176 protein-coding genes, 1 tRNA gene and 1 pseudogene (2 of these 178 only partly in view) are annotated in these 230,686 nt (G+C 56.0%); 85 read left to right on the top strand and 93 right to left on the bottom strand.

The features are described 5' to 3' along the window. The 11 genes from O2597_RS01540 to O2597_RS01590 form a co-directional block, all read left to right on the top strand. A protein-coding gene (locus O2597_RS01540) for a sacsin N-terminal ATP-binding-like domain-containing protein (protein WP_269522411.1) crosses the window boundary here: on the top strand, positions 1-1,242 show its 3' end. Its footprint begins 6,048 nt before the window's first position; only the last 1,242 of its 7,290 coding nucleotides appear in the window; its start codon lies beyond the left edge, outside the window; its stop codon occupies positions 1,240-1,242. Between the two features lie 8 nt (positions 1,243-1,250). Next, the gene (locus tag O2597_RS01545; RefSeq protein ID WP_269522412.1) at positions 1,251-3,986 is read left to right on the top strand and encodes a DEAD/DEAH box helicase; all 2,736 of its coding nucleotides are present in this window, start codon (positions 1,251-1,253) and stop codon (positions 3,984-3,986) included. An 11-nt stretch (positions 3,987-3,997) separates the two neighbouring features. Further along, entirely contained in the window at positions 3,998-6,085 is a 2,088-nt protein-coding gene (locus O2597_RS01550; protein ID WP_269522413.1) for a 3'-5' exonuclease, read from the top strand. A 70-nt stretch (positions 6,086-6,155) separates the two neighbouring features. Further along, positions 6,156-7,925 carry a DEAD/DEAH box helicase gene (locus tag O2597_RS01555; protein WP_269522414.1) on the top strand — a complete coding sequence of 590 codons (1,770 nt, stop codon included), beginning with the start codon at positions 6,156-6,158 and terminating at the stop codon, positions 7,923-7,925. Position 7,926: 1 nt separating this feature from the next. After that, on the top strand, positions 7,927-9,978 hold the full coding sequence (locus tag O2597_RS01560; protein WP_269522415.1) for a UvrD-helicase domain-containing protein: 2,052 nt from the start codon (positions 7,927-7,929) through the stop codon (positions 9,976-9,978). After that, the gene (locus O2597_RS01565; protein WP_269522416.1) at positions 9,953-10,840 is read left to right on the top strand and encodes an HNH endonuclease; all 888 of its coding nucleotides are present in this window, start codon (positions 9,953-9,955) and stop codon (positions 10,838-10,840) included. Before O2597_RS01560 ends, O2597_RS01565 begins: the two co-directional genes overlap by 26 nt. Before the next feature lie 51 nt (positions 10,841-10,891). Further along, the gene (locus O2597_RS01570) at positions 10,892-13,864 is read left to right on the top strand and encodes an AAA family ATPase (protein ID WP_269522417.1); all 2,973 of its coding nucleotides are present in this window, start codon (positions 10,892-10,894) and stop codon (positions 13,862-13,864) included. After that, positions 13,854-14,900, top strand: a complete 1,047-nt coding sequence (locus O2597_RS01575) for a 5-methylcytosine restriction system specificity protein McrC (RefSeq protein ID WP_269522418.1) — start codon at positions 13,854-13,856, stop codon at positions 14,898-14,900. Before O2597_RS01570 ends, O2597_RS01575 begins: the two co-directional genes overlap by 11 nt. 85 nt (positions 14,901-14,985) lie before the next feature. Further along, positions 14,986-15,585: a vWA domain-containing protein gene (locus O2597_RS01580; RefSeq protein ID WP_269522419.1), complete on the top strand. Its 600-nt coding sequence runs from the start codon at positions 14,986-14,988 to the stop codon at positions 15,583-15,585. 85 nt (positions 15,586-15,670) lie between these two features. After that, a complete protein-coding gene (locus tag O2597_RS01585) occupies positions 15,671-17,161 on the top strand; it encodes a DUF2779 domain-containing protein (RefSeq protein WP_269522420.1) in 1,491 nt (496 codons plus the stop codon). Between the two features lie 7 nt (positions 17,162-17,168). Next, positions 17,169-17,450, top strand: a complete 282-nt coding sequence (locus O2597_RS01590) for a DUF6361 family protein (protein ID WP_269522421.1) — start codon at positions 17,169-17,171, stop codon at positions 17,448-17,450. A gap of 1,807 nt (positions 17,451-19,257) precedes the next feature. Here O2597_RS01590 and O2597_RS01595 read toward each other — a convergent pair. Together O2597_RS01595 and O2597_RS01600 are read right to left on the bottom strand one after the other, a co-directional pair. Continuing rightward, positions 19,258-19,887, bottom strand: coding sequence for a hypothetical protein (locus O2597_RS01595; protein WP_269522422.1), 630 nt, complete (start codon positions 19,885-19,887; stop codon positions 19,258-19,260). An 82-nt stretch (positions 19,888-19,969) separates the two neighbouring features. Continuing rightward, complete coding sequence (locus tag O2597_RS01600; protein WP_269522423.1) at positions 19,970-20,317, bottom strand: hypothetical protein; 348 nt, start codon at positions 20,315-20,317, stop codon at positions 19,970-19,972. A 67-nt stretch (positions 20,318-20,384) separates the two neighbouring features. On the opposite strand from O2597_RS01600, the gene O2597_RS01605 reads away from it, so the two are divergent. From O2597_RS01605 to O2597_RS01630, 6 genes are all read left to right on the top strand, one after another. Further along, positions 20,385-21,374 carry a helix-turn-helix transcriptional regulator gene (locus O2597_RS01605; protein WP_269522424.1) on the top strand — a complete coding sequence of 330 codons (990 nt, stop codon included), beginning with the start codon at positions 20,385-20,387 and terminating at the stop codon, positions 21,372-21,374. A gap of 5 nt (positions 21,375-21,379) precedes the next feature. After that, positions 21,380-21,661 (top strand): hypothetical protein, encoded by a 282-nt coding sequence (locus O2597_RS01610; RefSeq protein ID WP_269522425.1) that lies wholly within the window; start codon positions 21,380-21,382, stop codon positions 21,659-21,661. 42 nt (positions 21,662-21,703) lie between these two features. Next, positions 21,704-22,060, top strand: coding sequence for a hypothetical protein (locus tag O2597_RS01615; RefSeq protein WP_269522426.1), 357 nt, complete (start codon positions 21,704-21,706; stop codon positions 22,058-22,060). 237 nt (positions 22,061-22,297) lie between these two features. Beyond that, positions 22,298-23,347: a beta/alpha barrel domain-containing protein gene (locus tag O2597_RS01620; protein WP_269522427.1), complete on the top strand. Its 1,050-nt coding sequence runs from the start codon at positions 22,298-22,300 to the stop codon at positions 23,345-23,347. Between the two features lie 111 nt (positions 23,348-23,458). After that, a complete protein-coding gene (locus O2597_RS01625; protein WP_269522428.1) occupies positions 23,459-26,410 on the top strand; it encodes an FAD-binding and (Fe-S)-binding domain-containing protein in 2,952 nt (983 codons plus the stop codon). A gap of 485 nt (positions 26,411-26,895) precedes the next feature. Then, positions 26,896-28,107: a glycoside hydrolase family 130 protein gene (locus O2597_RS01630; RefSeq protein ID WP_269522429.1), complete on the top strand. Its 1,212-nt coding sequence runs from the start codon at positions 26,896-26,898 to the stop codon at positions 28,105-28,107. A 2-nt stretch (positions 28,108-28,109) separates the two neighbouring features. On the opposite strand, the gene O2597_RS01635 is transcribed toward O2597_RS01630, so the two are convergent. The 4 genes from O2597_RS01635 to O2597_RS01650 form a co-directional block, all read right to left on the bottom strand. Next, on the bottom strand, positions 28,110-29,924 hold the full coding sequence (locus tag O2597_RS01635) for a glycoside hydrolase family 2 protein (protein ID WP_269522430.1): 1,815 nt from the start codon (positions 29,922-29,924) through the stop codon (positions 28,110-28,112). A gap of 5 nt (positions 29,925-29,929) precedes the next feature. Then, positions 29,930-30,616: a hypothetical protein gene (locus O2597_RS01640; protein WP_269522431.1), complete on the bottom strand. Its 687-nt coding sequence runs from the start codon at positions 30,614-30,616 to the stop codon at positions 29,930-29,932. Then, positions 30,613-34,224 carry a hypothetical protein gene (locus O2597_RS01645; RefSeq protein ID WP_269522432.1) on the bottom strand — a complete coding sequence of 1,204 codons (3,612 nt, stop codon included), beginning with the start codon at positions 34,222-34,224 and terminating at the stop codon, positions 30,613-30,615. Before O2597_RS01645 ends, O2597_RS01640 begins: the two co-directional genes overlap by 4 nt. Positions 34,225-34,379: 155 nt before the next feature. After that, complete coding sequence (locus O2597_RS01650) at positions 34,380-36,572, bottom strand: right-handed parallel beta-helix repeat-containing protein (protein ID WP_269522433.1); 2,193 nt, start codon at positions 36,570-36,572, stop codon at positions 34,380-34,382. Between the two features lie 240 nt (positions 36,573-36,812). On the opposite strand from O2597_RS01650, the gene O2597_RS01655 reads away from it, so the two are divergent. Beyond that, positions 36,813-37,850 (top strand): LacI family DNA-binding transcriptional regulator, encoded by a 1,038-nt coding sequence (locus tag O2597_RS01655; RefSeq protein WP_269522434.1) that lies wholly within the window; start codon positions 36,813-36,815, stop codon positions 37,848-37,850. A 153-nt stretch (positions 37,851-38,003) separates the two neighbouring features. After that, on the top strand, positions 38,004-39,026 hold the full coding sequence (locus O2597_RS01660; protein WP_269522435.1) for a LacI family DNA-binding transcriptional regulator: 1,023 nt from the start codon (positions 38,004-38,006) through the stop codon (positions 39,024-39,026). Between the two features lie 73 nt (positions 39,027-39,099). Here the strand turns inward: O2597_RS01660 and O2597_RS01665 are convergent, their stop codons facing one another. The 4 genes from O2597_RS01665 to O2597_RS01680 all read right to left on the bottom strand — a co-directional run bounded on the left by O2597_RS01665 (position 39,100) and on the right by O2597_RS01680 (position 44,155). After that, positions 39,100-40,647, bottom strand: a complete 1,548-nt coding sequence (locus tag O2597_RS01665) for a polysaccharide deacetylase family protein (RefSeq protein ID WP_269522436.1) — start codon at positions 40,645-40,647, stop codon at positions 39,100-39,102. Between the two features lie 74 nt (positions 40,648-40,721). After that, complete coding sequence (locus O2597_RS01670; protein WP_269522437.1) at positions 40,722-42,074, bottom strand: sulfatase family protein; 1,353 nt, start codon at positions 42,072-42,074, stop codon at positions 40,722-40,724. Positions 42,075-42,127: 53 nt separating this feature from the next. Then, the gene (locus tag O2597_RS01675; RefSeq protein WP_269522438.1) at positions 42,128-42,253 is read right to left on the bottom strand and encodes a hypothetical protein; all 126 of its coding nucleotides are present in this window, start codon (positions 42,251-42,253) and stop codon (positions 42,128-42,130) included. Positions 42,254-42,301: 48 nt separating this feature from the next. Continuing rightward, a complete protein-coding gene (locus O2597_RS01680; protein ID WP_269522439.1) occupies positions 42,302-44,155 on the bottom strand; it encodes a beta-N-acetylhexosaminidase in 1,854 nt (617 codons plus the stop codon). Positions 44,156-44,358: 203 nt separating this feature from the next. On the opposite strand from O2597_RS01680, the gene O2597_RS01685 reads away from it, so the two are divergent. Beyond that, on the top strand, positions 44,359-47,811 hold the full coding sequence (locus O2597_RS01685) for a PPi-type phosphoenolpyruvate carboxykinase family protein (protein ID WP_269522440.1): 3,453 nt from the start codon (positions 44,359-44,361) through the stop codon (positions 47,809-47,811). A gap of 326 nt (positions 47,812-48,137) precedes the next feature. Here the strand turns inward: O2597_RS01685 and O2597_RS01690 are convergent, their stop codons facing one another. Next, positions 48,138-48,812 (bottom strand): response regulator, encoded by a 675-nt coding sequence (locus tag O2597_RS01690; protein WP_269522441.1) that lies wholly within the window; start codon positions 48,810-48,812, stop codon positions 48,138-48,140. 122 nt (positions 48,813-48,934) lie between these two features. Between O2597_RS01690 and O2597_RS01695 the strand changes: the two genes are divergently transcribed. Further along, positions 48,935-51,697 (top strand): TonB-dependent receptor domain-containing protein, encoded by a 2,763-nt coding sequence (locus O2597_RS01695; RefSeq protein WP_269522442.1) that lies wholly within the window; start codon positions 48,935-48,937, stop codon positions 51,695-51,697. A 44-nt stretch (positions 51,698-51,741) separates the two neighbouring features. On the opposite strand, the gene O2597_RS01700 is transcribed toward O2597_RS01695, so the two are convergent. From O2597_RS01700 to O2597_RS01710, 3 genes are all read right to left on the bottom strand, one after another. Next, a complete protein-coding gene (locus tag O2597_RS01700; RefSeq protein ID WP_269522443.1) occupies positions 51,742-52,110 on the bottom strand; it encodes a hypothetical protein in 369 nt (122 codons plus the stop codon). A gap of 67 nt (positions 52,111-52,177) precedes the next feature. Further along, positions 52,178-53,041, bottom strand: a complete 864-nt coding sequence (locus tag O2597_RS01705) for a hypothetical protein (RefSeq protein WP_269522444.1) — start codon at positions 53,039-53,041, stop codon at positions 52,178-52,180. An 82-nt stretch (positions 53,042-53,123) separates the two neighbouring features. After that, a complete protein-coding gene (locus O2597_RS01710) occupies positions 53,124-53,261 on the bottom strand; it encodes a hypothetical protein (protein WP_269522445.1) in 138 nt (45 codons plus the stop codon). A gap of 122 nt (positions 53,262-53,383) precedes the next feature. Here O2597_RS01710 and O2597_RS01715 point away from each other — a divergent pair, with 122 nt between their 5' ends. Further along, positions 53,384-57,283, top strand: a complete 3,900-nt coding sequence (locus tag O2597_RS01715; RefSeq protein WP_269522446.1) for a hybrid sensor histidine kinase/response regulator — start codon at positions 53,384-53,386, stop codon at positions 57,281-57,283. On the opposite strand, the gene O2597_RS01720 is transcribed toward O2597_RS01715, so the two are convergent. Beyond that, entirely contained in the window at positions 57,280-57,924 is a 645-nt protein-coding gene (locus tag O2597_RS01720; RefSeq protein ID WP_269522447.1) for a phosphoribosylanthranilate isomerase, read from the bottom strand. The genes O2597_RS01715 and O2597_RS01720 overlap by 4 nt on opposite strands. 218 nt (positions 57,925-58,142) lie before the next feature. Here O2597_RS01720 and O2597_RS01725 point away from each other — a divergent pair, with 218 nt between their 5' ends. After that, a complete protein-coding gene (locus tag O2597_RS01725; RefSeq protein WP_269522448.1) occupies positions 58,143-58,631 on the top strand; it encodes an AP2 domain-containing protein in 489 nt (162 codons plus the stop codon). Positions 58,632-58,659: 28 nt separating this feature from the next. Here O2597_RS01725 and O2597_RS01730 read toward each other — a convergent pair whose 3' ends face one another. Then, a complete protein-coding gene (locus tag O2597_RS01730; RefSeq protein ID WP_269522449.1) occupies positions 58,660-61,230 on the bottom strand; it encodes a M16 family metallopeptidase in 2,571 nt (856 codons plus the stop codon). A 187-nt stretch (positions 61,231-61,417) separates the two neighbouring features. Here O2597_RS01730 and O2597_RS01735 point away from each other — a divergent pair, with 187 nt between their 5' ends. Then, positions 61,418-61,996 carry a hypothetical protein gene (locus O2597_RS01735; RefSeq protein ID WP_269522450.1) on the top strand — a complete coding sequence of 193 codons (579 nt, stop codon included), beginning with the start codon at positions 61,418-61,420 and terminating at the stop codon, positions 61,994-61,996. A 4-nt stretch (positions 61,997-62,000) separates the two neighbouring features. Here the strand turns inward: O2597_RS01735 and O2597_RS01740 are convergent, their stop codons facing one another. The 3 genes from O2597_RS01740 to O2597_RS01750 all read right to left on the bottom strand — a co-directional run bounded on the left by O2597_RS01740 (position 62,001) and on the right by O2597_RS01750 (position 65,061). Then, positions 62,001-62,426 (bottom strand): Minf_1886 family protein, encoded by a 426-nt coding sequence (locus O2597_RS01740; protein WP_269522451.1) that lies wholly within the window; start codon positions 62,424-62,426, stop codon positions 62,001-62,003. 84 nt (positions 62,427-62,510) lie between these two features. Beyond that, on the bottom strand, positions 62,511-64,004 hold the full coding sequence (gene glgA, locus O2597_RS01745) for a glycogen synthase GlgA (protein WP_269522452.1): 1,494 nt from the start codon (positions 64,002-64,004) through the stop codon (positions 62,511-62,513). After that, entirely contained in the window at positions 63,994-65,061 is a 1,068-nt protein-coding gene (locus O2597_RS01750) for an exosortase/archaeosortase family protein (RefSeq protein WP_269522453.1), read from the bottom strand. Before O2597_RS01750 ends, glgA begins: the two co-directional genes overlap by 11 nt. Positions 65,062-65,203: 142 nt before the next feature. Between O2597_RS01750 and O2597_RS01755 the strand changes: the two genes are divergently transcribed. Genes O2597_RS01755 through ybeY form a run of 4 tightly spaced genes read left to right on the top strand, consistent with a single transcriptional unit; the run spans position 65,204 to position 69,629 of the window. Continuing rightward, the gene (locus O2597_RS01755) at positions 65,204-65,755 is read left to right on the top strand and encodes an HIT family protein (protein WP_269522454.1); all 552 of its coding nucleotides are present in this window, start codon (positions 65,204-65,206) and stop codon (positions 65,753-65,755) included. Between the two features lie 33 nt (positions 65,756-65,788). Further along, the gene (locus O2597_RS01760) at positions 65,789-66,739 is read left to right on the top strand and encodes a PhoH family protein (protein ID WP_269522455.1); all 951 of its coding nucleotides are present in this window, start codon (positions 65,789-65,791) and stop codon (positions 66,737-66,739) included. A 24-nt stretch (positions 66,740-66,763) separates the two neighbouring features. Continuing rightward, on the top strand, positions 66,764-69,196 hold the full coding sequence (locus O2597_RS01765) for an HD family phosphohydrolase (RefSeq protein ID WP_269522456.1): 2,433 nt from the start codon (positions 66,764-66,766) through the stop codon (positions 69,194-69,196). Further along, entirely contained in the window at positions 69,159-69,629 is a 471-nt protein-coding gene (gene ybeY / locus O2597_RS01770) for an rRNA maturation RNase YbeY (protein ID WP_269522457.1), read from the top strand. Before O2597_RS01765 ends, ybeY begins: the two co-directional genes overlap by 38 nt. Before the next feature lie 50 nt (positions 69,630-69,679). On the opposite strand, the gene clpX is transcribed toward ybeY, so the two are convergent. The 5 genes from clpX to O2597_RS01795 form a co-directional block, all read right to left on the bottom strand. Beyond that, the gene (gene clpX / locus O2597_RS01775; protein ID WP_269522458.1) at positions 69,680-71,056 is read right to left on the bottom strand and encodes an ATP-dependent Clp protease ATP-binding subunit ClpX; all 1,377 of its coding nucleotides are present in this window, start codon (positions 71,054-71,056) and stop codon (positions 69,680-69,682) included. Between the two features lie 52 nt (positions 71,057-71,108). Further along, positions 71,109-71,705, bottom strand: coding sequence for an ATP-dependent Clp protease proteolytic subunit (locus tag O2597_RS01780; protein WP_269522459.1), 597 nt, complete (start codon positions 71,703-71,705; stop codon positions 71,109-71,111). An 83-nt stretch (positions 71,706-71,788) separates the two neighbouring features. Next, positions 71,789-73,135, bottom strand: coding sequence for a trigger factor (gene tig, locus O2597_RS01785; RefSeq protein WP_269522460.1), 1,347 nt, complete (start codon positions 73,133-73,135; stop codon positions 71,789-71,791). 125 nt (positions 73,136-73,260) lie between these two features. Then, the gene (locus O2597_RS01790; RefSeq protein WP_269522461.1) at positions 73,261-73,818 is read right to left on the bottom strand and encodes a hypothetical protein; all 558 of its coding nucleotides are present in this window, start codon (positions 73,816-73,818) and stop codon (positions 73,261-73,263) included. Between the two features lie 3 nt (positions 73,819-73,821). Continuing rightward, positions 73,822-74,109, bottom strand: coding sequence for a hypothetical protein (locus tag O2597_RS01795; RefSeq protein ID WP_269522462.1), 288 nt, complete (start codon positions 74,107-74,109; stop codon positions 73,822-73,824). Between the two features lie 161 nt (positions 74,110-74,270). Between O2597_RS01795 and O2597_RS01800 the strand changes: the two genes are divergently transcribed. Continuing rightward, on the top strand, positions 74,271-74,675 hold the full coding sequence (locus tag O2597_RS01800) for an acyl-CoA thioesterase (RefSeq protein WP_269522463.1): 405 nt from the start codon (positions 74,271-74,273) through the stop codon (positions 74,673-74,675). A gap of 71 nt (positions 74,676-74,746) precedes the next feature. Here O2597_RS01800 and O2597_RS01805 read toward each other — a convergent pair whose 3' ends face one another. After that, complete coding sequence (locus tag O2597_RS01805; RefSeq protein ID WP_269522464.1) at positions 74,747-75,331, bottom strand: shikimate kinase; 585 nt, start codon at positions 75,329-75,331, stop codon at positions 74,747-74,749. 167 nt (positions 75,332-75,498) lie between these two features. On the opposite strand from O2597_RS01805, the gene O2597_RS01810 reads away from it, so the two are divergent. Together O2597_RS01810 and O2597_RS01815 are read left to right on the top strand one after the other, a co-directional pair. Beyond that, positions 75,499-76,464 (top strand): helix-turn-helix transcriptional regulator, encoded by a 966-nt coding sequence (locus O2597_RS01810; RefSeq protein ID WP_269522465.1) that lies wholly within the window; start codon positions 75,499-75,501, stop codon positions 76,462-76,464. Between the two features lie 148 nt (positions 76,465-76,612). Continuing rightward, positions 76,613-77,272 (top strand): TonB family protein, encoded by a 660-nt coding sequence (locus O2597_RS01815; protein WP_269522466.1) that lies wholly within the window; start codon positions 76,613-76,615, stop codon positions 77,270-77,272. Positions 77,273-77,294: 22 nt separating this feature from the next. On the opposite strand, the gene O2597_RS01820 is transcribed toward O2597_RS01815, so the two are convergent. Next, positions 77,295-77,990 carry a YggS family pyridoxal phosphate-dependent enzyme gene (locus O2597_RS01820; protein ID WP_269522467.1) on the bottom strand — a complete coding sequence of 232 codons (696 nt, stop codon included), beginning with the start codon at positions 77,988-77,990 and terminating at the stop codon, positions 77,295-77,297. Between the two features lie 96 nt (positions 77,991-78,086). Between O2597_RS01820 and O2597_RS01825 the strand changes: the two genes are divergently transcribed. The 4 genes from O2597_RS01825 (at position 78,087) to O2597_RS01840 (ending at position 84,200) form a co-directional block, all read left to right on the top strand. Continuing rightward, positions 78,087-78,986 (top strand): LysR family transcriptional regulator, encoded by a 900-nt coding sequence (locus O2597_RS01825; RefSeq protein ID WP_269522468.1) that lies wholly within the window; start codon positions 78,087-78,089, stop codon positions 78,984-78,986. 82 nt (positions 78,987-79,068) lie between these two features. After that, positions 79,069-82,137 carry a M16 family metallopeptidase gene (locus tag O2597_RS01830; protein ID WP_269522469.1) on the top strand — a complete coding sequence of 1,023 codons (3,069 nt, stop codon included), beginning with the start codon at positions 79,069-79,071 and terminating at the stop codon, positions 82,135-82,137. Positions 82,138-82,216: 79 nt separating this feature from the next. Next, positions 82,217-82,666: a hypothetical protein gene (locus O2597_RS01835; RefSeq protein ID WP_269522470.1), complete on the top strand. Its 450-nt coding sequence runs from the start codon at positions 82,217-82,219 to the stop codon at positions 82,664-82,666. Positions 82,667-82,826: 160 nt separating this feature from the next. After that, positions 82,827-84,200, top strand: coding sequence for an MFS transporter (locus O2597_RS01840; protein WP_269522471.1), 1,374 nt, complete (start codon positions 82,827-82,829; stop codon positions 84,198-84,200). Positions 84,201-84,223: 23 nt separating this feature from the next. Here O2597_RS01840 and O2597_RS01845 read toward each other — a convergent pair whose 3' ends face one another. After that, on the bottom strand, positions 84,224-84,892 hold the full coding sequence (locus tag O2597_RS01845; protein ID WP_269522472.1) for a metal-dependent transcriptional regulator: 669 nt from the start codon (positions 84,890-84,892) through the stop codon (positions 84,224-84,226). Between the two features lie 115 nt (positions 84,893-85,007). Here O2597_RS01845 and O2597_RS01850 point away from each other — a divergent pair, with 115 nt between their 5' ends. The 7 genes from O2597_RS01850 to O2597_RS01880 all read left to right on the top strand — a co-directional run bounded on the left by O2597_RS01850 (position 85,008) and on the right by O2597_RS01880 (position 92,743). Further along, entirely contained in the window at positions 85,008-86,273 is a 1,266-nt protein-coding gene (locus O2597_RS01850; protein ID WP_269522473.1) for an SO_0444 family Cu/Zn efflux transporter, read from the top strand. 133 nt (positions 86,274-86,406) lie between these two features. After that, positions 86,407-87,387, top strand: a complete 981-nt coding sequence (locus tag O2597_RS01855; RefSeq protein WP_269522474.1) for a sodium:calcium symporter — start codon at positions 86,407-86,409, stop codon at positions 87,385-87,387. A 209-nt stretch (positions 87,388-87,596) separates the two neighbouring features. After that, entirely contained in the window at positions 87,597-88,421 is an 825-nt protein-coding gene (locus tag O2597_RS01860; RefSeq protein WP_345782993.1) for a hypothetical protein, read from the top strand. Positions 88,422-88,476: 55 nt separating this feature from the next. After that, positions 88,477-88,836 carry a SpoIIAA family protein gene (locus tag O2597_RS01865; protein WP_269522476.1) on the top strand — a complete coding sequence of 120 codons (360 nt, stop codon included), beginning with the start codon at positions 88,477-88,479 and terminating at the stop codon, positions 88,834-88,836. 97 nt (positions 88,837-88,933) lie between these two features. Next, the gene (locus tag O2597_RS01870) at positions 88,934-90,514 is read left to right on the top strand and encodes an arylsulfatase (RefSeq protein WP_269522477.1); all 1,581 of its coding nucleotides are present in this window, start codon (positions 88,934-88,936) and stop codon (positions 90,512-90,514) included. A 1-nt stretch (position 90,515) separates the two neighbouring features. Further along, positions 90,516-90,779, top strand: a complete 264-nt coding sequence (locus O2597_RS01875) for a YgdI/YgdR family lipoprotein (RefSeq protein WP_269522478.1) — start codon at positions 90,516-90,518, stop codon at positions 90,777-90,779. A gap of 410 nt (positions 90,780-91,189) precedes the next feature. After that, positions 91,190-92,743: a phospholipase D-like domain-containing protein gene (locus O2597_RS01880; RefSeq protein ID WP_269522479.1), complete on the top strand. Its 1,554-nt coding sequence runs from the start codon at positions 91,190-91,192 to the stop codon at positions 92,741-92,743. Positions 92,744-92,839: 96 nt separating this feature from the next. On the opposite strand, the gene O2597_RS01885 is transcribed toward O2597_RS01880, so the two are convergent. The 4 genes from O2597_RS01885 to O2597_RS01900 form a co-directional block, all read right to left on the bottom strand. Then, a complete protein-coding gene (locus O2597_RS01885) occupies positions 92,840-93,259 on the bottom strand; it encodes an ACT domain-containing protein (RefSeq protein ID WP_269522480.1) in 420 nt (139 codons plus the stop codon). 101 nt (positions 93,260-93,360) lie between these two features. Continuing rightward, positions 93,361-93,789: a hypothetical protein gene (locus O2597_RS01890; protein WP_269522481.1), complete on the bottom strand. Its 429-nt coding sequence runs from the start codon at positions 93,787-93,789 to the stop codon at positions 93,361-93,363. Positions 93,790-93,821: 32 nt separating this feature from the next. Next, entirely contained in the window at positions 93,822-94,802 is a 981-nt protein-coding gene (locus O2597_RS01895) for a methionyl-tRNA formyltransferase (protein ID WP_269522482.1), read from the bottom strand. A gap of 2 nt (positions 94,803-94,804) precedes the next feature. Continuing rightward, positions 94,805-95,464 (bottom strand): 3'-5' exonuclease, encoded by a 660-nt coding sequence (locus O2597_RS01900; RefSeq protein WP_269522483.1) that lies wholly within the window; start codon positions 95,462-95,464, stop codon positions 94,805-94,807. A 122-nt stretch (positions 95,465-95,586) separates the two neighbouring features. Here O2597_RS01900 and O2597_RS01905 point away from each other — a divergent pair, with 122 nt between their 5' ends. Together O2597_RS01905 and O2597_RS01910 are read left to right on the top strand one after the other, a co-directional pair. Continuing rightward, positions 95,587-96,372: an inositol monophosphatase family protein gene (locus tag O2597_RS01905; RefSeq protein ID WP_269522484.1), complete on the top strand. Its 786-nt coding sequence runs from the start codon at positions 95,587-95,589 to the stop codon at positions 96,370-96,372. A 59-nt stretch (positions 96,373-96,431) separates the two neighbouring features. Further along, on the top strand, positions 96,432-98,243 hold the full coding sequence (locus tag O2597_RS01910; RefSeq protein ID WP_269522485.1) for a SulP family inorganic anion transporter: 1,812 nt from the start codon (positions 96,432-96,434) through the stop codon (positions 98,241-98,243). A gap of 120 nt (positions 98,244-98,363) precedes the next feature. Here the strand turns inward: O2597_RS01910 and O2597_RS01915 are convergent, their stop codons facing one another. Beyond that, on the bottom strand, positions 98,364-99,443 hold the full coding sequence (locus tag O2597_RS01915) for a coiled-coil domain-containing protein (protein ID WP_269522486.1): 1,080 nt from the start codon (positions 99,441-99,443) through the stop codon (positions 98,364-98,366). Between the two features lie 108 nt (positions 99,444-99,551). Then, positions 99,552-100,823, bottom strand: coding sequence for an aminotransferase-like domain-containing protein (locus O2597_RS01920; RefSeq protein WP_269522487.1), 1,272 nt, complete (start codon positions 100,821-100,823; stop codon positions 99,552-99,554). Between the two features lie 86 nt (positions 100,824-100,909). Here O2597_RS01920 and O2597_RS01925 point away from each other — a divergent pair, with 86 nt between their 5' ends. The 6 genes from O2597_RS01925 to O2597_RS01950 are packed head-to-tail and all read left to right on the top strand — an operon-like array spanning position 100,910 to position 106,899. Then, entirely contained in the window at positions 100,910-101,707 is a 798-nt protein-coding gene (locus tag O2597_RS01925; RefSeq protein WP_269522488.1) for an alpha/beta hydrolase, read from the top strand. Then, entirely contained in the window at positions 101,704-102,258 is a 555-nt protein-coding gene (locus O2597_RS01930) for a DJ-1 family glyoxalase III (protein ID WP_269522489.1), read from the top strand. Before O2597_RS01925 ends, O2597_RS01930 begins: the two co-directional genes overlap by 4 nt. 9 nt (positions 102,259-102,267) lie before the next feature. Next, positions 102,268-103,728, top strand: coding sequence for an O-antigen ligase family protein (locus O2597_RS01935; protein ID WP_269522490.1), 1,461 nt, complete (start codon positions 102,268-102,270; stop codon positions 103,726-103,728). Between the two features lie 10 nt (positions 103,729-103,738). Further along, the gene (locus tag O2597_RS01940) at positions 103,739-105,121 is read left to right on the top strand and encodes a dihydrolipoyl dehydrogenase family protein (RefSeq protein WP_269522491.1); all 1,383 of its coding nucleotides are present in this window, start codon (positions 103,739-103,741) and stop codon (positions 105,119-105,121) included. Between the two features lie 10 nt (positions 105,122-105,131). Beyond that, a complete protein-coding gene (locus O2597_RS01945) occupies positions 105,132-105,968 on the top strand; it encodes an MBL fold metallo-hydrolase (protein ID WP_269522492.1) in 837 nt (278 codons plus the stop codon). 13 nt (positions 105,969-105,981) lie between these two features. Further along, positions 105,982-106,899, top strand: coding sequence for an NAD(P)-dependent oxidoreductase (locus tag O2597_RS01950; protein ID WP_269522493.1), 918 nt, complete (start codon positions 105,982-105,984; stop codon positions 106,897-106,899). A gap of 11 nt (positions 106,900-106,910) precedes the next feature. Here O2597_RS01950 and O2597_RS01955 read toward each other — a convergent pair whose 3' ends face one another. The 9 genes from O2597_RS01955 to O2597_RS01995 form a co-directional block, all read right to left on the bottom strand. Beyond that, positions 106,911-107,972 (bottom strand): succinylglutamate desuccinylase/aspartoacylase family protein, encoded by a 1,062-nt coding sequence (locus O2597_RS01955; RefSeq protein WP_269522494.1) that lies wholly within the window; start codon positions 107,970-107,972, stop codon positions 106,911-106,913. A 13-nt stretch (positions 107,973-107,985) separates the two neighbouring features. Then, a complete protein-coding gene (locus O2597_RS01960) occupies positions 107,986-109,092 on the bottom strand; it encodes a M42 family metallopeptidase (protein WP_269522495.1) in 1,107 nt (368 codons plus the stop codon). A 211-nt stretch (positions 109,093-109,303) separates the two neighbouring features. Then, entirely contained in the window at positions 109,304-109,642 is a 339-nt protein-coding gene (locus O2597_RS01965) for a P-II family nitrogen regulator (RefSeq protein ID WP_269522496.1), read from the bottom strand. Positions 109,643-109,889: 247 nt separating this feature from the next. Next, a complete protein-coding gene (locus O2597_RS01970; protein WP_269522497.1) occupies positions 109,890-110,228 on the bottom strand; it encodes a P-II family nitrogen regulator in 339 nt (112 codons plus the stop codon). A 45-nt stretch (positions 110,229-110,273) separates the two neighbouring features. After that, entirely contained in the window at positions 110,274-111,677 is a 1,404-nt protein-coding gene (locus O2597_RS01975; protein WP_269522498.1) for an ammonium transporter, read from the bottom strand. 463 nt (positions 111,678-112,140) lie between these two features. After that, positions 112,141-114,438, bottom strand: coding sequence for a sodium:solute symporter family protein (locus O2597_RS01980; RefSeq protein WP_269522499.1), 2,298 nt, complete (start codon positions 114,436-114,438; stop codon positions 112,141-112,143). Positions 114,439-114,801: 363 nt separating this feature from the next. Continuing rightward, complete coding sequence (locus O2597_RS01985) at positions 114,802-115,539, bottom strand: hypothetical protein (protein WP_269522500.1); 738 nt, start codon at positions 115,537-115,539, stop codon at positions 114,802-114,804. Positions 115,540-115,551: 12 nt separating this feature from the next. Then, entirely contained in the window at positions 115,552-115,929 is a 378-nt protein-coding gene (locus O2597_RS01990) for a hypothetical protein (protein WP_269522501.1), read from the bottom strand. A 275-nt stretch (positions 115,930-116,204) separates the two neighbouring features. Beyond that, positions 116,205-116,278: transfer RNA gene (locus O2597_RS01995), tRNA-Cys, on the bottom strand. A 122-nt stretch (positions 116,279-116,400) separates the two neighbouring features. Between O2597_RS01995 and O2597_RS02000 the strand changes: the two genes are divergently transcribed. Next, positions 116,401-116,682: a hypothetical protein gene (locus tag O2597_RS02000; protein WP_269522502.1), complete on the top strand. Its 282-nt coding sequence runs from the start codon at positions 116,401-116,403 to the stop codon at positions 116,680-116,682. A 97-nt stretch (positions 116,683-116,779) separates the two neighbouring features. On the opposite strand, the gene O2597_RS02005 is transcribed toward O2597_RS02000, so the two are convergent. From O2597_RS02005 to O2597_RS02015, 3 genes are all read right to left on the bottom strand, one after another. Next, entirely contained in the window at positions 116,780-119,317 is a 2,538-nt protein-coding gene (locus tag O2597_RS02005) for a glycogen/starch/alpha-glucan phosphorylase (protein WP_269522503.1), read from the bottom strand. A gap of 278 nt (positions 119,318-119,595) precedes the next feature. Next, positions 119,596-121,026 carry a hypothetical protein gene (locus O2597_RS02010; protein ID WP_269522504.1) on the bottom strand — a complete coding sequence of 477 codons (1,431 nt, stop codon included), beginning with the start codon at positions 121,024-121,026 and terminating at the stop codon, positions 119,596-119,598. A 195-nt stretch (positions 121,027-121,221) separates the two neighbouring features. Continuing rightward, complete coding sequence (locus O2597_RS02015) at positions 121,222-122,877, bottom strand: PEP-CTERM sorting domain-containing protein (protein ID WP_269522505.1); 1,656 nt, start codon at positions 122,875-122,877, stop codon at positions 121,222-121,224. Positions 122,878-123,028: 151 nt separating this feature from the next. Here O2597_RS02015 and O2597_RS02020 point away from each other — a divergent pair, with 151 nt between their 5' ends. Continuing rightward, positions 123,029-124,099: a LacI family DNA-binding transcriptional regulator gene (locus O2597_RS02020; RefSeq protein WP_269522506.1), complete on the top strand. Its 1,071-nt coding sequence runs from the start codon at positions 123,029-123,031 to the stop codon at positions 124,097-124,099. Between the two features lie 2 nt (positions 124,100-124,101). On the opposite strand, the gene prfB is transcribed toward O2597_RS02020, so the two are convergent. Further along, positions 124,102-125,257, bottom strand: a protein-coding gene (prfB, locus tag O2597_RS02025) for a peptide chain release factor 2 (RefSeq protein WP_269522507.1) whose coding sequence is annotated in 2 segments (ribosomal slippage) — positions 124,102-125,178 and positions 125,180-125,257 — 1,155 coding nt in all. Because the reading frame shifts where the segments join, the coding sequence is not laid out codon by codon here. Between the two features lie 79 nt (positions 125,258-125,336). Then, positions 125,337-126,146, bottom strand: a complete 810-nt coding sequence (locus tag O2597_RS02030) for a helix-turn-helix transcriptional regulator (RefSeq protein WP_269522508.1) — start codon at positions 126,144-126,146, stop codon at positions 125,337-125,339. Positions 126,147-126,218: 72 nt separating this feature from the next. Between O2597_RS02030 and O2597_RS02035 the strand changes: the two genes are divergently transcribed. After that, positions 126,219-127,385 carry a glycoside hydrolase family 172 protein gene (locus tag O2597_RS02035; RefSeq protein WP_269522509.1) on the top strand — a complete coding sequence of 389 codons (1,167 nt, stop codon included), beginning with the start codon at positions 126,219-126,221 and terminating at the stop codon, positions 127,383-127,385. A 113-nt stretch (positions 127,386-127,498) separates the two neighbouring features. Beyond that, positions 127,499-128,875, top strand: coding sequence for an alpha-L-fucosidase (locus O2597_RS02040; protein WP_269522510.1), 1,377 nt, complete (start codon positions 127,499-127,501; stop codon positions 128,873-128,875). Here the strand turns inward: O2597_RS02040 and dmeF are convergent, their stop codons facing one another. Continuing rightward, positions 128,876-129,865 carry a CDF family Co(II)/Ni(II) efflux transporter DmeF gene (dmeF, locus tag O2597_RS02045; protein ID WP_269522511.1) on the bottom strand — a complete coding sequence of 330 codons (990 nt, stop codon included), beginning with the start codon at positions 129,863-129,865 and terminating at the stop codon, positions 128,876-128,878. 12 nt (positions 129,866-129,877) lie between these two features. Beyond that, positions 129,878-130,150, bottom strand: coding sequence for a metal/formaldehyde-sensitive transcriptional repressor (locus O2597_RS02050; protein ID WP_269522512.1), 273 nt, complete (start codon positions 130,148-130,150; stop codon positions 129,878-129,880). Between the two features lie 137 nt (positions 130,151-130,287). On the opposite strand from O2597_RS02050, the gene ald reads away from it, so the two are divergent. Together ald and O2597_RS02060 are read left to right on the top strand one after the other, a co-directional pair. Further along, complete coding sequence (ald, locus tag O2597_RS02055; RefSeq protein ID WP_269522513.1) at positions 130,288-131,391, top strand: alanine dehydrogenase; 1,104 nt, start codon at positions 130,288-130,290, stop codon at positions 131,389-131,391. A gap of 36 nt (positions 131,392-131,427) precedes the next feature. Next, positions 131,428-131,640, top strand: coding sequence for a hypothetical protein (locus tag O2597_RS02060; RefSeq protein ID WP_269522514.1), 213 nt, complete (start codon positions 131,428-131,430; stop codon positions 131,638-131,640). A gap of 107 nt (positions 131,641-131,747) precedes the next feature. Here O2597_RS02060 and O2597_RS02065 read toward each other — a convergent pair whose 3' ends face one another. Beyond that, positions 131,748-132,419, bottom strand: a complete 672-nt coding sequence (locus O2597_RS02065; RefSeq protein WP_269522515.1) for a Crp/Fnr family transcriptional regulator — start codon at positions 132,417-132,419, stop codon at positions 131,748-131,750. Between the two features lie 174 nt (positions 132,420-132,593). Here O2597_RS02065 and hcp point away from each other — a divergent pair, with 174 nt between their 5' ends. Then, on the top strand, positions 132,594-134,225 hold the full coding sequence (gene hcp, locus O2597_RS02070; protein WP_269522516.1) for a hydroxylamine reductase: 1,632 nt from the start codon (positions 132,594-132,596) through the stop codon (positions 134,223-134,225). 143 nt (positions 134,226-134,368) lie between these two features. Here hcp and O2597_RS02075 read toward each other — a convergent pair whose 3' ends face one another. Then, complete coding sequence (locus O2597_RS02075; protein WP_269522517.1) at positions 134,369-137,791, bottom strand: DEAD/DEAH box helicase; 3,423 nt, start codon at positions 137,789-137,791, stop codon at positions 134,369-134,371. Positions 137,792-137,962: 171 nt separating this feature from the next. Here O2597_RS02075 and O2597_RS02080 point away from each other — a divergent pair, with 171 nt between their 5' ends. From O2597_RS02080 to O2597_RS02135, 12 genes are all read left to right on the top strand, one after another. Beyond that, positions 137,963-138,298 carry a hypothetical protein gene (locus tag O2597_RS02080; RefSeq protein WP_269522518.1) on the top strand — a complete coding sequence of 112 codons (336 nt, stop codon included), beginning with the start codon at positions 137,963-137,965 and terminating at the stop codon, positions 138,296-138,298. 1 nt (position 138,299) lies between these two features. Then, positions 138,300-138,773, top strand: a complete 474-nt coding sequence (locus tag O2597_RS02085) for a Spy/CpxP family protein refolding chaperone (protein WP_269522519.1) — start codon at positions 138,300-138,302, stop codon at positions 138,771-138,773. A gap of 7 nt (positions 138,774-138,780) precedes the next feature. After that, positions 138,781-139,374, top strand: a complete 594-nt coding sequence (locus O2597_RS02090) for an RNA polymerase sigma factor (RefSeq protein ID WP_269522520.1) — start codon at positions 138,781-138,783, stop codon at positions 139,372-139,374. A gap of 101 nt (positions 139,375-139,475) precedes the next feature. After that, entirely contained in the window at positions 139,476-139,796 is a 321-nt protein-coding gene (locus tag O2597_RS02095; protein WP_269522521.1) for a P-II family nitrogen regulator, read from the top strand. Further along, entirely contained in the window at positions 139,793-142,177 is a 2,385-nt protein-coding gene (locus O2597_RS02100) for a copper-transporting P-type ATPase (RefSeq protein WP_269522522.1), read from the top strand. Before O2597_RS02095 ends, O2597_RS02100 begins: the two co-directional genes overlap by 4 nt. Positions 142,178-142,240: 63 nt before the next feature. Then, entirely contained in the window at positions 142,241-143,578 is a 1,338-nt protein-coding gene (locus O2597_RS02105) for a TolC family protein (protein WP_269522523.1), read from the top strand. Continuing rightward, on the top strand, positions 143,571-145,460 hold the full coding sequence (locus tag O2597_RS02110) for an efflux RND transporter periplasmic adaptor subunit (RefSeq protein ID WP_269522524.1): 1,890 nt from the start codon (positions 143,571-143,573) through the stop codon (positions 145,458-145,460). The genes O2597_RS02105 and O2597_RS02110 overlap by 8 nt, the downstream gene beginning before the upstream one ends. A 28-nt stretch (positions 145,461-145,488) precedes the next feature. After that, positions 145,489-149,241, top strand: a complete 3,753-nt coding sequence (locus O2597_RS02115) for an efflux RND transporter permease subunit (protein WP_269522525.1) — start codon at positions 145,489-145,491, stop codon at positions 149,239-149,241. 4 nt (positions 149,242-149,245) lie between these two features. Beyond that, positions 149,246-149,962, top strand: coding sequence for a DUF3347 domain-containing protein (locus O2597_RS02120; RefSeq protein ID WP_269522526.1), 717 nt, complete (start codon positions 149,246-149,248; stop codon positions 149,960-149,962). Positions 149,963-150,052: 90 nt separating this feature from the next. Beyond that, complete coding sequence (locus tag O2597_RS02125; protein WP_269522527.1) at positions 150,053-150,826, top strand: DUF2231 domain-containing protein; 774 nt, start codon at positions 150,053-150,055, stop codon at positions 150,824-150,826. Between the two features lie 138 nt (positions 150,827-150,964). Beyond that, positions 150,965-152,125 (top strand): hemolysin family protein, encoded by a 1,161-nt coding sequence (locus O2597_RS02130; RefSeq protein ID WP_269522528.1) that lies wholly within the window; start codon positions 150,965-150,967, stop codon positions 152,123-152,125. 195 nt (positions 152,126-152,320) lie between these two features. After that, the gene (locus O2597_RS02135; RefSeq protein WP_269522529.1) at positions 152,321-152,695 is read left to right on the top strand and encodes an endonuclease domain-containing protein; all 375 of its coding nucleotides are present in this window, start codon (positions 152,321-152,323) and stop codon (positions 152,693-152,695) included. 229 nt (positions 152,696-152,924) lie between these two features. Here the strand turns inward: O2597_RS02135 and O2597_RS02140 are convergent, their stop codons facing one another. The 9 genes from O2597_RS02140 to tgt form a co-directional block, all read right to left on the bottom strand. Continuing rightward, positions 152,925-153,611: a YceH family protein gene (locus tag O2597_RS02140; RefSeq protein WP_269522530.1), complete on the bottom strand. Its 687-nt coding sequence runs from the start codon at positions 153,609-153,611 to the stop codon at positions 152,925-152,927. A 239-nt stretch (positions 153,612-153,850) separates the two neighbouring features. Next, positions 153,851-154,906: an NAD(P)-dependent alcohol dehydrogenase gene (locus tag O2597_RS02145; protein ID WP_269522531.1), complete on the bottom strand. Its 1,056-nt coding sequence runs from the start codon at positions 154,904-154,906 to the stop codon at positions 153,851-153,853. Positions 154,907-155,296: 390 nt separating this feature from the next. Beyond that, positions 155,297-156,049, bottom strand: a complete 753-nt coding sequence (locus tag O2597_RS02150; protein WP_269522532.1) for an enoyl-CoA hydratase/isomerase family protein — start codon at positions 156,047-156,049, stop codon at positions 155,297-155,299. A 134-nt stretch (positions 156,050-156,183) separates the two neighbouring features. Then, entirely contained in the window at positions 156,184-157,098 is a 915-nt protein-coding gene (locus tag O2597_RS02155; RefSeq protein WP_269522533.1) for a PEP-CTERM sorting domain-containing protein, read from the bottom strand. A 216-nt stretch (positions 157,099-157,314) separates the two neighbouring features. Then, positions 157,315-159,579 (bottom strand): ferrous iron transport protein B, encoded by a 2,265-nt coding sequence (feoB, locus tag O2597_RS02160; RefSeq protein ID WP_269522534.1) that lies wholly within the window; start codon positions 159,577-159,579, stop codon positions 157,315-157,317. After that, positions 159,579-160,508, bottom strand: a complete 930-nt coding sequence (locus O2597_RS02165) for a metal-dependent transcriptional regulator (RefSeq protein WP_269522535.1) — start codon at positions 160,506-160,508, stop codon at positions 159,579-159,581. The genes feoB and O2597_RS02165 overlap by 1 nt, the downstream gene beginning before the upstream one ends. 108 nt (positions 160,509-160,616) lie before the next feature. Next, positions 160,617-161,852 carry a Na+/H+ antiporter NhaA gene (locus O2597_RS02170; RefSeq protein WP_269522536.1) on the bottom strand — a complete coding sequence of 412 codons (1,236 nt, stop codon included), beginning with the start codon at positions 161,850-161,852 and terminating at the stop codon, positions 160,617-160,619. 150 nt (positions 161,853-162,002) lie between these two features. Then, positions 162,003-163,694 carry an acetolactate synthase large subunit gene (gene ilvB / locus O2597_RS02175; RefSeq protein WP_269522537.1) on the bottom strand — a complete coding sequence of 564 codons (1,692 nt, stop codon included), beginning with the start codon at positions 163,692-163,694 and terminating at the stop codon, positions 162,003-162,005. A 457-nt stretch (positions 163,695-164,151) separates the two neighbouring features. After that, positions 164,152-165,264 (bottom strand): tRNA guanosine(34) transglycosylase Tgt, encoded by a 1,113-nt coding sequence (gene tgt, locus O2597_RS02180; RefSeq protein WP_269522538.1) that lies wholly within the window; start codon positions 165,262-165,264, stop codon positions 164,152-164,154. A gap of 152 nt (positions 165,265-165,416) precedes the next feature. On the opposite strand from tgt, the gene ribH reads away from it, so the two are divergent. The 4 genes from ribH (at position 165,417) to aroB (ending at position 168,441) form a co-directional block, all read left to right on the top strand. Beyond that, complete coding sequence (gene ribH / locus O2597_RS02185) at positions 165,417-165,893, top strand: 6,7-dimethyl-8-ribityllumazine synthase (RefSeq protein ID WP_269522539.1); 477 nt, start codon at positions 165,417-165,419, stop codon at positions 165,891-165,893. Then, entirely contained in the window at positions 165,872-166,330 is a 459-nt protein-coding gene (gene nusB / locus O2597_RS02190; protein WP_269522540.1) for a transcription antitermination factor NusB, read from the top strand. The genes ribH and nusB overlap by 22 nt, the downstream gene beginning before the upstream one ends. A gap of 7 nt (positions 166,331-166,337) precedes the next feature. Next, complete coding sequence (ftsY, locus tag O2597_RS02195; protein ID WP_269522541.1) at positions 166,338-167,264, top strand: signal recognition particle-docking protein FtsY; 927 nt, start codon at positions 166,338-166,340, stop codon at positions 167,262-167,264. Positions 167,265-167,349: 85 nt separating this feature from the next. Then, complete coding sequence (gene aroB, locus O2597_RS02200) at positions 167,350-168,441, top strand: 3-dehydroquinate synthase (RefSeq protein ID WP_269522542.1); 1,092 nt, start codon at positions 167,350-167,352, stop codon at positions 168,439-168,441. Positions 168,442-168,469: 28 nt separating this feature from the next. Here aroB and O2597_RS02205 read toward each other — a convergent pair whose 3' ends face one another. The 11 genes from O2597_RS02205 to O2597_RS02255 all read right to left on the bottom strand — a co-directional run bounded on the left by O2597_RS02205 (position 168,470) and on the right by O2597_RS02255 (position 179,182). Then, a complete protein-coding gene (locus O2597_RS02205) occupies positions 168,470-169,948 on the bottom strand; it encodes a Do family serine endopeptidase (protein WP_269522543.1) in 1,479 nt (492 codons plus the stop codon). A gap of 61 nt (positions 169,949-170,009) precedes the next feature. Beyond that, complete coding sequence (locus O2597_RS02210; protein WP_425603704.1) at positions 170,010-170,960, bottom strand: ribose-phosphate diphosphokinase; 951 nt, start codon at positions 170,958-170,960, stop codon at positions 170,010-170,012. After that, on the bottom strand, positions 170,957-172,021 hold the full coding sequence (gene lpxD / locus O2597_RS02215; RefSeq protein ID WP_269522545.1) for a UDP-3-O-(3-hydroxymyristoyl)glucosamine N-acyltransferase: 1,065 nt from the start codon (positions 172,019-172,021) through the stop codon (positions 170,957-170,959). Before lpxD ends, O2597_RS02210 begins: the two co-directional genes overlap by 4 nt. A 70-nt stretch (positions 172,022-172,091) precedes the next feature. After that, a complete protein-coding gene (locus O2597_RS02220; protein ID WP_269522546.1) occupies positions 172,092-172,631 on the bottom strand; it encodes an OmpH/Skp family outer membrane protein in 540 nt (179 codons plus the stop codon). Between the two features lie 55 nt (positions 172,632-172,686). Continuing rightward, the gene (gene bamA / locus O2597_RS02225; RefSeq protein WP_269522547.1) at positions 172,687-175,047 is read right to left on the bottom strand and encodes an outer membrane protein assembly factor BamA; all 2,361 of its coding nucleotides are present in this window, start codon (positions 175,045-175,047) and stop codon (positions 172,687-172,689) included. A 23-nt stretch (positions 175,048-175,070) separates the two neighbouring features. Then, positions 175,071-176,513, bottom strand: a complete 1,443-nt coding sequence (gene dnaB, locus O2597_RS02230) for a replicative DNA helicase (protein ID WP_269522548.1) — start codon at positions 176,511-176,513, stop codon at positions 175,071-175,073. Between the two features lie 37 nt (positions 176,514-176,550). Continuing rightward, complete coding sequence (rplI, locus tag O2597_RS02235) at positions 176,551-177,048, bottom strand: 50S ribosomal protein L9 (RefSeq protein ID WP_269522549.1); 498 nt, start codon at positions 177,046-177,048, stop codon at positions 176,551-176,553. A gap of 54 nt (positions 177,049-177,102) precedes the next feature. Next, the gene (locus tag O2597_RS02240; RefSeq protein WP_269522550.1) at positions 177,103-177,555 is read right to left on the bottom strand and encodes a single-stranded DNA-binding protein; all 453 of its coding nucleotides are present in this window, start codon (positions 177,553-177,555) and stop codon (positions 177,103-177,105) included. 36 nt (positions 177,556-177,591) lie between these two features. Continuing rightward, on the bottom strand, positions 177,592-177,891 hold the full coding sequence (locus O2597_RS02245; protein ID WP_269522551.1) for a 30S ribosomal protein S6: 300 nt from the start codon (positions 177,889-177,891) through the stop codon (positions 177,592-177,594). Continuing rightward, the gene (gene pth / locus O2597_RS02250) at positions 177,869-178,477 is read right to left on the bottom strand and encodes an aminoacyl-tRNA hydrolase (protein WP_269522552.1); all 609 of its coding nucleotides are present in this window, start codon (positions 178,475-178,477) and stop codon (positions 177,869-177,871) included. Before pth ends, O2597_RS02245 begins: the two co-directional genes overlap by 23 nt. 51 nt (positions 178,478-178,528) lie before the next feature. Further along, on the bottom strand, positions 178,529-179,182 hold the full coding sequence (locus O2597_RS02255; RefSeq protein ID WP_269522553.1) for a 50S ribosomal protein L25: 654 nt from the start codon (positions 179,180-179,182) through the stop codon (positions 178,529-178,531). A gap of 200 nt (positions 179,183-179,382) precedes the next feature. On the opposite strand from O2597_RS02255, the gene nspC reads away from it, so the two are divergent. Then, on the top strand, positions 179,383-180,591 hold the full coding sequence (gene nspC / locus O2597_RS02260) for a carboxynorspermidine decarboxylase (RefSeq protein WP_269522554.1): 1,209 nt from the start codon (positions 179,383-179,385) through the stop codon (positions 180,589-180,591). Positions 180,592-180,798: 207 nt separating this feature from the next. Further along, on the top strand, positions 180,799-181,890 hold the full coding sequence (locus tag O2597_RS02265; RefSeq protein ID WP_269522555.1) for a sensor histidine kinase: 1,092 nt from the start codon (positions 180,799-180,801) through the stop codon (positions 181,888-181,890). Between the two features lie 62 nt (positions 181,891-181,952). Here O2597_RS02265 and O2597_RS02270 read toward each other — a convergent pair whose 3' ends face one another. Next, the gene (locus O2597_RS02270; RefSeq protein ID WP_269522556.1) at positions 181,953-182,966 is read right to left on the bottom strand and encodes a LacI family DNA-binding transcriptional regulator; all 1,014 of its coding nucleotides are present in this window, start codon (positions 182,964-182,966) and stop codon (positions 181,953-181,955) included. Between the two features lie 247 nt (positions 182,967-183,213). Between O2597_RS02270 and O2597_RS02275 the strand changes: the two genes are divergently transcribed. Beyond that, positions 183,214-183,375 carry a hypothetical protein gene (locus O2597_RS02275; RefSeq protein ID WP_269522557.1) on the top strand — a complete coding sequence of 54 codons (162 nt, stop codon included), beginning with the start codon at positions 183,214-183,216 and terminating at the stop codon, positions 183,373-183,375. Between the two features lie 39 nt (positions 183,376-183,414). On the opposite strand, the gene O2597_RS02280 is transcribed toward O2597_RS02275, so the two are convergent. Further along, positions 183,415-185,712: an SLC5/6 family protein gene (locus O2597_RS02280; protein WP_269522558.1), complete on the bottom strand. Its 2,298-nt coding sequence runs from the start codon at positions 185,710-185,712 to the stop codon at positions 183,415-183,417. Between the two features lie 216 nt (positions 185,713-185,928). Between O2597_RS02280 and O2597_RS02285 the strand changes: the two genes are divergently transcribed. Both O2597_RS02285 and pgmB read left to right on the top strand, forming a co-directional pair. Beyond that, on the top strand, positions 185,929-188,220 hold the full coding sequence (locus O2597_RS02285; protein WP_269522559.1) for a glycoside hydrolase family 65 protein: 2,292 nt from the start codon (positions 185,929-185,931) through the stop codon (positions 188,218-188,220). Between the two features lie 12 nt (positions 188,221-188,232). Continuing rightward, positions 188,233-188,901 carry a beta-phosphoglucomutase gene (gene pgmB / locus O2597_RS02290; protein ID WP_269522560.1) on the top strand — a complete coding sequence of 223 codons (669 nt, stop codon included), beginning with the start codon at positions 188,233-188,235 and terminating at the stop codon, positions 188,899-188,901. 217 nt (positions 188,902-189,118) lie between these two features. Here the strand turns inward: pgmB and O2597_RS02295 are convergent, their stop codons facing one another. The 7 genes from O2597_RS02295 to O2597_RS02325 all read right to left on the bottom strand — a co-directional run bounded on the left by O2597_RS02295 (position 189,119) and on the right by O2597_RS02325 (position 199,899). After that, positions 189,119-189,919: a ThuA domain-containing protein gene (locus O2597_RS02295; protein ID WP_269522561.1), complete on the bottom strand. Its 801-nt coding sequence runs from the start codon at positions 189,917-189,919 to the stop codon at positions 189,119-189,121. A gap of 12 nt (positions 189,920-189,931) precedes the next feature. Then, positions 189,932-190,978, bottom strand: a complete 1,047-nt coding sequence (locus O2597_RS02300; RefSeq protein WP_269522562.1) for a Gfo/Idh/MocA family protein — start codon at positions 190,976-190,978, stop codon at positions 189,932-189,934. Between the two features lie 20 nt (positions 190,979-190,998). Next, on the bottom strand, positions 190,999-192,510 hold the full coding sequence (locus tag O2597_RS02305; protein ID WP_269522564.1) for a sulfatase family protein: 1,512 nt from the start codon (positions 192,508-192,510) through the stop codon (positions 190,999-191,001). A gap of 221 nt (positions 192,511-192,731) precedes the next feature. Then, on the bottom strand, positions 192,732-194,240 hold the full coding sequence (locus O2597_RS02310) for a sialate O-acetylesterase (protein WP_269522565.1): 1,509 nt from the start codon (positions 194,238-194,240) through the stop codon (positions 192,732-192,734). A 219-nt stretch (positions 194,241-194,459) separates the two neighbouring features. Continuing rightward, on the bottom strand, positions 194,460-195,917 hold the full coding sequence (locus tag O2597_RS02315) for a PEP-CTERM sorting domain-containing protein (RefSeq protein WP_269522566.1): 1,458 nt from the start codon (positions 195,915-195,917) through the stop codon (positions 194,460-194,462). A 192-nt stretch (positions 195,918-196,109) separates the two neighbouring features. Further along, entirely contained in the window at positions 196,110-197,522 is a 1,413-nt protein-coding gene (locus O2597_RS02320; RefSeq protein ID WP_269522567.1) for a sulfatase family protein, read from the bottom strand. A gap of 433 nt (positions 197,523-197,955) precedes the next feature. After that, complete coding sequence (locus O2597_RS02325) at positions 197,956-199,899, bottom strand: glycosyl hydrolase family 28-related protein (RefSeq protein ID WP_269522568.1); 1,944 nt, start codon at positions 199,897-199,899, stop codon at positions 197,956-197,958. 384 nt (positions 199,900-200,283) lie between these two features. On the opposite strand from O2597_RS02325, the gene O2597_RS02330 reads away from it, so the two are divergent. Then, complete coding sequence (locus tag O2597_RS02330; protein ID WP_269522569.1) at positions 200,284-200,964, top strand: type II secretion system protein; 681 nt, start codon at positions 200,284-200,286, stop codon at positions 200,962-200,964. On the opposite strand, the gene O2597_RS02335 is transcribed toward O2597_RS02330, so the two are convergent. From O2597_RS02335 to O2597_RS02360, 6 genes are all read right to left on the bottom strand, one after another. Continuing rightward, positions 200,950-201,075 (bottom strand): hypothetical protein, encoded by a 126-nt coding sequence (locus tag O2597_RS02335; RefSeq protein ID WP_269522570.1) that lies wholly within the window; start codon positions 201,073-201,075, stop codon positions 200,950-200,952. The genes O2597_RS02330 and O2597_RS02335 overlap by 15 nt on opposite strands. A 3-nt stretch (positions 201,076-201,078) precedes the next feature. Next, entirely contained in the window at positions 201,079-202,524 is a 1,446-nt protein-coding gene (locus O2597_RS02340) for a sulfatase (RefSeq protein WP_269522571.1), read from the bottom strand. Positions 202,525-202,545: 21 nt separating this feature from the next. Continuing rightward, a complete protein-coding gene (locus tag O2597_RS02345) occupies positions 202,546-204,036 on the bottom strand; it encodes a sulfatase family protein (RefSeq protein ID WP_269522572.1) in 1,491 nt (496 codons plus the stop codon). Positions 204,037-204,060: 24 nt separating this feature from the next. Continuing rightward, positions 204,061-205,125, bottom strand: coding sequence for a sialidase family protein (locus O2597_RS02350; protein ID WP_269522573.1), 1,065 nt, complete (start codon positions 205,123-205,125; stop codon positions 204,061-204,063). A gap of 28 nt (positions 205,126-205,153) precedes the next feature. Continuing rightward, positions 205,154-207,055, bottom strand: coding sequence for a right-handed parallel beta-helix repeat-containing protein (locus O2597_RS02355; RefSeq protein WP_269522574.1), 1,902 nt, complete (start codon positions 207,053-207,055; stop codon positions 205,154-205,156). A gap of 168 nt (positions 207,056-207,223) precedes the next feature. Then, positions 207,224-208,333 (bottom strand): GntR family transcriptional regulator, encoded by a 1,110-nt coding sequence (locus tag O2597_RS02360; protein ID WP_269522575.1) that lies wholly within the window; start codon positions 208,331-208,333, stop codon positions 207,224-207,226. A 158-nt stretch (positions 208,334-208,491) separates the two neighbouring features. On the opposite strand from O2597_RS02360, the gene O2597_RS02365 reads away from it, so the two are divergent. Together O2597_RS02365 and O2597_RS02370 are read left to right on the top strand one after the other, a co-directional pair. Beyond that, entirely contained in the window at positions 208,492-209,433 is a 942-nt protein-coding gene (locus O2597_RS02365; protein ID WP_269522576.1) for a dihydrodipicolinate synthase family protein, read from the top strand. A gap of 67 nt (positions 209,434-209,500) precedes the next feature. Further along, entirely contained in the window at positions 209,501-211,156 is a 1,656-nt protein-coding gene (locus O2597_RS02370) for a sulfatase family protein (protein WP_269522577.1), read from the top strand. A 484-nt stretch (positions 211,157-211,640) separates the two neighbouring features. Here O2597_RS02370 and O2597_RS02375 read toward each other — a convergent pair whose 3' ends face one another. From O2597_RS02375 to O2597_RS02395, 5 genes are all read right to left on the bottom strand, one after another. After that, the gene (locus tag O2597_RS02375; protein ID WP_269522578.1) at positions 211,641-213,191 is read right to left on the bottom strand and encodes an arylsulfatase; all 1,551 of its coding nucleotides are present in this window, start codon (positions 213,189-213,191) and stop codon (positions 211,641-211,643) included. A gap of 68 nt (positions 213,192-213,259) precedes the next feature. After that, complete coding sequence (locus tag O2597_RS02380) at positions 213,260-214,000, bottom strand: hypothetical protein (protein ID WP_269522579.1); 741 nt, start codon at positions 213,998-214,000, stop codon at positions 213,260-213,262. Positions 214,001-214,015: 15 nt separating this feature from the next. Further along, a complete protein-coding gene (locus O2597_RS02385; RefSeq protein WP_269522580.1) occupies positions 214,016-217,897 on the bottom strand; it encodes a hypothetical protein in 3,882 nt (1,293 codons plus the stop codon). Positions 217,898-218,030: 133 nt separating this feature from the next. Continuing rightward, entirely contained in the window at positions 218,031-219,926 is a 1,896-nt protein-coding gene (locus O2597_RS02390; protein WP_269522581.1) for a beta-L-arabinofuranosidase domain-containing protein, read from the bottom strand. A gap of 181 nt (positions 219,927-220,107) precedes the next feature. Then, on the bottom strand, positions 220,108-222,099 hold the full coding sequence (locus tag O2597_RS02395; protein ID WP_269522582.1) for a beta-L-arabinofuranosidase domain-containing protein: 1,992 nt from the start codon (positions 222,097-222,099) through the stop codon (positions 220,108-220,110). A gap of 295 nt (positions 222,100-222,394) precedes the next feature. Here O2597_RS02395 and O2597_RS02400 point away from each other — a divergent pair, with 295 nt between their 5' ends. Together O2597_RS02400 and O2597_RS02405 are read left to right on the top strand one after the other, a co-directional pair. Further along, complete coding sequence (locus tag O2597_RS02400; RefSeq protein ID WP_269522583.1) at positions 222,395-223,273, top strand: alpha/beta hydrolase; 879 nt, start codon at positions 222,395-222,397, stop codon at positions 223,271-223,273. Between the two features lie 97 nt (positions 223,274-223,370). Then, complete coding sequence (locus O2597_RS02405) at positions 223,371-224,843, top strand: sulfatase (RefSeq protein ID WP_269522584.1); 1,473 nt, start codon at positions 223,371-223,373, stop codon at positions 224,841-224,843. Between the two features lie 47 nt (positions 224,844-224,890). Here O2597_RS02405 and O2597_RS02410 read toward each other — a convergent pair whose 3' ends face one another. Continuing rightward, positions 224,891-225,685, bottom strand: a complete 795-nt coding sequence (locus tag O2597_RS02410; protein ID WP_269522585.1) for a helix-turn-helix domain-containing protein — start codon at positions 225,683-225,685, stop codon at positions 224,891-224,893. Positions 225,686-225,806: 121 nt separating this feature from the next. Between O2597_RS02410 and melA the strand changes: the two are divergent. Both melA and O2597_RS02420 read left to right on the top strand, forming a co-directional pair. Beyond that, positions 225,807-227,087 (top strand): annotated as a pseudogene (gene melA, locus O2597_RS18690) (alpha-galactosidase); the annotation flags it as partial. 996 nt (positions 227,088-228,083) lie between these two features. Continuing rightward, complete coding sequence (locus O2597_RS02420; RefSeq protein WP_269522587.1) at positions 228,084-229,058, top strand: Gfo/Idh/MocA family protein; 975 nt, start codon at positions 228,084-228,086, stop codon at positions 229,056-229,058. A gap of 784 nt (positions 229,059-229,842) precedes the next feature. Here the strand turns inward: O2597_RS02420 and O2597_RS02425 are convergent. Next, a protein-coding gene (locus O2597_RS02425) for a GH92 family glycosyl hydrolase (RefSeq protein WP_269522588.1) crosses the window boundary here: on the bottom strand, positions 229,843-230,686 show its final stretch. 1,202 nt of this gene lie beyond the right edge of the window; 844 of the gene's 2,046 nt are visible here — the last part of the coding sequence; its start codon lies off the right edge, out of view — the gene reads right to left on this strand; it ends in the stop codon at positions 229,843-229,845.

Genomic DNA, 230,686 nt, shown 5'->3' on the forward strand with positions numbered 1-230,686 from the left:
ATTGCACCTGACTCTAAAGTGCTGTCGGACGACTATAGCCAGTATAGCCATTTTCTAGGAAAGTTTATCACGACCTTCCAGCCCGACTCGGAAACGATTGAACAATGGGCACGCGAGGTAAGTGACGAAAAGATCGAAGCAGTCTTTAACTACCTACTTCGAGGAGAGAAGCGACAGACACTTGCAGATCGATTAAAGATTGAATGGTTTAATAGGCATCAAGAATCTTCCGCGTATAAGAAGCTTCATGATGCACAAAAACATGAGCTTCGCCGTCTATTTATGAGTGAAGCTTCAGGCACGGACCTTGGCAAGCTCCTTCGAGACTTAGATCATATTAGTGACGAGATCGGTGATGAGATTATCGTGGATGAATCCATAACACTTGAAACGATCTTTGAGTTTTGGAAAACATCCGCAGACATCAGCCCCTATACTTTAACCGGTGATTGGTGGGATGCCCTGACTGTTGGTATTGAGCTCCCTGCTGGAGGAACCCGTGAACGCGTATTACACGATACACTCGTCACAGATACCCCCGCTAGCAGCCTGCTGTGGTATCGCCTCTTCGCTATCGGCACTTTAATTTCGGCCAACCGGCGTTCACGGCAGTTGCATGACTTCCTCGAAAATAGCGAGGGATTTCCGGCCATTTGGAACGCAACGAACTCCAAAGCATACCAAGCAGCAGTAGACATAGCCTTTCAGCAAATAGTTGGTCGCGACGTCCCAGATGAGCAGGCCAGCCAAGAGAATGCTATATTCTGGCGTCGTGTCTTCTATGACCTCAGGAAAATCCATCATCTTATCTTTGAGAACCAACTTCATCTCACCTTCATGGAGTTGGTCGAGAATGATGAACGCCCTTTTAATCAAGTTGCTGTCTTTTTGCGTTCAGGAAGACTACGTGACGGCCAATCGTGGACAGGCACGCTGGGTGAATCTATGAATGGTCCGATCCTATTTATACTCCGTGAACTGCATCGAATCGGACTATTCAAAGGGCGGCCAACCGACCCAAGGCCTCTGTTCTTCAGCCGATATACTGCGCATGTATTTAGTGCTTTAAAATTATCGTCAACGTCTTCGCCCCCTGGATTTGATAGTGCCTTTGAATTAAGTAAACGCTTGGAAGAAGAAGTCCAGGAACTCTGTGTTAACAGCATAGCGACAGAGTCCGAAGCTGAAGCCTTTCTCAACGCCTATGACATGCCATTACTGCACTTCATGCTCACACGATAATCTAGAAAATGAAATCCATCGTATGCCATCGCAATCACCCCGAATGGGGCTTTGGACTAGTCCGACAAAAAGACGAAGACCCATTCGGAGAGGTCGTCTATCAAGTCGCGTTTGATCATGAGAACCGGCTGCAGCCTTGCATCGAAAAAGACTTAATCACGTGCCCTGACGAAAGCGAGATAGTCATTGAGAGCCAAATCGCATCGATTGATGTGTTGAAGCGAAAACTGTTGGCCGGCTTGATTATCGGTGAAAACATTCGAACAGGAGCCTTCATGCGCTCAGCGTTGAAGCCACTGCCGCATCAGGTCTATTTCCTGGATCGTATTCTCTCTGGCGGACGACTCGGTCACTTAGCTGGGGATGACGTAGGACTGGGAAAGACCATAGAGGCAGGCTTATTGATCAATCATTTCTATAAAGAGCGTCAGCCTTGCAAAATACTAATCCTCTGTCCCGCAGGCCTAGTCCTCCAATGGCAGGATGAGATGCTAGAACATTTCAATCTAAGATTTGCAATTGCAGGCCAAGGAAAAGACTTCGATGCGAAATCTGAACCAGGCTGGGAGGGGCGGAAGCTTGTAATTGGATCGATCGACACGCTCAAACAGGATGACCTCTTTTCCGTAATTCGCAATGCAGGTCCCTTTGACTTGATCATCTGCGACGAAGCACACCGACTGTCCGCACGACGTGATTTTCTTTCTGGTGAACTTCGAACCACAGCCTCTTACAGATTCATTCGTAAACTACAGGAAAACCATGCGGTCCAATTCGTTAACAACGGAGATGGAAGTCCACGCTCGCCACAAATCTTATTACTCAGTGCCACACCGCATCAGGGAGACGACCTTCGCTTCGCACTGCTTCTTGGCCTAATCAGACCCGACCTATTTTCGTCTACGGATAAGGATACACTGCTCAAAGCTCTAACCCGAGAGAACCTGACCGCTTGCCTGACAAAGACGGCAAAGTCACGTGCGATCGACTGGGAAGGGAACCCAATTTTTAAAGGACATACAACGCATACTCGATCTGCCAGCAGAACCGTTGAAGAGGAGGCTGTCGAAAAAGCACTCAGCCAATACTTACGAAAAAGTATGGAGGCTCGTCATGGTGCCAGTCGTTCACTGAGTCTCGTAATAGAATTGGTGATGCACACATTTCATAAGATTGCTGCATCAAGTTGGGCAGCCCTGGAAACAGCGCTCTCCATGCGTCTTTCTTCACTGCGTGGTGAAACTAAGAAACCTCGCAGCCAGTCATCAATGACCGATAGCATACAAAGTGAAGAGGGGCTCCAGAAAGCGACTAATACAGAGGCCTTCTATGAAGGAGAAGATGAGGATTTGGAGTCGCTGATCGATCAGATCCAATGCCTAAAGGAAGACAGCAAACTGGATCTCTTCCTTGGAATCGTAGGCGAAATTGAAGCGGCAGAACAGAACGCTAAAATCCTTATATTTACTCAATACTATGCAACACAGGAACTCTTAGTCAGACAGCTCGCTAAACTTTTTCCGGATCAAGAGACGGTCACCGTAAACGGTAGCATGGGCGTAAATGAACGCCAGGAGGCTCGAAGACGCTTCGAGCAAAAAGCACGATTCCTTGTATCAACCGAAGCTGGCGGCGAGGGTGTAAACTTTCAGAAAGCCTGCCATTACATGGTAAACTATGACCTACCCTGGAATCCGATGCGTCTCCAACAACGAATTGGACGCTTGGATCGCTATGGCCAGAAGCATGAAGTAAAAGTTTACAACTTAATGGTCCAGGGCTCATGGGATGATAGAATCACCGTAAGAATCATAGAGCGCCTGAAAGTCATTCAGAACACGATGGCTGAGGCATCAGACCATCCAGAAGACTACTGGGATATGATCCTAGGCGAAGTGGGCGATGCAATCGATCCCATAGAATCATTTACGGCACATTTAAACTCTGGGGTCGAGATGACTGACCAGGAAATCGACGAAGAGCTCAAAAAGGCGCGTGCAGCAATACAATCCGGTATCGCAAGACACTTGCATGACACCGGTTTTTCAGACCTGTCAACATTGCCTGTTCCCAGCTTAGAGGCAGAGCACTATCTCAAAGCATTTAAAGCACTACTATCCGCACATGACATTCCATTAAGGGCGGCACGCTCATCTGAAAATGAGTGGCTGAACGGTGTATTTCAGTTTGATCCGCCACCTGCTTTCAGAGAGACAAAGCTAAGTGCAACCAAAAGCCGCTATATCGTATTTGATAAAGATCGTTATAATGAAGTTCGTGATCAAGTTATTGGGAGAGCTCGCGGACAAGAGATCAAACCTCAACTAGTTGGCTTCGGTGAGGCCTTTAATGACTGGCTATTTGAGTCTGCCTTTTCGGCCAAAGCGGATCAACGCCTGTTTTCACTGCAAGCCAGTGAATGGAAGGAAGGGTCTGGTTGGTTGAAAATCGCGGCCTTACGTTGGCGAGGAGAACGGCGGCAACTCCGAACCCCGGACACATTGGTTGTAATATGGATCGGAGAAGATGGTAGCTCTCGTGAGCTGACCACAAATGAAGTAATGCAAATTGTTGATCACTCAGCACAAGGAGAAGCTCCAAAGAGCGAACCTCCATCAGATGATGTCGGCAAAACTATTGTGCAGTCTCGTTTACGTGACTTAGTCGAGTTAAACCCTGAATCTCGCCTACTTGCCGGCTGGTCTTGGTTGGCTACATCTTGGGTCGAGTCTCAAAAATCCTAGCATAGAATCCAATGAACTTCAGACTCGCTAGCACCTTCAACGATAGCCTTCTCAAGCTTACCGGCGACGAACAGAAAGTAGCCAAGACGACAGCCTTTGACTTACAGCTCAACCCGGCAAACCCGGGGATGAGTTTTCACAAGCTAGATAAGGCAAAAGACAAGAACTTCTGGTCGGTCCGGGTAAGTCGTGACATTCGTATCATCGTCCATAAGACCAGTGCCGACTTGTTACTCTGCTATGTTGGCCATCATGATGATGCCTACAATTGGGCGGAGAGGCGAAAACTGGAAACGCACCCTAAAACCGGTGCCGCACAGATTGTCGAGATTCGAGAGACCGTGCAGGAGATATTGGTGCCGGTCTATATCGAGGAGGAGCAAGCAAGCCTCAAGAAGCCTGCGATTTTTGATCAGTATTCCGAAGATGAGCTTTTGGACTATGGTGTGCCTGAAGAATGGCTGAACGACGTCAAAAAGGCTGATGAAGATAGTATTCTCGAACTGGCGGAGCATTTGCCGGAAGAAGCAGCTGAAGCTCTCCTTGAACTCGCGACGGGGGGCACACCAGTCGTAGCTCAAGTTGTAAGCACTCCAGACGATGCCGTTAATCCGTTCGAACATCCGGATGCTCAACGCCGCTTCCGCGTAATGACCAATGTCGAAGAATTGGAACAGGCTCTCGATTACCCATGGGAGAAATGGACGATCTTCCTGCATCCCTCGCAGCGTGAAATCGTCGAGCGCAGCTATTCAGGACCGGCTCGCATTTCAGGCACGGCTGGAACTGGTAAAACTATCGTAGCACTGCACCGTGCAGTCTATCTGGCACGGAAGCATGAAGATGCCCGCATTTTGTTGACGACCTTTTCCGACGAACTAGCGCAGGCCCTACGCGTTAAACTTCGACGACTAATCAGTAATCAGCCGATGCTGGGCGAGCGAATCGATGTTGAAGCAATGAATGCGGTCGGGCAGCGTCTTTACCTACGTAACCAAGGCGACAACTTGCTGGCTCCTGCTCCTGAAATCGAGAGACTAATCACTGAAGCAGTCGAAGCTACTGGTTGCACACAGTTCAGCTCGCGTTTTCTGGCTTCCGAGTGGGAGCAAGTCGTCGATGCATGGCAACTTCAGATATGGGAAGATTATCGAGATGTAAAACGTCTTGGCCGTAAAAGCCGACTCACAGAATCTAAGCGTCAACAGTTATGGGAGGTCTTTTCCTTCGTTCAGTCCAAGCTAAACGAGCGGAATCAAATAACACAAGCTGGGCTATTTACTGAATTAGCAAAAGGGCTTAATGAAGCGACGCATCCTGCTTACGACTTTGCAGTCATCGATGAAGCTCAAGATGTCAGTGTTGCACAACTACGATTCCTAGCGGCACTAGGCAACGACCGCCCAGAAGCTTTGTTCTTCACAGGTGACCTGGGCCAAAGAATCTTCCAGCAGCCGTTCTCGTGGTCCAGTCTTGGTGTGAATATTCGAGGACGTTCAAAGACGCTGCGTATCAACTACCGGACCTCTCACCAAATCCGTCGACAAGCCGACCGTCTGCTCGACCAGGAAATTTCAGATGTAGATGGAAATACCGAAAAGCGAACTGACACCGTCAGCGTTTTCAATGGGCCAGCCCCGAGGATTCAGTCCTTCGACACGGAAAATGAAGAAATCGAGGCGGTCAGCACATGGCTAAAGGAATGTAAGGACAACGGCATCGCACCAAACGAGATGGGTGTTTTTGTTCGATCCGAAAAGGAACTGGATCGCGCTCAAGAAGCCATCGCTCAAGCAGGTCTAGTGGCACATCAACTCGCTCAAAGTCTCGATGTCAAACGCGGTGCAGTCGCACTAAGCACGATGCATTTAGCCAAAGGCCTCGAATTTCGAGCGGTAGCCGTCATGGCGTGCGACGATGAAGTCGTCCCAAGCCAAGAACGTATCGAGCAGATCGGAGATGCCGCCGATCTGGAGGACATCTACAACACGGAGCGGCATCTACTCTACGTGGCTTGCACAAGAGCACGCGACCACCTCCTAATCACCAGCACAGTCCCTGGCTCAGAGTTTCTAGATGACCTCAGAATAAAGCTTTAGACTATGGCTCTGAGCAAAGCACATTGATCAAACAGTGCACAGCCGCACCTCGTGCTAATCTTAAACTAAAATGCATCAGCAATCTCCCAACCGCGAAATCTCAACCGACGACCTGCGTGAGCAACTGCTGAGTTTAAGCGAATTCACAGCTGCGGAGTTCGCAGCCCAACGCAGCGGCTATCTGAAACTTTGGAAGATGCCACTTGAGAAGCGGATCGCAGAGGGGCTTTGCATTGCCGGCCTGAACTTTGAGCGTCGGACCACGGAGGGGCAGTATCGCTTCCGCTACCGTGAGAATGAGACGGATTTTCGGGAGGGTGACTTCCTTCGTCTGAGCACAGGCGATCCGATGGAGCCTTTAACAGAGTGCGTCCTCGTGGCGGAAGATCCCCCCTTTGTTACACTGGATATATCGCGGAAGGACTTTAATTTGGGTGCGAGCGGGGACCTTTACCTCGATGCATCCTATTTCGACCTTGAAAACATTGTGATGCAGGGAATTGACGAGATCGGCACGACAATCCGTGGTCGTGAACGAATTCTACCACTCCTGCTGGGTAATATGATCGAGGATGAAGTCGACCAGGAGGCCTACGATACGGCATGGACGGAGAGCGAAGGTGCAGGCTATAACAACAGCCAGAGCGACGCGATTGCTGCAGGTTCGGCCTCGCAATGGTGCAGTCTGGTGCAGGGACCTCCGGGCACAGGCAAAACGCAAGTGCTCGCCAACATCGTGGTGCAACGTCTGGCGCGTCGTGAGCGGATTTTAATTACCGCCTTCACTCACCGGGCCATTCATCAGGCGCTGCGAACGATCAAGAAGATCCTACCCAATGAAGATCGCATCGTAAAGATCGGCACGCACATACCCGATCCGGACCTACCCGTCTCGCAATACGAGAGCTTTGCCGAATCTCCCTTGGCCGATATGACCGGGGGATACGTAGTGGGGGCCACGGTTTTCGCCACACGCTCTTTCCGGCTGAAGGGCATTGATTTCGACGCACTGATCATCGACGAGGCGAGTCAAATGACACTCCCCTACGCTGTGCTGGGTATGCTGACCAGTGACTGCTACATCATCATCGGCGACCCGCAGCAATTGCCGCCGGTCATTCAAAGCTGCGGGAGTAGTGAGGCGCATGAGTATTCGATCTTCAAGACACTCCAGCGCAACAACGACCTGACACTCTTGGACACCACTTACCGAATGAACGCCGTGATAGCGGAATGGTCGAGCAATCAGTATTATAATGGGCAACTGAGCTCGCATAGCTCGGCCGCGAATCGAAAGCTTCAGTTACACTTTCAGCCGGAAGCAGACTGGCTGCAACACGCGCTCTCTCCGGATGCGCCACTCACTTGGTTGGAACATACCGAGCGGGGATGCCGCAAGCTCTGCATGGAAGAAGTCGACTTGGTTAATCAATTGCTTGGTGCCCTCCTAAGCTCGGGACTCTCAGCGAATGAGGTGGCGGTCGTGACACCCTACCGAAAACAAGCAAGAGCCATTCGGCAGCGGCTGAAGCAGTCGTCTTCTCAAGCCAGCAGCATGTTGTCTGAAGTCGTCATCGACACCGTCGAACGCATGCAGGGGCAGGAACGTGAGGTAATCATAATCAGCTGCGTTTCCAATGAGCCCAGCTTTATACGAGCTGTGGCCGAGTTTCTTTTTCTCCCCTCCCGCCTCAATGTGGCTGTGACACGTGCCCGTTCGAAAGTGATTTTGATCGCCAGCGATTCCTTACTTGATGTCGACAGCATGCAAAACCAAGTCGAAGAGGCCCTAATGGTCTGGCAGAATTTAAAGGCCAGTGCAGAGGTAATACGCGTGTAGTATGGCTCTCCTGCTTCCAGATCTGAAGGGGCATAAACTGCCCAAAGGCATTGCCCCGATATGCAATCGTCTTAAAGCCATTCAGTCGGATGATCTGGTCTGCCGTCTGGCTCTTCAGATTGCCGGCACCGCCCTGCCTGAGTTCTTCCTTCTCTATAAGGAGCGACACGCTTATCTGGTATCGGTCTCGACCGTTCAAACGGGCGAGGTTGAGGATCAACTTCAAGGCGACCTTTTTGAATCGGATCAGTTAAAAATCTTCCAAGATGAATTCGGCCTCAACCAGCGAAAACTCCTAGATGATTGCTATCAGCACATCCTGAATCAATCGGGTCATGCCTCAGATTTACCCGTATCCCGCTGGATACTCTTTCCAAATCTTAACCAACACGTGCTCGACCGTGTAATTCAAGTGCTAAGCGATGAACGCTACACCCTGATCGCCAAAGAGTCCTGCAATGCTGGCGCGCTTCTCGCCTTAATCGAGAAATCCTCCACACATGCGACTCCCAAGGAAGCAGTGGACCAGATTCGGCAACTATACCACTCCGCCGAACTGGCCCCCAAAGCTGTCGAAGAAAGCAAGCATCGATATGGTGCGCCGCGCGACATTTTCCTGGATGCCAATCAGGAATGGCTCGTAAAAGTCGACCTCGACTTGTCGGAGGAAGGACGCGTGCTGGTAGAGTCCGGGCATCGACTGGTCACAGGCAGTGCTGGTAGTGGCAAATCGGTTATTCTGCTGCACCGTGCCCGACTGCTCGCCGAGATGAATGCCAAGCACCGAATTCTGGCGCTGACTCACAATCGGCCATTGAACGAATATCTACTCGGACGATTCGGCCAACTGAGCCAGACCGCATCCATCGAATGGACGACCTTCTTTTCGTGGGTCGCCAAGCACTCAAGCTCAACGCACATACTCAAATCCTACGAGCAGACACGTCTGCTCAATAATCTCTTGAGCCAATCAAGCCTGAAAGGACGGTTAACGACGCAGTTTATCGAGGATGAGTTCAATTGGCTGACCAACAACGATATTTCCAGTCGCACAGACTATCTGGAAATCAATCGGGTCGGTCGGAAGCGTCCCTTGCAGACATCGATGCGCGAAGAAGTTTTCGACCTGTATATAGACTATCGAAAGCAATTGTGTGCGATCAAGAAGACGGATTGGCCCGGCTTTGCTCTAAAATTCCTGCAAGAACTGCGTGCAGGTAAAATCCGAATTGAAGCCTATGATGCGATCTTCATCGATGAAGCACAGTTTTTCGTTCCGGTTTGGTTTGAATGCGTCCGACATGCTCTCAAACCGGACGGGCAATTATTCATGGCCGCCGATCCGACACAGGGCTTTCTTGGAAGTGGCCAATCCTGGCAACAAGTATCCGGGTTACAGTTACGCGGGAAGAGCCATTCGCTGACACGTCCTTATCGAAACACCCGAGAGATTATAGAATTTGCCGCACGATTCTACAGGTTTAGGATCGCTGACGAGGAGGAAGCCGTCAACTTGCCTACAGACGAACAGATCCGGCAGCTCCCGTCCGGCACGATCCCGCAACTGTATCAATTCTCCGCACCGCAGGATCAGATCAAATGGCTGTCCGACCAGGTCGTTCAGGTCGTCGAAGGAAACAAAAGACTGCCAGATCAAATCCTGGTCTTGATTGAAGACAGTGCACAGGTGGATATCTGCGTCGATATCATCAATCGAAAGAAGCCGGACCTAGCGGTAAACGCGAAAAACAAAGGTCATAGTGGCAAGGTCCGCGTCTGCTCCATGAATGCCGCCACTGGCCTTGAAGCACCACTCGTATTCGTGCTTGGACTCGATCGAATCTTTGAAGAAGAAAGTGCCCTGCAAAATGATCCCGAAGATACTCCAGAGCGCATCCATAGAAATACACGCAAAATCTACATGGTGCTCACCCGTGCTATGAGCGAGTTGGTGATCTGCTTTCACCATAAGTCCGTAAAAGAGACTCTCTTGGGATCTCGAAAAGTAGCCTCCCCTAAACCCACGAATGCCGCTCCCCTACACCAGTCTTAACCCCAATCGTTCCAAGGCCAAAGGCTGCGCCCCGCACAAGCCACTATTACTGTTGTGCATCCTGGATATGGCGGATTCCGGTGAGCTGGATCCACCGCTATTGTGTAAGACACCGGGTCTTCGGCTTCGTTTTGATGCCTACTGGGCGATTTGCCAACCACGCTGGGGCGGCTTGCCGGGACTGAACCAGCCTTTTCACTACCTCAGCTCTCAGGGCTTTTGGACGACGCAGACAAAAGAAGGTGCCCCCAGCCGAACCGACCGGAGCACGCACTATGTGGAATTCTGCCCAGAGTTCATCGAAGATCTGACCGATACCGGAAAGCGCGACCAGATCCGTCGGATTCTGGTCGAGACCTGGTTTCCCGAACCGGAACAGCGGGCCCTCTACGCGGCCTTTGGCTGGTCGTCGGCCAAGCTGGCTCAAATCGAGTGGAAGGAAGCCGTCAATGAGGATGCTGAAGCCACCGGCCGCGATGCGAATTTCCGCGTGCGCGTGGTCACCCAGTATCAGTTTACCTGTGCCCTGACCGGCTACGGACTCCACACGCAGAACGGGCATGCCCTCGTCGAGGCCGCCCACATCCATCAGTTTGCCAAAAGCCGAAACAACCATCCCAACAACGGCCTCGCTCTGACTCGCGACGCCCACTGGATGTTCGACAAAGGGCTTTGGACTGTCTCGGACGATCTTCACGTCCTCGTCGCTGATTCCATATTCAAAGAATGGGGCCCCGAGGTTCAGTGGCTGAAGGCACGTCATCAACAGCCGGTCATCTTCCACACGAACTCACAGCTACGCCCCGCACCCAAACATCTGGAATGGCACCGCACACATGTTTTCAACAGCATGGACAACTAATGTCCTAGGAGCTTTGATTGAATACAAATTTATCCAACCCCGATCTACATCATGGCACGAATCAGCGATCACAACATCACCCCGATTTTAGAAGCAGCGGAACAATGGAAAACGACTTGCTTAACTAAACCTGGCTCCATTTTCGGCGATGTATCCATCTGGAGCGACAACCTACTCTCTGAATTCAATGAGCACTTCGTCAGTAAGCCGGATTACGGGAAGGACGACTTCTTTAGCAAGCTGGAGAAGCAGGTGAAGTCCGGCAGTCGACAGCTACCCAAACTGGTAGCCGAAATCCTGTGGCTCTATTATCTCTTTCCCGCCTATGTAACACATAAGACCAAGGTGGAGCAAATCTGTGAGGTTTATCGATGGTCGGGCGAAGAGCTGAATCCAGAACATCCGATGTTGGAGGCGCTCCAATCAGGAGTGGGCGGTGCCGGTATGGCTTATAATATTAAGCGGCCCAACGAGATCGAATATCTCTACAAAATAGTCGTTGCTTTCCGTAATCTCGATGAGAACCAGCAAGACAGCCTACTTACAAACGCTTGGGATTTCTGTAACTGGCTCGATGCAACAAGTAACTCGATCAACAGCTCGAATCGTATCTTTCGACACATCTTCGCATTTCTTTTGTTTCCCGACCAGATCGAACGAATTGCCTCGAAAAACCACAAAGTGAAGATCGTGAAGCGCTGGTCAGACCTGGCAAAGGACGCCCCTCTAGAAGGAGGTGACTCAAAGCTAGTCGTTCTGGATAAGCAACTACTGGCAATCCGCCGGCAACTGGAAGCAAATACAACGGACGTCCCTGTCGATTTTTACTCGGAACCATGGATCTCTGGATGGGACGATAATTGGACCCAAACGCCAACAAATGAGAGCATCGAAGAGGATATTGCTTCCTATGGTGAGCTGCATCCACTCATGCAGCGTTTCAAAGCCATCATGACGGACTTTGTCGATTTCAATAATCCCGGGCACAAATTTCAAGAGGGTGAACTGGATTACAAACACGAGTTACTGGAAGCCTTCCAGAATGAGCAGGAAGCCATAGAGTCAAAACTGGATCAAGGTGATGTCATTGGGGTCATCGAAGATCTTAAACGACTCATAACTAAGACCAACCTAGTCAACTGGCGAGGTTGGGATTTAATGTTCGGAAAGCCGGTCAACGAAGCAGCGAGCCTAAAGGTTCTTAATCTTATCAGAGAACTGAGTCAGGGCCGCTACAGCGAGGGTAAGCTGGAGCCGATCTTTGAAGTGTTGAGCGAACATAAGCTTAAGCCCGGTTGGACTCTGCCGACAGTTCTCCTCTGGCTTTGGAATCCAGAAGAATACTATCCGGTCAAAAGCCATTACATACGAGACTTTGCGACCCAATTCGGGCGCAAGATGAAGATGGCTGCGTTCTCCTCGGAGCACCTCCAGAACTACATGCAACTGGGTTTCGATACCCGCGAGTTGCTTGCCCCGTGGAAGCCAAACGACTGGATCGATGTGCAGTCCTTCATGTGGGTCATTGGTGCCTGGAAGAATGAGGGCGCACAACTAGGCGAGCCCTTTGACACGATCTTTGCGAACATGGAAGAGGGGATGTTCCTGCTCGATCTGATCGAACAGGGGCTCGTCGCACTCGGAGTAGACGCGGACAGCGAGCCAGACCCACGACTTGCACTGACACTGCCCAAATACACAGGTCGCATCAGGACACTGCGCGCCAACTTCGGCGCATGGGTTGCAATGAGCATCCTCCGCACAAAGGATGGGCAACGTTACTTCCAATTTACCTGCAAAGAGGAACTTGTGCCTGAAGGCACCGTTGAAATGGACGGGATTACCGTCTTCACTGACTCACAGGGGGCGAAATTCCCGGTTATCCAGCTTCCCGTCAGTGCCTGCCTGGAAAACGATATATCCGGGATTCTTATCGAATCCATGCTGGCGATGGGGCAACACTTCTCAAGCTGGAAGGGTAGTTCCTATCGCCAACATAATATCCCACGCTTGTATGATCTCTTCTTCGACATCGAGCGCCGTGAAGAGCTACTGATAAATGGCCTTGATCTGGCAGATGTTGATGAGTCCGCAGGAGACGATGATATAGTCGGGCCGGAACCAGTCGACCCTGCACCCAAAGCATACACCAAAACCGAAGCACTCACAGAGCTCTTCATCGACGAAGCGACTTACGACCGTATGGCAACACTGCTACGTCGAAAGAAGAACCTGATACTGCAAGGTCCTCCTGGCGTGGGTAAGAGCTTCCTGGCCAAGCGCCTGGCCTACTCATTGATGAGAGAAAAAGACGCGAAGCGTGTGACGATGATCCAGTTTCACCAGTCCTATGCCTATGAGGATTTCATTCAGGGATACCGTCCGAGCGGTGGTGACGGCGCCAGCTTTGAGAAGCGGAACGGTGTCTTCTACCGCTTCTGCAAGAATGCGGAGGCCAACCCGGATCAAGATTACTACTTCATCATTGATGAAATCAACCGGGGGAACCTGAGTCGCATCTTCGGAGAGCTGATGCTCTTGATTGAGCCAGACAAACGCGGCGAGCACTACGCCCTCCCCCTGACCTACTCACCAGGCGAACCATTCCATGTGCCGGAGAATGTGCACCTCATCGGCATGATGAACACGGCGGACCGCTCTCTGGCGATGGTGGACTATGCATTACGCCGGCGCTTTGCTTTCATGGATCTGAAGCCGGCCTATGGCAGCAGGAAATTCATTGACCATCTGGTCGGCAAAAATGTGCCGGAGGTCAAAGCGAAGCAAATTCAGACCGGAATGGAAGCGCTCAATAAACAGATAGCCGAAAGCACGCGCGACCTAGGACCGGGCTATTGTATCGGACACAGTTTCTTCTGCCCGACTAGTGAGGTCGATGACATCGAACTCTGGTATCGTGAAATCATCGAAACCGAAATCCAGCCCCTACTTGAGGAATACTGGGCCGAAACGGACCATGGTAAGGTAGCAACAGAGGTCGGCAAGTTGCTGAATGGAGAGTAGAATTCCAGTCGAAAACATCTACTACCTGCTCTGCTACGCCTGGGACCAGCTGGAGCAGGGAGAGCTAACTGAGGTCGATTCCGAGGCCTGTGAGACATTACAGGACCTCTTTGCAAAGGTTTTGGTTGAAGGCACCCAACGTCTAATCAAACAAGGCTTTCATCGCGGCTATCTCGAAACGAGCGAAGAGACCGGCTCTCTTCGGGGGCGCATTGCTTTTGCCCCTTCGGTGCGGCAACTGAGCTGGACCAAGGGGCGAATGGTTTGCGAGTTCACAGAGTTGAGCTACGACACCTTGCCAAACCGCATACTGAAGACGACGCTTCGTAATCTGCTGTATACCGAAGGCATTGATTCCAAGCGAAAGGACCAGATCGCCGGCATCCTGCACCACCTGCACGAAGTCAACCCGGTCCGTATCAGCTCCAAGTTGTTCCGCCGCATCCAGTATCACCAGAATCTGCGCTACTACCGGTTCCTGATGAACATCTGCGAACTAGTCCACGAATGCCTGATCCCAAAGGAGGGCAACGGACAGTCACAGTTCCGGGATTTCCTCAGAGACCACCAGAAGATGGCCAACATGTTCGAGGAGTTCGTGAGAAACTTCTATAAGCGGGAGTCTGACTTCAAAGTGGGCAACAGCACCTATAAATGGGAGGGCATTTCGGAGGCGAGCGACCAGGCAAAAGCACTTATACCCACGCTCAATACAGACGTTGAACTCCGCAGAGGCAACGAACTGACGATCCTGGACTGTAAATTCTACCACAAGGCGCTGACTGAGAACCGGGATAAACAGCGATTCAAGACAGAGAACCTTTACCAGCTTTATGCCTACATCATGAACCGGCAGCTCAAGGAGCCGAAACTCAGAGTTTCAGGCATGCTGCTCTACCCCGAAGTCGACGAAGGCTTTTGCCACCGATTCACGCTCCAAGGCCATCCAATGTGTATTGCCACCATCAACCTAAGTCAGCCTTGGCAACAGATACACGATGAACTGTTGGCTTTGGTAGAAGTCAGAATTGACTAACGAATGGCGCTAAATTGATCCCGAGAACACAAGGCACACAACCTAGGCCAACTAATGTCCCACCCAGGCGGTAAGATAAGGAACTATGAATAACGACCTCACCTACATCGCCTTCATTCTCGACCGCAGCGGCTCCATGCAAAGTATGGCCCAAGAAGCCATTGGCGGCTTCAACGCCTTCATCGAGGAACAGAAGAAGGAACCGGGGGACGTGCGGCTTTCGCTCGTGCTCTTTGACCATGAATACCAGCCGACCGTGACGGATATGCCGATCCAGGAGATGCCGCCACTGACCGCCGAGGATTATCAGCCGAGAGGGACGACAGCCCTGCTCGATGCGATGGGCCGGACCATCGACGACCTGGGTAAGACACTGGCCGCGCTGCCGGAAGCGGAACGACCCGGCGGCGTAATTGTGGTCACCCTGACCGACGGACTGGAGAACGCGTCGCAGGACTACAGCAGCGCAATGGTTGCCCAGAAGGTGAAGCACCAACAGGCAAAATACGGCTGGCAGTTTCTCTTCCTGGGCGCGAATCTGGAGGCGGCCGAGCAGGCCGAGGCTTTGAATATCCAGAGGGCCGACCGTTCCGTCTATGCAAGCGTGGAAGAAGGGATCGCTTTCAACTCGAAAGAAATCTCGCGCCGCCGGCGCGAACAGCGCACAAAGAAGATCGGCTTCTGAGTTTAGAGCACTTGCTGAAGTGCTACGACGTATCCTGTCGCAGCGATCGGTAAGATGGTTCCCACACAAATCAACCGTTCTCCCCATGCGACAGCTCTCCAAATCGAAACTCATCGCCTATAGACAATGTCCCAAGCGTCTCTGGCTGGAAATCCACAAGCCGGAACTACGGGACGACAGCGGCTCGGAAGCGAGCTTTGCCATCGGCAACGAAGTGGGTGACGTAGCCCGGGTCCTCTATGATCCCGACCAGACCGGTGAAAATGTGGACCCGAACCGGATCGGCTGGGATGCCGCCTATGAACGGACCGCAGCGCTCCTGCAAAGCGGCGAAGCCCCGATCTTCGAAGCCGCCTTGCGCATGCCCGGCGCCTTGGCTCTGGCCGACGTCATGTTGCCGGACCGGTCCTTGGCCGAGCTGCACTGGCGCATGATCGAGGTGAAGTCCTCGACCGGCGTGAAAGACTATCATCTGGATGACGCCTCGATTCAGACCTATGTCGCCGAGCAGTCCGGCATCCGGCTCTCCCAAGTCGGGATCGCCCATATCAACAACCAGTTCGTCTACCAGGGCGACGGCGACTACAAGGGGCTGCTGGCGATCGAAGACATCACCCAATACGCCAAGGGCCGCAGCGCGGAAGTCGCCGGGTGGATCGAGCAGGCCCAGGCGGTTGCGGCCGAGGCCAACGAACCGCTGCGGCTGCCCGGGCCGCACTGCCACACGCCCTTTGCCTGTGGCTTCTGCGAGTATTGCTGGAAGGACATGACGGTCCCCACCCATTCCCCCAACCTGCTGCCCAGGTTACGCTCGGAGAAATTCGAAGACTGGATCGGGCGCGGGATCTTTGAACTCCATGAGGTGCCCAACGACGAGATCAACGCAATCCAGCAACGCGTCAAAAGCTGCACACTCCGGAACGAGACCTACTTCGATGCGGCCACCGCCGGCAAACGCTGCCAGTTTGATCTGTATCCGGTCTACTTTCTGGATTTCGAAACCGTCAATTTCGCGGTGCCCCGCTGGAAAGGCACCCGTCCCTACCAGCAACTGCCCTTCCAATACAGCCTGCACAAGTGCGTGACGGCCGGCAGCATCGCGCATCGCGAATTCCTCGACACCAGCGGACAGGATCCACGGGAGGTCCTGGCCCGGCAATTGATCGAGGATTGCGGCGACCGGGGTCCGATCTACGCCTACAATGTCGGCTTCGAGAAACGCGTCCTGCGCGAACTTGCCGAGGCCTATCCAGCACATGCAACTAAACTAGAGGCGATCAGCGAACGCATGAAAGACCTCCTGCCGATCGCAAGGGACTGCTACTACCACCCCTCCCAGGAAGGCAGCTGGAGCCTGAAAGCCGTGCTACCGGCGATCTGCCCGGACTTGAGCTATGCCAGCCTCAAAGAGGTCCAGCATGGAGGGGCTGCAGTAGAGGCCTACCTCGAAGCGATCTCCCCGGAGACCTCCAGCGAGCGAAAAGCGGAACTTCGCGAACGACTGCTGGAATATTGTAAGCTGGATACCCTTGCCACCGTGAGGATCTGGGAGTTTTTTAGAGGCAATACGAAATAAGTATTTTATGGGCGCAATTGGTTGGATCGACTTCTCTTCTGAACACCGCGAGAAAATGCGGGCAGCCATTGATTGCCTGTCCACCCCAGGTGCGATCGACGAACTTGGCATAGGCACCATTCGCGATGCATTCGCTGATATACTCTTCCCAGGCGTCTCTACGATCCAGACAAGGCCAAAGTATTTCGTTCAAACGGCGCGACTCGTTGAAGGGAGAAATGGACTAGCGGCAGCTTGCGCGTTGCTTGGTGAAGTGACTACCGATCTTTATATTTTGGCCCCGTTCTGAGCATCCTCAAACAACGGCTTCGGATATAAACAATGGGCACGACCATAGAAATAAAAATCAAGTCAATCATGTAGACCGAGTGGTAGCCATAACTGCTAAACAAACAGACTCCTGATAGGGAGTAAGCAAAAAAGACATAAAAATTAAAGTCGCTAGCGTCAGTTTGAACTGAAAAGAACTTTTTGAATAGCACAAATAATTCACCAGCGAAGACTGACCGAACCAAATAGAACACAGCAACAATCACCGACATTGTAACGGGGATAGTTCCCCGAACTAAGTCTGAATTAAATGCATGCCCCACTGCGTTGACGACAAGAATCAAAGAGCTAAGTAAAGAAATAGTGGTAAGCTTACTGAACATCAAAAATACGCCATTCTCCTTAAGATGCTGTGAGCAAATAGCCCAGCATTGATCCAAGTCAGACTAAACTGCCCACTCAGATCGGTCCACATATTAGGCGCGGCATTTGCATATAGGTATTTATGAAGGGTTCCACTGGCAGTTTTTCCTAATTTACGACCGATTTCCTACACTAAATCCCTTACGGCTTTAGTAACTCATCATCTTACAGGTTCTGCGCTTCTACCCGAAACGACGAGTATTAGTATTTTATAAAATGAAGATGCGCGCTTCCTGAGCTTCAAGAATCCGATAAACTCATATATGCATATTGGAGGGAGCGCAGCCAAGGCGACTAAGACTATAGCCCCAAGCAGAGTTAGTCCCTGACTTTGATCATAACAGTAGGAAGCGATGTAGATACTCGCGGTAACAACGATGTAAAAGAGCATTGAAATACTCATGCGATCTACTCGACTAGGCCGACTCTAGTGAAAGTGCGGTCAATAGCCTTAAAGTCGCCAGATTTCCAAGCTCTAACAAAATCAGACATATAACTGACATCGCGCGAAGGACTCCCATGCTGTGCTCGAGTCAGGATGTTTTTCTTTAATTTCATGACTTTCATAAATAACGTCAGCTAGTTCAAACACGCATCAATTTACAACATGTTTTTGACTAATTTTATTTTAATTAGTCTATATCCACCAAACGAAATACTTGACAGAGACTCTATCGTCACTTTCCCGCAAATGGCTCAGCCTAGGCACCCACCCCATTCGGCCCGCTCCTCGTCTATGGAACCGTCATTCCCTACCACGCGGCAGGCACCAAATATCCTTACCGCAGCGGCGAAGAAGATGTCACCGGCAAGAAGGCCTGGCAGCTGCACTACGAGTCGATCGCCCGGCACGCAGCCGACTGGAAGCGAATTCGAGAGGCCCACCCGAGCCATCACTTTTGCTGCGGAGGCGACTTCAATCAAAACCGGGATGGTCGTCGTTGGTATGGCACGAATCACGGACGCCAGTTACTCGGCGAGGCACTCGTAGCGAACGGCCTGGCTTGCGCGACCGAAGAAGACTTCCGAGGCACCGGCAAGCTGAACTCACGCGCGAACATCGACCACATCTGTCTCAACCATGAACTGACCCACAAGGTAACCGAGGTCGGTGCCTGGGAAGCCGGTGTCCTTTCGAACGGGAAACGGCTCTCTGATCACAACGGGGTCTGGGTGGACCTTCAGTAAAGATCCATTTGCAAGGCGGCATGGACGCTTAGCGATTTTTCTTACGTGCGGTGGTTTCTGTTCCAAGCGATGGAGTGCATGGTACAGTAACGCATATTAGTATTGATGACGCCCACGCAAGATCAGGCTCCGGACACATCATCCGACTTACGTCGTATGCTACATTACCTTTTCCGAAGCATCGAAGATCCCATCGTTCAGTCCAAACGGATACCTTAAGACATCTCACAGTCCTCCACCGGAAGACAGGGAAGCCAAACGAGCTGTTCGATGCCTGTGGATCTTAGTATTTCCCAGACCGGGTCCTCATCATGGATTTCGGTCTTTAAATAGATCACGTCCCGGCCACAGATCAGAAAATCCATCCAAAATCCGCAAAACTCATCACGTGACCGAACCGTGAAACCAACGGAAGACACAGAAGGGGTGTCGCATTCCTCCGGATAGGTCTGTAGCGCAGATTCAAAGTCGGCCAGCATGCGGAAAAACCCAGCGCCAATCTCAGCATCCAAGTAGGTTTCTGCAAACGCAGCGATCCCTCTGTTATAATCGTGGCCGTTACCTGAATAAGCCATGGCTACCTCGACTCCATGTTGATGCCTTCGCATACAGGAAAGCGGCCAGAAATAGCCCGAGTGCCCGAATGCGATGAACTGAGAGAGGGCAGCAGCAACCGCGCACTGATGCGCGGATACCGAAGCTGCGACTTCCGACTCTCGAACAAGGAGCGACTTAGACGTCAAAAAACGTAAATCATACTGTGCCTTCCTGATAAAGATACCATAGCGCGCCCCTAGAACAGGCGGATCGAATACAATGAGTCCCATCGGCAACAGCTGTTTCATCTGTGCAATCAGATCCTTCGGCGGAGGTAACAGCTGCACAGGACCGAAGGCCGTTTCCACCCTGCGAAGCAAGCCTTGACGCCTACTGCTCCGTGACATGATCCGCTTTGTCTTGAAGTCCCGCCATCAAGCCCCAGATGCGGTGATAGGCACCGAGCTTGTTTGCCTGGTCCTGCAGTTCGCCGATACGGCCCTTGAAGTTCGAATACTCCAACTGGCCGGCAAGCTGGACCATAATCTCAAGGAAGCCTTCAAAATCGACCTGGATACGGTAGCGGTAATCCGCCGTCGGCCAGACCAGGATCTCCGCGTCAAAATCCAGGATTTCGAGCAGGTTCTCGAGGTCCTGGCGGATCCGGGCACGGACGAAATACAAATCGGCATCCTTTTGAACGATGCTGTAGAAACCATGTTGTGTTGCGAGCCACATAGGAAAGCAGTCTAGCAGGCACACTCGGACATTGACAGTCCCACCCCACAACAAGCATAACGTTTTCATGCCGAGAGCCAAACGTTCCGCCCCTGTTTCACGCCCCCCCCTCGCCCGGATGCTGCGCATCCACGAGGAGCTCAAAGCCAACCGTCTGCCCAATGCGAGCACACTGTCCAAACTGCTGGAAACTTCGACCAAGACGATCAACCGGGACATCAACTACATGCGCGACCAGCTCGGCCTGCCGGTGGAATGGGACGCCCCCGCCAACGGCTACCGCTACACCAGCTATGTGGACAGCTTCCCGCTGGTGCAGGTCTCGGAAGGCGAACTCTTTGCCCTGCTCGTCGCTCAAAAGGCGCTGGAGCCCTATCAGGGGACGCCTTTCCATGCACCTCTGGAAACAGCCATGCGGAAGATCTCGGACGGCCTGAAGGACAAGGTCTTCATCTCCCTCGACCACATCGGCACACCGGTGAGTTTCAAATTCGCCGGCGTGTCCACGGCCGACCTTGAAATCTTCCAGATCGTGAACCGCGCCCTCGTGCGTTCCGAGGAGCTTCACTTCGAGTACAAGAACCTGGGCACAAGCAAGTGGCTGAAGCGCCGCGTGCAGCCCTGGCACCTCTGCTGCGTGGAAGGCCAATGGTACCTGGTCGGCTGGGACCTCAACCGTGAAGCCAAGCGCACCTTCGCCCTGGTCCGGATGCAGAAGCTGATGCTGCCGGGCAAAAGCTTCGAGGCGCCGAAGGATTTTGACATCCAGCAGCACCTGAAGGACGCCTTCGGGATCTTCGTCGGCGAGGAACGTCACAAAATCCGCATCGAGTTTGATGCCTGGGCGGCGCAACTGATCCGGGAAAAGGCATGGCACCCCGCCCAGGAGCTGATCGACTTGGAAGACGGCCGCGTGGAATTCCGGATCGAGCTGGCCGACCTGAATGAGATTGAACGCTGGATTCTAAGCTGGGGCTCACATGCCAAAGTGCTGGCTCCGGCCAAGCTCAAGAAGAATATTCGCGCGCACGCCGAAGCGATGCTGGCAAAAGCCTGACGGACATGCCCTCCCGCGGACGCCATCAAAGCACCTCGAAGGAGTGCCAACGAATCATTCGGAAGATTGAGGCGCTGGACGGCGTGATCGGTGTGATCATCGGACAGTCCTACGGGGGCAAATCGCTCGGCAAGCAAAGCCGTACCGGCACGGTGAAGGTGCAACGGATCGAAGACGGCGGCCTCAAAGCCGCGACACAAAGCTCGAAAGGCCTGCAGGAACTATTCATCCGAACCGAAAGCGGACACGAGCATGCCATCGCCGCGAAAATCGCCGAATTGTCCTGATACCCCTACAGATGTCCCACCCCCGGTGGCAAAATAGGCACAGTGAACAAGCGAGCACATATCCATGTTCGCCCTGCGGATCTAGGCACCACCGGAGCTATGGTGGAAGTCGCCGGCCCCTACGGCCCGGTGCGCTTGGCCAAGACAGGGAACCGGATCGTCGCTTGCTACTTCGGGCAACAGCTGGTGAACGGCAGTGTCGGGGAATACACACTCCAGTTGCGCGAGGCCGCTCTCCAGATTGCGAGTACCGTACGCTTGCCCTGGCGGTCCCGGCCGGACGGTTCGATTGAAGTGCTGGATCACGAGCTGTTTTACAGCCAAAGCTTCAGCCTGCATCTCCAGGCCTTGGAGCGACTGAGCCATTGGATCGAGTCACCCGGCTGCTCGCGAGATTGAGACCGCAGGGCGCAGGCAAACGGACAGAGGGCGCGAGCAAGCTCGCACGCCACAGGCACCGACCTTGTCCAGACCTCGCTGACTGCCGCCGACCCGGAAAATATCATGGATTTTGGACCCGGGCGGTATTAGAGATAAGTACTCTTGTTGGGGACTTCGCGCGGGATCTGACAGCAATCGTCCCGATGCCGTGCCAAGTCCCACCGACGCCCCCCACCCTAAACCGAATTCGAGAACATGAAGCAAAAATCACTGGACCAGAAGTTGCGGCGCATCGCAGAAGGCGCCGACACGCGAAACGATTTTATCATCGCCGATGCGAAAGACGCCGACATGGCATTCGGCATCGCCGCGCCGGGCCCGAAGCCGACCGGCACTTGTTCAAATGGGAACCAGCAAGCCGAGGGCGGCTGGAAAACACTGGCCGATTATCAAGCGCAAATCCGTGAGGTGATTGAACAGGGACTGATCGACATCATGCTGCTGTCCGCCTCCAATCTGGAACGGCTGGCCATCGAGGAAAAGCGCTTCGAAGACTCCGCCATCACCCCGGCCGCCCGGGCCAACGACACCACCGACATCTGGGCGGTTCGCGGTGGTAAGTATGCAAGCTCGCCCTCACGCCCCTTTCGTAGCGCAACGATCGACCACATCAAGTACGGCAAGTTAGAGAACAGCCACGACAAGCCGTTTACGGGCGCCGACCTGGGCCTCTATTCCATGACTTTCACGAATGACCTGGACTGGGATTACCGTGCACTGGAAGCGTTTCACGACTTCCGGCTCGAGGCCGAAAAGAAAGACTTCCGCTACTTCCTTGAAGTCTTCAACCCGAACGTCGATACGGGGATGGATCCGGCAAAAGTCAGCGGCTTCGTCAACGACTGCATCGTCCGCAGCCTGGCCGGCGTCACGCGGGCCGGGCGTCCGATTTTCCTAAAGATCCCCTACAATGGGCCCGGGCCCCTGGAAGAACTCGTCGCCTACGACACCTCCCTAGTGGTGGGCATCCTGGGGGGCAGCGCCGGAACCACGCTCGACGCGTTCCAGCTGATTCGTGATGCACAGAAGTACGGAGCCAAGGTCGCGCTCTTCGGACGCAAGATCAACCTGTCCGAGCATCCCTTGGCTTTCATCGAAATGCTGCGCGGGATCACAGATGGCGACATCGAGCCGGTGGAAGCGGTCAAGGCCTACCACGGCGCGCTCCAAAGCGCAGGCATCCAGCCGGCCCGCTCCCAGGAGGACGATCTCGTGCTGAGCCAAACCAAGCAAAGCTATTCCTAATACCCTAAAGTAACCGGAAAGAAAAAGGAGCTGGCCGGCAGCAAAAGCTTGCGACGATATCCGGTACAGGAGACTCATAGAAAACGAAATTCACCCGCTGCGATAAGGTCAATGATCTCCGACGCCCAAGCCCCCCTGATAGAGACAGAGAAACTCTCCCAACTACGCACACAGCTCCAAGGCCGCCTCGATACCGGGCCGGTACTTCGCAAGCTCTACTCGACCGATGCGTCCGAGTACCAGGAACTGCCGCTTGCGGTGGCCTTTCCCGAGACCGAAGCGGATATCGCGACACTCATCCGCTTTGCCGGTGAGAACGGGCTCAGCCTGATTCCCCGTGCCGCCGGCACCTCACTGGCCGGTCAGGTCGTAGGCAACGGCATCGTGGTCGACGCGGGCAAGCACTTCGGTCAGATTCTTTCACTCGATGCGGACAAAGGTATCGTCCGCGTCCAACCGGGCGTGGTGCGCAACGAGCTGAACCACTACCTGCTCCCCCACGGCCTGCTCTTCGGACCGGAGACCTCGACCGCGAACCGCGCGATGATCGGGGGCATGGTGGGCAATAATTCCTGCGGGTCCAACTCGCTGATGTATGCGTCCACCCGGGAGCACCTGATCTCGACCCGCGGCTTCCTCAGCGACGGCTCCGAAGTCACCTTCAAGGCACTGACACCGGACGAGTTTACCGCCAAGTGCGAAGGTGAGACATTGGAAGCCGCCATCTACCGGAAGTGTCGGGAGCTCCTGGGCGACGCAGCCAATCGTGCACTGATCACGGAAAAATTCCCCAAGCGCAGCATTCCCCGCCGCAACACAGGCTACGCACTCGACCTGCTGATGGATGCCGAGGTATTTGATCCGGCCTCCGACAAGCCCTTCAACTTGTGCAAGCTGATCGCCGGTTCCGAAGGCACGCTTTTCTTCGGCGTCGAATTCGAACTCCTGTGCGATCCCCTGCCGCCCAAGCACAGCGCCCTGCTCTGCGCCCACTTCGAGAATGTCGACCAGGCGCTCCGCTCGGTTCTTCCAGCCCTCGCCTACAAGCCCTCCGGGGTCGAGCTTCTGGACCGCTACATTCTGGAAGCCACGAAGCGGAATCGGGAACAACTCAAGAACCGTTTCTTTGTCGAAGGCGATCCCGGTGCGATCCTCGTGGTGGACATCCGCAGAGATGACGCGGAGGAAGTCGATGCGGTCATCGCCAAAGTGGCCGCCGACATCCAGGCGGCCGGCTACGGTTACGCCTTTCCGGTGCTCAAGGGCGAGGACGAAGCCAAGGTCTGGGAACTGCGCCGGGCCGGCCAGGGACTCGTCAGCAACATCCCCGGCGACGCCAAGCCACGTGAAGTCTGCGAAGACACCGCGGTCGATGTGGCGGAGCTGGCCGACTACATCGCGGAGTTCGATACCATGATGCGAGAGAAGCACGGCAAGGACTGTGTGTATTACGCGCATGCCGGTTCCGGCGAGCTCCACACACGTCCCCTCTTCAACCTGAAGACCGAAGAGGGCCTGAAGACTTTCCGCGGTGTGGCCGAAGACGTGGCAGCGCTGGTCAAGAAATACAACGGCTCCCTCAGCGGCGAACACGGCGACGGACGCCTGCGCGGCGAATTCATCCCCTTCATGGTCGGCGAGGAATGCTTCGCCCTGATGCGTGCGGTCAAGGAAGTCTTTGATCCCAAGCATCTGTTCAATCCCGGAAAAATCATCGACTGCGCGCCGATGGACACGTCCTTGCGCTACGGCCCGGACAAACCGAATCCGGAGTATCCGACGATCTTCGACTTTTCCGACAGCAAGGGCGTCCTGCGCGCCGCGGAAAACTGCAATGGCTCCGGCGACTGCCGCAAGGGGCACTTGGCCGGCGGCACCATGTGCCCGAGCTACATGGCCTCGCGCAACGAGAAGGAAACGACACGGGCCCGGGCCAACATCCTGCGGCATGCGCTCACGAACCCGAAGGACCCGAAGAACCCCTTCAACAATGACGAGATCAAGGAGGTCCTCGACCTCTGCCTGTCCTGCAAGGGCTGCAAGTCCGAGTGCCCCTCCAATGTCGACATCGCCAAACTGAAGGCGGAGTTCCTCCAGCATTACTACGATGCCAACGGGGTCCCGCTTCGCTCCCGCATGATCGCCAATTTCGCGCTGTCCAGCCGCATGGTCTCCACCATCCCCTGGTTCTGGAACGCGCTCTTCGGCACCGAGTGGTCCCGCCGGATTCTGAACCGCATGGTCGGCTTCCATCCCGACCGCACGATTCCGATGCTGCACAGCACCACGGTGGCAAAGTGGCATCGCAAGAAAGAGGCGGCACCGGCCCAACGAAAAGTCTACCTCTTCTGCGACGAGTTCACCAACTACAACGATGTGCCGCTCGGGCAAAAGACGATCGGGCTTCTGGAACGGCTCGGCTACGAGGTGATCATACCCGAGCATTTGGAAAGTGCCCGCACCTGGCTCTCCAAAGGACTGATCCGCAAAGCGAAAGAGATCGCCAATGAGAACGTGCGCCGGCTCGCCCCCCTGATTTCCGAAGAGGCGCCGCTGGTCGGGATCGAACCTTCCGCGATACTGGGCTTCCGCGACGAATACATCGACCTGGCGGAGGGCGAGCTCAAGGAACAGGCACGCGACCTGTCAAAGCACTGCCTGATGCTGGACGAATTCATCATCCGCGAATTTGACGCCGGTCACATCCGCTCCGATCAATTCGAAGCCCGCGAGCAACTGATCAAGCTCCACGGACACTGTTTCCAGAAATCGCTGGCTTCGGTCGTGCCCACCGTACGCGCGCTGCAAATTCCCGAAGGCTACAAGGTACACATGATTCCGTCCGGCTGTTGCGGCATGGCGGGTTCCTTCGGCTACGAGAAGGAGCACTATGAACTGTCCATGAAGGTGGGCGAGCTCGTGCTCTTTCCCACGGTCCGCCAACAACCGGCCGATGTCATCATCGCCGCCCCCGGCACCTCCTGCCGTCACCAGATTCACGACGGCACGGGCCGCACGGCCAAGCATCCGGCAGAGATCCTCTTCGAGGCCCTCAAGCAGTAGGCTGAAGCCAGGCACCTGGCTGCATGTGTTGCCGCAGACCTTTGCAATCCGATTATACCATGACTCTGGAACTCGCTCCTTGGGAGGAATGTGAACTTAGCTTTACGGCAACGGGGTCTTACGAAAACCCGTATCTCGAAGTCGAGTGATGGGCGGTGTTCACACCAAAAATCCAATTTCTCGCGTAATCGGCTATGGGCATGATACCGCTTCGATGGCATTCCGGCAGCAACGCCGATCATCCGGCTTACGCCGTATGCTACGGAAGGACGATTGCGTCGCATCGACGGTCACGTCGATGACCGATAACTGAGACGCTTTAATTTAATCGAAGTGAGGTCACACGCCCCAAAACTTCACTTTTCGACGAATTAATATCAAGTTTTACGGCTTCCATTAAGGGTACGGGACTCGCATTTATAATGCAAAGTCCCCTCTGACAAAGTCGGCGGGGATGACTTTTCCATAGCCCAAAGACAATACGCATGAAATTTGAAGCCAAACTCAAGGAGCTCGTTGCCCGCCACGAGCAGCTGATCACCCGCCCGAACGAAGTCGACGACAGTCACGAAAACGGCATCTACAAGCGCTACAAGAACTGTGTGCTGACGCGGGCGCATGCCCCCGTTTTCTGGCGCTACGACATCAACCCGGAAACCAACCCGCGCCTGCTCGAGCGTCTGGGCGTCAATGCGGCGATGAACTCGGGAGCGATCTACCTGAACGGTAAATTCTATCTGGTGCCGCGCATGGAAGGCAACGATCGCAAAAGTTTCTTCGCGATCGCCGAAAGTCCCAACGGGGTGGACAACTTCCGCATCCAGGACAGGCCACTGCTGATCCCGGAACTGCCCAACGACGGCACCAACCTTTACGACATGCGACTGGTGCAGCACGAAGACGGCTGGATCTACGGCATCTTCTGCGTGGAGCGCCGTCCGGAAGGCGCGCCGGCCTCGGATCTATCCGTGGCGGAAGCCCAGTGCGGCATCGTCCGGACCAAGGACCTGATCGAGTGGGAACGGCTCCCCGACTTCCAAAGCCCCTCCCCCCAGCAACGCAACGTCGTACTCCACCCGGAATTCGTCGACGGCAAGTATGCCTGGTACACCCGGCCACAGGACGGATTCATCGACACCGGATCCGGCGGCGGCCTCGGCTTTGCCCTTTCCGAATCCACCAATCCGGCCATCTGCGGACCGGAGCAAATCATCAACAGCCGGGTCTACCACACCATCAAGGAGGTCAAGAACGGGGCCGGCGCCGCGCCGATCAAGACCCCCAAAGGCTGGCTGCATATTGCCCACGGTGTGCGCAACTGTGCCTCCGGACTGCGCTACGTTCTGTATGCCTTTGTCACCGACTTAAACGACCCGACCAAGGTAATCGCCGAACCCGGTGGCCATTTCATCGCCCCCCTCGGCGGCGAGCGTGTGGGCGATGTTTCCAATGTCGTCTTCAGCAACGGTATCGCCGTGCGGGGTGAAGAAGTCTTCATCTACTACGCCTCCTGCGACACCCGGATGCATGTCGCCACCACGGACATCCCGACCCTGCTGGACTATGCGTTCAACACACCGTCGGACGCGCTCCGCACCGGTCCTTGCACCCAGCAGCGGATCGACTTGGTGGAACGCAACCTCGCCTATGCCAAAGCCCAAGGCCTCGACGTCGGACAGGAATCGAGCTGGCGGTAGAATTAACGTCCTTTGCGCTTCTTGCGAAAAGCCCGCTTCACCAGATCGAAGACGGGCTTTTTTTCGCCCTTGGGGCCCACCAGCCCCTTGCGGTTCCATCCCCTTTGGAAGCCGTTCGCACGGAGCGTGCTTCGAAAATCCTTCAGCACCCAGGGCGTCCATCCGCTGAGTGCTTCGCAGCGCTCAAACATGGCAATCTGCTCCTTGTAAATCGCCTTCTGGCTGTCGAGGTTCCAAAGCTTGTCCTTGGGACCTGACACCCCGACCGGTCCGGCCGCACCGAACTCTGTCACGAAGAGAGGCTTCTGCCCGACAACAATGTTCGCCTTCGCCAGTTCCTTGAGCGGCGGGCTGTACCATCCGCCGTACTCGTTGAGTCCAATCACATCCATCTGCTCGTAGATGGAATGACCGACCGACTCCACATCGTACTTCCCGTCCTTGTAAGGCGCGTTGAAAGCCGCGGTCACCGGGATGTCGGGGTCGAGGCGCTTGACCGCCCGCAAGGCGGCCCCCATGACACGCTTTCTGCCCGGACGCTCCCAGGTCTCGTTGGCCAGCGCGTGACAAAGCACGCAGGCATGCCCGCGGCTGAGCTCGACCATGCGGACCGCACTTTGCCTGATGATCGACTCGGTACGCGGATCCTTGTAGGTGATTTCCCAATACACGGGAATCTCATCCCAAACGAGCAGTCCACGGCGGTCGCACTCGGCCAGCCATGACTCGTCGTAGGGGTAATGCGCCAGACGCATGAAATTGCAGCCGGTTTCCTGGGCGAGGTCCAGCAGCTTGCGCACGTCGCGGAGATTACGCGGCTTGCCGCCCTCGGCGCCCAAACGCTCCTCGTGCAAGGCCACCCCTTTCAAATAGGCGGGCTTTTGATTTACCAGCAAGCGGGTACCCTCGCACTCGACTTGCTTGAAGCCGATTTCCTGACGGATCCGGTCAACCGGCTGACCGTCTCGATACAAGCAGAGCCTGCTTTCATAGAGCTTCGGGGCACCGGGCTCCCAAAGCTCGACCGGCAGATTCTTCAAATTAAAGTTAAGCTCCCCTTTCCGCACCGGCTTGCGCGCACGGTATTGCAAGGACGGGATCTCCAGCTCGATCTCGCAACCGGACCAGTCCGCGTTGCCGTTCAGGCTGCAGCTGTAGGTCCCGTCCACCTCCGCCTGGCTTCCCTGCCTCGACCGTATGCGGGTCGAATGATAGGCCGCCTGGCTAACAAACACCGGAGGCGTCGAGATGAGCCGGACACTCCGGATCAGACCTCCGTAGTTGAACCAGTCATATCGCTCGGCGGGTATCCGGTGCTCCATACGACGGGCATCGACACGGACCACGAGCAGATTGTCCGATTGGAGTCGCTCCGCAGAAAGTTCAAAGCTGAGAGGCAAAAACGGCAGCTCGGCCGAGCCCAGTGGCTGCCCGTTCCACCAGACATCCGCGGCATAGTTCACACCGTCGAGGCGAAGGAAAAGCCGGCGTCCCGACTCGATGGCTTTGATCTCGGCATCGCTCAAACGGACCCGCCTCGCGTACCAACCGACCCCTTCAAACAAAAGGTATTCCTTCTTCTGCGTGTTCCAGTCGCCCGGCACCGAAATCGGATCGAAGGCGTCGATATCATACTCGATCGCACGGTCCTCCTCTTCCGGCTTGAGGCCTTCGAAGACGTTGCGGCTGCGCTTCAGACCGAAGGCCAACATGTTATCCGCGAAGAAGCCCCATTTCCCGTTCAGGCTCCGGCTCTTTCGATTGTTCAACTGCAGATAGCCCACACTATCCGTTCCCAAATTCTGCGCTGCACTCATCTTCTCTAAAAATACAGTTTCTTCACCTGTATCTGGTCTTTCTCATCCGGATCTGTCGTCAAAAAAATCAGTGCGGACCGGCCCTGGCGGATCGACCAGGAGGACGAATAAACCACCTTCACATCGTTCGGTTGCTCGCTCACCTGAATCGCCATGGCCACCCCCTGGCCGCCCGACTCGGGGACATCGGCCAGCAACGTTTTTTCGCCCCGCGTGTTCAACATGAAACGGTCTTCGCCGAACTTCACATAGACCGGGAATTCCGAAAGGTTGACGAAACGGTAGGCGTTTTCGCCGATGCCGTCCGGATCAAAGCCGAGCGGAAGGATGCGGTAATACTCCCGACCATTCCGGTCATTCCGAATAAAGATCAGCATCTGGTTCGCGCCGCTGCCGTTCGGCGAGTACTCGGCAACCGTCTGCTCGATGGGCCTGCCCTCCGCATCCTGACCGGTTTCCCGAAAGAAGCGCAAGGGAAGCGTCCCGGTGTATTCATAAGTCTTGGACGGCGAGCCGTTGGGGATCCAGAGCTTCGTCGCCTCACCGTCGGCATTCCGGATCCGGACGTCCTTGATCATCTTCTGCCAGCTCAGGCTGGTGAAGGAAAGCGAAACGACCGGCGCATCCTGAGCGGGAAGCCAGGACACCACCAGCAAGCATAAACCAAAAAGAGATAAAGGTAAGGTTCTCATAGCACTTCAGGCTCCAGCCACTTGAAGGAAATAATTTTGAGACGGCGGCCAAGGGCGCTGCCGGGCTGTATCATCTCGTCCATATACTCCGCATCCGACAAGCTTGTGTCAGCGAGAACCGGTTCCGGCATACGCTGCACCTTGGCCTCGCACCACACCCGACCGGTGACCGCCTGAGTCACGGGGTTCACGATATCGCCGTAAGCACGGATAGTAAAAGTATCCGATCGCACGGTCAGGATCGGCGCAAGGTGCTGCAGCAAATCCGACTGCAGCAAGTAGCCGGGATAGCCCATGTTGCTGCGATCGTTCGAAGACAGGTTTGAATCCAGCAGGTTGGTCATGTCATCAAACCCAGTGACGGCCTCTCCGGAGATATCCGAGCCCTCGCCGAAATTGTTCACCCCGCTCAAACTGCCGCCGCCATCCAAGGCCGCCTGCAGAACGCCCTTCTTACCGGGCTCGCCATTCTCCAGCTTCCGGTTGATAAATGAAGCCATGGACAGGAACGGACCACGCTCCTTGATCAGACCGACGATGGATTCAGCAAGGTTGTCGATCTCGCCCGAACTCAGGCGGCGGTAGCCTTTCCAGTACTCCGGGTAAGTCGAACTGTCTCCGGCATCGAAGGCATCGTAGAACTGGCGGCTCATGCGGGCAAAAACGGCACCGTCTTCGTCCACGACCGAGGTCGCACCGGCATCCACATCGTATACGGGAATGCGCAGATCGGAGGTGCTCGACAGAACCGCCTTCCATGCTTCCAGCGAGGTCGAGTTCACATTGAAGGCGCCATTGATCCACATTTCCGAAGCGGGCCGGTAGATCGCATCCTCAAAGTCGTCGTCATTTGTATCCGAAACCACGATACGATTGTAACGATCGACATCGGTCTCCTCCGAAGCGATGAACTCCATACGCGGATTGAGCGTCAGCTCGGACAATTCACGCGCGCCACTGGCGAGGTCCGCTTGAATCGCATCGCGGTCCGACTGCAGGTACGGGATATCGAGCGACGAGAAGAAAAAGCCGTCCCACAGGCGCTCGTTCACCAAATAGGATAGGTCGAAGATCTTGAGACCGGCCTCCCCTCCGAAATCCGTCACCAAGGTCTGGTCCAGCGGTATACGCAAACTCGCATAGGAGTTCCCAACCACATAGGTCGGATCGAAATGATAGCGGCTCAAATTCGCGTGCTGCAGCTGCCCGATAGAAACCAGCGGACTGCGCGGGCGTTCGAAGAGCACGACGTTCGTCTGCCCGTCCGGATCGATACTGTTGCCCCAAAAACCGTTCTGGCTGTTTTTGCTGTCAACAAAGGCCCCGTCCGGTTCCTGTTTGTTCTGCCCGAGCGCATCGGTGTCATAGAGCGAGAGGAAGCGGCTGTGGCCGGTCTGCCCGTCCCATTTCGAATTCGCATGAATCGCGCGCACATTCGCATCGACCAATCCGCGCAACGGTTCCACATCCGAACCGCTGCCGCCGATCAAGTTGGTCGTGCGCAAGGTAAAGATCAGGGTCTGAAAACTATCCTGCAGTGTCGCGGCATCCATCGATGCGTAGCCCTGCTCGAAATAGTCCGGTTGATCGCTGCTTTCCGGACGCCAGAGGTCGTCGATCCGAAGGTATGCCTGCGAGGGCTCGGGTGAATTCGTATATCCGAGCATCTGTCCGAAATCCTCGTAATCGATACGGATCGATACGGGCGCATCCTCCGTAACGGCCTGCTGCAGCCAATCCCGTTCATTTTGCGAGATTCCCCAACGCGAGTTGGAGCGCGGATCACTCCCCGCCTCTTCCAGCGAAACGGGGCCATCCCCTGAGGCAAGCTTCGGCCCGTATCCGGCCGTATTTTTATCCAAGGGCAAGCGGATCCCCTGCACCGAAGACCATTTTGAGGTCATGCGTGGATTGTTCTTCGAGCTGGACACATTGACATCCCCCCCAAACTGCAGCGTCTTGTAGGCTTGATGCAGGATAACGCCGGGACGGTAGGTGGTGGGATCCTCGAACTGAGCCTGGAACATCCCGACCTGCTGCGCGTCCTGAACTTCCGTCTGGTAGAACTCCACGACCTGGGTGCCGGCCTCCAAATAAAGCGTGATACTGATTTTGGGATTCAGGGACCAGCGATAGCGGTAGTCGTTCGCATAGATCTTGATGTTGTAAGGATTGTACAGGCTGATCACCGGCTTGATAATCAATTCGGGAATCGACTTCGCGGGGTCCGAAGTATCGAGCCCGAAGGCATGCGAGATACGAAACTGCGCCACGACCGGAGTAACCCAACTGTTGTACTGGTAATTATCGCCCTTGAGCGAGGCGGCGTCGAAGCTAACCTGATAGGGCAAACCGCCCCCGACGAAGGGATCGGACGGCATTTGCGGGTTGCGGTAGGGCAAGTACTTGTAGGCATCACTGACCGCCCCGTCATGCGAGACTTCCCGTGTTCTCAAACTGATCGTGGTCGCACTGTCGGTGGAACTGTCGGAGTTCGGCCAATAGTGCTGGTAGTAATCACGAAGGATGCTCCAGTTGGGCGCCCCGCTGACAATCAAGGGATCCTCGATAAAGTAATAAGGCTCCCCGCTTGCGGGATCCGCCGCAGCCGCATCCGACAAGGCCTGGCTGGCATAGCTGATTTCCGGAAAGTTCGCATCGAAGGACGCGTTGATTTCAAAGGCCTGAGTCAGGTCGCGCTTGAGCGCACCATCCTTGACGTCCACAAGCAGCCCCTTGGACCAGGTCGTCAGGTCATGCCGGCGCGCGGCCAAGAGTGTCTCCGCAGTCGCCGTGCCGTCGGAAATCCAGTCCTCGAAGGCGACCGACAAGTCGAAGGTACGTTGCAGCTCCTCACTATTGACGGGAAAGTTCCCCAGCGAATCCATGGCCTCGACGGCCACGCGCTGCGGCACCTGAAAGGAACGGCTCAGTTCATCGGTATCGCTGGTCTGCGCATACGGGTCGGCCACATTCACCAGAGCCTTGCTGTTATCGCCGCTCACCCAGTAGGCATAGTGCCCGGAAACCTGCCCGTCGGATTCCGCGAGCGACACAACCGGCACGGTGACGGCCTCGATATCGTAATCGTCCACCGCCGGAGACATTTCAGTGCCCGTTCCGGCCAGATCCACATCCGGGGTCCAATAGTCGGAATCGCCGGGATCCAGGCCTTCGTTGCCACTGACCAGCCAATGGGCCCGGTCCAGACGCTCCTGCGCACTCAAACTATCCCAATTCGACTCATCGGAAGCCCAAAGCCCCAGCCAGAAAGGATTGCCCATGCTGCTCTCGGAAATCCCGGAGCTCCCGGTCAGGATGTCCGCTCTGGCGGAGATTCGCTGGTCCGGTCCGGCGGTTTTCTGCAATTCCCCCATCGCCACCATAAGACCCAGATAGGCATTCTGGCGGGCCGTGAGAAGCTGCTTGTTTTGCTCTGCGGAAGAAGTCTCGACCCGAACCATGGAAACCAGGCCGACCAGAAGCAGCAGCAAGAGCCCCATCAGGGTCAGTGCCACGATCAGGGCAAAGCCCCCCCTGCGCTCCGAAAGGACGGGTGCCGACCACCGGTGTGACTGGGCGGACAGGGAACATCTGACAGGTTTCATCAGGCAGTAATTCGGGGTGGTGGGTAAACGAAAATGAGATATGAACTGTGGGAACAGGTTAAATCCCGAGGCTAGGAGGTAAAACGAGGACGGGGTTAATCTATTCAACCTATGCCGCTCTCTGCAACCTGCAACTCATGCGCGCAGAGAGTGGCCTAGGGCAGGACTGCTCCTTCGACCTCAGGCTCCACTGGCGGGTAGTAATTCTCGGGGAAGTCCGGCCAATGCAGCGGTTTGGCCTCCTGGGAGTACGTCTCGACCGCGCCCATATCGGGCGCATCCCCGCTGAAATTGTCATTGAAATTGGGCAGCCGTGCGCCGGCATCATGCCCCGCCGAACCGGGTACCAGCCAGAGCCGGCCATCTGCTGTCCGCTCATACAGCGGGACGCCCACGATCCCGTTCGATTCAGCCCCCTCGCGGGCCATAATGCGCCCGTTGTAGAGGTCGAAATCATAGTCGCAGCTAAAGGTTTTCTGGGTATCCCGAATGGCCCAGTCCTTCCCATAGCGCATTTGCAGGATATTGTTCCGGCTCGTGATGTTTTCCTGCAGTTTCTTGCTGGAGGTATAGACGATGCCGGACTGGGCGCCACTCGAAGGCACCGAGCTGCCTTCGAAGGAAGGCGGCTGCAGGGCGGTATTGTGTAGCAGGAAAATCTTACCCCGGGTATATTGGGGCCGCTCATTGCCGATCTTGAGGAGATAGTGCCCGCGCAGATCGTTGGCGGACATCCCCGAATGCTTGCGCGAGACGGCATAAACGTTCCGGAAATAATAGACCGGTCCCAGCGAAGTGGCCGCACCACCAATCGCACCCAAGCTCATGTCTATGTAGTTGTTCCAGACACGGACATTCATATTCGCCCCCTCGACTTCCAACGCATCATCCCAGCAGTGCGAAACAAAGTTGTCGTGGATGTCACTGTCACGGTTGGGGAAGCCGGCAAAGCCAAAATTCTTGGACTCCCCCATCCCGTCATTGAACATATGGTCCATGTCCGAATAGATACGATTGAAACGGATCACATACCGACCTTGGCCGCCCATGAAAGAGATGGCCTGCGGTCCTTCCGGGTGCTTGCTCCGGGTGCCGGGTCGTTGCTCCGCCCAGGAGTTGCTGTCGCTGCGCGGATCATGCATGTCACAGTGCTGGACCACGATTGAGTGCAGCAACTTCGAGGCACTGAAGATGGCCGAATTAAAGTTCCGGGCCTGGCCATCCGGTCCGGTTTCTCCCCAGTGGCTGATATCGCAGCGGTCCACCACCACATGATCGACATCACCGAGAATGATTCCGTGGCGGCCGCCGTTCTTCAGGGTCAAGCCGCGGACAATCACCCAGGAGGCATTGATTTCGAGATTCGCGCTTTCACCGGCGGCATCCCAGAAGCCGCCGCCGCCCGTCTCCGCTTCGTACAGGACGTAGCCCTCGTCGGGGTTGCCGCCTGCATCGATCACGTAAGTGCCCTCGTACGCGGCCGGCAACCGTACCGTGCGCGCAATTTTGAAATTCTCTGACTGCGTGGCAAAAGCGACCACACGTTCAGGGCCGTCCTGCAGTTGAAGGCGGGCCTCGTATTCGGTGCCGGCATCCAGGTAGACCAGACTGCCACGGTATTCCCCGGTATGCGGCTCACCCGCATCGGCATGTCGTGTCGCATCAAACCACAAGGGCATGGCCTCGCGCCACCCGGCTTCGCCCTTCTTCCGGTAGGACAGGCTCACCGCACGGGATTCGGTGCCACCGGTCGGTTTCCAGTAGAAGCCCGCCGAGTTGAAGGTCGGCACCACACGGGGCGGAACTTCTTCGCCTTCATAAACCAGCGGCGGCAGTTCCTCGAATTGCAGATTCCGGAAAGCCGCGCGCGCGCCCACCGCGGCCTCATTCTGCTGCCAGCGCAGCAGCACTTCGACAAATTCGGCGCCACCCGCCTCGAAGTTTTTTTCCACCTCACACCAATCGCCGCCCTTGTTCCGCGACGTAGCGAAGCGATTCAGTTCCTTGCCCCCTCCATAGCGTTTGACTTGGAAAAAGGCGAGGTCGTCCCGGTCCGCACGAATGGCACCGGACAAGCGATACGTACCCCGCGGATTCACTTCGAAGCGTTGCAAGACTTCACCGTAACCGCCCTGTTCCTTCACGACCTTAACTTGCAAGCCTCCCTCCTGTGGCAAGGGGCTGTAATCCTGGGGCGAACGAACGGTCCATCCAACGGGACGCGATTGGGCGTCATCCCAATCGTTAAAATTACCGTTCTTCACCATATTTTCCGCCGGCAGGCAAAGAACAGCGAGCACGGAAAGCATGCAGACAGTCAGTCTTTTACGGGGGTGGTAATGGATCATAAAAAATCAGGGAACTCCAGGACACAGGCCCGAAGCGGGTTCAAACAGGATCGCTCCGCCTTAGCAGAGAAGACATATTATTAGAACCAGAGTTTCCCCAACAATAGAAACAGGGCCATAATGCGCGAGGTGAAACTATTCACAGGCACACATATATCGGTAACCGCGATAAACCCGGGATCTGCGGATGAGACAAGACATGTGTTGCTGCGGCGCAGTAAATCCACATGATGTCAGCCCATGAACATGAAGGAACTGGCCAAGATTTGCGGCGTCAGCGTAGCCACCGTTTCCTATGCGCTGCGTAATGACGAACGCATCTCGCAAGCGGTTCGTGAGCGCATCCAAGCCAAGGCCAGGGAACTCAATTACCGCCCCAACTCGCTGAGCTCGGCCTTGGTGCGCTACCGAACCGGCAGTAAAGGGCCCGAAGAAACGCCGGCAGTCGCCGTCGTGTATGCGCACCCCAAGACAAGCCGACGTACCGAACTGATACAAACGCACATCGATAACCTGCGCCACGCGATACGTCCCTATGGCTATCGATTGAAGGAGTTTTACCTGGGAGAAACAACGGATGCCGCGACACAACTGGCCGAGCAGCTTCATGCCGAAGGCATTCGGGGCATCATTGTGGCCTGGGGCCAGTGGAACGGGCGAATGGTTGGCTTTCCCTGGCAGGAATTCGTTGTCGTCAGCGCCGAACGCAACGAGGTCCACCCGGCGCTCGACCGGGTCAGCATGAACCATTTTAGCGCCACCGACCTGGCCTTCCACCAGTTGGAGAAACTCGGCGTACGACGCATCGGTCTGATCTGCCACGACGACCTGCCCATCCGGGTACGGAAGAACATTGTCGGCGCCTACCTGATGAATGTCCGGGCCAAGGAAAACTGGGCGACGGACATCCCGCCTTACTTTTACTCAATCGGAGAAGACGGGGAGAGCTTTAGGGAATGGTTCGATCGCTACCAACCGGATGCGATCCTCTCCCATCGTCAGATCGATATGGCCTTCTACGCCAGCGCTGGCATTGAATTTCCAAGAGACGCCCAATATGCGGTCATCGAAATTGATGATAGCGGACCCGGTGTCGAATCCGGCGTTCTGGTCAACGAAGACCTGGGATCAGTGCTGGCCGAAACCATTGCCGGCAAACTGCATTACGATGACCACGTACAATTGGAAAATGAAGGCAGCCTGATTCTGGTTGACGGCGAATGGCGGGCAGGCCGGACAACCGCGAAACCGCCAAGCAGCCCCGCCACCCCTGCCTGATATCAAATCGCAAGATGGGGACCCGTCGAATCGCATGACGTCTCGCCCCCAGGGGCCGGCCGACACGCGCCACAGGGTGAAGCTATTCACATTATGATCGTCAAAGTGGAAAGAACCGATCAGATTCGAGAGCGCGTGACGCCCCCCCCTCCCATGACGAAACGAGTCACATTAAAACAGATTGCCGAAGCCTGCGGAGTCAGTATCGCCACAGTCTCCTACGCCCTGCGCAAAAGCAGTCACATCCCGGAAAGCACGCGGACACGAATCCAGCAAACCGCGGAGCGCCTGGGATACCGCCCGGATCCGGAACTGGCCTCGTTGGCCGCACGGAAGAACCGTAGCGGGAAGCTTGGTTTCTATGCCTCGGTGGCAGTTCTCTACCCGAATCCGGAGAGTTCGAGAGCGACACGCCTGTTTGCCACACACAGCAAGCACTTCAAGGAGCGCATGCAGGACTACGGCTGCTCGGTCAGTGACTTCCAAGTGGATTCCAACCGCTACCGTCCGGCCCGTCTTGCCCAAATCCTGCATACGCGTGGCATCCGGGGCATTCTTCTGGGTTGGGGCAACTGGCCGGACAGTGCGAGTGAGTTTCCCTGGCATGAATTCGCGGTGGTCTCGACCGAACGGACCGACCTGAGTGAATCCATCGACAAGGTCAGCATGAACCACTTCCATGCACTGGACGATATATTCGAGCGCCTGGACCACTGGTCACACCAACGCTACGGTCTGATCCTACATGACGACTGTCCGCCGGAAACCCGCAGCCTGATACTGGGTTCGTACTACGCCAACCTCTTCGAACGCCCCCGTCTGGAATCAAGCATTCCGCCCTACGCCTATCATTTGGGTGAGGACGGCTCGTCGCTTCGGAAATGGTACCGGGCCTATCAACCGGAGGTCATTATCAGCCACCGCGTGATCGAACCGGCGATGTTCAATGCCGCCGGGATCCAATTCCCAAAACCGACCCGCCTGGTCGTGATCGAAATCGACGAGAGCAGCCCGGTCGCATACACCGGCCTCTATACCGAGGGGGAGTTGGGACGTACCATCGCCACGCTCCTGGCCCGGAAGATGCGTAACGATGAGGTCGAAGCCGGACGCTTTCGTAAACGCCTGACCCTGGTCAACGGGATTTGGCATGATGGAGAAACGCTCGGGGACTGAAATCCCCGAGCGCCCATACTAACCTCAATGTACCTTGAACTTATACCGCTACTCAAAATTCTGAGAAGAGGTATTATACACCGGCTTCAACCGGTGAAACTTTCACCTCGCCAAAGTACTCCATCGACATCAGCTCATCCTCCACGGATAGAATCTGCGTCTTCATGATACTGGGTGAGTAAAGAGAGCGCTGATCCCCGATTCCGGCGGCCAGCATGGCCTTTTCGAGCGAAGCGTTGGCCCGCTTCAGATCCTCAATGCTTTCCCGCACATTGAAACGACCGGGAGAAGTCGGTGCCGGAGGCCAGCGGGAATCGGACACATAGGCGGAGGTCAATTCCCGCCGCGCGGCATCCAGATACCCGGCGGCTTCAGACCCTGGTGTCACCACATCCTGCAGTCGTTGCACCCCGAGGAAGACCGCATGGCACACCGGATCCAGAATCCGGGCATGCGGGGTATTCAACCAGGCACGGGCCGTACCGCCATGCCAGGCGCTCCCCCGCTCGATCATGCGAATTTGCTTCTCCTCCAGTTGAATCGGCTCGCCGCCGTCGATCAACTCCGAGGGCGTCGCGAATTCATAGCCACAGTCCAATGCGGTCTGAAGCAGGGCCGCAAACCGGTCCACGCTTTCCGGCTCCTCCTCAAAGAAGCGGGCATGCCCAAACTGTTTCACATAGAAATAGGCACTGGTGCCGATGTACTCCGCGTCTTCCGCATAAGGAATGACAAAGCTGCCGGTGTCCTCGGCACGGGTCTTCCATTTGCCGAGAAGATTCTGAATTTCAGGCAATGCGACGGGTTCCTTGCGGTTCCCCTCGGTCGCGCCCATCAAGTACCAAAGCATCGGATTTGCGAAGAAATCGACGCGGAAAAGCAAGTTCAGACCGGAGGGCGTACGGGAGACGTTGGTCAGATAACGTTGGTACTGCGGCTTGTCCTGGATGTACTCCTCGATACGGAACAGCTTGCTCTTGTTACTGTGACCGCGGACATCATAGTCCAATCCCGTCGCCTCGCGAATTTCCGGAAAGCTCAGGAAAAAGGAATCCCCATCCATAACCAGGGAATCGAAGCCGGCTTCCTGGAAGATATCCGGCAAAAAGTCAGCCCAGCTGCATTCCGGATTCCAGCCCAAACGCGGCCGGTGTCCGGTATATCGCTCCCAGGCATCCAGACCGTCCCTCAGACTCGCAACGCCGATTTCCGGCGGCAGGTTTGCCAACATGATATGCGTGTAGGGCGAACCCACCCCTTCGACCAAGCCGGCATCCATCAAGGCTTTCAGTTGAGCCAGCACCTTGGGACGCGTGTCGGCCATCACTTTCAGCGTCTCACCGGAGGCCTCGAAGCCGATCTTGGCTCCGGTGCGTTCCACCAGGTCAAAGAGCGGCGCATAGGAATGGTCGATCACCCAGGGACGGCGGGCCGGGTCGAGTTGGCTGTATTGCAGGTTGCCGTGCGGCAGGAATAGGATGCGAGGCTTCATATTGATTTGAATCAGGTGATTGGGTTGGGGTTCGACCCCGGCACTGAAACCGCACACGGCATCGGTCCGGGTTGCTCCGTCGCGGGCATGGCTGCCGGCGATGGCACTCAGGATGGACGTCCCGGCCAAGGGTACAAAATCCGGCAGGTTTAAGCTATTAACTCAACTGGCCGGACGGATCGGACGCTCACAAGTCCACTGCCTCAAGCTTTGTTGATATCCTTCGGCGAATACGCATCCACCGGTGTCAGGATCTTGCCGTCCAGTTCCAAGGCCCCATCCAACAAGGGGTCCGAAGTCGCAGCCATCCAGTCATCCAGTCGCCCGGCCATCTCGGCAAGGGTATCGGCATGTTGCGGCAAAGCCGCGAGATTATTGCCTTCGATCGGGTCAAGGACCAGATCGTAGAGTTCCTCGCGCACGCTCGGAACCGCAGCCCAGCCGCTTTCACACAGGCGGGTTTTACTCGGACTGTCGTCACAATTCGGAAGCACACGGTGCTCCAGTGACTGGTAGTGCCGTATATATTTCCAACGCGGAGTCCGGACCGCACGCATCGGCTCCGGTGCGGCGTGAACATTCACCTCAGCAAAAAGACAGTCCCGAAGTTCCGCCTCCGGATCGTTCGCCAAGGCAGCGAGCGATTCGCCCTCCAGGCGCTCCGGCAGGGGCAAGCCCAAGGACTCACAAACGGTCGGGAAGATATCCAGATGGCTGACCATGGCATCCGTGACCTTGCCCTGCTCAAATCCGCCCGCGCCCGGACCACGCAGAATCAGCAGCACGCCCAAGCCGTGATCCGTCAACCGGCACTTCATCCCCGGAAACGCAATCCCATGATCGGTGGTCACAATGACGAGCGTATTCCCCGACAGTCCATTCCGGTCGATCGCATCGAGCACCTGTCCAGCCAAGGCATCAAAGGTACTCACGCTGGCCATGTAACGGGCAAAATCCTCGCGCGTCTCGGGCGTGTCCGGCAGATGGGCCGGCGGGCGCACGTAGGCGGGATTCGGCACCGGCAGCGAGCTGGGAAAATCCCCGTCATCGATACGGTGCGGCGGGAAAAAACCGACATCGAGAAAGAAGGGCTTATCATGCTCACGGGCGAGAAAATCGGTCGCGGCATCCGCCACACCGCTCGAATCCGGCGCGTAGCGGCGCACCGTTCCGGAGTCGTCGAGGGCTTCATCGAGAACTTCGTGATAACCGATTTCCTCCACCGTCGAAAAGGGTTCGTGCGCGATATGCTGCACCCCGCTCAAGGCGGTATGCCAGCCATGGCCACGAAGATAATTGACGAGGGTATCTTCGTAATGATTCAGGCGAAAACCACGGTGGGCCAAGCCGAGCATCCCATTCACATGGGCGGACTGCCCCGTCATGAGGCAGGCCCGACTGGGCGAGCAAGTCGGGTTTTCGCAAAATGCCTGACGAAACAACATGCCCTGCTCGGCGAACTTCTGCAGCTGCGGAGTCTGGATCGCATAGCCATAGGGCTGGATATATCGGCCCGCATCGTGCGAGTGGAGGTATACTATATTGAGTGGATTCATCTCTTGAAGCCTTCCCGACAATCCGGAGAGCAAGTACGGCCTAAATTAGCAGCTCAAGAGACCAATGCGACAAAATCTGATCCGGTGAAGCTATTCATCCGGCAGATCGACTGCGGGTTAAGCCCCCCCTCCACCGTTTCACGGTCCCCCTGCCCCGCAAGCGGAGGAGGAATTTTCATTGGTCCCGGCATCATCGCTCGCAGCCGGATGCCCCCGTCATGCCAAGCTCACTCGGAACCGGCAGGACCGTCGACAAAGGCGAGGGCCCGTGTCAGGATCTCCATACTTTCCTCCAGCCCCCCCTCCCGGTTACGGGCCCGCCAGAGGCGCGGGTAGTCCTTTAGAATCGCACCCCTCAAAGCCAGCAGGTCATCCCGCGCCAAGATCGGCTGCCCGGTCAGACAGGCATATTTAGCCAAAGCCATGCGACACATGCTCAGGGTCATGGCCAATTCATCCCGAATCAGCAAAGCGGGCGCATCCGGCGTGTCCAACGCTTCGAGGCGATCCCACAAGACAGAGAGGGAACCGGCAAAACCTTCCAGATCGGCCCCGTTCAAGTCATCCACCGTGCACAATTGACCGGCACCATAAGCGTCTTCAAAGAGCAGGACCTGGAACAATCCCCGGTTCGGCCAGAACCACCGCCCCTGTTCGGCCAAATGACCGATCTCGCAGATGAGGGCGGCGCCCCCCTGCGGCAGCCCCGCCCCGACAAAACAATATTCCAGTGCGCTTTCCAGTGGTACCGGTTCATTGGCCTCCCGGCACCAGGACGACAAACCCGCAGTCACCAAGCCCGGCCAGGCAATTTCCGGCATCTGGTGGTGTCCCCCGTCGCCCCAATCCGTAAGCAGCAAGCCCAAGGCTCCGTTCTCCAGCCCGGCCGTCGCCGCATTACCGATATTTTGCAGGCAGTTCTCCAGACGCCCGGTGATGGAACACCAGGCCGAGGTCCCGGGACAGACATAGAAATCGATGCCCGCCTCCCGAAAACGGGGCAGCTGCTCCGCGTGCGGGGAATCGGCCTCGTAGCCCCAGTTCAAGGCGATACAGTCGCGAGGCAGCTCGGGAATCAGTTCAGGGTGCCGGTTGATCAAATCGCCCCAGAAAAGCATCGTGCGCCCTTCGGACCGGACGAGCTGATGGATCTGCTTGAGGAAATCCAGGTAAACCGGTCCCTCTCCTTCCCGCTCGACCCGCTCCCGGCTGGCACCCTTTCCCAGTTCCCACGGCTCGTCGCCACCGATATTGAAAGAGCGGCTGCCGAAGTTCGGGAGCAACTCGAGATAGAGCCCCTTGAGGAATGCCAGTGACTGCGCATCCGGCTTCAGGGTACTGCCGAACCAACGGCGCTTCCCGTCCAGCGGATGGACAAAGCCTTCCGGCGACTCCGCCATCTGCTTGTAAGGCTCATGCCGCAACCAGCGCTCGAAATGCCCGAATGAGTTAAAGTTCGGGACGAGCTCGATACCGTACCCGGAACAATAGACATCCAGCTCACGCACCTCCTCGGCAGTCAGAGGTGATGCCGCCTCCCAAACCCGGCGGTGGTCCCGGAAGGCGAAGGTGTGCTCCATATAGATCTGCAGTTGGTTGTAACGCAGGGCAGCCAGAGTGCGCACCAGCGACTGGATGGTCTCCATTTCCGGAACTTTGCAACGGCTGATATCGAGCATGTAGCCCCGTTGCTTGAAATCCGGGCCGTCCAAAACAACAAGTTCCGGCAGGCCGTTGGGACAGGCACGGAACAATTGCTTCAGTGTGTGGAGACCGTAGCGCGCCCCCGCGAGGTCGGCCGCGGCCAGGTCGATCCCGCCGGCAGCGACCTCGAGCCTGTAATGCTGCTCCGCCAGCCCCCCGTCCCGCCAGAGCTTCAACCCGGCGCCGCTCTTACCCTTCCCATTTAGTGCCTCCGCGAAGTGAAAATCCGCCATTTTCACGAGCTGCGCCTGATCCAAAGTGCTCCAGCCCAGGGGCAAAAGCTGTAGCTTCTCAGGGAGCATTAGAACCGGACAAGCCTCATTCCGACAGTCGAACTGCCGGGGACGCGGAAAAAGATGCTCAATTATTTGGGCCATAAGTAACTCAGAAACGGATGGTTATATAATCTTATCTAAAAATCCCTACGAATTAGCTTTACTAATTTTCAGGCGATTAAGTATTAAATCGCATGATGTAGCGTCTTCCGCTTGCATCCAGAGGAATATGCTAGAAAACATCGATTTCGGCAGGATTTCTGCACTACAGAAAACTAAGAACCTAAACTGAAACTGCTTCCAATATGGAATTCAAATCGCAACTTGGCTTAGACCCCGAAACCGCTGCCGCCGTGCAGGACGAAACGCTCCTTGAGTATGTGAACTTAAAGCTCACATCCATAGGCCAACCGACCTATGGCGACCTATCCGAATCAAAGGTATACAGCTTGAGCCAAACCTTGTTGGCCAGCTATCAGGAGAAATCCCGTCTCCTCGCTGACTACCTGCCTCCTTGCGACAAGCGGATCCAGGACTTTCTAGGCAACTACTTTTCGGATCTGCCGATCGAGGAAATGCCACACTTGCCGAATCTCACTCTGATTCTGGACCGTCACGGGGTGGCACGCACACTCTCCCTACCGGCCAAGGGCGATTATTTCTCGTCTGACATCATCGAAAGCTACCGGATCAAGCAGGGAGTGTTGCACAACCCGGCCAGCGACCGCCGCACGACCAAGGGTGTCTTCCACGTGGCCGAAGGTGGCCTGCCGATTCCGAATGACAAGAAGGCGGTGCCGAAGCTGGCCGCCGCCCGCCTCCTACAAAAGGCATTGCTTGGCGCGACCGATTCACTGCTCACACTGCCGTTCCTGGCCAAGGAAGACCTGAAGGCCAAGGCTTGGGTATCCCTGCTGCTTCGCCCGGTTGTGGTACCTGAAGTTGACGGCTTCACCAAGGAAAAGAGCATGGAAGTGCGTTTCTTCGTGCCCGGCAACTTGGTCAGTAACCTTGATTTCGTCGAATCGATCTTTGGCAACGGCGGCGACCCCTTCCTCGCCGAGAATGACGCCGGACTCGCCCCCGACCACTGGACCGGTCACAGCGGCTGCGTGATTCTCGCACCGCACCTCATGGGCACCACCAAGAAGGAGCTCGGACTGCCGCACATTTCCGAAGCCACCGACCGCCAGAAGCGTGACGGCATGTGCTGGGAGAAGGAAGACGAACTCTACAACGACGGCGGCGCCTTTAAGATCACCTGCCGTGACGCTTCCGGCCGCATCGTCACAGCGATTGCCGACAACTACTTCGGCTACTGCAAGAAGGAGGTAAAGACCCAGATCAGCTTCTCAGCCAACCTGAACGGCTTGGCCGAAGAGGAGCACGCCGGCGGCACGCTGGCCTTCACCGGCTATGACCTCGGGGAAGACTTCCAGTTGAGCGAATACTATCCGGTCGTCGACCAAACCTTCGACGGTGTGGTGGCCCGCTACATCGACTTCATGGATGTGCAAGCGCAGGGCTATGCCATCGATAAGACCTACAAGAACATCATTTATATTCCGGAAGATTCACGCTTCGAGCTGAACACCCAGAAGATCACCTGGACGAAGGACGGGGCAGAGCAGAACATCAAGTTGCTGCCGAACAATACTTACGTCCTGCCCTCCGGCTATAAGGTGGTCATGATGAAACCCGCCGAAGGTCGCCGCTGGCGTCTCGTGGGTTACACCGCGGAAAGCCGCGTGTGCCACAAGCCCTGCACGGTTTCCGGCGGGGGTAAGTCCGAAATCTCCAAGTCGATCACCGACGCCATCATCACAGGCCCGGTCTTCGTCAGTGACTTCAACAAGGACTTTGACATGGCGGAGGAGATCATCAACTACGAGTATGGTCCCCGCTTCCGTGACCCGAAGAAGAACCGCAAACAAGGCCGTCCGCTCCTCGGCAAGCAACGCTCGCTCGGTTCGGTCATCAAGCTCCTGACTCCTTCCAAAGTCGACTACAACGACGATTACAATGCTTGGCTGAAAGGCATCCCGCAACACGTCAAGGAGCTCGTGCTGATCATCAAGCGCTTCTATAAGGAGGATTGGGGCACGGACTGGCGCAAGCGTTTCAGTGTCGACCTGATCAACGGCGAGCCAGGCAACATCCTGCGCTACCGTGAAACACCGATGTTCACACAATACCTCCGTGTCGGTTATACCGAAGACGGTTCCTGGCGGACATTCGGACTGCGGAAGGACTTCATCCCGGCATCCAAGATTTCCCTTGAGGACGACATCACCGCTTCAACGGTTGCGCCGACAAGCAGCATCAAGAGCCTGCCCGTCGGCTGGTCCGCTCCGTCCGCCAAGTTCGTGTACAACTGCGAATACCGCTTCTTCCAACGCCCGGACGACGCCATCATCCGCGGCTACGACAAGCAGGCCGAAATCGACCTGAGCACACCGGGTAGCTTCCTGAGTAACTACGAGCCCTTGGACCACGACTTTGCCAAAGACGAAGTCGAGGATGCGATCCGCTTCGGCCAATATACCGAGCCGATGCAGTCCATGGTTAAGGACTTCCTGAATGGCGATTCCCCGGAATACTATTCGACGAATGCGCATCCTCGCATCGTGGACGGCAAGCCGACCAAGAACCCGCGTTACCTGCAAGTCCGTCCGGACTTGAAGAACAAGCGCGAGTGCTATCTGGCGGACATCAGCTCCCGCTTCTTCCGTCGTCAGGATGCCTATTCGCCACTGCTCCGTCCGGTCACATCCATCCTGCCCGGCCGCCGCAACAATCCGGCCGAGCCGGCAGCCGGCGTCAAGCCACTCTGCGTGAACAGCCCGATCCACCACATGGAACTGCCGGAACTGTTCATGGAATACATTGCCAGTATCACCGGTAAGTCGCCTTCCACCACAGGTGCCGGCTCCGAGGGTGCATTGACCAAGGCTCCGTTCAACGCCTTGGCTCCGATCTATGACCTGAACAACGCACTGGTTTCCTATCTGGTAACGGATCAGCCGGCCTTCATCACGGCGGCAGGCTATGTGGGCCCGAACTTCCGCGTCGACCATGACATCAGCTTGCTCGTGCCGGAAATCTGGTGCCGCCTCAAGCCGGAAGAATCCGATCCACAATGGATGATCGACCACGGCTACCTCGAAAAGGTCGAGGACTTCGAATACGAGGGCCGCAAGATTCTGGCCAGCCGCATCGGCTACCGCATCACCGCGAAGTTTGTGCGCATCTTCTTTGGCCGCGTCTTCAACAACCCGGATTCGGTCTTCTCCGAAGAGATGCTCAAGCCGGAACTGCAAGACATGGCGACCTTCGTTGAAGGCATGGAAACCATCGTAGCCGCTCATAAGCAAGCCGCGGAAAATTACTTCGCGGACGGCTCGATCGAAGAAGCCTGCCCGCCGCTGAAGGCTCTGCTCCACATCATGGCCTATGGTGAATATGAAGGCGAAGGCCTCGATTCGCCCAAGGTACGCGAGCTCTTCACCCGCGAAGCCATGCTGAACAGCGAATGGTATCAAGCCCGTTTGGACAGCCAGCAAAAGCATGATGTCGAGCAATGGACGAATAATGTGGCCTATCTGGAGCTCTTCCTCTCAAAGAAGACACACTTCAACGTCGCCAAGAAGCTGGATATCGAAGCTCGCCTGACCGCAGCCAAGGCTCAACTGGCCCGTGTGAGCTCCAAGAAATACACCAACGAGCTCGTCGGCACCATCGGTCGCCAACCGATTTAAGCGATTCCGTCCTGCAGTTCTAAAGAAGGGCTGCAGGACGCGACTTTCTCATTCAATACAAGCCAAGCAGTCGAACGCTGCTTGGCTTTTTTTGTGCCTGCTGTGGCTGAACCCCGGAACAGACCGGCTGGGGCAGTCCCGAATGGCACTACTTTAAGCTTCTTATCGTAGTGGCGACTTCAGTCGCCATCGAGCCGAGGTGGCTTAGGATGCTGAATATGGCAGCTAAAGCAGCCACTACGAGCGACGCTTTGTTGCAATAGGAACCCTTCAATTTGTCCTTAAAGTAGTGCCATTCGGGGCAGTCCCGCCCCAGCGCTCAAAGGCTACTGCCGCTGGTAAGCGACTTCCGTCCAATCCAAACCACCCTTGTGCTTGACGATCCCCTTCTGCAGAGCGAACCGCAACAGGCTGGCCTCGTCACTGAGGTTCAGCTTCTTCATCGCGTTGTGCTTGTGGCGACGGACTGTAAAGGAACTGATGCCGAACTCCTCGGCAACTTGATCCTGCGTCCGCCCCTGGGCAATCGCGCGCACCACCTGAAACTCCCGATCCGACAAGACCTTGTAGTAGGCAAGCGGATCTTCCCACAAACGAGTGAGGATATTCTGCGCATTCAGGGAATAGTAGACATATCCGGCGGAAACCTCGTTAAAGGCCGCAAAGAGTACCTCCAGCGTCATTTCCTTTTTATCCACGAAGCCGAGGATGCCACTGCGGTTGACCTCCCGCATGGTGTAGTCATCACATTCGCTGGAAAGCGCCAGAATGCGGGAAAAAGGCTGCTCCTTCAAGATGCGGCGGGCCAAACTCAAGCCGTCCAGCTTGGGGAGCATGAGGTCCAGAACGATGAAATCATGGCCTTTCTCTCGGAAGAGATCCCAACCGGCCTCACCATCACCGGCCTCATCGACCAGCTCGAACTCGAACTCACGCAGCAGAACGCTGGCCAGTAGCTCTCTCACCAGCTCTTCATCTTCAACTATGAGTGCGCGTGACATGATTCGGAGTGTATGTACTAGCTGCCCCCTCGGTGCGAGATATTTTAATCCGCAATTGACAGGCGACATCCCGCGAATGCTAGTCTTTCCGGACTAGAGAGATGCGAAATCCCCTACAGTCTATGCGCCTTTGGAGCTCAACGTTCTCTTGTATCTGCCTCGGTCTTTACGGCGCTGAAACAGCGGAACAAGACGGCTTGCCCATTTACGAGCTCCCGACAGTCACCATCACCGGAACCCAGCTTCAGGTGCCGGAAAGCAGTCTTGCAACGCCCGTGGCCGAGATCGACAGCCAAAGCTTCTATTTCTGGAACGATTACACCCCGATAGCGGCCCTTCGCCAGGAGCCTTACCTGTTCGGAGCAGCCAACACGGAAAATAACAGCAATGGCGGTAGCGGTTCGGCCGGTGCCAATTTGAGAGGGATGGGCAACCTTTCCACCCTCACCCTGCTCAATGGCCGCCGGGCCGGAGGAAACAGCGCATTAGGCAATGAGCACGGCGGCTTTGCCGACCTGAACCTGATACCTGCCGCCGCCATCGACCGGATCGAGATCGCGAATGAAGGGAGTTCCGTGGCCTACGGCTCCGATGCCGTTGCCGGAACAGTCAATGTCATACTGCAGAGCGATTACACCGGAAACCGCGTCGACCTCAGCTACGGCAATACCACCGACGGCGATGCGTCGGAGAAGGTCCTTAGTTTTCTCAGCGGACAGACATTCGGCAAAACCCATCTCACCTTATCGGGAACTTGGTATCAGCGAAATGCCATCTACGCTCGCGACAGGGAGGTCTCAAAGGACGCTGACCGGCGCGACCAAGGAGGGCAAAACCAGGGCAGTTCAAGCTTTGCCGGACGCCTCAGTGTAGACGGCAGCGAATACGTGCTTTCCGACTCAGTCACTGCTCCGGATTCGATCAACGATTACCAGCCATGGGATGCCGTCAACGGCCTGTATAATTTCAGCGAAGAAGCCGTCGCGATACCTGCGGTGGAGCGAAAAAGCCTAATGGCGGATGTCAGCCATCCGCTGAGCGAGCAAGTCGAACTCTGGTCCGAATGGCTCTTCACCGAATCCGTTTTCGACAACGGTTTGGCACCTTCCCCTTGGAGCTTGAGCAATAGTCCGTATGAACACGCGGCCCTCTTCAACACCATTCTCACGAGCAGTCCCCATATCCCGGCCGATATCAATCCATCGGACATAGAGAGTATCCGTTACCGCACGTACGAACTTGGGAAGCTCGAAGCGGAACAGGAAAAGCAGGCCTTACGCGCACTGGTGGGCCTACGGGGTGCATTCAGCGACTGGAACTGGGAAAGCGCACTCCTTTACATCGAATCCGACCTGACCTCGACCTGGTCCGGTATCGCGGATGCACGAATCGTAGCCGATCTGGTCGAAAGCGGCGAGTTCAACCCCTTTGCCCAGAACTATGCCACCGGTACAATTCCTTCGGGGCCACTCGCCGGTCAAAGTTACGATAATGCGGCGGCACTGGCCGAGGCCGAGGTGCATCCCGTGGACGAGTACGAGGAAAGCCTCTGGAGCTACGACTTCAAACTGAACGGCCGTCCCTTTGAATTGCCGGCCGGACCGGTACACCTCGCCGGCGGCTTTGAATATCGACAGGAGGACATCAGGGCCGATTTTGATGAGATTTTTGTCGAGGGCTATAATCTGGGCGGTCCCCAATACCTGTCCTATGGCGGCGAGCGCGAGGTCGTCTCCCTTTTTGCCGAATCCCTGCTGCCCATCTACGAAGCGGGCGCGCGTAAATTGGAATTCAGTCTTTCCGCCCGTTACGAAAATTACAAAGACCGCTCGGATGACAGGAGCGTGGATGCAAACCGCTACAATGCCTTTGTCTACAAAGCCGGCCTGAACTTCCAAGTGAACGAATCCCTCCGGCTCCGCTTTTCCTACGGCACTTCGTTCCGCGCCCCCACCCTGACCGAAAGTTACGGTGGCGACTCCATCAGCTATCCCGTCTATGCAGATCCGCTCGGTTTGACGCCGCAGTCCGCGCGGATTCCGACCGTAGTACAAAGTAATCCCGATCTCGATCCCGAGCGCTCCGAATCCTACAACCTTGGCTTTGTCTTTGAACCGGACCCCAAAGCCGGATGGCGCTTTGAAACGAACTACTACCACATTCAAACCGAGGATGCGATCGCCAACGGGGCACAGTATTTCCTCAATAGCAATGCATCAGCCCAGCCAGCCGGGGTCACTCCGGGCACACTGAACCCAAGTGCACCCTATGCGGGACAAATCATACGCTCGGGAACCACCGGACAACTCCTCGTCATTTACGCAAACTGGTTTAACGCGGCAGAGGTCGAAACCGACGGCATCGACTACGAATTGAGCTACCGGCACCCCACCCGAAACGGCAGCTGGGTGGCAAGCTTGGGAATCAACCAGGTCCTCTCCTACGATGTGACGGCGGCTCCCGGTGCCTCGACCGATTCCTATCTGGGCGACTTCGTCGACCCGAATGCCACCGGCGCCGAGATTGTGGCATGTGGGTCCATTCCGCGCTACAAAGGATTTGCCCGACTGCTTTGGACGCAGCGGCAACTGACCCTCGGCGGCACGGTCAACTATATCCATTCGCTGAACGACAACAGTGCCTACACCATCGACGGGCAAGCCCGTGAGATTGATCCCTGGACTTCGCTGGACCTGATGGCCGCCTATACTTGGCTTGAAACAGGGAACAGCGTGATGAAGGGCACCACTGTGCAAGTCGGGATCGAGAATGTAACGGACGAAGAACCTCCGTTCGCCGCGGGCGCGTTCGCCGACGGCTACGACACTTCGCTCTACAGTTTGGCAGGTCGACGCTTCACCATTGCGCTGAGCCGGACCTTCTAAAACCGCTTCCAGAATTTTTTCGACGTGGTCTCAGTCGACGAAGATCAGGCGACGCAGGGACGCACCACCGACACCATGGTTTTGCCTCGCCCGTAAGTACGTTTGAGATGCTTCAGGAAGAGCATCGCGCCTCCGGCGGTAAAGTCGGAGGAGTCGAGCCCCATACGCTTCCAGAGTTCATAGATGTCGTGGGCCTCCCCTTCCAGATCGAAGGGCGCGTCAAGGGAATCTCCCGGCCGGGGCGCTTCCAGCTTAAGGTTAATTGTCTTCGAACGCACCACCACCCTTAGGTCTGGAAAAATCTGCAGTTTACGACGCTCCAAGATACGCATCCAAATCCATTCCTCTTCAGCATCATCCAACACTCGAACCGAGTCCTCCCCGCAACCAACCTTAAAGACAACACTAAACATGACAGAGCCAAACTATCGGGAGATCAGATAGAGACAAGCTATGTGCTTGGTCCTTTCGCACCATCGTCTACCAGAAAAAGTAATCATCCGCATCACTGAGATAAGTGCGGCTCGGAGCTTCGATAATGGTACGCCAGACGCTGGCGTAACGATTCCACGGCCCCTTGACCGGGGCGTCAAAAAGAAGCTTCATCGGTTTTGCCGAGGAAACGGCCTCCATTTGCAAACGCTTCAAAAAGGATTCCAACCCCCGCCCACGCGAAAAGTACTCGATACGTCTTTCAAAAGTCCCAAGCTTAAAATCGGCGGAGCGCTGACGTCCGGCCACCCGATCGATTTCCCGCAGGATGCGTTGGGTACGCTCGAGTTCGACCAGTGTTTTCCAAGTGGCGGATTCGCGGCAGTTGCCGGCACCAAAGGCAAAAACATGCGACAGCTCATCCGTCCGCCAGGCAAGGATGACAAAATGCGAGGAGTACGGATTCTCGATCTGTATCGCCCGCACCCCTTCGGCCAGATCAAGCAATGGTTGGTGCTTGAGATATCCCTCCCACCAACACATCAGGCAGTGACGCTCGATCGATTCAGCAAAGGCCGCCTTGCGCGCCTGCGTATCAAACATGCCGGGGAAGGCGGCAAAACCGTTCGAAGTCGTATCGAGATGGATGCCGGCCTCATATTTCGAGGGATCGGCACGACAGCCAAAGATCGCCCATCGCTCCAGCGCTTCGGAAACCGCCATATGACAAGCCACTTGCTCGGAACGATGACTCCCGGCACCGTCCGCTTGATCAATCTGCATAGGCGTACGGACCGAGTCAGGGAACAAATCGCGGACCAGGAAAGCCATGGCATGCGTGCAAGGGACACCGGCCACGGTTCCGGGTGCGTGCTCGATTCGTTCAATCGGGCCACCGGACTGACGTAGCACTTTAGAATATCGTATCGGCGCGAGGCTTAGCATTTACAGACTAAAAAAAACACCCGCCGGACACCCCCGACGGGTGTGTAGATTAAACCGTTTGCACGGTCGGGAAGGCTGACTCAGGCAAGGATTCCTTACGCTGCGCACCAGCCAGAACCACATCCATCTCACGCGACCGCTTATGGCAGCCGAGATTGAGCAGGATCGTACTGATAATGAGTTTCATGATTTCGTATAGTTAGTCACCGCCCACTGATGAGCAGACAGACGTATCCTACACGCTTTGGTACGAAAAACGAGCAAATCGACTGGTCCTTTTGTACCAACTACTGTACTCGATTGGACTTCATGTCACGAAAACTCACGCAACGATGCAGGGCTTTCGCCCTGTTTGCCACGGGGCTCTTCCTCATTCAGCCCCTGACTGCCTGGGTACATGACAAAGAAAGCGGCAAGCCCCTGCAGCGAAGCTACGGCCCGGAAGCGCATGGGGGCCGCGGGCTCTGCTACGAGATCGAAGCAAACAGTGAGGGCAAGTTATTCGTCGCAAACGAAGCCGGACTGCTTGAGTTCGATGGAACGGAATGGACCCGGATGGTCCCCACCGGCTATAACGAATTGGTATCCAGTCTGGCAATCGACGGGGACCAACGGATCTGGATCTGCGGCTTCGATTCGGTGGGCTTCTACGAATCGACCGAGAACGGTAGCTATGTCTACGTGGACATGACGCCGAGCGTGCGCGCACTGCCACTGGGTGATGACCTCAGCCAGTTCTGGGACATTCAAAGCGATGGACGGAACATCTACCTAAGTACCTCCTACTATCTGCTCAGGTGGGACGGTAATGCGTGGCTCTACTGGCATTTCAATACCGACCAACGCATCTTGCCGAACCTGGTCGACAATGAACTGTACCTGCACTCCCGCGGAGAAGGGATTTTCCGGCTCGAAGAGGATCGAATGGTCCTTTTTGCGGAGCCTTCCGAAGCTTACAGCAGCGGCTTCATCTCCATGATGAGAGCTACGGATGGCCGCCTGATCGCGATCAGTACACGCGACGGAATTTTCCACTATGAGGACGGCCGGTTCACCCCATGGCACACGGAAGTGGATTCGATCATGGAGGGCCGTCTCACCTACTGCGGCCTGCTGACTTCGGACAATCTGCTCATTCTCTCGATCGAAGGTTCGGGCTTGTTTATCATCGACGAGCAGGGGCGCTGTGTCACTCAGATCCCGTCGGACAGTTCCTGGACCCAAAACATCATGGAAGATCGCCATGGTGGCATTTGGTTCGCCCAAACCAGTCAAGTCGCCTATGTCCCCTTTTCCTCGGTGACGGAATTTCCAGTTACCGACCAAATCGACGATGTCGTCCGCCACCAGGGCCAGCTTTACCTTTCCACCCGGAATTCAACTTTGAAACTGTCTCCGAAATCAGGCGCCGGGGAAATGGCGGAGTTGCATCGGGTCGATCCGGTCACTGCCGGATATGACATGCTGTCAACCGGGGACACACTCATGCACGGTGGCAGCCGCAGCCTGACGATCATGGATTCCAAAACGGATCTCCAGACACAGCCGCACCCTCGACAGGTGTTCGGGTTCGCTCCGAGTCTAAAGAACCCGGATCTCGTCTATATTTCGGATATTCCACGGATCAGCCGTTTGCAGAAGCACGAAGGCAAGTGGGAGATCGAATCGACCCATGAAGAATTCCATGAGATGGCCTTGTCCATGGTTGAATTACCGGATGGCAGCTTATTGGTCACAACCTTCAAAGGCGGTGTGCAGCGTGTGGTATGGCCGTCTCCCGGATCCGGCCAGGGAGCCCAGTTGCAGATCGAATCACTCGGTGCTTCCAATGGACTCATAGAGAAATTTGAATGGGCTTACTGCCTTGAAAGCGAGGGACATTACCTGTTGATCAGTAATCTTGGCGCCTACCGACTGCTAACGGAAACGATGCGCTTCATCCAGGACCCCGCCCTCGGCCATGATCTGGGAACCGATGGGTTCCGCCTGGAGTACTGCCAACGGGCCGACGGAGACGGCTGGATCGTCTGGCGCCCCACTCCCTCACACCCCCAAGCGAAAGGAGAGCTCGGCATACTCCGGATACGGAACGACCGGCTGAGTTGGGAACCTTTACAGCTCCCAGCGCTGAAGGAACTCGGCAACATCGAATCCATCTACCACGAGTTCAAGAACGGGCGGGAGATACTCTGGCTGGGCGGGCTCAAAAAGTTACTTCGCTACGAGCTAGGCAATCGGATGACGTTTGCCCCGGTGGAATCGACTCTTTCATCGGTCTCCGAAACACAAGAAGGCATCGTTTACTACGGCGGGGCCGCACCTCCGCCCCGGGAAAATATCTGGACCTATCCTCAGCAGTCACTCCGCATCCGATTTGCCGCGCTGCCCCACCCCTTGCAGGTCGATGGTTTCCAGACCAAGCTCAAGGGCTTCGAAGTCGACTGGTCGGAGGCCACCGCGCTCAATTTCAAGGAGTATACCAATTTAAGAGAGGGGCATTATACCTTTGAAGTCCGCGCAATGGATGAATTGGGCCGCGTCGGCCCGGTGGCAGCATATCCATTTCGCATCCTCCCACCGTGGTATCGAACCCTCTATGCATACATCGGCGCCGCCCTCCTGCTCGTTCTGCTCGTCATCCTACTCGCCCGTTGGTGGACCTTGCGCCTACGCAAGCGTAATGAGGAACTGGAGTTGATCGTCAACCAACGCACGATCGAACTGGAGAAGCAAAATATCGAGTTGGTCAAAGCGAACAGCATCAAGCAGGACTTCCTGGCCAGTATGAGTCATGAAATCCGCAATCCCCTGAACGGCATTCTAGGAATCGCCCAGCTGCTGAAAGAAAGTTCAAAACGACCACAGGAGGACAGTGAGCGAATCAACCACCTGAATGCCTGCGCCAGCCACCTACACCAGTTGCTCGGCCAGGTACTCGATTACTCCAGTCTGGAAGCGGGCAAGCTTCAGGTGCGCCAGCAACCGTTCAACGTAGCCGAGCTGTTGTCAGACGTCACCGGAATGCACCGGAGTCTCGCACAGAAAAAAAATATCCAGCTACATCTGGACAGTCCGGAAGTGCCCCGACTCTGGATTGGGGATGCGGTGCTGATCCGCCAAATTCTGATTAACCTGGTTTCCAATGCGATCAAGTACACCCCCGAGGGAAGCGTCTGGATCCGGCTGACCACCCAAGAACGGGACTCGAAAATTCACGCGGTCTTTTCCGTCGAAGACACCGGCCCAGGCATCCCTCCGGATAAGCATCACTTTATCTTCCAGGACTTCACCCGTTTGAATAAACCCGGGGAAAGCATGATCGCCGGAACAGGCCTCGGCCTCGCCATCGCTTCCGAAATGAGTGAGCTGATGGGAGGACGCCTCGACCTCGACAGTGCCTACCAGTCCGGCGCACGGTTTGTCCTCGAACTCGATTTTCAGACAGGCGAACCGGTCGCAATCGCAAGCCGGAGCAAAGCGGCTCCCAGCAAGCAGTCGCTCCGGGGGCGCTGTGTGCTCGTGGCGGACGACATGGATTTCAATCGTTACCTGAGCCGCAAGATCCTGGAAAAGCTGGGCGCGGAAGTCCATGAGGCGGAAGACGGCGAGCAGGCCTTGTCTCTGCTGGGGCAGCGGCACTACGATCTGGCCGTGCTCGACATCAACATGCCCAAGCGAAACGGAGCCGACGTCGTTCGCACATTCCTACAGTCGGACCCGGCCAGCCCACCCTACTTTGTGGCACTGAGTGCACATGTAACCAACGACATGGAGCATATGTGCCTGGATGCCGGCTACAGCCATTTCCTGGAAAAGCCCCTCCAACCCGAAAAGCTAATCCAAGTCCTGGCCAATACCCAATTGCTTCAGGTGTCGTCGGAGCGCCCGGCAATCGACTCAAGCTTACTCGACTACCTCGCCAACCAGAATCCGGCAGCAAGAGCCCAACTGCAGGAACGCTTCAACAGCTCGTTCCTCAATGAGCTCAGTCGGCTCCGCAACTTCCTGAACCAGGGAGAAACGGAATCCATCCGGGAATCCATTCATAAGTTGAAAGGCCTGATGAATATCCAACGAAACCCAAAGCTAATCGCCCTGATGGAAAAGCTATCCGACTTTGTGAAGAAAGCGCCCGATGCCCCAAAGGGGGCCATTCGTATCTGCGATGCGATTGAAGCGGAAATCCGTCAAAACGAATCACCGGACTAAATCCGCCCCAAGATCCGGAAGAGCGCTCTTAACTTCTCCGGATCTTTCTTCCCCGGACGGCTCTCCACCCCGCTGTTCACATCAATCGCCCGTGCACCGCTCTGCTCCAAAGCCGCCGTCACATTGCCGGGCCCCAAGCCTCCGGCCAATACCCAGGACACCCCAGGATAGGTGAGTTGAAGCCGGGAAAAACCATCCCAATCGCCCGTCAGTCCCGTACCGCCAATCTGGCTAGGCGAATAACTATCCATCAGGATCGTATCCGCATATTCCAGAAGATGGGGGGGAAATACCTCATCTTGAGCCAGGCGCGGCGCCAACCATAAGTTTTCTTTCCCAACGGCTTGTGTCCAGGCCTCCAACCGGTCCCGCTCCTCGAATTTCCCGGTATGTACCTGAAAGTTTCTGAAGCCCTCTGACCGCAGCGCCTTCAGGATCGAAGGATCCGGATCCACGTCGACCACAACCCGTTGCGCTTCTGGCACCGCACGAGCCAATTCCACCGCTTTTTCCAACGATATATGGCGAAGCGACTTGCGAAATAGAATAAAACCAAAATAGTCAGCGCCTAGCTCCCGAGCGAGGGCCACATCCGCGGCCTCGGTCAGGCCACAGATCTTAATATTTAGCTTCGGATTCACGAAAAAAAAGTGGTTAGTCTGGTAAAAACATGCAACCGTAATGCAACATTTCAGTAAATTCGGTTACAATTACTCTACATAACGACGATGGACAGCAGGCCGAGTTTACAAAAAATTCACAAAATAACGCAAATAAGGTTGCATACTAACGAAAATCAAAATATTTAATAGACTTAAGTTGATACCCTAATCATCAACGGACTAAACAAAACAAAATCATGGCTAGATCAAAAGTAAACAAAGGCATCAGCCGGATCGATTCCGGCTCGACCCACGGGTGGTTTGTCCGCGGCTATCGCAACGGCAAAACCTACTCTAAACTATTCAGTGACCGTAAGTGCGGCAGCAAGGCAAAAGCCCAGAAACTCGCCAAAGACTACCGGGATGAGCTGAACGAACAGCTGGAGGCGATCCCAAAGAAGCCGCGCCAGCGCCGCATCGTCGTGTCCGACTCCCGGAACACAACCGGTGAGCTCGGCGTTTCCCGCACCACTAAGGTGGGTCCCAACGGCACCCGTCACGAGTGTTATTCAGTCAGCTGGCGTCCGGAACCGGGCGTCCAAAAATGCACGTCCTTCTCCATTCGCAAGTATGGTGAAAAGAAGGCATTCAAACTGGCAGTGGATCATCGCCGCAAGATGATGCGCGAGATCCATGGTCCGAACTTCTATCGCAAGCTAAGCAAGCGCAAGACTGCCGAAGCTTAAAACACAACTGCCACAAGCTGGCTTTTTCTCAGGGCCTGACAAGCAGCTGAACCTGCCTGTCAGGCCTTAAATATTTACGGACAAAGGCGGCAAGCACTTCCGGATTGACCGCATCAAGCTTCACCTCGAATTCGGCATCGTCATTTAGAGGCAAACCGTACCGGGACTGAACCGCAGCATGCATCGCCCGCGCGCCGATTGTTTGACGCCCCATCACCCGGGCCGATTTCAAACGGGTACGGCAACGGTCCAACTCGACTTCGAGCACATCCCCGGCGGCAACCCTGGCGATCTCTCCATCCATTTCTTTAATCACTTCCTCCGCCTGATCCGGGTGCGTTCCGGCATAGAGGACAAACATGCTTTCATGGAGCCCCAGTACGCGCGTCGAACCGACATAATAGGCCATCCCGCGATCCTCGCGCACACGCTCAAACAATCTGCTGGACATGCCCGAGAACAACTCGTTCAGCACCTCCGCAGTCACATAGTCCTCAGAGAGGATTCCGACATCGGGATAGCCTTGGAGCACAACGGCTTGCTCGCGCTCCTTGACGTCGACCTGACGAACAGGCTGCTCCGGTCCGAAGCGTTCCGCCGGAACCGCCGGTTCCAGCATTCCCGGCGCCACCCGCTGTTCCAGTAGGACCTGAAGCGCCTCGAATACATGCCCCCGGTCAAAGTCGCCACAGACAGAGAGTACAAGATTACCGCGACAGACCAATTTCCGAAACTGAGCCTCCACCTGATCACGGCTGAGGCTTTCCAAATCCTCAACCTTTCCGTCTGCCCCTACCGCAAAGGCGTGAGGCCCGAAAAAGCATTCACGCAAACGTCGGAAACCGAAATCAAGCAGATCGTCATCCGTCTCATGCAGGTGGGATACCTGCGCCTCGACTTCCGTCTCGAAAGCGTCCTGCAGAAAGAGCGGCTCCGTGAGGGCGCCTTCCAACAGTTCCAAGGCAAGCGGCAAGTCTCCCGGGAGGACCTCGATCGCAAGGCTCACCGTATTGTTCCCCACATGAGCCGAAAAACTGCCGCCAACGCTCTCGATCCGGCTGGCGATTTCCTCTGCCGTGCGGCTTTTCGTGTCCAAAGTCATCAACTCGGCCATAATGGCGGAAACCCCGCGCTGCCCGGCCGCCTCATAACAAGGCCCGCCCAGCATCACCGCCCGGATATGCACCTTCGGCAAACGGGCATCCGGTTGCAGCAAAATGCGGCCTCCTGATGCGAGACTCACTTCCTCGAAAGGCGAAGGCCGCATCGCTTCGGAAGGGAGCTCGCCCGAGACCGGACGCGAGGCTTCGGGCCCCAGCCCGACTCGTGAACAAGTCGCAGCCTGCAGGTAGTTCCCGGCCACGGCTTGGAGCTCGCCCGCCGAGACTTCGTTCAAGCGGGTCAGATAACGGCGCCCGTACTTCAGATCGCCGAGCACAACCTCCGCCAGTCCCAGACGGGATGCTTGGCCGCTCATCGTCTTGCGACCGTTGATTTCGGAACTCAGGGCCTGACGCCGCGCCTTCTCCACGACTTTCGCGTCCAAGCCGTCACGAATCACGCAGTCGATGCATTCAAAAATGGCAGTCTCGGCCTGACTGGCCTTATCGGGATCGCACACATAGGAAATCCAGAACAACCCGCGAGTTCCCGGATTCCAATTCCTGCAATCAATATAGTGAACCAGTTTCTTCTGATTGCGAAGAACCTGCCAGAGCACAGAGCTCTCCCCACCTCCCAGTGCATGGGCCAATGCGTCCAACCGGGGCGAATCCGGGTGACTGAGATGCGGCACCTGATAGGCGATGCTGCCCCGGTAGACCTTGAAGTCACCCTGAATGAAATCGGCCCGCCCCGCCAGTTGCTGCGATTCGGCTTCGAGGGGAGCCGGAGCCAAACGTCCCCGCGTCAAACTGCCAAACTTCTCACGAATCATCGAAAGACAATCCTCACGGCTCACCGCACCTACCACCGAAACCACCGCATTGTTGGGCACATAGCGCGCACGGTAATACGCATAAAGCTCATCACGGCTGACCTGCTCAAAGAGCGGCCGATGGCCGATGACCGGCTCCCGATAGGGATGCTTCTGGTAAGCGGTTCGAAACAGGGCTTGCATCAATTGACGGTCGGGGTCGTCCAGGCCCATGTCGATTTCGCGGAGGATGACGTCGCGCTCCCGTGCCACTTCCGCCTCGGGCAAAAGCGAGTGGAACACGATGTCCGACAAGACATCGGCCGCCTGGGCAAAGGACGCGGACGGGCCGTCGATATAATAGACGGTACGGTCAAAGGTGGTGTAGGCATTGATCCCGCCCCCCAAGGCATGGACCTCCCGGCTAATCGATTTCGCATCCCGGCGGGCGGTCCCTTTGAACAAGAGATGCTCCAGGTAGTGCGACAGGCCGGAGCCAAGCAAGGGCCCTTCATGGATGCTCCCCGTCTTGATCCACACCTGCACCGAAACGACTTCACTGGAAAAATCCGGTCGGTGTACCAGAGTAAGACCATTCTCCAGAACATGACGTTCCGCGGGCACTTGATAGAGACGCTCCACCAACGAATGGGCATCTTCGGATGAAAATTGGTAATCTGACATTGAAGACCTATAGCCGATCCACATATTGGAGCTACGTTCTTCAACGTAGACTCATCCCTAAGGAAATTGGCCTGTTTTTTGTTATAAAATTGTTTAAGATTATGTTTATCAGAGCCTTAGGCAAATAGGTATTTGATTCAAGGCTTAGAATCCATCAAATTCACACATTACGAGGACAACTGTGCATATGAAGCCAAAAGATACAACACCACCACCGCCAAACCGTGAGCCAAAACGTAAACTGAGCCTGCAGAGCGCGATGGCAGCCGCGACCAGCGACGGAAGTGTTGTGGTCAAGCCCTTGATGAATCCCTTGGGCGAATTTCCCAATATGCGTGACAGTGACCTGCCTGAAATGGAGGCACGCCTGCTCGAGATCCAAGCGGACATCATTAACCGCGAAGAGCTCATCGTGGAGCGGGAGAAGAAGCTGGAGTTCCGCGAGCGCGAGGTCAACGAACGGGAAGCCCTGATCGAAGCCCGTCGCAATGTCATGGACACACAGGACTCCGGCACGAGCGAGTCGAGCAAGGAACACAACGCAAAGGAACTGAGTGCCCTTGAGAAATTAAAGAAAGAATTGGACGCACAGGAGAAATCGATCAAGGAAGCCCGCGAGGTTCTGAAAGAGCGCGAGCAGTACATCGAGAAGTGCGAAAATGACCTGGTCGAGAAATCCATGCTGCTGACCGAGCGTGAAGCGCGGATCGAGCAAAAGGAAGACGACTACAAGACTTTCACAACCGCCTGTAACAGCGAGGCTTAAAGGCTTAACGTAAGCGAGGCCGCTTGATCGGCGGCTTGACCGCAGGACGAAACGGTTTTTCGAAAGCATCCGTAAAACTATAGCCTTCGTTGAAGTCCTCCGGACTGTCCTGATCGGTCTTTCCCAGCACTCGGCACTCAACCAGGTTGAAGACAATATTGCCGAAATCGCGACAGTTCTTGACCCCCCAGAATTCGAGTACGGACCGGGCCATGGGACCGTATTGCTCAATTGCAAACTCACGGATTCCTTCCAGCAGTTGCTGACCGGACAAGTGGTTCGAACGATCCAGTTCACCACGCTTATGAAGTTCACGCAGGCTATAATCCAATGCCTGGCGCAAAAAATAATACACCCCCCGCGCATAACGCGGATCATCCTTCCGGATGGTCCGTATGACTTCGTTGAAATCTCGATTCGGGTCGTTCACTCAGCAATATAAAGAATAGGAAGCGATGCCCTCGTCAACCTTGAGCCCCAAGAGCTGCCGTTTTTCAAGACGCGCCATTCAGCTTCACTCCGAAAATGCGGCCCGACGGGCATCCAGAGCCCAGCCATAAATATCTTCATAGATCCCGGCCGATTGGTCCCAGGTAAAGTCGGCCTGCATCGCGTTCTTCTGCAACTTAGCCAGTTCCTTCGGGCGGTCATAGTAGGTCGCACAGGACCAGCCCATGGTATAGTACAGGGCATCGGCGGTCGGGTGATCGAAGCGGAATCCGGTACCGATCCCCTCGCCCTCAATGTACTGCTCAACCGAATCCGCCAATCCACCGGTCGAGCGGACAATGGGCAGGGTGCCATAGGCCATGGCATACATTTGACTCAGTCCACAGGGTTCGAAGCGGCTGGGCATGACGAGGAAATCCGCGCCCGCCACACTCAGGTGGGCCAACTCGTTATCAAAGGCCAGATGCGCCGCAAAACGTCCGGGGTGGCGCTGCGCCAAATCCTGGAAGGCTTGCTCCAAACCGGCGTCGCCGGTCCCCAGAACGGCGACCTGAATGTGCATTTGCTCCATCAGGCGGTCTCCAATCGCAGCCAGCAGATCGAGCCCCTTCTGGTCGAAAAGTCGCGAAACAACCGTGTAGACCGGCTGCGACGGGTCCACATTCAATCCATAAGCGCGTTGCAGAGCGGCTTTGCATTCCGCCTTCCCTTTCATCTGCCCGGCCTTGAAATTCGCGGGGATCAAGGGATCCGTTGCGGGATTCCACTCTTCCATATCGATCCCGTTGATCACGCCGATCAGATCCCCTGCCCGGTAGCGCAGCAGGTGGTGGAGCCCACAACCGCCTTCCGGTTGTTGGATCTCACGGGCATAGGTCGGGCTGACCGTGGTGATTTTGGTCGCGTGGTACAAGCCCCCTTTGAGCATGTTGACCTCGCCCATCGATTCCAGGCCATCCTGCCGGAAAACCGTGGCGGGCAACCCGGCGTAGTCCACGATTCGCCGGTGAAACCAGCCTTGATGCTGCAGGTTATGAATGGTCATGACCGAAGCGGCACGCCCGAGAGGCGTCTCCCGCTCGTTGGTGTTCAGGTAGATCGGCACGAGCCCGGTGGCCCAGTCATGGCAATGTACGATATCCGGATACCATTCGAGGTGATGGCAAAGATCCATCGCGGCCCGGGACAGGAAGGTAAAGCGGTAGCCATTGTCCGTCTCATCGCCCGAAGGGCCACAATACACAGTCGGCGTATCGAAGTACCGGTTATGCTCAAGAAAGTAGCATTTCGCATCCGAGCCGGGTAAGGGGCATTCCCAAACGCGAGCATAGGCCTCATGTCCCCCCAGTTTCACAATCAGCAGGGGATCTTCCAAAGGACGGGCTTCACTGACATGCCGCATGCCGGCATACCAGGGAATGACAATGCGCACATCGTGACCGCGCTCCGCTACCGCTTTCGACAACGCACCTACGACATCGGCCAAACCACCGACTTTAATGAATGGGGCCGCCTCGGGGGCGACCATGAGGATTTTTTGTTTAGGCTTAGGAGGCATCTGAAGTGTGGTCCGGCACGGCGTCGGCACCGGGTTCATGTTCATCGTCAAATTCCTTCAACTTGAAGTTGAAGATGGGCAAAAGTAGCATCAGGCCGACACAAGTCAGTCCAAGAATCGCAAAACCGGTCACATCGTGAACGCTGCCGATATCCCCGAAAAGCGGAAGGACCCAGTGCTCGTTAATCGCGTTGGACCCGTTATTGTAGGCCCAGAAAGTCAGGAACAGGCTGCGCATCAGGTTGGTTATGACCGCGAAGCACATCGCGGCAAAGACCAGAAGCACCTTCTTCCAAAAACGATCGAGAAAGACCGCAGCGAGGAAAGAGCCGGCAAACAGGCAGGCCGTCAGGGAGCGGATCCCCGAACAAGCTTCTTCCACGCCCACCTGACCTTCCGGCAGGATCAACACATTGCCTTCGCGCTCCAGTTCGAAGCCGGCAACATCAAAGACATTGAAGACGACAATCGTCACCTTGGTCAGGAGGAAGACCTTGATTTTGGTCTCCAAGACGGACACCAGCGGGGCCGAAATCAGCCAGATGGCGGCGGGAAAGAGGAAGGCACAGGTCAGCGCCAGCCGCTGCTTCAGGCCCATCGGCTGGCCATCGGCACGCTCCTTGGAAAAGATAAAGACCGCACAGAGCACGATACCCGTGAAACCGGCGGCGATGGCCAGAGAGGCCGGGTTCTGGGGAGTGGTGACAGAGCGCAACAGGGCGCCGATGGCAAACAGCAACAACGCCCCCATAAAACCGGCCATGGCGACGACTTCCAGCGCCTTCCCGAGCGGACCAAGACGGACCGATGCAGGCGGTTCGACCTCCGGCGCGGCCCCACGGAAGAGATAGCTGCGGATCACCGGCCAGCGGTCGTAAAGCACGTACGCGGCAAAAAGTGGCACCAAATAACCAAAACTATAGTCTTCACGCTCGCCCCACCAATAGATCTGATCCCAGATCATGAAGGCCGCAAAGCCCAAAACCATGTAGGAAACTGCAATATGGGTTTTAGGTAATTGCTTGAAAGTGAAATTGTTAGTGGTGGGTTCGCTCACGGGAATTTCTGGGCAATAGTCGATCCGGCAAAAGTCAGGAGGCTTGCCTCTACTTCCTTTAAAAGCAACCCCGAAAAGAGCCGCGACGGGCCCCTGTCTGCGCCTGAATAAACAATCGACGAGGCCCCGTCGTCCGTTCAAAATGACTGTTTTTGAAATGGAAGAGACGACTCAAAGCTCCTCGAGCGGGCCACTGCCGCCCTCCATGCAAAGGCTGCATGCCTACTGGCGCATGCCCTACATTCTCGCGCCCAAGAACGCGGAGGATGGCGGCAATCCTTTTGCCCGAATGCCCCAGACCCGGGATGACCGCTCCGAGTACATCATCTACCGGGGACGTCTCAACTACATCGTCATGAACCGCTATCCCTATAATGCGGGACACCTGCTCGTGCTCCCCTACCGGGAAGTCCCCCGCCTAGAGGACCTGGAGGTCGAGGAGCGGCACGAATTGATGGACCTGATCGTCAAAGCCCAGGAAATCCTGACCCGTGCCCTTCGGCCGGATGGATTCAACACCGGCTTCAACTTCGGCAAGGCCGCCGGGGCCGGGATTCCCAAACACCTCCATTGCCACATCGTCCCACGCTGGGACGGAGACACCAATTTCATGCCTGTGATCGGCGACACCCGGGTACTGCCCGACTCCATGGATGCCATGTGGGAACGACTGCATCAATGCGTCGAGGCTTGAACGCTCCCCACAGGTCACGCCATACAAAGCCCTATGCCTGAAGAGACGATTCACTTCGCCAGCGACAAACAGCTCAGCCAGCTGTATGCAAACGACAGCCGCAACCTGGAAGAGGCCGAGCGCGTGCTGAATGTCTCCCTGGTCAGCCGGGAAGACTGGCTCTCGATCGATGGCAGTCCCGAAGCGATCGAGTTGACCAAAGCGCTGTTCGACCTGCTGGGTATGGCCCGCAATCAGGGCATACGCACTCGCAGCTCAGACTTCCACCACACCTTGCGCTGCATCGCCGAGGGCAAGGCCGACGAGCTGCGCCAGATCTACGAGCAACCGCTGGTGATCAAGCTCAAGCGCCAGAGTGTCATTCCCAAAACACTCAACCAGAAGCGCTACCTGCAGCGCATCGCAGCCAATCCGGTCACCTTTGGGATCGGCCCAGCCGGCACGGGTAAAACCTACCTGGCCATGGCCATGGCCCTGAAAGAGCTGCTGGATGGCCGGGTGGAACGGATTATCCTGACACGTCCGGCGGTCGAAGCCGGCGAGGCGCTCGGGTTCCTGCCCGGCGAGCTGCAGGAAAAGATATTGCCCTACCTGACACCGCTCTATGATGCGATGCACGAAATGGTGGGCAAAGAGCAGACCGCGAAACTGGTGGAGAGCGGGATCGTGGAGATAGCCCCCCTCGCCTACATGCGCGGGCGCACCCTGGCCAATGCATTCGTGGTCTTGGATGAAGCCCAGAATGCCACCCATGAACAGATGATGATGTTCCTGACACGACTGGGAGACGGCAGCCGTATGGTCATCACCGGCGACATCACCCAGATCGACTTGCCCCGGGCCAAGCTGTCCGGACTGAAGGAAGCCTCCCGAATTCTCAAAGACATCAAAGGGATCGAGCTCTTCTACTTTGACGGACAGGATGTCGTTCGCCATCCGCTGGTCCAGCAGATCATTAACGCCTATGCGCGCCACGCGGAATAGGCCGCGCGCTCACTCATATACATTATGGCAGCATTTTTCAGAAAGTACTCCAGAAAGCGGGGCGAGAGCAGCCTACCGTCAATCAAAGACAAGGGTCGGCAGGCGGATAGCGCCAGCGCCGCATCCCATTTCTTTGAAACCAGCACCCTGGTGGAAGCCGGCCTGTTCGCCCTCTTCACGGTGCTGGTCGTCATCATCAGCTTCCTTGGGCAGAAGCCTAAAGGCCCGCAAATCATCCTCAACCAGCCGGCTTCCAACCGTATCGTGGCGGAATTCCCCTTCGAATACACCAGTTCACTGCTGGCGGAGGAGGAAGCACGTGCCGTCCGCGCACAAGTGCCTCCGGTCTTCCAACGAACCTTCGAACCTTACGAACGTTTCCGGCAGTTTATCGCGGACCTGAACAGCAGTATCGCCAAAAACCAGATTGAGAACGAGGACGAAGGCGAGGAAGCCGTACGGGCTGCCCTGAGCCAAATGACCGGCGAATTGATCACGGCCACCGAGCTCGAACTGGAAGCCGAAACGATTCTCAGCCTGACTCAGCTGACGACTCCGAAGGAACGTTCCACCCTATTCAATGACTCCATGGCTGTGCTCAAAGCGCTCTATGAGGACGGCATCTACACCTCCCAGGACAGCGAAAACGGCTCGCCGGAAGTGACCGTGGTCCAACTGGTCGATGAGGAAGGCAAGCTCAACCTGCCCAATGCCCGATCCGAGACCGACGCCACCGTCGCCCTGCGGGTGCGGATCAACTCACTGTCCCCCAACACGGCCACGGCAAGGGCGCTCTTCGATCTCTTCCGCTCCGGCCTTGAGCCCAACCTGCTTTATAGCGCCGGCGGCACGAACCGCGCGATTGAGCGTGCCATCGCGAAGCTCAAACCACCGGTCATCCGCTTCAAGGAAGGCGACACCCTGATCGAACCGGGCGTGATCATCGCGGAAAGAGACATCGAGCGTCTGACCGCCTATCACGCCGCCGTCTCCACCCGCGGAGAATCCCTGATTTGGAATGAACTCTTCCTCAAACGCTTCACCCTCACCCTCGTTCTCCTCATCGCGGTCTACATCTATGTAAAGCAGGGCTTGCGCGACGTACACAAGCGTAACCGTGCCATTGCGGTGACCGCAGTCAGCATCCTGCTCAATCTTCTGATTATCCGCACGATTATCGAACTCGGGGAACTGACCCTGCTAAACAGCCGGCCCGCCTTGAGTATGCTCCCCTATATTGCGCCCTATGCCCTGGCCCCGATCATCGTTGCCGTGCTGGTGGGCGGCGCACCGGCGGTCTTGTCCGCACTCATCGTGGCCACCGTCTTCGGCATCATCCAGAACGACTCGATCGATTTCCTTTTGATCGCCTTCCTCTCCGGCGTGGTGGGCAGCTTCGTTTCGCTCAACATCCGCAAACGCGCCAAGCTCCTCCGCGCCGGCCTCTTAGCCGGTGCCACCGCGGCGATTACAGGCTCAGCCATCGCGCTGCTGAACGGATACTCCTTCAGCTTGATTGGACAACAAACCTTCGTCGCCCTGGTGGTGGGACTACTAACCGGCATTATCGCCGTCGGGATCATCCCCATCTTCGAACAGGCCTTCAACATCACCACCGAGATCACCCTGCTCGAACTCACCGACTTCAATCATCCACTGCTTCGCCGTATGCAAATGGAGGCGCCGGGCACCTACCACCACAGCCTCATGGTCTCGAACCTGGCGGAAAACGCGGCCGCATCCATCGGTGCCAGCCCCCTGCTCTGCCGCGCCTGTTCCTACTTCCACGATATCGGCAAGCTGGTAAAGCCCGAATACTTCGCCGAAAATCAACGGGACGGGGTCAACCCGCACGATGAGAAAAATCCCTCCATGAGTGCGCTGGTCATCAAGGCGCACGTGAAGGAAGGCGTGGAAATGGCCCGGAAGAACAAGCTCCCCCGTGTCATCATGGATGTGATCCGCCAGCACCACGGCACCAGCCTGATCCATTACTTCTACTATCAGGCCCAACAGAAGGAGAAGGACATCAAGAGTGGTACAAACGGGAAGAGCGGAAAGAAAGATGCGGTCAAGGTCGACGAGAGCACCTACCGCTACGACGGCCCCCGCCCGGCATTCAAGGAAAGCGCCATTATCTTCTTCGCCGACGGGATCGAAGCCGCCAGCCGCAGCTTGAAAAAGGTCACACAACCGGCCGTCGAGGAACTCATCGACTCCCTCATATCCAGCCGGATCGCCGACGGCCAGCTCGATGATTGCCCGCTCACCTTCAAGGAACTCGAACAAATCCGCAGCAGCTTTGAATACACCCTCCTGAACATGCTGCACGCGCGCGTGGAGTACCCGAAGGAGGAAAAAGATGATACCGCTGCCAATGCCAAGAGCAACCCCCGCGAGAAAGAGGAGAACGTCGAAAATGCCACAGTTGAATCTGGAAATCAGCAACCGATTTGAAGACGGTTTAGCCGACCCCGAATCGGCTGCGACCACCCTCTTCCGTACCCTGGAAGTCTCCGGACGTTTTCCCATCGGTGATGGGGACCTCTCGATCGTCTTTGTCTCCGATGAAGAAATCGCCCGGGTCCATGACGACTTCATGGACGACCCGACCCCCACCGATGTGATTACCTTTCCGGCCGACCCGGAGATGGAGTCGGCCGGTGAAATCATAGTCTCGGTGGACCATGCCCGCCAAAAAGCAGAGGAATTGGGCGAACCCTTCAGTCGCGAGCTCAGCCTCTACCTCGTCCATGGCTGGCTCCATCTGGCCGGCTATGACGACCGCAACGAGACGGATCGGGCGGCCATGCGACAAGCCGAACAGGAAGCGCTCGCCTTGCTAGACGCCGCTGCGGAACCCATCGATTTCAAACTGACGTCCGTATAGCCCCCGGAGCAACCGGAAAGGATCGATCGCTGCAAGAACGGAACCGAAACTTAAGCAGCGTCTTCCTTACTACTGCTCTCCGAGGAAGTGTTTTTCCCCTTCGCCGAGGATTTCCCACCGCCATTGTTCTCCGGAAGATGCTTCAAGCGTGGCTTGCCGCGCCCTTCAACCACCGCCCGGTTGATCACGACCTCGGCGATGTCCTTGCTTTCCGGCAAGTCAAACATCACGTCGAGCATGATACGCTCCATGATCGATCGCAGCGCACGCGCTCCGGTCTTCAGAGCAATGGCCTTTTCCGCGATCGCACTGATGGCATCACGGGTAAAGTGTAGCTTCACCCCTTCCATGGAGAAGAGTTTCCCATACTGCTTGATCAGGGCATTCTTCGTATTCTGAAGAATGTGTTCCAAGTCCGAGCGGCTCAGTTCATCCAGCACGGCGACCATGGGCAAACGACCGATAAACTCGGGAATCATGCCGAAGTGGACCAGATCCTCAGGCTGGGTTTCACGCAGCAACTGGCTGACCGGCACCTCGCCCTGACGGCGGTTGTGCATCGTATCGAAACCCATCGCTTTGGATCCGAGACGATTTTGTACGATCTTGTCCAGATCGACAAAAGCGCCGCCACAAATGAAAAGAATGTTCGTGGTATCCAGTTGGATGTACTCCTGGTTCGGATGCTTGCGCCCCCCCTGCGGCGGCACATTGCAGACCGTACCTTCCAGGATCTTGAGCAAGGCCTGCTGCACACCTTCACCGGACACGTCGCGGGTGATCGAGACATTGTCCGTCTTGCGGCCGATCTTATCGATCTCGTCGACATAGATGATACCGCATTCCGCACGCTTGACATCATACTCTGCCGACTGGAGCAGACGCAGGACGATATTCTCCACGTCCTCACCGACATAGCCGGCCTCGGTCAAGGTCGTCGCATCGGCAATGGCAAAGGGCACATCCAACATCTTGGCCAGAGTCCGTGCCAGCAGCGTCTTACCGCTACCCGTCGGCCCCAGGAGCAGGATGTTGCTCTTCTCGATCTGGACGTCGCGAAACTCTGAATCGATCTCCGGCAGGTCCTGGGAAGAGTCGATGCGTTCCTCATCGCGCAGACGCTTGTAGTGGTTGTAAACCGCCACTGCCAACGCACGCTTCGCATAATCCTGACTGATAATGTGCTCGTCCAGACGCGCCTTGATCTCAGCCGGACGAAGCAGATTGAAACGGCCCTTCGATCGGCTGCCTCGACGTGAGCTGTCCGACTCATCGGGACTCGAAAGCTCCCGGTCGATAATGGTTTTGCACACCGAAACACAGGAATCACAGATGTGGACGCCAGCCGGCCCCGCAATCATCTTGCGAACCTCATTCTGCGCTTTACCGCAAAACGAACAAAATGTCATGCGTGTGGATTTAGCCATAGATCGTATCAGTCAGTCGGCCGGATCACTCCGGCACGTTCAGTAGGAAGTGTTATGCGTTGGGCTTGCTTTCGATCACCTTGTCCACAATGCCGTACTCCTTCGCCTCCTGAGCGGTCAGGTAGAAGTCACGATCCGAATCGGCCGCGATTTCTTCGGCGGTCTTATTCGTGTGGCTGGCAATCAGTTCGTTCATCCGTTCACGCCAACGCAGGATCTCCCGCGCGGCAATGGAAATATCGGAAGTCTGGCCGGTGGCACCGCCGGTGGGCTGGTGCATCATGACCCGGCTGTTCGGGAGGGCATAGCGTTTGCCCTTGGTGCCGGCGGCGAGCAACAGGGTCGCCATGCTGGCGGCCTGCCCCACGCAATAGGTCACCACGTCGCATTGCAGGAAATTCATCGTGTCATAGATGGCCATGCCATCCGTCACGCTACCACCCGGCGAGTTGATATACAGGCTGATGTCCTTCTTCGGGTCTTCCATTTGGAGGAAGAGCATCTGCGCAATCACAGCATTGGCGACGAAATCATTGATCGGCGTACCAATGAAAATGATGCGGTCCCGCAGGAGGCGGCTGTAGATATCCCATGCGCGCTCGGTGCGACCCTCGCGTTCATAGACTGTCGGAAGTGGAACGTAACTCACGGTGAATATTATGTGCTTGGTGGAAAACCCTAAGCTAGCAGGAGTGTTCGCTTTATCAAACGCAAAGCGCGTTCGAACCTGAATTACTCGCTGACGACTTCGACTTCCTCCGCCGGCGCACCTTCACGTTCCGCCTTTTCAACCAGCAGGTCCATGGTCTTGCCCAACAGGATATCGCTGCGCATCTGGTTGATGCGGTCCTGATCCTTGCGGAGTTCCTTGACCAACTTCTCCGGCTTTTGGCCGGTCTGCATGGCTTCGTGCATGATGATACGGCTGAAGTCCTCGTTCTCGACCTTCACCTTTTCGGCCTCGGCAATCTTGGCCAGGATCAGGCGGGACTTGAGACGGTCGTGGGCGGCCTTGCTCGCACCTTCGTGCAGTTGCTCCTTGTTCTTTTCGAACTCTTCGGGAGAGACCCCCTGGCGCATGTTGCGCTGCATGAAATCGCGCAAGACGGCGTCGGTTTCGCTTTCGATGCCGCTTTCGGGGATCGGGAACTCGACACTCTTGAGCAGGAACTCGCTGATTTGCTGGCGCTCGTTGTTGGCGTTCTCCTGCTTCTTGCGGTTTTCGATGTTCTGCTTGATCTGCTCACGCAGTTCGGCCTCATCCTTCACCTGCAGGCTCTTGAAAAACTCTTCGTTCATCTCGGGCATGACCTTTTCACGCACTTCCTCGACCTTGATCGAGTAGGTCGCGGTCTTGCCGGCCAAAGCCTCGGGCTTGAACTCTTCGGGGAACTCCATGGTGACTTCTTTTTCGTCCCCCGCCTTCATCCCGACCACGCCGTCGACGATGGCACGCACACCCGGAGCGTCTTCCGCCCCGGCTTCTTCCCAGGTCGTCTTCTGGGTCCCGTACATCGGTGCATCCGGAACCAGGTCCGCGATCAGTTCGTCACCAATCTTGCCCTCATAGCCGCAGCGGACGTAGTCGCCCTTGTCGGCAGCCTTCTCAACCGGGTTGAACTCGGCACGCTGGCTCAGGATCTGATCCAGCATCTTGTTGACATCCTCTTCGTTCGCTTCAGTCGGCAGTTGCGCCAACTTGATCCCGGTGTACTCGGGCAGCGAAAATTCCGGAATCACGTCGACGGTGAAAGTCACATTGGCTTCCTGACCGCTGGCGATCTCGCCCTCTTGCAGCTCGACAATGCTGAAAACCTGAAACTCCGCACTGACGACACCTTCCTGGTGTGCGCTGGAGACGATACGGCTCTTCAATTCTTCGCGGATATCCTTGGCGAAACGGGTGCGCACCATGTTTTCCGGAGCCTTGCCGGGACGGAAGCCGGGAATCTTGGCCTGGCGCTGGAAATCCTTGACCAGCTTCGCTTCCTGCTCAGCCACCTCTTCGGAGGTAAAGCTGACGGTTACGGACTTACGGGTCGGTGTGAGTTCTTTGACGTCGGTTTTCACTGTTTGCATGAATTTGATGGTGGAGCTGCTTCTAAAATTGGGCGGGCAGCAGGAAAAAGCGGGTAAAAAAAGAAGAAAGGCCCGCGTCGGTCAATGACGAATCGCGCAAATCGGAGCGCCGGCGACGCTTCCTATTAGCGAAACTTAATATAATCCGGCTCCGCGTTCACAAAAAGCGAGGCCCAGGGCTGGATCGCTTCCAGAGTCGCCGGTACCGCATCGATCTGCGTACTGAGCACACCGATCACCGCGACCCGCTCCTTGCGGTTGAACATGCGCATCCGCAGTCCCAACTCGTCCAACATGGGCTTCAAGGCCGTCACGTCGACCCCGTCGGCCAGTTCAAGGAGGACCTGATCGGCCGCCATGAAACTGAGCGCCCCGGACTCAATCTGCTCAACCACCCGCACATAAGGATAGCTTTCGGTGAAATTGAGCAACCAGACACGTTCTTCCGGCGCGGCCTCCGACGGCAGCACTCCATAATTGATCACGGTCCCCTGAGCCATCACTTCGGGCACGGTCTTTGGCAACGGTTCGTAGCCGAGAGCCAAAGCGGCCTGCTGCTGAACCGCCCAGGGATCGACCGCCGCCTGCTCCCGCGCGTTCCGGCGCATCATGATCACAGAGACGAGGCAGGTGCCGACAAGAAAGCCGACCATATAATAGGCAATGCGGTTTCGGTTCGTCATAAATCAGGACTCCACCTCCGTTTGGGCCCCCGCCTCGCGGGCCAGGAATTCATGGCGGGCCCGTATCACACAACAGACGATGGCGGCTCCACCAGCCCAGACGCTGCCGTACTTCAATCCGTTCATGAACCCGAAAGCCGCATAGAACCCACGGTCCGGACTGTCCTGGAAAAGTAAAGCGAAGGCCAGATGCGTCACCACGCCAAGCAAGGCACCGCCGAAGCAGATCAGGCAGACATAGTAAAGCCATCCGAAAAGCCAGCGTAGTGAACTGAGGCAAAAACGAAGCATGCCCCACTAGTGGACGCGTCTTCGCATTTGGCAAGCTCATCAATGCAATGCCCCCGCTGCTCTCAACCACCCCAAGCCCCGCACCGATGGAAATTTCTTCGCAATTTCGCTTCCCTCCCGCCCCGCTCAATCTTTCACTGCGTGGAAGCCACAGCTTTTCCATGATCACTTCCATCCTTCCAGTCCGCGTCCGCTATGCCGAAACCGACCGCATGAATGTGGTCCATCACAGCAATTACCTGATCTGGTTCGAATCCGTCCGGATCCAGATGCTCGACGAACTCGGCCTCCCTTACAAAGACCTGGAGGAACGCGGCTTCATGATCCCCGTGCTCGGTGCCAGCCTGCGCTACCTGAAGCCTGCATTCTTCGACGACCGCCTGAAGGTCTATCTTTTCATGCGGGAAAAAGCCCGCGCCAAATTCCACTTCGACTACGAGGTACGGCGCGATGGCGAGCTGCTGGCAACCGGTTCCACCACCCACGGCTTCATGGATGCCCAGGGCAAGGGCCTTCGACCGCCCACGGAATTCGTCGAAAAGCTGGAAGAAGCCTGGAAGGTGTAGGCAAGCGGCAGCGAACGCCTTCTGCAGCGTCTCTCGGAGTTCGAGTACCTGCCGATCCGGAAATGGATTCCTTAGGCGCCGGCGACTTCCGGCGCATTTTTACCGCAGCAACGGCGCGGATCCTTCGCACAAGATCTGTAGGTCCGCTCCAGATGTTGTACCACCTCCGCGATGGAGCGGCCATCGGTCGAAATACACGGACCGGCATCCATGTAAATCGGCTCTCGCTCGGATAACAACTGCCGGATCTTGGCCTCCGGATTTGCCACGTTTAAGAGCGGACGGTTTTTATTCCGGCCGGTTCGCTCCAGAATACTCTCGACCGAAGCAAACAGGCATACCACCACTCCTTTGGATCGAAGGAGCTCCCGCATCCCCGGTTGAACGACCAAGCCCCCCCCACAGGAAACGACACAATTCCGGGCGGGATGCCCCGCCTCAATATAGGCGCGCTCGTAGGCACGAAATGCAGCCTCCCCTTCGCTCTCGAAAATCTGGGGAATGCTCTTCCCTGCTTTCTTCTCGATCTCGGCATCCGAATCATAGAAGCGAAACCCCAGGGCACGAGCCACCCGTCTCCCAATGACGGATTTGCCGACCCCCATGAACCCGACCAGATACAGGTTGGGCATGGCATTCTGCTTCAATGACTTCATCGACCGCAGTTTGGAGCCATTCCCACCTCCGGCGCGACACATTTTTTCAGCCAGCGCATGAGTTTGACCATAAATGAGGGCCCGGTCCTTTATTTCTTGCGAAAAGTTGATATTGAGTCTCATTTTCCAATTTTGGCCTAAAACTCGCATCACGGCTCGGAAACAAAATGACACAGGCAAACTCCACCGCCAGCGAATCAATCCGGATCCATCTCGTCGATGGTGTCTCGGGTCCGGCGTGCCCTTTTCAGCCGGCCTGTGACTTGGAACTAGGGCTGGCGGAAGGCTTTGCGACGGCCGAGCTGGTTCATTTCAAACCCGGACTATCGCTGCTACGCATCAGAGTCGCGGAAGACGCCCCCGTCCTCCCCCGTCTGGATTTCGGGGGCAATTACCTGCTCACAGGCTTCATTCACAGTGGCAGCGCGGTTTTTCATTTTTCCAACGGCCATCGACATGCGGGCAACATCCACGAGTGGTTCCAGTTCCACTGCGAGAGCCTTGAGATCGAGGGCCACCGGGGCCAAAAACTGGAATGGGCCGGCCTGCTCTGCACCGACGAAGCCCTCTCCTCCCTTCTGGCCATTGAACATCCGGGCGGTACACCTGCGGAAATACAATCCAATGGCAGTATTTCCGGCGGGGTGTTGAATACGGGGCAGCGCGAACTGGCCCATCAAATCATCCGCTTGCCCGCCCAAGGCCTGGGCTCCCGACTCCACCTTGAAGGCACCAGCCTGACCTGGCTGGCGGAACAACTATTCCGCCCGACGGGAAGTCAAAATGTACCCGCCATCAATGCCCAGGACCGCGACACCTTGGAAGATGTAGCCGCATATCTGGGCGACACCCTGGATGCCGACCACTCCATCGCATCGCTGGCACTGCGCTTCGGCCTGAACGAATCAAAGCTCAAACAGGGCTTCAAGTCACAGTTCGAGCGCACGGTGTTCGGCTATCTGCGCGAACTCCGGATGGAAAGGGCGAAATCCTTTCTCCGGCAGGACCGCATGAGCGTGATCGAGGTGGCCAATGCGGTGGGTTATTCCAATGCGAGCCACTTTGCACGGGCCTTCAAGGAGCATACCGGCCTCTTACCCAAGGGCTTCCAGTGCCTGCACCGCGCACGCTGAAGCCACCCGGGACCGGCCAATCCGCCCCTTTTCGGTCCTTTTTCACCGTATCGGGGTATTTTTCCACCCGCAGGGGGCAGAAATCCAACGCGGCAATTTGATATTCTACGCGGTGATGTGAAGGCCGTGACCTCGAAAGGAGTCCACTATGTATATCAGCGAATATCCAACCCAGAGCAAACAGCCAGGAGCCATTCTAGCCGGAATGGTTTTTACCTCACTGGTCATGCTGGCCGTCAGCCTCGTCTCCTTGGAGCCGGAGCAGGCCGAAAACATCACCCTGCCCGTTCAGGAATTGAGCTTTGCCGCGCCCCCTCAACCGGTGACACCCGCACAGGAGGAGCCACAGCCCCCAACGCCGACCGATTATGAGATCGAGTTGGTCCCGACCCGTCCGGAACTCGCCATCGCACCGCTTCGGCTCGAAATGCCGGATGCCAAGCCGGACACCCAGTTGAAACAACCGCTGTTATCCGTCCCTCAACTGCAAAACCTGCTCGCCGACATCGAGCGCATCCTGGAGTCGACCGAACTCGACCAGGCCCCGGTCCTATTGAACCTTCCGGACTTCCGCTACCCGGCTGAGTTGAGCCGCCAAGGCATCCAACGCGCGCGCATCGTCGTACGCGTCATTATCGACGAAAGAGGCCAGGCCCGGCTTGAGGAAATCGTCTCCAGCAGCCATCCCGCCCTGGAAAAGCTCGCCCGGCGCATCGTTTCCAAGACACGTTTCACCCCGCCAACCTACAATGGTGAAGCGGTCAAGGCGCGTTACGACTGGCCACTCGTCCTCTCGGCACCAAGCTGAGCGCAAGTCCACATCACTTGGCCTAATAGCCCCGGCTGCCGAACAGCGCGGTCCCGACCCGGATCTGGGTCGACCCCGCTGTGATCGCCACTTCAAGGTCGCCGGTCATGCCCATGGACAGCTCGGACAAGGGCACTTGAAAACTGTCGGCCAGTCGGTCGCGCAATGCACGCAAGCCATCAAATGCGACCTTGGCCACCTCCAGGTCGTCGTCGAGCGGCGCAATGGTCATGAACCCCTCTACTTGCAAATGCGGACAGGCCAAGGCAGCTTCGAGAACCGCATCGGCCTCGTTGCAGGAAAAGCCATATTTATTGGGATCCTCTCCAGTATTAAACTGCAGCAGAATGGGCAGACACTTCCCCGAATCAGCAGCCATTCGGTTCAGGCGCTGGATCAATTTGAGCGAATCCACCGACTGCACGCGGTCGAAATGGGCCACCGCCTCCTTCGCCTTGTTCGACTGCAAATGCCCAATCAGCTCCCAACGCAGGGATGCCGTACAGGCTGCCTGCTTCGCAACCGCCTCCTGAACCCGGTTCTCCCCGACTGCGCCCAATCCACAGGCGGCCACATATTCCGGGGCGGCCTCGGGATGATTTTTGGTCACCGGCAATAACTGAACGGAAGCGGGATCGCGCCCGGCCGCCAGACAGGCGGCGTCCATTCGGGCACACACCGATGCCAAGTTCTGCTTAAATTCGTCCAATGAAATCATATAGAATAAGGAGGTGTTATTTTTAAATCAGGTATAAATAAGTTCGTCTAACAAAAGTATTGCTTTTGTATAAGTCATCTTTATAAGGACTCTATCATGCACGTTGAGAATCTGAAAATATTTTCTGACCTGGTCGAAAGCGAGAGCTTTTCTCGCGCCGCCAAACTGAATGGCATTACCCAGTCCGCAGTCAGCCAGCAGCTGCGTGCAATGGAAAAGCACTTCAACATCCTGATCGTGGACCGCAGCCAGAAGCAGTTTCGCCTCACTCGCGAGGGCCAAAAGCTGTACAAGTCGTCCAAAGAAATTCTTTATCTCTACGACAAGCTGAACAGCGAGCTGCAAGAGATGAAGAAGGTCATCAGCGGCACCATTCACATCTCTACGGTCTACAGTATCGGCCTGCATGAATTGCCCCCCTACGTGAAGGCCTTCATGGCGAAATATCCCGAAGTCAACATCCGGGTGGAATATCGACGGGCCAACATGGTGTACGAAGACATCCTTTCCAATTCCATCGATCTCGGCTTGATCGCCTACCCGCAGAAGCACAAGCAACTGGAGATTCTGCCCTTCCACGACGACATCCTCGTACTCGTGGTCAGCCCGGACCACCCGCTGGCCAACGACAAGGTGGTCGACCTGAAAGACCTGGCGGGCGAAAAGTTCATTGGCTTTGAGCCGGACATCCCGACCCGCAAGGCGACCGATCAGATTTTCCGCGAGGCCAATATCGAGGCGGACCCGGTCATGGAATTCGACAATGTCGAAACCGTGAAGCGCGCCGTCGAGATCAATGCAGGCATCGCCATTCTCCCGCAAACCACCGTGGTCCGCGAAGAAGCCCAGGGCTTGCTCAAGGTTATCAAGTTCAAGAACAAGACATTCAAGCGACCGCTCGCACTGATTCACCGGAAGGGCCGAGTCCTCACCCCGGCAATGAAGAAGCTGATCGAGCTCCTGACCTCAAAGAACCTGATTCCGGCCGACGAATAATTGGTGAGACTTGGGCGGCGGGCTTGCACCGCAGGTATAGGAACATTTACTGGCGCACGTTGACATCACTAGTCGCCAGTTTATGAAGCAATTCCTACCTCTTCTCGCCCTTGCATTCAGCATCGCCTGTCAAACGGCCTCCGGCCTGCCGGCGGGGATCCGCCATGTACAGACCCTCGATGGCATCGAGGAATACCGTCTGGAACAAAACGGTCTTCGCGTACTGCTCTACCCGAATGAGGGGCTGCCGGTGGCCACCGTCATGGTCACGTACGAAGTCGGCTCCCGCAATGAATCCCTGGGAACGACCGGAGCGACCCATATTCTGGAGCATATGATGTTCAAGGGCACGGAGGCGCATACTCCCGAAGCCGGCAACGACTATTCATCGGAAATGGAGCGAATCGGAGCGCGGTCCAACGCCACGACGTACTACGACCGCACCAACTACTACGCCATCCTCCCCAGTTCCGATGTTCCCGCGGCAATCGAACTGGAAGCAGACCGCATGCGCAACCTGCGGCTTCGGGACGAAGACCTGGCCTCCGAAATGACCGTGGTGCGTAATGAATACGAACGCGGCGAGAACAGCCCGGTCAGCACCCTGATCAAAGAGATCTTTGCCACTGCTTATGTGGCCCACCCCTACAACCATCCCGTAATTGGCTGGCGCTCGGACATTGAGAACACCTCGACGACCAAGCTCCGCGGATTTTACGACACCTTTTACTGGCCGGAAAACGCGGTGCTGAGTGTCATTGGTGGCTTTGACAAGGCGGCCACGCTGCAGGCCGTGGCCGACGCCTACGGCATCATCCCCCAAGCCCCTGCTGCCATACCGGAGATGGACACGGAGGAGCCGGAACAACTGGGTCCGCGCCGCCTGATCGTGGAGCGAAGCGGCCAGGTGGGCGTGGTCATGATTGCCTATAAGGTTCCGGAAGGCACCCACCCGGACTGGGCTTCGCTCATTCTCATCGACGAGATTCTGACAGCCGATAAGACCGGTCGCCTCTACCGTGCACTCGAAGACAAGGGCAAGGCCAGCGCGACCTTTGCCTACGGTCCCATGCTGCGGGATCCCAGCCTCTTCGTTTTTTGCGCCTACCTGACCCCCGATGCGACTCATGAGGAGACCGAGACCATAATCCTCGAGGAAATACAGAATTTTATCGAAAATGGAGCCAGTGAAGACGAACTGGCCCGGGCCAAATCCGTGGTGCGCGCCAGCGAGATCTACGGGCGGGACGGCCCCTACGCGATCGCAGACCAGTTGAACGATGCCATCGCGATGGGTGACTGGACCTCGTATGTCAACTTGCCCAAAGCGATCGAAGCCGTCCAAGTGGCAGACCTTCAGGCGGTCGCCAAAAAGTACTTCACCGCACGCAGCAGCACCACCGGGTGGTATGTCCCGAGCAGTCACAAGGCCATGGCCAGCCTGTCGCCACACCGCGGACTCCAGTATTACCGCGAACCGGGCCTTGAGCTCTTTGAGCCACATCAAGCCGAAACCGACACCGACAACACGCCCCCCGCTCCAGGCGCCAGCCAAGTCAACTTCTCGGAGAAGATGCAAGTCGCGGACGTGAACGGCATTCAGGTCATTGCCATCGGGATGCCGGTCGAGGGCATCGTTTCATTCGTGGGCAGCATTGCCGCAGGCGACAGTTTCAGCCCGGAAAGCGCACCTACGCTGGCAGGTATGACCGCATCCATGCTGGACAAGGGCACGCAGAAACAAGACCGCTTTGCCATTGCCGAGAAGCTCGACCAACTGGGCGCTGGCATCAGCTTTGGCACCGGAGCACATAGCCTGAGCTTCTCGGGCAAATTCCTGCGACCCGATGCCGGAGCGGTGATGGACCTGCTGGCCGAGCAACTCCGCGAACCGGCATTCGACCCGAAGGTGCTGGAAAGCTTGAAAAGCCGTTCCATTGCCGGATTCCTCCAAGCCATGGACAGCCCGGATTACCGGGCCGAAGCCGAACTGAGTCGCCTCCTTTACGAACCCGGCCATCCGAACTACACCACTCCTCTCGAAAGCCTGATGGAAGGTGTCAAAGGCACCACGGTGGAAGACCTGGCAACATTCCACAAGCAATACTATGGCCCGAAATCCCTGCGCCTGGTCTTTGCCGGTGACATCGATTTCGAGCAATTGAAAGCCGCCGTCGCGAGCGCCTTTGATGGATGGGAAGGCGGGGTCGACTACCGGACGGTTGCGGACGGCCAACAGCCCCGCACCTCCCAGGTGGAGAAGATCACGATTCCGGACAAGACCAGTGTCTCCGTTCGCTTCGGACAAACCACCGGACTCCAGCGCACCGCGCCGGACTACATCCCGTTCATGGTCGGGAATTACATTCTCGGTGGCAGCTTCCAATCGCGACTCAACACCGAAGTACGCAAGAACCGTGGCCTGACCTACCACATACGCAGCTACCACGAGGGCGATATCCTGACCCCGGGCAACTGGGCCCTGCAAGCCAGCTTTGCCCCCTCCATGCTCGAAGAAGGAATCACTGCGACCCAGTCCGTCATCAATGAGTGGTATGCAAAGGGCGTGAGCGAAGCGGAAGTCCGTGCAGCCGTCACCACACTTTCCGGTTCCTACCTGGTAGGATTATCCACGACCGCCAGCGTGGCCGGACAGGTCCACAGTTTCGTCCAACGCGGCTTCGCACCGGAGTACATCGACGCCTACCCTCTGCAACTCAAAGGCCTGGACGCGCCCCAGGTAAATCAGGCGATCCATCAATATTTCGACCCAAGTGCACTCGTCGAAGTGGCTGCCGGCTCCATCAATGCCCCACAGCCCGCATCGTCATCCGCAACCCGGAAGGTAAGCGTACGTCTGGACACGCCGGATGCCGGATGGAAGATACGGATTGAAAAAGTCTACCAGAGCGGAGATGCCATCCTCGTGCTCTCCAAGCTCAGCCATTCCGGAGAAATCGCCAGCCAGGTCATCACAACCGTAGCCGACAGCGTTCCCTTGCCTCTCGACCGCGAATTACCGGCCCGGCATTATATCCTGGGGAAGAATTGGAACTGGGGCGACGACAGCAGCGGTTATCAGTTCATCGACTCGGCCGATGCCATCCGTGAGAGCTTGGAAGGCGCGACGCTACTTTACGAGGCGCCGTAAATCACTTTACGATTGCCCGACAAGCACCTCCTCCCCGAAATACCGACCTAATCGAGAACTCATAATCACTTTTCAACTCATGCCGAAAATCGACGTCGACACCCTTAAGGCCATCCTGCAGCGCAACGAAACCGACATCCGCAAGATATCGGAAATCATGGAGGACATCAAAATGGAGCTGCTGGCCGAAGAAGAAGAACGTGCCAACCGCCCCCCTCCGGTCAAAAAGCAGTTCAGCATTCTGATCTCCGACCCCGAAGGGCATCTGGAGGGGAAGGACTTTGTCGGATGGGTGGTACAGATCCCGGAAGAAGACAGTCTCGCAGTGGGTCCGGAGCGGATCATCCGTGCCGCCTACGAGTATAATACGACCCCAAAGGGCCGCCGTCTGCCCGTCCAAACGATCGGGGAAGCCTGTGAAGTCGTCAGCGCCAAGCTCATGAAAGAGCAAAACATCTGGATCAAAACCAAGACCCCCGTCCTGATTGTGCCAACCAACAACCAAATTCCGACCGACAATTCGGAGTAAGCGCTTCGACAGAACGCAGACCCGGCATTACAAGGTCTGCTAAGCCCGGCAAATAAAGGTTTTACCGTTCCGCTAGGTCCAAGATTACCGCAATCGGACTTGCCCCCGTTTGCAGGCGGATCAAATACGGTGTTTCTTTTTTTCGGCATCCTAGCATTCCATGTGGGTTCAATCCAGTCGTACCCGTCGCAACCTGCGCTATAGCTCGATCGACGCGATCTTCTCAACGCCCTGGTCGCTGCTCTCCCTCCCCGGCAGCTTTCTCATGGCCGGGCTGCTCAACGCCTATTTCCAAATCGGACCGTTCTGGTTTGGCCTTCTCTGCGCCATGCCGGCACTGGCCAACGCCCTTCAAATCGTCATGGTCCCCTTTATCGCGCGCTACATGGCGGTCCGCGATTTCACACTTTGCCACGGCTGGATGAATCTCGGTATCTGGCTGAGCGGTCTCGTCGGTATCGCGTTTATCCCGAGGGATAATCCGGACCTGGCCGGCTGGTTCTTCACCTGCCTCTTCGCTCTCGGCTCGACCACGCTCTCACTGCTGGTCATGGGCTGGACCGCCTGGGTCGGCGACTTTGTCCCGGTCGAGATCCGGGGCCGTTACATGGGGCGCCGCAACCGTTTCGCCAGCATCGCCACGCTGTCTTTCATGTGCCTGAGTATCCTCATGCTTGAGCTGCTCGATGCGTCGCGGATCGCCTACATTATCCTCGTCGCCGTCGCGGTCTTTGCCCGCATGGCTGCCATGTACATACAACACTTGATCCAGTCGCCGGACCCCACCGGCGGTCAAGTGGCCAGCGCCAACTGGGCCAAGGAACTAAGCGCCCTCAAGGAGCACAAACCGCTCATGCGTTTCGTCTGCTATGGTATGGCCTCCGGCTTTTTCATGGCCGGCATGGGGGCTCTGGTACCAATCTATGCACTGGACCAGTTGGGCGCCAGCCCCGCCCAATTTACAAGCTTCAGCATTGCGGGCACCATCTCCGGCGCACTCGGTGTACGCCTCTGGGGCGAGATGATCGACCGGCACGGAGCCGTGCCCATCATGCTGATCTCCTTCATCGCGTGGCGCATCGGTGACATGGGCTGGCTTTTCATCACACCGGATGCGCTCTTCTGGATGTATCCCATGTGGATTTCAGGTGGCCTGATGGCGATCGGTTACCTGCTCGGGAGCTTCAACCTCCTGCTCAAGCTGATTCCGAAACACAGCCGCACTGCGGGCATCAGCCTGAACCTGACCGTTACCTCGATCGCCGCCACGATCGCACCGATCCTGATAGGCTGGATTTTGAACAAGGCCGGCCAACTGGATTGGAATATCCCCTTAACGTATCGTTGCCTGATGGCGATCTGCCTCACCGGGTGCCTGCTCTCGACCCTCATCATACGGGGCATCAAAGAGCCGCAAACCAAGCCCGAGTTGAATACGATTCAAGGAGCCATGCGGACAATCCGCCAGTTGACCGTCAACCAGGGACTCAATTTTATCAGCAACGCCAGCTTTATCGTCCGCAGGAAACGATAGCACATGCCGACAGGCACCCGGCTCTAGGCAAAGGACCGGACCAACACCTTGCCGGCAGCGCCAAGCCCCAATGTCAACGAATCGGCCCCCTCTCCCACTGCCAGGCAGACGGATTCGGCCGCTTCGCTGCGTGCCGTCACTTTAAGGGAGACGCCGGGATTCAAGCCTGCCTGGGCAATGTACTGTAAAAACTCCGTATCCTGGTCGCTGATACGGGCAACCGCCAGAGGCTCGCCGATGGGGCATTCTGCCAGACTCTGGAATCCACCGTCATGCAACACACCCGCAGCCGAGGGGATCGGGTCGCCATGGGGATCCTCGGTGGGATGTCCCAGATACTTGTCGATCCGCTCGAGCAGCAGGTCCGACACGACATGCTCCATGCGTTCCGCTTCATCATGCACCTCCGACCAGTCAAAATCCAGGACTTCGACCAGAAACTGTTCCAGCAAGCGATGCCGGCGCAAAACATGGAGTGCGAGCGAACGGCCCTGCTCGGTCAGACGGACCCCGACCCGGGGCTCGTAAAGCACCAACCCCGCGTCGGCCAGCGTCTTGACCATAGTCGTCGCAGTCCCCGGCACGACGCTCAGCGCTTCCGCAACCCGCCCCATCGGCACCACCCCGCTGGGCGACTTCTCGGCCACGAGATAGATCTGCTTGATGTAATCTTCGACGGTAGAGCTGGGCATGCCGGAACAATCAATTCTCCTCACTGAAAGGCCAAGCCGATTTTCGGACTTATCGACCCTCTAAATCGAATCCGCGTTTGTCAGTACGCATAAAAATGGACAATGTCGCAAACCCATGAGCGATTTTCTGCTTCGTTTTGCACACAACACTTGGGATCTGGTAGCCGAGATGGCGCCCTATCTACTCTTCGGTTTTGCGATCGCGGGGCTCTTGCACCTGCTCATTCGACGCGAAGTGATCCAGCGCATGCTGGGCAAGCCCGGAATCGCGGGGGTGATCAAAGCCAGCCTCCTCGGGGTCCCCATGCCCCTTTGCTCCTGTTCCGTCATTCCGGTCGCCGCCTCCCTGAGGCAACACGGGGCGAGTCGGGGAGCCACCGCATCTTTTCTCAGCTCCACCCCGCAAACCGGCGTGGACAGCATACTGGCAACCTACGCACTCATGGGGGGCCTATTCACAGCAGTACGGGTGGCCGTGGCCTTTGTCTGCGGGATGGTTAGCGGCTTTCTGGTCGATTTGTGCACCAAGGGAGCGAAGGACGCCCCCAAGCAAACGCCCGAACCTGGCACGAAAACACCCGAACCTGCCCTCAAACCGGGTAATCTTTCCCTCGCACCGGCCCAAGGTGGCAACCTGTCCGGCTTCAGCTTAGCCCCCACGGCACCGGCCGCGAAGAAATCCTGCTGTTGCGAATCCGAAGGGGAACCGGAAAAGAAATCGAGCTGCTGCCAGGAGGAAACGGCTGCCGAGGCGTCCTGTTGCTGCAGCCACGAGAGCAACGACGGTGAAAAGCGCAGCTTTGCTCAGGCCATGCGTTACGGGCTCATCACCTTGCCGGCCGATCTGGCCAATGCCCTGATCATCGGCCTCGTGCTCGCCGGCCTGATCGGCACCCTCCTTCCGGATGACCTCTTTCAAGGTGCGCTCAGCGGCGGTGTGCTCGCATTCCTCATCGCGACCGCCATCAGCCTGCCGCTCTATGTCTGCGCGACCGCTTCCATCCCGATGGCTTACGCCCTCATGGCCGCAGGCCTCTCCCCCGGGGCGGCACTGGTTTTCCTCATCGTCGGTCCGGCCACGAATACCGCCACCATCGTCGCCGTCTGGAAAATGCTGGGGCAGAAAGGTACGGTTATTTATGTCGCCAGTCTAGTCGTGGTCTCCTGGACCGCAGGCTTCCTTTTCAATGCCGCTCTCAATCAGGAGCTGGCATCGGCCCAAGCCCACCAGCATGAGGCGCTGCATCCCGCACTCTGGCAACACCTGTCCGGGATCGGGCTCGTCGCGCTGCTCCTGCTCGCGCGATGGACGAGCCGGCGCAAAAAAAGCAGGAAGGGGCAGGCCCAGGCGAGCGAAGGCAAGTCCTGCTGCCACGCCTAGCCGCTCGAAGGCACCCCACGAGAGCCTGAATAACCCAAAGACCTCAGGGGTACTCCGGTATGCCACGTAGCCGATCGAAAAATAATTGCCCAATCCGCAGCAGCGCCACAGCCTGCGCAGATTGGAGCCATTATTGACAGCCATACACGATTTCGGAGGGGTCTGGACCCCCGCCCTGCTCGTCGGGCTCTTCCTGCTTAGCTCCTTCCTGATCATCTGGCGTCTGGAACGCATGTCGCATCGGGGCGTCGAAGGCACCGTCCTCGGCACGCTCTTCATGCCCTACTTCAGCGGGCTGGGAAACTTGATTTTCGTCGCGGTCGTCCTGCGCGACAATGGCCCGGCCCAGGAAATCGCAGTCAATTGCTGGACCAACAACATCACAAACCTCGGCTTGCTCCTCGCCCTGCCCGCTCTGATCTGGGGCCTGAACCTGAAATCCAAATCAAAGGCCCGTAAAGCTCAGCGGGAATCGGCACTGCACCGACTCTCACTGGCACTGACCCTCATCGCCATGGCCTTTTTTAGCATGATGGTCTGGGTACTCGGTCAGGATGGCACAATAGACCGTTACGACGGATGCGCACTCGTCGGGCTGTTCCTCTTCTGGCAGTGCTTCCATGTCTATGAAGTGCTCAAGGAGAACACCCAAAGCAACAAGGCTGGCTGGCACCCCCTCATCCTCCTCGACATCCTCCTCATTCTTGCCGGAAGCGCCTGCACACTGGTTGCGGTCGATGGAATCGTCGCCGCCATCCTTGCCCAGGAACAGGGCTGGTTGAGCGGGAACCAGCTCGGACTCCTCACCGGATGGCTCATGGTTTTGCCCAACGCAGTACTCGCGTTCTACTATGCCCAAAAGCGGCAGGCCGACGTGGTCTACAGTTCTCAAGTCGGGGACGGCCATATCTGCATCCCACTCTGCATCGGCCTGTTCGCCATATTCCGCCCCATGCCCATCGCTGAGAACTTGCAAGCCGGCCTGCTCATCCTGACGGCTGCCTCCTTGCTCCACCTGCTTTGCCTCATCCTTTTCCAACGCTTGCCCAAACCCATCGCCGCCAGCTTCCTCGCCGGATACGGCTACTGCCTGTACCTGCAAATCAATCCCTGAGCTGAGCCCGGATACACGGTGATCAAAGCCAAGGCCGAGGATCCCGGTCTCCGGCCATTTCGACAATAGTTAGGAGAATCGGCATAAATCGTTTGGAACCGTTTGACTTGGAGTAACGCTCGATCAAACATACCTACTTCTACTTAAGTGATAGGTAAACGACGACGCTCCGTCGAGCGTATCCGATCACAGTCACAACTACAATGAAGATGTATCCCAAACCGATAGGCCGCTGTCTGTTCGCAGCGGCATTTTTGTGCCTCATCCCAACACTGCATTCGCAAACCAGCGACAGCAGCAAGGCAGACGAATTGGCGAAAAAATTGTCGAATCCGGTCGCCAGCCTCATCAGCGTGCCCTTCCAGTCCAATTTTGACTTTGGTGCAGGGCCGGACGGTGATGGATTCAAATACACGCTGAATACCCAACCCGTCATCCCGATCAGCGTGAACGAAGACTGGAACCTCATCTCACGCACGATTCTGCCTTATGTTTACCAGGAGGATATCGTTGAAGACGGTGGCCACTCGCAGACCGGTTTCAGTGATACCGTGCAAAGCTTCTTCCTGTCTCCCAAGAAACCCGGCCCGAACGGAGCCATCTGGGGAGTCGGCCCCGTGCTCCTCCTTCCAACCGCCGGCAATGACAGTCTGGGTGCGGAGAAATGGGGCGCCGGCCCCACGGCAGTCCTGTTATACCAGAAAGGTCCCTGGACCTACGGAACACTGGTCAACCATCTCTGGAGCTTTGCCGGTAAAGACAAGCGTTCCGATGTAAATGCCACATTTATACAGCCCTTCGCGTCATGGGGCGGACTCGGCGGGGGCCAGACCTTGACCGCCAATATTGAATCCACCTACGACTGGGAAAGCGAGCAATGGACCGTGCCGCTGAACTGCGTCTACTCGAAGGTCACACAAGTCGGCAACCAACTGGTTCAGTTCAGCCTGGGCGCCCGTGTTTATCTTGATGCACCGGATAACGGACCGGACTGGGGGCTACGCGCCATGGTCACTCTGCTCTTCCCAAAGTAAGCCTCAGCCAGCGGCATCCCCCAAAAAACGATAAACACATTAATCAAAGCATATCATGACAGCGATTCTCAAGGACTCCCAAGACGATTACATACTCGTCCATGTGAGCGGTTGGATCACAAAGACCGAACTCGACGCCATTAACCAACAAGTAGCCAAAATCATGGAGACCGAAACGGCGATCCGGATGCTCATTCATCTGGTCGATTTCAAGGGTTGGGTCAAAGGCGACGACTGGGGAGACACCACCCACCTTGCAGCGTTTGGTAACCGGATCCCCAAGATGGCCATTGTCGGCAAGGAGCAGTGGAAAGAAGACTCCCTGCTCTTCATGGGGGCCGGCTACCGGTCGACCGAAATACAGTATTTCATCCCTGAAAACGAAAGCAGCGCCCTTCTGTGGCTGCTGGAATGACCTTATTAACCAAACGCCCCTCGATTCGGAAATTGGCAGATGACATTGGCCGCATCGAAGCGCATCACCCAATAAACTCAGACCCAATATATCCAAGATGAAAGTGTTCCGACTGCTAATTACGGTAGCCCTCGGCGGGCTGCTTGCCAGCCATTCCATGGCGCAAGAAAAACCACCGAATATCCTCGTCATTTGGGGCGATGATATCGGCTGGCAAAACGTCAGCGCCTATGGCATGGGCAGCATGGGCTACACCACGCCAAACCTCGACCGGATCGGCATGGAAGGCATTCGCTTTACCGACCATTATGCGCAACCGTCCTGCACGGCCGGACGCGCCGCCTTTATCACCGGCCAGTACCCGATACGCTCCGGTATGACCACGGTCGGCCAACCCGGCGACAAGCTGGGGCTTCAGGCGGCCTCACCCTCGCTCGCGGAAGTCTTAAAGAAGGCAGGCTACGCGACCGGTCACTTTGGCAAGAACCACTTGGGTGACCGCAACGAACACCTCCCGACGGCCCACGGGTTTGACGAGTTCTTCGGAAATCTTTACCATCTGAATACCCAGGAGGAGTCCGAGCAACGCGATTACCAAAACTTCGCCAAGGCATATTCCGGAGACCTGGAGAGCTATGAGGCCAAATTCGGAACCCGGGGCGTGATCCACTCCTTCGCAACGGACGTGATGGATGAAACCGTCGACCCCCGGTTTGGAAAAGTCGGCAAGCAAACCATCGAGGATACCGGCCCCCTGACTCAGGAGCGCATGAAGAACTTCGATGGCAGCGAAGTCATCCCATATGCGGAAGACTTCATGCAACGGGCGAAGGCGGAAGGAAAACCCTTCTTTGTCTGGCTGAACACCAGTCGTATGCACCTCTATACCCGTCTGGACGATAAATGGCGCTATGCGGCTGAGTCTTACACTTCGGAAGCGGATTATCATGGCTCCGGCATGCTGCAGCACGACCACGACATCGGCAATGTCCTGCAATTCCTAAGGGATCAGGGCCTCGACGAGAATACCATCATCTGGTACTCCACCGACAACGGCCCGGAACACTCGTCCTGGCCCCACGGTGCCACCACGCCATTTCGCGGCGAAAAAATGACCACCTATGAAGGCGGCGTACGCGTGTTGTCCATGCTGCGCTGGCCCGGCGTAATCGCCGCCGGACAAGTCCTGAACGGAATCCAAAGCCACCAGGACATGTTTACCAGTCTGGCGGCCGCCGCGGGGATTGAGAATGTCGCGGATCAGGTCATGCAGGAAAAGCAACAGGTAATCGATGGCGTCAACAACCTGCCCTACTGGCTGGGTGATTCCCCGCAATCCGCCCGCGACCACATCTTTTACTACTACGAGTCCAAACTGACCGCCGTGCGTATGGGCCCCTGGAAATTCCATTTCTCGACCAAGGAGGACTACTATGCCAACCTGGTGCCCCGCACCGCTCCGATCGTCTTCAATATCCGGATGGATCCCTTCGAGAGCTATGACAACAGCGACTCCTACGGGCACCTGATGCAGAAGGTGTCTTGGCTCATCCAACCGATGGGCGAGCTCATGGCCCAGCACTTGCAATCACTTCAGGAATATCCGCCCGTCCAGGGCGGCAAGTCCTTCGATATGTCCAACGTCATCGAAGAGTTCATCAAAAAGGCCAAGCAATAAGATGAAAACAAAGCACTTGAAACCAAGCCGGCTGGTCCTGACGCTTGCCATCGCAGCGACCGGCATTCTCAGCGGATGTACCACCTACTACGCGATCGAAGATCCTTCGACCGGAAATGTCTATCATACCACTTCGTATGATGCAAAACGGAGTGGCTCCGTTGTTTTCGAGGATCGCTCAAGTGATCGGAAAGTGACCCTGCAAAATTCGGAGATCCAAGAGATTTCCAAGGAGCAATACAAGAAGGCCATCGAAGGCAAATAGACCGACTCGATCCTTTTCCTTCCATCCCAGCTCCGAATGACCGGGGCTGGGATGTTTTGTTTCCATGGTAAGTCACTGCAAGAGGAAGGCTCCTTTACTTCCCGACGCTTCGACATCACGGCCCCGCCAACGAGCAATCCGAAAGCTGGAGAGACCAAGCTTTGCTACGGGAAGGCATGGTTTACGCTGCATAGTTTGTCCCGGCCCACGCAACTCTTGACGGAAGCTCCCTTATCTTTCCGAAGTAAGTTCCCATACCATAATCTTGATCGACACCGCGGAAGCCGAAAGCCTAGACTCGATGCAATCGTGGCCGACACCACAAAGAAAGGCTCAGGACAGAACACCAGAAAATGAAACTCGCACCAGATGAACCGGAACGCTCTCCAGGCAACTTCTAGACACTTCAGATGAGAAGAAAGTCGGTCGCATCTTTCGTCTTCTGCACCTTACTGGTAGTCCTCGCCGGATGCCGAACGGCACCGGTCAGCTACCGCCATCCCCCGCCATCCGGAATCATGACCGGAGGTGACACGGAACTGGGCAAGCGCTTCATAAAGCCCGAAAACGTGCAAACCGGCAATTCCGGCGTTTACCTGATTAGCGCCCCAAGGGAAGCATTCCAGATTCGCAACGCATTAATCACGCACGCCGAAGCGACGATTGACCTGCAATACTACCTATGGAAGCAGGACACCACCGGCCGCCTGATCCTGCAGCGTATCCTCGAAGCGGCGGATCGCGGCGTTCGCGTCCGTATCCTGCTGGATGACTTGCCGCATGTCGACCGGGACGCCGAGCATGCCCGCATCGCAGCCCACCCCAACATCGAATTCAGGCTCTACAATCCGATCAACGCACGCGGCGTCTTGCGAAAGCCTTATTTCCTGCTTGCCGGGAAACGCCTCAACCACCGCATGCATAACAAGTTGATCGCTGTCGATGGCTGTACGGCCATTCTGGGCGGGCGCAACTTGGGCGATGATTATTTTGGCGTGGATCCGGCACTTAACTTCCACGATTTGGATGCCTTTCTCACCGGACCGGTAACCGATGAAATCTCCAGCAGTTTCGAACAGTATTGGAATGCGTCCAACGCCATTCCGATCGAAGCGATGTATCACATCAGGAACAAACCGGCCGCCCACCGGCGTTTTCGCTCACGTTTGGAGGCGAACCTGCAACACATCCTGAAAAATACGCCCGCCTCGCTCACGCCAGAGTATGCAACGACCACTCAACTGCTATCCGACTTAGCCAATAAGTTAACTTGGGCACCCGTTGAAATCCTCACCGATCCCCCCAACCGTTACCATGAAACCGAAAGCTCCGTGATCCATAAACGGCTGCTCGCCCTGAAGGAGGAGGCAGAGAGCGAAATCCTGATTCATACTCCCTATTTGCTGCCATCCGATCAAACGATTCGGGCCTTTCATACACTCACCGAACAGGGAGTCCGAGTCCGCATTATGACCAATTCGCTCATGTCGAACAATCATATCGCCGTGCATGCCCACTACAAACATGAGCGGCCACGACTGCTCGATGCCGGTGTCGAACTCTATGAGCTCAAGGCCAAGGACGAGCTGCTGGATTATTACCGCAAAACAAACACCCAATTGGCGGATTCCAATTCCGGCTTGCACACGAAAGCCTATGTGATCGACGGACGGACCAGCGTTATCAGTTCCTACAACATGGACCCAAGGTCACGTTACTGGAACACCGAGACCGCGGTCATCATCCATGGCGAGGCAGTCGGGCGCCAACTGCAGGGGACACTCGAAACCGCCCTGTGTCCCGAAAATGCCTACCGGCTGGAGCGGACGCCCAAAGGCCGGCTCTATTGGGTCCAGGATTTCGAACCGCAGGCAGAAACCCATGCCTTCGAGCCGGACGCCCCCCTCATACGACGTTCACTCGCGCTCGTCCTCGCCTATCTGCCCGTTTATAACCTGCTTTGAGCCGGCTGGCGCCGGCATAAGTCTACACTCCTCCGGCCCGTCTGTTGATACAGACGGGATCATTCCTCTCACACGCAATACGATCGATGCCTGAGATCAGACACCGATACGCATTTCGTTGAACCGGACCAAGGCTTGGGCGTCGTTATTTGTATGCAGGACCAGCATGCAATTGCCCTCCATTTCCCAGGCACTGGCATAGATTTCCCGGATATCGATCATGGCTTCAGCCAGGATCTCACTGACCCGGTGCAACATGCCCGCCTTGTGCGGGATACTGAGCAGCACAACGTCTTCCTCGTGCGGATTGTAACCGTGTTCCCGAAGGATATCATCAGCCCGCAGATTGTCGTCCGTGACCAAACGGATCGTCGCCTCATTCCCCGTAACTTGGGCGTTGACCGCCAGTAGGTTGATACCACGGTCCGCCAGATATTGGGCCAAGTTTGCAAGGACCCCGATACGATTGGCAATCTTGACGACGACTTCCTTCCCCTGAGTTGCCTTTAGATGCATTTGTCTCACCCCCCTTCATTGAGGAGTGTACTCGGGACAGCAGGAAAGGCAACTCACGACAGATGCTTGCAAGAGGATAAAAGGACAAGCGGCCTTGGCGGCTAGTCCTTCAGCTCAAGCGGGTCCACCGTAAAGAACTGGCTAGCCGTGAGAAACTGTCCCTGCGCATTGAGCCAGAGCGGATCGGCCGTCACTTCTTCCATCGATTTCTCGGTATTGTTACAGAAGAGATAGACATCCGGGCCCAAACAGATGTAGGCGTCGATGCCCGCGCCCTCCCCTTCTCGGGTGAAGCTGAATTCGCCGCCCAAACCGGCTTGGTCGGCCGTCAACTCCTTGCGCAAGGAAACCGAATCGTCGGCAAAATCAGTCAGGAAGTCGCTTTGACGCGGGCCATCGTAGTAGTGAAGCTTCAGGCTGTGACCTGCCAGCCCCACGATTGCAATCTCATCAAAGACCTTCCGCCCATATGCGGCATTCATTTTGTCGAAGGACTTCTTAACCCGGGCAATAGCGGTCTCTAAATTCATGTTTTTTTTTATGAATTCGATAAGCCAGCCGATCAAGGCTGTTTGCGCAGCAGTGGTGTGACTTTACCGCCTTTTAAAATTTGCCCCTCGGCGATCGGGTAGCCCCGGAGAAAGTCCGACGTCGGCAACATGCGCCCTCCGGCACGCTGAAGTTCCAGCAATCGCAGACGCCCCTCACCGGTGGCCACCGTGAGTGAATCGCCCGCCTTAAGCACCGTCCCGGGCACAGCGCTGGTCGCCGCATTGTCCCATTCGGCCCGCCCCACCTTGATGCGGTGGTCTTCATGGTCGAAATAGGCACCGGGCCAGGGGGTAAAGGCGCGCATCCGGCAGTGCAAGCGGCGGGCCGGTAGACTGAAATCCAGCCCCCCGTCCTCCTTGCCGATTTTACGGCAGAAAGTTGCCGCACCGGCGTCCTGCTCCGTCCAATCCAACTGGCCGCAAAGCATCGCATCCAGTTGCCTTTGGATCAGGGGGACCACCGCGTCACCGATCTTGGCGCGCAGGCTCGGCCCGGTATCTTCCGCAGTAATCGCCACACGCTCGCAATCGGCCACCGCACCGGCATCCATTTCCTTGGCAACCGCCATCAGGCAAACACCGGTTTCCGCTTCGCCTTCGGCCAAGGCGGTTTCCACCGGGGAGGCCCCACGGTACTGCGGAAGGAGCGAACCATGAAAATTCAGCATACCGTGCATGGGTGCCTCCCGTACCGCCTTGGGCAGGAAATGTCCATACGCCATGACAAGTGCCAGCCGGACCTGCTCCGCGGCCATCCACTCGGCCAGTTCGCGCCCCGGCTTATCCGGCTGCAACAGCTCGATGTCATTCGCTTTCGCCCAAGCGGCCACCGGATTCGCTTGTAATTTCCTGCCCCGCCCCTGTGGCCGGTCCGGCTGCGAAACAACCGCATGCAGTTCGCAGCGCTCGCGACAGTGCAAGCGCAAGTACTCAAGGCCCGGAAGGCAGATGGCGTCGGAACCGAAATAAACGATCTTGGGTAAGTCGGACATAGCTAGAAGAGTTCTTGTTGGCCCATTTCATCCCGGGCCCGGTCAGTCGCCGCACTTTGCAGGAACAACCAGCGCAAACTCAAGCCCTCGAGTCCGGGTGCCTCGAACAAACGGAGAAGCAGGAGTGCGGAGGCCAGCGCATCGTAGAGCGCACAGTGATATTTGCCACGCTTCGGCGGGCAGTACAGGCCGGCCTGCTGCTGGAGCGCTTCAGCCAAGTCAAAACATTCGATCAAATGTTCCAGCTTGAAGGACTCGAGGTCCGGATAGATCCGCCGGTAGATCTGCAGGGTATCCAGCCATGGCCCCCAACTGGCGAGCGGCGGACCGGCTTCGGAAAAATCGGGAGAGACACGCGGGTAGGGCCAAACCGAGCGCAAAAAGCCGTCCTCTACCACAGCATGGTGGGCGCACAAGGGCCCTGCCTCGCGATATCCGGCAAAGCGCGCCCATTCGACCGAAAAAGGCGCCTCGCCGGCAACATCGGCCTCGGAAATCCCGTGTTGTTGCCGATCGCGCTCACGGATCGCCCCGATCGCCCGACACAAACGTGTCTCGGCCGACTGGATCGCGCCCTGGGCCAGCGTCACCACCCCATACTCGACGATGCCGCTCTGACGGCAGCCTTCGAAATCAATGACGTGGATGGGAGGAAATGACATATTCCGGAACCTTGAACACCCAAATCGTAAGCTTCAACGTCAAGCTTCCCGTAATCTACGGTTGCCTCGCTTCGGATCAGTCACCAATTTCCCTCTTTTCCAAATTTCCAGCAGGAACCGTCATGTCAGAACTCAGCAGCGTACAAAAAGCCGAATTCAAGGAATTTATCGCCTACCTTTGCGAAGAAGCCGCCAAGGAAATCATGCCTCACTACGGCCCGGAAGTGGAGATCGAGCGCAAGTCCGATGCCACCCCCGTCACCTTGGCCGACCGCAATGCGGAGAAACGCATCCGCGAGATCCTGGCGGAGCGCTACCCGGAGCACGGCATCATCGGCGAAGAATACGGCCGCGAGCGGGAGGATGCCGATTTCGTCTGGGTCCTGGATCCGGTCGACGGCACCAAATCCTTTATTTCAGGCGTACCGCTCTTCGCGACCCTCATCGCCCTTCTTTACAAGGGGCGCCCCGTCATCGGCGCCATCAACCAGCCCGTGCTCCAGCAACTGGTGATCGGCGACTGCGAAACCACCACGCTGAACGGCAAGCCGGTAAGTGGCCGGCCCGCCCGCAAACTCAGCGAAGCGACCCTTTGCACCACCGACCCGATCCGACAAACACTCTGGCAAAACAATGCCCGTTGGGACGATCTTCCGCCCAAGACCGCACTCTACCGTTCATGGGGGGATGCCGGGGGTTACATTCTGCTGGTTTCAGGCTTCACCGACATCATGTGTGATCCGCTGATGGAAATCTGGGACTGCGCGGCGATTCTTCCCTGTCTGGAAGGCGCGGGCATCAAGGCCACCGGCTGGAAGGGCGGCGATGCGTTCGACGAGCGTTGCATCATCGCAGCCAAGGCAGAGCTTCACGATGAGGTGATGAAGGTACTCTATCCCGAGAGCTAGAAGTGGTTGCAATAGTCCGGCCAAAGCCCAAGCTGAATCAGCATTGATTCACATTACCGGTGCCGAAGCTTCAGCAGCATTTCAAACGTAGCCTACAGGCCGCAAGGGAGTACAATTCCCTGAATTTCTTTCCCTTGCGGAAATCCTTGTCCGGATACAAACCGGAACATTTCGCCGGGGACTGCCGGGCCGGCATCAATGTCGCGCTGCTCGCATTCCCGCAAGGCATGGCCTACGCCCTGATTGCCGGCCTACCCATTCAATACGGCATTTATGGGTCCGCCATGGCCGCAATGGTGGCCCCCATCTTCGCCAACTCCCGCTTCATCACCCTGGGGCCGACCAATGCGACCTCGGTCATGCTGCTCAGTGCCTTTGCCAGCCTGGGAATCGCGGGGGCACATATGCTGTCCATGGTTCCGCTCCTGATCTTCATGGTCGGGCTTTTCATCGTGATCGGCGCCTATTTCAAGGTGGCGAATCTCGTGCAGTACATATCACGCTCGGTCATCACCGGATACATCACGGCTGCGGCCTTGCTCATTATCACCAACCAACTGCCGAAGGCCCTTGGCTTGGCCACCAAGGGCAAGGGAGCCACCTTCGTCGAGTCACTGGCCTACATCATGGAGGCCCTGGACACGATCCACCCGCCCACCGTCCTGATCAGCCTCGGGACCGCGGCCCTCTTCTTCACCCTCGACTGGAAAATGAAGAAGTTGCCAAACGTGGCCATCTGCCTGGTGACCCTGTCGGCCACGGCGGAATTCGCGTTCGGTCATGATTCCGGAATCCAATTCCTAAACGGCATTTCAGCCTCCAACTGGTCCCTGCAAGCCCCGGAATTCTCCTTCAAAGCCATGGAGGAACTGGCCAGCCCCGCCTTGGCCATCGCGCTGCTCTGCGTACTGGAGGGCATCTCCATCGGCAAGTCGCTGGCCGCTAAGACCGGCTCACGGCTCGATGCCAACCAGGCCATGTTCTCTATGGGGATGGCCAATATCGCCTGTGCTTTCTTTTCCGGTATGCCGGCTTCCGGCTCACTCACCCGCTCATCCCTCAGTGCGACCAGCGGTGGACACTCCGTACTGGCCAGCTATATCAGCGGTGTCATCGTATTTATTGGCGCCTTTGCCTTGGGTCCCTATACCCGGTTTATCCCGCAATGCACCCTCGCCGTCCTCGTCATCGCCATCGGCCTGTCGCTGATCAACCGCCACGCCATCCGTATTGTCACCCACGCGACCAAGTCGGACGCCGCAGTCTTCCTGACCACCTTTACCTGCGGGCTTTGCCTCTCGCTCGATACCGCGATTTACCTCGGGGTCGGGCTCTCGATCATGCTCTTCCTCAAGAAAGTCGCTCGCCCGGAAATGGTGGAGTATGCCTTCAATGATGAAGGCCAGCTCACCCAAACCGGTGGAGATGTGGAACGCGACATACCCGAAGTCTCCATCGTGCACGTGGAGGGCGAACTCTTCTTTGGCGCAGCCGACCTGTTCCGTGACCAGATGCGCCGTATCTGCGAGGACCCCAACCTCAAGATCGTGGTGCTGAAAATGCGTAACGCCCACCACATGGACGCCACCGGAGTCATGGCTCTGGAGGAACTGGTGCGCTATATGAATGAAAAAGGACGCTACCTGATCATGAGTGAAGTGAAAGCCGACCTCATCCGGGTACTCAAGAATGCCAACCTCTACGACTATATCGAAGACCGGAACATCTTCACCGACGAACCGGGCAACCCCACCATGTCGACCGCCAAGGCGCTGAAACGCGCCAAGGAGCACCTCGGGACCACCGAAGCCAATGTGTCCATTTACGTGGACCCGGTGCGCGACAAGCAGAAACAGGGCGATCGCGGGTAGCTCATCCCACTGCTATGGGGAGGAGCTTTTATATAAGCTCCCCTCCTTGATAGAGGAGGGGTGGATCGCGAAGCGAGACGGGGTGGTGTCTTAGTGGGCCAAACCTTTTTAGAGAGGAAATCAGTCACGACGGAGCCCGACATTGACCTCCGTTTGCTCGACGCAGGCTTCGCGCTCACTCAGGCTGTTCAGGCGGTCCACGAGGGAATTCTCTACATCCTCCACGTAGCGTGTACGCGCTTCCAGATCCCGGCTCATCGCTTCGAGTTCGCGCAGCTTTGATTCCAGTGCCTGCTCTCTGGAATCCGCAGCCACTCCCGGAGACAACGCCAGGCCTTCACTCTCGCGGATAATATCGCCCTTCAGTTGGTTCAAATCCGTCTTTTGCTGTCGAACCATCTCCTGGTCCTCGATCAGTTGCTTCTTCAGAAACTCAAGCTCGGCTTCCTTCGCCTGCAGTTCCTGCTCCCTCAAACTCAGCGCTTCGCCGTCCTTTGCGGCATGGCTGCCGTCCACTTCACGGGCACGGCTTTCGACATCGTCACGCATCTGCTCCAATTCGGCTTCCAGCGTCTCCACCGATGTCAAGCGCCCGATCACCATCTCCTCGGCTTCCTGCAACTCGTTTGTCCGGCGCTCCAGCTCGGCCCGCTCGGCGACCATGCGCCGGTGTGCTTCCTCCAAAGCCGCTTCCTTCTCCGCCATCAGCTTCTTCTGTTCCTCAATGTAACGTCGCTCGGAAGCAGTCAGCCGCCGGGAAGATGCTGAAGCGGTTCCGGAAGCTCCGTTTATCCCCGACTTCATAAAGGCAGGTACGATGATTCCGTCCCAGACATCCTGCTCGACCGAACTTAAAGGCCGCACCGCTCCGGACGCATCCGACAGGCTCACACGCTTCTTCCGCACCGATTTTATGCGGCCCGGCTCCCGTACCGCCCCCATTAGCAACCCCTTCGACTCCTTCAACTTTTCCGTGGGCGGAACGATTGCAATCATCGTAATGTTCACGAGGACAAGACTACAAATCCCGAAAACGAGTGCCGTATAAATGACCTCGCCGCTCAGTTGGTACGTTCCGAGCGCAGCACCGATGGCAACCACACCGACTAGCAAGGATGCCACCAACACCCGCTTCGCAGCATACAACTGGAAGTAGCGGTCGATCGCTTGTTCGAGCTCCTTGTGTACCTGATTCGCCATCGTAGATTGACCATGATTGTAACACTTTCCCGGCCTTGTCGGGCGAATTGTAAGCTTTTTCCGGGTTTTGAAAGAATGTTTACAGGAAGACGCTCCAAATGCGTTGATTTAGTCACTTAAAGCCACTTGAGCAAAACGTTCCACCGCGATCCGGATCTTGTCAGGAGGTAGTGCTCCAGTGGATACACGTGCATAATTCAGGGGGTTTCCCCCAGTAAAACACAAGTCCCCGGGCACATAAAGCACCCCGGAGTCGATACACCGGGTACAGAATCCCCTGTCCATGCGTAAATCCGCTCCGGCCGGCCCACGCAGCCAGAAAATGAGACCGCCTCCAGGCTTTTCCCAGTGCCATCCACCCGCCCTCAGTCCGGAGGCCTCCAAGGCATCATTCAGTACGGTCGCCTTCCCCGCGTAATGCCCCTGTATGTTCGAGAGATGGGCCGCATATAGACCCTGGTCGAGCACACGCTCAATAATCGCCTGGTTGAAATGCGAGGAGCCGAAATCCTGATGCCCTTTCATGCACAACATTTTGTCGCGCCAAGCGGCATGCGAACAAATCCCGTACCCGATTTTAAGTCCCGTCGCAAAAGGCTTGGTATAGGTCCCCAGGTACAGCTTGGGAAAACAATCAAAAGCCGGCATCGTAAAGATCGTCGGCGCCGGATATGGCGCATCATAGTACAATTCCCGGTAGGCGGCATCCTCAATCACCGGTACGATGAAACCGTGGGATCGAAGACAGTCCGCCATTGCCTGCTTCTCCGCGGCCGGCATCGAACGACTGCTCGGATTCCCGAAATAGCTGACCAGATAGACCGCCTTGACGCGGTCCCGCTCTCCCTTTCGCTCAAGTTCGGCCAGAAGGCCCTCCAGCTCATCGGCGATGATCGCCCCCGCCGGGTCACAGGGCATACCGACCGGCCTCAGGCCCAAGCCCCGCAACATTTCCAGACAGACGAAGTAGCTGGGCTCCTGTACCAGAACAATATCGCCCGGGTCACAGAGGGTCTGGGCCGCCATATAAAGTGCCTGTTGGGAGCCATTGGTGATGAAGACATCATCCGGCTGGAAAGCTGAGCTGCGCTCGCCCGGATAGGTGGCGAGAAACTCACAGGTGAGCTCACGCAAACGGAGGCGCCCCTGGTTCGATCCGTATTGCAAGGCCTCATTCGACTGCGCCGCTGCGGTCAAGGCCGCGACACAATCCCCCACCAGTTCCTTTGGCAGCACCTCATTGTCGGTAAACCCAGCCGCCAGCGACAGCAACGCGGGGTTGGACAAGGCGCGCGCCATCAGGTCGACGATCACCGGAGTCTCGATTTTACCACCTAAAGTGGAGAAGTGAATGGACGGCTGGGCATTATCAGCTTTCATGATGTAGCAAAAGGAACAGCCTATCTCCCGGCTGCGGCCTTGCCAACAAGTTTTGCCTGCCGCACGACGAAGCTTTTCCGCCAACCATGTTTCTTCGTTATTTCAAAGTGATCCTATTCACCCTTACCATCGCCTATCTCGCGCTCATGGCCTATGCGTATTTTTGGGCGGACCGGCTAATCTTCCCTCCGGTCGCTCCCAGCTATAGTGAAGGGTCCGGTATTTCCCGGATCCAGAGTCGCGACGGCAACTCGATCGCGTTCCTACACCTGCCCGGCCCGACCGGCGCCCCGCTCCTGATCTACAGCCATGGCAATGGTGAAGACTTGGGCCAGATACGTCCTTTAATGGAAGAGTTCAACCGCCGCGGAATCGGGGTACTCGCCTATGACTACCCCGGTTACGGCCTGAGCAGCGGTAAGGCCAGCGAAGCCGGCACCTATGCCGCCGCAGATGCGGCTTACCAGCACGCAAGCGGGCAACTCGGCTATGCACCAGGTCAAATGGTGCTCTACGGCCACTCCCTCGGCAGCGGGCCGTCCTGCTGGCTGGCTGCCCGATACCCCGTCGGCGGCCTCGTCCTGGACGGCGCCTTCAGTTCGACCTTCCGGGTCATGACCCGGATCAAACTATTGCCTTGGGACAAATTCGACAACCTCAAGCGCCTCGCCTCGGTCCAATGCCCCGTCTTGTCCATTCACGGGCAGCGTGATAAAGTGGTCCCATTCAGCCACGCGGAGCAGAACTGGCGGGCCCTGCAAGGCCGCAAGGAACGACTTTGGATCGAAAACGGAGGGCACAGCGGGCTCCTCGACCTAATCGGAGCACGTTATTGGGAAACAGTTTTGCCATTCATCCAAAGCAGTGCTACTGGAGCATTATGAAGAATCGCGTTGTCTGCCTGTTACATCCGGGCTTCGAGGAAATCGAGGCCGTTACCCCGATCGACTTGCTGTCCCGGGCCGGAATAGAGGTCGTATTGGCCTCGGTCGACGACAGCAAGATGGTCCAGGGACGAAGCGGTCTCGAACTCGCCAGCAACTGCGGACTCAGTGACGTGGCAAGCCAGAGCTTCGACGCCGTGTTCCTGCCGGGCGGTCCCGGGATCCAGAAAATACGAAAACATGACGTCATCTGTGACCTCTTTCGCCGCCATCACCAAGAGGGAAAATGGCTGGCCTGTATCTGCGCCGCCCCGCTGCTGCTCCTCGACGCTGGCCTGAGGGACGGACTTTCTCTAGCCTGCCATCCAAGCGCCGAGCCCGAGTTAGGCCCGGTCGAAACCACACCGGTGGTCGTGAGCGGCCAGATCCTGACCTCCAGAGGAGCCGGTACGGCGACTGAGTTCGGGCTCGAACTGGTGCGCCGCTTGGCCGATGACGCCACCGCCGAGTCCATTGCTGCATCTATTTGCTGGCCGCACCCGACCCGATAGACCCACCCCATGGCAGACAACGAAACGCCCCATATCCTCCCGCGCGACAAACTCCTCCGGGATAGCTTCACTCCGGCCGAAACGCTCACCTTTATCTGCATTCTGGTCACCGCCTTGATCGGCTTCGTCGCAGCCGATCCCCGCTCTTACTGGATTCTCGGATATTTCATCATCGCGGGTGCCATGACCCTGGTCATACTCAAAACACACGAGGCCACCCACCCCTTCTTCCTCGACTTTCTCTGGCCGCGCTTTGCCCTACTCGCCACCCCGGCCGTGTGGATCCTCCTTCAGTATGTAACCGGCATCCTGCAAGACCCGCTTCACACCATACAAACGGGCAAGGAAAGCTATTACGTGATGGAAGCGCCCAAACTCTGGTTGCCTACCAGTACGGCTCCCGGACAAAATGCAGTGACTCTGGTCGGCTTTTGCTCCGTCTACTTTCTTACCATTTGCCTGTTTTTGGTCCCCAAGTCCCGTTCATTCTTTGAGCGGGTCCTGCCCTGGCTGTGCCTCTTGGCCGTACTGACCTGCCTCTACGGCTATTTACAACTGGCTCTCGACCTCGAAGCCCCGCTCTTCACCAAAGGCACCGGTCGCGACGACTTCTTCGCCTTTTTCCCATACGACGGCCAATGGGCCGCCTTCGCCATGCTGTGGAGCACCGCCTGTATCGCCCTGGCTCTTCTCAAGGCCCGTTATGAAGACGCCCCTCCCTTTCTTCAATCAACCGCGCCCTGGTATTTGACCGGCGCCCTACTCCTCGGACTGAGCGGATGTTTCGTCCAGGCGAAATTGCCGGCCGTCCTGCTCCTGCTTCTGCTCAGTATCCTGCTGCTCCTCACCATGGTGACCTACCTCCAAATCAAGCGGGATCCACACCATGCCAGCATCTCATTCCTCAGCGGCTTCTCCTCCGCAGCCGTGTTTGCCATCGCCATCTTCAGGGTCTTCCAACCCTCCGCAGACAATGAACTGTATGCCTCCCTTCGCCGGGCCGCCGTGGACATGTTCCGGGACAATCCCCTCTTCGGCTGGGGAATGGATGGTTTTGCCCAACTGGCTCCCTTTTATCTCGATGACCGGCTCCTCGGGGCTCGCTATGAACGTGCCGCATCCGACGGCTTGCAGTTCCTCGCGGAATTCGGCCTGATCGGCTACCTCTTCCCGCTGATCACCTTCCTCTATCTGCTGTGCCGCTACTTGAAGGGCCGCAAGGATATCCAGCTGACCAACCATCTCTTGCTGGCTTGTGCCGCCGTGCTGGGCATAGGCTGCATCGACACGCCGTTCATGTCGCCGGCAGTCTTTATGAGTTTTTTCATCATCTTTTTCAGTGCCCTGCGCTGGGCGGACCTCAGCCGCAGCAAAGTCGACGAAGTCGATGCACGCCCCACCCTCGTCACCCCGGCCAAACTGCGTCGGGTCCCCTTCTATACGGAGCAGGGAAAGGAAACCTTCAAGTAAGTAGCATAATATGGAAACCGAACATTTCGACTTCATCGTAATCGGCGGCGGCAGCGGCGGCTATGCGGCAGCCCGCACCGCCCGGGAAAAGATGGAGCGCGTCGCGATCGTCGACGGCTCCAAGGAACTCGGGGGGCTCTGCATTCTCAAAGGATGCATGCCCTCGAAGACACTGATCTACGCTTCGGAGATCCTGCACCACGCAAAGGATGGTAAAACCTTCGGGCTCGACATACCGGAAGCGTCCGTCGACATGCCGGCGCTGCACCGGCGCAAGCTTGAGATCATCAAGGAGTTTTCAGACTACCGCGAGGAACAGCTGAAAAGCGACCGCTTCACGCTCTTCCGCAACCAGGCGGCCTTTGTCGACGAATCCACGATCGAGCTGGACGATGGACGCAGACTGAGCGCCGACTACTTCGTGATTGCCACCGGATCGGTCGTATCCGTCCCCCCGGTACAAGGCCTTTCGACCTGCCCCTATTGGACCAGCGACAACGTCCTCGACCTGGACACGGTGCCCGAGCGCATCATCGTCCTCGGCGGCGGCATCGTGGCCTGCGAACTCGCCCAATTCCTGCGGCGCGTGGGCAGCGAGGTCGTGCAAGTGCAACGCAGCCCGCACTTGCTTCGTGAATTCTCCGCCGAAGCGGCTTCGGTCGTCGCCCAAAGCTTCAGGGACGAAGGAATCGAACTCCACACCGGCACACGTCTGGTATCCGTCCAGCACGAAACGGGTGAGTTTCGAGTGACCTTCGAGAAGGACGACGAGACCCACACCGTCTGCGCCCCACACTTGCTCAATGCATTGGGACGCAGGCCCGCAACCGACTGCCTCAATTTGGAAGCTGCCGGCGTCGAAACGCTGAGTTCCGGGCACATCGGCTGCAACAGCAAGCAACAGACGAGCAATCCGAAGATCTATGCCTGCGGCGACGTGGCCGGCCCCTATGAAATCGTCCATATAGCCATCCTGCAGGGCGAACTCGCAGCCAAACACGCCATCGACAGCGAGCATGAAGCCGTCGATTATGACGACTTGGTCAGTGTGGTCTTCACGGACCCTCAAGTCGCAACGGCCGGCCTGACCGAAGAGGAACTGAAACGCCGGGGGATCGACTATCTCAGCGCGGACTACCCCTTCGACGACCACGGCAAGTCCATCCTGATGGAAGCGAAATACGGCTACGTGAAAGTCTTTGCGGAGCGCACCACGGGCACCGTGCTCGGGGCGGAATGCGTCAGCAAGGATGCCGGTGAACTGATCCACGCCATGGCGGTCGCGGTCACATTAAATGCCACCGTTTTTGACTTATTAAAAGTTCACTGGTACCATCCTACCCTGTCGGAAATCTGGTCCTACCCGCTGGAGGATATCGCCGACGAAATTTAACCCAACGCCCATGAAAATTCGCATCGAGGACAACTTTGAAGACGTCATCATGAAGGCGTCCACCGGCCTGGGCTTCGGCAAGCAGGAACTGGCCGAGCGGGCCGGTCTGGAAACCGGGAAAGTGGCCGCCCTGCTCGACGGCGAGGCCGACGACGATGCGCTGAAAGCCGTTGCCGCCGCGCTTCAGCTCGACGGCAGTTCCCTCGTGGACATGGCACACAAGAAGTGGTATCCCGCGACAACGGAGGTGGACGGGCTCAGGCAATACAACACCCCCTTCCCCGTCCCCGGCTATGAGGAAATGACGGTCAACAGTTACCTCATCTGGGACAAAGCCAGCCACAAGGCGATTGCCTTCGATACCGGGGCCAATGTCGATGCCATGCTCGCAGACATCCACAGTTCGGGCCTCTCCCTCAAGGCACTCTTCATCACACATACACACCGTGATCATATCGCGGCCTATGACACCCTGCTTCAGGCCTGCCCCGGGGCGATCGGCTATGCCCCGAAAGAGGAACCTTTCGGCAAGGCCATGCCGGTCAGCCATGCCGACCGGCTACATTTCGCCGGGCTCGGCATTGAAGCCCGCCTCACCCACGGTCATTCACCGGGCGCATTGACCTACGTCATCACAGGTTTGCCACGTCCCGTCGCGATCGTCGGGGATTCGCTGTTCTGCCTGTCTCAAGGAGGCGCCAGGGAAAACTATGCGACCGCCCTCGAAAACAATCGCAAGCAGATACTTTCCCTTCCTGAAAACACGGTGCTTTGTCCGGGACATGGTCCGATGACGACTGTGGCGGAGGAACAGGCACACAATCCATTCTTCCCGGAATACAAGTAAACACACGATCCATATGGCTACGAAACGAACAAAAATCGCCTTTGTCGGCGTAGGAAGAATGGGTGCCAACATGGCCCGCCGCCTGGTCGACTGCGGCTATCCGGTCACCGCGGTTTATGACGCCAATAAAAGCGCGGCCCTGGAACTGGCCGACGAACTCGGAGCCGTCGTCTGCCAGACACTGGCCGAAGTCACGGCCAAAGCCTCGGTCATCATCACGGTCGTGTCGGATGACAAGGCGATGAAGCGAATCTTCAGATCGAAAGGTGACAGCCTTCTCACCAAGGCCAAAGGTAAGCTCTTCATTAACTGCGCCACCGTCAGCCCCAAGGTACACGTTCAGATTGAAGAGCTGGCGGAAGCGGTCGGCGCCATGAGCCTCGAAGGCTGCATGGCTTCTTCCATCCCCCAAGCCCGGGATGGCACGCTCTACCTGATGACCGGAGGCAGTGCGGCCGCCATGCGCAAGGCACGCCCCATCCTCAAACATCTGAGCAAGGACCTCATCCATATCGGCCCCAGCGGGAGTGCCGCCAAAGTCAAAGCGCTGGTCAACATGGTGATGAATATCAACACGGCCGGCCTGGCCGAGGGCCTCGGCCTGGGGCAGGCACTGGGGCTGGACCTCGACATGCTCTGCAAGGTCTTTTCCCAAACCGGTGCCAACAGCCGCGTGCTGGAGACCGACGCGGCGGATATGCTTGTGCGCGACCACGACTGCTTCTTTTCCGCGGCCCATGCTGCCAAGGATTCAGGAATCGCCCTCAAACTGGCGAAAAAAGCGAAGGTGCAATTGCCCCTCGCGGCAGCCACCAAGACTCAATACGACCTGCTCGAAAGCGCCGGCCTTGGCGGGCTCGACAAGTCCGCCGTGGCGGAACTCACCTTCCCCGGCCGCTATCCCAAAACGCTCAAGAAGAAGAAAAAGTAGTAGCGTGCCGATTATCCGGCCTCGACCACATCCACGCTGGTGGCGAGGTCGGAATGCACCTGGGCATGCGGATCGGTCTTGGCTGCTGCCAGCTTGTCCCGGTAACGCTTCAATTGCTTCGGTGTCAGGGTCGCCACATGACAGATGGGCTCACCCGGCTTTACCGCCGGCAGCGTTGTCATTCCCAGGATGATCCCGCTTCCGGCGCTACTCAGGGAGTTTTGTTCCACCCCGAGTATGCTGTAATTGGTCACGATCGGCTGTCCCGGCTCGACGAAGTCACCGGGGCTGACATGAAACTTCAGGATGCCTCCCACGGTGGCGCGGATCCAACTGGTATTCCTGATTTTGGCCAGAAAAGGAGGCGCCACCTGTTTTCCCTCGACCATGTTCAGGGCCGTCAGCACATTGCGGATCCCCTGTACCCCGATTTGCAGCACACCGGGCTCGATCTTCCAGGGTTCCCCCGCTTCCAGAATAATGGTCGGGCAGCCCCGCTTGGTCGCCTCCCTCCGAAATGAACCGACCGGCCCCTTGCCGTCCACAACCAGCATGCAGCCAAAGGCTTCAGCCAACTTGCGGGCCCCCGGATCAGTCAAATCCGCACGCACGTTCGGAAAGTTCGTGCGCTGGGCCGCCGCCGTATGCAAATCGATTCCGTAATCACAATGACCGACGATCTCGGTCATCAGGATGTGTGCAAACCGGCTGGCCAGGCTGCCTTTCCGGCTACCGGGAAAGGAGCGGTTCAAGTCGCGTCGGTCGGGCAAGTAACGCTCATGCGCCTCGAAACCGAATACGTTAACCACCGGCGCGAGGATCAACATGCCAGTCGACAACTGGAAGGCATCTCCGAAAAGAAAATCATGGATGATCCCTGTGCCGTTGATCTCATCACCGTGGATCGCCGCAGTCACAAAAACCGCCGGGCCATCCTGCTTTGCACGGATCACCCGAAGGGGTATGCAAATCTTGTCTCCCGTATAGGTTTCCGAAATCTCGAGTCGAATATCGGCACTGGTGCCCGGCTTAATCCGCACACCTCCGATTTCCACACGATCCGCCCGGGTCATTCAGTCGGTTCAGTTACCAGATCCCGCGTTCCCCCTTCTTCAGGGAAAGCGCGAACTCAACCAGGAGCTGCACCGTGTGTTCCACATCCTCCAGGTCAACCATTTCACTGGGGGTGTGCATGTAACGCAGTGGAATCGACAACAAGCCGGTGGCAATCCCCGACTGGGCGACTTGAATGGCCCGTGCATCCGTACCGGTCGGTCGCGGGTCGGCTTCCAGCTGATACGGAATCTTGTTTTTCTCCGCACAGCGGATGATATGTTCGAAAATAACCGGGTTGATGTTCGGCCCGCGGCAAACAATCGGCCCGCCACCCTGCTTGAAACTGCCGTACTTGCGCGGATCGCAGTCCGGAGAATCCGTGGCGTGACCGACATCCACCGCGATGGCAAAATCGGGATTCTCGGAAAAGGCAGCGGTCATCGCGCCCCGGGTACCGATTTCCTCCTGGGTCGTGGCTGCCGCCGTCACCCGGGCCGCCAGCTTCTTCTCCGACTTGAGCCGGCGAACGGCTTCCAGCACAGCGTAGGCACCCGCCTTGTCGTCAAAGGCCCGAGCCACCCCGACACTGCCTCGGATTAATTCAAAGCTCTGGTCGTAAACCGCGGTGTCACCGATGCGGACCAATGCCTCCGCTTCGGCCTTAGTCTTCACCCCGAGGTCGATCCATATTTCGTGCGTCTCAGGAACCTTTTTGCGGTCTTCAGGGCTCATCAGGTGAATGGCACGCTTGCCCGTCACTCCCTTGATCACACCGTCTTTGGTCAGGATCGAGACACGCCGTCCGGAAATCATCGTCTTGTCGTGCCCGCCCAGAGTGTCGAAATAGAGAAAGCCTTGCTCGTTGATGTAAGTGATGATCAGGCCCAGTTCGTCGATATGACCGGCAAAAAGCACCCGGGGATCTCCATCCGGGTTCACCGTAGCGAAACGATTCCCCATGGTGTCTCGGCGATAAGCGTCCACTGCCGGTTCCACATGTTTGTCCACAACCGCCTGAGCTTCGTACTCCGCCCCAGTGGGAGAACGCGCATTCAGCAGATCTACCAAAAATTCGGGAGCCTCGTAAGCCTCACTCTTTTGCTTGGACACTTTCTTCGCGGTTTTCTTTTTGGCCATGACAAGAGTTTCACCGAAAGCGCGCACGAAGCAAAGCGAATTTGAGGAATTTCTCTCGTCTTCAAACTATGTTGATCCGTGGACGCAGGCGTAGACCGCCGAATGCCATTTCCGGGATGCATCATATTTCCAAGGTGGGAGGACTCGGAGCATAAAAAACGGCCATCCGGAATGGATGGCCGTTGAAAACTAAAGCCTGGAAGGTATGGGATTAGAGCGCCTCGGCTCCGGTTTCATCGGTGCGGATACGCACTACACTTTCAACCGGAAGCACGAAGACCTTGCCGTCACCGATCTTACCGGTCTTGGCAGTCTTGGCGATCGCCTCGACAGCCTTCGCGACAACATCATCCTCAACCACGGTTTCAACCATGGTTTTGGGGAGGAAATCCACTGTGTATTCACTGCCGCGGTAGATCTCGGTGTGGCCCTTCTGGCGACCGAAGCCCTTGACCTCGGTGACAGTCATGCCATTGACGCCGATTTGGGTGAGCGCTTCCTTAACTTCCTCCAGTTTGAAGGGTTTGATAACAGCTTTAACAAGTTTCATGTATTTGGGGGTTGGGTTAATCAGTCAAAGTCCAACAGGATTTTATAGCATTGTTCTTTCTGCTAGGCCAGATCAATCCCGTTATGTTCAACATCGATGCTTACTCGTGCACCGATTGTCTTGTCTATTAAGAAGAAAGCAACAACGGAAACCGCTCTGCTCCAGCCGCACGGAAACCACGACGAAGACAAAAAAAACGGCCACCCTTTCGGATGGCCGTTTGAGAAGACTAATTCAGTCGCAAGACTTAGAGGGCCTCGGGACCGGTCTCGTCGGTACGGATACGGACCGCACTTTCAACCGGTAGGACGAAGACCTTGCCGTCACCGATCTTGCCGGTCTTGGCAGCCTTGACGATCGCCTCAGTGGTCTTTTCGGCATCGGCGTCGTCGACGACGATCTCGATCATGACCTTGGGGAGGAAGTCGACAGTGTATTCACTGCCACGGTAGATTTCGGTGTGACCCTTTTGGCGACCGAAGCCCTTGACCTCGGCAACAGTCATACCTTCGATACCGATGTCTGCGAGTGCCTCTTTGACCTCTTCGAGTTTGAAAGGCTTGATGATAGCTTTGACCAATTTCATATTGTTTATGTTATAATGGTTCTAGGTTAATTGGCTAGGCGAAACTTAGCGGGAGCTCGGAGCAAAGTCCGGATAGGCTTCCTGACCATGTTCCCCCACATCGAGACCTTCGGATTCTTCCTCCGGAGAGACACGGATGCCGATGGTAAACTTCAAGATGCCGAAGACGATCAGCGAGAAGAGGAAGGCGAAAGCGCCAACCGAGAGCGTGCCGATCAACTGCGTGGTAAATGGAGCGGCATCACCGAAGAGAGCCACAGCCAGTGTGCCGAAGACACCGCAGACACCGTGCACGGAAACCGCACCAACCGGGTCGTCGATCTTGATCTTGTCGAAGAAGATGATAGAGAAGACAACCAGTATGCCGGCAATGAGACCGACAAAGATAGAAGCCAAAGGTGCAATGGAGTCAGCACCAGCAGTGATACCGACCAGACCGGCAAGAATACCGTTCAAGCCCATGGAAAGGTCAGGCTTCTTCAGGAAGATCCAGGATGTGAACATCGCACCCAAACCACCGGCGCAAGCTGCGAGAGTGGTAGTCACGAAAACCCAAGAAACCAAATACGGATCAGCATTCAGAACGGAACCACCGTTGAATCCGAACCAACCGAGAAAGAGGAGGAAGACACCGATGGTAGCCAGCGGCATACTGTGACCGAGGATCGGCTTAATCTTGCCGTCGATGTACTTGCCGGCACGAGGTCCAAGTAACATAACACATGCCAAGGCAGCAAAACCACCAAAGGCGTGAACTAGCGAGGAACCGGCGAAATCGACGAACTCTGCATCAGGAAAAGCTGTGTTCAACCAACCGCCACCCCATTCCCAGGAACCGGTGATCGGATAGGCGAAAGTCACTAGCAGGGTTGCGAAGATCATGAAGGAGGAAAGCTTCACGCGTTCGGCAACCGCACCGGAAACGATGGTGGCAGCAGTCGCAGCGAACATAGCTTGGAAGATAAAATCTGTATACAATGTGTATCCCGCGTTATAGGCAGTGGTCACAGAATCCAAGGAAACACCCGGATCAAACCAACTACCAAAGGCAAAGACATCGCCAATAACCCAATCACTTGGATACATTGCATTGAACCCCCAAAGAGAGTAGGCAATCACACCCATTGTGACAATGAATACATTCTTAAAGAGGATGTTGACCGTGTTCTTGGACTGGCCAAGACCGGATTCGACTGTGGCGAAGCCAAGGTGCATGATGAACACTAGGCCAGCGGCGATCAGCAGCCAAAGGTTGCTAATGGTGAAGAATGTAGATTCAGGAGACGCCATAAATGCGGCGTATCCGTCATCGAAGGATATGGTATCGGTTACCGCATCCACTGCGGCTGTAACTTCTTCTACAGGCATCTCCTGCGCACTCAGGGAGCTCGCACCCATCAGTGCGACACCGCCAAGCAGCAGAGAGAGAAGGAATGTTTTAATCTTCATGATGTATAATCAGGTTATTGCTTTGTTTAGGAGTTTTCCTCACGACCCCCCTCTCTAGTACAGGGGTGCCGGGTTAGCCCGCTCGGGAGCGGACGCGTGAGTTAAGCAACACACATGCCAACTGAATTTCCGAGAGCAAATAAACAAAGTTTTCAGCGTTTTTAAGCAGCTGATTCACACTTAGTTAAAGCTTATCTTCTTCAAAATGAGATTATTACGAATTTTGTTAATTTTATGAATAAAAAATAAGCGTCTTTCCAAACCTGATTGATAAATAGACAGGATCCTTAATAGTCCGACGGCCAATTATTCGAAATACTTATTTCTAGAATTAGTTTCAGAACACTTCATTCAGCCCTGAATCGCAGCAAGTCCAGCAACAAAGGGGGTTAACACCCCATATCATTTTCCACCAACCGAGCCCGAACATAGCTCAGCTAGGAATGGTCAAAATGATCCAGAATCAATCGTCCTGCGACTTATGTGTTTTAGCCTCGAATGATGCCTTATCGGCCAGCGAGACATGCCCGACCACCCGACCGTCGTCCAAGGGGTTGTCGATTCGATCCTTCAGGTCTAGGAACAGGCGTCGCGCGTCAATCACACCGCCGATCATAAACCAGAACGTTGTTACGATACCGATCAGCATCGCCACCAGCACATAGACCACAAAAAAGTAATGACTCCACCACTCTTTCGGCCAGGGACTGATCACATTCCAGACCAGGACCACGGCGAAGCAGAACCCGAATTTGTAAACAATCGAATAGTAGAACAGCGACCAGGCGATGATCCGGTCCCCTCTCGTGTAGTCGGGATTGATCCCAACGATCTTCTTGATGATATTACGCGGCGTCCAAGGCACCTGGATATGCTTCGCCCCGTCAATGCTGTACTCGCCTCGGTGTAGCAAACGCTCGAGATTGTACGGCTTCCGGCAAGTGAGCTTCGAAACGAGGACATACGCACTAATGCCAAGAATAATGGCCATAAAGTAGAGCTCGTAAGAGTTGATGGGGAATTTCACCGCACTCATTTTCCATTCGATATAGGGTGAAAAGGGCCGTGAAATCGCGACCAGCCAGTCGCCTACCGTTTCCACCCACCCCTGACGCTCTAGGAAGGGATAGATCGTATCGGGCCAGTTACGTTGAAGCAAAAGCCCCATGATGGAAAACCCGCTCCCGCAAAGGAGCGAAGCATAAGCCCCGGCCGTGGTACCGAAGCGACTGTACAGGCCGAAAACCATGATTGGACCGGCCCCGCCCATCCAGATCGCCGTCATGATCGTGATGAACATGTTCAAGTAGTCCAGATTCACGAAGAGCATGGAGAAGACCCAGAAAATCACCGCCGTCAGCACCGAGAACATACGCAACAACAACAAGTGCTGTTTCGGGCTAAGTGCCCTCTTCAGATTCGGCAAGACCACATCCTGAACGAGCGTGGAGGACGAATTGAAGATGCGTGAATCATCCGTCGACAGCATCAGCATGAGCATCAGCAGACAGAACAGGCCGGTCAGGCCGACCGGAAAAATCTCACGTAGAGCCACCGGCATCATCATCTGAAAGAATAGGGTCCGGTAGCGCTGGAACTGAAGATTTCCCTCGGCACTGTCACCCAGGACCTCTCGGGTTGTCTCAAAATACACTGTGTCGATATTGTGCTTCTGCGAGAGCGGCGCATCCTCGCCGATCACATGCCGCTGCTCCGGAATCGCGGCAATCCGGGCATCCAGCTCGGCCCGCACGGCCTCATCGGTCACGACCTTCTCGGTGATCTTTTCCGACAACTCCGTACGGATCGTATGGGAGACCGTGGCGAAGTTCTGATGAGTCATGACCGTGATAATCAAGATCGCGATGGCAATCCCCATAAAGGTCGAGAGCCCCGCCCGCCAGGCCCCCAGCAGACCCGCCATTTTCTGTTCGTGCGGGGTCCGGGCCGACCCGGAAGTGTCATTGCCGATCCAGCTGGCCCGGTTCAGCACCATACTCACAACATGCACAAAGAGTGCGAAAATATTAAAATCCCGCAGCCCCGAGATATCGAAGGGGTTGATAAAGCTCTGCCCGTCCACACGGTCCATCATCGTCGGCGCGATTTCCCCGCTCCAGGAGACATTCAGGATCAGGTAGCCTGTAATAATCACGAAGACAGGATAACAGACCAGGCCCTGAAAACAGTCGGTCACCAGCAGCGAAATCCGCCCTCCCGGCCAAATCACCACCATCGCCATGATCAACACAAGCGTGACCACGATCCCGTAACAAGGCAGAGGTACGCCCATGACCATGACCTCATGCGGCAAGCCCAGGTAATAGATGAAAAAGTTCGCGGCAATCGCCGGGCCGATCGCATTGGTCATCAATTCGGACGTGGTCCTTAAGGCGGCGGCCAACACGCGAAAACGCCGACTGTAGCGCATCTCAAGAAACTGCCCGATGGACAGGGCTTTTGTCTCCCGGAAACGGTACACGCAGTAGCCGGTCAACCCCATGAGAATACTCACCGGAGTAATCATGTAATACCAGAACGCCAGCCCATAGCCGGTCTGGTATTTCATCTCCACCATCCCGACGAGCGTGATGATGCTGAGTGCGGAGGTCATGTCGCCCACCGAGATCACATAGCGTCCCGCCACTCGCCCGGCTGCCAGATAATCCACGACCCCCCGCACATACTTCTTCGAATAAACCGCGAAGCAGAGAATCAGCACAAGAGGAACGATAACGATGGTCCAGTCGATGATATGCATGGTGTCTTTGGCGTGGTGAGGCTTCCCCTATTCCGAATGTAACTCAGCTCACGGGGCAGGTCCGGAATTCAGCGAGTCTCAAGACGGCCCATCCGCTGTCCCCTGCGACCTGGCTCCCGAAGAGAATACCCACAGGTGGAATAATAATGCGGGGCATATTGCCCGCAAAGCGCGGTCACTCGCATCCATGCACGTATTTAAGCTATTCAACTCAATCCTTGGAGCTCTATCCAATCGGTTCCGTGTAGAATAGCCCGCAAAACGAAGCCTCGACCGGTTGCCAGCGTGAAACCGAGATCGAAAGGGCTAAGTTTTCGTCGAAATCTAAACCGACACCTTGACGGAGAGACTTAGCCCGAAGCTCTAGCCGGACAGTCGCCGAGACAGTTGATGCTTTTTGAATGCAACGACCTTGGGCAACCCATCTTCAGGTAAATCCTTAAAGAGATCGACAGCCGGCAAGTTCAAATTGGCGAAAATTCTCTCACCTACTTCACCGCGAACAAGTGTTAACAGTCGCTCCAGAATGTTAACGAAATCGCGCTCCGTGCGCTTTCCCGAACGAACGGTCTCGGCGATGTCCCGAAGGTAGCTTGGTAGCAACTTGGACAAAATTCGGACATGCTTTGCATCCTGACGACCTTGCTGCTTGATCCCATCGAGATTCGCCAACTTGGCTTTCAACAGCGTTACGGGCGAAGGCACTTTCACCGGCACTTTGCCTTTGCCGATTTTGAAGATGACCGAATCGGCTTCCAGTTCGTCTTCACTCACCCCGTTCACCCAACGCAATACTTCGATGATCATCGGCGAATTAGAAGCGTCTCTCGGCATGATATAACCGACCTCATTACTAGGCGGCTTCAGCGGGAAATAGTTGGGTTTGAGCCCAGCCAATTCAGCAATGGACCTCAAAGTTTCCCGTTGCCCGAGCACATCAATATCACGCGAAACAAAAGGAGCCAGATGGAGCGTGACCTCATTATAGTACAAGGCCCACAGGTTGACCGCCTGCCCGCCAACCAGAAGCACGGGCGCATCCGTTTTCAGGAAATCCGAAAAATCATCGGGAGGACGGGGTGTCGAATCCGGAGCAGCCATCGCATGTTGAACTTAGAGTCCACCTGCCAAAACCGGACGCTGCGAGACATTGTGAATCGAATTTCTGCTTTGGACCTCCGCAGATTCACTCAGGCCTAAATCCAGACACAAGGCGTCATATTCACGAAGTTTCCGTTTGTAACGGGCCACTTGCGCGGGCGTTTTGAACTGACGGGAAGGCTTCGGTAACTCAGCCCGGAAGACAGCCTGCAACTCTTCCCGCATCCCCGCATCACTTAATCGTTCGCGAACGACCCGACGGGCTGCCGCACGAATCAATTCGGTCGAGGATGTCCCTTCCAAAGCAGCAATACGCTCAAGCGCAGCCAGGACGGCACGGTGATCGGCTACCGTTTTACGCTTCTTGGATTCTTCGAGTTGATTGGGCATGACTACAAAAGGTTGATTCAACCTACAAAACCGCAGGCGTTTTGCAACTCCGGATTTCCGATCTCTGATACGTGAATACCCTCAGCATTGAGCAATGCTTTCCCAGCCAAGGACGCTCGATGATCGTGCCCTGCTCAGACGTGCCAGTAATTGCGAAGCTCGAATGGGGTATCTGACATTGTTGATTGTAGTGCCAGAGCAACGCGACCCTCACAAACCCGGGGCAATAAAAAACGCCTCAGGACATTCCCTAAGGCGTTGATTATTAAAAAAAATGGAGGCGCGGGTCGGAATCGAACCGACGATAGAGGATTTGCAGTCCTCGGCCTTACCACTTGGCGACCGCGCCGATGAGGACCGTAGTAGATGGACCTTGGCGGCGAGTTCAAGCCAAATTCTGCAGCTTTTTCATTGTCAGCTCATCGGAAATCGGAAGCTTCAAAGGCTTCGAGATTCACTGAAAGTAGAAAGATGCCTCCAGCCCCAACCTATCCCAGCCCCGCCCGAGAGCCCGACCTGGCGCCAAATCGCCGCCCCAGTCGCTTCATTCCCAATGTCGAGCAGCTGAACGAAGCCCTGAAGCTCCTGCCCGACCCGGAAAGCTTTAGCGAGCCGACTTGCCTGGTCAGAGTGCGCGTCGGCGAGCGCTACCGGCAGTTGGAATTTACACGCAAGCGGATCACCCGAGGCAGCGCCTGCCCCTACCGCTGGATTTACGAAGGCAAGATCCTCATCCGCAAACAGGACATGTAGCCTCGGGCGAAAGCCCCATACACAAGCACAGACCCGAAAGAAAAAAACGGACGCCTATTCAAGGCGTCCGTCGAAAAATTAAACCGGCTGGCCGGGCCTAGATCTCCACCGGTACCGAATCGAGATGCCAGATCTGGTCCGCATACTCCCGGATGGTCCGGTCGGATGAGAATTTGCCGACCCGTGCCGTATTCAGGATAGCCATCTTGGCCCAGCGCTTCTTGTCGCGGAAAGCCTTGTCCACATCCTCCTGCGCCTTCACGTAGGCCGCATAATCAGCCAAGACAAGGAAGGGATCCCCGCCTTCAAGGAGGCTGCTGCAGATCGGAGCAAAGGCATTTTGCTCGCCCGGCGTGAAATAGTCCGAGCGCAACCAGTCGATCACCGCCTTCAGTTCCCAATTACTATTGTAGTAGTCATAGGGATTGTAGCCGCTGGCACGGATCGCCTCCACCTCGTCAACCGTGTTACCGAAGATGAAGATGTTTTCCTCGCCCACTTCTTCCTGAATCTCGACGTTGGCCCCGTCGAGCGTACCAATAGTGAGGGCACCGTTGAGGGCCAGTTTCATGTTGCCGGTTCCGGAGGCCTCCTTGCCGGCGGTGGAAATCTGCTCGGAGAGATCGGCAGCCGGAATCATCTTTTCCGCCAGGGTGATCCGGTAGTTTTCAGGGAAGACGACCTTGATCTTATCCTTCACCCTCGGGTCGTTGTTGACCTTTTCACCAACCTTGTTGATCGCCCGGATGATGCACTTGGCCAGGGCATAACCCGGTGCGGCCTTCGCACCGAAGACAAACACCCGCGGACAAATGTCATGTTCGGGATCGTTCAGCAGACGACGGTACAGGGTCAGGATGTGCAGCAGGTTGAGGTGCTGGCGCTTGTATTCGTGCAGACGCTTGATCTGCACGTCGAAGAGCGCATCCGGGCTGATTTCTACGCCGGAGTCCGCCTTCACAAATTCGGCAAATGCCACCTTGTTGGCCCGCTTGATTTCCATGAAACGCTTCTGAAAATCCGGATCGTCCGCGTAATCCGCAATACTTTGGAGCTTGTCCAGATACTTCGGCCACTCATCCCCCACCTTCTCGTCGATCAAGGCGCTCAGCGCCGGATTACAGGCCAAGAGCCAGCGGCGCGGCGTAATCCCATTGGTCATGTTAATCAACTTGTCCGGGTACAGCTCATGAAACCCGGAGAACAAGTGACGCTTCAGCAATTCGGTGTGCAGCGCGGCCACCCCATTCACCTTCTTCGAGGCGACCACGGAGAGGTAGGCCATACGGATCATCTTGCAGCCACCTTCCTCGATGATCGAGAGTTCCGCTTTCTTGGAATCATCCCCCGGCCACTTGGCGTCGACTTCGTCCTCCAGGAAACGAAGGTTGATTTCGAAGATGATCTCCAGATGGCGCGGAAGCACCTTTTCAAAGAGCGGCACACTCCACTTTTCCAGCGCTTCGGGCAGCAGGGTGTGGTTGGTATAATTGAAGGTCTCGCGGGTGATATCCCATGCTTTCTCCCATGTCAGGCCATACTCGTCGATCAAGAGACGCATCAGCTCCGGCACAGCAACGGCCGGGTGCGTATCGTTGAGCTGGATCACATTGAACTTGGGGAAGTCCTCCCAGTTATCATGGCCGGTCTTGTAGCGGCGGATGATGTCCTGCAAGGAACAGCTGACAAAGAAATACTGCTGGATGAGACGCAGCTCCTTGCCGCTCTCGGTATTATCGTTCGGATACAGGACCTTGGAGATCGTTTCCCCCATGGCCTTTTCACGGACCGCCTCGACGTAGCCCCCCTCATTGAAGATATCCAGATCGAACTCCTGCGAGGCTTTGGACTCCCAGAGCCGGAGGAAATTCACGGTTTCGCCCCCGTAGCCGACAATCGCCACGTCGAAAGGAACCCCTTCCACCGTCTTGTAATCGACCCATTGCGGGTGGAACTGGCCCTTGTCGTCCATGCGGTGCTCGACTCGGCCGTACAAACGCACTTCCTGCAGAAAATTCGGGCGCATGATCTCCCAAGGACATCCCTTTTCCTGCCAGGCATCCGGGTGCTCAACCTGGTAGCCGTCCTTGAATTCCTGCCGGAACAGGCCGAATTCGTAATGGATCCCGTAGCCCACAGCCGGCAAGTCCAGAGTGGCAAGGGAATCCAGAAAACAAGCGGCCAGACGGCCCAAGCCACCATTCCCCAGCCCCATGTCCGGCTCTTCCCCGGAGATTTCGTTAAAATCCTGCCCCAGTTCAGCCAGTGCTTCACGCGTCGGTTCAAAAAGGCCCGCATTGTGAAGATTATTCACAAGCAAGCGCCCCATCAGGTATTCCAGGCTCAGGTAATAGGCACGGCGCACCCGCTTTTCGTGGTGCACTTCCTGCGTTTTCATGAAACGGTCCAACAGGCGATCTCGTATCGCCAGACAGGTCGCCGTCCACCACTCGTCCTTCGTCGCACTCTCAGGGTGGCGCGCCAGCGTGTAGCGCAATTGATTGAGAATGGATTCCTTGATCGAGTCCTTGCTCGTGCCGATTTCAAAGCGTGGCGCCGGTACGGTGCGGGTCATGGCGGCCGCCTTTTTCTTGGCGGATTTTTTCTTCGGAGATTTCTTGGCTGGTGTTGTCATATAAAGTCCTCTTGGTATAATGTCGTTCAGACATGTGAGATGAGCCCTAAAAGCTATTCACTTTGTGCCGCATTGAAAGCGTGAAAGCATAAAAGAGGCCGAAACCATTCGAAGCCAAGGGATTCCCTTCTTTTTGTGACAGGGACTGGCAGTCCGAAACCGAGACTTAAAAACGATCGAAAAATGCGGTCTACCCGTTGTCACACAAAATGGCTGTCATCAAGCCCGGAACCTAAGAGCCGCCTCGAAAACTCCTCTCGAAAACGAACGCTCCGACACTACTCAACCTCCACGCAGGGCAACAACGCCGCATCCTTCATCCCGTGGATGATCTTCTTGTCGGCCGGGCATAGTGTGGCAAGGATCCCGTGCAGCTCCGCTTTCTGGGCCTTATCGTCGACAAAGTAGTAGGGACAGAGGCGCATGCGTCCTTCCATCTCATAGGTGCTGCCGTCCTCGCGATACACCGGATGCCTCAAGCGCGTCGGCTTTTCGTAGGCCTGCAGGATGTGCAGGGAGGTATCGGACATGGTAATTGCCTGCCAAATCGCATCTTCCCACTGTTCGCGGGAACTGTCACTGCCGAGTGTCACGCTGCGCGCGCCCCAGGCGGTTTCATGGTAGCCGCTGATCTTGATGATCAGGTTCCGCTCCTTCTTGCCGGCATCCACCAATTGCTCCCAGCGCGTGATCGGCTTGCCGCCGATGAACGGCGCGTCCAAGACGGCGTTGGGCGGCAACTCAACCGGGTCCATCACCCAGGTCTGCGGGATGACTTTCTTCAGGATCTTGTAGGACTGCTTGGGCAGGCTCTCCTTCCAGTAGTCCTCCAGCATATGGTGGTGGAAGAGCGCCAGGTTCAGCTTCTCCTCCTGGAAATGCTTCATCGGCGGAGTGAGGCTCAACTGGGCGGCCTTGCTGGCGTGGAGCAGGAATTCAGCGATCGGAACGTTGGCCAGATCGAACAACTCCCAGAAGCGGTAAATCACGTCCACTTGCTGCGGATCCCCGTCGATCCCCACACAGATGGTATCCCCCAGCGGCATGACCTCGTTCGGATGAAACACATGCACCCGGCGACCGCGGCGACGCAACTCGCGCGCAATCCATTCCATCTCCGGACGGTAGGTCGAGGCCTCGTCACTGACTAGGATCGCGATATAGGGCACGTTAATGGTGGGTGCCTTCGAACAAAGCGCCGCGTAAAAGGCTTCGACCATGTCGTCCTCGCCCGCCCCGATGAGCGCGTCGCCATGCACCTCCGCATACAAGCGGTTCAGGAAGGCGGTGAGTCCGATCCCTCCGGGAACCGAATCGACCTCGGTCAGGGCAAACCCGGTCTCGGTAATGAGCAGGTCCGGCCGGATCACCATCGGCGTACTGCCTCGTAGCGCCTTGGCCCTCGCATGCTCGACCAACGCCGGCGGCTTGCCACGGTCCAGATAGGCGGCCACCCAGGGCGCCACCAGTTCACGGTTGCGCAACAGGTTCTTCCCCTCCACCGAGCGCAGGTAGAGCGTTTCCTGAGCACGGTAGAAGTCATAACAGGCCTGCCCGATCTGGCGGACCTGCTTGACCTGGGACGAGTTCAAGGGGAAGGCCTGCGGCGAATAACGCCAGGTCTTGTTCTCAAATAGACTCTGGTCCGAGAATGCCTGTAGGGCCGCCTCATAACTTAGACCGTCGGGACTGTCGATGACTTCACTCATGCCGATTGTTCAATTACTGAAAAACCAGCCAGTATGCACAAGCTTGAACCGCAGGCAAACTTCGCACTGAAATCCGGAACCGGGTGTGAAGGACTGTAGCGAAGGCGCGAAAGCGACTTCGAACTGCCCCGCGGACACAAAAAAGCCCGCCTTCGAGCGGAAGACGGGCTTGATGAAAAATTTGCGACCTCGGCTTTATTTACGACGACGTGCCATGGCGTAAAGCAAACCAAGTCCACCCGCCAACAGTGCAAAGGTGGCTGGCTCCGGAACGGCAGCAAATTGAACGGTCAAGGAATTGCCGGCAGCGTCAAAAATATAGCCGTTTCCACCGCCGTAGCTGGAGTCCAGGACATAACCGTCCGGTCCATTGAAGACGAAGCTGGCCGAGCTACCCGTCCAATCGCCCGTCCCGGCAAACAGACTGTAAGCGATACCGGTTTGAACCGAGCTCAGGCTGGTGAAGTCGAATGTCAGCACACCGTCGAGATCCACAACACCGGTGCCAAAATCGACCATGTCGACCGAAGCACCGTCGATATCGACTTTGAAAGTGGCACCGTTCGCAGCGGTCAAGCCACCACTCAAGGTTAAGGTGCCAATATCACTGACCTGCGCGAGCGACATGTCACCGGCGGAGAAAATACTGCCTGCGGCCGATGCGACAACCGCTGCGGTCGAGGAACCAGTGCCGCCCAAAGTCGCACCATCCGTGACAGTCATTGAAGCCGTTGTTCCAGTCGCACTACCACTGCTATTCATGAGCAAGAGCACACCTTCATCCACCGAAATTATCGAAGCAGCGCCAGAGTTGCCGGCCGAACGGGAAAGCGAAACGATACCATTGCCTTGCTTGCTGACAGCCTTTCCATAAAAGATCACGGCCCCGGAAGTCCCGGAGAAATCAACTCGCCCTCCGTCCGCAGCAGACAGAATGTTATTGGTGTTACTCATATTCACACGTCCGGAAAAAGTGGACAAATCCGCCGTAGCACCACCGATCGTGGCTTGATTGGTTCCCTTTAGTTCGATGTAGTTGTTAATGGTGTAAGCACCATTTGTATAGATCGCCAATTCATTGGCGTTACTGGACGAACCCACACCGAAATATTTCGTCCCAAGAGCCAAATCGTTCCCCAGATATAGAGTGCCGTTCCCCATCCCACCGTAAGCAGAAGAAGATGCCGGATTCACATTACTGGCAGCGTTGAGATAAAATGAACCGGGTCCGTCAAAATACATACGACTTTGGGCGCTCCCCGGGGCGGCTCCGACGCTACCGTTTAAGACGATTGAACCCGAGGCGTCGGTTGTGTTGAAAATAACCGTTTTTACGCCTGATGCGGAAGCGGCATCCGTATAGTCAAATAAGAGATCACCATCCAGAGTTAGCACCCCAGTCGTTTGATTTCGAATATAATAACTGTCCGTAGAATTAAGAGACGCGTCATCAAAAATGACTAGATCATTTTGAATCGAGGTCGTTCCGGCGCCAGCCTGCCAATCGACAATGTAACTGGTGCTGGTAGTGAACGAGATCGAACCGGTTCCAGCCAATGTGTATCCTCCAACATTAAACAATAAGGACTGTGCACTCACTCCGCTGGCATCAACAGTCACCGTGCCCTCGGTTCCTCTAAAATCGGCAATATCGGGTGCCGCACTCGACCAGGTGCTAGACGTCTCACCGGCGAGATCGGTGCTCCAGTTTCCCGCTCCATCCTGCCAGCTGCCGTCGCCACCGAGTCCAGCGGTAGCTCCATTGGTATCCCAGTAAAGTGTGCTTTGCGCCAGCAAACTGCCGGTTGATAACAGTCCAAGTAGTAGAGAGATTCGGGTCGGTTTTCTCATGATACGATTTGTCGTTAGGGGTTGAATTGAGGGGACGGGGGAATTAGGTCCTGACTATCATCCGGCATCTACCGGCACACAAACTCCTCGAAATTAAACACGTTGAAATATCTGGAGTTAGGGCACTCCAATTCCCTAAGATGAGCGCTGAATGAGTGAGGAAAAGACAGCTTCCCCGACCGTGCGAGATCTGGCGCAGTTGCTGAATATCAGCGCGTCGACCGTCTCCCTCGCCCTCAGGAACGATCCTCGAGTCGCGGTCAAAACACGTGAACGGGTCGTGGCGGCCGCTCAAGCCGCAGGCTACAGCATGAACCCGGCGATCGCGTCCCTGATGTCCCAGGTTCGCAGCTCCAGAAAGGTCTCCTACCGGGAAACCATCGGCTGGCTCAATCTCTGGGACCATCCGGATACGTATACAAAGACCGGCGTGGAGTTTCAGCTCAAGATGTGGCAGGGCGCCAAAAATCGCGCCGAAAACCTGGGCTATTCATTGGAAAATTTCTGGCTGGCCGCGCCCGAAATGCGGGCCAAGCGCATGACTGCGATCCTCACCGCCAGAGGCATACGCGGACTGCTCGTGCCGCCGTTCCCCCACTCGATGGGACGCCTCAGCATCGAGTGGAAAAACTTCACCGCCGTTGCGATGTCCTATACCATGGCGCGGCCGAAACTGGATCGGGTGATCCCTGACCACTATGGAAATCTGTTAACGATCCTTCGAGAGCTCAAGCACCGGGGCTATAAACGGCCGGGCTTGCTGATCCCGAAAGGCTACGACGACCGGACCGGCAACCGGCTATTGGCAGCATTCTACTTCACGCAACAGTCAATGCCGCTTTCCAACCGGGTCCCCCCGGAGATGGCAGATCCTGAAAAACTAGAGGACAAAAATTTTGCTTGGCTCGAAAAGTACCGACCGGATGTCCTGATCACTGCGGGAATCTATAAAGACATCAAGTCCGAAGCCGGCCTGGATCCCGACTATCGGGCAAAACTCGGCCTCGTCCTGATCAGCCACGCAGGGACTGACGCCGGCATCTGCGGCATCTACGAGAATCCGGAAATCATCGGAGCGACTGCAGTCGAACAGTTGGTGCTCAGCTTGCAGCGCAACGAGCTGGGCCTGCCCGCACGACCGAGACTGATCCAAATTGAAGGGACTTGGGTCGAAGGCAACAGCGCACCAAGGCTCACGAAGCGGACACCAAGGCAAATCTAAGCTTAATCGGCGGACCGTTCGCTGGCGGAACGGCGCGCGGTCGGGCCGCCGGCCCGCAACCACGCGTGCACAAAGGGGTCGAGTTCGCCGTCCATGACCGCCTGCACATTGCCGGTTTCAACGCCGGTACGCAGGTCCTTGACCATCTGGTAAGGCTGGAAGACGTAGGAACGTATCTGGTTGCCCCAGGCGATTTCGCCCTTCTCACCGTAGAACTTCTCCATCTCGCTGCGCTTTTCGTCCTCCAGCTTTTCGTAGAGGCGCGACTTCAGCGTTTTCATGGCCGTTGCCTTGTTCTTGATCTGCGAACGCTCGTTCTGGCAGGTCACCACGATACCGGAGGGGATGTGCGTCAGGCGCACCGCGGACTCGGTCCGGTTCACGTGCTGCCCACCCTTGCCGCTGGCACGGTAGACGTCGGTCCGGATGTCGGCTTCATCGATCTCGATATCCACGTCGTCCTCGATTTCGGCGATCACGTCGACCGAGCAAAACGAAGTATGGCGGCGGGCATTGGAGTCGAACGGGCTGATCCGCACCAGGCGATGCACCCCGCGTTCAGCCTTGGCGTAGCCGTAGGCGTTGGGTCCGCTGATTCGGATGGTTGCCGAGCTGATGCCTGCTTCTTCCCCCGGCATAATGTCGAGCACTTCGACATCATAGCCCGCGTGTTCGCCCCAGCGCGTATACATGCGCAAAAGCATATCCGCCCAGTCGCAGGACTCGGTCCCGCCGGCACCGGAGTTGATGGTCAAGAGTGCGTTGCAGCTGTCATGCTGTCCGCTCAGATAGGAAGCCAGTTCGAGCTTGTCCAGTTTCGGTTGAAGCTTCTTCACCAACCCGTCCAACTCTTCAACGTAGGCTTCGGCATCCGGGTCGTCGCCCATCTCGTCGACCAGCTCCTGCATGGCCTTGAGGTCATCGACTTCCTTGTTGAAATCACGGCTCGGATTGACCGTGACCTTCAGGCGATTGGCCTCCCCGATTACTTTTTGTGCCGCTGCTTGATCGTCCCAGAAGGACGGCTCGGCCATCTTGGCTTCGAGCTCCTGAATCGTTTGCGATTTCTTCGCGCCGTCAAAGATACCTCCAGATATGGCCGGCACGACGGGTGATTTCTTCAATCTGCGAACGTAATTCGGGTGTAATGGCTGACATAGCCCTGCAAAGGAATCATCCCGCGCCAAAGATTAAAGTATAAAATCAAGGGACACCCGCTTTCATCCAATCCGCAATTCTAGAGGCGTTTCAGATAAGCACTCGGACTTAGTCCATGCGCTTGCTTAAAGGCCTTCGAAAAATGATAGATGTCTTCGTAGCCGACTTGGCGTCCCACCTCGCCCACCCGGAGATTGCGGTTCCTCAACAGGAGGGCCGCTTGATGCATACGAACTTTCGTCAGGTAGCGCATGGGCGGACAAGCCAAAAGCTCGCTGAAAGCAGCGCTCAGGTGTGAGACCGAGGCTCCGGAATGCGCGGCTAGCTCAGGCAGCGTCCATGCATGTGCGTAGTCACGGTCCAGTCTGGCCTTTGCCCGTCTGAGATACTCGGGTAGAATCTGCCCTGATTGATTAAGACATCGAGACAGGCGTAGAAGAAATATATCCAAAATCCGAGCCAATATCTCCGGAGAGCTCCGCGCTTCGATACTTTCATGAAACAAGCCCCGCAGCATATCCAAAAACGCAGCTTCCAAATCGCCGACCGGCAACACCTCATTCAAAGCAATCCCCAATGCCTGCAAGCGTGCCGGAAAAGCATCCCCTTGGATGTGCAACCAACTGTGACACCAAACTGATTGTAGAGCCCCATAGCACTGATGTTGCTTGGAACCCCAGATAAAGAGACATTTTTCTGACTGGGAAAGACGGTCGGATTCGACTCCAGCCCGTGCCGCATCATGAAAAAAAACGCAGAGATAATCATTCGTCGCCTGCCGGTCCACAAAGCTATCCCTGGGCATCTCTTCCAAGACACCGACACCGCGGAGCGACATCCCCGCCCCCAGTTCGACAGCCGGCTCAAAAAACTGCCTCAGTTCATACATGCTGGAAAAATATACAAATCCTTCCGAAAATCTTCCATTCAAAAAGCAGTGGCCTTTCTTTAAACTTTCCCAATGTCTGAGACACCACTCCCCTTCAACGGCCTGGGCCTCAATCTGGGCAAGCTTTCGCGCCTCTCGAACGCGGAATCACGTTCCCTTTGCGCCGAAAATCCGACCGGAGCCAAAAGCGGCGGCGCCCGTGCCGTTCCCGAACTGGATGAAAACGGCAATCCCACTGGAGCGTCCCGCGAACTGGGACTGGGCTGGAAAGTGCGTCCAGCGGTTCCGGTGCCCGCCGGCCAAACGATCGAAATCGCCAATGTCGAAGGTCCCGGAGCGATCCAAAGCATTTGGATGACCCCCACCGGCATCAACCGGCACGCAATCCTCCGCATCTACTGGGACGGGCAGGATCAGCCCTCGGTCGAGAGCCCGATGTGCGACTTCTTCGCGAGCCCCTTCATTGGCGGTAGCAATTATCACTTTGCCCAGCTCACTTCGCTGGCCGTCTGCGTAAACCCGGGGAATGCCTACAACTGCTTTTGGGAAATGCCCTTCCGCAAGCACTGCCGCATGACCGTTGAGAATATCGGCCTCGACGACTTCCGGCTCTATTACCAGATCAACTACTGCCTGACAGAGGTCCCGGACGATGCCGCCTATTTCCATGCCCAATTCCGTCGTAGCCAACCCGTCGAACGCGGCGGGGTGCACACGCTGCTCGACGGCGTGAAAGGCCAGGGCCACTACGTCGGCACAGCGATGGGCTGGCAGGTCAACCACAACGGATGGTGGGGCGAAGGTGAAATCAAATTCTACATGGATGGCGACACCGATCCCGCATTGAGTGATGGCAAATCCGTTGCCGGCTCAACCGGCTTCCCCACGATCTGCGGGACCGGCACCGAGGATTACTTTCTTGGCTCCTATAACTTCGAAAACAAAGCCACCCGACAATACCAGGAGTTCACCGGTCCCTACGCAGGCATGCCGCATGTCGTGCGCCCCGACGGCGTCTACCAGTCCAACACACGCTTCGCCCTCTACCGCTGGCACATCATGGACCCGATCCGCTTCAAGCAAGACCTCAAGGTGACGATCCAGGCCCTCGGCTGGAAACGTCACGGACGCTTCCACCAAAGCATGGATGACATCTCATCGGTCGCTTTTTGGTATCAAACCTTACCCACTGCCGTCTTTCCACCACTACCCGATGCCGCCGGGCTAGAGATTGTGTAAACTTTGCCGATACAGCCAACCGCCCGAATCCCTTACCATCAACCGACATGAGAAAACAAGATTTCCGCCCCATGGGCTAGAAGCTTTGCATGCATTCTGCTAGCCGGCGGAATATGATAAGACACTTCGCTTACTTCGCGCTCAGCCTGCTACCACTCGCAGCTCAAACAACTCAAGCTGAAGCTAAAACAATCTGGGACGAGACATCGGAAGAGAAAGAACAACGCCTCGAATGGTTCACTGACGCCCGTTTCGGACTCTTTATCCACTGGGGCCTCTACTCGCTCGCAGGCCGGCACGAGTGGGTCATGAAGAATGAATCCATGTCGGTCGACGACTACCGCAAGTATTTCGAGCATTTCGACCCCGACCTCTATGATCCAAAGGAATGGGCCCGAGCCGCGAAGGAAGCCGGCATGAAATACGTGGTCATCACCGCGAAGCACCACGACGGATTTTGCCTCTTCGACTCCGCCTACACGGATTACAAATCAACCCAAACACCCTACGGGAAAGACCTGCTCAAGCCCATGGTCGAAGCGTTCCGCGCCGAAGGCATCCGCATCGGCATCTACTACTCGTTGATCGATTGGCACCACCCTGAATTCACCGTGGATAAATTTCACCCGATGTCGGAGAACGAAGCCGAACGGGCGAAAAACTCTGAACGCGACATGTCTGTCTACCGAGAGTACATGCGCAACCAGGTCCGCGAGCTCCTCTCCAATTACGGCGAGATCGATGTGCTCTTCCTCGACTTTTCCTATCCCGGCGAAGACGGCAAAGGACGCGAGGACTGGGACTCGGTCGGCCTCATGCAGCTGGTGCGCGAATTGCAGCCACAGTGTATCGTCAATGACCGGGCCGACCTGCTCGACTATGCCGGCGGCTGGGACTACCGCTCCCCCGAACAAATCAAACCGCGTGAATGGGTCACCATGGACGGCAAGAAGGTGCCGTGGGGCACCGTGCAGACCTTCTCCGGGTCCTGGGGCTACTACCGCGACGAGCACACATGGAAAAGCACCAAGCAGCTGCTCGGCATGCTGATCGACACCGTCAGCAAGGGCGGCAACCTGATCCTCAATGTAGGTCCTACCGGACGCGGCAATTTCGACGCGCGCGCCAACGACCGTTTCTCCGGCATCGGGAAATGGATGCAAGTCAACGGCCGCGCCATCTACGGTTGCACCCAAGCCCCCGAAGCATTCAAGACACCGGAAAACTGCATCCTCACCTACAACCCTGAACTCAACCGCATCTACGTGCACGTGCTGGATTGGCCGATGGGTAAACTCTGGCTCGACGGCTTTGCCGGCAAAGTCGCATACGCCCAGCTACTCCACGACGGCTCCGAAGTGCAATTCAAAGGCTGGGAGGAATGGCAGCAGGACAGCGCTTACGGCAATGCCGCAAACACCCTGCCACTCGACCTCCCCATCATGCAACCCGACGTCGAGATTCCGGTCATCGAGCTCTTCCTAAAATAACTAACTCTGGGCTGTATTTACCTCGATGGTCACGTGAGGGAACTGTTCGTCACTAAGGCGTGCCTTGTATTCATCTGCAGAGACAGGACTCGTCGAAACAACCGCAGCGATCACACTGTAGCGGTTCTGGCCGATGGACCAGACATGCAGGTCACTAAGATGACTGTGACCATCAGTCTCTAAAGCGTGTTCGACCTTGTGTGTGATCGCCTCAGGTGCTTGATGATCGAGCAAGACTTCGCTGGTTTGCTTGAGTAGACCCGTCGACCACTTCGCGATGAGAAGCGAACCGACGATCCCCATGATCGGGTCCATCCAGATCCAACCGAAATATTTTGCCGCCAGCAGCGCGATAATCGCGGTGACCGAGGTCAGCGCATCCGCCAACACGTGGAGATAGGCCGAGCGCAAATTGTGATCGTGATGGTGATGCCCGTGATCATGATGGTGGTCATCGTGATCGTGCGCATGCGCGTGGTGATGCTCATGATGATGGTCGTGGTCGTGCCCATGACTGTGACCGTGGTCATGATGGTGATCGTCCCCCAGAATAAAGACTGAGACCCCGTTGACGATCAGACCAAGCACGGCGACACCGATCGCCGAATTGAAGGAAATCTCGACCGGATTCAACAACCGGATGACGCTCTCCCAGGCCATGACGAGCGCAAAGACCGCCAGCAACAACGCCCCGGTAAAGCCCCCGAGCGCATTGACCTTGCCGGTGCCGAAACTGAATCGGGTATCGTGGGCATGCTTCCGCGCATAGATGTAGGCGAAGGCGCTAATGCCAAGTGCGGCCGCGTGTGAGGCCATGTGCAAGCCGTCCGCCAGCAGGGCCATCGAACCGAAGGCGATGCCCGAGGCGATCTCAACCACCATCATGGTCGCCGTGATCGCGATCACCAGCAGGGTCTTCGATTCCCCCTTCTGGCGCGCTTCCTGTCCAAAACTATGGCTGTGCCGCCATTCGCTTAAATCCGGTTTCATAGTCGTTTCCTCTTACTTTAAATAACTGTCGATGATCGCCTGCACTTCCCTCGAGGCTTCCTGAACCACCTTCGAATTCGACTGCCCGATCAGGTGATGCTCGATGTGCTCATGGATTAATTCCCGGGTCAGCGAATTCAAGGCCCCCCGGCAGGCCGCCACATTCTGGAGGACGGCATAGCAGTCCTCGCCTTCCGTCAACATGCGCTCCACCCCTTCGAGCTGCCCCTTGAGGCGGCGAACGCGTTTGATGAGCTTCGTATTGTCCTGACTTAAATGCGGCATGACTATTACTATACCCCCCTATAGTATATGAATGCAAGTAGAAACGAGTCGGCAACGACGTGGATCACGGAAGCCGACATTGATTTCCGGATTGCAGTCCTCGACCTCTCCCTTAGTATAACTGAAGGCACTAAGTCATGATCGTAGGGGTTCCCAGGGAGCTAAAGATCAAGGAAAGCCGGGTTGCCTGCACCCCGGCCGGGGCTCGCATGTTGATCAACCACGGCCACAGGGTCCTGATTGAAACCGGGGCCGGACTGGGCTGCGGATATGCGGATAAACAATACGAAACATGCGGTTGTGAAATCGTCTCTGAAGCCCGGCAGGCCTGGTCGGCCGATATGGTCTTGAAAGTCAAGGAACCCATCCCGCAGGAGTATCCCTATCTGCGGGAGGACTTGATCCTGTTCACCTTTCTCCATCTCGCGGCAAACCGCGAGCTCACCGATGTTCTCTGCGCCTCGAAGACCACCGCAATCGCTTATGAAACGGTGCAAATCGGCCGACGCCTTCCCCTGCTTGAACCGATGAGCGAGATCGCGGGGCGCATGAGCGCGCTGGTCGGGGCCTACTACCTGAGCCGGGCCCAAGGGGGCAAAGGCGTTCTCCTCGGCGGCGTTCCGGGTGTGCTCCCCGGCAAAGTCCTCATCATCGGAGGTGGCACCTCCGGGATCAATGCGGGACGTGTCGCCGCCGGCATGGGCGCCGATGTCACAATCTTGGATGTGGACCTGGAAAAGATGCGTTTCCTCGACATCAGCCTGCATGGGTCCACCCACACCCTGTATTCCAACGAGCAAAACCTGCTCGAAACCCTACCCGGCATCGACCTGTTGATCGGTGCGGTGCTACTGCCGGGCGCCCGTGCGCCGAAATTGATCACCCGTGAAATGCTCCGCGTCATGAAACCCGGCAGTGTCTTTGTCGACATTGCCATCGACCAGGGCGGCTGCGCCGAAACCTCGCGCGCCACGACGCACGACGACCCGGTTTTCCTCGAAGAGGAGGTCATCCACTACTGCGTGGCCAACATGCCCGGAGCCTACGCCCGCACCGCCACCCAGGCCCTGACCAACGTCACGATCCCCTACGCGCTCAAGATCGCCGACCACGGTTTTCCTTCCGTCCTTCAGCACGTGCCGGAACTTATATCTGGAATCAACATACATCAGGGCGCCATCACGTCGAAAGCGGTCGCCGAATCTCATGATCGCCCCTACAAAGCGTTTCCCCTCAATTAAACTGGAGCCTCCGGATTCCTTTGCTCTGCCGATACGATGCCACTCAAGCTAATCCTGGATGCGTTCACTGCTGCCAACGACAACCCCTTCGGAGGCGAAACGATTAAGGACCGCCCCAGCCTCGCCACCGTGCACGGTGAAATCGTCGCCCGCGAAGGCGGGTTCGTCGGCAAGCTCGACCACTGTCAGCTGCTCAAGCGCGGGCCGACGCGCTTCCAGGAATGGTACGGGTATTCGCCCCCCGCCTAATCTAGGAGGGGAACTTGTATGCGGTTTCCTACCTTAATTCCCCTCCTTGGCTAAGGAGGGGTGGCACGCGTCAGCGTGACAGGGTGGTTCGTCCCCGCAACAACACCTCAACCCGCCAGTTCCGCGAGGGCTTCGCGGTCGAGCAGATGCACGACCTTGCCGTCGATCCGGATCATCCCCTGCTCGCTCAGTCGACCGAATACGCGCGACAATGTTTCCGGAGTCGTGCCGAGCAGGTTGGCCAGCTGGCCCTTGGCGATCCGTAGCTTGACCAGGTCATCCCCGCCCTGTGCCTCACTCAGGTAGAGCAGGTGCGAAGCGATCCGGGCCGGCACCTCCTTCAGGGCAAGATCCTCGATCTGGGAGGAAAAACGCCTCAATTTCATCGCGAAGTTCCCCATCATGTTGAGCGAGAGTGAAGGATGATTCGTGATTGCGACAATAAATGCATCCCGTGGGAAACAGAGTAAGCGCGTCGCCTGAATTGCAGCGGCATTCGCCGGATACGGTGCCCCGTGAAATACGGGCACCTCGGCAAAGCTCTCGCCAGGACCGGAGACATGCAGAATCTTCTCTTTGCCCTCGGAATTGCTCTTGTAGATTTTCATCTGCCCCTCGACTACGACATAAAAACCGGAGGCCTGGGTCCCCTCCGCGAAGAGCAATTGTCCACGGGCGAGCGACAACTCGGAACAAATTCCGGCGAGCTGTTGGATATCCTCAGGGCTGAGACCTCGAAACAGGGCGCTTTGGGCAAGGATCGTCGCTGACTTTTCCATATTTGAGGCATCTGAGGCCGATTTTGCGGCTAAAGCAACCGTGCATCCTCAATGATCTCAAAAGATATCGCAGAAATCCCCCATCCTTGACCTAGGTCAAGGAATCATCCGTCCGGTTCTGCTAAGATCCCGGCCTCATTAACCACCTTCACCACAACTGAGGAGATCCGAACCATGTTTTGCAACCAATGTGAACAAACAGCCAAGGGCTTTGCCTGTGAACTCGCCGGCGTCTGCGGCAAGAACGAAGAAGTCGCCGCGCTCCAGGACGCACTCATCCATGCCCTCCAAGGCATCGCATTTTACGCCAAGGAATGGCAAAAGCACGGCATCGTCGACAGTCAGCTGGATGTCTTTGTGCTCAAAGGGATCTTCACCACACTCACCAATGTCGACTTCGACCCGGCGCGCTTATCCGCAATGGTGCGGGAGGCGGTCCGTTGGCGTGATCAATTAAAGGCAAGCATCCGCCAGCACGGCGCGATGGTTGAATTCAAGCATGCATCCACCACCTTCGAGCCGGCCAGCGACGACGCCGGGCTGGTCGAGCAAGGCCGGGCGCTTCAACTGATCCAAAGCCTGGATGCCAACGAAGACATCCGCTCGATGAAACAAATCCTACTCTACGGGATCAAGGGCATCAGCGCTTACGCCGAGCATGCCGCCAAGTTTGGCGAGACCGATCCGGTCGTGACACAATTTATCTACGACGCACTGGTCGCCCTCGGCACGGACGGGCTTGGCATTGAAGACTGCGTGCCGGTCGCCCTCAAAGCCGGAGAAGTCAACCTGCGCGCCATGGAGCTGCTCGACGCCGGGAATACCGGACGCTATGGCCATCCCGTCCCCACTGCCGTGCAGCTCGGCCACCGCAAGAACAAGTGCATCCTCATCACCGGCCACGACCTGATAAACCTCGAGACCTTGCTCCGGCAAACCGAGGGCAAAGGCATCGACGTTTACACCCACGGTGAAATGCTGCCATGCCACGCCTATCCGGAGCTCAAGAAATATCCCCACTTCTACGGCCACTTCGGCACTGCATGGCAGAATCAACGCATCGAGTTCGGCGCCTTTCCCGGACCGATTCTTTTCACCACGAATTGCATCCAAAAGCCGGCACCGCACTACGCCGACCGCGTCTTCACCACCAATCTGGTCGGCTGGCCGGGGATTAAGCATGTCGAGGAAAACGATTTTTCATCCGTAGTGGAAATGGCCCTACAAATGGACGGATTTACCGACGACAGCGACAAAGGGACCGTCACCACCGGCTTCGCCCGCAATGCCGTGCTCGGTGTGGCCGACAAGGTCATCGACGCGGTCAAGGCCGGTGCCATCAAGCACTTCTTCCTCGTCGGTGGCTGCGATGGAGCGAAGTCCGGACGCGACTACTACACGCAATTCGTCAAGCAGACGCCGAAGGACTCCATCGTTTTGACCCTCGCCTGCGGCAAGTTCCGCTTCTTCAAGGAAGATCTGGGCGACATCGGCGGCATCCCCCGCCTCCTCGATATCGGTCAATGCAACGATGCCTATTCTGCGATCCAAATTGCAGTCGCGCTCAGCAAAGCCTTCGATTGCGGCGTCAACGACCTGCCCTTGTCCATGGTGCTTTCCTGGTATGAGCAAAAGGCCGTCTCCATCCTCCTGACTCTCCTCTACCTCGGAATCAAGAACATCCGCCTCGGCCCGAGCCTTCCCGCCTTCATCACACCGAATGTGCTCAACTTCCTGATCGAGACTTACAACATCCAGCCGATCACCACACCGGAAGCCGATCTGGAAGCCATCCTGTCCGAATAACAGGAGGGATCCTGGAAGCTGACTCTCGTCGCTTTCCACCATAGAGCACGTATAACCACACGTCCCTGCTACCGCTCCTCATGATTCTTGCCGGTCGGCTGCAATAATCATGAAAAGCGGGATGCGTCATCAGTCATCGGCACTTAGTCATTATACAACAAGTATTCGAAGTCTTCCCGCTGCAGTCCGGCTTTCGCGTTGCGTACACCCGGTTCGTCGACCAGTTGCCGGAAGAGGTCGGCCTTGCGTGCCTTTAGCTCCACCATGCGGGCCTCGATACTGTGCTGCATGATGAGGCGCTGGATAAAGACCGAACGGGTCTGTCCGATGCGGTGGGCCCGGTCGCTGGCTTGGTTTTCCACCGCCGGATTCCACCAGGGGTCCAGGTGGAAGACATAGTTGGCACGGGTCAGGTTCAAACCGACCCCACCCGTCTTCAGGCTGATCAAAAAGAAGGCGGGGCCACGACCGCTCTGGAAGGATTCGACGATTTCGCGCCGCTGCACGACAGGCGTACTTCCATCCATCCGCAGGAGATCGATCCCCCGTTCTTTCGCGACACGTTCCATCTGGTCGAGACCGCCGATGAACTGACTGAAGATCAGCGCGGCATGTCCCTCCGCCTGCAATTCCTCCAACTTGTCCGCCATGTAGGCAAATTTCGGAGCCGGTTCCGGCAATTGCTTGCCCATCAATTCCGGGCTCACGCAAACTTGCCGGAGGCGCAAAATAGCCGCCAGCGCGGCGATCCCAGCCTGCTGCTCCGGACGCTCATTGTAAGCTTTGGCGATCTCCTCTCGCACCTCCGCCACCGTCCGGGTATAAATCTCCTTTTGCAAAGTGGACATTTCCAACAGCAGTTCATGCTCTTCCTTACGCGGCAGCTCCTTCAAAATAGCCTGTTTCCGTCGCCGCAGGATAAAAGGTTTTGCGCGCCCCAGAATACGTTCCGGGGAGGTGCGGAAGCTCTCCTTGAAAGCCTTCAAACTGCCAAACAGGCCGGGCACAGCCAAACTCATGACTGAGTAATATTCGCTCGCATGGTTCTCCACCGGCGTCCCCGTCAGGCAGAGGGTGAAACGGCGTTGCAATTTCATCGCCGCTTTGGTCCGCGCCGCAGCCACGTTCTTGAGATTGTGAGCCTCGTCGAAGACCACCACGTCGAAGACATGCCGGGACAGCTCACGTTGATCGAGACGCACCCGGTCGTAAGTCGTCAAGACGACCTGTCCATCAGTCAGGGCATCCGCCCAATCCGCTTTTGCCAAACACTCCCGCACCTTTATTTCGGGAGCAAAGCGGGCGAACTCGTCGCTCCAGTTGAAGACCAGACTCGGCGGCAAAACAACCAGCACGGCCCCGCGAGCCCCGGCTTCATGCGCGTCCAGGCATTTCGCGATAAATCCAATCGCCTGCAAGGTCTTGCCCAGCCCCATGTCATCGGCAAGGCAAGCCCCGAAACGATGCCGGTAGAGGAAGTCGACCCAGGCACAACCTTCCAATTGATAGGGACGTAAATCCGCCCGGATGCAGGCCGGCACCGAAAAATCCCCCAAGCCTTCAAACTCGGTCAGTCCGCGGAACAAGACTTCGGCTTCAGGCGGCAGGTGCATGCGAATCCCCAGTCGGCGCAGGGCAATCCAGTCCAGCATCTCCAGACGCGAAGCCACCACCCCGGCGTCCTCGCCAAAATCCGGACGGGCCGTGCCGCGCTTCGACCGGAGCAGTTCGGCCAGCGCTTTCAATCCGCCCGCCGAGCCCTCGTCGATCTCCGGCACAATCAAGGCACCGTCGCTCCCCTTCAGGAGTAACTGTCCCTGAATCAAGCGTATCCACTCATCCGCTGTAATCGTGCGTTCGGCGCAGCGGATTGTCGGATGCAGGGCGAACCAGTCGATATCCGAGCCACGGGTTTTCGTATCCACGGAAATACTCAGCGGCGCCGTGCGCACCGGCAGTTCATTAAAGCGGACCTGCACCCCAAGACGCCCCGCCACCTGCACGAGACGCCGCACTTCATCCATTCCGCTGGCCCCGCGTTTAATAGGAATCGAACCGTCCCTCAAGTCATTCAAGGCACGGCGACTGGTCGGTTCCGTCATGCTGAACAACAGCATCATCACCTTCCAGACATCCAGTTGGTAGGCCAACCAGCGCTGCTGCGTCCCATCAGCCGCCAGGGAATGACACTCCCCGGTCATTATCTCAGGGAGCTTCAATACACGGTTCAGAATCTCGATAACGAGCACCCGAAATTCGTTCGAAAACAACTCGGGATAATCCGCCACATAGCGTTCCAAGGCAACCGCGTCGCCCTCTTCCGCATCCGCCAAAACACGTCGAATCAAGTCCAACAAGGGCGATACGCGGCGCTTCGCACTCAACAAGGTGCCCGAGTAAGCGTCCAACACGGCCGAGAGTATCAAGTCCCGGAAAATCGACTGGTCGACCTGCACCCCATCCACGGAGAGCAGCAGTTCGAAATCCAGACGCTCCGGCTCCGCCGCCGCATTTTCCCAGAGTGAGCAATCCAAAATCAAACCCAAAGCCGTATCTTCGACCGGCTGCACCGGCACCGCCGCCCCCTCAATCTGTAAGGCCAGTTCCTCATCGATATCCTGCAGCCGCCAGACAGGCAGCGAAGCGGATCGGTTATAGGCATCCAGCGGTAATCGGCGTGCCAATGAATCCCTGTCAATCAAGCTCCCCCCTGAGACCTTATGAAAGGTACCGTCCTCGGCCAGCACCAACTCATCTGCCAAAAGATGCAGCACTTCAATCGGCACTCCCTTGGCAGTCGCAAAACGCAAGGATTCCACCACCTCCCGCCCCCGCAAGTCAATCGACCGGCAAACCGAGCAGGCACGCGTAGCCATCCGCAAGTTCAACTTGCCCCCCGATTCCCGCAGCGTGACCGCGATGCCTGCCTGCTTCGCCTTCCGCAGGAACTTAGGCAACGCCCGGACCACATCCCCTAAAAAGAATTCACGCTGGACGGAAAATCCATACGCATTGCCCGGGAGCACCACGCCCACCGAGCGCAAGAAGGCCTGCGGAACCGGTCCGTTAATACGAAAACGGATCCCGCCGTAACTGTATAACTCAAGAACCTGCAACTCTGTCGCCGGCTTCTCAACCTCCGCCGGCCCGGTCGGGCGGGTCCCCACATCCGTGTAGCCAAGCTGCTCACGAAGTGCCTGCGCATAGTCGACCGGCATCTGAAATCCGCCCACGCCTTTGCCTTGTACCGCCAAAAACATCGCCGCAGCAGCCGCAATCGCATGCTTGCACCCTCCGTAGGTATCCCAAGCCGGACAATCACATTCATGCCCCAATTGTCCGCCACGCACCCACAAGCAGACCTGATAGGGCTCGCTGCGCCGGCCAGAGACGGCCGCAGTCATCAGCTTCGACGCCTCGTCCCATTCAAGTGACTCCACCGCAAACTGTCTGAAGTAGAGCAAGCCTCGCTCCACAAAGCGGCGATTTCCGATGTAATACAACTCACCGATATCCAATTGCTCGAAGCCTGCCAGCCCCTCCAGTCTGCCTGCACTGTTTGCCATAAAAGTACCATCCTTGCCGATCTCCTCTCGGGATTGCCAGCAAGAACGCCGGCTCCCCGCATGATCCAAAAAAAAGCTGTCTGTCACGAGGCATTGAGTCCATGCTAGGACAAGATTGGAAAATCGTGAAATTTTCTGAGGGTTTGGAACCCCGGATGCGTTAAAGTGGGCATGAAAGAAATAGAAGAGTTCGAAAATTGGGTCGATCAGGTCAAAACCCGGGAGCTTCCGAAGTGCCCGGAGTCCGTTGCTTACAACGTCTTGCGTCGTGTCCGAAACGAAGCGAGTGCTCCGGAACAATCGGACTGGGCTTGGTTGCTGTCCCTGCTCCCCAATCCCGGATATGTGGCGGCCATGCTTCTTGTCGCGGTCAGCCTGACGTCCTCAATTACGTTTATGGCCACCAAAAGACAGGTGACCACGTCCCGCAGCCAAGTGCTGGCGTCGGCAGCCCTTGACTTTGAATTCTTCAGCCAGACGGAACTTCTACATTTCAACAATAAATAGTATGCCCTCCACATCTTCTGGAAATCGAAACAGATTCGGCATACTCGCCGGAGTTCTCGTCACCTTGATCCTGTTATGCTTTGCGGTATCCGCGATCACCTCGCAGTGGATGATGCATAACGACGATTGGAATCACCATGATCTGGAACACGGACACAAATGGTTACACCATGAGCTGAATTTAACCGAGACCGAGGCCAGCGCCATCGACGCCTTTGAGCCCGCATACAGGGAGCAACGTGCCGCCATGCTGGAAGAATTCCAAGCGAAGATCGAGAACCTGAGACAGCAACTGGTCGCTCACGATCAATTCTCACCCGAGGTCGAACACGCCATCCATGAGCTGCACCAGATCCATGGCCAGCTCCAGGAATTGTCGATCCGCCATTATTACCAGATGATGAGTGTGCTCCCCCCGGAAAAGCAGGAAATACTGAAGGAACTCGCCGGACAGGCGCTCAGTGTGCCTGAATGACGCGTCCATGACAGTGAACGATGAAGATGTCTCGCTGATCGCGGAAATAGGCAGGGAAAACGAAGCAGCCCTGGCGCAATTGATGGCGCGCTACAAGGAACCGGTCTTTCATTTCATCTACCGGTATCTCGCGAATCCGGCAGACAGTGCCGAAGTCGTGGAGGAGACCTTCTTCCGGGTCTATCAAAAAGCCGGCCACTACACGCCGCGCGCCGCAGTCAAAACCTGGATTTTTTCGATCGCGCGGAACCTGGCAGTCGATCGGCTCCGCCGGCAGAAAAAACTCCGGGGGCAAGTTTCCCTGGAAACATCCGATGCACCGGAGGAAAGCGTCTACGCCCCGATCCACCAGATCGATTCCGGCGTGGCCGACCCGTCGAACCAATTAAAATCCCGGGAGGCCCTCCGGCAGATTGACGCAAGAATACGGGAACTCCCCGAAAAACTGAGGTTTCCCTTCATCTTTTGTGTGTTGGAGGACCATGCCTACGACGAATGTGCGGCCATCCTAAGGACCAACCGAAAGACCGTCGAAACCCGGATCTACCGTGCACGGAAACAGCTCCGTGAAGCACTGGCCGGTTTTCTCCAGAATACCTGAGGGTTCAGGCGGATTCCTGCGTTTAACATATTGCAGGGACAACTCACCGAAGCGGTGGGTTGCCTCCGTCACGTTTAAACACCCCAACACAGGAATTCAAAATGAAGGAAATCAAGGCCTACATCCGAAAGTCACAGCTGGACCCGGTCATCCATGCGCTCGCAAAAGTTCAGGGCCTGAGCGGGGTGAGTGCGAACACCATTACGGGATTCGGGCGCAGTCGCGGTATCCTGCGGCTGGTTGACTTCGAAACCCATATCAAGGTGGAAGCCGTCTGCCGGGACGAACTGAAGGACGAGGTCGTGCGCACCATTCTAGATGCGGCGCAGACCGGCTATCGCGGTGACGGCAAAATCTTCGTCGCCGACATCGGCGAAGCTTGGCGTATCGAAACACGGGAGGCCATCGCCAACACCCCATGAATCAGAAATCCCACCATCTGGCCGAGAAGAGCTGCTGCCATCATAACGAAGAGGGACATGCACACCATCACGGTGAGACGCACGCACATCACCACAGCGAGGCGCACGCACATCATCACGACGAGACGGTCAAGCCCTCCGCCACAGCCAAATACTACTGCCCGATGTGCCCGGGTGTCGAATCGGACAAGCCGGGCGACTGCCCCAAGTGCGGCATGCGCCTGGAGCGCAATCCGGCCTACAAGGAAACGGCACCTAAACTTTGGACCTGCCCGATGCACCCGGAAGTGCAACAGGACCACCCCGGACAGTGCCCGAAATGCGGGATGGACCTGGAGCCAATGGCCCCCTCCGCAGAAGACGATTCGGAGGAAGAACGCGAGATCCTGAGCCTGAAGCGCAAGATGCTCGTAGCCGGCGCGTTGACGCTTCCGATCCTGTTGCTGGCTTTCGATAGCATGATTCCCGGGCTTTCCTTCGACCGTTTTCTCTCGCCGAGGGTGCAGGCTTGGCTGGAGCTGCTGTTGGCCACTCCGGTCGTATTCTGGGCCGGCGGCATGTTTTTCACACGTGGCTGGCGCTCGATCCTCAACCGCAGCCTGAACATGTTTACGCTCATCATGCTCGGAGTCGGCGCGGCCTACGGCTACAGCCTCACCGCCGTCCTGTTTCCGGGGATCTTCCCCGAGTCCTTCCGCATGCACGGCGAAGTCGCGCTCTACTTCGAGGCCGCCTCCGTCATCACCACCCTCATTCTCTTCGGGCAGTGGCTCGAGGCGCGCGCCCGCCGCCAGACCGGTGAGGCCATTCAAAGCCTGCTCGATCTCGCTGCCAAAACCGCGCATCGTCTGAAGGACGACGGCGAGGAGGAAGAGGTCGACATCGACGCGATTGAAAAAGGTGACCGCCTGCGGGTTCGCCCCGGCGAGAAGATCCCGCTGGATGGCGTCATTCTCGAAGGGAAAAGCAGCATCGACGAATCCATGATCACCGGCGAGCCCCTGCCCGTGGAAAAGGGCACAGGCGAAAAGGTAATCGGGGCGACCGTCAACCAAACGGGCAGTTTCGTCATGGAGGCCGAAGCCGTCGGGGAGGAAACCATGCTCGCGCAGATCGTCCACATGGTCGCCGAAGCCCAACGCAGCCGCGCGCCGATCCAGAAACTGGCCGACTCGGTGGCAGGTTGGTTCGTACCGGCCGTCGTGCTCGTCGCGCTCATCGCCTTTGTCCTGTGGGCCCTCCTCGGCCCCGCTCCGGCCCTGGCCTACGCCATGGTCGTGGCGGTCTCCGTCCTCATCATCGCCTGCCCCTGTGCACTGGGCCTGGCCACCCCCATGTCGATCATGGTGGGCGTCGGCAAGGGCGCGCAGAACGGGATTCTGGTCAAGAATGCCGAGGCCATCGAACGCGCGGAGAAGATCACCCACTTAATCACCGACAAGACCGGCACCCTGACCGAAGGCAAGCCGTCGGTGGTCGAGCTCACCCCCGCCGAAGGGATCGAAGCCGACAGCCTGCTCCGCCTCGCGGCGGCCGTCGAATCGCAGTCCGAACACCCGCTGGCCCGTGCCGTGGTCGAAAAAGCCAAAGCGGATCAACTCGATCTGCCCGCCGTATCGGACTTCGAAAGCACGACCGGCGGCGGCGTGCAGGCGAAGCTGGAGCAAGAACTCATTCGTGTCGGCAAGCGCGCCTTTATCGAATCGGCGGGCATACAAGTCCCGGCTCGCTTGAGCGATGCCGCCGAACAGCTGCAATCGGAAGCCAAAACCGTCATCTGGGCCGCCCGTGACGAGCAGCTGCTCGGACTCATGGCCATCGCCGATCCGATCAAAGCAACCACGAAAGAAGCGGTCGAGGCACTGCACGCACTCGGCATCACCGTGGTCATGTGCACCGGCGACAATCCCCGCACCGCCCAGGCGGTGGCCAGAGAGCTCGAGATCGACGAAGTGCACGCCGAAGTCTCCCCAGAGGACAAGCAGCGTATCGTCAACGAGCTGAAGCAACAGGGCCATCGTGTCGCCATGGCAGGCGACGGGATCAACGACGCCCCCGCCCTTGCGGCCGCCGATGTCGGCATCGCCATGGGCACCGGCACCGATGTCGCCATCGAAAGCGCCGGACTCACCCTGGTGAAAGGCGACCTGCGGGGCATCGTCGGCGGCTTGCGCCTGAGCCGCAATGTCATGGGTAACATCCGGCAAAACCTCTTCTTCGCCTTCATCTACAACGCGGTCGGCGTGCCCGTTGCGGCCGGCATCCTCTACCCGCTCTTCGGCATCCTGCTCAGCCCGATGATCGCCGGCGCCGCCATGGCCTTCAGCTCCGTCTCCGTCGTGAGCAATGCCCTGCGGCTCAAACGGCTGGCCCTCGATTAAAGGCTAAACAATCTGAAGCATTTTTAAGGGTTTCCCCCGGACTCTGCGTTTATGATGGAACACATGCACCGAAGTTTACGAAAAGACCTTTTCTCGCTATGGGCCGGCACCCTGTTTGCCGGCCTGTTTATCGGCGCGAGCCTGTCAGCAGCCCAACCGTCAGGCGACCGGGCGGAACCGGCGCTGAACAGTCTGGAGAGCTATCTGACTCGGGCTCTGTCGGCCAATCCGCAGATGGATGCCTTTGAACAGCGCTACGAAGCCGCCATGCAGCGGATTCCACAAGCCGCCAGCCTGCCGGACCCGATGCTCCAGATCACGCATTTCGTCGAGTCGGTGCAGACCCGGACCGGTCCCCAGGAAAATGTGATCATGCTCAGCCAGAAGCTGCCCTGGTTCGGCAAACTGAGCAGCCGCAAGCAGGCGGCCTCATCCGAGGCGGAAGCGCTCTGGTATGCCTACCAGAATCAGCAGTTGATGCTGGCGCGCAGGGTATCGCTGGCCTTTTACGAGTATGGCTACACCGGGGAAGCACTGCGCTTGACCAAAGAAAACCGGGACCTGCTGCGCAAGCTCGAACCCATCGTCGAGGAAAAGGTGCGGGGCGGCGCGGATCTGAATGCACTCCTGCGCCTGAAAGTGGAAATCGGCAAAATCGACGACCGCCTGCAGAGCTTGCAGCAAAAACAGGTCGCCCAGTCAGCCAAGCTCGGTGAACTGCTGGCCCTGCCCGGATCCGACACCCTGCCCCTGCCCGAATGGGACGCACCGGAGCAATTCATACCCGATGGTCCATCCTTGGCTGCCGCCCTGCGCGCCACCAACCCCGAGCTGCAAATGCTCGAACGTAAGGTCGCCAGCGCCGAAGCCCGCCGGGAAATCGCCCGCTTGGAAAGCTTTCCCGACATCACCCTCGGCTTGAACTACATCCAGATCGGCGATCCGGAAGTCAACCCGATGACACCTGACGCCGGCCAAGACCCCTGGGGCTTTACGGTCGCCGTGAACCTTCCCATCTGGTTTCCCAAATACAATGCGGCCAAGGCGGAAGCCCTCGCCAGCAAGCGCGCCTTCGAAAGCGAATACGACAACCGGCTGAACGCACTGCGTGCGGAGCTCACCGCCAGCCTCGCCAACCTGAAGGATGCTAATCGCCGCCTCACCCTCTACGGCGACGAACTGCTCGGTCTCGCCGAGCAAGCCGTCGAGAACAGCCGCTCGAGCTACGAAAACGGAAAGACCGGCATTCTTGAGATGATCGACAGCGAGCGTTCGCTACTCGACCTTCAATCGCTCTACTGGCGCGCGGCCTCCGATGCCTGGCAGCAACGCGTCGTCGTGCAGACCCTGGCCAACCAACCCATCCTCGGAACCTTTCAAGTGACTCAAGAAAATGAATAAGAAGACAGTCATCCCCCTCGCCGGCGTCGCAATCGCGGCCCTGCTCATCGGACTTGCGGTCGGCCGGGTGGCATCCTCCGGGAACCATGCCCACGAGTCGTCCACCGCGGCTCCCGAAGCCATGGCGGATCCGGCCAAGCCAACAATTTGGACCTGCTCGATGCACCCGCAGATCCGGCAACCCGAACCGGGCAAGTGCCCGATCTGCGGAATGGACCTGATCCCGCTGGTCGAGGATTCGGGCAGCGACAGTGGTCCCCGCGAACTGAGCATGAGCGAGGCCTCGCGTGCGCTCGCGGAAATCCAGACATCTGCCGTCAAACAGGAATATCCTGCAGTCGACATCCGCCTCGTCGGCAAACTCGGCTACGACGAAACCCGCGAGAAATCGCTGACCGCGCGCTTTCCCGCCCGCATCGACGAACTGTTCGTCAATTACAACGGTATCCGCGTGCAGCAGGGCGAGCACCTCGCCCAGGTTTACAGCCCGGAGTTGTTGACCGCGCAGCGTGAACTGATCACCGCCTACCGCGCCGATCCAAACAGTTCGATCACCCGGGCCGCGCGCGACAAGCTGCGCCTCTGGGACTTGCTGCCCGAACAGATCGACGCGATTCTGGAAAGCGGTGAAGCCAAAGACCACTTCGAACTCAAGGCCCCGATCGGCGGGGTCGTCGTCGCTAAAAACGTCAAGGAGGGCGACTACGTTAAAACAGGGGAACCGCTCTTCCGGATCGTCGACCTGAGTGTCCTTTGGGCCGACCTCGACGCCTACGAGTCCGATCTGCCCTGGCTTCGTTTCGGACAGAAAGTGACCTTCACGGTCGAGTCGTTTCCCGGCGAAAGCTTTCACGGGCAAATCACTTTCATCGAGCCCGAGGTCAACCGCAAGACTCGCACGATCCCGGTGCGGGTCAACGTCCCCAACGCCGACGGTCGCTTGAAGCCGGGTATGTTCGTTCGCGGGGTGGTCCAGTCACGCCTGGCGGAGAACGGCAAGGTCTATGCGCCGGAGTTGGCGGGTAAATGGATTAGCCCGATGCACCCGGAGATCATCAAGGACGGACCGGGCCAATGCGACATTTGCGGCATGGATCTCGTCCCGGCCGAACAGCTCGGCTATGTGGACAACGCGGAAGCTCCCGCCCCCATCACGGTTCCGGCTTCCGCAGTGCTGCGCACCGGCAAGCGTGCCGTCGTCTATGTCGAAAAGCCCGATGCCGAACGACCCACCTATGAAGGCCGTGAAATCGTGCTCGGTCCACGTGCCGGCGACAGCTTTATCGTGGTCGCGGGTCTCGACGCCGGCGAACGGGTCGTCACCAACGGTGCGTTCAAGATCGACAGCGCCCTGCAGATTCAAGCCAAGCCGAGCATGATGAACCCGGAAGGCGGTGGCCCGATGCCGGGACACAATCACGGCGCGGCCACAGCCACGTCCGGGGCGGATCCTGCACAGCATCCGGAGATGTCCATGCTGGAGATACCGGCCGAGACGGCAGCCCAATTGATGGATGCTTATTTCAAGATGCAAGCGGCACTGGCCGCGGACAATCTGGAAGCCGCCAAAGAACAGGCTAAAGCGATGATGTCGGTGACCGGGCATAGCGGACCGCTTCCGGAACTGCTGCACAAGATGCTGGCCGCAGACAGTCTCGATGCGCTGCGCAAGCCGCACTTTGACGAACTATCGGCCGCACTCATTGCCGCCGCCATGCAATCCCCATCCGCATTCCCGGAAGGCCTTTTGATCATGCACTGCCCGATGGTCTACGGCGATCACGGCGCCGACTGGCTGCAAGCCAAAGAGCCGCTACAGAATCCCTACTTCGGTGCCATGATGCTCTCCTGTGGCGAAGTGAAAGAAGTCATCGGCGAGTAGTCTGGGCTACGAAAAGACACGGATAAAAATGATCAACAAACTCATACGCTTCTGTCTCGAGAACAAGCTCGTCGTTCTCCTCTTCACGGTCGTCCTGATCGTGTGGGGCATCGCCGTCGCGCCCTTTGACTGGGAGTCGGATATTTTGCCGCGCGACCCGGTGCCGGTCGATGCGATTCCGGACATCGGCGAGAACCAGCAGATCGTCTTCACGCAATGGATGGGCCGCTCGCCGCAGGACATCGAAGACCAGATCACCTACCCGCTGACCACTGCGCTGCTTGGCCTGCCCGAGGTGAAGACCATCCGGAGCTACTCGATGTTCGGCTTCTCCTCGATCTACATCATCTTCAAGGACGACGCCGAGTTCTACTGGACCCGCAGCCGTATCCTCGAAAAGTTGAACAGCCTCCCTCCCGGAACGCTGCCACAGGGCGTCTCGCCTCAGCTCGGTCCGGATGCCACGGCGCTGGGGCAAGTCTTCTGGTATACCCTCGAAGGCATGGACCCGGACGGTAAACCGACCGGCGGTTGGGACCTGGACGAACTACGCAGCGCACAAGACTGGTATGTTCGCTATGCCTTGCAAGGTGTCGATGGCGTTGCCGAGGTCGCGTCCATCGGAGGCTACGTGAAGGAATACCAGGTGGACGTCGATCCCGACGCACTCCGCACTTACGGGATCGCTCTGCACGAGGTGTTTGACGCGGTGCGGGGCAGCAACCTCGATGTCGGTGTACGCACGATCGAAATCAATTCAGCCGAATATGTCATTCGAGGCCTCGGCTTCATCAAGAATCTCGATGACCTGCGCAAGACCGTCATCACCCAGCGCGACAATGTGCCAATCACCTTAGATCAGGTCGCGAATATCCAGTTTGGCCCGGCACTTCGACGCGGCGCCCTCGACAAGGCCGGAGCGGAAGCGGTCGGCGGCGTGGTGGTGACGCGCTATGGCGAAAACCCCTTGGCCGTGATCAAACGGGTTAAAGAGAAGATAAAGGAAATCTCGCCCGGACTGCCGAAAAAGACCTTGGAGGACGGCACAGTCAGCCAGGTCGAAATCGTTCCCTTCTACGACCGCACCGGCTTGATCTACGAAACCCTGGGCACACTCGAAGATGCCGTGCGCCAGCAGATCCTGGTGACGATCATCGTGGTCGTGCTCATGGTCCTGCACCTGCGTAGCGCGTCACTCATCTCTGGCGTATTGCCGCTCGCCGTGCTGTTCGCCTTCATCGGCATGAAACTCTTCAAGGTGGATGCCAACGTTGTCGCGCTCTCGGGGATCGCCATCGCCATCGGCACCATCGTCGACATGGGCGTGGTGTTGATTGAGAATATATTGAAACACTTGGATGATGCCCCGCCGGATGAGAGCCGTCTCGAAGTGGTCTACCGCGCCTGCGCCGAAGTGGGCAGCGCGGTGGTCACGGCAGTGCTGACGACGGTGATCAGCTTCCTCCCGGTCTTCACCATGGAGGCCGCCGAAGGGAAGCTCTTCCGTCCGCTGGCCTACACCAAAACCTTCGCGCTGATCGGTTCCATCGTGGTCGCATTGACGGTCATCCCGCCGCTGGCACACTGGTTTATCGCAGGACGCCATAAGTCGCACCTCGTCAAAATCGGGTTGTGGACAGGCATCGGTGTGGTCGGTTTGTTCGGCGCCATCTTTATTGCATGGTTCCCGTGGTGGCTGGGTGCCTTGATGATCGCTGCGGCGGCCTTCCACAGCGCCAGCCCGAGAATCCCTGAAAAGGTGCAGCGCGGCGTGCTCTATGCCTTCAACTTCATTGTCGCCGTCCTGGTCGCACTCTCACTGGCGGCCGACTGGAAGCCGCTCGGCCCGGAGGCGCATGTTTCCAACATCCTCTTCGTTTTCCTCGCCGTCGGGGGCCTGCTGGGCTTCTTCCTGCTCTTCATCAAATTCTATGCACGTATCCTGGCCTTGTTCCTGCGGATGAAGACAGTATTTCTTGCATTCAGCTGTGTGATCATCGTCTTCGGGTTTACCGTCTGGCTCGGATGGAGCAGTCTCTTTGGCTGGCTCCCCGAATCGGTCCGAAAGAGCGATGCCTACATCACAATGGCGCATGCCATTCCGGGACTCGGCAAGGAATTCATGCCCGATCTGGATGAGGGCTCCTACCTGCTCATGCCGACCACTATGCCGCATGCCTCCATCGGCGAAGTCATGGACGTTCTCGAAAAACAGGACATGGCGATCAATGCGATTCCGGAAGTCGAGAGCGCGGTCGGCAAATTGGGCCGCGTAGAAAGCCCGCTGGACCCGGCGCCGATCTCGATGATCGAAACCATCATCTCCTACAAATCGGAATACATCACCGACGAAAACGGGCGCATCCTCACATTCGCTTATGACAAAGCAAACGAAGAGTTCAGGCGGGACGTATCCGTAAACCTGATACCCGACGAAAATGGACGCCCCTTCCGGCAATGGCGCGACGAAATTAAGAGCCCCGACGACATCTGGGATGCGATTGTCAAGGCCGCCACCATCCCGGGAACGACTTCCGCACCGAAGCTCCAGCCGATTGCCGCACGGATTGTCATGTTGCAAAGCGGCATGCGCGCGCCCATGGGGCTCAAGGTCTACGGACCGGACCTGGAAACGCTGGAAAAGGTCGCACTTGAAGTCGAAGGCCTCCTCAAGCAGGTGCCCTCGATCAAATCCGAAGCGGTGCTGGCCGACCGCATCGTGGGCAAGCCCTACCTCGAGATCAAGATCGACCGCGACGCCATCGCCCGCTACGGGGTGAAAATCAAGATGGTGCAGGACGTGATCGAAGTCGCCATCGGCGGCAAGCCGATCACCCAGACCGTCGAAGGCCGCGAGCGTTATCCGGTGCGCGTGCGCTACATGCGCGAACTCCGGGATACCATCGAGTCGATCGAGAACATTCTGGTCGCCGCGCCCGACGGCACACAGATCCCGCTGAAAGAACTCGCGTCGATTCAATACGTGCGCGGACCGCAAGTCATCAAGAGCGAGGACACCTTCCTCGTCGGCTATGTCATCTTCGACAAGCGTGAAGGCCATGCGGAAGTCGAGGTCGTCGAACAGGCACAGAAGTTCCTGCAGAGCAAGATCGACAGCGGCGAGCTCGTGATTCCTTCCGGTGTCAGCTACAAATTCACCGGCAGCTACGAGAACCAGGTGCGGGCCGAAAAGAAGCTCCGCATCGTGCTCCCGATCGCGCTCTTTGCCATCTGGCTGATCCTCTACTTCCAGTTCAAGCGTATCTCCACCACCTTGATCGTGTTCTCCGGTATCGCGTTCGCCTGGTCGGGCGGCTTCATTCTCCTCTGGCTCTATGGTCAGCCTTGGTTCATGGATTTCAGCCTGTTCGGGCATAATCTGAGAGAGCTGTTCCAGATGGGCACCATCAACCTCAGCGTCGCCGTCTGGGTGGGATTCCTCGCCCTCTTTGGCATCGCGACGGATAACGGGGTGATCGTCTGCACCTACCTCCAACAGATCTTCGGGGAAAAGAATCCGAAAACGCTGGAGGAAATCCGTGCGGCCACCGTCGAAGCCGGCGACCGGCGGGTGCGTCCGGCTATGATGACGAGTGCGACGACGATTCTCGCCTTGCTGCCCGTGCTCACATCGGTGGGCCGCGGCTCGGACATCATGGTGCCCATGGCGATCCCGTCCTTCGGCGGCATGTTGCTCGCCATTATCACAATCTTTGTCGTTCCGGTCCTCTACTGTGGACTGGCCGAAATCGCACATAAGTTCAACCCCGCAAAGAAATAGTCCTATGAAAAAAAAACTACTACCAATGGCCCTTGGCCTTCTCCTCAGCGCCTCTGCTGCCTTCGCACACAGTGACGCTTTCAAGCCGGAATTCGTCGACACCTTGGTCGCCCCTTACCTTGCCATTCAAAAAGCACTTGCAAGCGACGATTTGGATGCGGCCAAGACCGGCGCCAACAGCTTCCTCGACGCGATGAAGCACGCGCCTCATGAAGGTGAAGCACACGAACAAGCCGCCGACCTCTCCACGCCCGCCAAAACGATCGCGGATACCGGTGACATCAAAGCCGCCCGCAGCTCCTTTCTCGCTCTCTCGCACGAGATGATCTCGCTGGTCAAGCATGTGGGAACATCGAAAGACACCGACCTCTTCGTCGCCCACTGCCCGATGGCATTCGGTGGCAAGGGTGGCGACTGGATGCAATCCGATAAAGAGGTCACCAATCCCTACTACGGTGCCATGATGCTGCATTGCGGCAGTATTCAAAAGCAAGTCAGTGGCGAGCACCATGATGCCATGGAACACCACGATGGCGCCATGGAGCATCACGAAGACGGTGAGACAGACGAAGACCAGGAGCATCAACACATGATGATGATGCAAAAGCAGTCATCCACCATGAGCCAAGCCAAGCTGGATGCGATCCATGCAGGCGTTGAGGGATACAAGAAAACAGAAACGGCCTCGACCTCTCAAAGCATGGGCTGCTGCGCACAATAATACGCTTGTTTTCCAAACCGATTCTCGACCTTCCATTCCAGAGCCTGCGCCTGCGAGTGGAAGGTCTTTTTCGTGAACGAAAGACCAAAGATGAAACGCATCCTACCACTCTTGTTCCTCTTACTGGGTTCCGTCTCTGCCCAAACGATCAATACGATGTGCCCGGTGACTCCGGACGAAGCGGCCGAGTCGTGGATCACCACGACGTATCAAGGACAAACGATCGGCTTCTGTTGTAAATCCTGCCTCCGAAAGTTCAACGCCGACCCCGAAGCCTATCTCTCCAATCTCGGCCTCGGCAGCCCGGCTGACACAACGGCAAATACCACATCCGATTCCGAAACTGAGGGAATCGATGCGAACGCAACGCGTCCCTCAGCCACGACCAATCCCGACAACACAGTCGACACCGCCGGCACCGAGCCAACCAGGCCACCCATTCTGGTCTTCCTAGGCAAACTGCACGTCTTAAGCGTGCACCTGCCAATCGCACTCCTACCATTGGCCGGAATGCTGGAAATCCTCGCCATCCTCTTTAAGTCGAGGCCGCTCCAGTTCGCAGCCCGGCTTAATTTCCTCCTGGGTGCATGCTTCGCGGTAGTCGCCGCAGGCCTGGGCTGGATCGCCGCCTCTCAAAGCAACTATCCGGGCGAATTGGCCGACGTACTTACCTGGCATCGATGGCTTGGTATGACCGTCGCCTCCCTCGGACTGATCGGAGCGGTGGGAATGGCCGTTTCCCGAACATCAAAAGCATGGGGCATTTACATCTACCGAACCGTCGCTCTGATACTTCTGATTTTAGTCCCGGTCACCGCTCATTTTGGCGGCTCACTCATCTATGGGATCCACTACCTTTTCTAACAATTGATCCGTTTCTCTTGAGGGTTCCAAGCCGGGGCGTTTTTGTTGATACGTAACGAGACTGTCCCGGAGCAACGGAGACCACAATTGCAGACTTACACTTGTCAGCCTCCCGAAACTCTTATCCCATGAGGCATCATGTCTCTTTTCGACTCCGTTTATCTCGGCATCACAGCAGCGCCCACAGCGACCACCGGCACCGCCACACAGATGGATGTGATCATCCTCATCGGTTCCATCCTGCTCGCATTGGGTTGTTCCTTTCTCTGTTCGATTGCCGAAGCGGTGCTGCTCAGCATCACGCCCTCCTTCATCGAGAGCCTACGCGACAAGCGTCCGCGCCGGGCCGCACGCCTGAGCAAGCTCAAGCTCGACAATGTTGACCGTTCACTAGCAGCCATCCTGACACTCAACACGATCGCACACACGGTCGGCGCCATTCTCTCCGGTGCCAAAGCCACGCTGGTCTTCGGCAGTGCCTGGTTCGGTCTCTTTTCGGCGATCATGACACTAATGATCCTCTTCCTGTCAGAGATCGTTCCGAAAACACTGGGCGCCGTTTACTGGAAACAGCTTGTCGGCCCCACCGCCCTCTTTGTTCACGGACTGATTCTTTTCCTCTATCCGATGGTCTGGCTCTCAGAGAAACTGACCAAACTGGTCGCCCGGGGTAAGAAAGCGCATGTCTTCAGTCGCGACGAATTGATCTCCATGGCACGCGTCGGTGAAGCCTCCGGTCACATCCCCGGCAGCGAATCCCGCATCCTGAGAAACTTGTTCCGCCTAGGTTCCTTGACCGCCAACGACATCATGACCCCACGCACCGTCATGACCTCTCTGCCCGAAGAAATGAGCCTTGAGGCGGCCCTTCCCACAGTCTCGAAGAAGCCTTTTTCACGCATCCCGGTGTTCCGGGACGACCATGACCATGTCACCGGCTTTGTGCTGCGCGACGACGTCCTCATGGCCAATGCCCGCGGCAAGGGTGCCGATACCCTACAAAGCATTCGAAGGGACCTTCTCACGGTACTCGATTCCGTCTCCCTAACCGAACTCCTGGAACAGCTGCTGGAGAACCGCCAACACCTCGCCATCGTGCTCGACGAATATGGTGGCAGCAAGGGCCTGGTCACCCTGGAAGACCTGGTAGAGACCTTGATCGGCATAGAGATCGTGGACGAAACAGACAACGTCGTCGACATGCGCGCTCTCGCCCGCAAGCAATGGGAAAAGCGCGTCAAAGCCATGGGCGTCGAGACACCGGAGATGAAGTCGACCACCCCGCCCTCTTTGGGCTAGACAGTATTTACACCCACGAATCAACCACCCCAAAGACCCAACAGCGTAGTAAGAAGCAAAATTCCCCTCCTTGGTTAAGGAGGGGTGGCGCGCGTCAGCGTGACGGGGTGGTTCGTCCAGCCAAACCAAGCTCTGGTCTAAAAACACCAGCCAAACGGTTCGCATTGGACACATCCATAATGACAATTCATTTTTATGGATCAAGACGGCCCCATCCATAACCGCTCCGAAATGAAACAAAAGCGGCGCGACTTACGGCACAAGATGACTGCCGCTGAAACCCGACTTTGGAAGTATCTGAAATCCAGCCAACTGGAGAATCGAAAATTTCGGAGACAACACAGTGTAGGTCCCTACATCCTGGATTTCTACTGTCCCACAGAGAAGCTCTCGATTGAATTGGATGGCGAATCACATGAGGGACCCATCGCAGCACAGCATGATGCGAAACGAACTGCCTACCTCAACGCTCATGGAATACGTGTGCTGCGATTTGAGAATCAAGCGGTTTTTGATATGCCGGAAGGCGTGCTGAATCGGATACGTGAGGTATTCCGAGATAGGAAATAAGCTTGCAGTGCCGTAGTCGACCACCCCGTCTCCGGCGAGCGGAGACACCCCTCCTAATCTAGGAGGGGAACTTATTGCACTAACCAACACCGTAAGAAAAAATCCCCCGCCTTGGCTAAGAACGAGGGGCCTGTCACGGTGTATCAACGAGAAGCCGGATGGCGCGCGAAGCGTGACCGGCATGTCCGCCGTAGCTTTAGCGAGGGAGGAGGTGGTTTGTCCGAACGACTCAATCAAACTGCTGCCGGAACTGTTCGAAAGCGGCTTTCAGTTCGTCCAGCTCCCCTTCCAACTCGGCAACCTTGTTTTCCAAGGTTTCGATCCGCTGGTTACGGGCCTGCACACTCGCCACTGCCGGCTCACTGGCCAGACCGGCGGAAATGGGTGCTTCCGGCTCCACGTCACCGCAGAGCAAATGCTTATAGCGGGCTTCCTTCTGTCCCGGTGCCGGAGGCATGCGACGCCAGAGGGCCGGATCCATATCTTCGGCGAGGAAATCCAGCTCCTTTTCCACCGCTTCGGGATCAGGAAAAATATGCATGCGCTCGGTCCGGGTGCGCAGCTCGCCGGGCGTCTGAGCGCCACGCAGCAGTAAAACGGTCAAGAGGGCCTTCCCCGCCTTGGCCAAACCCAGCGTCTCGTCCACATGATGCCGGTATTTCGGCACACGCGAGCCGGCCACATCCATCCGGAACGCCAGCTTTTTGGCCCGCAAACCTTCAATCGCCTCCGCCACCGTTTCCTCATCGTAGTCCACCACAGGGAAGCGGTTGGTCTTCTGGTTGCAGGCCGTAATCAGGCTGTTCAAGGTCAGCGGATACACATCGGGCGTAGTGGCCTCTTTTTCCAACAGGCAGCCCAAGACGCGGGCTTCCTCTGCGGTCAGTTGGACGAGTTCATCGGGGGATTCGGACATGGAAATAAGGTCCGTCGGAACCGAAGGACTTTCAAGCGGGAAACTCGATTGTCCGGGAAATCATACAGGACGTAGTCGACCGCCCCGTCTCCGACAAGCGGAGACATCCGGCTTCTCGTTAATACGCCGGGACAGGCCCCTCCTAATCCAGGAGGGGAACTTCGTATCGCCACCACACCCAAATTCCCCGCCTTGGCTAAGGAGGGGTGGCACGCGTAGCGTGACGGGGTGGTTCGTCCCTACTCCGTCTCGCGCAGCGACTGCATATCGATCACGAAGCGGTACTTCACGTCCGACTTCACGACCCGGTCGTACGCTTCATTAATGTCCTGCATGCGGATCATCTCGACATCACAGACGATGTCATGCTCGGCACAGAAATCCAACATCTCCTGCGTCTCCGGAATCCCGCCGATCAAGGAACCGGCGATCCGCTTGCGGCCGAAGATCAGGCCGGCACCGTTCAAAGGTTCGAGCGGCTCGACCGCGCCGACCAGGACCATCGTGGCATCACGCTTCAACAAGGCCACATACGGGTCCATGTTGTGACCGACAGGAATGGTATTCAGAAGGAAATCAAAACTGTTGGCCTGCGCCTGCATCGCGGCGGCGTCTTTCGAAATCAGGACCTCGTCGGCGCCGAGCTTCTTGGCGTCCTCTCCCTTCGAAGGCGAGGTCGTGATCATCACCACATGTGCCCCCATGGCGTGGGCAAATTTCACGCCCATGTGACCGAGCCCGCCGAGGCCGATGATACCGACCTTGTCACCCGCCTTCACCTTCCATTGACGGAGCGGCGAATAGGTCGTAATCCCCGCGCACAGCAAGGGTGCCACCGCTTTGGTATCGAGCTTCTCCGAAACATGGAGCACGAATTTCTCGTTCACCACGATACGGGTCGAGTAGCCACCGTAGGTCACCCCGCCGGAAATCTTATCGGGACTGTTGTAGGTAAAAGTGCCGCCCTTCTCGCAGTACTGCTCCAAGCCTTCCGCACAGGAGTCACAATCCTGACAAGAGTCAACCATACAACCGACCCCGACCAGCTCGCCGACTTTAAATGCGGTGACATGTTCACCCAATTCCTTGACCCGGCCAATGATCTCATGCCCCGGCACCACCGGATACTGCGTACCACCCCATTCATTCCGGGCGGTGTGAATGTCGCTGTGGCAGACCCCGCAATATTCAATCTCGATTCGGACATCGTGCGGCCCGACTTCGCGGCGTTCGATGTTAAGTGGAGCCAGCGGCTCGGTGGTGGAAAAGGCGGCAAATGCGGCGGTTGGCGTCATGATGGTTCGATCTTTCGGTTATTCTTGTTCGATCGAAATAGAATAACATGCATCGACGGGGATTCAACCAGAGGGAAACGAAATACATGAACTCACCGACCAAACCTGAATGGCGGCTGAGGACAGCCGCCGCTACCACAGAGGTGACCCCACGCGCCCCCATACATGATAGCACTCCGCAGTCGACCACCCCCCGCCCTTCGACAAGCTCAGGGCACCCCTCTAAACTAGGAGGGGAACTACTTTACAGACACATCCATAAATTCCCCTCCTTGGCTAAGAACGAGGGGCCTGTCACGGCGTATCAACGAGAAGCCGGATGGCGCGCGAAGCGTGACCGGCATGTCCGCCGTAGCTTCAGCGAAGGAGGAGGTGGTTGGGCCCGTTTATCTAACGAGCAATTGTAATCTTCTGCAGATTCGCCCAGGTCGTATCGGAATACCAAACCTCCACAAACTTTTCGATGGATGCCGGCTCCCGCTCCCGTATCCGCTCGGCAATGGGTTGACGCAAGAGTTCCTTGATCCCGGCAAAGGCGGCAGCCCCCTTGCCGCCCAGCTCCTTGGCCTTCCCCACTGCGGCATTCGTCAAATCTTCCGGAACGCAAATTTGATCAACCAGTCCCAGCAGCTGCGCTTCGTCCGGTGAATACATGGCCCCACCGTAAAGAATCGTCTGGGCATTTCTCCAGCCAATCCCGAAGCCCAACATCTCAACCGCACCCGCCAGTACGGAAGCGCCGAAACTGATCTCATTCAAAGCGATCTTGGCCCGATCCGATACCATGACCCGCCAGTCACATGCCGACGCCAGCATGCAGCCTCCTGCCATGGTGTGACCGTTCAGCGCGGCAACCACCGGCTTTGAAAAGCAGAAGACCTGCCGGTACAAGCCCGTGAATTTTTTCAGATAGCGTGTAAAATCGGCCTTCGGATACGTCAGGAACTCGGGGATATCAAAACCAAAGGAGAAGAACTTGCCCTGCCCGGTCAGTATCACAGCCCGCACCTCCGGGTCCTGCTCCAACTCCTCAAAGCAAGTGGCCAATTCCTCAACCATCGCCTCATTCAAGGCATTCACCTTTCCCCGGCTGAGTGTGACCGTTGCCACCGCCTCCGACTTTGTAACTGATAGTGTGTTCATACTGCAGAATTCTTTACATCCCACAGTGCGTATCCGCGTCCTTGACTCAAGATCCCGCCTCAATCAGTAGAACGGCATAAAACCCCGATAACGACAGGAAATAACCCGTCCAACCGAACTCCGTAAGCACCTCGCTAAACGCGACGACGGCGCAGCAGCACGAATCCGAGTCCGGCCCCCCCCAGCAGGATACCATAAGTCGAAGGCTCAGGTACCGTCGACGCGAGGACGTGAGCGTCCAGCTGCTCCTTTGTCAGGATGCTGTCATAGAGCGCCAGCTCATCAAACATTCCGTCCATATAAAAGCTCGCGGAACTGTTTACATTGATCACCCCTACGGTGAAATTAATGGAGAAGTCTTCAGCGATGCCTGAAGTGGGATCGCTGAGAATTGTGGAGGACAATAAAGTCGTTGCGGTATCGCCCGCATTTGCCGTGTAGACATTCATTATACTGTCACCACCGGCATTCACCGTAAGGGTCGCGGCAAAATAATTCCAGGTACCATCCGTGATATCCGTATCCGCAGCCACGCCACCGTAGGTGGCCGGCGCACCATTGCCGCTCAACTGCCCGTAAACACGGATATTGTCATCGGTTACAGGAGAACCGGAGGGATGTTCATCCAAATTAATAAAAAAGCCCGGGGAGTTGCTCTGAAACAACCCCATCCCCCCCTGAGTGGTTTTGGAGGAATTGACCCAGAACTCGATCGTAACACCCGTATCGAGGCTGCTGCCAAAACCAGGCAAAGTACCAAGTCTCGCATAATTCTGGTCCGCGGAGCTGACGGTAAAGGCCGTATTCCCCGCACCGAAACCGGCGAGCGAATTATTCGCGGTCAGAGTCGCATCCCTAAAATAGAGCCCGTCATTGCTCCCCACTTCATCCGTCACCGTATCGTCGCTCGCACTGCTTGTATCGTTGAAGCGATAGTAGGCGAAGGGATTGTCATTATTGACGGCTGTGACATAAGCCTGACCGAGAAGTGTATTCGAAGCACTAAGCGCAAGCGCGGCGGTCGCACATACGAGGGTAATTTTTTTCATAACTGTAGACGGGGTTAAGATTTGCTAACGCATATATTGTTAGATTTCCTTTTAGGGTGCATTAAAGCTACTTAACCCAAGACGCGCGGGCAAGAACAAGAGAACCCGAATATGTTCAACGGTTGAATCTTTAAATCATACCTCTTCTCATAATTATTGCGTATATAGTGCAGCTGAAAAGAGGTATAAAGGGCCGCTAAGGCACTTCTTCCCCGTTTAAACAAGCAAGCGCCAAACTCCAGCGACCAAGGCACAGAGCACCACTCCCAAAGCAGTGGGAATCACAGCCGCCCAAGTCGCCCATTTGAGACTATTGGTCTCCTTGTAGATCGTATAGAGCGTGGTCGAACAAGGATTATGGCAGAGACTGAAGAGCATGAGACAGACCGCGGTCAAAGTCGTCCACCCACCGGCGCTCAGCAAGGAAAAGAGGATGCCTTCGTCGCTGGTTTCGAACATGACTCCGGCTCCCGCTGCGGCGTCAATGTGCATGCCGGTCGTCATGACGGTCAGCATGAGCACGGTCGGAATGACGATTTCGTTGGCCGGAATGGCCACCACATAGGCCAAGAGGATGACTCCGGTTAGCCCAAGCGGCCAGGCAATCGGATCGAGCCCACGGATCGCCCACTCCGCAATGGAAAGGCCCGAAACATCAATATTACAGATGCTCCAGATGACCACGCCAGCGGGCACGGCAAAGACAATGGCCCGCCACAGCACGAAGATCGTACGGTCAATGATGGAAACATACAGGGTCCTCAAGATATTCGGCGGGCGGTAGGGAGGCAGCTCCAGACTGAAGGCAGAGGCTTCCCCTTTGAGCAGGGACTTCGACAAGACGAAGGACACGCCAAAGGTCAGTAGTATCCCCAGAGATGCCACGGCGAAGACAGAACCGGCAGCCACAAAACTGGCCAAGCCGGCCGGCGCGAGTGCACCGATGAAGATTGTGCCAATCAGAATTTGCGTCGGCCAGCGTCCGTTACAGAGCGCGAAATTATTCGTCAGGATCGCGATCAGACGTTCCCGCGGAGAATCAATCACCCGCGTCGCAATCACCCCGGCCGCATTACAACCAAAGCCCATCGCCATACTCAGCGACTGTTTGCCATGCGCACCGGAACGACGGAAGAGCCCGTCGAGATTGTATGCCACCCGAGGCAGGTAACCGAAATCCTCCAGTAGCGTAAACAAGGGAAAGAAGATCGCCATCGGGGGCAGCATCACACTGATGACCCAGGCCATCGTCAGATACATGCCGTCGACCATCACGCCACTGAGCCACGCCGGTAGCTGTGCCCATGCTGCGAGTTCCTGCATGAGCGGATGCCCTTTATCGATAAGCAGCTCCGCCAACATCCCCGAAGGCACATTGGCCCCACTGATGGTCAGCCAGAGGACCACCAGCAGCATGAAGGCCATCACCGGCAAACCGGTCCAGCGTCCTGTCAACAAGCGGTCGAGCTTGGTACGCCAGCCATATGTATCGGCATCCCCTTCACGTTTCACGTAAGCACCGGCAAGATGCCCGGCTTCGGCATAGATCGATTCGACGATCGCGTCGTAGCTGTTGCGCCCCACCGTCCACCGGGCCGCTCGAATCGCTTCAAGAACAGCATCTACCTGCGCTGTATCCGGGCGCAGAATCCCCTCGTCCCCCGTATTCCCCAAGGTACTGCCGGCGTGGTCGTCACTCAATTGTCCCAGCGTGCCTTCCCTCAGGGAGGCTTCAACCGCCGGGTCGCTTTCAAGCAGGCGCAGCGCCACCCAGTCGTCTTGGACCGTGGCAATGCCGGCCCCGGCCATCGCCGCCTTCACGGTATTCAGAGCGCGGGCCAAGGAACGGTCTTGAATGTGTGCGGGGCGCGGCTTGGGCGGACGTGTTTCGGTCGCCATTCGATGGATCTCCGCCAGTAATTCCGGAAGGCCTTCGCGACTGCGGGCGGACATAGGTACCACAGGCACCCCCAGTTCGCGGGCGAGATTGCGTACGTCAATCTCGATATTCTGCGCGCGGGCCTCATCCATAAGGTTCAGGGCCACCACCACGCGTCCGGTAATCTGCCGAACCTGAAGCAGCAGGTTCAAATTGCGCTCAAGGGAGGTGGCGTCACAAACAACCACGGCCACATCCGGACGTCCGAAAAGAATGAACTCACGGGCGACCTGTTCGTCCGTCGAAGTCGAACGCAGCGAATAGGTCCCGGGAAGGTCGACTATCTTGTATCGGTTTTCCGAATACGAAAATCCGCCCTCGGCACGCGAGATCGTTTTACCCGGCCAGTTCCCGGTATGCTGGCGCAGACCGGTCAGGGCGTTGAAAACGGTACTTTTACCCGTATTCGGATTCCCGGCGAGCGCGACGACAAAGTCCCAGGAGTCCATATTGACTCCGAGCTTCTTCAGTGCGCCGGGGCGCCAGACAGGACAGCGCTCGCAATCGTGACCTGCGGTCGGTTCTAATACTAGCTCTGACATCAGTGACTCTCTTCTTTCCCTTTCGTGTAAATCATTGCAGCAAGTTCCGGGCGCAAGGCCTGCATGGTTCCGCGGACCCGGAAACGCATGGGCCCCTTGAAAGCCGCCACACCTTCCTTGCCCACCCGGCTGCCCGGCACAAAACCGAGATCGAGCAAACGACGGCGCTGCAATCCGCGAACCGCGGGCGAAATCGAATGCAAGGAAGCCCACTCACCAACTGGGAGACTGGCCAGATTACCGGTCGGCAAATTACTCGTGTCCGCTTCGCAGACCTGCACCAGGCAAGCGGCAGCCTGGGCACTGTCCAGCACTTCCTCCTGACCGGCCCACCCGACCCGATAGCGCCCGCCATTCAAAACCTCGACCCGTAAAACAAGATCCGGGGCCAGGCCGGCCGCCACCGTCCGTTTGAATGGATCCGCCGGTTCATCTTCCAGATGGACCAAGCGGTAATACCCGTTCTCACTGACCTGGGAAAGCAGCAAACCCTGTGGCTCTTCCATTTCCAAACGGCGGGTGGGTATCGCATCACCGTGCGGATCAAAACGTGGACGGTTCAGCTCGATCGCCATGCGGTTCACTTCTTCGGAATCCAAACGGTGCTCCTGTTGATCCGCCTCCGCATGCCATTCCGAAGGGTGCATGCCCGTCGATTCCGCCAGATAGCTCTCATAGATGCGGTGCGCCCGGATCAATTCCCGCCCACGCGTCCAACCAGACTGTGTCAATTGCCACCCACCGTCCGAATCTTGGATCAAGCCCTCATCTTTCAGTTGCCCCAACAGCGAGACCTCCTCACCTGCTGGCAGCTCGAGCATGTCAACAATTCTGGAGACAGGTAGATCTTCCCCGGCAGATGTGTTGGCGGCGGCATGCTTGAGAAAATCCTCTCCCAAATCACTTTCATTCCGGTTTCGGTCGAACATGTGCAGTCAATGTGTGCACATTTTTGAAAAATGCAACCACCTAATTTTGAGTAGTCAAAATTAGGATTACGAATACCTGCATTTGTAGTATATAAGCCGGAGCTCTGCTCAAAGACGACGCTCGACCCCGAGCAGCTTCCCCATCAAAAATGCAAGCGGGGCCGCAGAAAAGCTGAGTAAGGCCCCCAGCTTCAATTGCCCGGCGATATGATGAACCTCCGGATTCGTCCCCGTCCCCACGTACACCGTGGTCACGAACAGGGCCACGGTGAAACCGATACCGGCAATCATTCCGAGGGCGAGCATCTGCCGTAAACGCAAACCTTCGGGCAGCTCAAGCCCAAGGCCCCGGCCCACTGCCGCAAAGCCAAAGATCCCGAGCGTCTTCCCGATCAGCAGCGACAGCAGAATGATCCAAGTCGCCTTTCCCGAAAAAGCTTCCCCGTTGAGCAACACACCGGCATTGGTTAAGCCGAAGCCAAAGAGACCCAAATCAACGATGGGCTTAAAGAAATGCTCGAATCGCGTCATGGTATCGCGCGGATCCCCTCCATTGCCCCGTATTTCCTCGAACAAGCCGGCGTCGCGTTCCCCATGAGGCAGGAAAGGAATCACCGGCACAAGGGAAAGCGCCGCATGCACTCCGGTGAAATGCAGCCCGAACCAGCTCAAGGGCCCGCCCAGAAGGATATAAGGCCAGAACGAGGTCACCCCCTTCTGCCGCATCCACTCACAGAGCACCACTGCAAGCACAACCAACCCCAGCCAAGCAAGGTGGACGTCCGGCGTGTATACGGTTGCGATAATAATCATACCCACCAAATCATCGAGTACCGCCAGTACCAACAGGAAGGTCACAGCGGGATGACGGCGCCCGAAAATCATCCCGGCCGCCAACCAGGAATAGGCAATATCGGTCGCGGTGGGAATTGCCCAGCCGCCTGAAAAAGAAGGTTCGGGCCGGAGCAATGAATGCAAGACAAAGAAGATAAGGATGGGGCCCAACACACCGCCAGCCGTAGCTAAGGCCGGCATGGCTAACTTGCGCACACTGGAGAGAGCCCCCCCCGGTAGGAAGCTTTCCGAGACCTCTTTCATCGCGACCCCGAAAAATAGGACCATAAAGACGTCGTTAAAGAGGAAATGCAGGCTGACACCTCCGTCCCCTTCGTGGATTAGCCAACCGGCATGAAACAAGGACGACTCGATAAAGTGTTCGTAGCCTGCAAAGTCCAAATTGGCCCAGGCCAAGGCGACAAACGTGCCAAGCAGCAGGAAAACCGCGAACTCGCGAAGGATGGAGATGACTTTAACGGCAAGATGAACCGGATTGCTAGTGGCCATGACAGTGGTAGGATCGACAAACAACCCAAACCATACACAGGGGCCTCAGGTTCTTCAACACCGGAACCAACAATGACCCCGGGCGCTGATGATGAAGAGCTGCAGGCACCTCTCCAACAACTGTGAGAGGTGCCTGTTTCGACAAACGGCCTAGACCTCGGTTTGCTCCGCCTCCGGATGACGGATCATATCACGATTGGCCCCCCCCGGTGGCACCATGGGAAGTACCTGCTCATCGACACAAACCGGTGCGTGAATCAGGACCGGTCCCGTAATGGCAAAGGCGCGGGCAAGCGCATCCTCAAGGTCGGGCTCCTTCGCCAGATCGATCGCCTCCATCCCCATGGACCGCGCCATCATCGCGAAGTCGGGCCCTTGCTGGAATTTCGAGGCGATGAGACGCTTGCCGAAGAAGAGGGTCTGTTGCTGGTGCACCAAGCCAAGCGACTGGTTGTTCATCAGAATAACCTTCAGGTCGGCGCCGGCTTCCGCGGCGGTGATCATCTCCTGATTGTTCATCAAGAAACTGCCGTCACCGCTGAAACAGACGACCGGATGCTCCGGCTCGGTCAAGGCTGCGCCCAGCGCGGCCGGAAGCCCGAAGCCCATCGTGCCCAACCCACCGCTGGTCAACCACTGACGCGGACGCCGGAATGGAAAGGCCTGCGCGGTCCACATCTGATGCTGACCGACATCCGTTGCCACAATCGCATCGCGCCCGGCGTAACGAGCCACCGCGCGAATCAAGCCATAAGGTGTGGCCGGATCTTCCTTTCCGGGCATATGCATCGGGTGCATCGCCTTGAGCGCCGCAATCTCCATATTCCAGTCCGCGCGCTGACGCTCCGGCAGGACCGCAAGCAATTGGTCCAGGAAGCTGCCGACATCCGCACGGATCGACAAGGTCGGCTGGCGTATCTTCCCCAACTCGCTTGCATCGATATCCACATGGATCACCTTGGCCTGCGGACAGAATTCGGCGACCTTGCCGGTGGCACGGTCGTCAAACCGGGCCCCGAGCGCGATCAAGAGGTCGCATTCCTCCAATGCCATATTGGTATAGGGCGCGGCATGCATGCCCAACATGCCCAAGGACTGGGGATGGTCGGTCGGCATCGCCCCCATGGCCATCAGCGTGTTGACGGTCGGCAAGTGGGAGCGCTCCGCCAAGGCGCAAGCCTGCGAACTGGCCTCGCTATGAATAATGCCGCCGCCCAGGTAGAGAATGGGGCGCTCGGCCGCCTCGATCATCTCAACGGCACGGGCAATCGCGTTCGCGTCGACGAATTCGAAGGGCTCGGCGGCTCCCGCCTCCGGCCATTCGTCAAACTCGATATTCGCGTTTTGGACATCCTTGGGGATGTCGATCCAGACCGGTCCGGGACGACCACTGGCGGCAATGCGGAAAGCCTCTGGAATAATCTCGAGCAATTCCTCAACCGATTTGACCAGATAGTTATGCTTGGTGATCGGCAGGCTCATGCCAAAGACGTCCACCTCCTGAAAGGCATCCGTCCCGATCAGATGCTGTGCGACCTGCCCCGAGATGCAGACAACCGGGATCGAGTCGAGATTGGCATCCGCAATCGCGGTAACGATGTTGGTCGCCCCCGGCCCGCTGGTGGCAAAACAAACCGCAGGTTGTCCAGTCACGCGGGCCATACCCTGGGCAATAAAGCCTCCGCCCTGCTCGTGACGGGCAAGGATATGGCGAATTACAGGCCGCCGTGCCAAAGCATCATAGAGAGGCAGGTTGGCCCCTCCGGGGATGCCCGCAATGGTGCGGATCCCCTGACGTTCAAGCAGGCGAATAACGAGGTCGGCTCCGGTCATTTTCATCATCTGTATTGTGGTGGCTGGTTGGCCGCCGGAACGGGTTCGACGTGGATCAGAAAAAACCCCCGTCGAACGAATCCGGCGGGGGTTTTTAGAAAGTGATGTGAGAAGTTTTCTAAGTCCGCGCGAATTCGTTCGAGGCCACTACGACCACGACTACCTTTACGAGCACGACTACGAGATTGAACTTCATGTTTCCTTTGTGAATGCCTACGGAGCGCAGAATGTCAAGGCTGGGGTTCAGTTGTATGGGCGGCGGCGACCGCACAACAGCACCAGCTTACTGAAAACACCGCAGTCAACCACCCCGCCCTTCAGGCCCCCCTCCTCATCTAGGAGGGAAAAGATTCACACGCTCTGCAAAATTCCTCCTCTGGATTCGGGGAGGTGTCTGCGCTTGTCGCAGACGGAGGGGTACCGAGTGTTAAGGATAACGAGCCCCTTTCGGACAAAAGCCACCAACTTACTCCCCCGCATTATACCGATCGATCCAAGCCGCGCTCCAGCTAGCGTAGTCGCCGGCCTCGATGTGGGCACGAGCCTGGGCCATGAGGTCGAGGAAGAAGTGGACGTTGTGGATGGAGAGCAAGGTATGCGCGAGGAGTTCCTTGGCCATGACCAGATGCCTCAGATAGGCACGACTGAAATTGCGGCAGGTATAGTTGTCGGCCTCCATGATCGGACGTGGGTCCTTCCGGAAGCGCTCGTTCTTCAGGTTGAGCGTGCCGTGCGGCGTGAATACGGTGGCATGCCGGGCCAGACGCGTGGGCATGACGCAGTCGAACATGTCCATGCCCTGTGCAATCATCTTCAGCAACTGTGGCGGTGTGCCCACGCCCATGACATAGCGGGGCTTGTTTTTCGGCAACACCGGTGCGCAGGCCCCGGTCTGCTTGAGCATCTCCTCCTCCGGCTCCCCAACGCTGACACCACCGACCGCATAGCCCGGAAAATCCATTTCAGCCAAGGCCTCCGTACAGCGAACCCGCAGGTCGTCGTAGGTCGAGCCCTGGACGATCCCGAACACATGGTGCCCTGTTTCCAGAAAGCCGTCGTCACGGGCATAATCGATAAACTCCTTAGCCCAGCGGATCGTGCGGGCCACCGCATCCTCGCAGGCATCCCGTTCACAGGGGAAAGGCGGACACTCGTCCAGCACCATGGCGATATCGGTATCGAGCGATTTCTGGATATGGTAACAGCCCTTCGGATCCAGAAAGAGCTTCCGTCCGTCCAGATGCGAGCGGAACTCGATCCCCTTGTCTGTGATCTTGCGCAGCTTCGCCAGGCTGAAGACTTGGAAGCCGCCACTATCCGTCAAGATCGGCTTGTCCCAGTTCATGAAGGTGTGCAAGCCACCCATTTCCTCTACCAGTTCGGGTCCGGGCCGGATGTTCAAGTGGTAGGTATTGCCCAGAATGATTTGCGCCCCGACCTCATGGATCTGGGCCGGGGTCAAGCCCTTGACCGTGGCCTGGGTCCCGACGGGCATGAAAATCGGAGTCTGAATCTTCCCGTGACGTGTGGTCAGCTCGCCGCGGCGGGCCTCCCCGCACTGTGTGATCAACTTGAACATGGCAGGCAGTTTTGAACATCCGGCTCCGAACATTCAACGCCGAACATCGGGGTTCCGCGCAGAAGACGCCTGGAACCGGCACATTGTGGACAGGTGCGATTCGAAGTTCGACATTGAATGTTCGACGTTCGGCGTTCTTATTGGTGCGCTTCATGAGTCTCGACGCACCCAGTTCACAAGAAATCGACGGCCGCGGCCTGCGCATCGGCATCGCGGCGGCACGCTTCAACCAGAGCTACGTCGATGCCCTCCTCCAACACGCCCAGAGCACCCTCCTCCAGGCCGGTGCGGCCGTACCGGTCATCGAGCGTGTCCCCGGTTCCGCCGAGCTGCCCTATGCCGCAGCCCTGCTGGCACAGGGCGAACCGTTTGATGCCATCATCGTGCTCGGCGTGGTCATCGCCGGCAGCACCGACCACCACAAAGTCATCGGCGACAGCACCGCGATCGCCCTACAGCAACTGAGTATCGAATCCGGCATCCCCGTCATTAATGGGATCCTGGTCGTCGAGAACGAAGCGCAGGCTGAAGCCCGCGCCGGAACCGAAATCAACCGAGGCAAGGAATTTGCCGATTCCGCGCTGGAAATGGCGCTCTTGAAACAAAAATGGACGACGAACAAAAACTAAGCCCCCGCTCGCAACGGCGGGAAAACCGCAAATGCGCGATCCAATTCCTCTACCAATGGGAGCTCAACAAGCCCGATGAGCTGAACGACGACGTCTGCCAATTTTTCTCGAACCAGGAAGAAGACCGCAGCTACTACGCTTTTGCCGAAGAGCTTGTCCACGGCGTGATCTCTGAAATCGAACTAGTCGACACCGAGATCAAGGCCCATACCCAGAACTGGAAATTCGAGCGGATCGCCAAGGTGGACCTCGCGATCCTGCGGCTCGCGATCTACGAATTGCTCTTCCGCAAGGACATCCCCCCAATTGTCAGCATCAACGAAGCGATCGATCTGGGCAAAGTCTTCTCCAATCCGGATTCGAAACGCTTCATCAACGGCATTCTGGACCAGATGAAGAACAAGATCGACCGTCCCCTGCGCCGGGCAGCCGACTGATTGAGCGATGCGTGGTTTATTCAGGAAGTTCAAGGAGGGCCTGAAAAAGCAGACCCCCACCTTTCAGAAAGCATTCGATAGCGTCTTTTCCGGTGCCAAGCTTGATCAGGACGCACTGGAGCAGTTGGAGGAAGCACTCTACACCGCCGACTTCGGGGTCGAAACCGTCGAGGAGATCATCGACGAGATCAAGGCCGCCTATAAAGCGGACAAGGACATGCGCGGACAGGACGCCGCCCGAATCGGAGCCACCGTTCTGGCCCGGGTACTGGAAGGTGCGGAAGGCAAGGTCGAGCTGGGCAACCACAATCCGGAAGTCATTGCCCTGATTGGGGTCAACGGCTCCGGCAAGACCACCACCTCGGCAAAACTCGGCTACCTCTACCAGAACGACGGGCGCAGCGTATTACTGGGCGCCTGCGACACCTTTCGCGCCGCCGCCAACGAGCAGATCAAGTCCTGGTCCGAACGCCTGGGCATCGAACTCGTGGCCAGCCAACATGGCGCGGACTCGGCGGCTGTCGCCTTCGATAGTTATGCTGCGGCCAAAAGCCGGGGGCGCGACCTGGTCATCCTGGATACCGCCGGTCGTCTGCACACGAAAACGAACCTGATGAAGGAGCTCGAGAAACTGGACCGTGTGATCAAGAAGCAGGACCCCAGCGCCCCGCACCACAGCTGGCTGGTGGTCGATGGCAGCCTCGGGTCTAACTCGATCGAGCAGGCCCGGGTCTTTCATAAGAGCTTCCCGCTGACCGGGCTGATCATCACAAAGCTGGACGGCACCAGCCGGGGCGGAGCCCTGGTCGGGATCTACCGCGAGCTAAAGCTGCCGATCTACTTCGTCGGTCTGGGTGAGCAACCGGACGACCTGCAGCCTTTCTCAGCAACGAATTACGCCAACGCGATTTTTGGAATCAGCGATGATTTGTAGCCGAAAACATCAGTTTTTGGATTTCTTGCGAGAAGGCTCCAAAGTCTTACGACTTCGGCTACATAAAGGACTGAAATAACCCACGATGAAAACTGAAGCACTTACCGTCGAGCTGGCGGATCGCAGCTACCCGATCCATTTCAGCGAAAGCCTGGTCAGCCTAAAGCAATGTGTACGCTCCCTGCGGGAAGCGGGCCGGGCCGTACGTGTAATCAGCGACGCCCGCGTGCTCGACGCGCAACCGGACTACCTGAGCCAGGCGGGATTCAAGCGGGAGGAGATCCTCAGCCTGCCGGCCGGTGAACCGACCAAATCCATTCAATATTTCGACGAGTGCCTTCGCTTTCTCGCCTCCCAGGCCGTCAACCGTGACGGCGCGCTCTTTGCCTTCGGCGGTGGCGTGATCGGTGACCTTACAGGATTCGTAGCCGCCAGCTATCTGCGCGGCATTGATTTCTATCAGATCCCCAGCACCCTGCTTTCCATGGTCGACAGCTCTGTCGGCGGAAAGACCGGAATCAACCTGCCGGAAGGGAAAAACCTGGTCGGTGCCTTCTGGCAGCCCAAAGGTGTCTTTATCGACGTCAATCTACTTAAGAGCCTCCCGAAGCGCGAGTTCGCGGCCGGAATGGCCGAAGTGATCAAGACGGGGATGCTGGCCGACGCATCACTCTTCGAAAAATTGGAATCCCTCGACGGACTCCAGCCGGAATCCGCCGAACTGCCGGACATCATCCGGCGCTGCTGCGCGATCAAGGCCTCCGTCGTGGCTGCCGACGAAAAGGAAACCGCCGGCAGCGGGGGGCGCGCCCTATTGAACCTTGGCCATACCTTCGCACATGCCATTGAGAATGTTGCCGGTTACGGGGACTACCTTCACGGTGAAGCGGTTGGCATCGGACTGCACCTGGCGACCCGGCTCTCCACCGCGCTCGGCTGCATTGCAGACAAAGACGTGGAACGCGTCGTGCGCGTGTGCAAAACCTACCGCCTGCCGACCGTCCTCGAAAGCGAACTTCCGATTGGGCAACTGATGGCAGCCATGCAGAGGGACAAGAAGAACCGAGCCGGCAAACTTCGATTCGTCACAATGGATGCGATCGGCACCGCAGTCACTCGCGAGGATGTGGACAGTGAACTGGTTCGGGCGATCTGGAAGGAAGCCGGCGCACTTTAAGCCGCACCCGCTCGCCCCGGAAACATGCTTACTCGCGGTCCTGCACCCGGAGGATGATAAAGCGAGCCACTTCGCCATACCAGACATAGAGGCGGTTGGCCTCGCCTGTCACGATACGTGCTTCGATGTCTTCCGGCGTCTTTACCTTCTTGTCGTTGACTTCAAGAATCACCATGCCTCGGGCAAGGTTGTCGACATAAGGCGAATCGGACGCAACCGAACTTACGAGCACTCCATCGACAGAATCAGGAATTGAGAAGGCGGAACGGGCCTCATCATCCAAGGATTCGAACCCGACGCCCTCCAAAAATTCGTCGGTCAGGTCTTGGACCGCGGCCGTCCCGCTGAGGCTCCCCAATGTGACGGTCAGCTTCTGTTCCTTGCCTTTGCGGATCAAAGTCACCTTCACCTGGCTGCCCGGTAACATCTGGGAAACGACCAAACGCAACTGCGGCGCCGATTCGATCTCAATCGCGTCGACACGAATGATGACATCCCCGTGCTTGATCCCGGCTTTTTCTGCCGGTGAATCGTCCTGTACCTGATTGACCAAGGCACCGCGCGTCGAATCCAAACCGAAGGCATCGGCCATGTCTGGAGTCAGGTTTTCCGGATACAAGCCCAAAAGTCCGCGCGGAACTTCCCCATTCTGAATCAAATTCGTCATGACATGGAGCACCATGTTCGCGGGGATGGCAAAGCCGATGCCGATACTGCCGCCCGAGCGCGAGACGATTGCCGTATTGATCCCGACAAGGCGGCCACGGGCGTCAATTAACGCTCCGCCGGAGTTCCCCAGATTGATGGCGGCATCCGTTTGGATGAAATCTTCGTAACCGCCACCACCAAGGATACCCAGCGAGTTGCGACCGGTCGCGGACACGATTCCTTGCGTCGCGGTTAACCCGACTTCAAGCGGATTGCCGATAGCGAAGACCACGTCGCCGACACGCAGCTTTTCACTGTCTGCAATCGTCACGACCGGGAGCTCCGTTTCAGGCTCGATCTTCAACACCGCAACATCCGTCTTTTCATCCGAGCCAACCAGCTTTGCGACATATTCCGTGTTGTCCGTCAAACGGACACGAATCTCATCCACATCCCCTCCACGTGTGTCATGCACAACGTGATGGTTGGTCACAATATACCCGTCCGTGGAGACGATCACGCCGGAGCCCACACCGAGACGCTCCATCCGCTGGCGGGGCTCGGCATCGTTCGGAGTGCTCGGCTGCTGCGGCACGGGGTAACCAAACTGTCGTAATATCTCCGGTATGCCCGGCTGGCTGCTGCCCCGGTTTACCGTCACGTACTTCGACGTGTAAACCGCAGCCACAGACGGGGTCGCCCGCTCCAGCGTGTCCGCATAGGAGACGACCGGACCATGCGCTTCGGCTTCAACCGGACTGGTATCCACCTCCACCTTGAACTGCGGCGTATCGTCAGCTGCGCGGAGCAATGAACATGCGAAGAAAGAGACAAAGAGAAGAGAATACGATAGCTTCATATTGTATCAGTGCCTCTACATCGACAGCGGACCCGTCCGGGAGTTCCGGAACCGCTACGATTTAGAAACCTTTTACCGCAAACAAACCGGTCACACTCTCGTTCATGTGAATCCGCTTGATCCCTTCGCCCAACAGCTCGGAGACGCCGAGGACCGTGATTGGCACGCCGCTACGCTTCTCCACCGGAGTCGTATTGGTGGTGATCAATTCATCCAGCACGCCCTTTGAAAGACGATCATAGCCCAAGTCGTTCAAGACACCGTGGCTGACGGCGGCCATCACGCGATTCGCGCCGTGCTTCTTCAACAGGGCCGCCGCGGCACAGAGAGTTCCTGCGGTTTCGGTCATGTCGTCGATCAAGAGGATGTCGCGTCCTTCGGTCTCCCCCACCAGGGAAACCGCTTCCACCGTCTCGGCATCCGTACGGCGCTTGGCAATGAAGCCGAGCGGCACCTTCAGGAGATCGGCATAGGCCGACGCCATCTTCATCCCGCCAACGTCCGGGGAGAAAAGCGTGAGTTTTTCGCGGTCGATATTCTTCAGGTATTCAAACATGACCGGCGAAGCATATAGATGATCCACCGGAATATCAAAGAAGCCCTGGATCTGCTGGGCGTGCAAATCAACCGTGAGAACACGGTTCGCGCCGGCAGAAACGAGCAAATTGGCCACCAACTTGGAAGTGATCGGGACACGGGGCTGATCCTTGCGATCCTGACGGGCATAACCGTAAAAGGGGATCACTGCGGTGATCCGGCTGGCCGAAGCGCGGCGGGCCGCGTCGATCATTATGAAAAGCTCCATCAGGTGCTGATTCGCCGGATTGCAGGTCGACTGCACAATGAAAACATCCGCGCCGCGGATATTCTCATCAATACGTACAAAGCTCTCACCGTCAGGGAAGCTCTTTACGGTCGCTTTCCCGAGAGGAACGTTGAGGTAATTGCAAATCTGTTCAGCCAGTTGCGGGTTCGAGTTGCCGCAGAAAATCTTCATTATACTACCGTTCATTTGAGTGGGTCGCTGCTAGTCTGGGCGAGAGCCTTTACGGTTTTCTCTAGCTGGGCAAACTTTTTGAAAAGATCAGGCAACTTCTTTTGCAGCACATAAATCCGGTTAATCAACATGAAGGACTCCGCGGGAAAACCGCCCACTTTATCCCCGGCCCCGACGTTGCGAGTCACTCCTGAGCCGCCGGCAATAATGGCACCGTCCGAAACATGCAGATGTCCGGAGATCCCCGCCTGCCCCCCAATAATGACAAGATCGCCGAGGCTGGCACTGCCGCTGATGCCGACTTGAGCGACCACCAGACAGTGTTTGCCGATGCGCACATTGTGACCGATCTGTACCTGGTTATCGATTTTCGTCCCCTGCCCGATTCGGGTCGAACCGAAGCGGGCGCGGTCCACCGTGGTGTTGGCACCGATATCCACGTCGGCTTCGGTCTCCACGATTCCAATTTGAGGAACGCGCTGGTGAGCACCTTGAATATAGGCATAACCATATCCGTCCGCACCGATCACACAGCCCGGAAGCAGACGGTTGCGCGCGCCGATCTGACAGTAGTCGGCCACCACCACCCGCGGGAAGAGGTAGCTGCCCTCCGAAATCTGGGCAAACCGGCCCACGCAGACATGGGCCTCCAGCACGACGCCGTCTTCCACGACCGACCCTTCGCCGACCGTACACAACGGCCCGACCACAGCCGAATCCGCGATTTGCGCGGAGGGGTGAACCACCGCAGACGGATGCACCCCGGGTTCGGGCTTGGCCAGGAGCGACATCTCGATATCGCGGCAAACCAGAGCGAGGGCAAAGGAGGGATTCTCCAGACGCACGAAAAGCTGCCCTTCTTTCGGCTCACCTTCGTAATCCTTCGGAAGGAGAAGGACGGATGCATTCGACTGGGGAACGTCCTGCACATATTTTGGATTGCCAAGGAAAGACAGCTCTCCGGAACCGGCTTCCAGCAAGGAAGCAATCCCGCTCACCGGGGCCGCCGTTTCCCCCTGCAGGTCGGCGGAACCGACAATCTCGAGTAGACGCTCTATCGTGTAAGTGTATGCCATATAAGCTGTAAAAGAAAAAACCCTGCTCTATGCGAGAACAGGGTTTGAAAAAAATGAGATTTGCCTGGGCTTATTCCGCGTTGAGCACGGCGATCACAGAATCGGTGATCTCAAGCGAGTCGTCCGCATAAATCAGGTTGTTGGTGGCAATGACCAGATCGATCCCCTTGTCGGAGGCAACCGTGCGGACCGCCTCGATCGCTTTCTCCTGAAGCGGGGCAAGCTCTTCCTTCTGGCCTTGCTGAGCCAGTTGCTGGGCTTGCTGGCGGAACTGCTGCAGCTTGACTTGCTCGGATTGCAGTTGCTTTTGCAACTCCATCACCTCGGCACGTGCTTCTTCCTTGGCCTCATCGCCAAGAGCCGGGTTTTGTACCTTGGCTTCAGCTTCGCGGCCCTTGGTCACGATGTCCTGAATGGTTTGCTGCATCTTCTTCATCTCGTCCTCAACCGGAGCGACCGAGCCCTTCACCTTTTCCATCGCGGCTTGGAATGCGGTGTAGTCATTCATCAGGCGCTGCACGTTAACCGTGGCGACAACCGGTGTTTTTTGAGCAAAGAGGCCGACCACGACAAAAGCGCAGCCAAGGAATACGGTAGTGAGTTTCTTCATAATTATAAGTTCGATGGGTGGGTTATCAGAGATTTATACGTGGATCTTGGACGGCTTAGAAGCGGGTGCCAAAGGAAAAGTTGAATTGGGCACCGTCATCAGCTCCATCCGGGGTGGTGATGGGAATACCAAAATCGAGCTTAAGCGGCGACCCCATAAGCAGAATACGCGCACCAATACCCCAGTTGTCACCATAGTCGGAAGGACTGAAATCATAGTCATCGGAATTAACAAAACCCCAATCATAGAAAACAACCAGGCCAAGAGGTTCCGCAATCCGGAAAAGATATTCAAACGAGACCAATCCGTAGGTGTTGCCCCCGATTGCCTCATCGCTGCGGGTATCGCTGTCACGAGGACCGATGTCACGGTATTCAAAGCCGCGCAGGGATTCTGGACCGCCCAGGTAATAGCGGTCATAAAACGGGACCTCCTTACTCTGGCCATACGGGGAAATGGTCCCGGTCCGGGCCACAATCGAGAAGCTTTGTTCCAAGGTATCGAAGGTCGGGATGAAGTGAGCCATACGGCCTTCGAGACGGTAGTAGTTAACGTCCCCGCCAAGGCCAGCCACCTCGGAAAGGATGCTGCTGCGATTGCCCTTCCGGGTGAAAAGCAGGTTGTCTCGGGTGTCGCGGAGGAACGTCAGGCCGACCTTGGACACCACTTCCTCACCTTCTGCGGCTTCGAATGTATCCGGCACACCGTCATTCGGATCGATGGTATCGGAGTCACCCGCCACATCGAAAATATCTACCAGCTCAAGGCGGTAGGACAGGCGGGCTTCCACCAGTTCGAACAAACGGCGGCGCAGGTAGATTTCAAAACCGGTGCGCAACTCGTTATACTCCGTACTGTTGTAGTCGGACTCCGAACGGAACAATTCGACACCGAACGCCAGACGTTGCTCGAACAACCAGGGCTCCTCGAATGAGATGACGATCTGGTTACTGGAGGTACCGATCGATGCACGGAAACGGAACTTTTGCCCGTCCCCCTGAAAACCCGAACGCCAGTTGAACAAATCAAAATTTGCCTGGGATAGCTCGACGAAGAACACGGCGCTTTCAACCGAACCGAAACCGGCGCCAAAGCTGAAGTTACCTGTGCGTCCTTCACGCACCGCAACGCCCAAGTCCTTGCGCCCCGGCACATTGGTCGTCTCCGGGCTGAGGATGACGTCTTCAAAGTAGTTCGTATTCTTCAACCGGTTCTCACTGGTCTCCATCCGCTTCAAGTCAAAGACATCTCCAGGCCGCAGGGCCAGTTCCCGTACAATCACGCGGCTCTTACTCTTGGTATTCCCCTCCACCTTGATCGACTCAACGTAGTACTTCTCGCTTTCACGTACACGGAAGACGATATCGATCCGGCGGCTGTCCATATTCGGGACACGCTCGGCACGCACCCGTGTCTCAAGGTAGCCCTGGGAGGTATAATGCTCGCGAATCGCGGTTGCGGCTTCATCCACCGACTCAGGAGAAAAGGCGTCATCCGGCGCGATTTGCACCTGACGCAGCAGTTCATCTTCCGTGTAAATGGTCGCATCCAGCACCGACATGTCGCCCAGATAGTAGCGCTGTCCCTCATCCACGGTAATCGTGATACGTACCTTCTTCTCGGTCTTGAAATCGAATTCCACCAGGTTTTCGTCCACCACCACATCCAGGAAGCCTTCGTTGCGGTAGAACTGGCGTAAGAGTTCGAGGTCTTCCTTGAACTTCACTTCCGAAAACTTCCCGGTCCCGGTCAGCCAGGAGATCCAGCTGGCTTTCTTGGTTTCAAGGACCTTGCGAAGGCGCTTGTCCTTGAAGGACGCGTTGCCCTTGAAACTGATGCGGTTGATCTTCACCTTGCCGCCTTCATCGATGTCGAAGTTGACAGTCGCATATCCGGTCTCGTCATCCCGGATCAGACGATAATCCACTTCGATATCCGGATATCCTTTGTCCACATAGTACTCTTTGATGGCATCGGCCGCCAGACTCACCTGGTATTCATCCAGAGCCTGGTTCGTTTCCAACTCGGTTTTGGCGGCAAGACGGGAGTCGGAATACTCCTCATTGCCATTGAAGCGAATCTGCTGGATCAGGTATTTGCAGACCAGTTCGAAGACGACAACCACTTCGTCCTTCGGGTCCCCTTCCACCTTGACCTCAACAAACTCGAAATAGTTGGTCTTGTAGAGCGCCCGAAGCGACTGGTCGACCAGCGTCTGGCTGTAATCCATGCCCTCGCGCAACTGGATATTACCGAGCACATACTGGTCACTCACCGCTTGGAAGCCCTTAAAATCAAGGCGGACCGCTTTGACTCGCGGATACTGGGTCTCTGTTTCCTGAGCTTGCGTGGTGTTGACCACGGCCACCGCAAAGAGGCTGCAGGTCAGGAAGAGCATCGTGTTGAATAGGCGCATGTTATATAATACGAAGACAGTGGCTAACGATGGAAATTCTCGTAACGCGTGTAACGGCGGACGAAGGTCAAGTCGATATCCCCTACTGGCCCGTTACGTTGCTTGGCAATGATTAATTTGATATGCTCGACATCCCCGGGCAGTCCACCTTCCTGCACACCCTCGTCATCATCGCGTTTTTTGGGACGGTGCAGCATGAACACCATGTCCGCATCCTGCTCGATCGATCCGGACTCACGCAGGTCGGAAAGACGGGGATCGCGGTTCTCCTTTTCGGATTCACGATTCAGCTGACTGAGCACTACAACCGGCACATTCAACTCCTTGGCCAAGCCCTTCACCCCGCGCGAGATATCGGCGATCTGCTGCTCACGCTGGACCCTCGAGTCCGTACCACGAATCAACTGCAGGTAGTCGATGACGACAAGGCCCAGCGGGCTTTTGCTGTGCAAGCGACGCGCCTTGGCGCGAATATCCAGAATCGTGGAGTTCGAACCGTCGTCGATCCAAAGCGGAGCCGTCTTCAGCTCTTTCACCGACTGGGCGATGTCGGCGGAATCCTGCTTCGAGATGACCCGGTCACGGATGCGTTTCATGTCCACGCGCGCACGGCTGCAAATCAAACGCATGGCCAGCTGTGCCGCCGTCATTTCCAAACTGAAGACCAGAACACCGGCCGGGGTACGGCCGCCATCGGGCAGGATCGCATGTTCGGCGAAATTCATCGCCAAACTGGTCTTCCCCACGGAAGGACGTGCCGCCAGGACGATCATCTGGCCAGGGTGGAAGCCATAGGTCATGCCGTCCAGATCACGGAAACCGGACATCACACCGCCGGCTTCTTCGCGCCCGTTGAGCAGCGCATGAATGTCAGTGACAGCCTCATCCAGCGATTCACGAAGCGGTTTGGCCGCATCCGTCACACGGTCGCGGCTGATCTCGAAGATCTCCTGCTCGATCTTCTCGATGAAAGTGGAAATATCCTCCTGCTGGTCATAGCAGGCCTCGATCGCCTCCCGCGAAGTGCGGATCATCCGCCGAAGCAGGTATTTCTCATGGACGATCTTGGCAAAGTACCGGGCATGGACCGTGGTCTCAATCCGGTCCTGGATCGCGTAGATCGTGCTGATCCCCCCGATCTCCTCATCCTGCCCGTTCTTGCGCAGGTGCTCGAAGAGTAGGATTTCATCCACCGGGTCGCCGGTCTCGTACAAGTCGAGCAGCGCCTTGTAGATGATCTTGTGGGTATCCTTGTAGAAATAATCCGGAGCAATCTTGGCCTCGATACACTCCGTCAGGACCTCGCGCCCGCCATCAATCAAGCAGGCCGCGATGAGGCCTTCTTCGGCCTCGATACTGTGAGGCTGTACGCGGACATCCTCGTCTGCCGACCTGGATTTGCGCCCCCGGCGAAAGGAAGTACCTTTCCCGCGATCTTCATCCGAAGGCGAAAAATCAGGCGGCATACGACGAGCTTGAGTCTAATGTCCGCGCGCGTGAGGCTTATTCCTTGTCGTCGGAAGCGTCTTCAGCCACTTCCTCGATCGGATTCTCGGAAACGACTTCGAACTTCAGTTCGGCTTCAACGTCCGCGTGCAGCTTGACGTTCGCCACATGCGAACCCAGCTCCTTGATCGGCGCTCCGATGCCCAGTTGCTTCTTGTCGAGCTCGAGGCCTTCTTCCTTCAGGCGTGTCAGCACGTCGGCTGCCGTGACGGCACCGAACATCTTGCCACCCTCACCGGTCTTGACTGCGATCGCGATGCTGGTCTTGGCGATCTTGTCGGCAAGCTCGCGGGCGACTTCGAGTTCCTTTTGCTCACGTGCTTCGCGTGCCTTGAGGAGCGCATCCACATGCTTTTTGTTTGCCTGGGTGATGGGCAGGGCGAGCTTGCGCGGAAGCAGGAAATTACGCGCATAACCAGCGCGGACGCTCACGGTGTCGCCTTCGGCACCGAGACCTTTGATGGGTTGGAGGAGAAGAACCTGACTGTTGGCCATAATAGTGTTTTCGATTAAATTGATTTTGGTCTGTAGAGGAAGCAGATGGATTACTTAGAACGGGACGTCTTCGTCGAGCGTATCCTCCGGCTCGTTGCTGGAGCGGGACGAAGAGGAACCGGAACGCTGAGGAGGCGAGCTGTCCTCGTATCCCCCACCGCCGGAACTGTTGTCGTCACGGCCGCCGAGGAACTGGAAGTTCTCAAGAACCACACCCAGCTTGCTGCGTTTTTGCCCGTCATTGGACTCCCACTGGTCAAGCTTGAGGCGTCCTTCAACCATGATCGGACGTCCCTTGCGCATGTACTTGCTGATCACTTCAGCCTGCTTGCCAAAGGCATCAATGTCCACGAAGGTCGTTTCTTCACGACGCTCGCCGTCACGGGTCGAATACGCACGGGAAACCGCCAGCCCCAACTTGCAGATCGTGTGGCCGCTCGGGGTGACCCGCATTTCAGGGTCACGGGTCAGATTTCCCATCAGGATGACTTTATTGAAGGAGGCCATGAGCGATAAATGGAGTCGGCGGCGATGAGCAAAAGCTTAGAGCGCTTCGACAAAGATACGGTTCACGCGCTTGTCCAGGCGAAGCTTTTCCTTGAGCTGGGAAGGAACCGAGCTCGGACCGGCAAAACGGACTTCAAGATAGTGGCCTTGAGTGTAGCGCTTGTCCGCAGCACGGGCAAATGCCTTCATGCCGAGGTCTTCGCTTTGCGTGGCTTGGCCGCCGATGCTGCCAAGAGTTTCAGTGATATCAGCCAGTACCTTCTGCGAATCGTCTTCGGATTCACGGAGGTCCAGAATGAATGTTGCTTTATAGTTATTGGTGGTTGTTGCGCTCATGCTCTGTTGCTGTGCGTTGATTGATGATGTTCATGGCGGGCTCGATACCCTTGTCAACCACCAGCTGGACCGAGTCCAGGTAGCGGGGAAGTTGACCTGCCAAAGTTTCTTGTTCGTCCTTTGAGAAGCGGCTTAAGACATAATCCGCCAAGTCCATTGATTTTTCCGGTTTAGCGCCGATACCGATACGGAAACGGGCAAAACCGGGACCGACCTGCTGAAGCAGATCGGCAATCCCGTTGTGACCGCCCGCGCTGCCGTTGAGACTCAACTTAACACGGCCGAAGTCGAGCGTCAGGTCGTCATAACAGACGAGAAGCGACTCGGCTCCAAGCTTACGGTAGCGGAGAATGGCTCCCAAGGCACGACCGCTGGCATTCATATAGGTCTGTGGTTTGACCAGCAGCAGTTTGCGGCCGTCGGCTTGGGTCCCCAGCGCGGTCAGCGCCTCGAACTTGGCTTCTGCCTTCCAGCCGAGCTTGTACCGCTCCGCCAAGGCATCGACGAGTTCGAAACCGACGTTGTGCCGGGTATTGCGGTATTTGAGCCCCGGATTTCCGAGACCGGCGATCACCGCGATGGACATTGTGAAAGAACGAGTGGATCGGAGCCCCGAGAGGCTCCGGCAAAAGGAAAATTACTCCTCGGAAGCAGCCTCTTCCTTGACCTTGGAGGCAGGGACCTCGTCGGCGGCGACTTCTGCGGCTTCTTCGGAAGCAGCCACAGCCACTGTAGGCGGCTGACAGGAAACGACCACAAGAACCGAGTCGCCAAGATATTCGACTCCGTCGAGGGCCGGAAGGTCGCCGATGTGGATCGCTCCGCCCACAGCCAGCTTGCTGACATCGACTTCGATGTGATCGGGCAGCTTGGAGGGACGGCAGCGAATTTCGACTTCGTGCGCCTTGTGGTCGATCACGCCGCCTTCGTTCTTCACGCCGATCGCATCGCTCTCACCGACCAGATGAACCGGTACGTGGGCCACAAAGCTTTCGCCGCGGGCAACCTCATGAAAATCAATGTGCTCGACCGTATCCTTGATCGGATCGCGCTGGACGGCCTGTACGTGAGTCAGGGCAGTGGCCCCTTTCTCATCAGTCAGCTCGATCAGAGCAGCTCCGCCACCCATTTCGCGGCTGAGGTCGCGGAATGCTTCGGCAGAGAGAGAGATCGAACGAGCTTCGCCCTTGCTGTAGATGCTGGCCGGAATCTGACCGGAGGCGCGCAGGCGACGAGCGACACCGCGACCGGTTTTTTCACGACTGGAGACGTTAAGTTTATACTGCTGCATGATATTAAATACTGGGTAGAAAATGACCGATTGTACGACCTGAGAACTTGAGAAAACGGCGCACAATAAAACAGAGCATCCGAAAATCAACCCTAAGTTTGCCCTATTTTCCGCTTCCACCCATTGCACAAATCCTACCCGGAAGCACTGCGAAAGAGGCTCGCCAACGCCCCAAATGGACACAGGTTTACAGGCTGCTTATGGCTCAAGACCCAACGCCACCACTGACACCCGAACGCGCCGCCGCGCTGGAAGCAATTCCATTCGAAGCCGCCCCCAGCCCCGCCTATGTCGTCCACATGGGCCGGTTGGAGGACAATTGCCGATTATTGCAGGCAATCTCGGAACAATCCGGCGCCAGGATCCTGCTGGCACTGAAAGGCTTCGCATGCCACAGCACCTTCCCCCGGATTCGCCCCTTTCTGGCCGGCACCACCTCAAGCGGGCTCCACGAAGGCCTCCTTGCTCATGAGTACTTCGGAAAAGAGGTACATGTCTATTCCGCCGCCTACAAGCCCCACGAACTGGTGCAACTCAACCGCTTCGCCCACAGCCTGGTCTTCAACTCCTACAAGCAGCTCAACCGCGGCATCGAGATTCTGGGGGACAACCGGAAGGCGGAACTGGGACTAAGGGTGAATCCGGAGTATTCGGAGGTCGAAACCGAACTCTACGACCCCTGTTCCCCGTCCTCCAGACTCGGCACGACCCGCGAGGCACTCGACAAAGCTCTCCGGGAACTGGGCGATGCCGCACTGCATCAGCTGGATGGCCTTCATTTCCACGCCCTCTGCGAACAGGACTCTGATGCACTCGAACACACAGCCGAGGCCTTCGAGACCAAATTCGGCGACCTCATCCCCGGACGCAAATGGCTCAATTTCGGCGGCGGCCACCACATCACCCGCCCTGGCTATGACATCGAACGACTGATCCGCGTGGTTCGTCATTTCCGTGAAAAATACCAGGTCGAGGTCAACCTCGAGCCCGGCGAAGCCGTCGCGCTACACACCGGCGTATTGATCGTCACGGTGCTCGACATTGTCGAAGCGGGCGGGAAGCAGATCGCAATCACAGACTCGTCAGCGACCTGCCACATGCCGGACGTGCTCGAAATGCCCTATCGCCCGGCGATCCTGGGTGCGGACCTGCCCGGAGTCCACCCCCACACCTACCGGATCGGCGGCATGTCCTGCCTCGCCGGCGATGTCGTCGGCGACTACTCCTTCCCCGAACCCCTGAAAACAGGGCAGCGTCTGGTATTCCTCGACATGAGCCATTACACGATGGTCAAGAACACCACTTTCAACGGCGTCCCCCTGCCGGCAATCTGCCAGTTTGATCCGGCCCAAGGCCTGCAGGTCATCCGCAAGTTTGCTTACAGCGACTACAGCATGCGCTTGTCCTGAAGACATTTCAACGAATCCCAATATAGAGGATTGTATCTAGTCCAAAGCCCCCTCATAAGTACCAATTCTTATGAACAAGTGCTCGCCGAAAGGTATCTGGCTCGGATTGCTGCTCCTACTGCTGGCAATCGGGTCCACCATCCTTGTCTTCTCCGTTAGACAAGCGCGGTCGGGCGAAGCACCACCATCCGAGGCCGCCCCCAGCCCATGAAACTCACCGAACATCCATTTATCCTTAGCATCACCACAGCGCGCCGCGAAGCGATTCTGCATGAGGTTGAGTTGTTGCACATGGATGCCGGAGACCTCATTTTTGACGAAGGTAGCGCACCGGACGCCCTCTTTCTCACGCTCGAAGGGTCCGTCAATTTCTTTAAGTGGCGCCCCGACGGCTCGAAACACATCATCAGCGAGTCGGCGGAAGGTGGCTTCTTCGGCGAGGTCGGAGTCTTCACCGGGGAACACCGCGCGCTGGCAGCCGAAGCCGGCAGCAAGGCCCTGATCGGCAAAGTACCCGAAACCACCGTCAAGAAGATCATCGAAGATGCCGAACCGGTCCGCAAGATCCTGGAAAGCGTCATCGAGCACCTCAACAATACGACGCGCCACTACGTGGAAGACGTGATGAAGACCCAGAAGCTCAGCCTGGTCGGCACCATGGTCTCCTCCATCCTCCACGACTTTAAAAACCCCTTCTCCATCATCAGCCTCGGCGCCCATGTCATTCGCCAGCGCCACAAGGACGACCCGCGCACCGAAAAGATCTGCGAAAATATCGAAGCCCAGATCCGCCGCATGGTCGACATGGCCAACGATCTGGCCGCATTTTCCCGGGGCGACGACGAAATCGAGATCGCCTACGTCTCGATCGAACTCCTCTTCAAAATGTTCCGGGAGCTCAACACCCCCTTCTTCAAAGAGGAAGATATCACGATCGAACTGATCGACAACGGGCTCTCACTCATGGGAGATACCACCAAGTTGCTCCGGGTACTTCAGAATCTCGTCAGCAATGCGATGGAAGCCATCCATAACTCGGGCAAGACCGGCAAACTCACAGTCGAGGCATATGAGGCCGGCGAGCACATCCGTCTGACCGTGAGCGATAACGGCCCGGGCATCCCCGAGGAAATCCGCGACACCCTCTTCGAGCCCTTCGTCACCCACGGCAAAAACGAAGGCACCGGCCTCGGCACCGCGATCGTCAAATCCATCGTCGACGCCCACAAAGGTAAAATCAGCTTCGATACCGGCCCGGAAGGTACCACCTTTACCATACTTCTGCCCAAGGAACGGTAATCTAAAGGCACGGCTCAGCCCGCCAAACCTGCACCCGCACTAAAGAGAACGGCCAGACCCACTCACCGTCCCCGGCGCAGACTGGGCCCGTCCACCCAGGAAACCTCCGACATGACGGCTGTCGCGGCGCTGGGGATACCGGTTTCCCCCGCTTTCAACATGGAGATCACCAAGTCAACGGCCAGTTCACCGATTCGTTCCGCATTCTGATCGACACCGGCAATATGGGCGTCTTCCGGATTCCAATCCAAAGTCGCGTAATCGAGGCCCTCCGCAACCAGTCCGCTCGCGTGCAAGACCTCGCGCACCTCGGGCATGATTTCCAGCACCACTTCGATCCGTTTCGCTCGACACCAATCCACCACCAGCGAGAGCTCGTCCCCCAGACTGATGAACTCGACCTCAATTTCGGGATACTGCTGCAGAAAGTAGAGCAGCCCGGCATGCCAGAGCCCCTCCGTCCATTCCACACTCTCCTTCTTCATGCAAAAGCCGATACGCTTGTAGCCCTTGGCCCGAAGCTCGCCCAACGCCAGAATGATGGAGTGGAAATGATGGGCGATCGCGCGGTGCAACTTGGGCACCGTTAAGGAATGACAGAGACTAATCGCGGAAAAGCGCTCCCAATCAAAGTGACAGTCAGGTTCGCGTGCCATCTCAGGCCCAAAGCATAGCGCCTGGATCCCACGATGATAAAGTACATCATTTAACCGGCGGGCACTCATACCGGCCTCCCGAAGGCCGAAATTCTCGACCGCATAGCCAAGCTGCTCGGCCCGGCGATGCATGCCCACATGGCAACGACGAAAGAACGGGATCTGCCCCCAGTCGAACCCGGAAGGTACGCTTGTAATGAAGGCAATCGTCGTGATCGCGGATGGCCGGCCGCTACGACGCTGGGAAGCATAGGCTGAAATCAAAGGAGACGGGCGATAGCCCATTTCGTCCGCCAGGGCCTTCAACTCCTCGCGCTTCGATTCAGACACCTGCTTGCTATTGCGCAAGGCACGCGAAACCGTAGACGGGGCAACATTGGCCCGCTTTGCAATATCGTGAATCGTGACTCGGCGTTGCATGGTACGATAAGAGGAGAATCAAAACCAGAACCCATGCATACAATCAGTGCCACGGTCAAGCAAGCGGGCTTTAAGCTTTCGAAACGAAGCACGCAATAACAGCAAGCGTCAAGCCGAGTGAACGACTGCAAGAACCTGAACATACCAGACAAGCAAACACCTAAGCCGCCCCATCAAGACATACGGGATCTACCCCTTCTTTGTCGCGCAAAACCTGCCAGCCGGAATTTCCGTCCACGCCGTCGTCGTGTACCTGAAGAACAACGCCCCGATCAGTTTCTGGCTCTACGGACCCATCGGCAGCACCGTCACCTTCGTCACCGGATATCTCACTAGCTTCCTCCTGCCCGGAAAACCAAAACCCCTCGAAGGCTTAACCGTCGACTCCCTCCCCAAGGGGGACGAATAAGGTGCAGGGAACTCCGAAAATCTAGAGTCGTGTTTAGGATCAGTCGTCTTGCGGCTTGTGGGTGCGTGCTTCAAATGCCTTTTTATCGACTAACGAAACGTGCCCCTCGACCATACCGTTGTCGAGCGGATCATCGATGCGAGCGGCCAGGTCACGGAAGAGTTTACGGATGTCGATAATCCCTCCAATCAGGAACCAGAAGGTGGATATAATGCCGAGGATGGCGGTCACAACAAGACTCGTGATAAAGAAGTAGTTGCTCCACCACTCCACCGACCACGGTGAAATCGCATTCCAGATGAGCACGCCGACAAAGCAGAACCCGAATTTATACACGATTGCATAACCGAAGACCGACCATGCGATAATACGATCCCCAATCGTGTATTCCGGCGTGATGCCAATCAGTTTTTTATAGAAACTACGCAGGCTCCATTGAAACGGCTCCTTGTATTCATTCGAAACGTCATACTCACCACGGTGGAGCAAGCGGTCGAGGTTGTAAGGCTTGCGTTGGGTCAATGCCGAACCGATTACATAAGCCGCAATCCCAGATATCATCGCCATGAAATAAAGCTCGTAGGAGTTGATGGGAAACTTCACTGCATCCATTTCCCAAACGACATAGGGATGGAAGGGAGAAGAAACGGTCTCAAGGAAATGCCCCACTGAAGCATCCCAGCCATTGGATACGAGCCAAGGATAGACTGTCTCGGCCCAGTTACGCTGCAAATAAAGCCCCACCGCCGAAAACCCCGATCCGAAAATCAACGCTCCAAACGCACCCACCGAATTTCCGAAGCGGCTGTAAAGCCCGAAAATCATGATCGGTCCTGCACCGCCCAACCAAAGCGCGGTCATGATCACGGTGAACATGATGATGTAATCGATCTGAACGAAGAAGATCGAAACCACGAAGAAAAAGAGGCACACGCCAGTCGAAGTCAGACGAAGCAACAGGAGGTGTTGTTTGGGTGCGAGCGGTTTCTTGAAAAACGGGATGATGATATCCTGCACGATCGTCGAGGATGCGTTGAAGACCCGCGAGTCGTCCGTAGAGATCAGAAGCATGATCATCAGCAGACAGAAAAGCCCCATCAGGCCCACCGGCAGGATGTTCTTAAGTGCAACCGGCAACATCATTTGATGATAAAGCGTGCGAAACTTCTGATACTGCTGGTTCCCTTCCGGCGTGCCCCCCAGCGTCTCCAGTGCCGTATCCATGTATGGTGTGTCGATATTCACATCCTGCGAGAACGGGGCATCTACGCCGATTTCGTGGCTCTGAACCGGTATCGCCGACAGTTTGTCGTTGAGCTGTTCGCGCAGCGCATCATCCGGCACTGCCTCGAGCGAAACCTTCTGGATCAGCTCCTGCCGGATCTCATGGCTCTGGTCCGCAAATTTCTGGTGCGTCATCAGCGCGATGATCATCACCGCTACCATGAGCATCATGAGCGCGGCATAGAGGTTGCGCCAGGTCCCGAGAATGCCAGCCATCTTTTGCTCATGTGGAGTGCGGCCACTATTGGTCGTATCATTGCCGATCCAGCTCGCACGGTTCATAACTTTGCCCATAATCGTCACAAAGAGCGCAAAGATATTAAAATCACGCAGCTTCTCGATATCGAAAGGGTTGATAAAACTCTCCCCATTGGCCCGGTCCATCATTACCGGCCCGATCGTATCATGCCAACCGAAGTGCAGAAGGATATAACCCGCTAAAACCACAAAAATGGGATAACACATCAAGCCTTGGAAGGCATCCGAGATCAAAAGCGAGATTCGACCAGCTGGCCAAATCACAACCATGCAGAGGCAGAGCGACGCCCCCACAATCAGCCCGAAGGTCGGCAGGTTAGTTCCGAAGATCATCACTTTGTGCGGCAAGCCGAGGAAGTAGATGAAGAAATTGGCGGCTACTGCAGGGCCAATCGCATTGGTGATCATCTCCGAAAGGGTGCGGATCGTCGACGCCACAATCCGCAACGGCCTGTTATAACGCATCTCGAGAAACTGACCGATCGAAAGGGACCGCGTCTCCCGGAAGCGATACACACAATAGCCGGTCAATCCCATGATGATAACCACAGGCACCTCTAAATACTCCCAGAAAGTCAGGGCATAGCCCACCTGATACTTGGACTCCACCAACGCTACGAGCGTAATGACACTCAACCCTGAAGTCAGGTCGCCGGCGGAAATAACATAGCGTCCCGCCACACGCCCGGCCGCCAGGAAGTCGACCACGCCACGAACATATTTCTTACTATAGACGGCCAGAAACAGGATGATTGAAATGGGGACGATCGTGATGATCCAATCAATGAGATGCATGACGTATGATAAGGTTAGTGGCTGCTAGCTGGGGTTACAAAACCCCGAAATGTAACCAACCGCCACCCTCAGACAAATGGCACGCATTGGTTATCTATACTTACCAATACTAAAAGATTACAGAAGACTGCATGATGCGGCAAAGCTCAGATCTGCTGAGCACCGGAGCGGTTTCCGAAAGACGCCGGCATTCTTATTTAGCCCCTCAGTGTAGTCATGAAACTTGCAACACCCCCGACCTCTACAGACTGGATTCTCTCTGAAGACGACTTTCTGCCCAATCACATTGAAGCCAATGGAAACAAATTCCTGATCGGCAACGGCTACATGGGCCTACGTGGCACGCTCGAAGAATTCGGGAAGGAACACCTGGCAGCCTGCACCCTCTCCGGGCTGTATGATCAATCCGGGGATAAATGGCGCGAGCCTGTCAATGCGCCCCATGCCTACAACCTGACTCTGATCGTCGATGGCATCGAACTTTCCACCTTAAAAAGTGAGCTCGTTCAACATTCGCAGCAATTGGATCTGGCCAATGCCACGCATCGCCGCAGCACGACTTACCAGCTCCCCTCAGGCAAAACCATCAAGCTGGAGATCAACCGTTTCCTCAGCCTCGATCAAAAGCACCTGGGTGTCATGCAATGCCGGATAGAGGCATCGGAACCATGCTTGGTTTCTGTCAGCTCTCATATTTCGACCGACATATGGGACATCAATGGGCCACACCTGGAAGCATTCAAGAGTGACGCAATGGAAGGCACACTCTGCCTTGAATCCCACACAGTCGAAAAGCAAATCACAGTCGTCGTCGCCTCGACCATAGAGAGTTCCGAAGAACTCCCCTTCATGTGCGAATCCGCGACGAATATGCATCTCTGCGAATTCAAGGCAGAGGCAGGCATCGAATACAGCTTCTGCAAATACATCGCCACTCACACCGGCGTGGAGAGCCATGATCCGAAAGCAGCTGCCATCACGACCCTGGAAACCGCCCGTTCACTCGGACTCGACGCAATCAAAGAAAGTCACGACCAAGCATGGAAGAAGCGATGGACCAACAGCGATGTGCAAATCGAAGGCGACGAAGAAGCACAGAATGCGCTGCGCTATTCCATCTATCATCTGCTGATCGCTGCTCCGGAAAATGATCATGCCTCGATTCCTGCGCGCGGGCTTTCCGGCCAAGTCTACAAAGGTGCGATCTTCTGGGATACGGAGATTTTCATGCTCCCCTTCTTCGACCACACCCAGCCGGAGCTTGCACGCCATTTAATCCAGTATCGATACCATACCCTGGACGGTGCACGCCGGAAAGCCGCCGAGAATGGATTCCGGGGCGCCTTTTATGCATGGGAGAGTCAGGAAACCGGCGACGATGCCTGCACTTTCTTCAACGTCACCGACGTCATCACCGGTCGCCCCATGCGCACCTACTTCCGTGATAAGCAGATCCACATCAGCGCGGACGTGGCCCTTGCGATTTGGCGGCATTATCAAATGACCGGTGACCTCAGCCTGCTCACCGAGGGCGGCGCGGAAGTCATTCTGGAATGCGCCCGCTTCTTCTACAGCTACGCGTCATACAAACCGGAACGTCAGCGCTTCGAGCTGCATGACGTTGTCGGGCCCGACGAATATCACGAGCGCGTCCACAACAACGCCTTCACCAATGCCATGGTTCGCGCAAGCCTGCAGATCGCACTGCAGATTACCGAGCTCCTCAAGGCTGAAGAGCCGCAAGCCTACGACACGCTCATTGCGAAACTCTCCATCGCAGAAGAACTCGCGGGCTTTGAGCATATGGCGGCAAACCTTTACATTCCAGCTCCGGATAAAGACACAAAAATCATCGAACAATTTGACGGTTATTTTAAGCTCGAAGATAACCGTCCGGAAAGCCTCAAGGAACGCCTGATCCACCCGAACGAATATTGGGGTGGCGGCCACGGCATCGCCACGACGACGCAAGTCATCAAGCAGGCGGATGTGGTGCTCATGCTACATCTATTCTCCGAGCAATATGCTTCCGAGATTAAACAAGCCAACTGGGAATACTATGAACCGCGCACCGAGCACGGCTCCAGCCTCAGCCCTTGCGTCTACGCACTCCTTGCGGCGGAGCTCGGTAAGACCGAATGGGCCTATAAATACTTCCTGCGCACCGCCACCATCGACCTCACCGGTAAATCCAAACAGTTCATCGGCGACCTCTACATCGGCGGCACTCACCCCGCCGCAAACGGCGGTGCTTGGATGGCTGCCATCCTTGGCTTCGCCGGTCTTCGAACCGGCGGTGATACGGTGCAACTCAATCCACAGCTACCTGAAAGCTGGGAGCAGCTCAGCTTCCGTTTCGCAAAGCTTGGACAGTGGTTCTCGGTCAAGATCACCGCCGATCAAATCGAAGTCACTGCCGACGCAACGAACGCCAAAGCCATCGAGTTTGACCTCAGTGGTGACCTTCTGGCCTGCGAAGTCGGCGCCACTATCCAAACCAACCGATAACCTTTTTTAAGCATGCAAACCAGCACCTGCATTCCCTCTTTTCTCGAGAACATCAAAGGCGCCATCTTCGACCTCGACGGCGTCATTGTCGACACGGCGAAGTATCATTATCTTGCTTGGAGAAGACTGGCCGAAGAGCTTCGCTTCGAGTTCACCGAAGCCGACAACGAACGCCTCAAAGGTGTCAGTCGTGTTCGTTCACTGGAGATCCTGCTTGAAATAGGTCAGATGGACATTGGCGATGCGCTCAAGCAGGAAATGCTGCGTCTGAAGAACGAATGGTATCTCGAATACATCTACAAGATGCCGAAGGAAGAAATCCTTCCCGGAGCCCGCGAATACATTGAGATGCTCAAAGCCAATGGAGCCAAAGTCGCCCTCGGTTCCGCGAGCAAGAACGCCCCGCTCATCCTCGAACGCTTGGAAATCACCGATCTCTTCGATAGCGTCGTCGACGGCAACTCGGTGTCCGAAGCAAAACCCGCTCCCGACGTATTCCTCAAGGGCGCTCAATCCCTCAGCCTCGCTCCCGAAGACTGCGTCGTCTTCGAAGATGCAGAGGCTGGCATCGAAGCCGCCCACCGTGCGAAGATGAAAGCGGTCGGCATCGGCAGCAAGGCACTACTACCTGAAGCCGACTATAACATCAGCGGTCTGGATCAACTCATCGAAAAACCTTAGAGCGGTGTCAGCTAAATAAGCTACAGAAATACATTTTGCTCTGAAAAAGTTATAGAACCAACGGAGCTAGGGCGTCCCGCCCTAGTCCCCTTTCAACACTATTATATCAGGGCAGGATGCCCTGACTCCATTGGCACGGGATGCAACCTTTGTAAGGTAATGAACTTCGATGAAGCACACTAGGGCTTGTTTATAAAGCCTCGGCGTTCAGGATGTCTTAGCGATACCCCTGCTCGCCGGCTTTGTGCACGCTGGCACCTTTGGCCACGATCTTTTCGGGTGCTTGATCCACCGGCACATTCGGTGCTTTCAAGGCATTGGTCCACATTCCCTCCGGACGTGCCCATTCCACCGCATTCGCGAGGACCTGCCGAACCTGCGGGTTGTAATAGATGGGATAGGTTTCGTGGCCGGGACGGAAATAGAAAATTTTACCATTGCCGCGTCTCCAGGTGCATCCGGAACGGAAGACTTCCCCGCCCTCAAACCAGGAAATAAAGATCTGCTCGTCGGGAGTCGGAATACCGAAGGGCTCCCCATACATTTCCGTCTCGGGAAGTTCGATACACTCGCCCAAGCCGCGAACGATGGCGTGGCCCGGGGAACAAACCCAAAGCCGCTCGCGCTCGCCGGCTTCACGCCATTTTAGGGCACAGGATGTGCCCAGCAGTCGCTTGAAGATCTTGGAAAAGTGTCCGCTGTGCAGCACGATTAAGCCCATGCCTTGCAAGACCCGCTCCTGCACCCGGTCGACCACTTCGTCACTCACTTTACCGTGCGCACAGTGTCCCCACCAGAGCAGCACATCGGTCTCGGCCAGACTCGCTTCAGTCAAACCATGCTCCGGTTCTTCCAAAGTCGCCGTATTAACGATCACATTCTCGCCCAGGAGCTCTTTGAGGCCTTCGGCAATGACTGCGTGAATGCCATTGGGATAAATGCCCTTAACGACTTCATTCTTAACTTCGTGAACGAACTCATTCCAGACGGTCACTCGTATGGGTGATGTAGTTTGCATAATGATCTCCTTTTAAAATGTAATCTTGTGATCGACCTTGCTCGATTCGACCGAGGCCGAAAGTAGCTTTTGAATTTCCAACCCACGCTCGAAGTCAGGCTGTTGCTGAACGCCTGTCTTGATACTTTCAATGAATGATTCATAAACCGTAGGCGTTGGCGGACAATAGAGCGTCTGCCAGGGCTCGGTGTTTCCGTTTGCATCAATCCGGCAGAACTCAAGCACATCATAGGCGCGATCCAGATCAATCCGCACCGTGCCAAGCTCACCGTAGATCCGCATCGACAAAGAATTCCGGTGTCCGGTCGCATAGCGGGTTGTGGTTACCATGCCGACCGCCCCGTTCTTGAACTCGAGTGTGATCAAAGCGGTATCGTTGGCATCCAGATTATAATCACCGATCCGATTTTCCGGAGCTTTGTCGAAGTTCTTCAGCTGGCAATATAGGTTGGCGACGCCACCGACCGGATAGGTGGCAAAATCAAGCACATGAATACCGATATCGCCGAGGACACCATTGCTGCCATGTTCGGTCGAGAGACGCCACAACCACTTGGACTCCGTCTTCCAGTCGCCCCAGTATTTGGCGTTCAGCCAGCTTTGAAAATAGTTCGCTTCGACGTGGTAAATCCGCCCCAACTCGCCGTTCTGTATCCATTCAGCCGCACGCTGGAGGGCCGAACTCTTGCGGTAGGTAAAGTTCACCATATTGATGACTCCAGCCTTTTGAGCAGCTTGTGCCATGGCTTCGGCATCCGCGACATTTGTCGCCAGGGGTTTCTCACAGAGAACATGCTTCCCCGCCTCGATCGCTTGCAAGGTGAGTGCCGCATGCGTTCCGTCCGGAGTAACAATCGATACCGAATCGATCGGGCACTTTGCCAACATCTCGGCAACATCCGTATAGCACTCGGCAATGCCATGAACATCGGCAAATGCCTTCACACGGTCTTCGAACAGATCACAGCAGGCAACGAGCTGAACCCCTTCGATCTGAGCCATCTCCCGTGCATGACTGTTGGCCATTCCGCCAGTTCCTATAATCGCATGTTTTATCATGTAGATATTCCTGATTTAGTTTAAATTTGCTTCTCTACAGTTAACGGCGCCGCCAAAGGCGGAAATTCATTCGGAATTTCGAAACGCTCGCGAGCGACCTCATAACGCAGTTTCATTGCCTGCAAAATCTCCGCATAGGCAGGGTCGGAATGCACACTTTTCATCTCCGTTGGATCGTCTTCCAAATCGAAGAGATTGTATTCACCTGTCGTGTAGAAATGAATCAACTTATAGCGCTGAGTCCGCACCCCATCATGCGCGGGCACCCCATGTGGACGGTTCATGTAGTAGTGATAATAGAGGTCTTCGTGAATCTCTTGTCCTTCCACGACACGCAAGAGCGAGGTGCCGTGCATATCCGCCGGCGTCTCCAATCCAGCCGCCTCTAAGAAGGTCGGCGCGTAATCGATATTTTGGACCAGTTGCTCAAATTTCGAACCGGGCTCGATCGTATCCGGCCAACGCATCAACAAAGGCATGCGCATGGATTCTTCAAACATCCAACGCTTATCATACCAGCCATGTTCCCCCAGATAAAAGCCCTGGTCCGAGCAATAGACCACAATCGTATCCTCAGCCAAACCGGCCTCATCGAGATAATCCAGCAAGCGACCGACATTATCATCAATACTCGCCACACAGCCAAGGTAGTCGGCTAGATACTTCTGATAGACCCATTCCAAAAAGGCTTCGTCGTCCAAGGCTTCATTTTGCAGCTCGGATTCGCGTCGCTTGATAAACTCATCCCAGAGTGCACGTTCCTCCGGGGTCATCCGATGCAGCTCATCGTCGTTGACCACGCCATCCTTCATCTTGAAATCGAGCCGCGAGGCATTGGGTCCCGGATCACTGACTTTCAGATCGGTATCCCAGAACAAGTGACGCGCGATCATCATTTCATTCTTCTGAAGTAATTCAGACCGGCCCGCGTAATCATCCGCCAGATTATCGGGTGTTGGAAAAGTCGTCTTCGTATACTTCTCCATATGGCGCAGCGGGGGAAACCAGGCACGGTGCGGCGCCTTGAAATGGCAACAGGCCACAAAGGGCTTATCCTGGCTGCGTTTGTTTTGGATCCAATCCAAAATCGTATCGGTGGTGATATCCTCGGAGTAGCCCACCTCCTGCACACTTCCTTCTGCAGTTAGGTATTCCGGATTGTAATAATTCCCCTGTCCCGGAAGCACTTTCCAGAAATCGAAATCCTGAGGCTCACAATGGAGGTGCCACTTGCCGGCGATCGCCGTTTCATAGCCCGCATTCCGCATTTCCCGGATAAAGGTGGTGGGCACCGGGCTCAAGCTATGCCGAAGCGTGAGAACCCCATTTTGGAAACTGTGCTTTCCGGTCAAAATAGCCGCCCGGCTGGGCGTGCAGATCGAATTGCAGCAGAAGCTTTGATTAAATACGCCGCCCTCGTTCGCCAAGCGATCGAGATTCGGTGTCTGATTGATCTTCGAACCGCATGCCGAGATCGCGCCCACCGCGTGATCGTCCGACAACATGAAAAGGATATTGGGTCTTTTTTTCATCGAAAAAACTACTGTTGATACAAACTACGCGTCAAAGAGCAGACTGAATAATTTTAGGGGAGGGATATCATTTATACGGTAATAAATGGCAGGTTAAAGCAGGCACCTTTGATGACGATGCTTTAATCCACAAACCGAAGAAATTCGGTAAGTATGATTTGCCAAAATTCAAAAGCTAAACCTAGCACCTTTCAGTGCAAAAACGATTCGCTAACCGCAGCCTATTCCACAATAGGAGGCCAGGCTTCCGTCGTAAAGGGGACTGTAGGCAAACCTGCTTGATTATACAAGTTGGCGCTGGGCTCGGGCCATGCTGACCAAGCATAGCGCACGGCAAGCGGCTTGTCGACCTGCTCGGAGGTCAACTCGACTTTATTATTCTTTAGGATACGTGCTTGCGCCGGGTAGAATACGCCCTCCTCACCGGCCAGCTCAAAGCCCTGAACTTCCGTGCCCGAAGCGGCTGCTATAAAATGAGTCGCGTCCTCCGAAATCGTGCCGACCATCAAGCCCCCATCTGTATGATCAAAGGTGACGAGTGCACGCGGGCCTTTGACTTCCATCGACTCGAAGCTCGGCCCGGAATAGGTCAAGTCCTCGCCATAAGCCACTTGCCGGGCGGCAAGTGCCAAGCGCTCACCCACCACTAATTTATTCTTCGGGTGTATATCCGTTTCTTCACCAACATCCAAGGCCATGGCCATGGCCGTGTTTGGAACGGACAAGGTTCTGCGCTGCGCTTCACGCAGGACGGGCCAATCACCCTTTCCATTCTTAAATCCCGCCAACTGGACAAAGATGAAGGGAAAATCACCCTGCCCCCACTGCTGCCGCCAATCACGGATCAAGGCCGGAAACAAAGAAGCATATTCAACGGCATTTTGTTTGGCATTGGCTTCCCCCTGATACCAGATCGCCCCCTTCATCGCAAAACCTGTCAACGGATGGATCATCCCATTATATAAGGACGTCACGAAATGATGACTTCCGCCGGGAGACTTGGGTTTCTGTGGTTTTGGACCTTTGGGATCCTGCTCCGATTTCCATGCATCCAGCGCCTTCTGCCACTCTGGCAGCGTTTTGGCCTCGTAGACTTTCATCCGTTTGGATATCTGCGCCTTCTTTTCCAACAATCCATCGGTATAGGGCGATGTCTCCGGACTCGCCTGCAGCCCTTCCAAACTCGTCCAGGATTGCGATCGGGTGCCGCCCCAGTTACTACCAATGAGACCTACCGGCACGTTCTGCGTGCGCTGAATTTCACGACCAAAATAAAACCCAACTGCCGAGAAACCCGCCAAGGCTTTGACATCGTTTGCACTGACGGCCCAATGCCCTTCCACGTCATCCATCGGATCGATCGCGGGATGGCGCTTCACATAAAAGGAGCGGATCGAAGGATCGATCTCCTCTGACATTGCAGCCTTTCCGTGCAGTGATCTTCTCAATTCAAATACCATGTTCGACTGGCCGGAGCACAGCCAGACGTCGCCCACCAACACATCCTCAAAGGCAATCGTATTCTTCCCGGATATCTTGAATTCGACCGGATCAAAGCTGGCCACCAAGGGTTCGAAGCGAAGTTCCCACTGTCCATCGGAGTCCGCCTGGGTCTTGGCGCTCTGCCCAGCCAAGGCAACAGAGACCGCTTCACCCGGATCGGCCCAGCCCCAGACCTTCAATGGCAGCTCCCGCTGGAGCACCATATGGTCGCCGAACACTGCCGGCATTCGGACTTCTGCCGAAGTAATAAAAGGTGCAGCCAACAAGCATGCTGCTGCGAAAAATTTAGTGCAGTGATTCATAAAAATAGAAACGTTCAATCCGGCCAAGCCCAGCCTGACCGACATGAGTATGTAAAACAAAGGCACCTGAACCCAGATGCTGGACTCAGGTGCACAGGTTGATACCCCCAGGCCGATGACGGCCTTCCCTAAAAATAATCTCGTTTATCGACGCTTGCGACGCAGGCAGCAGAACCCGCCGATCACACCGATCAAGAGGATCGAAGTCGTGGCAGGCTCCGGAATCACTGCGACCAAGCTCAGGCCGCTGAGTGTCGCATCCGAATTAAACTCGGACAGGTCGAAAGCAAAATAGGAGGTTGTAGCCGCAAGGTCGGCATACTCCAAGCGGATGTCGTAGCCACCGAGATCCGAAGCGACCACAGTGAGACCATTATCTGCAAAGAACTGAATCAGGTCGCTTATTCCCAGGCCCGTTCCCGCGTCGGCAGCCAGATAGACATACAGATCGGATCCAACACTCAGGCTACTAATATCTGCGAATCCCTGCGTTGTGGCGGTAAATGCGATACTCTCGGTGCCACCGATGGCCAAAGATCCGACGCTCGCAGCACCGTCATAGCCAATCACCAATGCATCGCGGCCACCACCTTGATCTTCTACAGATGCCGCGCCCCAAAGCGCAGAGCTAAAGTTATTCGTGATGCCATTCGTAATATTGCCCGTATCCGCTTCAACTAGCACAAAGCTGGTTGAAGCCGTCAGTGCAGCACCCCCCTTAACGCCCATAACCAAGTCACCTTGAACATCAGCAACCCCAGTTCCGGACAGGTTCACTTTAGAAACACCACCATCATCGATGGTATACTTCAAGCGAGCGACACTATTACCTGAGAAATTATCGACATCCTTAGTTGATACATCACCGGAAACTAACATATTCCCACTGATATCTATCGTCGAGCTCGAGCCAATAACCGAGAATTCAACGGCGCGGCCATACACACTAGTCGTCCCGCCATTCGTTCCCAGATATAGATGTCTTCCTGAAAAGGAGCCTCCCTGAATCGTCCAGTAAACAAGGCCAGCCTTAGCTTGAGGGGCTGCAAAGATGTCCTGAGTGACACTGAAGTCGCCCCCGCTTTGGGTGAAATAGGATAGCCCACTTACGCCCAGACTCAACTGCTTGATAGATAACGTGCCTGCATTCAGATTGTAATAACCCTCACGGGAATTGGTACTTCCGCCACCAACCGTTAGAACACCGCCAACAATGAAACTCCCACCATTTTGGTTCACGACGCCTACATTTAGAGTATTCCCACCGCCAACCAAAACGTTGCCACTCACACTAAGGGAACCGGTGGATTCAATATTCAAGGTGGCAGATTGATCGCTAAAGCCACTCAATGACGTAGCGCCAACATTTAATGAGCCAATCTCCGGCAATATGGCAGAATCAACGGTAACCGTATAGTCAGCGCTACGGAAAATATCCACATCATCGCCGGCGGCAGGCTCCGATCCGGTCGACCAGTTTGTGCCAGTGGTCCAGTTGCCATCCGCATCGACGTTCCAGAGGACATCCGCCGCTTGGGATTGCAGGAGAAGGCCAGCGGCCATCAGGTTTGAGATAACAATCGTTTTGGTGCTTTGTTTCATAATGGGAGTATTTGTTTTGGGGGTTAATTTGAGTTAGAATTACGGGGAATCGGGTGTGAATATCCCGAAAAAGCAAGGGTCTGTCCAGCGGCAGTTAATGGTAAGTTCAAGTAACCAAAATTTCTGAATGATTAAAGCGTATGGATCCGAGAACGAAGTGAACCAGCGATGGGAATGAGCCATGCAGTCTGCTTAATGTTTCGACGGTAAGGCCACGGCCAGATCATCCATGAATTGCTGTAAGGCCTGCGGTGAATGACGATGGCGGAAGGCTTCCAAGGCGGGGTCCTCAGTCTCGACCATCCACTGCTCCAGCTGCACACGCAGTGAATCGATTTCGGACTGAAGTTCGGGCTCGTCGATCAAGTTGTTCCGGCAATCCGGATCGTTCTCCAGATCATAGAATTCTTCAGGCACACGATAGACAAAGAGCTGCACCCGTTCGGCAATCTGCGCATCCTGCTTCGCTGCCTCGCGCATCGCTTTCATGGTCCGACCACTCTGCGACTCGTTTTTAAACTTTCTTTCACCGTCCGACCATGGGTTAAAGATGTAGCCATAACGCTGGTTTTGCACACAGCGGATCGGGTAGTTCCTTCGAACAAATGTCTGGTGAAATTGCGTGAACAAGAGGTCCCGTCCACTTTGTGCCTCACCTTGCAGCAATGGCAGGAAGGATTCCCCATCCATATTTGCAGGCCCGTCAATGCCGACGGCATCGAGCAAGGTAGGCATCAGATCGATCCCGGAAATGAAATGTGTCCCTTCCCTCGTGCCTGGCTGAATTTTGCCCGGCCAGCGCACAATCCAAGGCGTCTTGGTACTGTTAAGGTAGCAGTTTGTCTTCGCAAAGGGAAAGGACATGCCGTTGTCGGAAAGAAAGACCACGATGGTATTCTCCGCCATTCCGGATTCTTCCAGAACCCGCAGGACCGCTCCGACGGTATCGTCACAGCGGCGCACCGAACTGTAATATTCCGCGACTTCACGGCGCACCTCAGGCAGGTCTTCAAGGAAGCCCGGGGTGATAATTTCCTCTGCGGTGAAGACTCGGGATGGAATCGCCGCGGCAGGCTTATCGCCTTCGACATACATCCGAGGATCATCATTCCCATAAAATGGACGGTGGGGGTCGTGCGAATTCAACATCAGGAAGAACGGCTGTTGCGACTCCGTCGCGGCCTTGATGAATTCCTGCGTATACTGCCCGTAGAGCTGCGGATTGCGGCCGTGCCCGAGCGCGCCGATATCATGACACAAGTCCCATCTGTATTCCGCATACGGCGACGAATGCTCCACCTTGCCCAGGATACCGGTGCGATAACCATTCCGACCGAGCACCTCCGGCAGAATCGGCACATTCGGCTTGCGTAGATGGTAAAAACCCTCACCGCCACTGCGATGCGGATACCGGCCTGTTAGGAGCGACGAACGACTTGGCTGGCAGACAGAGATCGTCACATTGGCCTCATCGAAGGCCATCCCATCCGCAGCCAGCCGATCAATGTTTGGCGTCGTGCCGGCAACACGACACCCGAATGCCCCCACAGCATCCCAATTCATATCATCTGCAGTGATCAGTAGGATATTCGGTCGTTCGGTCATTGTATTTGGGTCCTCCAATCGGGATGCATCCATATGTTCATTTCCAGCGGTGTTCACAGGGCTATTCGGCGACGGTTCCACCTGCATGAAGCCTACACAGGGCTGCAGGAATATCGCGAGAAAACAAGTAAACGGAATGAATCGCATCGTATGAATTGAAGCAGCGTGAGTCCCCGAAGTTTGGCTCACACTGCATGGATTAATTATTGATTTATCGGCGAACCACTGCAGGCAAAAGGCTTACGGCGACATTGCGTCCGAATGGTGGAGGGCTGCGCTCCGTCGCAGCCGCGCAAAGGCAATTGGCCTCGAAAGCGTGTCACCCCGCGTGATTCGAACCAGGACCCGAAGTGACCAGGCCTAACAGCGGCAATGACGGAGCATTGCCCTCCAAGCCTTTCACGATAATCGACCATGAACCTTATTGTTGCTTTTATTCGGCAGCGAGTGGCAGTTGAATATTCGCGTCCACCAAGCTGGACGTGCGCGAGGAATCGCCTGTTACAGAAATATCGCCATCCACCGTATTATTGGACACCACGAAGCTGGTTTTGCCTTCGGTGGTTGTGTTGGCTGCGGTGATGGAGTGTTTCCAACCTTCGATGATATTGCCCTGAACAATCGCATTAACCGGCGTGTAGGCATCGATCCCGATCGCCGTCGCTGGATTGGAGTTGGTCAGGTCACGATTGTCGAAGTCTTCCTCAGAATAGAGCATGTAGCGCGGTTTCTCTTGTTCAAGCGCCCTTTGTTCTTCGGTGAACTCAAGGAAGGTTGCTTCCTTGCGAAATACGTTGTCCTTAATAATCGCTGACGAAACCGACCCATTTACTAGAACCTGAGCTTTATCACCCGGCTGACGTGAGATAAACTCGTTCCCCATAATCGTGATGCGGCTCTTATCCGCGCCAACACGACGCTCGTAGACATATTGCTGCGCCCCGCTCGTGTCCCGACCATCCTGCGATGCGAATTCATCGGCATCCTTACCCACGTCCTTCACTTTGACCCGGGCAATTTCGTCTGACTTGCGAAGGAGCCCATTGACGACTTTATTGTTGGAGAACATCACATCACGACCGGCCTCAAGTGAGATACCAGAGGGACGGTTTTCCAGTTCGTTGACGAAGAGGTTCCCTTCGATCAGCATGCTGCCATTGCCGTATCGATCTTCCGGATTGTGCTGTCCATGGTGAACACGAATGAACTGCCCCAGAAACTTCGACTCCGGATGCTTGGTGTATTCCTGGATGAAAGGCTCGTGCGTCACGATAATCGTATTACCGGAGATCAACACCTTTTCACCGTAGTATAGACAGGTGATCCCCCCGACGGCACTGTTAATCGAAACGTTATTAGCGTAAATGACATTCTCATCCCCTTCGCTGCCGTAGGAGTAATCCCACATAAAGCGCGCAATGTTACCTTCAACCACGACCTGACGCGCCTTATTGCCCCAGCAAAGCGTAACGCCATATTCCGCATAGTTATTTTTCACCATCACATCGTAAATACCTGAGGTGTGCGGCACATAATCCGGATCGCTGGGCTTGCTACCACGATGCACAACACTAGCGGTGCCGAGAGGCACCTTCGGCGCCTTGCGGGATGGATCCGGACTGCCTCCACGCCAAGCACATTGATAGGTGACGCCACGCGACCAATTATCATGGTGCTTTAGGTTTTCGCCCCCCCAGGCAAAGGTGGTGATCGTTCCCCCTTTGATCATCGAATTGCCGCGCACCGTAACATTACGACACTGCGTAGCCCAAATCATATTACTAATGTTGTAGGCGCTGCTATCTTCCAACGTGATGTTGTGCGAATCAGCAGCCATAATGATGTTGATTCGATCCCGCGAGTCATCGAACCCCTGCAACTCAACATGGAAATCACTGACTCGCGTCGTGTCGCTATCCTGGCAGTAAACCAGCGCATTCACTAAGCTCTTACGCGGCGATTGCACCGCAGAATCGCCGTAATCAAAACGCAGCCCCTGGAAGACAACACGCTCGCTGTTGACCACAAACAACGGGCGTATCGGCTTGTCACGGTTACCAACGTCAACCGGAGGCAGTATCGCCTCCATTGCGTCGGCATTAATGGTAATTTTCGCCTTCGGATTAAAAGTCAGATTGGAGTCCGACGGAATCTTCACCGTGCCGAGCTTGTAGTTGCCTTCAGGAAAGTAGAGGTCGTTTTTCCCGGCATCCAGGGCGGCTTGGAGCGCGGCCGTGTCGTCCGCCTCACCATCACCGGTCAGACCAAGTTCTTTCACATTCAATTGCTGTCCATTCAGCAAACAGACGGACGACAAGAAGCAGAGAATGAAGGCGATTAGAGCGCCACTTCGATTGATTGTAGTTTTATAGGGCATACGGTTGTATTTGGTTTTAGAATTGAGTTTGAAACAAAGTCAGGTGGGAGCGGAAACCATTGTGGAACCGGTAACTGGAACACTAAGCTGAGTCATGCTCTGATCTGCCTAACACCGCGTTTCATCCAATCGTTGCGGGTCAGTGGATCATTGGGTTATTGAGGGGAATTACAGGGATGAAAATCAATTGCACCCACTCAATGAGAATCTCGGCTCTCTGTCGAAGTGCTTTTTATTGGTAATGAATTCTTACCAGGACAAGGGAGTTGTTCCACGACAATAAAATACCAGCATGTAGCCTAAACCATCGCGTTGGTAAAAGCGCGACTCGCCCCTGCTACCCCGAAGTCTCACCAGAGGCACTACCATTGTTTTAATAAGGTTATGAACAAAACAGACTACCCCAAAACAGGCGGATTTACGCTGATTGAACTATTACTCAGCCTGGCAGTCATTGGCATACTGTCTTCCGTTCTAGTTGTTGCGGTCGGCAGAGCGAAAGCCGCAGCCAACAGTGCAAAGTGCTCGGCCCACATGCGCTACTGGCAGGCGATGGTTCCGATGTTCGCAGCCGATCATAATGGTAAGTTGCCACGAACTACATTTAATGACCCGATCAATGACGGCCAAAATAAAGAAACGGTGATTAACCTGCTCCCCTACTGCGATATGCCGGACACGATGAGTGAACATGAAAGATGGGCATGGGCAATGGAAAACCAATGCACCGAAGAAGGCTGGCATTTTGGTGCCAACTCATACATCAGTCGCGCACCGATGGCGACGATTACAGACCCGGCACGTCAAATATTCTTCATCGACATGTATAGCGGTCGATGGCTAACCGGAACAGTATTGAACGGCGGTCAAGGCGGATTTCTACTCTATAGATCGCCAAAGCCTCACAATGGTATGGTAACTGTCGGCTTCCTTGACGGGCATGTGGAGCCGAGGATGCTGAGCTCGATCACTTACGGAATGATACTCACACCAGATTCCAAAGGGTATGATTCAAAAAAGGATAAACCGATCATATCGGTGGAGGAAGATTTACAATATCAGTAGTTTGCTACCGCGTATGCCTATCGCCTCATACTGGCTCGCATAAGGCTCCAGCGTGGTGAAGGGGTGACGCAATTCGTCGCAGCAGATGAACAGGATGTTGGGCCGGGGCATGAATCAGGCTTTCAGTTTCCAGGTATAGGAAACCGGATCGAAATCGAAGTTATCCTTGTGCGCCACGGGAGCTGCCGGGGTCGAAGGAATCCAGTGAGCCAACTCCTTTTGAATCTCAGCATATTCCGGCTTCCCAGCTAAGTTCTTGATTTCATCCGGATCATTGCGGTGATCGTAAAGCTCTTCGCTACCGTCCGCATAGCGGATGTAACGCCAGTGCTCACTGCGCACGGCATGATCGCCCTCCGAGTGGGAAGTAATTACTGGCGTCTCCCGGGTCGCCTGCGGGTCACTCAAAAATGGCAGCAAGCTCATCCCATCCAGTTCAGGTTTTGCCGGCAATCCGCAGAGATCGATCAAGGTTGGATATAGATCCAGGGAACTCACCGAACGTGTCGTCTCGACACCAGTCTGAGAGACTCCGGGGCCTGCAACGATCAACGGAATACGCGTCGACTCCTCCCAAAGCGTGGACTTATGCAGGTGTCCCTTCTCGCCCAAATGGAAACCATGATCCACCCAGAAGACCACATAGGTATTCTCGCTGTAGGCGCTCTTTGCCAGCGCATCCAACACGCGGCCGACCTGAGCATCCGCGTAACTTAACGAGGCCAGATAGTAGCGCACAAATTCGCGGTAGCGCCCATTTTCTTTTAACTGCTCATAGTTCGCTGAATTTCGGCTGGCTAGCTCTCGACCAGCCTCCGGAATATTTTCGAGTGCTTCCTCAAAACATTTCGGTTCAATGAGTTCGTCATCCGGATACAGATCCAAGTATTTCTTTGGGACATACATCGGCAAGTGTGGACGGAAACTGCCGACTGCCAAAAAGAAAGGTTTGTCATGGCTGCGCCCCAAGAATTCCTCCGCCCAGACAAATGCCTTCGCATCTGCGGTTTCCTCATCCGGAATATCCTGCACCCCCCAGTCGAATTCATGCGTTCCGTTCAGTGACTTGTCCCAGTTACGCACAGCTTCCAATTCGTTCTTCGGGAAACCATCTCGCCATTTCATAGGCATGCCACTCGGAGGCGCAGATGCATCCGCCCCAGTATGATAGCCCAAATCAAAAAACTGAGTCAGCAGTTCATCCCACATCTCAGGCGGATTAAAGCCCGGGGTATGGTGCATCACCTTACCCGCACAGGCTGTCTTGTAGCCGTTCGCCTTGAAGTGCTCGGGAATCATGGTCACTCCCGGCATGGTGGGTCGCCACCATCGAGCGTTGTCATAGACTCCACTTGATGTCGGGTGAAAGCCGCTGACAACCGCCGTGCGCGACGGATTACAAATTGGTGCCGGGCAATGCGCGTTGGCAAAGAGTCGACCGTGCTTCGCCAGACCATCAATATTCGGCGTATGCACTTTACCGGCGTAGCCACCGAGACAGCCGACCCAGTCGTTCATGTCATCGATGGTAATAAAAACTATGTTGGGGGAATTTTCCATAATAGGTATCAGCTGGAATCCTTAGTAACGCCCTCGCCGATCCACCCCGGGATCGGCTGCCAGCGCAAGTGTGTTAAAGCTTTTCTGCGTCAATTCGGCTTTGACTGATGCCACCGAAGGATCGCTCCACAGGTCTTCGAATTCATTGGGATCGTTTTCCAGATCATAGAGCTCTCCGACCCAGCAGCTGTGATAGTTGATGAGCTTCCAACGCCCATCGTAATACATGGTGGCAAAGAAGTTATCGTGACGGCCGTCTTCCATTCGTTCACCTTCCTGGAAGAACTCAGAACGCACAAATTCACGCGGCTCAGGTGCCTTGCCATCCAGCTCCAAATAACCGAGCAAGGAGCGGCCATGCTGACGTTTCATTTGGACTCCTGCGAGTTCAGCCAAGGTGGGAGCGACGTCAGTGAGTTCGACTAAATCGTCAACTTGAACGCCTTCACGGAATTGACCGGGCCAAGAGATGATCAACGGCACATGAGCAAGGCCTTCGTAAAAGCGGCAGCCCTTGGTCTCCAAGCTGTGATCTCCCAGCAAATCGCCGTGGTCGGACATGAAGATAATGACCGTGTTCTCGCGCTGGCCGGTATCTTCCAAAGCCTGAATCATGCGGCCGACCTGCGTATCGATCAATTCGATCATCGCGTAGTAGCTGGCTTTCATCTCGCGTGACGCGCGGTCCGGGCGCTTCAGAGGCGCTTTGTTATAAAAGGCGCCCGCATCGGCGAGCTGCTTTTGATGCTCCAAATCGGACTCCTGGAAGAGTGGATCCGGCAGCGTATCCGGATCGTAATTCTTCAAGTATGCATCCGGAGCATCGAAAGGCACATGAGGATCAAACATATTGACGCTCATCAACCAAGGACCGGATTCCTTTCGTTCTGTCAAAAAGTCGATCGCCTCTTCGGCGCACCAGGTCGTTTGACGCAGATCCGGATCGGTCGAAGCCTTGTAAGGCCCCCAGAGGCCGGCATCATTTAGTTCAAAGACGTCATCCAAATTGATGCCCTTGTTGCGCAACCAATCAATGTAATCATTGCCGCAAGGTTCGCCCACAGGAACAATCGGCGAACCCGGTTGATTCGTGCCGGCATGCTGGTGCGGCGCATGGCTGAACTTGAAGACTTCGTAACCATCATCAATCCGCTCTTCCAGACCATCCCAAGCAGAGGAAATATGTAGCTTCCCAGCCAGTCCACAAGTGTAGCCAGCATCCGCCATGTAACGGGTGATCAGAAGAGGCCCTTCGATCGGATAGTGCTCGTTTCCGTTGCGGGTGACGTGGTTCGCGCTCATGTATTGCCCGGATAAGAAACTCGCACGGCTGGGGCCGCAAAGTGGATTCTGGCAATAGGTTCGATTAAAGGCGACACCCTCCTTGCAAAGTTTGTCCAAATTCGGGGTGCGAATATGCGGATTCCCCAAGGCACCGATGGTATCGAAACGCTGCTGATCGGTGCAAATCCATAGGACATTCGGCTTCGAACCGGCGGCTTCTTTTTTCATGCTCACTTGAATCGTTCGTTCGGTTTAAACGTAAAATTCGTCTTCGCGGAGAGAACAGCCGCGAATGTGTGCCTGCGGGGCATCGTCCTTGATGTAATAAACGATGTAGATCTCGCCGTCGGGAAACTGAACCCAGCCCGAATACCCTAAGTCCGCGCGATCGCTGCGATCATAGGCGATCGGCATGATCCGTGCGTGCGCATCTTTGCGCGACTCAGCCAAACAGGACTCCTGATCCGTCAGTGCCGCAAAAAAGTTCTGAGTGCCCCATCCATGCGGTCCGGCGCCCCCCTGCAAGAAACGATAGGTGATCAATACATGACCACTCTGCAAGAGGCCGGAAACCGGGCGGTGGCAACCGCACAGCGGAAACTCCACAAGTTCGGACCAGGTGCTGCCACCATCACGACTCATTGTTTTAAAAGCACCGAAGCCCTGCCCTGAATTCTCACGCAGATAGCAAACCAACTCTCCAGTCGGCAAGGCCATGATACTGCCTTCGCACAATTGATACTCCGTAGAACTAGCTGCAATAAAAGGTCCCTCCCAGGTAGCTCCCGCATCGTCTGAATACCAGCAGCGCTGCTCCCAGAGTTTGCGATCCGGACCTTGCAAGCCCTTGTGCGTGGAGACAAGCCAACGCCCTTCATGCTGCCCAGATGGAATCTCGATCACCTGATCGGGCACCATGCCGTCAAATGGAGTTGCCATCGGCCCGGTCCAGGTCTCGCCATCATCATCACTGAAGAAGAACCAGTTACTTTGCTCACCGCCTTTATTTCCCTCTTCTTCGCCGGCGATGCGGTCGACGATCACGATCAGACGTCCATCGCTCAAGGCGGTGATGCGGGCGCAGTTCCAGTGCGGATCGTCTTCAACCTGCTTATGCAAGGGCTCAGAAATTGGGCGTTTTTCGGACCAAGTCACACCGCGGTCATCGGAAATCACACAAACAATACGTGTGAAGGTGCGCTTAAAATGATGCGTGCATTCACTGAACACACAGACCAGACGTCCACTCTGTGTGAGTGCTAAATCCGGCCACGCCTGGTAGATGGAGTCATCACGACTAACGATAAAATGCTGCATTTCGACTTAAGCTATTTCGTTACTAGAATCACAAGGTCACCTTCTCAGAATCTTCATCCGCCAAATCCTGTGGTGTCGGCTTTGGCTCCGGAAGTGGATCCGGAACACGATTGAGTATTTGAACCTTCATCGGAGACATTGTGCGCAGGTCCACATTTCCCTCGATGTATGCATAGTAGCCGGAGGCAAGCCCCTCCAAATACAAGCCGCCGTCGGTTCGATTATTGGAGACGAGAATCTTATCTTTAACATCCTCGGAACTCACCCGAACGGCGACCGCCTTGGGAAATCCCTCGATGACATTCTCTTCAATCATACGCGTCTTTGGAGCTTCATCGCGCCGCGCACTGGTCCCAGCGATCATCAGCCATTCGGTCGGCGATCTATTTTCCAAGGGGGCCTCGCTTTTGACGACATTATTGCGGAAGATAAATTCATCAACGCCTTCCGCAATGCGCAGCCATTGCTCCTCGTAAGGAATATTCATTCTGAAATCGTTCCCGAGAACCAGCACTCGCCCGGTTCCTCCCTTAGTGCGAATGCCACCATTGACAAATTTATTGTTGCTGATCGTGACATCGCGGCTTCCCGCGATGTTGATATTGCGGGGACGATCCTTGAGCTCGTTCACGAAAAGATTCCCCGTGATCAAGGTCTGGCCTGCGCCGCTCTTATAATTGGGCCCAGCGGAATGTAAGCGTATAAAATTCCCCTGATACGGCTCCGGCGTAGAATACGTGCTGTATTCCATCTCGATGGGCTCGTCTTTAACCATGACGATATTGTTACTGAATACGAGCTTGTCGGACCAATACATGCAAACGAATCCAGCGGTGTAACCATTCGTCACGACGTTCCCGTTGAAAATCACTTCCTCACCACCTTCCGATCCAATCGCATAGTCGGTCATGAAACGGGCAATATTCCCCTGAAAGATGATTTTCCGCCCCTTGGCACCCCACGACAGAGTCTGCCCATACTCGGCGTAGTTGTTGGCAACGATAATATCATACTCGCCCTGAGTGAAGTTATTGAACCCCTCATCGCCACGTTTAAGGTCACGCACCACTTCAGTCGCCGTGTCCCAGCCATCATCGCCCTCCTTGAGCTTTCGGTGGTCATTGGCGTTGCCACCAAACCAGCGGCATTGATGCGACACATTGCGACTCCAGTTTTGGGTGTGCATCAGGGATTTATTACCGCCCCGGGCAATGGTTATCGCATAGCTGTCAGTGGCCCGGTTTTGGTCCGCCCACACATTGCTGCATTCGACAACGCTCAGCATGGCTGACATGAAGGTCGCGCGACAATCACGCATAAGAATGTCCGAGCAACCCTCAAAATGCGCCAAGGAAAAAGGTCGCGTATTGGGTTCCTTGCTCTTGGGAAAACGTTGCTGGCCAACCCCGCGGGTCTTACGTTGATCAACGGGAATGGGGTCTCCGATTTGCGGGCGCTCTGCTTTCAAGCCGATGAGTTGAATGCCCGCAAATCCTTTACCGGTGATGATCATGCCCGGGAGTTGATCAGTCGTTAGGCCTTCCGCATCGGTCAGGGTGTAATCGAACTCCAAATCGCGCAAAGTGATGTGATCCCCTTTCAGGATGAAGAGCGCGTTTTTACGATTTTGCATCGCCCAAGTGAGTTCCTCGAACTTTTGGATCAAGTTCGTATTAATACGGATTTTGGCACCGGGTTCGCCCCGTAGAACCACACCACCAGGAACCTCCACCGTGCCGAGTAAATAGACGCCTTCCGGTAAGACGATTTCAACGTCGCCCCCCGCCATCGCCAGTTGAAGGGCAGCCGTATTGTCAGTAACTCCATCTCCGACCAAGCCCACATCCTGGGCATTGATAGAGGCCTGCAAAAAGCAGGGAAAAAGTAAAAGGACGAGACTAGCCAAACGAGTCAGTTTGAAATGTGTCATAGGGTATTGAGTAATGGGTTATGCGTGTGAGGCTAAATTGCCCGTATTCAGGGGCAGACACACGTCGATCGTTTTGGTAACATCGGCTGACCAAAAATTTTCTAGTAAATGCAAACTCGGCACACGGGAACGCTTCTTTAGGTGCAAGTTGATCCAACAAACTTCAAGTCATTGAGTCGCAATGGAGCATAAGCTATCCCCTCTGATTAAGTCGGGTATCGTTCGCTTCGTAATAATCTCGTTCGTAATGCCCTTGGCATGACTGATGATGATGCGGGCCACTTCCTTGGCAGAACTTTTCGGCGTATTACTATAGCATGCGATCGAAGGCACCAAGTGCTCATAAAAGGGAGCGTAATCACGGGCCAGCAGCGCATAATCCCGGCCGGCAATCCAACCGCGACATGCCAAATGCGTCATGATGGTCAAAACATGGTTTGAATTGGCCACCACAAATGCAGTGGGTCTGCGCGCCATGTTGAGGATGCCGTCCAGCGTTCGAACAATCACATCCACACTTCCATCGTGGTGCGCAAAAAGAGGCGTAAATTCATCCCCTTTGACTCGGGAGAATGCATCGAGAAAGCCCTCTTCACTACAAAGGTCGCCGGCATGCTTCTTACTCGAACCGATGTAGCAGATCCGGTGATGGTTCAAACGCATAAGCATCGTCGCGGCATGTCGACAGACGGCACGGTGGTCCATATCCACTGAACTCAGCTCAATACCCGGGTGTGTCGAGCCGACAACAACGACCTGGGAAGCTTTATCGTTTTTCAGAAACCATTTTTGCAAGGCCAGGTTCGAGCGGTATAAGATCCAGCAAGCAGTCACGGTGTCTTGCGAAATGACTTCCATGACCCGATTCGTTTGCTTTGTGAAAATACCGGGCCGAACCAATACACGGAGAACGTAATTCGAGTTCCCCAACAACATACGAAGCTCGTTCAACCAGATCAAATCGTGCTCCTGCATGCTGGAAATCTCAATCGGCGAGAGTAAGCATACTATATTCTGCTTTCTGGGCTTCGCCTTTGATGTCCGGGAGACCGTTCTCCGCCGGAGCCCCTGCTTGCTGAGAATCCCTTCCGCCTCAAGCTTCAGAAGCGCAGCCCGCAAGGTAGGTCGGCTGACATCCATCTCGGCACACAAATCACGCTCACTCGGAATCGCGTCCTTCCATCTGCCGGATTCAATCGCGTCATACAGCAAGGCATAGCACTCTTCCACAAGAGTCGTGCGCCGGGGATTGAGGGTAAAAGCAGAGGTATTTTTCATAGATCGGAGACGATTGGGTCCACGCGTTTCTGTCAGGGTTTACGTGGAAGTTAGCAGTTAGCCAATGGCAATCACCATCAGACCAATTGGTAATCTGAGATAACCAAGTTCACGCATTTGGCAAACTGGAATTTCATCGCGAAAATAACGCATTCCTTATGAAAACAACCGTCTCCAACCCAGAGATTCAATCTTCCACCAGCACTCAATCAAAGTTTGAGTTTTGGGCGGCCCCTTTCACCCCCTTCAGTTCCGACGGAATAGAAGTCTGCTACAAGACAATCGAGCGACAGGCCCAACACTTGATCGAAAATGGCGTTGAAGGCGCATTTATCTGTGGCACCACAGGCGAAGGCTTCTCCCTTTCGACGGATGAACGTAAAAAAATCGCCGAGACTTGGGTCAAAGGGTTCGGCTCACAAATTAAGGTGATCGTCCATGTTGGGCACAACTGTTTGGAAAAGAGCCAAGAGCTCTGCAAACATGCAGAAGAAATCGGTGCCTACGCCGTCGCTTCGATCGGCCCTTGCTTTTTCCCTCCAACGAGTCCTGAGGCCTTGGTGGAAATGCTACAGCAGATTGCCCAAAGCTGCGAGCTCCCCTTCTTCTATTATCACATGCCCTCCATGGCCCGCGTCCCTTACAAGGCATCGGAACTACTACCGAGCCTGATGGAGCGCATCCCCAACTTTGCCGGTATCAAATTTACACACGAGGATATTGAAGATTTCAGCACCTGTGTCGACATCGCAGGCGATGATTGCCGAATGTTCTTTGGTCGTGATGAAATCCTTCTGGAAGGGATCCGGAACGGTGCCCATGGCGCGGTAGGCAGCACCTACAACTATCATATTCATCTGTATCGTGCCGTTCTGGACGCATTCCTCATGGGAGATCTGGAAGAAGCCGAAGCCAACCAGAAAAAGGCTCAGGACTTCATAAACCTGTTCCTGAAATACGGTGGCTTAAATGCAGGCAAAGCCCTAATGAAAATGTGCGGGGTCGACTGTGGCGGTCCGCGCTTGCCACTTACAGAATTGGATCCGTCCGAATACCAGCAAATGCAAAAAGAGTTTTCCGAGGCAGGCTTCTTCCAATAATTCGAAGCTCCGGATTTAGTTGCAGTATGTCATGTTGCGACGCTCAGTCGTATCAAGAAAGTAAGGAATGAAATTGAACTACCTTTTCACGGCAGTGGCATGCGCCTTGCCGGTTCTCGCCCAAGCAACCGCCGAAGCCGATCAGGCCGAACACACAAGGCCGAACATCATCTGGATCTTCACGGATGACCATGCCACGCAAGCGATCAGCGCCTATGGAGGCCCCATCGCAGAGCTGGCCCCCACGCCAGGAATCGATCGCTTAGCCGACGAAGGGATCTGTTTTGATCGCAGCTACGTGGCCAACTCACTCTGCGGGCCATCACGCGCATGTATCATCAGCGGGCAGCATAGCCATAAAAACGGTGTGTTCACAAACAACCGGGGCGGTGGACGCCTTGACTACGACAAGGTCCTGACCTTCCCGCAAATCCTGCAAGAAAATGGATACACGACGGGAATCGTCGGGAAATGGCACCTCGAATCGGACCCACAGGGATTTGACGAATGGGCCGTGCTCGATGGCCAAGGCGAATATTACAACACTCGTTTTTTTGTCCCCAGCGACAACGGCCAAGGACATCAAACCGAGGAGCATCCCGGCCGACATTCGACCAAACTGATCATGGAAAAATCCTTGGCTTATTTGGACCGTGTGAAGGATGGAGAAAAACCATTCATGCTGATGTGTCAGTTCAAGGCCCCACACCGGACATGGCTGCCGCAACCGGACCTCGCCGACTTCTATGCCGATACGGTCTTTCCTGAACCGGAAACATTCTTCGATGATTATGCGACACGTGGAACTGCCGCACACAAGCAGGAGATGGAGATTGGCACAGTCATGAGGCTAAAAGAGGACCTTAAATTCCAATCCCACTACCCGATCGCATGCGACGGGTTTGTTCCAGAGGAAACCTATACAGACCCGGAACTGCGTGCACACATGCTCGCAGACAATGAACTATATCAAAAATTCTACAGTGCGCGCCAACGCGATTTCGAATCCAAGAACCCAACTGGAGCAGCACTGCCCCAATGGAAATACCAAGCCTACTTACAGGACTACCTGGCCTGCGTTAAAGGCGTCGACCTGCAGGTTGCGCGCTTACTGAAATACCTCGATGACAACGGACTCGCCGAGAACACGATCATTGCCTACAGCTCGGACCAAGGCTTCTATCTTGGGGAGCATGGATGGTTCGATAAGCGCTTCATGTATGAAGAATCCTTCCGCACGCCTTTGCTGGTGCGCTGGCCTGGCCACATCAAACCTGGAAGCAGGAATGAAGATCTGGTGCAAAATATCGATATCGCACCGACCCTACTCGAAATCGCCGGATTAGCCGCAACCCCAGAAATGGACGGCATCTCTATTTTGCCACTACTGGAAGGCAAGCACCCCGCGGACTGGCGCAAAAGCCTCTACTACCACTACTATGAATTTCCCGGAGCCCATAGCGTGCGCCGGCATGAGGGCGTTGGCACCGAGCGTTACAAACTCATCCGCTTCTACGGGGAGGACCTGCAGAACGGAGAGGAATGGGAGCTATACGACCTTCAAAATGACCCACAGGAGTTACATAATATCTATGCCAACCCGGAAATGTCTGAAGTGGTCAAGGAACTCAAAGACGAGTTGGCCAAGCTCAAGCGCCAATACGAGGTGCCGGATCACATCAATCCGTATCCGAATGCAGTGGCCCATAGCGAAGGGCATTAAGGCCGATTCTCTCCGAGGTAAGCTCGTATCCATATGAGGGGCGTCACTCGTGACGCCCGCAGATTCATCCACTCTGGGATCAAAAAAATGGTTCTTCGTCGATTAGCGGGGAAGGGATGCACCAACAGTGATCCTTGATGATTCAAAAGATACACGTGAAGTCTCCTACACTCTATTTTATTTTTCACAACCGTCCCGCGTCCGCGGGACGGTTGTAAAATTAGGATTCTCTTGATTCCAGTATTCGTCGATGCCTAACCCGGTAAATGGCGAAGAGCCAAAAAAATATGTAATACCGATTTGAAGAAGTATGTCCTGATGGATGACCTCTGTAGAGACCTTGTGCCAGCAAGGTCGATATTTCTATCAGGCAGACAATCGACGGTGCTGGCGTACCATCGCGACAATTAACCAATCGAGCCAGACCTTTATAGAGAAGGTATAAGTTACTTCGCGGGCACAAACAAGGGAGTGTCTAGCCGCCCTACTGTTTCTTACCTGAGATTCCCTTTTCGCACTGCTTCTCCCAGAGCGAAAACTCGCGAACCATGGCATCGACTTTCTCTGGCATTTCAGCAGCATGATCGTTCGTCTCCGTCCGATCCTTCGACATATCGTAAAGCTCCCATGGTTTATTACCTAAACGAACGAGCTTCCAAATCCCATCACGGATCCCCTGCCCCTTGCTAAAGTCATAGCCAATCAGGTATTTACGCGCAGCCAAGGGCTCTAGTGAAAATGACGGCACCAAACTCACCCCTTCCGTCGGCTTGACCACCTGGCCGTTGAAACTTTCCGGATACGTTTGCCCGGTCAGTTCCAACACCGTGCTCATCACATCAACCAAGTGTGCCGGTTCATTGAACCAAGTATTGCCTTCAGCAATTCCCTGCGGCCAATGCGCAATCATCGGCGAACAAACGCCACCCTCGTGGCTTGTTTTCTTAAACAGAGCCAGAGGCGTATTCACAACCCTGGCCCATTCTTGACCGATACACTCGTAACTCGACACACTACCTAGCTTCCCGTTGCTGCTTTCAGAGTTTTGTAAATTCTTCTTGGCATATCGTTCTGCGCTGGCGCCATTATCTGAGAAGAATAAGATGAGGGTATTATCGAGTTCGGATGCGTCTTTTAATTCTGCAATCAAGCGACCAATATTCTGATCCAGATGATCCACCATCGCGGCATGAATTTCCAGGCGCTCGGCCTCCAGCTTACGCGCTTTCTTGCTCAGCGAATTCCAATCTTTGATCTCCTGCGGATTCAGCGGTGCCGTCTCCGGATCGATCAAGCCCTTCTGAACCATACGGTCATACCGCTCCTGCCGTATCACCTGATAACCTGCGTCGTAGCGCCCCCGGTATTTGTCGATGTCCTGCTCTGGCGCATGAAGCGGCCAATGAGGTGCCGTATAAGCCATGTAGAGCAAAAACGGTTTATCTTCACCCTGATATTCCTCCAGCCAGTCAATAGCATGATCAGTGATTGCATCGGTCAGATAGAAATTAGGGTCTTCCGGGATGTATGGCTTGATCCACTGGTCGTCGACCATCCACTCTAGAAGCTTGATATTGGGAACCGGTAGACCATCCACGGTTTCCGGTCCAGGCCCCCAATAATTGGTCGCTCCGCCTTGAAAGCCAAAAAAGCGGTCGAAACCACGCTCAGGTGGACGAATGTTACTATGATTCTTTCCGCTCCAAAGCGTTCGATACCCAGCCGCCTGAGCGATCTCGCCAAAAGTCGGCCCCACATTATAATTTCCCTCCCAGGAATTCCGGCTTACATAGCGCCCAGTCAATAAGGCCGAACGCGAAGTCGTGCACTTGGAAGTATTATACATCTGTGAATAGCGAATCCCTTCAGTCGCCAGCCGGTCAAGATTGGGAGTGTCAATCTCACTTCCGTAGCAACCAAGATCCGAATAGCCCATGTCATCCACCATAATGATAATGATGTTCGGCCGGGGTGCGGCTGAAAGCGGCCAAGCGCTCAACATCGTGATGCTGCAAATTGAGAATAGAAATTTCATCTTAAACATAAACAACCTCCAGAACAAAATTTTTGGCCGTCTAAAAGAACTTTCACCGCAGCAGGCCGTCACCTATTTACTGAATCGTAAAGGTAAACGGCATCCGGATATAAAACGGTCTCAGTCGTCGTTTCACCGGTTTTCATTTCACGTTTGGCATACGAGAACAGAGTCAGAACCCGTTGTTCTTTCGAACGCAAAGGCAGTGTCTTCACCGGCGACTTGTAAAACTTCGGCTCGATCAAACCGAATGCAAAGCGGAAGCGGTCCTTTCCGGTTGAGCCAATTGAGCGGACCAGATCCACTCCGGGTGACAAAGCAACCCGCTCCTGGTCCAACAGGCAGACGATATCCAATTGCGTCAGGTTAATAATCCTCACACTCCCGCCGGGGTGCTCGATTGCGCTGTTCGACACAATTCTTGTCTTAAAACCACCCGACGCATCGCGAAAAAAGAAAATGATATACCTACCGAGCTGATCAGGCGCGCTTTCAGAGACAATAGGCTTCATGATTTCGTCACCATTCTCGTCCACTCCCTTGAGATAGAGAACGATCGAGCTCGACACTGCTAATTGATTCAGGTCGCCACGTCTCCGGTCTCCGACCACTAGAGGTTCATACTCACCAGTAATGCCTCGGAAGTAAAAACCAGGCAACGTCTCATGCGTCAGGTTGATCGCCTCGAGTCGAATTGCGACAAGCTCTTCTCCAGCTTCCTGAGCAGATATCTGCTCGGCACAAGCAAGGAAGCAAACAATCGCAAAGAGACCACCAAGCAGTAGCCTCTCACTAAAAATTCTATTCATCAATAAGTTCACGCTTTAGATCTCGTCTTCATTCAACCAACGCATCGACACAATCGTGAAACGCCGACCAAATGCATCATCTGGTTCATAGTCTTGATCGGCATCCAAGACAGGCTCTGGAACTCGCTGAACGATGGTTTCCAACCACACCTGCGAAACAATCTTCCCGTTGATAGGATCGACGACATCACCATAGCTTCGAATTTTAAAAGTATCCCCTCTTGCGGTCAACGCGGCACCAATCTCCGACAGTAAATCAGCCTGAGTAATGAATCCAGGCATGTGTGAAAGCAACTGACCGAATTCGCCGGCAGGTGCTCCGGCAATATGCTCCATATCGAGATAATTCTTTGCCGCCGGATCCACATTGAAGCGATAGGTATCCTCACTTCCGGTCGGGTTGTTATACTCACTGCGATCCACCTCGACCGGCCACACATTCATGGCACGATCAATATTCGCGTTTGTCAGCCCGGATGGATAGTTCACACCTCCGTTGATGCCGCTGACATTGATCGCCCGCTGCAGCGTGCCATTTAAGCCGCTGAGCCCTTCCAACGCATCATAAGCACTGTCGATATAGCCAAAGTAATATTGTTTATCGGCCTCACTCCGCGCATCCAACCAATAGTCGCCATTATAATCCGGCTCCACCAAGCGGCGATTCACGAAATCAGACAGCGAGAAAAACGGCCCACGCATCAGCACCTCATCTGAAATACGCTCAGCCAAAGAACGAATCATGTCGTCCGTCATATAGCGGAATCCAGCCGCAATTTTATAATAGTCGCGGGAATCCGTCACCGCCCCGTAATCGCTAATATCATTCATGCTCTCGTCGAAGGTAAAGTCGACCGGAGATCCCAATGGCTCTAACAAGCGAAAAACGGGCACAGTCTCAGCAGGATTTTGTTCGCTACCACCTTCAACCTTCAGGTCCCGGAACGATGTCAACAAAGCAACCCATGCTTCAACCGAGCTACTGTTTACATTGAGTGCTCCACGATTCATTAACCAGCGCGACGCCGTGTCGAAATCGAGCAGCTCATTGACATCCTCCAGGTCATTACGGATGACCATTCGGCTATTCGGCATATCTGAATCCCCCTTCTGGATCGACTCCAGCTCCGATTTCGAACGAGGGGCCCCGGAAAGAAAATACGAATCCCACAAGGCGTCATTCAACAGATACGACAAGTCGACCATCGTATTATCCCCATCATTCGGAACCTTGTGGAAATTACCGGCATACTTCATGCCGACTTCACGTGCATTGATCCCCGCCATTGCCTCTCGATCCACATAAGGGCTCGCTTCCGAGTTGCCGATAACAAAGGCTGGCTGCCAGGCATAATCGGCGACGTTGGCCGCCTGCAGTTGTCCCAGCGAAAGTAACTTGGAATCCGATCGCCGTATCGTGCGGAGCGGAAGGCTCGGAGCCCCCGCATACTCGCTATCATAGGCGAAAGGGAAAAAATAATTCATTAAGCTCGAACCACGGGCATAGCCTAAATCGTAATTCGCCAAATTCGCATCCCAAGGCAACCCTGGATTATCGGGCGGTAAATCAATATTAGCGTCGCCTCTCGAATAAGCAAATACGGCAAAACCATCTGCATTGGCGAAACCTCCCCCACGAACATCGTCCACGAGGGGGTGGGCATTCAAATGCTTTACGCTCAGGTTATGTGTGGCAAAGGCCCGGTAATACTGGCTTAGCGTATCCCGATGATTCGAACTTTCCGTGATGGCATCCCCCTCTTTCTTAGGCGTGCCTGGTGCGATGTAAGCCTGACCTAAGCAAAAAATCGGTGAGGTTTGAACATTCGTTCCATCGCCCGAATTGAAGCCTTGGATCTCCAGACAGAAGTCACCTCCAGTCGACATATTCGAGGCATACAGGCTACGCCACTTGCTGGGTGTATCTTCCCAGCCATTACTACTATCTTTCAGACCTCCCTCGCCATAACGCACATTGCTCATCACTAATTCGCGCTCAAAATCGCCATATTGATCCGCCTGAAAAAGCTCTTCTCCACTACTCAACCGCAAATCCATAGCGTAGAATCCACTATAGAGTCCCACGCGGGTATCCACTAGAACACGCACTTCTTCAGCCTCAGCAGGCGGAGGCGTATCTAAAGTATAGAGAGGCAAGGTCGCGGAGGCAGGTTGAAGCGCCAATAACTCGTTTTTCAGAGGAATTTCGATCCGATTCGGACTCCCCGACACGCGGGCCGCCTCAACAAATTCATCGACAGAGAATACTAGGTTCTCTCCGGGCTCGAAGCTGGCACTGAACTTAAAGACGAGTTCGGTGGTGCCTTTCCAAGGAGCGAATGCCTGAAAGGTCGAATCACTCGGTTTCTTTTCCTTATCCGACATCTTTGAATAGAGAATACCATCCGTCGACAAGTCGGCACTCGGAGTCATCGAATGAACAAAATAGGTAGCGCTGCCTTCATTCAAAATGACACCATTGGGATCCGTAAAACTTGACCCATCCGGCAGCTTGGATCCGACCCGGAAATACTCGAAGCCCATCGGATAAGTCACCCGCAGCTCATAGTCCGCACTTGAGAGCTTCGCATCAAATGGATTCCACAGAACCAGAGTAGGCAGCAAATGCAGCTTCACCTGATTGCCTTCGTAGGAAAAACCCGCAAACATCCTGAAATACCCAACGATTGGACTATGATCTTCCGACACCGCGATGCTGCTGTTTTCATCAACCAAATTACTGTCATACCAATCCCGGAGTTTACCCCAAGTCGGTATATTGTTATCCGAATGCGGGAAACCGACATTATCCGCCCCCATGCGAACATCTGTGTTGTAATTTGCCGGGTCCGGAATCGGATCGTCGTCATTCAATCCGCTGCCATTTTCGAAATAAGCGGTTAAATCCTTCTGTAAGCCGCCACGGGCCACATCCACGAGCAACCCCTGCGATGCAATCGTAAAATCATGAAAGCTCGCTCTGCTGGCATCACTGAAACGCTCATCCAGAAGAGAGAGCTGGCCTTCACTCGCAAGCACTTCCAGACGCGGATCACTCGGGCTCAAACTATCCGTGGAGCCATCATAGAACTCCTTAAACTTGGAGGTAAATTCCCATGCGGTATCCTGCGGCGCCAATAAGCGATTACGATATTCTTCACTCGTAATGCTTGTTTCCTCAGCAAAAGGATCCGTCTTCGAAATATTCGCTTTCAGTGATTCATCCCCGACCCAATAAGCGTAGTGACCGGACTCAGAATCCGTTGAAGTGATCGCCTCGCGACTCACCTTGACCCGGCCATCCAAGCCGTCCGTTGAAGCGCTGGCATTCGTTGCACTGCCTGCTCCAACGACCCACACGACATCGTCGTCAACATCCGGATCCGCCAAAACAGTATCCGGAGTGACCTCGCCGCTGACCAACCAAACCGGATCCTGATCCCGGTCCGGAAGTCCATCAGTCAGTGCGGATTCCCAAACCCCGATCCACCGTGGGTTCTTTCCATCCCACCAATCATTCAAATCACTGCGAAATTGCACGCGCCCACTGTCCGATAAGAGTGTCTTAAATCCATAGCGATCATCGGCATTGTCCTTGTAAAGCTGCTGTTTGACCTGAACATCCGGGTAAGCAGCAGTCGCCGACGCAGTGACCCGCTGATCCGGCCCCGCAGTGCGCTGTAATTCCCCGAGCGCGATATTCATGCCCAATAAGGCATTCGTCTTAGCCTTCTGGAGATTCATGCTGGATGTTGCGACCGAGGTTTCAACACTGACAACCGTCGACAAACTCAAGAGTATCAACAGGATCAAGGCCATCAGGCCAAGGGCAACAACCAAGGCAAAGCCCGCACAGTGGGAGCGTTCAGGTAAATGTTTTCGGGGAACTTGGGGCATGATTTGGCTAGAGTGGATAAACTCCCAAAATAGCGAGCGAATGTCTAGCGGCTTAAATTGGTATCTTCAAGTTACCAATTATAAAAAAAGCAACGGTCATTGCCAGCTCAGAGCTCAGGCTTCTGAAGCTCCATCAATAACCGATGGTAACGTCATGATCTTCACTCGTCTGGGCCGCTTCAGAAGCTGCATGTGAGATATCCAAGAAGGTCACTCGCCGACTGATCGCGGCCGCCAGGGGAACCAGCGTCACTTCAAACGCTTTGCCCTTGTCATCAATTAGTTTTCCACGAAGGCCGATCACTGGATTCGTCCAGGGATGCTGCAAGTCCCCGGGCAAGCGAACCACTTCAAATGTTTCACTGGGATCGATCCGACTGCCCCACTTGGAAGCGTCCGCCACATCAACGGCATATTCATATAAACCACTCGCCTCGCCGTTTCGCCAATTCGGGTTTTCAGAAACTTTGGATACCTGAGTCTCGAATGGCAGTCCAAAGGTCAGCGGCCCGCGACGTAAATAATAAGCCGACCCATCTTGAGTCTTTTCGAGCTTCACCGGAAATTTGATCGAGATCTCCACGACATCGCCGGACTGCCATACTTTCCGCAACCAGAGAAGCCCATCCTTCACTTCTGTCTCCATCCCCGGCAAATCAGCAACAACCAGTGCCCCATCTGAAGGAATGCGCACTGCGATTGGAATGTGCTTCGGTTCAGAAACCGTCACAGACAGACGCACGGAATCAGAAAATGGATAATCGGTCTGCTCCTCGATCTTCAGCTCGGTGCCATCCATCTCGGTTTCCAAAACGCATGGCATAAAGTTCATAAGCGCGAGTGCGTCGCCAGAAGGCTGCTTCATCCACCCGCTCGAAAGGTAGTAGTGCACGGGTCTGCCGGACGAAGCGGTGCAGCAGGTGGGTCGGACAATTGAGCTCAGTTGGAAATGCTTCGACAGCCCGATTTCCTTGATGGCGCCCGCTTGTGGCAGATCCGGAATCTCAAGCCGGTCATCGCAGGAGAGATACTGAAGTGCACCAAGGGGGTGAAGGCGCGCGCCTAGCGAGGCATTGAGGTAGAGGCGAGCCGCCAGCTCCGCTGCGTGCGTATCACTTTCATATTGAGCAATCCACGCCAGTGATTTGATCAGTTCAGCCTGCCCACAGTATTCGTAGAGCGCATGCCCATTGCCCAGGCGCTCCTCAATCATCTCATTGCTGACGAGTGCCCCACCCGGAGTCAGGTGCCACTGCAGCTTTTGCATCGCCGAAGCTGCCAAACGATTCGCGCCCGAAACACCCGCTACTTTCAAGGCGGAGGGCAAGTGAAATGACTCCGCAGTGTGCACGCCATGTGCCACAAAACGGGCAATGGGATCCTCGAGAATCTTGCGCCCCAAATCTAGATTACGCTGTGGATACTCGAGATAGCATTCATACATAACCGCAACGTAACGAAGATAGCATTCGTTTCCGGTCAGACGGTAGAGCTGCATCATTGCATCAATGAAAGTAATGCTATGACCATTGCCACAAGCGATCGACGCTTGCTCTCCCGTAATCCCGAACGGACCTTTCGGATAGTGTCGAATCGTCAATTGAGCCGCCTTCTCGACAGCAACTAAGACATCTTCCCGCTTCGTGTGCTCGTGGAAAGCAATCAAGGCAAGGAAGAGGTGGGCTTGCGTATGAAATTCTCCGCCTTTATCACCGTAACGAGGGTCCTCCCGAGAAAGAAACCGGCTGTCCGGGTCATAAATGCCGAGGTAGCCGTCCTCGCTCTGACTCAACAAAATCCTCTCCACATACTCCGTAATGCGCTTCACCGCAGAAGGATTACCGACCTGAAAAGCAGCATGAATAAATGACTCGTGCCAATAAGCTTCTTGTTCCCCCGGCCACCAAGTCGGCTTCTCACCGTCATGGACAATCGGACAGCACTGGGCGGCAAACAGCTCCTTAGTCACATCCTGATTAATCACATCCAGGCGTCCCGGTAGACCTTCTTCAAAGTCCTCTTTCCACATGGTTCGCAGCCAGCCCTCCGGCCGGACTTCACGCGCGGGCAGAATTTGCCACGAAAAACGCGGAGCCGCCTTAGCGCAGGATGATGGACGCTGTGCGGGTGCTATGGACTCCGGTGCGAGTGTGCTTAGGCAATCATTCATGAGTATTTGATGAGACAAATTATCCTCTACTGGTTCGCCATTAATGGCCGATGGATGCTTCGCGCCCGTCTTTTTGCTGGGCCGCTTCTTCGGGGGAGTGGCTGGTGTCGAGGAAGGTCACGCGGCGGCTGATGGCGGCGCCTTCCGGCACGAGGGTCACTGGAAACGGCTTGCCCTCGGCATCGATCAGCTTCCCTTTGAGTCCAATGACAGGCTCGTTCCAAGGATGATCAAAGTCACCTGGAAGCGAAACGGGCACAAACTTCTCGGCTGGATCAATCCGGCTGCCCCATGTCGACTGGTCTTCAACAGCAACCGCATATTCGAAAAGGCCGCCGGGCTCCCCGGTGCGCCAGTTGGGATTCTCCTCAACCTTGGTCAGGTCGGCGGCAAAACGCAGCGCGTAGGTGATCGGACCGCGGCGATAGTAGCTCGCCTTTCCATCCTTGGTTTTTTCAAGAACCACTGGCAAATCGAGCTCAAGGTCGACGACATCCCCAGTCTTCCATTCCTTGGTCAGCCAAAGGAATCCATCTTTTTCGGACTGCTCCATACCGTCTACCGGAACCACCTTCAAGCTGCCTTCCTCAGGCAAGCGGATTGCAATCGGGAAACGGGCAGGACTGGAGACGGTGAAGGCGAGCTTCACGCTATCCGAGAATGGATACTGCGTCTGCTCTTCGATCACGAGCTCCACGCCCGCGATCTCCGTGCGCAGCGTGCACGGCATGAAGTTCATCAGGGCCAGCGCATCGCCAGCCGGACGTTTCATCCACGCGCTGGACAGATAGTAGTGCACCGGGCGGCCGGCGGACGCCGGGCAGCAAGTCGGGCGGATGATCGAGCTGATTTGGAAATGCTTTGTTTTGCCCAGGTTCTTGACGCCTTCGCGTTCCTTGGCATCGGGGATTTCGATGCGGTCATCGCGCGACATGTATTGCAGTCCGCCCAGGGGATGAATCCGAGCTCCCATCGAGGCGTTGAGGAACATACGCTCGGCGCGTCCGGCAGCAACCGTGTCGCTTTGATATTGGGCGATCCAAGTGAGCGATTTGATGAGCTCGGCCTGCGTGCAGTATTCATAGAGTTCGTAGCCATTGCCGTAGAGGCCTTCCACAAACTCATTGCTCACCATGGCGCCCCCCGGTGTCAGGTGGCGGCCAAGCTTCTCCATCGCTGCCTCAGCCCGTGCTTCCGCACCGGGCAATCCGGCGACAACCAGCGCTGAAGCCCAGTGAAAGGATTCAGCCGTATGAGCACCATGACAGTGAAAACATGCTTCATGATCATCAAGAACCTTAGGAATCAAGTCGTGATCACGGGGAGGATGCTTGGTGTAGCTCGAATACATCAGCGCAACGAAAGTAAGATAGCGCTCATCACCGGTGTGGCGATAGAGCTGCATCATCCCGTCGATGAAAGAGCCGGAGTGGCTGTTTCCTCCCACGAGCGGAGTCTGTTCACCAGCAGTTCCGAACGGTCCGTCCGGATAACTGGCGATGGTTAATTGCGCGGCCTTCTCAACAGCTTCAAGGACCTCGGCGCGTCCGGTGTATTCGTAGAAAGCAATCAGCGCCAGGAAGAGGTGGACCTGCGCGTGCAACTCCCCGCCAAACTCACCGTATTGGACATCATCGGGCCGCAGAAGACGACTTGCCGGATTGTAAATCCCCATGTAACCGGAAGGCCCCTGACTGCGCAGAACGGCTTCGACATAGTTTGTGGCGCGCTGTATCGCGGCCTCATCCCCCAACTGGAAAGCCGCGTGGATATACGCTTCGTGCCAGTAGCCTTCCTGTTCGCCCGGCCACCAGGTCGGCTTCTCGCCATTGTGCACGATCGGTGAGTTCTGTGCGGCAAACAACTCCTGCGCCACATCGTGATTGATGACATCCAAGTGCCCCGGAAGGCCCTCCTCAAAGTCTTCTTTCCACATAGTGCGCAGCCAAGCTTCCGGACTGATTTCGCAAGCGGGCAGAATCTGCCAGGAGAAACGCGGGGCAGTATTGGCACTGGATGATGGAAATTGCATTGTCTTGGGCATCTTTTTGAGGGGTGAGTTCAACGAATCATTCATTCTAATTTTTCTATTTGGTCGAAGGCTAACTTCAAAGGTTGTTGTCTTAAAAGAAAAAGCTTCCTCGGAAAGTATAAGCAAGGCACGACGAACTTATTGGTCAGTCCATGTTACCAATATTTCAACTTTGCCTCCCTACCCTGCTCACATTCGACTCAGACATGCCCCTGCGTTTAACGAGGCAACATCGAGCTGCCGCAAGCGTTTCACTTTAAATCCCCCCCCCTAGACCGAAAGTCCAAGTTCAGATATGCCGTATTCAATTCAATTCCTACTCATGCTGGTCGCCTCAATAACTGCGATGGCAGTCCGTTGCGCCGCACAAGAAACCTTGAACCTCTGGCCGGGAGAGCAGCCACCAGGCTTCGTGGCGAACAACCAGGAAGAGACCATCAGCGAACGCGGCCGCATTGATAACGTCAAGACGCCGACCATCACCGTCTTCCCTCCGACCGACGGCGTCAATACCGGTCTGGCGCTCATTGTTTGTCCAGGAGGCAGTTACACTCATCTGGGCTGGAATACCGGAGTCGTTGACACAGCCCGTTATTTCAATCAGCTAGGCATCACCGTCATCGGCCTGAAGTATCGAGTCAGACCTCTATACAAGATAACGCCAACCGATCGCAGCCTGCCGCTCCAGGATGCGAAGCGGGCGGTTCAACTGGTCCGCTCCCACGCCGCCGAATGGGGCATCGATCCTCACAAGATTGGCGTGATGGGTATCTCTGCCGGTTCCAACCTGACTATGACCTTGGCGGATGAATACGACACCGGCGATGCCGCCTCGGCTGACCCGATTGCACGCTTCAGCAACCGGCCCGATTTTGTGGTGGCCGGTGCGCTCTGGCATTGGAAGCAAACTGAGTCACCGTTCAAGTTCGACGCCGACACGCCCCCAGCATTTCTGGTGCATGCAACCAATGACCCCGTAGCACCGGTTGAACTGGCCTATGCGGTCCGGGATCAGTTGAAGAGCGTCGGCGTTCCGGTCCATTTGGATCTCTACGACCATGGCCGGCACGGCGTCGCCCAATTGACGGCCCGACGCCTCCAACAAAAAGACCCGACCACCGAGTGGCCGGAGCACCTTCTGGCTTGGCTTGAAAAAAATGGGATCACAGATTGACCGAGTCCTAAATGGGTCCCTGAATGCTTCAAATGCCCCGCATGCCACAGGACTTATACGACCGATGGTCTCCACTTCGTGTTAGCATAGGTATAAAATGAAATATTACACAAACAGAACTTACGGTATTGTCGCCAGCTCACTGATAGCAGCATTTTTCGGTTTGCTTTTCGGAGTATCAACTTCGGCACATGAGCTTCCGAACGTAGTTGTCTTCCTCGTTGATGATCTTGGCTATATGGATATCGGCGCCAACAACCCGGACTCTTTCTACGAAACGCCAAACATCGACAATCTGGCTGAATCGGGAATGTGTTTCACCGATGGATACGCAGCCAACCCGGTCTGTTCTCCGACACGCTACAGCCTGATGACAGGCAAGTATCCAACACGGGTAAAAGCGACCAACTTTTTCTCAGGCAAACGCAAGGGGCGCTTCGCGCCAGCCCCACTCACCGATCGCATGGAGATTGAAGAAATCACGCTTGCAGAAGTTCTCAAAGGTAGCGGATACATGACATTCTTCGCCGGCAAATGGCACCTGGGGCCGACAAAGGAATTCTATCCGCAGAATCAGGGTTTTGATGTTAATATCGGAGGTAATCACAACGGCGGACCTAGAACAGGAAATGGGTATTTTGCACCGTTTGAGAACCCTGAGATAGAAGTGGAAAGCCCTGAAGGTGACCACCTGCCTGATCGACTTGCCCGCGAAACATGTGCCTTTATTCGGGAGAACAAAGACAAACCCTTTCTGGCTTACCTTTCGTTTTATTCGGTGCATACCCCTTTGATGGGGCGCCCGGATCTAGTCGAGAAGTATGAGAAGAAGGCAATGGAAGTCACGGCTGTAGAGTTTGCCGAAGAAGAGCAGGTATTCGGTGACACTCCCCGCATGGTGCGCATCGCCCAGAAGCACGCAGTCTATGCCGCCATGGTGGAGGCGATGGACCTTGCGGTGGGCAAAGTCCTTGATGAACTGGAGGCGCTGGGACTCGCCGACAATACGATCATTGTATTCACTTCGGATAATGGGGGGCTCTCCACTTCAGAAGGTCTGCCCACCAGCAATTTGCCCCTCCGTGGAGGCAAAGGCTGGCTCTACGAGGGTGGTATTCGTGAGCCGTGGATCGTGCGTTATCCGGGGACAACCAAGCCTGGTTCAAAAAGCTCGGAGCTCATCTGCTCGATAGACCTTTTACCCACAATCGCAGCGGCTGCAGATATCCCGATCGAACACCCAATCGATGGCGTCGATATCACTCCGGCCCTGAAAGGCGAGAAGCTGGATCGAGAGGCCTTATACTGGCATTACCCACACTATTCCAATCAGGGTGGCATCCCGGGAGGAGCCGTGCGCATTGGCGATTATAAACTCTTTGAACGCTATGAAGATGGACGTGTTCATCTTTACAATTTGAAAGAGGATATTGGCGAACAAAACGACCTCTCCGAATCAATGCCCGAAAAGACGGCAGCCATGCGAGCCAAGCTTCATGCATGGTATAAAGAAGTAAATGCGGAGTTCTTACAAGAAAACGGGGAATCCGGTTCCCCCTGGAGGCCCTGAGCATCGGATCAGCGAACCGGTAGAGGCCCTCGGCGCACAGGTCAAAACTAAGCTATTTCAGATTTACGATATTTGAGCGGCGTTTTACCGAAGCAACGTCGAAACGCCCGAATAAACGCATCCGAGTCCCGATAACCGCAGTGCTGGGCGACGTGCTCGACCCGTGCGAAACTCGAGGTCAACATCCGGCGCGCATTCTCCATCCGCTTGGACAAAAGCGCCTGCCCGGGACTCTGCCCGTAGCGCAGTTTGTAAGACCGGCTGAAATGCTCCCGGCTCAGACCGGCAACCCGTGCGACATCCTCCACTGCAATCGGCTGCTGGTAATGCGCATTCATGTATTCTTCGGCAAAACTAAGCGGATCCCTTTGCCAAGGTTGCGCCTCGGCCTGTCGGGCCAAGGCAATCAAGAGCGCATAGGCCAATGTCGTCTCGTGGTAGATATCATGAAAACTTCGTTTCTGACAACGAAGCAGACACTCGGAAAAAAGTCGGTCAGCCTCGGAACCTTCAGGAATCGAGATGACCGCCCCTGTCCGCGCCTTGATCGTCTCGTAAATCTGAATACAACTACCCCCATACATCACAATAAACTCGAGCGCATAGGCTTCGTTCCCGTCTTTCGGATACCCATATCGGGAATTGTCACCATGCCTGAACAACATTGCTTCAGACTGGCGAACTGCCTGTAAAACCCCGCCTTCTTCAATAAAGCCTGTTCCAGACAAGGTTCGCTGCACCACAATGAGGCTCGTATCCGACCGAATGGAATTATCCCAATGGTAATCGGGAGAATGTTCGATCTGACGGTCTGCCCAAAGTATGCGTGTGTAAGGGTTCAAAACAGCATTAAAATCACAAAAAGTCGATTTTTTGTCAAATCCAACATCTTGAAACAACCAAGAATGTTCGTTTCTATTAGCATCCTACAAAAGCCCCAGAAACTCAAATCACAAACCCACGATTATAATGTCTTGTAAAATCACTCTTATCGGCGCCGGATCCGTCGTTTTCGCAAAAACACTGATCGGCGATATCCTGCAATTTCCCGAGCTATCCGATGTCCAAATATCCTTAATGGACATCAACCCCGACCGATTGAAGGTCGCCGATATCATGATGAAGCGGATCGTCGAAAAACTGGGCGTCAAAGCCACAGTGGAATCCACGCTCGACCAGAAGAAAGCCGTTAAAGGAGCGAAGTATGTCATCTGCACACTGCAAGTCGGCGGCTACAAGCCGTCGACCCGACGCGATTTCGACATTCCCAATAAATATGGACTCCAACAAACCATCGCGGACACCCTCGGCGTGGGTGGTGTTTTCCGCGGGCTGCGAACCATTCCGGTCATCAACCAAATCGCACAGGACATTGCAGATCATGCGCATCCCGACTGCCTATTTCTGAACTACAGCAACCCCATGGCAATGAACTGCTGGGCAGTCGCGGAAGGCGTCGGCATTCCACACGTCGGACTATGCCACTCAGTGTTCGGCACGGCACGCATGCTTTCGAGCAATATCGGCCTGCCCTATGAAGACATGAGCTATCTGGTCGCAGGGATCAACCACATGGCCTTCTTCCTCAAGTTCCAATACAAGGGTCAGGATGCCTACCCCCTCCTTTACAAAGTATTGGAAGACCCGGAGCGCGACTTCGAAAAGGTCCGATACGAAATGATGCGCCGGACCGGATATTTTGCCACTGAATCGAGCGAGCACCAATCGGAATACGTCCCCTACTTCATCCACCACGGCAAGGAGATGATCGATAAATTCGACATTCCAATCGACGAATACATGCGCCGTTGTGAAGCCATTATGGCAACCTGGGAGAAAACGGAATCCGATCTGCTCGGGACTGGAAACTCAATTGATGTCGCACCTCAGTCGCAGGAATATGGATCTTACATTATTCATTCGCGCGAGACCAACACCCTGCGCACCGTTTACGGCAACGTGCCAAACACAGGCTTGATCGACAACCTCATGCTGGGCTGTTGCGTGGAAGTGCCCTGCCAAGTCGACGGAACCGGACTGAATCCTCTCCGTATCGGCAATTTACCCGATCAACTCGCTGCGCTCTGCATGACCAATGTGAATGTGCAACGCTTGACCGTGTCCGCTGCGCTCACGAAGAAACGCGAGCACATCTACCATGCGGTCATGATGGACCCACACACCTCCGCCACCTTACCCTTGGATAAGATTTGGGCGATGTGCGACGAGCTCATCGAGGCCCACCAAGCCGATGGTTACCTGGGAGAATTCGAGCCCGTCATCAAAAATACCGGACGAGGTTTTAAGGGCATCGGCGACCGAATCATTGCCAGAGCCCAAGCAGTCAACGCACGCCTCGACGAGGCAGGCAGCACCTTCGCATTGAATGTGACCTTTGAGAATCCGAGCAATGAAGACATCACAATGAGTGCTGAACTGATTAGTTCCGATCCGAATCTGAAACTGGAAACCAGCACTCTCGAAAACATCAAAGTTGCCGTAGGCGAAACCGTTTCGAAAACCATAGAAGTAACCATTATCGCGCCGATCGAGACGACCGTCGAAGTCGAATTGATTACCGATCAACCCAATACACTCGCTGTCGGCGCAAGCCTAATGCCACGGAAGCTCCTAAAAGCGGACAGCAGCGGTAAAGCACCCATCAAGATCGATCTCGCAGGATTTGAAGCAGTCACTGGTTCAGTTAGGCGGAATGGTGATATGCTCGATCTCGAGTTCCGTGTTCTCGACTCTAAAGTCAAACCGTTGCCGAATACCCCGCATAAAGGTTCCTGCATCGAACTTTTCTTTGCCAAAGACGCCAGCTCTCCGATTACACAGTTCTTCCTGGTTCCAGGCGAAAACGAAGGCGCAGTTCTAATGACTGTTGGAAGGCATGTCCTCGACACGATCCCAGTTCAATCGGAACGGACTCAGATCGACTACACGGCACGATTCAGCCTGCCCGCAGAAATCGCCAAAGTATCGGCAGCAGGCAGTTTCCTCTTCGACGCCATTGCCAACCTCGGTGCCCTCGGCGATGCCCACTCTGGCGGCCGGACCTGCCTGGGAGGCCAGTTCAACAGCAGTGTCAGCTCGGCACACTATCACGAAATCCGCAACTAGAGCATCTGCGCCCCGACTGGAAGCAAATGGAATTGCCGCCAACCCTTGATTAAGCTGTAACAGTCGTACTCGCAGTTGGACTCATTCTATTGTGAGTGCTCGACTCGAATGAAAATGGATACGATTAATTGGGGAATTATTGGCTGCGGGGATGTGACGGAGCGAAAAAGCGGGCCAGCCTTTAATAAGGTGCCGCATAGTCGACTGGCGGCTGTGATGCGGCGTAATGCGGCTGCGGCTGAGGATTATGCCCGTCGCCATAAGGTGCCCAAATGGTATGCGGATGCCGATGCGTTGATCGCGGACCCTGACGTAAATGCGATTTATATCGCAACGCCTCCGGGCTCACACTACGAGCTGGCCTTGAAAGTGGCTGCCGCCGGGATGCCATGTTATGTGGAAAAACCGATGGCCCGCAATGCCGGGGAGTGTGCCCGGATGGTTGAGGCCTTCGAGCAAGCCAAGCTGCCGCTTTTTGTCGCCTATTACCGACGTTCGCATCCGCACTTCCAGCGGGTAAAAGCAATCATCGATTCGAAACAGCTCGGAGAGCTGCGTCAGTTGAATTATGATTTCGCCTGTGGCTCGATGTTGTCCGTGAATGCATTGGACCAGTGGCGTTATAATCCGGAACTGGCGGGAGGCGGCTTATTCTGGGACCTGGGGAGCCATGCGCTAGATCTCTTTGACTACTGGCTTGGCCCCTTACTCGATGTATCCGGGCATGTCATTAACCGGACAGGCAACACTGCAGTTGAAGAATTGGCTGGAATGACAGCGCATTCAGCGGCGGGTGTGGCAATACAGTGCACTTGGAATTTCATCAGCTCCGAGCACTTGGATACCGTGACACTGCGCTTCTCCGGCGGGGTACTCCGTTGTTCAATGTTCGGGCATGCGGACCTACACATCACCGACGCATCCGGCGAAGAACGGGTAGAATCATACGAGTTGCCGGAAAATGTGCAGCACTATCTCATTGCAAACATTGTCGCGGCATTGCGCTCCGACGAACCCGCACTCAGCACCGGGGCAAGCGGTCTACGAACGAACCGTGTCATCGATCTGGTCGCGGCGAATCGCTATTGAGCATCCCATACGGAGAACGATCGAACCGTTCCGGATGCCAAGCCATCACTGTCAATATTCTGCGACAAGAGTCCCAATCTATTGAGAGTTGAAGGTGTCGGGACTCGTTCCGAAGCGACAAGACCGGATGCAACGCAGACCGGACCAATGCCTGAGAATTGCTCTAATTTTGCCAATAATTGACGATAGTCATCCCTCTGACCAAAGGAAGGGAGGCTTCCAATATCGGGCGGATCGTTAAGTATATTCCCCTTTTCTCGACTCGCTGGATTTTATCAATCCGACTTCCCTCCAGCCTTTCGGCCCTCTCGACGTTGCTTCATGTCCGCAATGACATCCTCTTGTGTGAGGATTTGCTTCTTTGAGAACTTAGTTGGCTTCGGTGATGCCTTCGATTTGGACTTTGCGACTTTCATATCTTCGCTAACCAAGAGCAATTTGATGGATACGTTGAACTGCTTCGATGGAGGTCTTGGCGATTGCCTTGAAACTTTCAGACATTGAAGGGGAGCCGGCCACCCTCTGCCAGAAGATGACGGCATGTCGGCCCATTGATCCACAGGTAACTGAGCAGGTCTTGACTGGAATTGCTCACTGGCATGAAACGATTCCTGAAAGACGTATTCTACTGTATATAAGTAAATTACCTATATTTTAAAGGATAAAATGTAACGATACTGAAACGATATAAAAGTCACGATTTTACCGTTGAGACACGAAAAAGCCCCGACCTCTCGGGGCTTTTCAATTTACATGCGCGGTGATAGGACAGTTTTTGGACAAATTATACTGTCAAAACCGCCCCAAAGACATCCCGATGATGAATCACACCACCGTTGCTACTCCCCCTCTTCGCTGCGCCTTCTTTCGAAAAGCGTGCCACCTCTTTCCCCATTGCCCCACGAACCTTCACCGACCGGGCCACCGGCTCATAGATAACATACTCAGCCTTGCCCGGACAATGGGGATAAAGTCCTAAACAAGCCCAGATGTACCAAGCCGACATTTCACCGTTGTCCTCATCACCCGGCAAATCGTCCGGGCTGTAAAGTTCCTGACAAATACGCTTCACCCAATGTGCCGTCTTCTCAGGGCAACCCATAAGTGCATAATAAAACAAGAAGGCATGCACCGGCTGGTTGGAATGGGCATATTGGCCGAAGCCCGCCAGAGCCATTTCCGTCCCCTCGTGGATTTCATAGCCATAGTGCCCGGCTTCAAATGTCGACGGTTTCGCCAGCATCTCGTCCAGCTTCCGGCAAAGGCGGTCACGCCCTCCGAATAAGTCCGCGAGACCTTCCGGATCGTGCGGCACGTTAAAAACATGCTGCCAGGGACCGCCTTCAATGTAAGCACCGCCCCACTCGTATTCTCGAAACGGCCGCGCCCACTCCCCTGCGGATAGGCGCCCACGCATAAAGCCCACCCCGGAATCGAACACATTCCGGTAGTTTTGAGAGCGCTGCAGAGCCTCAGTCGCCTCCGCCTCCCTTCCTAAGTAAGCAGCGACCTGGGCCACACAGAAATCGTCGTAAGCGTAGTCCAAAGTGCTGGACACCGCATAGGGATATTTATCGCAAGGCACATACCCCAACCGGATGTAATCCTCTAGCCCCGGCCTGCCGTAA

The sequence above is a fragment of the Coraliomargarita parva genome (assembly GCF_027257905.1).
GTDB classification, from domain to species: domain Bacteria; phylum Verrucomicrobiota; class Verrucomicrobiia; order Opitutales; family Coraliomargaritaceae; genus Coraliomargarita_A; species Coraliomargarita_A parva.

Bases quoted from the DNA above. Each gene is read 5' to 3' on its own strand.
- O2597_RS01670 (WP_269522437.1), bottom strand. From the start codon at position 42,074: ATGAATCCACTCAATATAGTATACCTCCACTCGCACGATGCGGGCCGA.
- O2597_RS01825 (WP_269522468.1), top strand. From the start codon at position 78,087: ATGCACGTTGAGAATCTGAAAATATTTTCTGACCTGGTCGAAAGCGAG.
- O2597_RS02080 (WP_269522518.1), top strand. From the start codon at position 137,963: ATGAAAGAAATAGAAGAGTTCGAAAATTGGGTCGATCAGGTCAAAACC.
- O2597_RS01545 (WP_269522412.1), top strand. From the start codon at position 1,251: ATGAAATCCATCGTATGCCATCGCAATCACCCCGAATGGGGCTTTGGA.
- tig (WP_269522460.1), bottom strand. From the start codon at position 73,135: ATGCAAACAGTGAAAACCGACGTCAAAGAACTCACACCGACCCGTAAG.
- O2597_RS01885 (WP_269522480.1), bottom strand. From the start codon at position 93,259: ATGCATCTAAAGGCAACTCAGGGGAAGGAAGTCGTCGTCAAGATTGCC.
- O2597_RS01895 (WP_269522482.1), bottom strand. From the start codon at position 94,802: ATGTCCGACTTACCCAAGATCGTTTATTTCGGTTCCGACGCCATCTGC.
- O2597_RS01660 (WP_269522435.1), top strand. From the start codon at position 38,004: ATGACGAAACGAGTCACATTAAAACAGATTGCCGAAGCCTGCGGAGTC.
- O2597_RS02040 (WP_269522510.1), top strand. From the start codon at position 127,499: ATGATAAGACACTTCGCTTACTTCGCGCTCAGCCTGCTACCACTCGCA.
- O2597_RS01990 (WP_269522501.1), bottom strand. From the start codon at position 115,929: ATGCCCAATCAACTCGAAGAATCCAAGAAGCGTAAAACGGTAGCCGAT.
- O2597_RS01635 (WP_269522430.1), bottom strand. From the start codon at position 29,924: ATGAGTGCAGCGCAGAATTTGGGAACGGATAGTGTGGGCTATCTGCAG.
- O2597_RS01580 (WP_269522419.1), top strand. From the start codon at position 14,986: ATGAATAACGACCTCACCTACATCGCCTTCATTCTCGACCGCAGCGGC.
- dmeF (WP_269522511.1), bottom strand. From the start codon at position 129,865: ATGAAACCGGATTTAAGCGAATGGCGGCACAGCCATAGTTTTGGACAG.
- O2597_RS01575 (WP_269522418.1), top strand. From the start codon at position 13,854: ATGGAGAGTAGAATTCCAGTCGAAAACATCTACTACCTGCTCTGCTAC.
- O2597_RS02330 (WP_269522569.1), top strand. From the start codon at position 200,284: ATGAACAAAACAGACTACCCCAAAACAGGCGGATTTACGCTGATTGAA.
- O2597_RS02120 (WP_269522526.1), top strand. From the start codon at position 149,246: ATGAAAAAAAAACTACTACCAATGGCCCTTGGCCTTCTCCTCAGCGCC.
- hcp (WP_269522516.1), top strand. From the start codon at position 132,594: ATGTTTTGCAACCAATGTGAACAAACAGCCAAGGGCTTTGCCTGTGAA.
- O2597_RS02220 (WP_269522546.1), bottom strand. From the start codon at position 172,631: ATGAAGAAACTCACTACCGTATTCCTTGGCTGCGCTTTTGTCGTGGTC.
- O2597_RS01560 (WP_269522415.1), top strand. From the start codon at position 7,927: ATGGCTCTCCTGCTTCCAGATCTGAAGGGGCATAAACTGCCCAAAGGC.
- O2597_RS01685 (WP_269522440.1), top strand. From the start codon at position 44,359: ATGGAATTCAAATCGCAACTTGGCTTAGACCCCGAAACCGCTGCCGCC.
- O2597_RS02100 (WP_269522522.1), top strand. From the start codon at position 139,793: ATGAATCAGAAATCCCACCATCTGGCCGAGAAGAGCTGCTGCCATCAT.
- O2597_RS01925 (WP_269522488.1), top strand. From the start codon at position 100,910: ATGTTTCTTCGTTATTTCAAAGTGATCCTATTCACCCTTACCATCGCC.
- lpxD (WP_269522545.1), bottom strand. From the start codon at position 172,021: ATGGCATACACTTACACGATAGAGCGTCTACTCGAGATTGTCGGTTCC.
- ribH (WP_269522539.1), top strand. From the start codon at position 165,417: ATGAGTCTCGACGCACCCAGTTCACAAGAAATCGACGGCCGCGGCCTG.
- O2597_RS02400 (WP_269522583.1), top strand. From the start codon at position 222,395: ATGCCGTATTCAATTCAATTCCTACTCATGCTGGTCGCCTCAATAACT.
- O2597_RS01795 (WP_269522462.1), bottom strand. From the start codon at position 74,109: ATGCTTCGTTTTTGCCTCAGTTCACTACGCTGGCTTTTCGGATGGCTT.
- O2597_RS01850 (WP_269522473.1), top strand. From the start codon at position 85,008: ATGAGCGATTTTCTGCTTCGTTTTGCACACAACACTTGGGATCTGGTA.
- O2597_RS02105 (WP_269522523.1), top strand. From the start codon at position 142,241: ATGCACCGAAGTTTACGAAAAGACCTTTTCTCGCTATGGGCCGGCACC.
- O2597_RS01975 (WP_269522498.1), bottom strand. From the start codon at position 111,677: ATGAAGATTAAAACATTCCTTCTCTCTCTGCTGCTTGGCGGTGTCGCA.
- pth (WP_269522552.1), bottom strand. From the start codon at position 178,477: ATGTCCATCGCGGTGATCGCCGGTCTCGGAAATCCGGGGCTCAAATAC.
- O2597_RS01920 (WP_269522487.1), bottom strand. From the start codon at position 100,823: ATGAAAGCTGATAATGCCCAGCCGTCCATTCACTTCTCCACTTTAGGT.
- O2597_RS02005 (WP_269522503.1), bottom strand. From the start codon at position 119,317: ATGACAACACCAGCCAAGAAATCTCCGAAGAAAAAATCCGCCAAGAAA.
- O2597_RS01565 (WP_269522416.1), top strand. From the start codon at position 9,953: ATGCCGCTCCCCTACACCAGTCTTAACCCCAATCGTTCCAAGGCCAAA.
- O2597_RS02000 (WP_269522502.1), top strand. From the start codon at position 116,401: ATGCCTCCAGCCCCAACCTATCCCAGCCCCGCCCGAGAGCCCGACCTG.
- O2597_RS02270 (WP_269522556.1), bottom strand. From the start codon at position 182,966: ATGCAACGCCGAGTCACGATTCACGATATTGCAAAGCGGGCCAATGTT.
- O2597_RS02300 (WP_269522562.1), bottom strand. From the start codon at position 190,978: ATGATAAAACATGCGATTATAGGAACTGGCGGAATGGCCAACAGTCAT.
- O2597_RS01725 (WP_269522448.1), top strand. From the start codon at position 58,143: ATGGCTAGATCAAAAGTAAACAAAGGCATCAGCCGGATCGATTCCGGC.
- O2597_RS02340 (WP_269522571.1), bottom strand. From the start codon at position 202,524: ATGGAAAATTCCCCCAACATAGTTTTTATTACCATCGATGACATGAAC.
- O2597_RS02020 (WP_269522506.1), top strand. From the start codon at position 123,029: ATGAGTGAGGAAAAGACAGCTTCCCCGACCGTGCGAGATCTGGCGCAG.
- O2597_RS02085 (WP_269522519.1), top strand. From the start codon at position 138,300: ATGCCCTCCACATCTTCTGGAAATCGAAACAGATTCGGCATACTCGCC.
- O2597_RS02015 (WP_269522505.1), bottom strand. From the start codon at position 122,877: ATGAGAAAACCGACCCGAATCTCTCTACTACTTGGACTGTTATCAACC.
- O2597_RS02395 (WP_269522582.1), bottom strand. From the start codon at position 222,099: ATGCAATTTCCATCATCCAGTGCCAATACTGCCCCGCGTTTCTCCTGG.
- O2597_RS01940 (WP_269522491.1), top strand. From the start codon at position 103,739: ATGGAAACCGAACATTTCGACTTCATCGTAATCGGCGGCGGCAGCGGC.
- O2597_RS02375 (WP_269522578.1), bottom strand. From the start codon at position 213,191: ATGAAATTTCTATTCTCAATTTGCAGCATCACGATGTTGAGCGCTTGG.
- O2597_RS02170 (WP_269522536.1), bottom strand. From the start codon at position 161,852: ATGGCCACTAGCAATCCGGTTCATCTTGCCGTTAAAGTCATCTCCATC.
- O2597_RS01965 (WP_269522496.1), bottom strand. From the start codon at position 109,642: ATGAAACTTGTTAAAGCTGTTATCAAACCCTTCAAACTGGAGGAAGTT.
- O2597_RS02165 (WP_269522535.1), bottom strand. From the start codon at position 160,508: ATGTTCGACCGAAACCGGAATGAAAGTGATTTGGGAGAGGATTTTCTC.
- O2597_RS01945 (WP_269522492.1), top strand. From the start codon at position 105,132: ATGAAAATTCGCATCGAGGACAACTTTGAAGACGTCATCATGAAGGCG.
- O2597_RS01680 (WP_269522439.1), bottom strand. From the start codon at position 44,155: ATGGCCCAAATAATTGAGCATCTTTTTCCGCGTCCCCGGCAGTTCGAC.
- O2597_RS02315 (WP_269522566.1), bottom strand. From the start codon at position 195,917: ATGAAACAAAGCACCAAAACGATTGTTATCTCAAACCTGATGGCCGCT.
- O2597_RS02420 (WP_269522587.1), top strand. From the start codon at position 228,084: ATGGATACGATTAATTGGGGAATTATTGGCTGCGGGGATGTGACGGAG.
- O2597_RS02405 (WP_269522584.1), top strand. From the start codon at position 223,371: ATGAAATATTACACAAACAGAACTTACGGTATTGTCGCCAGCTCACTG.
- bamA (WP_269522547.1), bottom strand. From the start codon at position 175,047: ATGCGCCTATTCAACACGATGCTCTTCCTGACCTGCAGCCTCTTTGCG.
- O2597_RS02095 (WP_269522521.1), top strand. From the start codon at position 139,476: ATGAAGGAAATCAAGGCCTACATCCGAAAGTCACAGCTGGACCCGGTC.
- pgmB (WP_269522560.1), top strand. From the start codon at position 188,233: ATGCAAACCAGCACCTGCATTCCCTCTTTTCTCGAGAACATCAAAGGC.
- O2597_RS01865 (WP_269522476.1), top strand. From the start codon at position 88,477: ATGACAGCGATTCTCAAGGACTCCCAAGACGATTACATACTCGTCCAT.
- O2597_RS01710 (WP_269522445.1), bottom strand. From the start codon at position 53,261: ATGAAACTCATTATCAGTACGATCCTGCTCAATCTCGGCTGCCATAAG.
- O2597_RS02150 (WP_269522532.1), bottom strand. From the start codon at position 156,049: ATGAACACACTATCAGTTACAAAGTCGGAGGCGGTGGCAACGGTCACA.
- O2597_RS01800 (WP_269522463.1), top strand. From the start codon at position 74,271: ATGATCACTTCCATCCTTCCAGTCCGCGTCCGCTATGCCGAAACCGAC.
- O2597_RS01915 (WP_269522486.1), bottom strand. From the start codon at position 99,443: ATGGCGAATCAGGTACACAAGGAGCTCGAACAAGCGATCGACCGCTAC.
- O2597_RS01935 (WP_269522490.1), top strand. From the start codon at position 102,268: ATGGCAGACAACGAAACGCCCCATATCCTCCCGCGCGACAAACTCCTC.
- O2597_RS02075 (WP_269522517.1), bottom strand. From the start codon at position 137,791: ATGGCAAACAGTGCAGGCAGACTGGAGGGGCTGGCAGGCTTCGAGCAA.
- O2597_RS01980 (WP_269522499.1), bottom strand. From the start codon at position 114,438: ATGCATATCATCGACTGGACCATCGTTATCGTTCCTCTTGTGCTGATT.
- O2597_RS02245 (WP_269522551.1), bottom strand. From the start codon at position 177,891: ATGAGCGCAACAACCACCAATAACTATAAAGCAACATTCATTCTGGAC.
- O2597_RS02305 (WP_269522564.1), bottom strand. From the start codon at position 192,510: ATGAAAAAAAGACCCAATATCCTTTTCATGTTGTCGGACGATCACGCG.
- O2597_RS01830 (WP_269522469.1), top strand. From the start codon at position 79,069: ATGAAGCAATTCCTACCTCTTCTCGCCCTTGCATTCAGCATCGCCTGT.
- O2597_RS01695 (WP_269522442.1), top strand. From the start codon at position 48,935: ATGCGCCTTTGGAGCTCAACGTTCTCTTGTATCTGCCTCGGTCTTTAC.
- O2597_RS02335 (WP_269522570.1), bottom strand. From the start codon at position 201,075: ATGCCCCGGCCCAACATCCTGTTCATCTGCTGCGACGAATTGCGTCAC.
- O2597_RS02030 (WP_269522508.1), bottom strand. From the start codon at position 126,146: ATGTATGAACTGAGGCAGTTTTTTGAGCCGGCTGTCGAACTGGGGGCG.
- O2597_RS01835 (WP_269522470.1), top strand. From the start codon at position 82,217: ATGCCGAAAATCGACGTCGACACCCTTAAGGCCATCCTGCAGCGCAAC.
- O2597_RS02380 (WP_269522579.1), bottom strand. From the start codon at position 214,000: ATGAATAGAATTTTTAGTGAGAGGCTACTGCTTGGTGGTCTCTTTGCG.
- O2597_RS01880 (WP_269522479.1), top strand. From the start codon at position 91,190: ATGAGAAGAAAGTCGGTCGCATCTTTCGTCTTCTGCACCTTACTGGTA.
- O2597_RS02280 (WP_269522558.1), bottom strand. From the start codon at position 185,712: ATGCATCTCATTGATTGGATCATCACGATCGTCCCCATTTCAATCATC.
- O2597_RS01985 (WP_269522500.1), bottom strand. From the start codon at position 115,539: ATGGCTGCTCCGGATTCGACACCCCGTCCTCCCGATGATTTTTCGGAT.
- clpX (WP_269522458.1), bottom strand. From the start codon at position 71,056: ATGGCTAAATCCACACGCATGACATTTTGTTCGTTTTGCGGTAAAGCG.
- O2597_RS01655 (WP_269522434.1), top strand. From the start codon at position 36,813: ATGAACATGAAGGAACTGGCCAAGATTTGCGGCGTCAGCGTAGCCACC.
- O2597_RS02370 (WP_269522577.1), top strand. From the start codon at position 209,501: ATGAAATTGAACTACCTTTTCACGGCAGTGGCATGCGCCTTGCCGGTT.
- O2597_RS01905 (WP_269522484.1), top strand. From the start codon at position 95,587: ATGTCAGAACTCAGCAGCGTACAAAAAGCCGAATTCAAGGAATTTATC.
- aroB (WP_269522542.1), top strand. From the start codon at position 167,350: ATGAAAACTGAAGCACTTACCGTCGAGCTGGCGGATCGCAGCTACCCG.
- O2597_RS02205 (WP_269522543.1), bottom strand. From the start codon at position 169,948: ATGAAGCTATCGTATTCTCTTCTCTTTGTCTCTTTCTTCGCATGTTCA.
- O2597_RS02065 (WP_269522515.1), bottom strand. From the start codon at position 132,419: ATGGAAAAGTCAGCGACGATCCTTGCCCAAAGCGCCCTGTTTCGAGGT.
- O2597_RS01900 (WP_269522483.1), bottom strand. From the start codon at position 95,464: ATGTCATTTCCTCCCATCCACGTCATTGATTTCGAAGGCTGCCGTCAG.
- O2597_RS02285 (WP_269522559.1), top strand. From the start codon at position 185,929: ATGAAACTTGCAACACCCCCGACCTCTACAGACTGGATTCTCTCTGAA.
- O2597_RS01555 (WP_269522414.1), top strand. From the start codon at position 6,156: ATGCATCAGCAATCTCCCAACCGCGAAATCTCAACCGACGACCTGCGT.
- O2597_RS01820 (WP_269522467.1), bottom strand. From the start codon at position 77,990: ATGATTTCATTGGACGAATTTAAGCAGAACTTGGCATCGGTGTGTGCC.
- O2597_RS01930 (WP_269522489.1), top strand. From the start codon at position 101,704: ATGAAGAATCGCGTTGTCTGCCTGTTACATCCGGGCTTCGAGGAAATC.
- O2597_RS02155 (WP_269522533.1), bottom strand. From the start codon at position 157,098: ATGAAAAAAATTACCCTCGTATGTGCGACCGCCGCGCTTGCGCTTAGT.
- O2597_RS01625 (WP_269522428.1), top strand. From the start codon at position 23,459: ATGATCTCCGACGCCCAAGCCCCCCTGATAGAGACAGAGAAACTCTCC.
- O2597_RS02385 (WP_269522580.1), bottom strand. From the start codon at position 217,897: ATGCCCCAAGTTCCCCGAAAACATTTACCTGAACGCTCCCACTGTGCG.
- feoB (WP_269522534.1), bottom strand. From the start codon at position 159,579: ATGTCAGAGCTAGTATTAGAACCGACCGCAGGTCACGATTGCGAGCGC.
- O2597_RS02350 (WP_269522573.1), bottom strand. From the start codon at position 205,125: ATGCAGCATTTTATCGTTAGTCGTGATGACTCCATCTACCAGGCGTGG.
- glgA (WP_269522452.1), bottom strand. From the start codon at position 64,004: ATGCCTCCTAAGCCTAAACAAAAAATCCTCATGGTCGCCCCCGAGGCG.
- O2597_RS02310 (WP_269522565.1), bottom strand. From the start codon at position 194,240: ATGCCGGCAGTGTTCGGCGACCATATGGTGCTCCAGCGGGAGCTGCCA.
- O2597_RS01550 (WP_269522413.1), top strand. From the start codon at position 3,998: ATGAACTTCAGACTCGCTAGCACCTTCAACGATAGCCTTCTCAAGCTT.
- O2597_RS01760 (WP_269522455.1), top strand. From the start codon at position 65,789: ATGCCTGAAGAGACGATTCACTTCGCCAGCGACAAACAGCTCAGCCAG.
- dnaB (WP_269522548.1), bottom strand. From the start codon at position 176,513: ATGCCGCCTGATTTTTCGCCTTCGGATGAAGATCGCGGGAAAGGTACT.
- ilvB (WP_269522537.1), bottom strand. From the start codon at position 163,694: ATGATGAAAATGACCGGAGCCGACCTCGTTATTCGCCTGCTTGAACGT.
- O2597_RS02390 (WP_269522581.1), bottom strand. From the start codon at position 219,926: ATGTGGAAAGAGGACTTTGAAGAAGGTCTACCGGGACGCCTGGATGTG.
- O2597_RS02255 (WP_269522553.1), bottom strand. From the start codon at position 179,182: ATGCAGCAGTATAAACTTAACGTCTCCAGTCGTGAAAAAACCGGTCGC.
- O2597_RS02090 (WP_269522520.1), top strand. From the start codon at position 138,781: ATGACAGTGAACGATGAAGATGTCTCGCTGATCGCGGAAATAGGCAGG.
- O2597_RS01645 (WP_269522432.1), bottom strand. From the start codon at position 34,224: ATGAAACCTGTCAGATGTTCCCTGTCCGCCCAGTCACACCGGTGGTCG.
- O2597_RS01620 (WP_269522427.1), top strand. From the start codon at position 22,298: ATGAAGCAAAAATCACTGGACCAGAAGTTGCGGCGCATCGCAGAAGGC.
- O2597_RS01640 (WP_269522431.1), bottom strand. From the start codon at position 30,616: ATGAGAACCTTACCTTTATCTCTTTTTGGTTTATGCTTGCTGGTGGTG.
- ald (WP_269522513.1), top strand. From the start codon at position 130,288: ATGATCGTAGGGGTTCCCAGGGAGCTAAAGATCAAGGAAAGCCGGGTT.
- nusB (WP_269522540.1), top strand. From the start codon at position 165,872: ATGGACGACGAACAAAAACTAAGCCCCCGCTCGCAACGGCGGGAAAAC.
- O2597_RS02345 (WP_269522572.1), bottom strand. From the start codon at position 204,036: ATGAAAAAAGAAGCCGCCGGTTCGAAGCCGAATGTCCTATGGATTTGC.
- O2597_RS01585 (WP_269522420.1), top strand. From the start codon at position 15,671: ATGCGACAGCTCTCCAAATCGAAACTCATCGCCTATAGACAATGTCCC.
- O2597_RS01875 (WP_269522478.1), top strand. From the start codon at position 90,516: ATGAAAACAAAGCACTTGAAACCAAGCCGGCTGGTCCTGACGCTTGCC.
- O2597_RS01570 (WP_269522417.1), top strand. From the start codon at position 10,892: ATGGCACGAATCAGCGATCACAACATCACCCCGATTTTAGAAGCAGCG.
- O2597_RS01730 (WP_269522449.1), bottom strand. From the start codon at position 61,230: ATGTCAGATTACCAATTTTCATCCGAAGATGCCCATTCGTTGGTGGAG.
- O2597_RS01815 (WP_269522466.1), top strand. From the start codon at position 76,613: ATGTATATCAGCGAATATCCAACCCAGAGCAAACAGCCAGGAGCCATT.
- O2597_RS01870 (WP_269522477.1), top strand. From the start codon at position 88,934: ATGAAAGTGTTCCGACTGCTAATTACGGTAGCCCTCGGCGGGCTGCTT.
- O2597_RS02050 (WP_269522512.1), bottom strand. From the start codon at position 130,150: ATGCCGCATTTAAGTCAGGACAATACGAAGCTCATCAAACGCGTTCGC.
- O2597_RS01700 (WP_269522443.1), bottom strand. From the start codon at position 52,110: ATGTTTAGTGTTGTCTTTAAGGTTGGTTGCGGGGAGGACTCGGTTCGA.
- O2597_RS01600 (WP_269522423.1), bottom strand. From the start codon at position 20,317: ATGTGGCTCGCAACACAACATGGTTTCTACAGCATCGTTCAAAAGGAT.
- O2597_RS02265 (WP_269522555.1), top strand. From the start codon at position 180,799: ATGAAACTCACCGAACATCCATTTATCCTTAGCATCACCACAGCGCGC.
- O2597_RS01755 (WP_269522454.1), top strand. From the start codon at position 65,204: ATGACTGTTTTTGAAATGGAAGAGACGACTCAAAGCTCCTCGAGCGGG.
- O2597_RS01595 (WP_269522422.1), bottom strand. From the start codon at position 19,887: ATGAAACAGCTGTTGCCGATGGGACTCATTGTATTCGATCCGCCTGTT.
- O2597_RS01735 (WP_269522450.1), top strand. From the start codon at position 61,418: ATGAAGCCAAAAGATACAACACCACCACCGCCAAACCGTGAGCCAAAA.
- O2597_RS01765 (WP_269522456.1), top strand. From the start codon at position 66,764: ATGGCAGCATTTTTCAGAAAGTACTCCAGAAAGCGGGGCGAGAGCAGC.
- O2597_RS02295 (WP_269522561.1), bottom strand. From the start codon at position 189,919: ATGCAAACTACATCACCCATACGAGTGACCGTCTGGAATGAGTTCGTT.
- ftsY (WP_269522541.1), top strand. From the start codon at position 166,338: ATGCGTGGTTTATTCAGGAAGTTCAAGGAGGGCCTGAAAAAGCAGACC.
- O2597_RS02365 (WP_269522576.1), top strand. From the start codon at position 208,492: ATGAAAACAACCGTCTCCAACCCAGAGATTCAATCTTCCACCAGCACT.
- O2597_RS01790 (WP_269522461.1), bottom strand. From the start codon at position 73,818: ATGACGAACCGAAACCGCATTGCCTATTATATGGTCGGCTTTCTTGTC.
- O2597_RS02140 (WP_269522530.1), bottom strand. From the start codon at position 153,611: ATGTCCGAATCCCCCGATGAACTCGTCCAACTGACCGCAGAGGAAGCC.
- tgt (WP_269522538.1), bottom strand. From the start codon at position 165,264: ATGTTCAAGTTGATCACACAGTGCGGGGAGGCCCGCCGCGGCGAGCTG.
- O2597_RS01715 (WP_269522446.1), top strand. From the start codon at position 53,384: ATGTCACGAAAACTCACGCAACGATGCAGGGCTTTCGCCCTGTTTGCC.
- O2597_RS02240 (WP_269522550.1), bottom strand. From the start codon at position 177,555: ATGGCCTCCTTCAATAAAGTCATCCTGATGGGAAATCTGACCCGTGAC.
- O2597_RS02010 (WP_269522504.1), bottom strand. From the start codon at position 121,026: ATGAGTGAAGTCATCGACAGTCCCGACGGTCTAAGTTATGAGGCGGCC.
- O2597_RS01605 (WP_269522424.1), top strand. From the start codon at position 20,385: ATGCCGAGAGCCAAACGTTCCGCCCCTGTTTCACGCCCCCCCCTCGCC.
- O2597_RS02115 (WP_269522525.1), top strand. From the start codon at position 145,489: ATGATCAACAAACTCATACGCTTCTGTCTCGAGAACAAGCTCGTCGTT.
- O2597_RS01610 (WP_269522425.1), top strand. From the start codon at position 21,380: ATGCCCTCCCGCGGACGCCATCAAAGCACCTCGAAGGAGTGCCAACGA.
- O2597_RS02035 (WP_269522509.1), top strand. From the start codon at position 126,219: ATGTCTGAGACACCACTCCCCTTCAACGGCCTGGGCCTCAATCTGGGC.
- rplI (WP_269522549.1), bottom strand. From the start codon at position 177,048: ATGGCCAACAGTCAGGTTCTTCTCCTCCAACCCATCAAAGGTCTCGGT.
- O2597_RS02355 (WP_269522574.1), bottom strand. From the start codon at position 207,055: ATGACACATTTCAAACTGACTCGTTTGGCTAGTCTCGTCCTTTTACTT.
- O2597_RS02210 (WP_425603704.1), bottom strand. From the start codon at position 170,960: ATGAACGGTAGTATAATGAAGATTTTCTGCGGCAACTCGAACCCGCAA.
- O2597_RS01590 (WP_269522421.1), top strand. From the start codon at position 17,169: ATGGGCGCAATTGGTTGGATCGACTTCTCTTCTGAACACCGCGAGAAA.
- O2597_RS02110 (WP_269522524.1), top strand. From the start codon at position 143,571: ATGAATAAGAAGACAGTCATCCCCCTCGCCGGCGTCGCAATCGCGGCC.
- O2597_RS01810 (WP_269522465.1), top strand. From the start codon at position 75,499: ATGACACAGGCAAACTCCACCGCCAGCGAATCAATCCGGATCCATCTC.
- O2597_RS01630 (WP_269522429.1), top strand. From the start codon at position 26,896: ATGAAATTTGAAGCCAAACTCAAGGAGCTCGTTGCCCGCCACGAGCAG.
- O2597_RS01805 (WP_269522464.1), bottom strand. From the start codon at position 75,331: ATGAAGTCATTGAAGCAGAATGCCATGCCCAACCTGTATCTGGTCGGG.
- O2597_RS02360 (WP_269522575.1), bottom strand. From the start codon at position 208,333: ATGAAAAATACCTCTGCTTTTACCCTCAATCCCCGGCGCACGACTCTT.
- O2597_RS01970 (WP_269522497.1), bottom strand. From the start codon at position 110,228: ATGAAATTGGTCAAAGCTATCATCAAGCCTTTCAAACTCGAAGAGGTC.
- ybeY (WP_269522457.1), top strand. From the start codon at position 69,159: ATGCCACAGTTGAATCTGGAAATCAGCAACCGATTTGAAGACGGTTTA.
- O2597_RS02145 (WP_269522531.1), bottom strand. From the start codon at position 154,906: ATGACGCCAACCGCCGCATTTGCCGCCTTTTCCACCACCGAGCCGCTG.
- O2597_RS01860 (WP_345782993.1), top strand. From the start codon at position 87,597: ATGTATCCCAAACCGATAGGCCGCTGTCTGTTCGCAGCGGCATTTTTG.
- O2597_RS01955 (WP_269522494.1), bottom strand. From the start codon at position 107,972: ATGACCCGGGCGGATCGTGTGGAAATCGGAGGTGTGCGGATTAAGCCG.
- O2597_RS02320 (WP_269522567.1), bottom strand. From the start codon at position 197,522: ATGACCGAACGACCGAATATCCTACTGATCACTGCAGATGATATGAAT.
- O2597_RS01950 (WP_269522493.1), top strand. From the start codon at position 105,982: ATGGCTACGAAACGAACAAAAATCGCCTTTGTCGGCGTAGGAAGAATG.
- O2597_RS02125 (WP_269522527.1), top strand. From the start codon at position 150,053: ATGAAACGCATCCTACCACTCTTGTTCCTCTTACTGGGTTCCGTCTCT.
- O2597_RS02325 (WP_269522568.1), bottom strand. From the start codon at position 199,899: ATGCCCTATAAAACTACAATCAATCGAAGTGGCGCTCTAATCGCCTTC.
- nspC (WP_269522554.1), top strand. From the start codon at position 179,383: ATGGCTCAAGACCCAACGCCACCACTGACACCCGAACGCGCCGCCGCG.
- O2597_RS01890 (WP_269522481.1), bottom strand. From the start codon at position 93,789: ATGAATTTAGAGACCGCTATTGCCCGGGTTAAGAAGTCCTTCGACAAA.
- O2597_RS01690 (WP_269522441.1), bottom strand. From the start codon at position 48,812: ATGTCACGCGCACTCATAGTTGAAGATGAAGAGCTGGTGAGAGAGCTA.
- O2597_RS01675 (WP_269522438.1), bottom strand. From the start codon at position 42,253: ATGAAAATTCCTCCTCCGCTTGCGGGGCAGGGGGACCGTGAAACGGTG.
- O2597_RS01650 (WP_269522433.1), bottom strand. From the start codon at position 36,572: ATGATCCATTACCACCCCCGTAAAAGACTGACTGTCTGCATGCTTTCC.
- O2597_RS02060 (WP_269522514.1), top strand. From the start codon at position 131,428: ATGCCACTCAAGCTAATCCTGGATGCGTTCACTGCTGCCAACGACAAC.
- O2597_RS01845 (WP_269522472.1), bottom strand. From the start codon at position 84,892: ATGCCCAGCTCTACCGTCGAAGATTACATCAAGCAGATCTATCTCGTG.
- O2597_RS01840 (WP_269522471.1), top strand. From the start codon at position 82,827: ATGTGGGTTCAATCCAGTCGTACCCGTCGCAACCTGCGCTATAGCTCG.
- O2597_RS02135 (WP_269522529.1), top strand. From the start codon at position 152,321: ATGGATCAAGACGGCCCCATCCATAACCGCTCCGAAATGAAACAAAAG.
- O2597_RS02130 (WP_269522528.1), top strand. From the start codon at position 150,965: ATGTCTCTTTTCGACTCCGTTTATCTCGGCATCACAGCAGCGCCCACA.
- O2597_RS01960 (WP_269522495.1), bottom strand. From the start codon at position 109,092: ATGGCCAAAAAGAAAACCGCGAAGAAAGTGTCCAAGCAAAAGAGTGAG.